The sequence below is a fragment of the Fodinicurvata halophila genome (assembly GCF_042651425.1).
In the GTDB taxonomy this organism is placed as follows: Bacteria; Pseudomonadota; Alphaproteobacteria; order Kiloniellales; family DSM-21159; genus Fodinicurvata; species Fodinicurvata halophila.
This window is the reverse complement of the sequence record NZ_JBHSCW010000004.1, coordinates 1-226,748: the sequence shown is the minus strand read 5'-3', so window position 1 is coordinate 226,748 and position 226,748 is coordinate 1. Positions and strand designations below refer to the sequence as shown.

General features: G+C 64.4%; 207 protein-coding genes, 2 tRNA genes and 1 riboswitch. Of the genes, 130 read left to right on the top strand and 79 right to left on the bottom strand.

Going from position 1 to position 226,748, the window contains the following annotated elements:
• Positions 1-228 precede the first annotated feature (228 nt).
• On the bottom strand, positions 229-558 hold the full coding sequence (locus tag ACFOW6_RS10490) for a DMT family transporter (protein ID WP_382422313.1): 330 nt from the start codon (positions 556-558) through the stop codon (positions 229-231).
• 208 nt (positions 559-766) lie between these two features.
• On the opposite strand from ACFOW6_RS10490, the gene ACFOW6_RS10485 reads away from it, so the two are divergent.
• On the top strand, positions 767-1,504 hold the full coding sequence (locus ACFOW6_RS10485) for a hypothetical protein (protein ID WP_382422312.1): 738 nt from the start codon (positions 767-769) through the stop codon (positions 1,502-1,504).
• 13 nt (positions 1,505-1,517) lie between these two features.
• Here ACFOW6_RS10485 and ACFOW6_RS10480 read toward each other — a convergent pair whose 3' ends face one another.
• The 3 genes from ACFOW6_RS10480 to ACFOW6_RS10470 form a co-directional block, all read right to left on the bottom strand.
• Positions 1,518-2,726, bottom strand: coding sequence for a class I SAM-dependent rRNA methyltransferase (locus ACFOW6_RS10480; protein ID WP_382422311.1), 1,209 nt, complete (start codon positions 2,724-2,726; stop codon positions 1,518-1,520).
• 42 nt (positions 2,727-2,768) lie between these two features.
• Complete coding sequence (locus ACFOW6_RS10475) at positions 2,769-3,971, bottom strand: multidrug effflux MFS transporter (RefSeq protein WP_382422310.1); 1,203 nt, start codon at positions 3,969-3,971, stop codon at positions 2,769-2,771.
• A gap of 114 nt (positions 3,972-4,085) precedes the next feature.
• A complete protein-coding gene (locus tag ACFOW6_RS10470) occupies positions 4,086-4,472 on the bottom strand; it encodes a thiol-disulfide oxidoreductase DCC family protein (protein WP_382422309.1) in 387 nt (128 codons plus the stop codon).
• Between the two features lie 74 nt (positions 4,473-4,546).
• Between ACFOW6_RS10470 and dapB the strand changes: the two genes are divergently transcribed.
• Positions 4,547-5,344: a 4-hydroxy-tetrahydrodipicolinate reductase gene (dapB, locus tag ACFOW6_RS10465; protein WP_382422358.1), complete on the top strand. Its 798-nt coding sequence runs from the start codon at positions 4,547-4,549 to the stop codon at positions 5,342-5,344.
• A gap of 116 nt (positions 5,345-5,460) precedes the next feature.
• Here dapB and ACFOW6_RS10460 read toward each other — a convergent pair whose 3' ends face one another.
• Complete coding sequence (locus ACFOW6_RS10460) at positions 5,461-6,021, bottom strand: DUF2244 domain-containing protein (protein ID WP_382422308.1); 561 nt, start codon at positions 6,019-6,021, stop codon at positions 5,461-5,463.
• Positions 6,022-6,160: 139 nt separating this feature from the next.
• Between ACFOW6_RS10460 and ACFOW6_RS10455 the strand changes: the two genes are divergently transcribed.
• The 3 genes from ACFOW6_RS10455 to ACFOW6_RS10445 all read left to right on the top strand — a co-directional run bounded on the left by ACFOW6_RS10455 (position 6,161) and on the right by ACFOW6_RS10445 (position 8,472).
• Positions 6,161-6,853, top strand: a complete 693-nt coding sequence (locus tag ACFOW6_RS10455; protein WP_382422307.1) for an NnrU family protein — start codon at positions 6,161-6,163, stop codon at positions 6,851-6,853.
• A gap of 63 nt (positions 6,854-6,916) precedes the next feature.
• Complete coding sequence (locus ACFOW6_RS10450) at positions 6,917-7,687, top strand: ABC transporter ATP-binding protein (protein ID WP_382422306.1); 771 nt, start codon at positions 6,917-6,919, stop codon at positions 7,685-7,687.
• A complete protein-coding gene (locus tag ACFOW6_RS10445; RefSeq protein ID WP_382422305.1) occupies positions 7,684-8,472 on the top strand; it encodes an ABC transporter permease in 789 nt (262 codons plus the stop codon). Before ACFOW6_RS10450 ends, ACFOW6_RS10445 begins: the two co-directional genes overlap by 4 nt.
• A 36-nt stretch (positions 8,473-8,508) precedes the next feature.
• On the opposite strand, the gene ACFOW6_RS10440 is transcribed toward ACFOW6_RS10445, so the two are convergent.
• Both ACFOW6_RS10440 and ACFOW6_RS10435 read right to left on the bottom strand, forming a co-directional pair.
• Positions 8,509-9,069, bottom strand: a complete 561-nt coding sequence (locus ACFOW6_RS10440) for a hypothetical protein (protein WP_382422304.1) — start codon at positions 9,067-9,069, stop codon at positions 8,509-8,511.
• On the bottom strand, positions 9,062-10,123 hold the full coding sequence (locus tag ACFOW6_RS10435; protein WP_382422303.1) for a DUF3179 domain-containing protein: 1,062 nt from the start codon (positions 10,121-10,123) through the stop codon (positions 9,062-9,064). The genes ACFOW6_RS10440 and ACFOW6_RS10435 overlap by 8 nt, the downstream gene beginning before the upstream one ends.
• Positions 10,124-10,373: 250 nt before the next feature.
• On the opposite strand from ACFOW6_RS10435, the gene ACFOW6_RS10430 reads away from it, so the two are divergent.
• On the top strand, positions 10,374-10,787 hold the full coding sequence (locus ACFOW6_RS10430) for a VOC family protein (RefSeq protein ID WP_382422302.1): 414 nt from the start codon (positions 10,374-10,376) through the stop codon (positions 10,785-10,787).
• Between the two features lie 65 nt (positions 10,788-10,852).
• On the opposite strand, the gene ACFOW6_RS10425 is transcribed toward ACFOW6_RS10430, so the two are convergent.
• A complete protein-coding gene (locus ACFOW6_RS10425) occupies positions 10,853-11,248 on the bottom strand; it encodes a (R)-mandelonitrile lyase (RefSeq protein WP_382422301.1) in 396 nt (131 codons plus the stop codon).
• Positions 11,249-11,655: 407 nt separating this feature from the next.
• Between ACFOW6_RS10425 and murJ the strand changes: the two genes are divergently transcribed.
• From murJ to ACFOW6_RS10390, 7 genes are all read left to right on the top strand, one after another.
• A complete protein-coding gene (murJ, locus tag ACFOW6_RS10420; RefSeq protein ID WP_382422300.1) occupies positions 11,656-13,218 on the top strand; it encodes a murein biosynthesis integral membrane protein MurJ in 1,563 nt (520 codons plus the stop codon).
• A gap of 78 nt (positions 13,219-13,296) precedes the next feature.
• Positions 13,297-14,325 carry a tryptophan--tRNA ligase gene (gene trpS / locus ACFOW6_RS10415; RefSeq protein WP_382422299.1) on the top strand — a complete coding sequence of 343 codons (1,029 nt, stop codon included), beginning with the start codon at positions 13,297-13,299 and terminating at the stop codon, positions 14,323-14,325.
• A gap of 218 nt (positions 14,326-14,543) precedes the next feature.
• A complete protein-coding gene (locus ACFOW6_RS10410; RefSeq protein ID WP_382422298.1) occupies positions 14,544-15,455 on the top strand; it encodes a sulfite exporter TauE/SafE family protein in 912 nt (303 codons plus the stop codon).
• Positions 15,452-16,198 (top strand): TIGR02186 family protein, encoded by a 747-nt coding sequence (locus ACFOW6_RS10405; RefSeq protein ID WP_382422297.1) that lies wholly within the window; start codon positions 15,452-15,454, stop codon positions 16,196-16,198. Before ACFOW6_RS10410 ends, ACFOW6_RS10405 begins: the two co-directional genes overlap by 4 nt.
• 41 nt (positions 16,199-16,239) lie before the next feature.
• On the top strand, positions 16,240-16,767 hold the full coding sequence (locus ACFOW6_RS10400) for a universal stress protein (RefSeq protein WP_382422296.1): 528 nt from the start codon (positions 16,240-16,242) through the stop codon (positions 16,765-16,767).
• Between the two features lie 121 nt (positions 16,768-16,888).
• Complete coding sequence (locus tag ACFOW6_RS10395; protein WP_382422295.1) at positions 16,889-17,449, top strand: NifU family protein; 561 nt, start codon at positions 16,889-16,891, stop codon at positions 17,447-17,449.
• An 81-nt stretch (positions 17,450-17,530) separates the two neighbouring features.
• Complete coding sequence (locus tag ACFOW6_RS10390) at positions 17,531-18,640, top strand: glucosaminidase domain-containing protein (RefSeq protein WP_382422294.1); 1,110 nt, start codon at positions 17,531-17,533, stop codon at positions 18,638-18,640.
• Between the two features lie 45 nt (positions 18,641-18,685).
• Here the strand turns inward: ACFOW6_RS10390 and ACFOW6_RS10385 are convergent, their stop codons facing one another.
• Positions 18,686-19,762: a polysaccharide deacetylase family protein gene (locus ACFOW6_RS10385; protein WP_382422293.1), complete on the bottom strand. Its 1,077-nt coding sequence runs from the start codon at positions 19,760-19,762 to the stop codon at positions 18,686-18,688.
• A 288-nt stretch (positions 19,763-20,050) separates the two neighbouring features.
• On the opposite strand from ACFOW6_RS10385, the gene ACFOW6_RS10380 reads away from it, so the two are divergent.
• From ACFOW6_RS10380 to ACFOW6_RS10265, 24 genes are all read left to right on the top strand, one after another.
• Entirely contained in the window at positions 20,051-20,695 is a 645-nt protein-coding gene (locus ACFOW6_RS10380) for a malonic semialdehyde reductase (protein ID WP_382422292.1), read from the top strand.
• Positions 20,692-21,408: a tRNA (adenosine(37)-N6)-threonylcarbamoyltransferase complex dimerization subunit type 1 TsaB gene (tsaB, locus tag ACFOW6_RS10375; RefSeq protein WP_382422291.1), complete on the top strand. Its 717-nt coding sequence runs from the start codon at positions 20,692-20,694 to the stop codon at positions 21,406-21,408. The genes ACFOW6_RS10380 and tsaB overlap by 4 nt, the downstream gene beginning before the upstream one ends.
• Positions 21,405-21,902, top strand: a complete 498-nt coding sequence (locus ACFOW6_RS10370) for a GNAT family N-acetyltransferase (protein ID WP_382422290.1) — start codon at positions 21,405-21,407, stop codon at positions 21,900-21,902. Before tsaB ends, ACFOW6_RS10370 begins: the two co-directional genes overlap by 4 nt.
• A gap of 187 nt (positions 21,903-22,089) precedes the next feature.
• On the top strand, positions 22,090-22,494 hold the full coding sequence (locus ACFOW6_RS10365; protein ID WP_382422289.1) for a MucR family transcriptional regulator: 405 nt from the start codon (positions 22,090-22,092) through the stop codon (positions 22,492-22,494).
• Between the two features lie 111 nt (positions 22,495-22,605).
• Positions 22,606-23,079, top strand: coding sequence for a Fur family transcriptional regulator (locus ACFOW6_RS10360; RefSeq protein WP_382422288.1), 474 nt, complete (start codon positions 22,606-22,608; stop codon positions 23,077-23,079).
• Positions 23,080-23,136: 57 nt separating this feature from the next.
• Positions 23,137-23,973: a GNAT family N-acetyltransferase gene (locus ACFOW6_RS10355; RefSeq protein ID WP_382422287.1), complete on the top strand. Its 837-nt coding sequence runs from the start codon at positions 23,137-23,139 to the stop codon at positions 23,971-23,973.
• 5 nt (positions 23,974-23,978) lie between these two features.
• Complete coding sequence (locus ACFOW6_RS10350; protein ID WP_382422286.1) at positions 23,979-24,896, top strand: lysophospholipid acyltransferase family protein; 918 nt, start codon at positions 23,979-23,981, stop codon at positions 24,894-24,896.
• An 80-nt stretch (positions 24,897-24,976) separates the two neighbouring features.
• The gene (miaB, locus tag ACFOW6_RS10345; protein WP_382422285.1) at positions 24,977-26,386 is read left to right on the top strand and encodes a tRNA (N6-isopentenyl adenosine(37)-C2)-methylthiotransferase MiaB; all 1,410 of its coding nucleotides are present in this window, start codon (positions 24,977-24,979) and stop codon (positions 26,384-26,386) included.
• Positions 26,383-27,414 carry a PhoH family protein gene (locus ACFOW6_RS10340; RefSeq protein ID WP_382422284.1) on the top strand — a complete coding sequence of 344 codons (1,032 nt, stop codon included), beginning with the start codon at positions 26,383-26,385 and terminating at the stop codon, positions 27,412-27,414. The genes miaB and ACFOW6_RS10340 overlap by 4 nt, the downstream gene beginning before the upstream one ends.
• Positions 27,411-27,944: an rRNA maturation RNase YbeY gene (gene ybeY / locus ACFOW6_RS10335; RefSeq protein WP_382422283.1), complete on the top strand. Its 534-nt coding sequence runs from the start codon at positions 27,411-27,413 to the stop codon at positions 27,942-27,944. Before ACFOW6_RS10340 ends, ybeY begins: the two co-directional genes overlap by 4 nt.
• Positions 27,941-28,900: a hemolysin family protein gene (locus tag ACFOW6_RS10330; protein WP_382422282.1), complete on the top strand. Its 960-nt coding sequence runs from the start codon at positions 27,941-27,943 to the stop codon at positions 28,898-28,900. Before ybeY ends, ACFOW6_RS10330 begins: the two co-directional genes overlap by 4 nt.
• The gene (lnt, locus tag ACFOW6_RS10325; RefSeq protein WP_382422281.1) at positions 28,897-30,501 is read left to right on the top strand and encodes an apolipoprotein N-acyltransferase; all 1,605 of its coding nucleotides are present in this window, start codon (positions 28,897-28,899) and stop codon (positions 30,499-30,501) included. The genes ACFOW6_RS10330 and lnt overlap by 4 nt, the downstream gene beginning before the upstream one ends.
• Positions 30,502-30,678: 177 nt before the next feature.
• Complete coding sequence (locus ACFOW6_RS10320; RefSeq protein ID WP_382422280.1) at positions 30,679-31,143, top strand: helix-turn-helix domain-containing protein; 465 nt, start codon at positions 30,679-30,681, stop codon at positions 31,141-31,143.
• A 117-nt stretch (positions 31,144-31,260) separates the two neighbouring features.
• The gene (gene metK / locus ACFOW6_RS10315) at positions 31,261-32,433 is read left to right on the top strand and encodes a methionine adenosyltransferase (RefSeq protein WP_382422279.1); all 1,173 of its coding nucleotides are present in this window, start codon (positions 31,261-31,263) and stop codon (positions 32,431-32,433) included.
• Positions 32,434-32,445: 12 nt separating this feature from the next.
• On the top strand, positions 32,446-33,141 hold the full coding sequence (trmB, locus tag ACFOW6_RS10310) for a tRNA (guanosine(46)-N7)-methyltransferase TrmB (protein WP_382422278.1): 696 nt from the start codon (positions 32,446-32,448) through the stop codon (positions 33,139-33,141).
• Positions 33,142-33,313: 172 nt separating this feature from the next.
• Positions 33,314-33,877: a ribosome maturation factor RimP gene (gene rimP / locus ACFOW6_RS10305; protein WP_382422277.1), complete on the top strand. Its 564-nt coding sequence runs from the start codon at positions 33,314-33,316 to the stop codon at positions 33,875-33,877.
• Positions 33,878-33,882: 5 nt separating this feature from the next.
• Entirely contained in the window at positions 33,883-35,418 is a 1,536-nt protein-coding gene (nusA, locus tag ACFOW6_RS10300; RefSeq protein WP_382422276.1) for a transcription termination factor NusA, read from the top strand.
• A gap of 10 nt (positions 35,419-35,428) precedes the next feature.
• Entirely contained in the window at positions 35,429-36,088 is a 660-nt protein-coding gene (locus ACFOW6_RS10295) for an RNA-binding protein (protein WP_382422275.1), read from the top strand.
• Between the two features lie 4 nt (positions 36,089-36,092).
• Entirely contained in the window at positions 36,093-38,714 is a 2,622-nt protein-coding gene (gene infB / locus ACFOW6_RS10290) for a translation initiation factor IF-2 (protein WP_382422274.1), read from the top strand.
• A 40-nt stretch (positions 38,715-38,754) separates the two neighbouring features.
• Positions 38,755-39,198, top strand: a complete 444-nt coding sequence (gene rbfA, locus ACFOW6_RS10285; protein ID WP_382422273.1) for a 30S ribosome-binding factor RbfA — start codon at positions 38,755-38,757, stop codon at positions 39,196-39,198.
• On the top strand, positions 39,182-40,108 hold the full coding sequence (gene truB / locus ACFOW6_RS10280) for a tRNA pseudouridine(55) synthase TruB (RefSeq protein WP_382422272.1): 927 nt from the start codon (positions 39,182-39,184) through the stop codon (positions 40,106-40,108). The genes rbfA and truB overlap by 17 nt, the downstream gene beginning before the upstream one ends.
• A gap of 18 nt (positions 40,109-40,126) precedes the next feature.
• Positions 40,127-40,396 carry a 30S ribosomal protein S15 gene (rpsO, locus tag ACFOW6_RS10275; RefSeq protein WP_382422271.1) on the top strand — a complete coding sequence of 90 codons (270 nt, stop codon included), beginning with the start codon at positions 40,127-40,129 and terminating at the stop codon, positions 40,394-40,396.
• Positions 40,397-40,628: 232 nt separating this feature from the next.
• Positions 40,629-42,749, top strand: a complete 2,121-nt coding sequence (gene pnp / locus ACFOW6_RS10270) for a polyribonucleotide nucleotidyltransferase (protein ID WP_382422270.1) — start codon at positions 40,629-40,631, stop codon at positions 42,747-42,749.
• Positions 42,750-42,910: 161 nt separating this feature from the next.
• Complete coding sequence (locus tag ACFOW6_RS10265; protein ID WP_382422269.1) at positions 42,911-43,333, top strand: hypothetical protein; 423 nt, start codon at positions 42,911-42,913, stop codon at positions 43,331-43,333.
• A 10-nt stretch (positions 43,334-43,343) separates the two neighbouring features.
• On the opposite strand, the gene ACFOW6_RS10260 is transcribed toward ACFOW6_RS10265, so the two are convergent.
• Positions 43,344-44,294 carry a radical SAM protein gene (locus ACFOW6_RS10260; RefSeq protein WP_382422268.1) on the bottom strand — a complete coding sequence of 317 codons (951 nt, stop codon included), beginning with the start codon at positions 44,292-44,294 and terminating at the stop codon, positions 43,344-43,346.
• Between the two features lie 276 nt (positions 44,295-44,570).
• Here ACFOW6_RS10260 and ACFOW6_RS10255 point away from each other — a divergent pair, with 276 nt between their 5' ends.
• Both ACFOW6_RS10255 and lpdA read left to right on the top strand, forming a co-directional pair.
• Entirely contained in the window at positions 44,571-45,824 is a 1,254-nt protein-coding gene (locus tag ACFOW6_RS10255) for a multidrug effflux MFS transporter (RefSeq protein WP_382422267.1), read from the top strand.
• 148 nt (positions 45,825-45,972) lie between these two features.
• Positions 45,973-47,373, top strand: a complete 1,401-nt coding sequence (gene lpdA, locus ACFOW6_RS10250; RefSeq protein ID WP_382422266.1) for a dihydrolipoyl dehydrogenase — start codon at positions 45,973-45,975, stop codon at positions 47,371-47,373.
• A gap of 6 nt (positions 47,374-47,379) precedes the next feature.
• On the opposite strand, the gene ACFOW6_RS10245 is transcribed toward lpdA, so the two are convergent.
• Positions 47,380-47,730, bottom strand: coding sequence for a 4a-hydroxytetrahydrobiopterin dehydratase (locus tag ACFOW6_RS10245; protein ID WP_382422357.1), 351 nt, complete (start codon positions 47,728-47,730; stop codon positions 47,380-47,382).
• A gap of 59 nt (positions 47,731-47,789) precedes the next feature.
• Here ACFOW6_RS10245 and ACFOW6_RS10240 point away from each other — a divergent pair, with 59 nt between their 5' ends.
• Positions 47,790-48,203, top strand: a complete 414-nt coding sequence (locus ACFOW6_RS10240; RefSeq protein WP_382422265.1) for a metallopeptidase family protein — start codon at positions 47,790-47,792, stop codon at positions 48,201-48,203.
• Positions 48,204-48,262: 59 nt separating this feature from the next.
• On the opposite strand, the gene ACFOW6_RS10235 is transcribed toward ACFOW6_RS10240, so the two are convergent.
• The gene (locus ACFOW6_RS10235) at positions 48,263-48,592 is read right to left on the bottom strand and encodes a hypothetical protein (RefSeq protein ID WP_382422264.1); all 330 of its coding nucleotides are present in this window, start codon (positions 48,590-48,592) and stop codon (positions 48,263-48,265) included.
• Between ACFOW6_RS10235 and ACFOW6_RS10230 the strand changes: the two genes are divergently transcribed.
• From ACFOW6_RS10230 to ACFOW6_RS10220, 3 genes are all read left to right on the top strand, one after another.
• Complete coding sequence (locus ACFOW6_RS10230) at positions 48,591-51,284, top strand: AMP-binding protein (RefSeq protein ID WP_382422263.1); 2,694 nt, start codon at positions 48,591-48,593, stop codon at positions 51,282-51,284. The genes ACFOW6_RS10235 and ACFOW6_RS10230 overlap by 2 nt on opposite strands.
• A gap of 133 nt (positions 51,285-51,417) precedes the next feature.
• Entirely contained in the window at positions 51,418-52,839 is a 1,422-nt protein-coding gene (locus ACFOW6_RS10225) for a homospermidine synthase (protein ID WP_382422262.1), read from the top strand.
• A 169-nt stretch (positions 52,840-53,008) separates the two neighbouring features.
• Positions 53,009-54,154 (top strand): hypothetical protein, encoded by a 1,146-nt coding sequence (locus ACFOW6_RS10220; protein WP_382422261.1) that lies wholly within the window; start codon positions 53,009-53,011, stop codon positions 54,152-54,154.
• Positions 54,155-54,182: 28 nt separating this feature from the next.
• Here the strand turns inward: ACFOW6_RS10220 and ACFOW6_RS10215 are convergent, their stop codons facing one another.
• Complete coding sequence (locus ACFOW6_RS10215; protein WP_382422260.1) at positions 54,183-59,060, bottom strand: NAD-glutamate dehydrogenase; 4,878 nt, start codon at positions 59,058-59,060, stop codon at positions 54,183-54,185.
• A gap of 400 nt (positions 59,061-59,460) precedes the next feature.
• On the opposite strand from ACFOW6_RS10215, the gene ACFOW6_RS10210 reads away from it, so the two are divergent.
• From ACFOW6_RS10210 to cyoD, 9 genes are all read left to right on the top strand, one after another.
• Entirely contained in the window at positions 59,461-60,351 is an 891-nt protein-coding gene (locus ACFOW6_RS10210) for a MurR/RpiR family transcriptional regulator (protein WP_382422259.1), read from the top strand.
• Positions 60,352-60,543: 192 nt separating this feature from the next.
• Positions 60,544-61,914 (top strand): glutamine synthetase family protein, encoded by a 1,371-nt coding sequence (locus ACFOW6_RS10205; RefSeq protein WP_382422258.1) that lies wholly within the window; start codon positions 60,544-60,546, stop codon positions 61,912-61,914.
• A gap of 10 nt (positions 61,915-61,924) precedes the next feature.
• Positions 61,925-63,316, top strand: a complete 1,392-nt coding sequence (locus tag ACFOW6_RS10200) for an aldehyde dehydrogenase family protein (protein WP_382422257.1) — start codon at positions 61,925-61,927, stop codon at positions 63,314-63,316.
• A gap of 35 nt (positions 63,317-63,351) precedes the next feature.
• The gene (locus ACFOW6_RS10195) at positions 63,352-64,527 is read left to right on the top strand and encodes an iron-containing alcohol dehydrogenase (protein WP_382422256.1); all 1,176 of its coding nucleotides are present in this window, start codon (positions 63,352-63,354) and stop codon (positions 64,525-64,527) included.
• A complete protein-coding gene (locus ACFOW6_RS10190) occupies positions 64,527-65,408 on the top strand; it encodes a type 1 glutamine amidotransferase (RefSeq protein WP_382422255.1) in 882 nt (293 codons plus the stop codon). Before ACFOW6_RS10195 ends, ACFOW6_RS10190 begins: the two co-directional genes overlap by 1 nt.
• 133 nt (positions 65,409-65,541) lie before the next feature.
• A complete protein-coding gene (cyoA, locus tag ACFOW6_RS10185; protein WP_382422254.1) occupies positions 65,542-66,417 on the top strand; it encodes a ubiquinol oxidase subunit II in 876 nt (291 codons plus the stop codon).
• Between the two features lie 21 nt (positions 66,418-66,438).
• Positions 66,439-68,478 carry a cytochrome o ubiquinol oxidase subunit I gene (cyoB, locus tag ACFOW6_RS10180; RefSeq protein ID WP_382422253.1) on the top strand — a complete coding sequence of 680 codons (2,040 nt, stop codon included), beginning with the start codon at positions 66,439-66,441 and terminating at the stop codon, positions 68,476-68,478.
• On the top strand, positions 68,475-69,086 hold the full coding sequence (gene cyoC, locus ACFOW6_RS10175) for a cytochrome o ubiquinol oxidase subunit III (protein ID WP_382422252.1): 612 nt from the start codon (positions 68,475-68,477) through the stop codon (positions 69,084-69,086). Before cyoB ends, cyoC begins: the two co-directional genes overlap by 4 nt.
• On the top strand, positions 69,083-69,415 hold the full coding sequence (gene cyoD, locus ACFOW6_RS10170; protein ID WP_382422251.1) for a cytochrome o ubiquinol oxidase subunit IV: 333 nt from the start codon (positions 69,083-69,085) through the stop codon (positions 69,413-69,415). The genes cyoC and cyoD overlap by 4 nt, the downstream gene beginning before the upstream one ends.
• A gap of 25 nt (positions 69,416-69,440) precedes the next feature.
• Here the strand turns inward: cyoD and cobT are convergent, their stop codons facing one another.
• Positions 69,441-70,475: a nicotinate-nucleotide--dimethylbenzimidazole phosphoribosyltransferase gene (gene cobT / locus ACFOW6_RS10165; protein WP_382422250.1), complete on the bottom strand. Its 1,035-nt coding sequence runs from the start codon at positions 70,473-70,475 to the stop codon at positions 69,441-69,443.
• Between the two features lie 178 nt (positions 70,476-70,653).
• On the opposite strand from cobT, the gene cobS reads away from it, so the two are divergent.
• From cobS to ACFOW6_RS10145, 4 genes are all read left to right on the top strand, one after another.
• Positions 70,654-71,406 (top strand): adenosylcobinamide-GDP ribazoletransferase, encoded by a 753-nt coding sequence (cobS, locus tag ACFOW6_RS10160; protein WP_382422249.1) that lies wholly within the window; start codon positions 70,654-70,656, stop codon positions 71,404-71,406.
• A 21-nt stretch (positions 71,407-71,427) separates the two neighbouring features.
• Positions 71,428-72,072, top strand: coding sequence for a histidine phosphatase family protein (locus ACFOW6_RS10155; protein ID WP_382422248.1), 645 nt, complete (start codon positions 71,428-71,430; stop codon positions 72,070-72,072).
• A gap of 85 nt (positions 72,073-72,157) precedes the next feature.
• Entirely contained in the window at positions 72,158-72,874 is a 717-nt protein-coding gene (locus tag ACFOW6_RS10150; RefSeq protein ID WP_382422247.1) for a lipid-binding SYLF domain-containing protein, read from the top strand.
• Positions 72,875-73,013: 139 nt separating this feature from the next.
• Positions 73,014-73,652: an SCO family protein gene (locus ACFOW6_RS10145; protein WP_382422246.1), complete on the top strand. Its 639-nt coding sequence runs from the start codon at positions 73,014-73,016 to the stop codon at positions 73,650-73,652.
• A 29-nt stretch (positions 73,653-73,681) separates the two neighbouring features.
• On the opposite strand, the gene ACFOW6_RS10140 is transcribed toward ACFOW6_RS10145, so the two are convergent.
• Positions 73,682-73,969: a DUF167 domain-containing protein gene (locus ACFOW6_RS10140; RefSeq protein ID WP_382422245.1), complete on the bottom strand. Its 288-nt coding sequence runs from the start codon at positions 73,967-73,969 to the stop codon at positions 73,682-73,684.
• Positions 73,970-74,320: 351 nt separating this feature from the next.
• Between ACFOW6_RS10140 and ACFOW6_RS10135 the strand changes: the two genes are divergently transcribed.
• The 4 genes from ACFOW6_RS10135 (at position 74,321) to ACFOW6_RS10120 (ending at position 78,934) form a co-directional block, all read left to right on the top strand.
• Positions 74,321-74,734, top strand: coding sequence for a universal stress protein (locus tag ACFOW6_RS10135; RefSeq protein WP_382422244.1), 414 nt, complete (start codon positions 74,321-74,323; stop codon positions 74,732-74,734).
• A gap of 46 nt (positions 74,735-74,780) precedes the next feature.
• On the top strand, positions 74,781-76,430 hold the full coding sequence (locus tag ACFOW6_RS10130; protein ID WP_382422243.1) for a BCCT family transporter: 1,650 nt from the start codon (positions 74,781-74,783) through the stop codon (positions 76,428-76,430).
• Between the two features lie 278 nt (positions 76,431-76,708).
• Complete coding sequence (locus tag ACFOW6_RS10125) at positions 76,709-78,376, top strand: AMP-binding protein (protein ID WP_382422242.1); 1,668 nt, start codon at positions 76,709-76,711, stop codon at positions 78,374-78,376.
• 318 nt (positions 78,377-78,694) lie between these two features.
• Positions 78,695-78,934, top strand: coding sequence for a TFIIB-type zinc ribbon-containing protein (locus tag ACFOW6_RS10120; RefSeq protein WP_382422241.1), 240 nt, complete (start codon positions 78,695-78,697; stop codon positions 78,932-78,934).
• A gap of 432 nt (positions 78,935-79,366) precedes the next feature.
• On the opposite strand, the gene ACFOW6_RS10115 is transcribed toward ACFOW6_RS10120, so the two are convergent.
• The gene (locus ACFOW6_RS10115; protein WP_382422240.1) at positions 79,367-81,412 is read right to left on the bottom strand and encodes a hypothetical protein; all 2,046 of its coding nucleotides are present in this window, start codon (positions 81,410-81,412) and stop codon (positions 79,367-79,369) included.
• A gap of 105 nt (positions 81,413-81,517) precedes the next feature.
• Between ACFOW6_RS10115 and ACFOW6_RS10110 the strand changes: the two genes are divergently transcribed.
• Positions 81,518-81,886 (top strand): group I truncated hemoglobin, encoded by a 369-nt coding sequence (locus tag ACFOW6_RS10110; protein ID WP_382422239.1) that lies wholly within the window; start codon positions 81,518-81,520, stop codon positions 81,884-81,886.
• Between the two features lie 323 nt (positions 81,887-82,209).
• Here the strand turns inward: ACFOW6_RS10110 and ACFOW6_RS10105 are convergent.
• A tRNA-Gly gene (locus ACFOW6_RS10105) sits at positions 82,210-82,284 on the bottom strand.
• 133 nt (positions 82,285-82,417) lie between these two features.
• Between ACFOW6_RS10105 and ACFOW6_RS10100 the strand changes: the two genes are divergently transcribed.
• From ACFOW6_RS10100 to ACFOW6_RS10075, 6 genes are all read left to right on the top strand, one after another.
• Positions 82,418-82,963, top strand: a complete 546-nt coding sequence (locus ACFOW6_RS10100) for a prolyl-tRNA synthetase associated domain-containing protein (RefSeq protein WP_382422238.1) — start codon at positions 82,418-82,420, stop codon at positions 82,961-82,963.
• Positions 82,964-83,138: 175 nt separating this feature from the next.
• The gene (gene trxA / locus ACFOW6_RS10095) at positions 83,139-84,083 is read left to right on the top strand and encodes a thioredoxin (RefSeq protein WP_382422237.1); all 945 of its coding nucleotides are present in this window, start codon (positions 83,139-83,141) and stop codon (positions 84,081-84,083) included.
• Positions 84,080-84,766, top strand: a complete 687-nt coding sequence (locus tag ACFOW6_RS10090) for an LON peptidase substrate-binding domain-containing protein (protein ID WP_382422236.1) — start codon at positions 84,080-84,082, stop codon at positions 84,764-84,766. Before trxA ends, ACFOW6_RS10090 begins: the two co-directional genes overlap by 4 nt.
• 39 nt (positions 84,767-84,805) lie before the next feature.
• Positions 84,806-85,009 carry a Trm112 family protein gene (locus ACFOW6_RS10085; protein ID WP_382422235.1) on the top strand — a complete coding sequence of 68 codons (204 nt, stop codon included), beginning with the start codon at positions 84,806-84,808 and terminating at the stop codon, positions 85,007-85,009.
• 26 nt (positions 85,010-85,035) lie between these two features.
• The gene (locus tag ACFOW6_RS10080) at positions 85,036-85,419 is read left to right on the top strand and encodes a gamma-butyrobetaine hydroxylase-like domain-containing protein (protein WP_382422234.1); all 384 of its coding nucleotides are present in this window, start codon (positions 85,036-85,038) and stop codon (positions 85,417-85,419) included.
• Positions 85,420-85,505: 86 nt separating this feature from the next.
• Positions 85,506-86,012: a hypothetical protein gene (locus ACFOW6_RS10075; RefSeq protein WP_382422233.1), complete on the top strand. Its 507-nt coding sequence runs from the start codon at positions 85,506-85,508 to the stop codon at positions 86,010-86,012.
• An 18-nt stretch (positions 86,013-86,030) separates the two neighbouring features.
• Here the strand turns inward: ACFOW6_RS10075 and ACFOW6_RS10070 are convergent, their stop codons facing one another.
• Positions 86,031-87,323 carry a UbiH/UbiF/VisC/COQ6 family ubiquinone biosynthesis hydroxylase gene (locus ACFOW6_RS10070; protein ID WP_382422232.1) on the bottom strand — a complete coding sequence of 431 codons (1,293 nt, stop codon included), beginning with the start codon at positions 87,321-87,323 and terminating at the stop codon, positions 86,031-86,033.
• A 305-nt stretch (positions 87,324-87,628) separates the two neighbouring features.
• Between ACFOW6_RS10070 and ACFOW6_RS10065 the strand changes: the two genes are divergently transcribed.
• Both ACFOW6_RS10065 and amt read left to right on the top strand, forming a co-directional pair.
• Positions 87,629-87,967 (top strand): P-II family nitrogen regulator, encoded by a 339-nt coding sequence (locus tag ACFOW6_RS10065; RefSeq protein ID WP_382422231.1) that lies wholly within the window; start codon positions 87,629-87,631, stop codon positions 87,965-87,967.
• A gap of 10 nt (positions 87,968-87,977) precedes the next feature.
• Positions 87,978-89,342, top strand: a complete 1,365-nt coding sequence (amt, locus tag ACFOW6_RS10060; protein ID WP_382422230.1) for an ammonium transporter — start codon at positions 87,978-87,980, stop codon at positions 89,340-89,342.
• 97 nt (positions 89,343-89,439) lie between these two features.
• On the opposite strand, the gene ACFOW6_RS10055 is transcribed toward amt, so the two are convergent.
• From ACFOW6_RS10055 to ACFOW6_RS10030, 6 genes are all read right to left on the bottom strand, one after another.
• Complete coding sequence (locus tag ACFOW6_RS10055) at positions 89,440-90,252, bottom strand: heme ABC transporter ATP-binding protein (RefSeq protein WP_382422229.1); 813 nt, start codon at positions 90,250-90,252, stop codon at positions 89,440-89,442.
• Positions 90,246-91,346: a FecCD family ABC transporter permease gene (locus ACFOW6_RS10050; RefSeq protein WP_382422228.1), complete on the bottom strand. Its 1,101-nt coding sequence runs from the start codon at positions 91,344-91,346 to the stop codon at positions 90,246-90,248. Before ACFOW6_RS10050 ends, ACFOW6_RS10055 begins: the two co-directional genes overlap by 7 nt.
• 4 nt (positions 91,347-91,350) lie before the next feature.
• The gene (locus tag ACFOW6_RS10045) at positions 91,351-92,259 is read right to left on the bottom strand and encodes a heme/hemin ABC transporter substrate-binding protein (RefSeq protein WP_382422227.1); all 909 of its coding nucleotides are present in this window, start codon (positions 92,257-92,259) and stop codon (positions 91,351-91,353) included.
• Positions 92,256-93,326, bottom strand: coding sequence for a hemin-degrading factor (locus ACFOW6_RS10040; protein ID WP_382422226.1), 1,071 nt, complete (start codon positions 93,324-93,326; stop codon positions 92,256-92,258). The genes ACFOW6_RS10045 and ACFOW6_RS10040 overlap by 4 nt, the downstream gene beginning before the upstream one ends.
• Before the next feature lie 24 nt (positions 93,327-93,350).
• On the bottom strand, positions 93,351-95,462 hold the full coding sequence (locus tag ACFOW6_RS10035; RefSeq protein WP_382422225.1) for a TonB-dependent receptor domain-containing protein: 2,112 nt from the start codon (positions 95,460-95,462) through the stop codon (positions 93,351-93,353).
• 234 nt (positions 95,463-95,696) lie between these two features.
• Entirely contained in the window at positions 95,697-96,074 is a 378-nt protein-coding gene (locus ACFOW6_RS10030) for a DUF4112 domain-containing protein (RefSeq protein WP_382422224.1), read from the bottom strand.
• A gap of 241 nt (positions 96,075-96,315) precedes the next feature.
• On the opposite strand from ACFOW6_RS10030, the gene ACFOW6_RS10025 reads away from it, so the two are divergent.
• From ACFOW6_RS10025 to ACFOW6_RS10015, 3 genes are all read left to right on the top strand, one after another.
• Positions 96,316-97,557, top strand: coding sequence for an aminotransferase class I/II-fold pyridoxal phosphate-dependent enzyme (locus tag ACFOW6_RS10025; protein WP_382422223.1), 1,242 nt, complete (start codon positions 96,316-96,318; stop codon positions 97,555-97,557).
• Between the two features lie 38 nt (positions 97,558-97,595).
• Positions 97,596-99,977 (top strand): DNA translocase FtsK, encoded by a 2,382-nt coding sequence (locus ACFOW6_RS10020; protein ID WP_382422222.1) that lies wholly within the window; start codon positions 97,596-97,598, stop codon positions 99,975-99,977.
• A gap of 82 nt (positions 99,978-100,059) precedes the next feature.
• Positions 100,060-100,758: a LolA family protein gene (locus ACFOW6_RS10015; RefSeq protein ID WP_382422221.1), complete on the top strand. Its 699-nt coding sequence runs from the start codon at positions 100,060-100,062 to the stop codon at positions 100,756-100,758.
• Positions 100,759-100,765: 7 nt separating this feature from the next.
• On the opposite strand, the gene ACFOW6_RS10010 is transcribed toward ACFOW6_RS10015, so the two are convergent.
• Entirely contained in the window at positions 100,766-101,605 is an 840-nt protein-coding gene (locus tag ACFOW6_RS10010) for a sterol desaturase family protein (RefSeq protein WP_382422220.1), read from the bottom strand.
• A 118-nt stretch (positions 101,606-101,723) separates the two neighbouring features.
• Between ACFOW6_RS10010 and ACFOW6_RS10005 the strand changes: the two genes are divergently transcribed.
• The 3 genes from ACFOW6_RS10005 to ACFOW6_RS09995 all read left to right on the top strand — a co-directional run bounded on the left by ACFOW6_RS10005 (position 101,724) and on the right by ACFOW6_RS09995 (position 104,266).
• On the top strand, positions 101,724-102,500 hold the full coding sequence (locus ACFOW6_RS10005; RefSeq protein ID WP_382422219.1) for a gamma-glutamyl-gamma-aminobutyrate hydrolase family protein: 777 nt from the start codon (positions 101,724-101,726) through the stop codon (positions 102,498-102,500).
• A 453-nt stretch (positions 102,501-102,953) separates the two neighbouring features.
• Entirely contained in the window at positions 102,954-103,748 is a 795-nt protein-coding gene (gene xth / locus ACFOW6_RS10000; RefSeq protein ID WP_382422218.1) for an exodeoxyribonuclease III, read from the top strand.
• Positions 103,745-104,266: a hypothetical protein gene (locus tag ACFOW6_RS09995; RefSeq protein ID WP_382422217.1), complete on the top strand. Its 522-nt coding sequence runs from the start codon at positions 103,745-103,747 to the stop codon at positions 104,264-104,266. The genes xth and ACFOW6_RS09995 overlap by 4 nt, the downstream gene beginning before the upstream one ends.
• A 9-nt stretch (positions 104,267-104,275) precedes the next feature.
• Here the strand turns inward: ACFOW6_RS09995 and ACFOW6_RS09990 are convergent, their stop codons facing one another.
• Together ACFOW6_RS09990 and ACFOW6_RS09985 are read right to left on the bottom strand one after the other, a co-directional pair.
• Entirely contained in the window at positions 104,276-104,971 is a 696-nt protein-coding gene (locus ACFOW6_RS09990) for a response regulator transcription factor (RefSeq protein WP_382422216.1), read from the bottom strand.
• Between the two features lie 45 nt (positions 104,972-105,016).
• Positions 105,017-105,889, bottom strand: coding sequence for an alpha/beta hydrolase (locus ACFOW6_RS09985; protein ID WP_382422215.1), 873 nt, complete (start codon positions 105,887-105,889; stop codon positions 105,017-105,019).
• A 238-nt stretch (positions 105,890-106,127) separates the two neighbouring features.
• Here ACFOW6_RS09985 and ribA point away from each other — a divergent pair, with 238 nt between their 5' ends.
• The gene (gene ribA / locus ACFOW6_RS09980) at positions 106,128-107,279 is read left to right on the top strand and encodes a GTP cyclohydrolase II (RefSeq protein ID WP_382422214.1); all 1,152 of its coding nucleotides are present in this window, start codon (positions 106,128-106,130) and stop codon (positions 107,277-107,279) included.
• A gap of 515 nt (positions 107,280-107,794) precedes the next feature.
• Here the strand turns inward: ribA and ACFOW6_RS09975 are convergent.
• The 5 genes from ACFOW6_RS09975 to ACFOW6_RS09955 form a co-directional block, all read right to left on the bottom strand.
• Positions 107,795-108,754, bottom strand: coding sequence for a TAXI family TRAP transporter solute-binding subunit (locus tag ACFOW6_RS09975; RefSeq protein ID WP_382422213.1), 960 nt, complete (start codon positions 108,752-108,754; stop codon positions 107,795-107,797).
• Entirely contained in the window at positions 108,751-110,658 is a 1,908-nt protein-coding gene (locus ACFOW6_RS09970; protein ID WP_382422212.1) for a TRAP transporter permease, read from the bottom strand. The genes ACFOW6_RS09975 and ACFOW6_RS09970 overlap by 4 nt, the downstream gene beginning before the upstream one ends.
• Positions 110,659-110,719: 61 nt before the next feature.
• A complete protein-coding gene (locus tag ACFOW6_RS09965) occupies positions 110,720-111,517 on the bottom strand; it encodes an alpha/beta fold hydrolase (RefSeq protein ID WP_382422211.1) in 798 nt (265 codons plus the stop codon).
• Positions 111,518-111,520: 3 nt separating this feature from the next.
• Complete coding sequence (locus ACFOW6_RS09960; RefSeq protein WP_382422210.1) at positions 111,521-112,111, bottom strand: amino acid synthesis family protein; 591 nt, start codon at positions 112,109-112,111, stop codon at positions 111,521-111,523.
• 26 nt (positions 112,112-112,137) lie between these two features.
• Positions 112,138-112,842 (bottom strand): GntR family transcriptional regulator, encoded by a 705-nt coding sequence (locus ACFOW6_RS09955; RefSeq protein ID WP_382422209.1) that lies wholly within the window; start codon positions 112,840-112,842, stop codon positions 112,138-112,140.
• Between the two features lie 268 nt (positions 112,843-113,110).
• Here ACFOW6_RS09955 and ccmA point away from each other — a divergent pair, with 268 nt between their 5' ends.
• The 13 genes from ccmA (at position 113,111) to ACFOW6_RS09890 (ending at position 123,560) form a co-directional block, all read left to right on the top strand.
• Positions 113,111-113,803, top strand: a complete 693-nt coding sequence (ccmA, locus tag ACFOW6_RS09950) for a heme ABC exporter ATP-binding protein CcmA (RefSeq protein WP_382422208.1) — start codon at positions 113,111-113,113, stop codon at positions 113,801-113,803.
• Positions 113,800-114,465, top strand: a complete 666-nt coding sequence (ccmB, locus tag ACFOW6_RS09945) for a heme exporter protein CcmB (RefSeq protein WP_382422207.1) — start codon at positions 113,800-113,802, stop codon at positions 114,463-114,465. Before ccmA ends, ccmB begins: the two co-directional genes overlap by 4 nt.
• 178 nt (positions 114,466-114,643) lie before the next feature.
• Entirely contained in the window at positions 114,644-115,414 is a 771-nt protein-coding gene (locus ACFOW6_RS09940) for a heme ABC transporter permease (RefSeq protein ID WP_382422206.1), read from the top strand.
• A 5-nt stretch (positions 115,415-115,419) separates the two neighbouring features.
• On the top strand, positions 115,420-115,608 hold the full coding sequence (gene ccmD, locus ACFOW6_RS09935; protein WP_382422205.1) for a heme exporter protein CcmD: 189 nt from the start codon (positions 115,420-115,422) through the stop codon (positions 115,606-115,608).
• Positions 115,608-116,075 carry a cytochrome c maturation protein CcmE gene (ccmE, locus tag ACFOW6_RS09930; protein ID WP_382422204.1) on the top strand — a complete coding sequence of 156 codons (468 nt, stop codon included), beginning with the start codon at positions 115,608-115,610 and terminating at the stop codon, positions 116,073-116,075. The genes ccmD and ccmE overlap by 1 nt, the downstream gene beginning before the upstream one ends.
• Positions 116,072-118,063: a heme lyase CcmF/NrfE family subunit gene (locus ACFOW6_RS09925; RefSeq protein WP_382422203.1), complete on the top strand. Its 1,992-nt coding sequence runs from the start codon at positions 116,072-116,074 to the stop codon at positions 118,061-118,063. Before ccmE ends, ACFOW6_RS09925 begins: the two co-directional genes overlap by 4 nt.
• 11 nt (positions 118,064-118,074) lie before the next feature.
• A complete protein-coding gene (locus tag ACFOW6_RS09920; RefSeq protein ID WP_382422202.1) occupies positions 118,075-118,632 on the top strand; it encodes a DsbE family thiol:disulfide interchange protein in 558 nt (185 codons plus the stop codon).
• Complete coding sequence (locus tag ACFOW6_RS09915) at positions 118,629-119,096, top strand: cytochrome c-type biogenesis protein (protein WP_382422201.1); 468 nt, start codon at positions 118,629-118,631, stop codon at positions 119,094-119,096. Before ACFOW6_RS09920 ends, ACFOW6_RS09915 begins: the two co-directional genes overlap by 4 nt.
• Positions 119,093-120,262, top strand: coding sequence for a c-type cytochrome biogenesis protein CcmI (ccmI, locus tag ACFOW6_RS09910; RefSeq protein WP_382422200.1), 1,170 nt, complete (start codon positions 119,093-119,095; stop codon positions 120,260-120,262). The genes ACFOW6_RS09915 and ccmI overlap by 4 nt, the downstream gene beginning before the upstream one ends.
• Before the next feature lie 150 nt (positions 120,263-120,412).
• Positions 120,413-121,192, top strand: a complete 780-nt coding sequence (locus ACFOW6_RS09905; RefSeq protein WP_382422199.1) for an ABC transporter ATP-binding protein — start codon at positions 120,413-120,415, stop codon at positions 121,190-121,192.
• A 62-nt stretch (positions 121,193-121,254) separates the two neighbouring features.
• Positions 121,255-122,052 (top strand): ABC transporter substrate-binding protein, encoded by a 798-nt coding sequence (locus ACFOW6_RS09900; RefSeq protein WP_382422198.1) that lies wholly within the window; start codon positions 121,255-121,257, stop codon positions 122,050-122,052.
• Between the two features lie 70 nt (positions 122,053-122,122).
• Positions 122,123-122,812: an ABC transporter permease gene (locus ACFOW6_RS09895; protein ID WP_382422197.1), complete on the top strand. Its 690-nt coding sequence runs from the start codon at positions 122,123-122,125 to the stop codon at positions 122,810-122,812.
• 4 nt (positions 122,813-122,816) lie between these two features.
• Positions 122,817-123,560, top strand: coding sequence for an ABC transporter permease (locus ACFOW6_RS09890; RefSeq protein ID WP_382422196.1), 744 nt, complete (start codon positions 122,817-122,819; stop codon positions 123,558-123,560).
• A gap of 12 nt (positions 123,561-123,572) precedes the next feature.
• Here ACFOW6_RS09890 and ACFOW6_RS09885 read toward each other — a convergent pair whose 3' ends face one another.
• Positions 123,573-124,907 (bottom strand): DEAD/DEAH box helicase, encoded by a 1,335-nt coding sequence (locus tag ACFOW6_RS09885; protein ID WP_382422195.1) that lies wholly within the window; start codon positions 124,905-124,907, stop codon positions 123,573-123,575.
• 329 nt (positions 124,908-125,236) lie between these two features.
• On the opposite strand from ACFOW6_RS09885, the gene ACFOW6_RS09880 reads away from it, so the two are divergent.
• Positions 125,237-126,064 (top strand): universal stress protein, encoded by an 828-nt coding sequence (locus tag ACFOW6_RS09880; protein WP_382422194.1) that lies wholly within the window; start codon positions 125,237-125,239, stop codon positions 126,062-126,064.
• A 108-nt stretch (positions 126,065-126,172) separates the two neighbouring features.
• Here ACFOW6_RS09880 and infC read toward each other — a convergent pair whose 3' ends face one another.
• Together infC and thrS are read right to left on the bottom strand one after the other, a co-directional pair.
• On the bottom strand, positions 126,173-126,694 hold the full coding sequence (gene infC, locus ACFOW6_RS09875) for a translation initiation factor IF-3 (RefSeq protein ID WP_382422193.1): 522 nt from the start codon (positions 126,692-126,694) through the stop codon (positions 126,173-126,175).
• 74 nt (positions 126,695-126,768) lie between these two features.
• Positions 126,769-128,691: a threonine--tRNA ligase gene (gene thrS, locus ACFOW6_RS09870; RefSeq protein ID WP_382422192.1), complete on the bottom strand. Its 1,923-nt coding sequence runs from the start codon at positions 128,689-128,691 to the stop codon at positions 126,769-126,771.
• Positions 128,692-128,831: 140 nt separating this feature from the next.
• On the opposite strand from thrS, the gene ACFOW6_RS09865 reads away from it, so the two are divergent.
• Positions 128,832-129,599, top strand: coding sequence for an alpha/beta hydrolase (locus ACFOW6_RS09865; RefSeq protein WP_382422191.1), 768 nt, complete (start codon positions 128,832-128,834; stop codon positions 129,597-129,599).
• Between the two features lie 12 nt (positions 129,600-129,611).
• Here the strand turns inward: ACFOW6_RS09865 and ACFOW6_RS09860 are convergent, their stop codons facing one another.
• Entirely contained in the window at positions 129,612-130,526 is a 915-nt protein-coding gene (locus ACFOW6_RS09860; RefSeq protein WP_382422190.1) for an SDR family oxidoreductase, read from the bottom strand.
• A gap of 60 nt (positions 130,527-130,586) precedes the next feature.
• Between ACFOW6_RS09860 and ACFOW6_RS09855 the strand changes: the two genes are divergently transcribed.
• Positions 130,587-131,432, top strand: a complete 846-nt coding sequence (locus ACFOW6_RS09855; protein ID WP_382422189.1) for a tetratricopeptide repeat protein — start codon at positions 130,587-130,589, stop codon at positions 131,430-131,432.
• A 291-nt stretch (positions 131,433-131,723) separates the two neighbouring features.
• On the opposite strand, the gene ACFOW6_RS09850 is transcribed toward ACFOW6_RS09855, so the two are convergent.
• Positions 131,724-132,392 (bottom strand): glutathione S-transferase family protein, encoded by a 669-nt coding sequence (locus tag ACFOW6_RS09850; RefSeq protein ID WP_382422188.1) that lies wholly within the window; start codon positions 132,390-132,392, stop codon positions 131,724-131,726.
• A gap of 209 nt (positions 132,393-132,601) precedes the next feature.
• On the opposite strand from ACFOW6_RS09850, the gene lepA reads away from it, so the two are divergent.
• Positions 132,602-134,407 (top strand): translation elongation factor 4, encoded by a 1,806-nt coding sequence (gene lepA / locus ACFOW6_RS09845; RefSeq protein ID WP_382422187.1) that lies wholly within the window; start codon positions 132,602-132,604, stop codon positions 134,405-134,407.
• Positions 134,408-134,503: 96 nt separating this feature from the next.
• Here the strand turns inward: lepA and acs are convergent, their stop codons facing one another.
• Entirely contained in the window at positions 134,504-136,444 is a 1,941-nt protein-coding gene (acs, locus tag ACFOW6_RS09840) for an acetate--CoA ligase (RefSeq protein WP_382422186.1), read from the bottom strand.
• A gap of 289 nt (positions 136,445-136,733) precedes the next feature.
• Between acs and ACFOW6_RS09835 the strand changes: the two genes are divergently transcribed.
• Positions 136,734-136,808 (top strand) — tRNA-Gln (locus tag ACFOW6_RS09835).
• Between the two features lie 151 nt (positions 136,809-136,959).
• Here ACFOW6_RS09835 and ACFOW6_RS09830 read toward each other — a convergent pair.
• The 3 genes from ACFOW6_RS09830 to ACFOW6_RS09820 form a co-directional block, all read right to left on the bottom strand.
• The gene (locus tag ACFOW6_RS09830) at positions 136,960-138,132 is read right to left on the bottom strand and encodes a diguanylate cyclase (RefSeq protein ID WP_382422185.1); all 1,173 of its coding nucleotides are present in this window, start codon (positions 138,130-138,132) and stop codon (positions 136,960-136,962) included.
• A 121-nt stretch (positions 138,133-138,253) separates the two neighbouring features.
• Positions 138,254-138,625 carry a response regulator gene (locus tag ACFOW6_RS09825; protein WP_382422184.1) on the bottom strand — a complete coding sequence of 124 codons (372 nt, stop codon included), beginning with the start codon at positions 138,623-138,625 and terminating at the stop codon, positions 138,254-138,256.
• Positions 138,626-138,768: 143 nt separating this feature from the next.
• The gene (locus ACFOW6_RS09820; protein WP_382422183.1) at positions 138,769-139,494 is read right to left on the bottom strand and encodes a DUF3426 domain-containing protein; all 726 of its coding nucleotides are present in this window, start codon (positions 139,492-139,494) and stop codon (positions 138,769-138,771) included.
• 173 nt (positions 139,495-139,667) lie between these two features.
• On the opposite strand from ACFOW6_RS09820, the gene ftsE reads away from it, so the two are divergent.
• The 5 genes from ftsE to ACFOW6_RS09795 all read left to right on the top strand — a co-directional run bounded on the left by ftsE (position 139,668) and on the right by ACFOW6_RS09795 (position 144,509).
• Complete coding sequence (gene ftsE / locus ACFOW6_RS09815) at positions 139,668-140,387, top strand: cell division ATP-binding protein FtsE (protein ID WP_382422182.1); 720 nt, start codon at positions 139,668-139,670, stop codon at positions 140,385-140,387.
• The gene (locus ACFOW6_RS09810) at positions 140,384-141,283 is read left to right on the top strand and encodes a cell division protein FtsX (RefSeq protein WP_382422181.1); all 900 of its coding nucleotides are present in this window, start codon (positions 140,384-140,386) and stop codon (positions 141,281-141,283) included. Before ftsE ends, ACFOW6_RS09810 begins: the two co-directional genes overlap by 4 nt.
• Positions 141,280-141,957, top strand: coding sequence for a YdcF family protein (locus tag ACFOW6_RS09805; protein WP_382422180.1), 678 nt, complete (start codon positions 141,280-141,282; stop codon positions 141,955-141,957). The genes ACFOW6_RS09810 and ACFOW6_RS09805 overlap by 4 nt, the downstream gene beginning before the upstream one ends.
• Complete coding sequence (locus ACFOW6_RS09800) at positions 141,954-142,691, top strand: lysophospholipid acyltransferase family protein (protein ID WP_382422179.1); 738 nt, start codon at positions 141,954-141,956, stop codon at positions 142,689-142,691. Before ACFOW6_RS09805 ends, ACFOW6_RS09800 begins: the two co-directional genes overlap by 4 nt.
• Positions 142,692-142,787: 96 nt before the next feature.
• Entirely contained in the window at positions 142,788-144,509 is a 1,722-nt protein-coding gene (locus ACFOW6_RS09795; protein WP_449267360.1) for an adenosylcobalamin-dependent ribonucleoside-diphosphate reductase, read from the top strand.
• A 172-nt stretch (positions 144,510-144,681) separates the two neighbouring features.
• Here ACFOW6_RS09795 and ACFOW6_RS09790 read toward each other — a convergent pair whose 3' ends face one another.
• Positions 144,682-145,272 (bottom strand): TlpA disulfide reductase family protein, encoded by a 591-nt coding sequence (locus tag ACFOW6_RS09790; protein ID WP_382422178.1) that lies wholly within the window; start codon positions 145,270-145,272, stop codon positions 144,682-144,684.
• A gap of 27 nt (positions 145,273-145,299) precedes the next feature.
• Here ACFOW6_RS09790 and argH point away from each other — a divergent pair, with 27 nt between their 5' ends.
• The 4 genes from argH (at position 145,300) to ACFOW6_RS09770 (ending at position 151,302) form a co-directional block, all read left to right on the top strand.
• On the top strand, positions 145,300-146,754 hold the full coding sequence (gene argH, locus ACFOW6_RS09785) for an argininosuccinate lyase (protein ID WP_382422177.1): 1,455 nt from the start codon (positions 145,300-145,302) through the stop codon (positions 146,752-146,754).
• Entirely contained in the window at positions 146,751-146,930 is a 180-nt protein-coding gene (lptM, locus tag ACFOW6_RS09780; protein ID WP_382422176.1) for an LPS translocon maturation chaperone LptM, read from the top strand. The genes argH and lptM overlap by 4 nt, the downstream gene beginning before the upstream one ends.
• A gap of 22 nt (positions 146,931-146,952) precedes the next feature.
• Positions 146,953-148,218, top strand: coding sequence for a diaminopimelate decarboxylase (gene lysA / locus ACFOW6_RS09775; protein WP_382422175.1), 1,266 nt, complete (start codon positions 146,953-146,955; stop codon positions 148,216-148,218).
• A 645-nt stretch (positions 148,219-148,863) separates the two neighbouring features.
• Positions 148,864-151,302: a TIGR02302 family protein gene (locus tag ACFOW6_RS09770; RefSeq protein WP_382422174.1), complete on the top strand. Its 2,439-nt coding sequence runs from the start codon at positions 148,864-148,866 to the stop codon at positions 151,300-151,302.
• 478 nt (positions 151,303-151,780) lie between these two features.
• Here the strand turns inward: ACFOW6_RS09770 and ACFOW6_RS09765 are convergent, their stop codons facing one another.
• The 3 genes from ACFOW6_RS09765 to metZ form a co-directional block, all read right to left on the bottom strand.
• Positions 151,781-153,043 (bottom strand): pentapeptide repeat-containing protein, encoded by a 1,263-nt coding sequence (locus tag ACFOW6_RS09765; protein WP_382422173.1) that lies wholly within the window; start codon positions 153,041-153,043, stop codon positions 151,781-151,783.
• A 211-nt stretch (positions 153,044-153,254) separates the two neighbouring features.
• Positions 153,255-153,854, bottom strand: a complete 600-nt coding sequence (locus ACFOW6_RS09760; protein ID WP_382422172.1) for a DUF924 family protein — start codon at positions 153,852-153,854, stop codon at positions 153,255-153,257.
• Positions 153,855-154,160: 306 nt separating this feature from the next.
• Positions 154,161-155,384: an O-succinylhomoserine sulfhydrylase gene (gene metZ, locus ACFOW6_RS09755; protein WP_382422356.1), complete on the bottom strand. Its 1,224-nt coding sequence runs from the start codon at positions 155,382-155,384 to the stop codon at positions 154,161-154,163.
• A gap of 103 nt (positions 155,385-155,487) precedes the next feature.
• Positions 155,488-155,565, bottom strand: a riboswitch (SAM riboswitch).
• A 357-nt stretch (positions 155,566-155,922) separates the two neighbouring features.
• Between metZ and ACFOW6_RS09750 the strand changes: the two genes are divergently transcribed.
• The gene (locus tag ACFOW6_RS09750; protein WP_382422171.1) at positions 155,923-157,143 is read left to right on the top strand and encodes an ATP-binding protein; all 1,221 of its coding nucleotides are present in this window, start codon (positions 155,923-155,925) and stop codon (positions 157,141-157,143) included.
• A gap of 162 nt (positions 157,144-157,305) precedes the next feature.
• Here ACFOW6_RS09750 and ACFOW6_RS09745 read toward each other — a convergent pair whose 3' ends face one another.
• From ACFOW6_RS09745 to ACFOW6_RS09725, 5 genes are all read right to left on the bottom strand, one after another.
• A complete protein-coding gene (locus ACFOW6_RS09745) occupies positions 157,306-158,583 on the bottom strand; it encodes a porin (RefSeq protein WP_382422170.1) in 1,278 nt (425 codons plus the stop codon).
• A 367-nt stretch (positions 158,584-158,950) separates the two neighbouring features.
• Positions 158,951-160,171 carry a porin gene (locus ACFOW6_RS09740; RefSeq protein WP_382422169.1) on the bottom strand — a complete coding sequence of 407 codons (1,221 nt, stop codon included), beginning with the start codon at positions 160,169-160,171 and terminating at the stop codon, positions 158,951-158,953.
• Positions 160,172-160,548: 377 nt separating this feature from the next.
• Positions 160,549-161,805 carry a porin gene (locus tag ACFOW6_RS09735; RefSeq protein WP_382422168.1) on the bottom strand — a complete coding sequence of 419 codons (1,257 nt, stop codon included), beginning with the start codon at positions 161,803-161,805 and terminating at the stop codon, positions 160,549-160,551.
• A 395-nt stretch (positions 161,806-162,200) separates the two neighbouring features.
• Positions 162,201-163,493 (bottom strand): porin, encoded by a 1,293-nt coding sequence (locus tag ACFOW6_RS09730; RefSeq protein ID WP_382422167.1) that lies wholly within the window; start codon positions 163,491-163,493, stop codon positions 162,201-162,203.
• A gap of 339 nt (positions 163,494-163,832) precedes the next feature.
• Positions 163,833-165,062 carry a porin gene (locus ACFOW6_RS09725; RefSeq protein WP_382422166.1) on the bottom strand — a complete coding sequence of 410 codons (1,230 nt, stop codon included), beginning with the start codon at positions 165,060-165,062 and terminating at the stop codon, positions 163,833-163,835.
• Positions 165,063-166,219: 1,157 nt separating this feature from the next.
• On the opposite strand from ACFOW6_RS09725, the gene ACFOW6_RS09720 reads away from it, so the two are divergent.
• Positions 166,220-166,882 carry a hypothetical protein gene (locus ACFOW6_RS09720; protein WP_382422165.1) on the top strand — a complete coding sequence of 221 codons (663 nt, stop codon included), beginning with the start codon at positions 166,220-166,222 and terminating at the stop codon, positions 166,880-166,882.
• Here the strand turns inward: ACFOW6_RS09720 and ACFOW6_RS09715 are convergent.
• From ACFOW6_RS09715 to ACFOW6_RS09700, 4 genes are all read right to left on the bottom strand, one after another.
• Positions 166,826-167,668, bottom strand: coding sequence for a glycosyltransferase family 2 protein (locus ACFOW6_RS09715; protein ID WP_382422164.1), 843 nt, complete (start codon positions 167,666-167,668; stop codon positions 166,826-166,828). The genes ACFOW6_RS09720 and ACFOW6_RS09715 overlap by 57 nt on opposite strands.
• 148 nt (positions 167,669-167,816) lie before the next feature.
• Positions 167,817-168,506, bottom strand: coding sequence for a glycosyltransferase (locus tag ACFOW6_RS09710; RefSeq protein WP_382422163.1), 690 nt, complete (start codon positions 168,504-168,506; stop codon positions 167,817-167,819).
• 501 nt (positions 168,507-169,007) lie between these two features.
• Positions 169,008-170,339 carry a glycosyltransferase gene (locus tag ACFOW6_RS09705; protein WP_382422162.1) on the bottom strand — a complete coding sequence of 444 codons (1,332 nt, stop codon included), beginning with the start codon at positions 170,337-170,339 and terminating at the stop codon, positions 169,008-169,010.
• Between the two features lie 365 nt (positions 170,340-170,704).
• Complete coding sequence (locus ACFOW6_RS09700; protein ID WP_382422161.1) at positions 170,705-171,013, bottom strand: GIY-YIG nuclease family protein; 309 nt, start codon at positions 171,011-171,013, stop codon at positions 170,705-170,707.
• Positions 171,014-171,304: 291 nt separating this feature from the next.
• Between ACFOW6_RS09700 and ACFOW6_RS09695 the strand changes: the two genes are divergently transcribed.
• Positions 171,305-173,041 carry a peptidase domain-containing ABC transporter gene (locus ACFOW6_RS09695; protein WP_382422160.1) on the top strand — a complete coding sequence of 579 codons (1,737 nt, stop codon included), beginning with the start codon at positions 171,305-171,307 and terminating at the stop codon, positions 173,039-173,041.
• 80 nt (positions 173,042-173,121) lie between these two features.
• On the opposite strand, the gene ACFOW6_RS09690 is transcribed toward ACFOW6_RS09695, so the two are convergent.
• The 3 genes from ACFOW6_RS09690 to ACFOW6_RS09680 form a co-directional block, all read right to left on the bottom strand.
• The gene (locus ACFOW6_RS09690) at positions 173,122-174,000 is read right to left on the bottom strand and encodes a glycerophosphodiester phosphodiesterase (RefSeq protein ID WP_382422159.1); all 879 of its coding nucleotides are present in this window, start codon (positions 173,998-174,000) and stop codon (positions 173,122-173,124) included.
• A gap of 13 nt (positions 174,001-174,013) precedes the next feature.
• Positions 174,014-175,246, bottom strand: coding sequence for a methyltransferase domain-containing protein (locus ACFOW6_RS09685; protein ID WP_382422158.1), 1,233 nt, complete (start codon positions 175,244-175,246; stop codon positions 174,014-174,016).
• 142 nt (positions 175,247-175,388) lie between these two features.
• Positions 175,389-176,423, bottom strand: a complete 1,035-nt coding sequence (locus tag ACFOW6_RS09680) for a glycosyltransferase family 2 protein (protein WP_382422355.1) — start codon at positions 176,421-176,423, stop codon at positions 175,389-175,391.
• 150 nt (positions 176,424-176,573) lie between these two features.
• On the opposite strand from ACFOW6_RS09680, the gene ACFOW6_RS09675 reads away from it, so the two are divergent.
• Positions 176,574-177,299 carry a sulfotransferase family 2 domain-containing protein gene (locus tag ACFOW6_RS09675; protein ID WP_382422157.1) on the top strand — a complete coding sequence of 242 codons (726 nt, stop codon included), beginning with the start codon at positions 176,574-176,576 and terminating at the stop codon, positions 177,297-177,299.
• Between the two features lie 9 nt (positions 177,300-177,308).
• Here the strand turns inward: ACFOW6_RS09675 and ACFOW6_RS09670 are convergent, their stop codons facing one another.
• The 12 genes from ACFOW6_RS09670 to uvrB form a co-directional block, all read right to left on the bottom strand.
• Positions 177,309-177,968: an HAD family hydrolase gene (locus ACFOW6_RS09670; RefSeq protein ID WP_382422156.1), complete on the bottom strand. Its 660-nt coding sequence runs from the start codon at positions 177,966-177,968 to the stop codon at positions 177,309-177,311.
• 16 nt (positions 177,969-177,984) lie between these two features.
• Positions 177,985-178,725 (bottom strand): 3-deoxy-manno-octulosonate cytidylyltransferase, encoded by a 741-nt coding sequence (locus ACFOW6_RS09665; RefSeq protein ID WP_382422155.1) that lies wholly within the window; start codon positions 178,723-178,725, stop codon positions 177,985-177,987.
• 217 nt (positions 178,726-178,942) lie between these two features.
• A complete protein-coding gene (locus ACFOW6_RS09660; RefSeq protein WP_382422154.1) occupies positions 178,943-180,559 on the bottom strand; it encodes an aldolase catalytic domain-containing protein in 1,617 nt (538 codons plus the stop codon).
• Between the two features lie 51 nt (positions 180,560-180,610).
• Positions 180,611-181,819: a hypothetical protein gene (locus ACFOW6_RS09655; RefSeq protein WP_382422153.1), complete on the bottom strand. Its 1,209-nt coding sequence runs from the start codon at positions 181,817-181,819 to the stop codon at positions 180,611-180,613.
• Positions 181,820-181,876: 57 nt separating this feature from the next.
• A complete protein-coding gene (locus tag ACFOW6_RS09650) occupies positions 181,877-182,635 on the bottom strand; it encodes a class I SAM-dependent methyltransferase (protein WP_382422152.1) in 759 nt (252 codons plus the stop codon).
• Positions 182,636-183,241: 606 nt separating this feature from the next.
• Positions 183,242-184,144, bottom strand: coding sequence for a 3-hydroxybutyryl-CoA dehydrogenase (locus ACFOW6_RS09645; protein WP_382422151.1), 903 nt, complete (start codon positions 184,142-184,144; stop codon positions 183,242-183,244).
• A gap of 65 nt (positions 184,145-184,209) precedes the next feature.
• Positions 184,210-185,157: an FAD-binding protein gene (locus ACFOW6_RS09640; RefSeq protein WP_382422150.1), complete on the bottom strand. Its 948-nt coding sequence runs from the start codon at positions 185,155-185,157 to the stop codon at positions 184,210-184,212.
• A complete protein-coding gene (locus tag ACFOW6_RS09635; RefSeq protein ID WP_382422149.1) occupies positions 185,157-185,906 on the bottom strand; it encodes an electron transfer flavoprotein subunit beta/FixA family protein in 750 nt (249 codons plus the stop codon). The genes ACFOW6_RS09640 and ACFOW6_RS09635 overlap by 1 nt, the downstream gene beginning before the upstream one ends.
• 234 nt (positions 185,907-186,140) lie before the next feature.
• Positions 186,141-186,710 (bottom strand): cob(I)yrinic acid a,c-diamide adenosyltransferase, encoded by a 570-nt coding sequence (locus ACFOW6_RS09630; protein ID WP_382422148.1) that lies wholly within the window; start codon positions 186,708-186,710, stop codon positions 186,141-186,143.
• Between the two features lie 43 nt (positions 186,711-186,753).
• Positions 186,754-186,945 (bottom strand): twin transmembrane helix small protein, encoded by a 192-nt coding sequence (locus tag ACFOW6_RS09625; protein WP_382422147.1) that lies wholly within the window; start codon positions 186,943-186,945, stop codon positions 186,754-186,756.
• A gap of 302 nt (positions 186,946-187,247) precedes the next feature.
• Positions 187,248-188,222: a calcium/sodium antiporter gene (locus ACFOW6_RS09620; protein WP_382422146.1), complete on the bottom strand. Its 975-nt coding sequence runs from the start codon at positions 188,220-188,222 to the stop codon at positions 187,248-187,250.
• 172 nt (positions 188,223-188,394) lie between these two features.
• The gene (gene uvrB, locus ACFOW6_RS09615) at positions 188,395-190,623 is read right to left on the bottom strand and encodes an excinuclease ABC subunit UvrB (protein ID WP_382422145.1); all 2,229 of its coding nucleotides are present in this window, start codon (positions 190,621-190,623) and stop codon (positions 188,395-188,397) included.
• 322 nt (positions 190,624-190,945) lie between these two features.
• Here uvrB and ACFOW6_RS09610 point away from each other — a divergent pair, with 322 nt between their 5' ends.
• The 3 genes from ACFOW6_RS09610 to ACFOW6_RS09600 all read left to right on the top strand — a co-directional run bounded on the left by ACFOW6_RS09610 (position 190,946) and on the right by ACFOW6_RS09600 (position 192,877).
• Positions 190,946-191,494: a peroxiredoxin gene (locus ACFOW6_RS09610; RefSeq protein WP_382422144.1), complete on the top strand. Its 549-nt coding sequence runs from the start codon at positions 190,946-190,948 to the stop codon at positions 191,492-191,494.
• A gap of 139 nt (positions 191,495-191,633) precedes the next feature.
• A complete protein-coding gene (locus ACFOW6_RS09605; protein WP_382422143.1) occupies positions 191,634-192,185 on the top strand; it encodes a carboxymuconolactone decarboxylase family protein in 552 nt (183 codons plus the stop codon).
• Between the two features lie 164 nt (positions 192,186-192,349).
• Positions 192,350-192,877, top strand: a complete 528-nt coding sequence (locus ACFOW6_RS09600) for a L,D-transpeptidase family protein (RefSeq protein ID WP_382422142.1) — start codon at positions 192,350-192,352, stop codon at positions 192,875-192,877.
• Between the two features lie 42 nt (positions 192,878-192,919).
• Here the strand turns inward: ACFOW6_RS09600 and ACFOW6_RS09595 are convergent, their stop codons facing one another.
• From ACFOW6_RS09595 to ACFOW6_RS09575, 5 genes are all read right to left on the bottom strand, one after another.
• A complete protein-coding gene (locus ACFOW6_RS09595; RefSeq protein WP_382422141.1) occupies positions 192,920-193,609 on the bottom strand; it encodes a YggS family pyridoxal phosphate-dependent enzyme in 690 nt (229 codons plus the stop codon).
• A 4-nt stretch (positions 193,610-193,613) separates the two neighbouring features.
• On the bottom strand, positions 193,614-194,552 hold the full coding sequence (ftsY, locus tag ACFOW6_RS09590; protein WP_382422140.1) for a signal recognition particle-docking protein FtsY: 939 nt from the start codon (positions 194,550-194,552) through the stop codon (positions 193,614-193,616).
• Positions 194,549-195,868, bottom strand: a complete 1,320-nt coding sequence (gene mtaB, locus ACFOW6_RS09585) for a tRNA (N(6)-L-threonylcarbamoyladenosine(37)-C(2))-methylthiotransferase MtaB (protein ID WP_382422139.1) — start codon at positions 195,866-195,868, stop codon at positions 194,549-194,551. The genes ftsY and mtaB overlap by 4 nt, the downstream gene beginning before the upstream one ends.
• Before the next feature lie 64 nt (positions 195,869-195,932).
• Complete coding sequence (gene dapF / locus ACFOW6_RS09580) at positions 195,933-196,772, bottom strand: diaminopimelate epimerase (RefSeq protein ID WP_382422138.1); 840 nt, start codon at positions 196,770-196,772, stop codon at positions 195,933-195,935.
• Between the two features lie 61 nt (positions 196,773-196,833).
• Complete coding sequence (locus ACFOW6_RS09575; RefSeq protein WP_382422137.1) at positions 196,834-197,667, bottom strand: branched-chain amino acid aminotransferase; 834 nt, start codon at positions 197,665-197,667, stop codon at positions 196,834-196,836.
• 188 nt (positions 197,668-197,855) lie between these two features.
• Between ACFOW6_RS09575 and ACFOW6_RS09570 the strand changes: the two genes are divergently transcribed.
• Together ACFOW6_RS09570 and ACFOW6_RS09565 are read left to right on the top strand one after the other, a co-directional pair.
• Complete coding sequence (locus tag ACFOW6_RS09570; protein WP_382422136.1) at positions 197,856-198,245, top strand: DUF952 domain-containing protein; 390 nt, start codon at positions 197,856-197,858, stop codon at positions 198,243-198,245.
• A gap of 4 nt (positions 198,246-198,249) precedes the next feature.
• The gene (locus tag ACFOW6_RS09565) at positions 198,250-199,308 is read left to right on the top strand and encodes a quinone-dependent dihydroorotate dehydrogenase (protein WP_382422135.1); all 1,059 of its coding nucleotides are present in this window, start codon (positions 198,250-198,252) and stop codon (positions 199,306-199,308) included.
• 9 nt (positions 199,309-199,317) lie between these two features.
• Here ACFOW6_RS09565 and arsC read toward each other — a convergent pair whose 3' ends face one another.
• Complete coding sequence (gene arsC / locus ACFOW6_RS09560; RefSeq protein ID WP_382422134.1) at positions 199,318-199,665, bottom strand: arsenate reductase (glutaredoxin); 348 nt, start codon at positions 199,663-199,665, stop codon at positions 199,318-199,320.
• Positions 199,666-199,814: 149 nt separating this feature from the next.
• Between arsC and ACFOW6_RS09555 the strand changes: the two genes are divergently transcribed.
• The 5 genes from ACFOW6_RS09555 (at position 199,815) to ACFOW6_RS09535 (ending at position 208,590) form a co-directional block, all read left to right on the top strand.
• On the top strand, positions 199,815-201,017 hold the full coding sequence (locus ACFOW6_RS09555; protein WP_382422133.1) for an EAL domain-containing protein: 1,203 nt from the start codon (positions 199,815-199,817) through the stop codon (positions 201,015-201,017).
• A gap of 68 nt (positions 201,018-201,085) precedes the next feature.
• The gene (locus tag ACFOW6_RS09550) at positions 201,086-201,979 is read left to right on the top strand and encodes a TIGR01459 family HAD-type hydrolase (RefSeq protein WP_382422132.1); all 894 of its coding nucleotides are present in this window, start codon (positions 201,086-201,088) and stop codon (positions 201,977-201,979) included.
• Positions 201,980-202,096: 117 nt separating this feature from the next.
• The gene (gene scpA / locus ACFOW6_RS09545) at positions 202,097-204,256 is read left to right on the top strand and encodes a methylmalonyl-CoA mutase (RefSeq protein WP_382422131.1); all 2,160 of its coding nucleotides are present in this window, start codon (positions 202,097-202,099) and stop codon (positions 204,254-204,256) included.
• Between the two features lie 10 nt (positions 204,257-204,266).
• Positions 204,267-206,732 carry a hypothetical protein gene (locus tag ACFOW6_RS09540; RefSeq protein ID WP_382422130.1) on the top strand — a complete coding sequence of 822 codons (2,466 nt, stop codon included), beginning with the start codon at positions 204,267-204,269 and terminating at the stop codon, positions 206,730-206,732.
• Positions 206,719-208,590 (top strand): ABCB family ABC transporter ATP-binding protein/permease, encoded by a 1,872-nt coding sequence (locus tag ACFOW6_RS09535; RefSeq protein WP_382422129.1) that lies wholly within the window; start codon positions 206,719-206,721, stop codon positions 208,588-208,590. The genes ACFOW6_RS09540 and ACFOW6_RS09535 overlap by 14 nt, the downstream gene beginning before the upstream one ends.
• Before the next feature lie 40 nt (positions 208,591-208,630).
• Here ACFOW6_RS09535 and ACFOW6_RS09530 read toward each other — a convergent pair whose 3' ends face one another.
• Positions 208,631-209,287, bottom strand: a complete 657-nt coding sequence (locus ACFOW6_RS09530; RefSeq protein WP_382422128.1) for an ArsR/SmtB family transcription factor — start codon at positions 209,285-209,287, stop codon at positions 208,631-208,633.
• 107 nt (positions 209,288-209,394) lie between these two features.
• Here ACFOW6_RS09530 and ACFOW6_RS09525 point away from each other — a divergent pair, with 107 nt between their 5' ends.
• The 7 genes from ACFOW6_RS09525 to ACFOW6_RS09495 all read left to right on the top strand — a co-directional run bounded on the left by ACFOW6_RS09525 (position 209,395) and on the right by ACFOW6_RS09495 (position 216,627).
• Positions 209,395-209,739 carry a DsrE/DsrF/TusD sulfur relay family protein gene (locus ACFOW6_RS09525; RefSeq protein ID WP_382422127.1) on the top strand — a complete coding sequence of 115 codons (345 nt, stop codon included), beginning with the start codon at positions 209,395-209,397 and terminating at the stop codon, positions 209,737-209,739.
• Between the two features lie 42 nt (positions 209,740-209,781).
• On the top strand, positions 209,782-210,984 hold the full coding sequence (locus ACFOW6_RS09520) for an MFS transporter (RefSeq protein WP_382422126.1): 1,203 nt from the start codon (positions 209,782-209,784) through the stop codon (positions 210,982-210,984).
• 181 nt (positions 210,985-211,165) lie between these two features.
• Positions 211,166-212,212: a methylmalonyl Co-A mutase-associated GTPase MeaB gene (gene meaB / locus ACFOW6_RS09515; protein ID WP_382422125.1), complete on the top strand. Its 1,047-nt coding sequence runs from the start codon at positions 211,166-211,168 to the stop codon at positions 212,210-212,212.
• On the top strand, positions 212,209-213,423 hold the full coding sequence (locus ACFOW6_RS09510) for an MFS transporter (RefSeq protein ID WP_382422124.1): 1,215 nt from the start codon (positions 212,209-212,211) through the stop codon (positions 213,421-213,423). The genes meaB and ACFOW6_RS09510 overlap by 4 nt, the downstream gene beginning before the upstream one ends.
• 128 nt (positions 213,424-213,551) lie before the next feature.
• Positions 213,552-214,754, top strand: coding sequence for an aspartate transaminase (locus ACFOW6_RS09505; RefSeq protein WP_382422123.1), 1,203 nt, complete (start codon positions 213,552-213,554; stop codon positions 214,752-214,754).
• Between the two features lie 39 nt (positions 214,755-214,793).
• Positions 214,794-215,945: an FUSC family protein gene (locus ACFOW6_RS09500; RefSeq protein ID WP_382422122.1), complete on the top strand. Its 1,152-nt coding sequence runs from the start codon at positions 214,794-214,796 to the stop codon at positions 215,943-215,945.
• Positions 215,946-216,048: 103 nt separating this feature from the next.
• Complete coding sequence (locus ACFOW6_RS09495) at positions 216,049-216,627, top strand: septation protein A (protein WP_382422121.1); 579 nt, start codon at positions 216,049-216,051, stop codon at positions 216,625-216,627.
• A gap of 15 nt (positions 216,628-216,642) precedes the next feature.
• Here the strand turns inward: ACFOW6_RS09495 and ACFOW6_RS09490 are convergent, their stop codons facing one another.
• The gene (locus ACFOW6_RS09490) at positions 216,643-217,860 is read right to left on the bottom strand and encodes an NAD(P)/FAD-dependent oxidoreductase (protein WP_382422120.1); all 1,218 of its coding nucleotides are present in this window, start codon (positions 217,858-217,860) and stop codon (positions 216,643-216,645) included.
• An 82-nt stretch (positions 217,861-217,942) separates the two neighbouring features.
• A complete protein-coding gene (locus ACFOW6_RS09485; RefSeq protein WP_382422119.1) occupies positions 217,943-220,219 on the bottom strand; it encodes a mechanosensitive ion channel family protein in 2,277 nt (758 codons plus the stop codon).
• A 318-nt stretch (positions 220,220-220,537) separates the two neighbouring features.
• On the opposite strand from ACFOW6_RS09485, the gene zapE reads away from it, so the two are divergent.
• From zapE to ACFOW6_RS09460, 5 genes are all read left to right on the top strand, one after another.
• Entirely contained in the window at positions 220,538-221,734 is a 1,197-nt protein-coding gene (gene zapE, locus ACFOW6_RS09480; RefSeq protein ID WP_382422118.1) for a cell division protein ZapE, read from the top strand.
• Positions 221,735-221,872: 138 nt separating this feature from the next.
• Positions 221,873-222,259, top strand: a complete 387-nt coding sequence (gene sdhC / locus ACFOW6_RS09475; protein WP_382422117.1) for a succinate dehydrogenase, cytochrome b556 subunit — start codon at positions 221,873-221,875, stop codon at positions 222,257-222,259.
• Positions 222,260-222,272: 13 nt separating this feature from the next.
• On the top strand, positions 222,273-222,650 hold the full coding sequence (gene sdhD, locus ACFOW6_RS09470; RefSeq protein ID WP_382422116.1) for a succinate dehydrogenase, hydrophobic membrane anchor protein: 378 nt from the start codon (positions 222,273-222,275) through the stop codon (positions 222,648-222,650).
• Positions 222,651-222,679: 29 nt separating this feature from the next.
• Positions 222,680-224,467 carry a succinate dehydrogenase flavoprotein subunit gene (gene sdhA / locus ACFOW6_RS09465; RefSeq protein WP_382422115.1) on the top strand — a complete coding sequence of 596 codons (1,788 nt, stop codon included), beginning with the start codon at positions 222,680-222,682 and terminating at the stop codon, positions 224,465-224,467.
• 36 nt (positions 224,468-224,503) lie between these two features.
• Positions 224,504-225,286: a succinate dehydrogenase iron-sulfur subunit gene (locus tag ACFOW6_RS09460; RefSeq protein WP_382422114.1), complete on the top strand. Its 783-nt coding sequence runs from the start codon at positions 224,504-224,506 to the stop codon at positions 225,284-225,286.
• Between the two features lie 29 nt (positions 225,287-225,315).
• Here ACFOW6_RS09460 and ACFOW6_RS09455 read toward each other — a convergent pair whose 3' ends face one another.
• Positions 225,316-225,522, bottom strand: a complete 207-nt coding sequence (locus ACFOW6_RS09455; protein ID WP_382422112.1) for a DUF6494 family protein — start codon at positions 225,520-225,522, stop codon at positions 225,316-225,318.
• Positions 225,523-225,619: 97 nt separating this feature from the next.
• Between ACFOW6_RS09455 and ACFOW6_RS09450 the strand changes: the two genes are divergently transcribed.
• Positions 225,620-226,576, top strand: coding sequence for an acetyl-CoA carboxylase carboxyltransferase subunit alpha (locus ACFOW6_RS09450; RefSeq protein ID WP_382422111.1), 957 nt, complete (start codon positions 225,620-225,622; stop codon positions 226,574-226,576).
• Positions 226,577-226,748: the final 172 nt, after the last annotated feature.

Sequence of the window (226,748 nt, the reverse complement as noted above, 5' to 3'; positions counted from 1 at the left end):
GCGCCCGTTTCTGAGATCCATCACCACGCCGGCGATCAGGAGCACGAACCCCGGCCCTTGCACCAGCACATGGCAGGGGTCCTGCAACGAAAGTCCGCGGGCAACAACAGGGTCCCGTAGCACGAGAGAAGAGCCACGACAGCAGCCACGGCGCCCGCAAGGCACCAACCACCCGTTCCTCTCGGTTTTCGTGAAATGGAAGCTGCCTGCACGAACGCGTCAGGGCACTTAGTGAACCACGGTTTTCGAGAAGAGATTGATCACCAGGACACCGGCCACGATCAGGGCCAAACCAATCATGGCCGGCAGGTCGAGCGGCTGGCGGAACCAGAATATCCCCACCAGCGTGATCAGCACGATCCCGAGGCCGGCCCAGATCGCATAGGCGATTCCCACGGGCAGGCTGCGCAGCACCAGGGCCAGGAAATAGAAGGCGGCGGCATAGGTCAGGGCTGTCACCGCCGAAGGCAGCGGCCGCGTGAAGCCGTCCGACAGCTTCAGAGCCGAGGTGCCGATCACCTCGAAAACAATGGCAGCCACGAGATAGACATAGACCATCGGACGTCCTCCCTTCTGAGCGAACCGCCGACGCAGGCGGTCGCCGGTCCGGAAGCTCAACCTGTCTCGGGTACAGGTATTTCACAAGCCCTCACCTGCCCCCAGCGCGCCGTGTGGCGCGACATCATTCCCTCTTGGCGCACCGCGCTGGCCGGTTAGAATGTCCACGGACAGGCAACGGTTTTCGAGAAGAAACAGGAAGGACCTCATGGGCAAGGCAGTCGTCGGCTTTCTCGCAATCCTGGTCACGTTGGGTGGCTTGGCGGTGGCAGCGGGCAGTGGCATCGGGACCACCCATTACACCGGGCTTGCGGTGGCCGTCCTGGGCATCCTGGTCACCTTCGGCGCCATCAAGCTGCACTTCGACGAGGTCGAGAAATCGATGCCGCCGGCAGGGGCTGCGGCCACACCCGCATCCGCTTCACATGCCGCAGCCAAACCCGAGACCGGGACGGAGAAGGAAAACTCTGGCACGTCGGCCGACACGGAACCTCCCGCAAGCGCACAGCTGCCACCCTCGCAGGAGCCCGGACAGGAGCCTTTCCTGGATCCGGGCATCAAGCGCTGGTTGCTCGGCGCCGGGATCGGCCTGCTCGGCCTCGTCGGCCTGTTTCTGGCCGCCGGCGCGACGGGAGGGGGCTTCGCCTACTACGGCGGCCTGGCGCTGACGCTACTTTGCGGGCTGGCGATCTTCCGGCTGATCGCCGCGGCCACGGCCGGCAAGACAGAGGCGCCACACCCACTGATTCCCGTACCGGGCAGCAGCATGAAGCGCTGGGGCGCCGGTGTGGCCTCCGGCCTCGTTACCCTTATCGCTCTCTTTCAGGCTGCCGCCAGCGGCAACGGTCCCGGCTACCACATCGGGATGATCGTGGTCGTGGCTGCCCTGCTCTACATATTCTACCTCATGAAGGTCGGCTACGATCAGCTGGAGCAGCGGCACTGAGGCCGGCCGGACCTCAGTCCAGAGCCAGCACCATGGCCTTCAGGTATTCGCTTTCCGGCAGGCCGGGATGCAGCGGATGGTCCGGCGCCGCACCGGCCGTACGCAGCACGCGTGCCTTGCGGCCACAATCCTCGATGCCGCGGTGCACCTGTTCGGCAAAGCGCGCGCGCTCCACATGGTGCGAACAGGAACAGATCACCAGGTATCCCTCCGCGGCAACCTGGCCGGACGCCAGGCGCGCCAGCTTGCGATAGGCGCGCAGTCCCTGGGGCAGGTCCTTCTTCGCCTTCACGAAGGCCGGCGGGTCGGCAATCACCAGGTCATGCGGCGCTCCCTTGCGTGCCAGGTGCTCCAAAGCGGCGAAGGCATCGGACTTGCGGAACTGACAGCGCCCGGTCACGCCGTTGGCCTCGGCGGCCTGGCGCGCCAGGTCGAGGGCGGCGGTCGAGCGATCCAGCAGGGTCACCTCCTCGGCGCCGCCCAGTGCGGCCTGGATGCCGAAACCACCGGAGAAGCTGTAGAGATCGATGACTCGCTTCAGGCCGGCGCCACGCACCAGCTGTTCCACGAAGGCCCGGTTCTCGCGCTGGTCATAGAACCAGCCGGTCTTCTGTCCTTCCCCGCTGTCGGCAAAATAGCGGGTGCCGTTCTCCTGAACCTCCAGCGAACCGGAGAACGTGCCGCGCAGGACCTCTGTATACTGGCTCAGGCCTTCCAGCTCCCGTGCCGGGGTATCGTTACGCAACAGGATGTGCCGCGGCGCCAGCACCCGATCCAGGGCCTCCAGAAGCTGCGGCTGCAGGCCTTCCATTCCCGCGGTATTGATCTGCAGTACCAGCTTATCGCCGAAACGGTCGATGATCGTGCCGGGCAATCCGTCGGCCTCCGCATGCACCAGGCGATAGAAGGGCACCCCGACCAGGGCCTCGCGCAGGGCCAGGGCACGGCGCAGGCGCCCCTCCAGGAACGCCACGTCGACCACGGCAGTAGGATCACGGCTGATCCGCCGGGCGGCGATCAGGGGATGACGGTTGAACAGGAAGATACCCAGGGCCTTTCCGTTCGCCGTCTCCAGGCGCACCGGCACGCCGGGTGGCAGGCCCCGCGCCGTCTCGTCCATCTCGATCTCGTTGGAAAAGGCCCAGGGGTGACCCTGCCGTATGCGGCGATCCGCCTTGGATTTGAGGCGCACCACCGGGTACTCGGAGGCTCTTGTGTTCATGGCGCGCAAGGATAGCGTTGGAAAAGGCGCTGTCCAGCCGGATCAGGTCGTCTCCGGGCGACGCCCCGGCCGCGGGACCATCGTGACCAGGAAAACGATCACCGCGGCGGCGGCCAGCAGCATCATCGCCGACATGGCCTTTGGACTGCCGTCGTGCAGCTGTCCCACCGCCATGCCCGCCAGGGCGGCCGTGCCCATCTGCGCGAAGCCCAGCAGCGAAGACGCTGCCCCCGCCATGCGCGGATAGGGTCCGATCGCCCCGGCCATGGAATTCGGCATCACCAGCGCGGTGCCGCCGAAATAGACAACGGCCGAGGCCACCACGGTATAGACGTTGTCCACGGCCAGGAAGGCGGTGAGCATACCTCCGCCCGCACCGAGCAGGCTGATCAGGCTGCCGATCAGGATCATGCGCGGCTGGCCGAGACGCACCGACATCCGTCCGCTGAAGAAACTGCCGGCGATATAGCCCATGACCGTGGTGGCGAAGCAGATGCCGAAGGCATCGGGACTGAGCCCGTACTCGTCGATCAGCGTGAACGAGGAGCCCGAGATGAAGGCGAACAGGCCGGCGAAGCTGGCGGCGCAGGCAAAGCTGTAGCCCAGGTAACTGCGGCTGCGCACCAGGGAAGTGTAGTTCATCAGGATGCGCAGCGGCTGCACGGCCGTGGGATCGGGATAGCGGTTGGTCTCCGGCAGCAGGCGATAGACGCCGTACAGGCAGCCGGCCCCGAAGAGGAGAAGAGTCAGGAAGGTCGCGCGCCAGCCGAACAGCAGGGTGACATAGCCGCCGATGAAGGGGCCGACGGCCGGGGCCAGCGCCATGGCCATGGCCACGTAGGACAGGGCCTGGGCGGCCCGTTCGGGCCCGTAGATATCGCGTACGATGGTCCGCCCCAGGACCGGACCGGCTCCGGCACCCACGGCCTGGAAGAAGCGGCCCAGGATCAGGCTGTCGCTGTCGGGGGCCAGGGCGCAGGCCAGCGTGGCGAGCAGGTAGAGCGCGATGCCGGCCTTCAGGACCGGCCGGCGCCCGAAGCGGTCGCTCAGCGGACCGTAGATCAGCATGGCCACGCAGAATCCGGCCATGAAGACCGACAGGGTCAGCTGGGCCTGGCCGGTGGAGATGCCCAGGGCCTCGGAGATAAGCGGCAGGGCCGGCAGGTAGAGGTCCGTGGACAGCGGCCCGAAAGCGACCAGGGCGATGATGAGGACCAGCAGGATCCGGCTGTTGGTAGAGGACATGGATGCCGTGGGATCGGTTGCGGAGGGAAGGGAAACGCAGCCTAGTACAGGCTGAAAGTGTTTGAAGAGTGTCGATCCCTCAGGGCACCTATGCACGTCGTGACCGGCACGCGCTCAACCTTCCTCTTCACAGTCGCAGCCGCGCCGCCCGGTCAGCCAGGGTCGGAGCTTCAGGAACAGGCGATAGCCCCCTTCGGCCAGCCAGATGAAGGGCGGCAGGGCGACCAGTGGCGCCAGCCAGCGGAACCCGTGCAGGTGCCGCCAGAGCTCCACGAAGGCCCGCGCCCCGCTCAGCAGGCGCCCGTCCGGGCAGCGCAGGTAAACGCGGCGCAGCGCCTCGCGGCGCGGCAGGCCCTCGGCCACCATGCCGCGGCTGTCGCGGGAGAGATCGTGCCAGACGATCCGCCCCGCGCGGTCCAGCCGGGCATAGAAGGCCACTTCGCGCCGGCACAGCGGGCAGGCACCGTCATAGAAGAGCGTCACTTGGCTGTCCTCGGGCATGGTAGCTCTCGACATAGCATGGCGGCTTCGCTAGGGAAGCATCAGGCTTATCCTTGGAGGCATTCATGGCGGATATCGGGATCGGAATTGTCGGCTGTGCCGGGCGCATGGGCAAGCGTCTTGTGGCGATCGCGAGCGAGACCAGCGGCTGTCACCTGACCGGTGGCACGGTGCGCTCCGGCAGCGAGGCCAGCGGGCGCGACATCGGCGAACTTGCCGGCGTGGGGCGCTTGGGCGTGGCGGCCGGCGAGAGCGCGGCGGATCTCTTCCGGCACGCCGATGTGGTGATCGACTTCACCACGCCGGCGGCCGCCGAGGAGAACGCGGACCTTGCGGCCACCCATGCCACGGCCCTGGTGGTCGGCACGACAGGCCTGGCCGAGTCGCAGAAGACTGCCCTGGCGGAGGCCGGCCGCAAGGTGCCCGTTGTCTATGCCCCGAACATGAGCCTGGGCGTCAACCTGCTGAGCCTTCTGGTCGAGCGCGTCGCCGAGGCGCTCGACGAGGACTTCGACATCGAGGTCCTGGAGATGCACCACCGGCACAAGGTCGATGCTCCTTCCGGCACGGCCCTGGCGCTCGGCGAGGCGGCGGCACGCGGGCGCGGCATCGACCTGGAGCAGCACGCCCAGCGCGTGCGCGACGGCGTGACCGGTCCCCGCAAACGGGGCGATATCGGCTTTGCCACCCTGCGCGGCGGCGATGTCGTCGGCGAGCATTCGGTGGTCTTCGCCACCACGGGCGAGCGCCTGGAACTGGCCCACAAGTCGAGCGACCGCGACATCTTCGCACGCGGCGCGCTCAAGGCGGCCCTCTGGACCAAGGGCAAGGGCGCCGGCTTCTACAGCATGCGCGACGTCCTGGGTCTTTGATTCAGGGAATACTATTCATATTTTTCAATTATTTAACCTCATGCTGAGGCGGCGTCCGCAGGACGCCCTCGAAGCATCTCGGCACAGGCAATCGGGCCTGGCCTCATCCCTGATACCTACCCCGCCGCACCCCGCGACACCGCCGCACCGCTGCGCACGCGATCCAGGGCGGACTGAAGGGCCTGGGCCAGGCTCAGGCGCTCGTCGGGCGTGAGAAAGCTGCCGATCACCAGGCTCTTGCCGTGGGTTCGCAGGGTCAGCTGGCTGTCATGCTCGGGCGGGTCGCGCATGTCGACACGCAGCCAATAGGGCTGCAGGCGCCAGCGTGTTTCCTCGCCCCAATGGTTGACCCGGCGCACCACAAGGTCGTCGCGCGTCAGCACCAACTGCTCGAACATGCGCCCGCGCCGGTAATTCACCCGGAAGGCGATGTAGACCAGCAGATACTCCAGTCCCATGAAGCCGACGACGGGCCAAGCGCCGGCCAGGAAAAAGCCCACGCCGGCAAAGAAGCCGAAACTGGCGATCAGGGTCATCAGGATCAGGAATCCGCGTGGCGAGAGGCTGCGATGCGGCATCAGCACGGCATCGAAGAGGATGTCCTCCGCCACGGCCTCCGTACGCCGGTCGCCGGCGGCATGCTGGTCAGTCAAGTTGCTCTGTGGATGGTCAGCCATGCAGACATGATATGCGTGTTTTCGCCGTCGCGTAAAGCTGGTGCGGCAAAGCTCTGCCACATCGGCCGTTTTCCCGGTTTCCAACCCGCGCGACAGAGGTCGCTGGACCTGATGCGGGGGCCGCCCTAGACTGCGCGCCATGGTCGATTTGAACGAACTCTTCGCCGCCGTCGTGCTCTTCGTGGGCAGCCACTTCCTGCTGTCCAGCGCCGCCATGCGAAGCCGCCTGACGGACCGTCTGGGCGAGCGCGGGTTTCGCCTGCTCTATTCCCTGGTTGCCCTGGTGACCTTCGCCTGGGCGTTGCAGGCCTACGGCGCCGCCCCGAAAATCCCGCTCTGGCCCGCCGTGCCGGCCCTCTCGTGGATTCCGGTGATCGTCATGCCCTTTGCCTTCATCCTCGTGGTGGCCGGCATGAGCACGCGCGCCGCCACCGCCCTTGGCCAGGAAGACGCCGCCCGCGCCCAGGACCCGGCGCCGGGCATCCTGCGCATCACCCGCCATCCCTTCCTGTGGGGCGTCGTGCTCTGGGCGGCCAGCCACATGCTCGTCAACGGAGACAGTGCCAGCCTGCTGCTGATGGGTGGCTTCCTGGTGCTCGCTCTTGGCGGCATGTATCATATCGACCATCGACGCGAGGAGAAGCTGGGCGGCACCTGGGGCCCTATCAAGCTCACCACCTCCGCCGTGCCCTTCGTCGCCATTGCCACGGGGCGCACCCGCATGGACTGGCGCGGGCTTGGCATCTGGCGCCCCGTGCTCGGCCTCGTTTTCTACGTCGTGTTTCTCTATCTGCATCCTCTGTTCTTTGGCGTCATGCCGATGCCGCACTAAATCGATGACGCGAGATTTGATCCTGTCCGGGGGTGCGACCCCCTTTTTGCCGGAGCAACCTCCTTGTCCGAATCCGTCGAGGCCATCCGCGTCCAGGCCCTGAGCAAGAGCTTCAACGGGACTCCCGCGGTAAAGGATGTCAATTTTTCCCTGCATCGCGGCGAGACCCTGGCGCTGCTGGGCGCCAACGGCGCCGGCAAGACCACGACCATCTCCATGCTGCTGGGCCTGCTGCTGCCCACCTCGGGCTCGATCACGGTGCTGGGCGGCGACATGCTGCGCCATCGCTACCGCCTGCTGCAGCGCATGAACTTCTCCAGTCCCTATGTGGACCTGCCGCGCCGCCTGAGCGTGCGCCAGAACCTGATGTTCTTCGCCCGGCTCTACGGCTGCCCCGACCCCAAGGCCAGGCTGGAGGAACTGGCCCACGACCTCGATCTCGGCCCGCTCTGGCGCAAGCCCACGGGCAAGCTCTCCTCGGGCCAGAAGACCCGGGTGTCGCTGGCCAAGGCGCTGATCAACGCACCGGAAATCCTGCTGCTGGACGAGCCGACGGCCTCGCTGGATCCCGACACCGCCGACTGGCTGCGCGGCTACCTGCAGGACTACCAGCGGCGCAGCGGCACCGCCATCCTGCTGGCCTCGCACAACATGAGCGAGGTGGAACGTCTGGCCCACCAGGTGCGCATCATGCGGGCCGGCGAGATCGTCGAGACCGGCACGCCACGTGAGCTGCTCGACCGCCACGGCCGTGGCAACCTGGAACAGGTCTTCCTGGACATCGCGCGCAACCAGCGCCAACCGGACAGGGCCTATGGTGAGGCCGCATCATGACGGGGCGCCTCTACGCCATGTGCCTGCGCCATCTCTACCTGCTGGCCAGTTCCTGGCCGCGCATCTTCGAGCTGATGTACTGGCCGACGGTGCAGATGGTGATCTGGGGCTTCATCACCATGTACCTGCTGCAGCTCTCCTCGGTGATCGCCCAGGCCAGCGGCCTGCTGGTCTCGGCCGTCCTGCTCTGGGACGTGCTGTTTCGCGGCCAGCTGGGCTTCAGCCTGTCCTTCCTGGAAGAGGTCTGGTCGCGCAACCTGGCCAACATCGTGGTCAGCCCCCTGAGGCCCATCGAGTTCATGGCCGCACTGACCTTCATGAGCCTGATCCGCACGCTGATCGGCGTGGTGCCGGCCGCCCTGCTGGCCATCGTCTTCTACGAGGTCTCTGTCTTCGCGCTCGGCCTGCCGCTGCTTGCCTTCTTCTCCTGCCTGCTGGTCATGGGCTGGTCCATCGGCATGATGGTTTCCGCCCTCATCCTGCGCGTCGGCCAGGGTGCCGAATCCGTTGCCTGGCTGGCGATCTTCCTGATCGCCCCCATCAGCGCCATCTACTATCCCGTGGACGTGCTGCCGCCGGCCCTGCAGGTCCTTGCCTGGTCCCTGCCCACGGCACCGGTGTTCGAGGGCATGCGCGCCATCCTGCTGGACGACACCTTCCGCACCGACCTGCTGATCCACGCCCTCGTCCTCAACGCCGTCTACCTGGCGCTGGGCATGTTCCTCTTCCTCTACGCCTTCCACGTCGCCCGGCGCCGCGGCCTGCTGCTGCAGGTGGGCGAGTAGGCATGGACCTGCGCTCCGGAGGGCGCGAAGCCTCTCTCATGCATAGGCCTCGCGGCAGCGGCGATGAGCGTAGCGCCATGTGACCCCGACGCCGATCGCCAGGAGGAGGAAGGCAAGGGGGATCATGATGCTGACAAGGGTGATCATCGTGGCCGTCACCTGCAGGCCCAGCAGCATGAACAGTGCCGGAACGCAGCAAGCGTGCCCGGCCAGCAAGGCCGGCAGTGCGGCCAGCAGTCCCACCGGCGGCCGGATCCCGCAGCTGCGCGTGCAGAGCAGGGCAATGCGCGTCAGGGCCAGCTGGAGGCCGGCCAGGGCCCCCAGCGCAAGACCGATGAGCAGGTTCAGGGGCGAAACCAGCCAGATGGCAAATGGCAGCTCGACCACGCCGATGGCCTCGAATTGAAAGGGAACTCGTGCCTGCGTCCAGAGCTCGTCTGCCCTTGGAACGAGCCAGCCGTCCAAGGCCCGCAGCGTACCGTCGAACGCCAGGTCTCCAAGCGCCACCAGGTAGAGCAGCAGATAGACCAACGTCGTTGCACCCAGGATCAGCCGGGCCCGCGAATCCTCCATAAGCTGGCGTGACACCTCACTCATGGACATGGGTGTTCGGATAGAATGCCGCCCACGCAAACCACATCGCTTCGAAGGCGTTTAGGGCGCGCGCATCCAGGTCCTCGGGCCAGCGGACGTTGTCGGGTCCGGTGCCCTCCACCACGGCCGACTCCTTCGGCGCGCGCGGGACTTCGAATATGTATCCCGTATCGAGCCCCTCGTCATGGACGGCGACGAAGGTCGCCTCACGTCCTTCAAGGACCAGTTGGCCGGCTTCGCGCAGCCTGTCCTTGGGGAAGGCAACCGCTTCGCGTGCCGTGCGGGCGCCAAGGACGACGGCCTTGGGCGGAAAGCGCTCGTCCTCCTGCATGAGCGGGAAGATGGTCGAGGCCTCTGGCCTGTAATAGCCCTCCAGTGGAGTGTAGCTGCCATAGGGATCGCGTGTGTAATTACGTGCGAACCCCGTCCGGGTCGACAACACCTTCGTGTCGGGATGACGTTTGCGCCAGCGGCCCCAGGTCGTCCAGACAAGGGGCCGCTCCACAAGGGTCGCTCCCTCGTGCGGTCCCTCGGTGGCCACGCCGAGGATCTGGGGAAACCAGGTATCGCTCTGGCGGTCGTACATGATGAGATTGCTGTTCACCAGGCGACCGCTGACGCCGAAGGTCGTCTCCCCGCGCTCGAAGGCCAGCGAGGTGCCGGTCAGCGGGCAGTAGGTCACCGCCAGAGGCACCGAGCCGAACGCATCGTTGGCGATTTCATGCCAGACGAGGATACGCTGGGGATAAGCGCGTGCGCGATCCCCCTCGACCAGCCCGATCACCTTGTCAGCGTCCTCCAGATAGTCGTCCGCCTCCTGAACCGTCCAGAATTCCGGCGCGTCAATTGAAGGAATGCCATCTTTCCCGGGACCGCCGGAGAGCTTGGCCTCGCGATAGGCGTCAAGCGGCGCCGGCACCAGCCTGGCCCTGTCTCCCACCGTCGGAAAGGGAAGCGCAGCTTGATCGGAAGCCGAGATCGCAGCGCCGGGCGCGCCGAAGCAGACGCCTGCGGCAGCCGTACTCTTGAGAAAATCACGTCGCGTGATAGAGAGCATCGTATCCTCCATGCGCCGGACCTTCGGGGACAACCACCCTCACAAGGCCGAGCCAGCGAACTGCTCATGCCCGTGGATCATGGCACAGCAGCCCGTACGCTCTCCATCACCGCGCCTGTCACATCCTTTCACATTTGCGTTAGCGCGAGAGCACGCCTGACAGGGCCGGGAAATTACCTTTTATTGTAACTTGCATTATTCCACAGCCTGAAACAGTATGGAACATACCATGAACTTTCAGGAGGGCCTCATGTCCGAGGAACCATCCAGCATCCTGTCTCATGTGTCCCTTGGCACCAATGATTTTGCCCGCGCAACGGCCTTCTATGACGCCGTCCTGGGGGCCCTGGGCATCGGCCGCGTCATGGAGCATTCAGGCGCCGTGGCCTATGGCCGCGCCTTTCCCGAATTCTGGATCCAGACTCCCATCGACGGCCAATCCGCCGGCCTCGCCAACGGCAGCCATGTCGCCTTTCTCGCCGACACCCGGGAGCAGGTCGACGCCTTCTGGCAGACGGCACTGGAGGAAGGCGCCACCGGCGACGGCGAACCCGGCCCCCGCCCGATCTATGGAGAGCCCTACTACGGTTGCTTCCTGCGCGACCCCGACGGCCACAAGATCGAGGCCATGGTTTGGGAGGAGGACCTGCAAGACGCAGGCTAGCTGGACAGCCCCGAACAAGGCAGGGACGCGTTCATCGCCCCCTTTCCTCTGTCCAGGCGCGTGAGTCAGCCGAGGTAGTCCTCGTCCGAGACTTGCTCCATCCATTCGACGGCCGAGCCGTTCTGCGGCTCGGCAATGGCAATGTGGGTCATGGCGGTCTTGTCCGTTGCGCCATGCCAGTGCTTCTCGTCCGGCTCGATCCAGACGATGTCGCCCGGCCGGATCTCTTCCTTGGGGCCGCCTTCACGCCGGACCCAGCCAAGGCCTGCCGTGACGATCAGGGTCTGGCCCAGGGGATGGGTGTGCCACGCCGTGCGGGCGCCGGGCTCGAAGGTCACGATGGCCCCGCCGACCCGCGCTGGTTCCGGCGCCTGGAAGGGACTGTCGAGGCGCACAGCACCGGTGAAGTACTGCTCGGACCCCGTGGCTGACGGCTTCGACCCGTTGCGTTGAATATCCAATTGATGGCCTCCGTGACTCTGTGATCGAATCTGTCGCCCCTTGCCGATGGCAAAGCGACAGAAAACCCGTTCTATCCACTCGTAGTTTTGAATGTATGAGCGAAGGCCTTGTCAGATAAGGCCCTTTGCACTGCATCGGCACTATGTCGGGGATTCAGCAATGAAGAGGAAAAGCCGCGTTGCCTCAATTCGCGACACCTAGCTCCGTTCAACCCCTGCCCATTGCAGAACACCGTCATTGGCCCGAGACCTCTACAAGGACTGCCTCTCGCGCAGCTTCGCCGGTCACAAGCTTGAGGCCATGACAGGGCAAAAGACAAGAGAGCAGCTTTATCGGCTAAACTGCCACGCGGCAGCCCAACTCCGGCCTTTCTCGCGTCACGCGGATGGGCTAGACACTTTTCCTTATGGCACTCCTGCGTTCCTTCGCCACGGTCGGGGGGCTGACGGCGGTCAGCCGGGTCCTGGGCTTCATTCGCGACATCCTGATCGCCGCCGGACTGGGCAGCGGGCCGGTGGCGGATGCCTTCTTCGTCGCCTTCCGCTTTCCCAACCTCTTCCGCCGGCTGTTCGCGGAAGGGGCCTTCAACGCCGCCTTCGTGCCGCTCTTCTCCGCCCGGCTGGAGCAGGAGGGCCGCGAGGCGGCACGGCGCTTCGCCGGCGACGTCCTCTCGGTCATGCTGTCCGGGCTGCTGCTCTTCACCGCGCTCTGCCTGGCGCTGATGCCCTGGATCATGCAGCTCATCGCGCCCGGCTTCACGGAGAATTCCGAGAAGTTCGCGCTGACCGTGGAGCTGACCCGGATCGCCTTCCCCTATCTGCTGGCCATGGTGGTGACGGCGCTGCTCGGCGGCGTGCTCAATTCGCTCTACCGCTTCGCCGCGGCCGCCGCGGCGCCGATCATCCTCAACCTCTTCTTCATCGCCGCGCTGACGGTGGCCCTGCCGCATTTCGCCACTGCGCCGGGCCATGTCCTGGCTTGGACGGTGACCCTGGCCGGCCTGGCCCAGGTGGTCTTCCTGGCCCTCTGTGCGCGCCGCGCCGGCATGTCGCTCAGGCTGCCGCGGCCACGCCTGACGCCGGGGGTGCGGCGCCTGCTGGCGCTCATGGTCCCGGGCGTGCTCTCGGCCGGCGTGATGCAGATCAACCTGCTGATCGGCACCATGATCGCGACGCTGCAGGCCGGCGCGGTCTCCTATCTCTACTACGCCGACCGCGTCTATCAGCTGCCGCTGGGGATCCTCGGCATCGGCATCGGCGTCGTGCTGTTGCCCGATCTCTCCCGCAAGCTGCGCGCCGGGGCCGGCGAGGCGGCCCGGGACAGCATGAACCGGGCCCTGGAGTACGCCCTGCTGCTGACCCTGCCCGCCACCTTCGCGCTGGCCCTGGTGCCGGAAAGCCTCGTGACCGGCCTGTTCCAGCGCGGCGCCTTCGATGACGAAGCCGCCCGTGCCACCGGGCAGGCGCTGGCGGCATTCGCCATCGGCCTGCCGTCCTATGTCCTGGTCAAGCTGTTCCAGCCGGCCTTCTTCGCCCGCGAGGACACACGCACGCCCTTCCACCTGACCCTGGTCTCCATCCTGGCCAACGTGGCGCTGTCGCTGCTGCTGTTCTGGCGGATCGGCTTCGTCGGCATCGCGCTGGCCACGGCGATCTCGTCCTGGCTGCACGTGGTCCTGCTGGTGGTGGTGCTGTCGCGTCGCGGTTTCCTTGAGCCCGACCGGCGCCTGCTGGACCGCAGCCTGCGCAGCCTGCTGGCCAGTGCGCTGATGGGCGGCCTGCTGCTGGTCCTGGCTCCGCAGGTGAATGCGTGGCTCGCGATGGGCCCCTTGGGCCAGGCGGCGGCCCTGGCCCTGCTGGTGGGCAGCGGCCTGGCCGTCTATGCCCTGGCGGCCCTGCTGCTCGGGGCGGTCACACTGGGCGAGGTGAAACGCTTGCTGCGCCGGCGCAATCCTGACGCGGTTTCCTGAGCGGACAGCTTGACCCCGGGCCGGTCAGAGGCGATAAACCGCGCGGTCTTCTCTTCAAGTGATGATGGTCGCAACAGCATGAAGCGTATCTTCTCCGGCGTCCAGCCGACCGGGAACCTGCATCTCGGCAACTACCTGGGCGCAATCCGCCATTTCGTTGCTCTGCAGCACGACTACGACAGCATCTTCTGCGTGGTGGACATGCACGCGATCACGCTGTGGCAGGACCCCACGGAACTGCGCGCCCACACGCGCGAGATCACGGCCGCCTACCTGGCGGCGGGCATCGATCCCAAGGCCTGCATCATCTTCAACCAGAGCCAAGTGCCCGCCCATGCCGAGCTGGCCTGGATCTTCAACTGCATCACTCGGATCGGCTGGCTGAACCGCATGACCCAGTTCAAGGAGAAGGCGGGCAAGCATCGCGAGAACGCCAGTTCCGGCCTCTACGTCTATCCCAATCTGATGGCCGCCGACATCCTGGCCTACAAGGCGACCCACGTGCCGGTGGGCGAGGACCAGAAGCAGCACCTGGAACTGGCACGCAACGTGGCGCAGAAGTTCAACTACGACTACGAAGTAGACTTCTTCCCCGTCATCGACCCGCTGATCCTGGGCAGCGCACGGCGCGTCATGTCGCTGCGCGACGGCACGCGCAAGATGAGCAAGTCCGACACCTCGGACATGAGCCGCATCAACATGACCGATGACCGGGATGCCGTGGCGAAGAAGATCCGCAAGGCCACCACCGACCCGGAGCCCATGCCCGGCCCCGACGTTCTCGATACCGAAGGCGAGCTGCCCGAGGAAACCCGCAAGCAGCGCCCGGAGGCCTACAACCTGCTGGGCATCTTTGCCACGCTGGAGGATCGCGACCTGCGCGCCGTGCTCACACAGTACGAGGGCGCCCAGTTCTCGCAGTTCAAGAAGGATCTGACGGACCTGGCGGTCAGCCGCCTCGGGCCGATGGGGGAAGAGATGAAACGCCTGAAGGACGATCCCGACCACGTGGATTCGATCCTGCGGGACGGGGCGGAACGTGCCAACGCCATTGCCCAGCCCATCGTCCGGGAGTGTCAGGAGATCGTCGGCTTCCTGCGTCCGTAGAAGGCGCGCCCGCAATCGGTTCGATCCGCGCGCGGCGGGCTCAAGGCATTGGACTTGGCGCCGGAAGCAGGTAAGTTCGCATCAGGCCCTTTGCGCGCCCCCCTGCAGCGGCGGCGCGCAATCGACGCATGCAGGGAGCGCATCTTGATCGCCAGAAAGCGGCTGCCGGGAACAGACAACATTGCTGAAACCAGCGGTGGGAGGTCCTGAGCGCCGTCATGCAGATCTACCTGCCGATCGCTGAAATCTCCGTAGACGTCTTCCTGCTGCTCGGCCTCGGCTCGGTAATCGGCTTCCTGTCCGGAATTTTCGGGGTGGGTGGGGGTTTCCTCATGACGCCCCTGCTCGTCCTGATCGGCATTCCCCCGACCATCGCGGTCGCCACACAGGCCAATCACGTGGTGGCCTCCTCGGTCTCGGGAGTCTTCGCCCACTGGCGGCGCGGCAATGTCGACTTCAAGATGGGGGTCGTACTGCTGATGGGCGGCTTCGTCGGTTCGACCCTGGGCGTCGCACTCTTCTCCTATCTGCGCGAACTGGGCCAGATCGACCTGGTCATCAACCTGTCCTACGTCACCCTTCTCACGATCGTTGGCGCGATGATGCTATGGGAGGGCGTGCGGGCCTTCCTGCGCCGGCGCAGCAAGCTGGCGCCCGGCAAGCTGCATGTCCACACCTGGGTCCACGGCCTGCCGCTGAAGACGCGTTTCCGCAAGTCACGGCTCTACATCTCCGCCCTGTTGCCCTTCGGTATCGGGCTGATGGTCGGCGTGATCAGCGCCATCATGGGCGTGGGCGGCGCTTTCATCCTGGTTCCCTTGATGATCTACCTGCTGGGAATGCCCACAGCGGTGGTGATCGGCACCTCGCTGTTCCAGATCATCTTCGTTTCCGCCAACGTCACCTTCCTGCAGGCCAGCCAGAACCACACCGTGGACCTGGCACTGGCCATGCTGCTGATCGTGGGCGGCGTGATCGGCGCCCAGCTCGGCGGGCGCATGGGCGCCCGGCTGCCGGGGGACACCCTGCGCATTCTGCTGGGCATCCTGGTCATGATCGTGGCCGTTCGCCTCGGCGTCGAACTGGTGACCACCCCGGATGACCTCTACAGCCTGGGGGTCGAGCCATGAAGCCGCGCCGCATGATCCTGTTCGTGCTGCTGCTGGCCGGACTGACCCTGCCGGCGCGGGCCCTGCCGCTGGTGGCCGACCTCTCCAGCCACCTGGTCGCCATCACCACTGGCTTTACCGGCTCCGAGGTCCTGCTGTTCGGCGCAATCGAGCAACCGGGAGACATCGTCGTCGTGGTGCGCGGGCCTGAGAGCGAACAGCGCGTCATGCGCAAGAGCCGCGTGGCCGGCATCTGGATGAATACGGCCAGCGTGGTCTATGAAGAGGTCCCGCGCTTCTACGCCGTTGCCAGCAACCGTCCTCTGGGGGACATCGCCGACGAAGCGGTGCTGCAGAACCAGGAGTTCGGGGTCAATCGCTTGCGGTTCACACTGGAGGACAGCAGCAGCCTGGCGCCGGAGGACGCCGGGAAATGGCGCCGCGCGCTGATCCGGCGCAAGCAGGATGCGGGACTGTACTCGCGCAGCACCGGCCGCGTGGCCGTGCTGAGCGAGCGCCTGTTCCGCACCTCGGTCTATCTGCCGACCAACGTGCCAACCGGCATCTACACCGCGGAGATCTATCTGCTGCAGGACGGTCAGGTGGTGAACGCCCAGACCACGCCGCTCGCTGTCAGCAAGGTGGGCATCGAAGCGGATCTCTATGCCTTCGCCTACGACCGTCCCGCGCTGTACGGTCTCGTTGCCGTCCTGACCGCACTGATGGCAGGATGGTTCGCGCATCTGGCCTTCCGGCGCCCGTAAGCGGGAGTGAGGCGTCAGGCCCCTGGCAGTGGAATCGGACCATGACAAACGACAACGAAGACAACACTGAGGTCACGACCTCCAAGGACAAGCAGACAGAGGGCAATACCGAACGCGTCATGCTGGTCGTGGTCGACGAATCCGAGGAACTTGAGGTGGCCCTGCGCTATGCCTGCCGGCGTGCCCGCCATACCGGCGGCCGGGTGGCCCTGCTGTATGTCCTCGAGCGTTCGGAATTCCAGACCTGGCTCGGCGTCGGCGAGCTTCTCGCCCAGGAAGCACGCAGCGAGGCCGAGCAGCTCCTGCAGCGCGCCGCCAAACGGGTCACGGAAATGGCCGGCTCCATGCCGATTCTCTATTTGCGCGAAGGTGTGACCAATGACGTTCTGTTCAAGCTGCTCGACGAGGAAGACAGCATTTCCATTCTGGTCCTGGGCGCCAACACGGGCCCCGGCGGGCCGGGTCCGCTGGTCTCTTCGTTGACCGGAAAGTTCGTCGGACGTCTTCGTGTTCCCGTCACGATTGTTCCTGACAGGCTGACCGAAGAGCACATCGACGCCATAAGCTGAGCATCCGCATTGCCGCTATGCATGCTGGGAGCTTGAACTTTGGGCAGAGGTTCTCCACTTTCCAGATAAAGCCGTGCGATATCGGACTTGACCACGTAACTGAGGCGGACGAGCAGAGGCCATGTTTATTCAGACGGAAGAGACACCGAACCCGGCGACCTTGAAGTTCCTTCCGGGACAGCAGGTTATGGAGAAGGGCACAGCCAGCTTCGAGACAGCCGAGCAGGCGCAGGTGTCCCCTCTGGCTCGGCGCCTGTTCGAAATCGAAGGCGTGTCCGGCGTGTTCTTCGGGCAGGATTTCATTTCCGTCAGCAAGACGGACGACAAGGAATGGTTCGTTCTCAAGCCCTCCATCCTGGGCGCCGTGATGGAACATTTCGTGGCCAAGCACCCGCTCTTCGACGTCGAGCCGGGCGCCTCTGACGAGGCGGAAGAGGACCATGGCGAGGACAGCGAGATCGTCTCGACGATCAAGGAACTGCTCGACACACGTGTTCGTCCCGCCGTCGCGCAGGACGGGGGCGACATCATCTTTCACGGCTTCGATCGCGGCATCGTGTACCTGCACATGCAGGGTGCCTGTTCCGGCTGCCCGTCCTCGACGGCCACGTTGAAGATGGGCATCGAGAACATGCTGCGGCACTATGTGCCGGAAGTGGTAGAGGTGCGCCCCATCAGCTGAGGGCAAGACGAAAAATCCGTAACGGTCGATCGGGGCAGATTCGGCCGGGTGGATGTTTTTGTTTGGGAAAGAGTGAGGCAGATGGACGGAAAACGGCGGTATTTCGACCGCAGCACGGAGGGGCCTGTGCTGGGTCTGGTGCTCGCGGCAGTCATGACGGCACTTTTCGCGCAGTTCGAGACGGATACGGGATCCGACCGGACAGCCAGCCTCGACCTGCCGGAGTTCAATCCCGTGGAGACGGCACTGGCAGAGGAAGGAGCGGCGCCCCCGCCGCGTCCGGGAACCGAACCCCAGATGGATCCGTCACGCCAGACAGCCTACCGCAACACCGAAATCGAACTTCCGGACCTGGATCGCCCGGACTTCCGCAACATCGAGATCCTGGCCCCGGCAAGCACGAGGGACCTGCAGAACAACTTTGCGCGCGTCGACTACAAGCTGGCCGAGGTGCGTGAGGGCCGCGCCGAAGTGCCGCGCCTCTATGTTACCGGCCTGCCCCGCGATCTCGACAACCTCTCTTCCGTCGACGACAAGAAGCGGGCCTTCCTGCGCAGTGTCCTGCCGCTGGTCCTGCTGGCGAACCAGGAGATCGAGGCCAAGCGCGAGCACATGATCGAGCTGCTGGAGCGCCAGCAAGCCGGAGGCGTCCTCGATGCCGAGGCGCGGGCCTGGCTCGACGAACTGGCGCGGCAATATGGCGTCGAGGACGGCAATACAGACATCCTCAAGCGGCGCGTGGACGTGCTGCCCGTCAGCCTGGCGCTGGCTCAGGCCATCGTGGAAAGCGGCTGGGGCACCTCGCGTTTCGCCGTCGAAGGCAATGCCCTCTTCGGTCAACGGTCCTGGGGCGAGAGCACGGAGGCGCTGATACCCGATAGGGATCGCTCCGTACGCGTACGCGCCTTCGAGGACCTGATGGATTCGGTACGGGCCTACATGCACAATCTGAATACCCATCCAGCCTACAGGGAGTTCCGCCGAAATCGCGCCGAGACCGTGGCCCGCAAGGACACCGTCGACGGCTATGACCTGGCCGCGAACCTCGAGGACTATGCCGAAATCAACAACTATGTGGAAAAGCTGCGCGGCCTGATCCGGAGCAACCGGCTGCAGGAACTGGAAGAGGCGCGGCTGGATGACGGCGGCAGCTTCTATGCCCGACTGCACTCCTTCGAAACCAGGCGCTGACGCCGGCGCCTGGACAGGGACGGCCCTGATCTAGAACGGCGCGGCTCAATCCTCGGGGACGAGAAACTGGCGCCCGAACCAGCGCCACCGCCCCTCGTCGGCCGGCATCGTGCAGTTGACACGGGTCCGGCCCTCCGGTAGCGGGCCTGCGAAGCGCAGTTCGATGCGCCGATCCAGTTGCTCCAGCTTCACTTCGGGACCGCTGCTGTAGCACGACAGCCCGGACAGTGCGCCTGCAGCCTCCTCGACCGTGAAACCGGCCACCGGTGGATTGTCGTTCTCGCCGACCAGAGGATCCTCCGGGGTGACGTCCCGGGCCGGCAGCGGACGGGCATTGAGGATCGTGTTAAGCCGGTCCTCGTCGCTGTAATCCTCGTTGAGCGCAAAGCGCGGCAGGTTGAACCGGTTCAGAGTTGTCCCGATGACACCGGAATGCTGGCCGAAGGCCGCCTCGAAGCCGGCCTCCTCCACCAGCTCCTGCACGGCCTTGGAGCTTTCCCCGTAGGGATAGGCGAACAGGCTGGGGATCTGGCCCAGCTCCTTTTCGAAACGGGCGTTCGCGCGTCGGATTTCCTCCTCGTTCCGCTCCAGGCTCTGCTGCGGCATGCTGGGATGCGAGGCCGTCTGATGGCCGATGCTCGCCAGGTCCGAGGCCGCGAGTTCGCGCAGCTGGTCCCAGGTCATGTAGGGGGCCGTTTCCCGGTCGAGCACGTCAGTGGCAACGAACAGCGTGAAGGGAAAGCCGGCCTCCCTGAGGCGCGGCCAGGCTTCGGTATAGACCGACCGGTAGGCATCGTCGATGGTGATGGCCACCGTGCGATCGGGCAGCGTCTCCCCCGACTCCAGAGCTGCGACGATGTCACCGAGCGCCATGACCTCGTAGGGACCGCTCTCGAGCGTCTCGAGCTGGCGTTCGAACTGCTCCAGCGTCACGTTGGTGCTGGGGTAGTCGCTCTCTCCGAAACGATGATACATCAAGACCACGGCGCCGTTGTTCAACTCGGCCTCGGTCATCTCCGCGGCGGCCGGAAGGCCACCGGTGAAGATCAGGCCAACAGCCACTGCCGCCGGCAGGCAGGCACCGAACCCTCGAAGACATCGTCGCCCCATTCTGCCCAGCATGATACAAAGCCCCCAATTGCGTTGCGGAATGGCGCAAGCGCGCCGCCTCCATACCACCTTGCGTCGCCGCGGACGAGGTCTTGCCGGGTATGGCCTCTGGCTGACCCTTCCGGCCCATTGAGCTCTTCCCCGGATTTCCCGATCCGATCCGCCTCCAACCTACGTCAGCATCCACGGCAGCGACAAGCCACCAAAGGTAAAACTTGTCCGTCTGCCTAAGGGGTACCAAGTGGCCTGTTATGCCGGCAGCCCGTCGGCCACGGTTTACACAGGCAAGGAGGTTGTACGGTGCAGCAGACAGCAGCCAGAAAAACCCGCGACGCAGACGACGCCCCCGACAGCGAGGCCCTCGACGACCTGGCCTTCGACCAGATCTTTCTGAAGGCACGCACCCATAACGCCTGGCAGGACCGCCCTGTCCCCGACAGCCTGCTGCGGCAGCTGTGGGAGACGGCGCGCATGGGCCCCACCAGCGCCAACTGCCAGCCCATCCGGCTGGTCTTCGTGAAGTCGCCGGAGGCCAAGGAGGCGCTGAAGCCCCACCTGGCCAAGAACAATGCCGACAAGACCATGAAGGCGCCGGTGACCGCGATCGTCGGTTACGACGTGGAGTTCCACGAACACCTGCCGCGCATGTTTCCCCATGCCGACGCGCGATCCGGGTTCGCCGGCGAGCACAAGCACGAGGCGCGCGTGGAGAATGCCTTCCGGAACGGCAGCCTGCAGGGCGCGTACCTGATCATCGCGGCACGGGCGCTGGGTCTCGATTGCGGCCCCATGTCGGGATTCAGCAACGAAGGGGTGGACAACACCTTTTTTGCCGGTACGACAATACGCTCGAACTTTCTCTGCAACCTCGGCTACGGCGATCCCTCCGTGCTGCACGAACGCCTGCCGCGCTTTGACTTCGACGAGGTCTGTCGCATCGCATGACACCTGACTCCTCCTCCGGGCCGACCGTCCTGGCCCTTGACACCTCTGGATCGGCCGGTTCCGCGGCCGTGTTTCGCCAAGGCCACGTGGCGGCCGCCCGTTTCGAGATCCGCAGCCGCGGCCATGCCGAGCGGCTGATGCCCATGATCGCGGAGGTGCTGGAGGAGGCGGCGACAAGCTACCAGGACATCACGCGCCTGGCCGTCACCGTCGGACCGGGCAGTTTCACGGGCGTACGCGTGGGGCTGGCCACGGCCCGCGCACTTGCGCTCGGGCTCGAGTGCCCGTTGCTCTGCCTCGACAGCTTTGCCCTGCTGGCCGAACAGGCCCGCGAGGCGCGTTCCGGAGACGAGGACACTGACACGCCGCTCGCCGTCCTGATCGACAGCAGACGGGGAGACGTCTTCCTGCGTTGCTACGCCGCTTCGGGCGCCCCTCTGGGATCGCCGGAGGGCTGCTCCCCGGACGCTCTGCTCGCGCGGCTGCCGCGCGGCCCCCTGCGGCTGGCGGGCGACGGCGCGGAACGCGCGCTTGCCCTCCCGGAACTTGCGGAGCAGCCGTACCGGTTCGTGGAGACCGCACGACACTGCGATGCACGCAGCCTGGCCCACTGGGCGGCCCGGCCGTCGGCGACCGACGACAGCCTGGCCGCGGCACCGCTCTACCTAAGGGCGCCGGATGTCTCGCGTCCACGAGAGGCCTCCGCACAGTGAACCGTTCGGCCGAGGGAAAGGGCTCGCCCCACTCTATCCGTGCCGGTACGGAGCGCGACATCGCCCCCCTGGCCCAAGCGCACCGACTTTGCTTCCCCGAGGACCCCTGGGACAGGACAACCTTGGACGCCCTGTTCCGCCTGTCCGGCTACTTCCTGCGCCTGGCGGAGAACGCGAGGGCCGAACCTGAAGCGCCGCCCGCCGGCTTCTGCCTGGCCAGGACGGCGGCCGACGAAGCCGAGGTCATAACGCTGGGGGTGCTGCCCCAAAGCCGACGCATGGGCTTGGGGCTCACCCTGCTGGCAGACGTGTGCGCCCAGGCACGGGCCCTCGGCGCCCGGCAGCTCTTCCTGGAAGTGGCCGAAGACAATCACTCTGCTCTCGCCTTGTACAGAAGCGGCGAATTCGTCGTCACTGCCCGCCGTCCTGCCTACTACGATCGGGGACGGCGCACCCCCGTCGATGCTCTGGTTATGGAGCGGCGAATTTATTAGTTTCGCAATTCTTGCCTCTATTTTTCATCATCCTCGATGGACATGATCTGGGCTGGAAAAGTTTGATTCCCGTAAAATGAGCCAAGTGAGCATAAATAAAAAAATACTTGGTTGAGCAGAAAAGCGTATTGTCAAGCAAGAGAAAGGTCATATATAAGGACATGAAACTGTTATCTGAGAAAGAGCGATGAGCGAAGAACCAAAAATCAGCGAACTATTATCACTGACCAGCAACATAGTTGCAGCACACGTTTCCAATAATGCCGTGGCCCCTGCAGATGTGCCCGGCCTGATTCGTGAGGTCTATTCGACTCTGGCGAATGTCGGTCAGGACACCGGCAAGGAACCGGAAAAGCCCACCCCGGCCGTACCGATCAAGAAGTCCATCACGCCGGACTATCTGATCTGTCTCGAGGACGGCAAGAAGCTGAAGATGCTCAAGCGGCACCTGAAAACGGCCTACAACATGACTCCGGAAGAGTATCGGGAGAAGTGGGGTCTTCCCGCCGATTACCCGATGGTGGCCCCCAACTATGCCCGGCAGCGCAGCAAGCTTGCCAAGGATATTGGCCTGGGCAAGCGCGCAAGGTGAGGACATGTCCGAGCGCAGGGTCGTGACGGCGCTCCGGTCAGGAAATCCATTGCGTAGCAACCCCCCGTTTCGGCTATAATAGAGCCGAAACAGGAAAGTTACGAGAAGGTGATGCCGGAACGTATTGAGCAACTCTGTGTCGATCGTGGCCTGAAGATGACCGAGCAGCGGCGCGTCATTGCACGGGTCCTCTCCCAGGCCACCGATCATCCGGATGTGGAACAGCTCTACCAGCGCGCGTCCGAGGTGGACCCACGGATTTCCATTGCCACGGTCTACCGGACCGTCAAGCTGTTCGAGGAATCCGGGATTCTCGAACGCCATGACTTCGGTGACGGCCGCTCGCGCTATGAAGAGGCGACGGAAGATCACCACGATCACCTGATCGACATGCAGAGCGGCGATGTCATCGAGTTCTACAATGAAGAGATCGAGCGCCTGCAGCAGGAAATTGCCCACAAGCTTGGCTATCGTCTGATCGACCATCGCCTGGAGCTCTATGCGGTCAAGCTGAAGGACTCCGAAAAGGGCGAGTACGACGAGCAGGTGGAAACAGCAGCCAAACGCCACAGGGAAACAGGCTGAACCGTGGTCCAGCCTCTACGGACCAGTCGGGATTCCGCGAGCAGGGAAAGCGAATACATGGAGCTGACAGCGGACGGACTGCCGCGGCCTGTCGATGTGAAGTCCAAGGACCTGCATATACGACTGGCCGAGACACCGGATGAGGTCCAGCTTGCGCAACGCTTGCGCTATCAGGTTTTCGTCGAGGAAATGGCGGTCGAGCCTTCCGAGGAGATGCGCCGTGAGGGACGGGAATTCGATTCCTACGACGACTTCTGCGATCATCTTCTGGTCTTTGACAATTCGCCCGAGGCGCCTGCAAACAGCGTGATCGCCACCTACCGATTCATGCGGCGCGAACAGGCGCTCAGGGCGGGGCAGTTCTACACCCAGGACGAATACGATATCTCCCCGCTCCTGGAGTATCCCGGGGAAGTCATGGAACTCGGGCGCTCCTGCGTGCATAAGGATCATCGCACCGGCATCGGCATGCAGGTGCTCTGGCGCGGCATTGCCTCCTACGTCCTGCATTTCAATGTGGATCTCATGTTCGGCTGCGCCAGTCTCTTCGGAACCGATGTGGACAAGCTGGCGCTGCCGCTGTCCTACCTGCACCATAACCACATGGCCCCTGAACACCTCCGCCCGCACGCTCTCGCGGCACTGCATACGCCCATGGACCGATTGAGTGCCGACGAGATCGACGCCAAGGCCGCGCTCACGAGTCTGCCGCCGCTCATCAAGGGGTACCTTCGCCTGGGCGGCTGGGTTGGAGACGGCGCCGTGGTGGACAGCTCCTTCGGCACCACAGATGTCTGCGTGGTCGTGAAGACCGACGGCGTGACGGAGAAGTACCGCAAGCACCTGACGCGCGGGGAGAGCGAGCCCCGGACACCTTCCGACGAGGGTCGCTGAAGGGTGTGAGTGATCGAACGGTGAACGCCCCTCCGTCCGGCGCGCTCGGCTCCCCGCTTCTCTCGTTGCGGCGGGTTCTGCTCTTCGCGATCTTCACCCTGGCCCTGCTGCCCGTGCAGGCGGTGCTGGTGTCTCTTGGCTCGAAGAAGGCCCGCGACTTCCCCTACTGGTACCACCGCCAGGTCTGCCGCCTGCTCGGCATCGAGGTCCGCCGCCGCGGACAGCAGTCGCAGGAAGAGCCGACCCTCTACGTCTGCAATCATGTCTCCTATCTGGACATCCCCATCCTCGGACGCTGCATAAGAGGCAGCTTCATCGCCAAGGCCGAGATCGCGCATTGGCCGTTCTTCAGCTGGCTGGCGAAGCTGCAGCGCTCCGTCTTCGTGGAGCGCCGCTCCAGCCGCACGGCCGACCACAGGGACCAGATCATCCGCCGCCTCGAGCAGGATGACAATCTGATCCTGTTCCCGGAAGGCACAAGCAGCGACGGCAACTCGGTACTGCCCTTCAAGTCGGCGCTGCTCTCTGTGGCAGAGCGACGCCCCCACGACAGGCCCTTGACAGTCCAGCCCGTCTCCATCACCTACAGCCATCTCGACGGACTGCCGCTCGGACGCTTCCTGCGGCCCTATTTCGCCTGGTTCGGCGACATGGACATGCCCGACCATGCCTGGAGGGCGCTCGGACTCGGGCGGCTGACCGTCATCGTGGAATTCCACGAGCCGGTGACCCTGCATGAGTTCGGGTCGCGCAAGGCCCTCACCCGGCATTGCCAGGCCGCCGTCGAGGCAGGATTGATGCGCGCGCTGTCCGGACGCGAGCCCGAGGACGAAGCCGGTAAGCAACCGGACGATGGTGACGATGTAACGGAAGAGGCAGCAGAAGAGGCCGCGGAAGATGATGGCGGCGTTGTCGCGCGCTGATCTCTGGTGCTAGTGTGGAATCAAGGTGGGGAATACGCGGAGAGCGTACGTCCCGCCGAACGGACAATGCGAGTTGGAGTGTGACAAAAGGGCTCTACATCAAGACCTACGGCTGCCAGATGAACGTCTATGACTCCGCCCGCATGGCGGATCTGCTGGCGCCCCTCGGCTACGGTGACGTGGTACGACCGGAGGCGGCCGATCTCATTATCCTCAACACCTGCCACATCCGCGAGAAGGCCAGCGAGAAGGTGTTCTCCGAGTTGGGGCGCCTGCGTCATTTCAAGGAGCAGGCCGCAGCAGACGGCCGCCGGATGCTGCTTGCCGTCGCCGGCTGCGTGGCCCAGGCCGAGGGCGAGGAGATCGTGCGCCGCGCGCCGCAGGTCGATCTGGTCTTCGGACCCCAGACCTATCACCGCCTGCCGGAGATGGTCGCGCGCGCCACGGAGCACGGCGAACGGGGCTTGGTGGATACCGATTTCCCCGTGGACTCCAAGTTCGACTTTCTGCCCGAAGAGCACCTGGGAGATGAGGCAGCGGCCTTCCTGTCCATTCAGGAGGGCTGCGACAAGTTCTGTACCTTCTGCGTTGTGCCCTACACGCGCGGAGCCGAGTTCTCCCGGCCCGTGGCGGCTGTCGTCGCCGAGGCCGAGAAGCTGGTGGCCCGCGGTGTCTGCGAACTCACCCTGCTGGGCCAGAACGTCAACGCCTATCACGGCGAGGGCCCCGACGGCCGCACCTGGGGGCTCGGACGCCTGCTGCGCCGACTGGCCGAGATCGAGGGACTGGAGCGCCTTCGCTACACCACCTCGCATCCGCGCGACGTGGATGCGGAACTGATCGCCGCCCATCGCGACGAACCCAAGATCATGCCCTTCCTGCACCTGCCGGTGCAGTCCGGCTCCGACCGCATCCTGGAGGCCATGAATCGCAAGCACACCGCCGACTTCTACTATCGCGTGGTGGACCAGCTGCGCGAAGCACGGCCCGACCTCGCCCTGTCATCGGATTTCATCGTCGGCTTTCCCGGCGAGCGCGACGAGGACTTTGCGGCCACGCTGCGCCTGGTAACCGACATCGGCTTCACCCAGGCCTATTCCTTCAAGTACAGCCCGCGCCCCGGCACGCCGGCCTCCGAGATCAGCGACCAGGTACCGCCGGAGGTGGCCTCCGAGCGCCTGTCCATCCTGCAGAACCTGTTGAACGAACAGCAGATCGCCTTCAACCAGGGATGCGTGGGACGGCGCCTGCCGGTCCTGCTGGAGCGCCCGGGCAAGTACGAGGGCCAGCTGATCGGGCGCAGTCCCTACATGGCCTCCGTGGTCGTGGAGGCCCCCTCACGCCTCATGGGGAAACTCGTCGACGTGGACATCCAGTCCGCTCACGCCAATTCGCTTTCCGGCACCGTGGTAACCCGGGCGCCCGAGGAAAGCCCATCGCCTGAACCAGCCGGCCGCACGCCGGCAACCGAAACGAGGGCCACGGCTTGACCAGCGACCCGCTTCAGATCGAATTCGACGACAATTCTCTGCTGCCGCTGCTGTTCGGCCAACATGATGAAAACCTGGTGCGCCTGGAACGCCAGCTGGGCGTGTCCCTGTCCTCGTTCGGAAACTACGTCACCGTCAGCGGGCCGGAGCCGTCCCGACAGGCCGCTCAGCAGGCCCTGCAAGCCCTCTACCAGCGTCTGAAGAAGGGCATGGAGGTGGACAGCGCCGAAGTGGATGCCGCCGCCCGCCTGGCGGCCGGGTTCAGTGAAGAGGGGCCCGAGAAGTCCCTGGACGCCATGCACGGCGGCGAACTGAAGCTGGTCACGCGCAAGCGCCACGTCACGCCGCGCTCGCCCGGTCAGATCGCGTATGTGAAAGAGCTCCTGGCCAATGAACTGGTCTTCGGCATCGGGCCGGCCGGCACCGGCAAGACCTATCTGGCCGTGGCCACGGCAGTCAGCTATCTCATGAAGGGTCAGGTCGATCGCATCATCCTGTCCCGTCCCGCCGTGGAGGCCGGCGAGCGCCTGGGCTTCCTGCCCGGCGACATGAAGGAGAAGGTGGATCCCTATCTGCGGCCGCTCTACGACGCGCTGCACGACCTGATGCCCGGCGACCAGGTGGCGCGGCGCATGGAAACCGGCGAGATCGAGATCGCACCCCTTGCCTTCATGCGCGGCCGTACGCTGTCCAATGCCTTCGTCATCCTCGACGAGGCCCAGAACAGCACACCGGTGCAGATGAAGATGTTCCTGACCCGGCTGGGCGAGAACGGGCGCATGGTGGTGACCGGCGACCTCAGCCAGGTGGACCTGCCGCGCGGCCAGCTCTCGGGCCTGCGGGATGCGGCCTATCTGCTGGCGCAGCTGGAGGGTGTCGGTTTCGTACAGTTCACCGATGCCGACGTGGTCCGGCACCCTCTGGTGACGCGTATCGTGCGCGCTTACGAGAGCCGGGACGCGGGCAGCCCGCAGGAAACGGATCTTTTCGAAAGCACCGGCAAGGACCGGGAGGCCAAGGAGTCATGACAGACGAGCCTCCAAGTCCCGCGGGACGACCCGGCAGCGCAAGAGAAATCGACATCATTCACGAGAACGCGGCCTGGCAGGCAGCCCTGCCGGAAGTGGACCGACTTGTGCGCGAGACGGTCCTCGTGGGCCTCCAGCACCTCGAGGAGGATCTCGAGGTCTGCGTGGTGCTGGGCGACGATCCCCTGCTGCAGGACCTCAATCGCAATTTCCGCGACAAGGACCGGGCGACCAACGTTCTCTCCTTTCCCAGCGACGACCTGCTGCCCGACGGACTGCGCCTGCTGGGGGATGTGGTCCTGTCCTACGAAACCTGCGCCCGGGAAGCGCACGAGCAGGACAAGAGCCTGGCCGACCACACGCGGCACCTGACGCTGCACGGCGTGCTGCATCTGCTGGGCTACGATCACGAAGCGGCGGAGGACGCCGAGGAAATGGAAGGACTGGAGGTTGAACTCCTCGCCGGACTGGGCATCGCCAACCCCTATGCGGACGGCGTGCTGCGGACGGCGGGCAAGGACGAACCATGAGCGGACAGGATACGACGACAGGAACCACTGAGGAGTCGACGAGCAATTCGAGCGAGTCCTCGTATGAATCCGGCGGTATAGCCCGGGCGCTCGGCTGGATCATGGCGCGCCTGCGCGGGCGCAACGGCGAGTCCCAGCAGCTGCGCGATACCCTGGAAGAGATCATCGGCGAGATCGACGAGAATGACGAGGAGGCCAACTCGCCGATCAGCGGCCACGAACGCACCCTTCTGGCCAACGTCTTCAAGCTGCGTCACCTCACGGCCTATGACGTCATGGTGCCGCGCGCCGATATCGTGGCCGCTCCTCTGGAGACCGGCTACGACGAGTTGGTCAAGATCCACGCCGAGGCAGGGCACAGCCGGCTGCCGGTCTATCGAGACTCCCTCGATGACGTGGTCGGCATGGTCCATATCAAGGACGTCATCACCGGCACGCACGACATGATGCGCTTCCGCCTGGCCAACATCCTGCGTCCCATCGAGTTCGTCGCCCCCTCCATGCGGGTGCTGGACCTGTTGCTGGAGATGCGGGTCAAGCGCAGCCACATGGCGCTGGTGATCGACGAATTCGGCGGCATCGACGGCCTGATCACCATCGAGGATCTGGTCGAGGAGATCGTTGGCGAGATCGACGATGAGCACGACGAGGAAGAAGCCCCCAAGATGACCTGGCGACAGGACGGCACGCTCATCGCCGATGCCCGCACGCCCATTGAGGACTTCGAGGAAGAGGTCGGGGAAATCCTCGCCGATGAGGAACGCGAGGAGGATATCGACACCCTTGGCGGACTGGTCTTCTATCTGGTCGGGCGCGTGCCCGCTCGGGGCGAATTGATCCATCATTCAGCTTCGGGCATCACCTTCGAGGTCCTGCAGGCCGACCTGCGCCGCATTCGCCGCCTGCGGATCCGGGATCTGGCCTATCCGTCGCACGGGGCCGCGGACGACTCGTGAGTCAGCAGAGCCTGTCGAACAGCCGCCGCCCCGCACCGGCCTGGCTCGAACGCTGCGCTGACTACCTGGCCCGGACCAGTGGCCTGCAGCGCCTGCTGCTGGCGATTGGACTCGGCGCGCTGTCGGCCGCGGCCTTCCCGCCGGTCCACATGATCCTGCTGCTGTTGCCGGCCTTCTGCGGGCTGCTCTGGCTGCTCGACGGGGCCCATCGCGGCCGGCAGGCGTTCCTGATCGGCTGGGGCTTCGGGTTCGGGCAATTCGTGGCCGGTCTCTACTGGATCGGCATCGCCATGACCGTGGACCTGGAACGGTTCGGCTGGCTCATGCCGACCTCCGTTGGCGGCCTCTCCGCGGGGCTGGCCCTGTTTCCCGCATTTGCAGTGCTGCTCACCTGGCGCTTTGGCGGCGGCGGAAGCGCTAGGGTTTTCCTCCTGACCGCGGCCTGGCTGCTTGCCGAATTCCTGCGCGCAATCCTGCTGACCGGCTTTCCCTGGAATCTCCTGGGCTCGGTCTGGACCTTCGATGCGGTCCCGATGCAGGGCGCCGCGCTCTTCGGGGTCTGGGGGCTCTCCGCCCTGACGGTGTTGGTCGCCTCCGCGCCGGCGCTGTTGGCAGGACCGTCCGCCTCGCCCCGTGCCGGACGCTTCATCCTGGCGGCCCTCGCTGCCGTCGCATTGCTATGGATCGGCGGCATCATGCGCCTGCAGGCCGTCCCCGATCCCGGCAGTGAGGTCCAGCCCGACAGCCGGCTGCGCATCGTCCAGCCCAGCATCTCCCAGCAGGAAAAGTGGCGCTCCGACCGGCGCGAGGAGAACCTGCTGCAGCACATGCGCATGTCCATTTCCCCGTCCCAGGAGGAGATCACCCACTATCTCTGGCCGGAAACGGCGGTTCCCTACTACCTCAACCAACAGCCGGAGATTCTCTCCGCCCTGCAGGAGATTATACCGCCCGACGGCGCCCTGCTGACCGGGGCCATGGCACTCGATGGCGAGGGAGAAGACCGGGCGCTCTTCAACTCGATCTTCGTCGTCACCGCCGGCGAGGGCATCGCAGAACGCTTCGACAAGTTCCACCTCGTGCCTTTCGGGGAGTACGTGCCGCTGCGCAGTCTCATCGACATGACCAAGATTACCGAGGGCAGCATCGACTTCAGCGCCGGGCCGGGCCCATCCGTGCTTGAGGTGCCGGGCCTGCCGCCCGCCTCTCCCCTGGTCTGCTACGAGGTGATCTTCTCGGGACGGGTGGTGGACCCCGACTCACCGCGGCCCGAATGGATCTTCAACGTCACCAACGATGCCTGGTTCGGTCACTCCTCTGGACCCTACCAGCATTTTGCCTCGGCCCGCCTGCGCGCCGTCGAGGAGGGATTGCCCCTCGTGCGGGCCGCCAACAACGGAATCAGTGCCGTGGTCGACCCCTATGGCCGTGTCCTGGAGAGATTGCCGCTCGACGCCGTCGGTGTGATCGATGCCGAACTGCCGACGCCGGCTGCCGGCCTGCCGCCCTATGCACGGCTCGGTCGCTGGAGCGTCGCTGTGCTGCTCGCGCTGCTGCTGGGCGCCTTCCTTGCTGCCCGGCGTTACGGCGCTGACCGGTGATACCGCACGAAACCTCCTTGTAACTCCCTGTAGTTGTTCCTTTTTTGACACAGGCATGTTGCAACTGTACAGGGCGTACACTCGCTATGGCAGGTTGACGGATTGTCGCGTTCTGTAATATCCAAAGCCTGCCTTTCAGCAATTAAATAACATAGCCAGGACATGGCAGGAGGATACATGGCTCGACGTGGAAGTGGACTGCGCGGGCGCGGAAGCGGTCAACCCAATCCCGTCGATGTGCATGTGGGGGCTCGCGTGCGCGAGCGCCGCACGCTGCTGGGACTGAGTCAGGAGAAGCTGGGCGAGGCGCTCGGCCTGACCTTTCAGCAGGTCCAGAAATACGAACGCGGCACGAACCGGATCAGTGCGAGCCGCCTCTACGATCTTTGCCACGTCCTTGATACCGACATGAACTACTTCTTCGAGGACCTGCCCGACGATATCGCCCAGCAGGCTCCCGGACGCGCCGGCGGCCTGCCTGAGGAGGCGCGGAAGCCGGGAACCAGGAACGATCCGTTGAACAAGCGCGAAACCCTTGAGTTGGTGCGCGCCTATTACCGAATCCACGATCCGGAGTTGCGCCGGCGCCTGTTCGAGATGACCAAGGCGCTGGGTGCCATGAAGCCGAAAGCCGGGGCCTGAGCCGCCTCAGGCGGTTTTTTTGCTTGTTCCCGTCCGTGTGACTCGGCAGATTTCGTCCGCCGTTACGGCTTCCGGGCCGGAACGCGTGCGCGGTGTCATCAGCGAGTATGAACAGACGTGGAACACGGGAACTATCTCTTCACAAGTGAATCGGTGTCGGAAGGTCATCCGGACAAGGTCTGTGACCGGATTTCCGATGCCATCGTCGACGCCTTCCTGTCCCAGGAGCCCCAGGCGCGTGTCGCCGTGGAGACCCTTGCCACCACCAACCGGATCGTGCTGGCGGGCGAGGTGCGCGGCCCGGAGTCGATCACTCCGGCCGTGATGGAGGACGTGGCACGACGCGCCGTGAAGGACATCGGCTACGATCAGGACGGTTTCAGTTGGAAGGATCTGGAGGTCGAGGTCCTGGTGCACCAGCAGTCGGCCGACATCGCCGTCGGTGTCGATGCCGCCGGCAACAAGGACGAGGGCGCCGGCGACCAGGGGATCATGTTCGGCTTTGCCTGCAACGAGACAGACAGCCTGATGCCTGCCCCCATCCACTTCGCCCATTCGGTGCTGCGCTCCCTGGCCGAGGCACGCCATTCCGGTGCCGAACCCAGGCTGGGCCCGGATGCCAAGAGCCAGGTGACCCTGCAATACGAAAACGGCCGTCCGGCTCGGACAACCTCCATCGTCCTCTCCACCCAGCATGACGAAAGCCTGACCCAGGACGAGGTGCGGCGGATCGTGCGCCCCCACGTGGTCAACTGCCTGCCGGAGGGCTGGATGTGCCCCGAGGCGGAGTTCTACGTCAATCCCACCGGACGCTTCGTCATCGGCGGTCCGGACGGCGACTGCGGCCTGACGGGGCGCAAGATCATCGTCGACACCTACGGCGGCGCGGCCCCCCACGGCGGCGGCGCCTTCTCGGGCAAGGACCCCTCCAAGGTCGACCGCTCGGCCGCCTATGCCGCACGCTACCTGGCGAAGAACGTGGTCGCCGCGGGCCTGGCGGAACGCTGCCTGCTGCAGCTGTCCTACGCCATCGGCGTTTCGCGCCCGCTCAGCGTCTACATCCAGACCGACGGCACCGCCCAGGTGGACACGGCAAGGCTGGAGAAGGTCCTGCGGGAACTGATGGATCTGTCGCCGCGCGGCATCCGCGAGCACCTGAACCTCAACCGCCCGATCTATGCCCGCACCGCGGCCTACGGCCATTTCGGCCGGCCGACCGAGGCCGACGGCGGCTTCTCCTGGGAACGTCTGGACCTGGTGGAGGACCTGAAGTCGGCTTTCAACGCCTGACCCCTGACACCCATGTCGAGCGAAGAAAGCCAGCGCAAGCTCTACGGGCGTCGCGTCGGCCGTCCCCTTCGGCCCAGCCTGCGCCGCCTGGTCGAGGAGGAATTGCCGCCGCGCGCCATCGCCCTGCCGGAGAGGGCGGGGGCACCGCTCGATCCGCACCGTCTCTTTTCACACCCGCCCGCTCAGGTCTGGCTGGAGATTGGCTTCGGCGGCGGCGAGCATTTGGCCGAGCAGGCCGAAGCACACCCCCAGGCAGGCATCATCGGGGTCGAATATTTTCGCAATGGCATCGCCAGCCTGCTGCGCGCCTGCCTGGACCGGAACCTCGACAACGTCCGCATCCTGGAGGACGACGCCCGTCTGCTGCTCGACCACCTGCCGGCCGACAGCCTGGACCGCGTCTTCCTGCTGTTTCCCGATCCCTGGCCCAAGACCCGGCATCACAAGCGGCGTTTCATCCAGAGAGCGACCCTGGACAAGCTGGCCACCGCCATGAAGCCTGGATCCGAATTCCGACTGGCCAGCGACGACCCGGGCTACCAGGCCTGGATGCTGCGTCATCTCCTGGATCATCCGGCTTTCGAGTGGACTGCACGGCGCCCGCGTGACTGGCAAATACGCCCCCACGACTGGCCAGGCACCCGCTACGAGGAGAAGGCGATCGCTGACGGACGGCAGCCCATCTTCCTGAAATTCCGCCGCCGTTGAGCGGGCGCATCAAAAGGCTTGAAAAAAGCCGTCGAGAGTCCTAATTTCCGGCCATGCCATAGGGTATGGCCTGATCTCATGATCGGTTGTACCACAAAAAAATGGTGGGCCGGTGGCCCGCCTTTTTTTATTAGACCGCACGACAAGCTTGTGCGGAGGAGACAGCCAGACCGTGCCAGAGCACTCGAATGACAACGGAACAGCCGTTCCCGAGTTGGCGCGGACCAGCGAGGGAAAAGCGGCGGATGTCGAGCGCATCATCGCCCCGGCCGTGGAAGACCTGGGCTACGAGATCGTGCGTGTTCAACTGAGCGGCGGCGCGAGGTGCCCGATCCTGCAGATCATGGTGGAACGCCCCGAGCGCGGCATGAGTGTGGACGACTGCGCGGAAGTCAGTCGGACGGTTTCGGCCCTGCTGGACGTCGAGGACCCGCTCTCCGACAGCTACGAGCTGGAGGTTTCCTCGCCCGGCCTCGACCGGCCGCTCACGCGCCTCAAGGATTACGAGCGCTATGCCGGTTTCGAGGCCAAGCTGGAACTGGATGCGCCCCGTAAGGGCCGCAAGCGCTGGCGCGGGCGACTGCGGGGCCTGGAAGACACGACCGTTCTGCTCCAGGAGAGCGAAACGGGTGAAATCGAGCGCTTGCCCTTTGGCGAGATTGCCAAGGGCAAGCTGGTGCTGACTGACGACCTCCTGACTGCCGTGCAGGACGGATCGAACAGGAATAGGGATTGAACCAGATGGAATCGACGACCCTCCATCGTACGGAACTGCTTCAGGTGGCCGACGCCGTTGCCCGGGAAAAGGGCATCGACGCCGATGAGGTGCTGCAAGCCATGGAGCAGGCCATTCAGAAGGCCGGCCGCGCCAAGTATGGCCAGGAGCACGACATCCGCGCCGAGATCGACCGCAAGAGCGGCGAGATCAAGCTGCGGCGCTGCCATACCGTGACCGATCCGGTGGAGAACGAATTCACGGAGATCGATCCGGAAACCGCCCGCAGCCGTGACTCCGCGGCCCAGGTGGGCGATGTCCTGAGCGAGGAACTTCCGCCCATCGACATGGGTCGCATCGCCGCCCAGACGGCCAAGCAGGTGATCGTGCAGCGCGTGCGCGATGCCGAGCGCGCCCGTCAGTACGAGGAATACAAGAACCGTGTCGGCGAGATCGTCCACGGCATCGTCAAGCGCAACGAGTTCGGCAACGTCACGGTCGACCTGGGCCGCGCCGAGGCCATGCTGCGCCGCGACGAGACCCTGCCACGCGAATCCCTGCGCAATGGCGACCGCGTGCGCGCCTACATCTACGACGTGCGCGAGGAACAGCGCGGCCCGCAGATATTCCTGTCGCGCACGCACCCGCAGTTCATGGCAAAGCTCTTCACCCAGGAAGTGCCCGAGATCTACGACGGCATCATCGAGATCAAGTCGGTGGCCCGCGATCCCGGCAGTCGTGCCAAGATCGCCGTGATCAGCCACGACACCTCCATCGACCCCGTGGGCGCCTGCGTCGGCATGCGCGGCAGTCGCGTCCAGGCTGTGGTCGGCGAGCTGCAGGGCGAGAAGATCGACATCATCCCCTGGTCCCCGGATCCGGCGACCTTCGTGGTGAACGCCCTGGCGCCGGCCGAGGTCAGCAAGGTCGTGCTCGACGAGGAGCAGGGCCGCATCGAGGTGGTCGTGCCGGACGACCAGCTGTCACTCGCCATCGGGCGCCGCGGCCAGAACGTGCGCCTGGCGACCCAGCTGACCGGCTGGGACATCGACATCATGACCGAGGAAGAGGAGAGCCAGCGCCGCCAGGAAGAGTTCCACCAGCGCTCCCAGGCCTTCATCGATGCGCTGGACGTGGACGAGGTCATTGCCCATCTCCTGGTTGCGGAGGGCTTCACCTCGGTGGACCAGGTGGCCTATGTACCGGTCGAGGAACTCACCGAGATCGAGGGCTTTGACGAGGAAGTGGCCGAGGAGCTGCGCCAGCGGGCGCAGAACCATCTGAACGAGCAGGATCGCAGCTACGAGGAAGCCCGCAAGGCCGCTGGCGTCAGCGACGAGATCGTGAACATCGAGGGCCTGACGCCGGCCATGGCAGCCCGCCTCGGCGAGGCGGAAATCCGGACGCTGGACGACCTGGGCGACCTGGCCGGCGACGAGTTGATCGAACTTCTGGGCGATCTTGCCCCGGACGAGGAGAGCGCCAACGCCATCATCATGGCGGCCCGCGCCCACTGGTTCGAGGACGAGGTCGCGGACCAGGCGAAGGAAACAGAGGAGTAAGCCCGAGGGCATGACGACGGCGGAAGCGATTGCACCGACGGATGCGGACGGAGAGGCCCTGACCGGCGCGCAGCGGCGTTGCCTGGCCAGTGGCACCGTGTATCCGCGCGAGCAGCTTCTGCGCTTCGCCGTGGCGCCCGACGGAACGGTGGTTCCGGATATCGCCAATCGGCTGCCCGGACGCGGGCTTTGGTTGACGCCGGACCGCCGGATGGTGGAAAAGGCAATGGCGCGCAAGCTGTTCGCACGCGCGGCCCGCCGTCCGGTCACCGTACCGGAGGATCTGGCCGAGCGTGTCGCGCGGCTGTTGCGAGAAAGCTGTCTGCGGCTTCTCGGCCTTGCGCGCAGGGCTGGCGAAACGGCGGCCGGTTATGACAAGGTGCATGGGCTCCTGAAAAAGGGTGAGGCCGCTTTGCTGTTGCAGGCATCGGACGGCTCCGAAGCGCCACGCAACCGGCTGAGAACCCTCGGCGTCGGACAGGCGCCGGGGCTCGAGGTTATCGAGTTTTTCACGGCCGAAGAGCTGGGAGAGGCTCTGGGACAGTCTCCACGCGTACACGTGGTGGTTCTCCCTGGCGGTCTGGCCGAACGGCTGCGGCGCGAGGCGGCGCGGCTGAAAGCATACAATGCGGACGAATCCCGGCCGCAACGAGGACAAGCGAGCGTTTGAGAAGATGACGACTACGGATGAAAAGACGGACGGCAAGAAGCCGCTGACGCTGAACAAATCCAAGAAACTCGAGCTCAAGAAGAAGGTCGAGACCGGACAGGTGCGTCAGAGCTTCAGCCACGGACGCAGCAAGACGGTTCAGGTCGAGGTCAAGCGCAAGCGTGTCTATCGTCCCGAGGAGAGCGCCTCCGAGGCATCCTCCCAAGCTGCGGAGAAGGAGCGCAAGGAAGCTGCGGCCCTGCAGGAGCAGGCCGCGGAGATCGAGAACGATCACAACCTGACGCGTGCGGAACGTGACACGCGCCTGCGGGCGCTCGAGAAGGCCCGCGAGGATGCCGAGCGCCGGGCCCGCGAGCAGGAAGAGGCTCGCAAGCGCGCCGAGGAGGAAGAGGCACGCCGCAAAGCCGAGGAGGAGGAAGCCCGCCAGCGCGCCGAGCAGGAAGAGGCGGCCAGCCAGGAAGCCGAGGCCACCGCGGACTCCGGTGACCAGGACGCCGAAGAGTCCAGCGCCGAGACGGCGGAAAGCGCTGCCACGGAATCCGGGTCCGGCGAGCAGGCCGCAGCGGGCGAAGGCGCGGGCGAACCGGCGCCGGCCGCGGACGAGCAGCCGGCGGCACGCGCCAAGCCGGCACAGCGCGAGAGCGAAGACAGCGAGGCACGCAACAAGAAGCGCGGCGCCGCCAAACAGCCCGCCCCCTCCCGGGGCAAGGGCGAACAGCGCCGTCGTCAGGGCAAGCTGACCATCACCCGTGCGCTCGACGAGGACGAAGAGGAAGAGCGTCAGCGTTCCCTCGCCGCGGTACGCCGCAAGCGCGAGAAGGAAAAGGAGCGCTCACGCGAACATCTGCAACAGGGATCGAAAATCATTCGTGACGTTGTCATTCCCGAGGCCATCACCGTACAGGAACTGGCCAACCGCATGGCCGAACGCGGCGGCGAGGTCGTCAAGACCCTCATGAAGCTGGGCGTAATGGCCACCATCAACCAGACGATTGACGCCGACACGGCGGAGCTGGTGGTCAGCGAGTTCGGCCACAACGTCCAGCGCGTCTCTGACGAGGACATCGAGATGGGCCTTCAGGGCACCGCGGATACCGAGAGCGCCCTGCGCCCGCGGCCACCGGTGGTCACCGTCATGGGCCACGTGGACCACGGCAAGACCTCGCTGCTGGACGCCCTGCGCTCCACCGACATCGTGGCGGGCGAGGCCGGCGGCATCACCCAGCACATCGGTGCCTATCAGATCGTGGTGGAAGGCGGCAGCAAGATCACCTTCATCGACACGCCGGGTCACGCGGCCTTCACCGAGATGCGAGCCCGCGGAGCGGACGTCACCGACCTGGTCATCCTGGTGGTGGCCGCCGACGACGGCATCAAGGACCAGACTGTCGAGGCGATCAACCACGCCAAGGCCGCCGGTGTGCCGATCGTCGTCGCCATCAACAAGGTCGACAAGCCCGAGGCCGATCCACAGCGTGTGATGACCGAGCTGCTGCAGTACGAGCTGGTGCCCGAAGCCATGGGCGGCGACATCATCTGCGTACCGGTTTCGGCCATCAGCCGCGAGGGTATCGATGACCTGGTGGAATCGCTCCTGCTTCAGGCCGAACTCCTGGAGTTCAAGGCCAATCCGGACCGCAATGCCAGCGGCGTCGTCGTGGAAGCCCGCTTGGAGCAGGGTCGCGGCTCCGTCGCCACCGTGCTGATCCAGCGCGGCACTCTGCGTGTCGGCGACATCTTCGTCACCGGCAGCGAGTCGGGCCGCGTGCGGGCCCTGCTCAATGACCGCGGCGATAAGGTCGAGCAGGCCGGTCCCTCGGAACCGGTGGAGGTCCTGGGCCTGAACGGCACGCCGGAAGCCGGCGACGACTTCGTCGTGGTCGAGGACGATGCCCGGGCGCGTGAAGTGGCCGATTTCCGTGCCGAGAAGAAGCGCAGGTCCCAGTTGGCCAGCGCCACCTCGGGACGCGGTTCTCTGGAACAGATGATGGACCGCATCAAGGAAGGCGAGGCCCGGAACATGCCGCTCGTCATCAAGTCCGACGTGCACGGCTCGCTGGAAGCCATTACCTCGGCCCTGAACAAGCTGGCAACCGACGAGGTCAAGGTGCAGATCCTGCATGCGGGTGTGGGCGGCATCAACGAGTCCGATGTCACCCTGGCCCGGGCGTCGAACGCGGCCGTTATCGCCTTCAACGTGCGCGCCAATGCCCAGGCCCGCGAACTGGCCCGCCGCGACGGAGTGGAGATCCGCTACTACTCGATCATCTACAACGTGATCGACGACGTGAAGGCCCTGCTTTCCGGCATGCTTTCGCCCGAACAGCGGGAGACCTTCCTGGGCTATGCGGAAATTCGCGATGTCTTCAACATCAGCAGGGTCGGCAAGGTGGCCGGCTGCATGATCACCGAAGGCCAGGTCAAGCGTGGGGCGAAGGTGCGCCTGCTGCGCGACGATGTCGTGATCCACGATGGCACCCTGAAAACTCTCAAGCGCTTCAAGGACGAGGTGAAGGAGGTTCAGCAGGGCTACGAATGCGGTATGGCCTTCGAGAACTACAACGACATTCAGGTCGGCGACCTGATCGAGTGTTACGAGATCAAGGAAATCGCGCGCAGCCTGTAGGAACGGGCGCAGGCGGACTATTCGGCAAGACGGCAGGCCTATGACACGTTCTTCGGGAAAGGCGCCGACGCAACGGCAGTTGCGGGTCGGCGAGCAGTTGCGGCATCAGCTTTCGGGAATCCTGAACGCAGGCCATGCACGGGATCCGGAGCTTCACGGCGTGAACATCACCGTCTCCGAGGTGCGCCTCAGTCCCGACCTGAAGAACGCCACGGCCTTCGTCCTGCCACTGGGCGGCCAGGCTGCCGAGCCCGTGATCACGGCGCTCAACCGCGCTTCGGCCTTTTTCCGCAAGGAACTGGGCGCCCAGAGCGAGCTGCGCTTTACGCCGCGGCTCAGCTTCCAGATGGACAGCTCCTTCGACGAGGCCCAGCGCGTAGACGAACTGCTGCGTCGCGAGCGAGTCCGCCGCGATCTGACCTCCCCGGGCGACAGTCCGGACAGCGACAGCGAAGAGGCGGACGACAATGGCACGACGTCGTAAGGGGCAGTCCATCAACGGCTGGGTGGTGATCGACAAGCCCTCGGGTATCACCTCGACGGACGTGGTCAACCGGGTGCGCCGGCACCTGGATGCCCGCAAGGCGGGCCACGGTGGCACCCTCGACCCGCTGGCCACCGGCGTCCTGCCGCTGGCGCTGGGCGAGGCGACCAAGACAGTCTCCTACGTCATGGAAGGCGACAAGACCTATCGCTTCTCCCTGCGCTGGGGCGAGGGAACGGATACCGACGATGCCGAGGGCGAGACCGTCACGCGCAGCGACATACGCCCCTCCGACGAGGCCATCCGCGCCGTCCTGCCCGAGTTCCAGGGCTGGATCGACCAGGTGCCCCCGGCCTTTTCCGCCATCAAGGTGGATGGCCAGCGCGCCTATGACCTGGCGCGCGACGGCGAGAGTGTCGCCCTCAGTGCCCGGCCTGTCTTCGTGGCCTCCATCGAGTTGGTCGAGAGCCCCGATCGCGACACCTCCATCTTCGAGGTGGCCTGCGGCAAGGGGACCTATATGCGCTCGCTGGCCCGTGATCTGGGCGAATCGCTGGGAACCTGCGCGCATATTGCCACACTTCGGCGCCTTTCCGTTGGCGCCTTCGACGAAAGCCATGCAATTTCACTGGACAGCTTCGAGCAGCTGGAGCATGGTGCGGCCCGCGAGCAGGCCCTGCTTCCGGCCGAGACCGCGCTGGACGACATCCCGGCGATGGCCTTGACGGAGACCGAGGCGAGAAGAATGCGAAGCGGCCAGGCGGTTTCCCTCCTGGCCCGTTCGCATTTACAGCGGCTCCAGGATCTCGAACCCGGCGATACCGTCTGCGCCATGACTGAGGGCAGATTGGTGGCCATTGCCCGTTTCGAAGCTGGAGAGCTGCGTCCGGTTCGCGTGATCAACCCTTGACGACAGAAAGGACAGACGATGTCGATTACGCCCGAACGCAAACAGGAAATCATCAAGGAGTTCGGCTCCAAGGAAGGCGACACTGGTTCCACGGAAGTGCAGATTGCCATCCTGACCGAGCGCATCTCCAACCTCACAGAACACATGCAGACCCACCGGCAGGACTATCACTCTCGCCGCGGCCTGCTGGTCATGGTGGGACAACGCCGCCGCCTGCTTGACTATCTCAAGAACCGGGACAAGAGCCGGTACGAGACCCTGATCAAGCGCGTCGGAATCCGCCGCTAAGGCAAGAATATCATGAGCGGCTTTCACAAATCCCAGCCTTTCCTTGACGGAGAGGGGATGTGTCTGCCGTTTTCTCATGCAGTTTCAATCTCGAGGCGGGTGGCCGGCCGGCACGCCCGCCTCGTGTGCAACCGGGCCGTCGCAAGCCGCGCCCCTGCCGGATCGGCAGGCTTCGCGGTTTTCGCGGGTCCGGTGTCTATTTCAAAGCCGGCCAGGATACAAAGGACAATTCATGTTTAACATTACCCGCAAGGAACTGGACTGGGGCGGGCGCAAGCTCGTTCTGGAAACAGGTCGCATGGCACGTCAGGCCGACGGCGCCGTGCTCGCAACCTACGGCGAGACCGTCGTGCTCTGCACGGCCGTCGGAGCCCGCCAGCCCAAGCCCGGGCTGGATTTCTTCCCGCTGACCGTGAACTACCAGGAAAAGACCTTTGCCGCCGGCAAGATCCCCGGTGGCTTCTTCAAGCGTGAAGGGCGGCCGACAGAGAAGGAAACCCTGACCTCGCGCCTGATCGACCGGCCGATCCGGCCGCTCTTCCACAAGGGCTTCCGCAACGAGACCCAGGTCATCTGTACCGTGCTCAGCCACGACCTGGAGAACGATCCGGACATCGTTGCCATGGTCGGAGCTTCCGCGGCCCTGACCCTCTCCGGCCTGCCGTTCATGGGCCCGATCGGTGCGGCCCGCATCGGTTATGTCGATGGCGAGTACGTCCTCAACCCGCAGATGAGCGAGCTGCCCAGTTCGAAGCTGGATCTCGTCGTGGCCGGAACCCAGGAAGGCGTCCTGATGGTGGAATCCGAAGCCAGCGAGCTCAGCGAAGAGGTCATGCTGGGCGCGGTCAACTTCGGCCATGAGCAGATGCAGCCGGTGATCGATGCGATCATCGACATGGCGGAGGATGCCGCCAAGGAACCGCGCGAGGTTCCCGAAGAGCCGGAGCTCAAGGGCCAGCTTTACAGCGAGCTGCAGAAGGACTTTGGCGATCGGATCGCTGCGGCCTATGCCATCGCCGACAAGGTCGAGCGCCAGGCAGCCCTCGACGACGTCCGGACTGCAGCCGAGGAGTCCCTTGGCGAGGACGAGGAGAAACTCGCCCTCTTCCGCGGCCTGTTCAAGGATCTGGAAAGCGACGTCGTGCGCGGCCAGATCCTCAAGACCGGCCAGCGCATCGACGGCCGCGATACCCGCACGGTGCGCCCCATCGTCAGCGAGACCGGCATCCTGCCGCGTGCCCACGGATCGGCGCTGTTCACCCGTGGCGAGACCCAGGCCATGGTGGCCGCCACCCTGGGCACCGGCCAGGACGAACAGATCGTGGACTCGCTGGAAGGCGAGTTCCGCCAGCACTTCATGCTGCACTACAATTTCCCGCCCTATTCCGTGGGTGAGGCCGGCCGCGTCGGCACGCCTGGACGCCGCGAGATCGGTCACGGCAAGCTGGCCTGGCGGGCGCTGAACCCGATCCTGCCGTCCAAGGAGGACTTTCCCTACACCATTCGCCTGGTCTCCGAGATCACGGAATCCAACGGATCCTCCTCCATGGCGACGGTCTGCGGCTCCTCCCTGGCCATGATGGACGCCGGCGTACCGCTGCCCCGGGCCGTGGCCGGCATTGCCATGGGCCTGATCAAGGAGGGCGACGACTACGCCGTCATCTCCGACATCCTTGGCGACGAGGACCACTTGGGTGACATGGACTTCAAGGTGGCCGGAACGGAGGTCGGCGTGACTTCTCTGCAGATGGACATCAAGATCACCTCCATTACCCGCGAGATCATGCAGATTGCCCTGGACCAGGCCAAGGAAGGCCGTACCCACATCCTGGGCGAGATGGCCAAGGCGATCGGCTCGGCGCGCGACAGCGTCTCCGGCAATGCCCCGAAGATCACCTCGATTAGCGTGCCCAAGGACAAGATCCGTGACCTGATCGGCACCGGCGGCAAGGTGATCCGCGAGATCTGCGAGACCACCGGCGCCAAGATCGATATCGAGGATGACGGCTCCGTCAAGGTTGCTGCCACCAGCGACAGCTCGATGCAGGAGGCTCTGAACTGGATCGAGTCCATCGTGGCCGAGCCCGAGGTCGGCAAGATCTACAGCGGCAAGGTCGTGAAGATCATGGACTTCGGCGCCTTCGTGAACTTCCTGGGACCGCGCGACGGCTTGGTTCACATCAGCCAGCTGGCTCAGGAGCGGGTCGGCAAGGTCGAGGACGTGGTCAAGGAAGGTGCAGAGGTGAAGGTCAAGGTCATCGGCCTGGACGACCGCGGCAAGGTCAAGCTGTCCATGAAGGCCGTCGACCAGGAAAGCGGTGAGGATCTGCAGGAAGCGGAAGAAACCGCCTGATCCGGCGCTTTTCGAAGAGAACAGGGCGCAGGTGGCGACAGTGCCGCTTGCGCCCTTTTTCTTGGCGTTACGTCTTTATGAAGCCGGCCTGCCGGCCTATCTCAGTATAGTCCCCCTTTCACGGGAAGTTGGGGTTCGAACGTCGAGAAGGGAGTACCGGCTTGAGCAACGAAGAAGCCTATAACGATCCGGGATTCCGTGCCGCCCACCGCCTCATCGGCCGGCAGGACAGTGCGGATTGGGAATTGGACCTGCGCGGGCTCGACCTGGCGCACGCCTGCGCCTCCATCGACCAGATGGTCGAGCGCAACCGCTTCGGCGAGGCCAAGTCCGTCACGCTGCGCCTGGATCCGGCCACACCCGAGAGCGGCGAAACGCTGTTCCTGCCGATCGGGCGCTACCTTCTGGAACTGATGCGCCGGGAACTGATCGTCCGCTTCAATCCCCTGTCCATCGACAAGGGGGCCGGCTACCTGGTGGAACTGCCGGGCCGCCAGGAACGGGAGACTCCCCAAGGCGAGCCCGAGTCAGACAGCACAAACCCGCCCTCCAGGCCGGATTCGGAAGAACCGACGGGCGCCTGAGACAGGACACTTACCGGGCGCTGCAGGAAGCTCCGCCCAGAACGCAGAAGCGCGCACAATGGGGATGGTTGAGGGACACCTGCCCGAGCGCCTCGGAAAGCGTTTCCCCCATTTCGAAGCCCTGATCGTAGGGCAGCAGGGTGCAGGGCAGCACCTTGGGCCGTGCCTCGCCCTTGCGTTTGACCACCATGCGCGAAGACGCGCACATCACCGAATCCGGCACGACATTCAGGATCGACCAGCAATCTGTCGTGATCTCCGGCACATCGGCCGTTTCGTCCATTTCCGGAAAGATCACCAACTGGGCCGGATCCCGGGCATCCAGCGGCAGCTCCAGCTCCCGGAAGAGTTCGGCATATCCGTCCCTGAGAGACGCCTCTCCCTCGCCCGAGAGGTCCCGGCCCGCCACATCGATGGCAAACCCTTGTCGGGCCAGCCAACACAGCCCCTCTATGGCCGGGGCCCAGCTGCGCGGCCCGCGCTCGGTCTCGTGAACCTCCTGGCCGTAGTGATCCAGCGAGACGCGCAGGACCAGCTTGCCGTCGGCCAGGGGCTTAAGGGCCTTGAGCTCCTCGGCCCGCTTCATCATCGGCCGCATTGCATTGGTCAACAACAGCACATGATAGCCGCGTTCGAGACAGAGACGCAGTATCCCGATGATCTCGGGATTCATGAAGGGCTCGCCGCCGGTCAGGCCGATTTCCCGCGTTCCCAGGTCCAGCGCCTCGATCTCGTCGAGATATGCCGCCACCTCCGCACGGGAGATGTAGACCAGGCTGTCGTTGCGCGGACTGGATTCGATATAGCAATGGGTACAGGCGAGATTGCACAATGTTCCTGTATTGAACCAGAGCGTGTCCAATCGTTTCAGGTCCACATGCGCACGTGCAGCGCCATCGGCCGTTGTCTCCGGATCGCGGAATTTCGTCCTGTCGAGCGGTCTTTCCTTCAGCGTGCTCATGCCTTGGCTCATCGCCTCCTGCCTTGATTTCTCTAACAGATTTGCATCGGGGACGCCCCACGACAAGCGGGGAAGCGCTCCGTTCACGCAGGTTTGATCGCTGTGTCGATACATCTCCCGCGCTCCAGCCCCGCCATTTGCGAATAGCCGCCCTGACGAGAAAAACCGCCTGCATCAGTGGCAATAGGGGGAGGTCTGCTGGTAGTACTGGGGCTCCGATCCACAAGGTTTGCCCGTATGTCACCCGCCTGCGGGTCAGAGGATCAAAGAAACCGCATGTCCACGTCCAACTCCGAGAACACCGCCGACAAGACCGCAGATAGCCCTCATCCCGGCATGGGGTTCGCCGAGTTCGTCACCATCGTGGCCGCGATGATGGCCGTGAACGCGCTGGCCATCGACATCATGCTGCCGGCTCTGCCCGCCATCGGCGAAACACTGAACGTCAGCGAAGCCAATCGCATCCAGCTGGTGATCACCGCCTACCTGCTCGGCTTCGGCTTCACCCAGCTCTTCTACGGCACGCTCTCGGACCGCTTCGGGCGCAAGCCCGTGCTTGTCATCGGCCTGCTGATCTATGCCGGCTTCGGCGCCTTCTCGGTGGTCGCGGCCTCCTTCGAACAGGTGCTCTTCGCACGGGTCATGCAGGGCGTGGGCGCTGCGGCCAGCCGGGTCATCGCACTTTCCCTGGTACGCGACTGCTACGGTGGCCGGCGCATGGCCAAGGTGATGTCCCTGGTGATGATCGTCTTCATTGCCGTCCCGGTCGTGGCACCCTCCATCGGCCAAGCGCTGGTGCTGCTGGGCCCCTGGCGCCTGATCTTCGCCGTCTTGACCCTGATGGGCGTCGTGCTTGTTGCCTGGATCCTGCTACGATTGCCCGAGACCCTGCCGCCGGAGCGCCGCACCGCCATCTCCCCTGCCGGAATCGCGGCCTCCTTCCGCATCGTGCTGACCAATCGGATTACGGTCGGATACGCCTTCGCCGCAACGGTCGTGATGGGCAGTCTGTTCGGCTTCATCAACTCCGCCCAGCAGATCTTCGTGGACGTCTTTGAGATCGGCGCCATCTTCCCGCTGGCGTTCGCTTCCATCGCGCTCTTCATGGCCATGGCATCGATCACAAATTCTCGCGTGGTCGAACGCCTGGGCATGCGCCGGGTCTCGCACTCTGCCCTACTGCTGTTCACCGGCGTCGGCGTCCTGCACAGCGCCTTCAACCTGCTCGGCATCGAAACCGTCTGGTCCTTCATCGCCCTGCAGGCGATAACCATGTTCGCCTTTGGCCTGATCATGCCCAACTTCAATTCGATCGCCCTGGACCCGGTGGGCGAAGTGGCGGGCACGGCCTCGTCCTTCCTGGGCTTCATCACGACGCTGGGCGGAGCGCTGCTCGGCTATTTCATCGGGCAGGCATTCGACGGCACCCCGCTGCCCATGGCACTTGGCTTTGCCGCCCTGGGAGTGGTGGCGACGGCGATCGTGCTGTTCACGGAACAAGGGCGTCTTTTCAAGGGCATCTACGACTGATGATCACCGGAAGTCGTTTCATTTCGCCGCGCGTCTTGTTATGGACGCAGCTTTGCGGCAAGTTTGCCGCGCCATTTTCATTGGGTGAACAGACTGTCGAAGGCCGGCTCGCCTTTCCGGGCGCCGGATCTCCTGGGAGAAACAGCAGATGAGCAAGGAACAGAGCTACGACTTGGTCGTGATCGGCGGGGGGCCGGGCGGATATGTCTGTGCCATTCGCGCGGCGCAGCTGGGCATGAATGTGGCCTGCGTGGACAAGCGGGAGACCCTGGGCGGCACCTGCCTCAACATCGGCTGCATTCCTTCCAAGGCCCTTCTCCAGGCTTCGGAAAAGTACGAGGAGGCCCAGCATGGTCTTGGCGCCTTCGGGGTCAAGGTGGACAAGCTCTCGCTCGACCTGCCCGGCATGATGGGACACAAGGACGCCGTGGTGGAGTCCAACGTGAAGGGCATCGAGTACCTGTTCAAGAAGAACAAGGTGGACTGGCTGAAGGGCACCGGCGAGATCACCGGCAAGGGCGAGGTCACCGTCGACGGCAAGACCAAGGTCCAGGCGAAGCACATCGTCATCGCCACCGGTTCGGATCATATGGACCTTCCGGGCCTGGAAATCGACGAGAAGCGCATCGTCTCCTCCACCGGTGCGCTCTCGCTGCCCAAGGTTCCCAAGCACATGGTGGTGGTCGGCGGGGGCTACATCGGTCTGGAGATGGGATCGGTCTGGCAGCGCCTGGGCACGGAGGTCACGGTGGTGGAATTCCTCGATCGCCTGGTGCCAGGCATGGACAGCGACGTCTCCAAGCAGTTCAAGCGCACGCTCTCCAAGCAGGGCATGAAGTTCAAGCTGTCCACGAAGGTGACCGGCGCCAAGCTCAACAAGACGAACATCAAGCTCTCCGTGGAACCCGCCAAGGGCGGCGATACGGAAGAGATCACCTGCGACAGCGTCCTGGTGGCGATCGGCCGCAAGCCCTACACTGAGGGTCTGGGGCTGGACAAGGTCGGGGTCGACCTGGATGAGCGCGGGCGCGTGCGCACGGACGGTCACTTCGCGACGTCGGTCGAGGGCATCTATGCCATCGGCGACGTCATCGAGGGTCCAATGCTCGCCCACAAGGCCGAAGAGGAAGGTGTCGCGGTCGCCGAGATGTTGGCCGGCCAGAAGGGCCACGTGAACTACGAGACCGTCCCCGGCATCGTCTACACCTGGCCCGAGGTGGCCAACGTCGGCAAGACCGAGGAGGCCCTCAAGGAAGAGGGCGTCGAGTACAACGTGGGCAAGTTCCCCTTCACCGCCAACGGGCGGGCACGGGCCATGAATGCCACGGACGGTTTCGTGAAGATCCTGGCGGACAAGAAGACCGACCGCTTGCTGGGGGCCCACATCATCGGGCCGGATGCCGGGAACCTGATCCACGAGGCCGTGATCACCATGGAGTTCGGCGGTTCTGCGGAGGACCTTGGGCGCGCCTTCCACGGCCACCCGACGCTCAACGAAGCGGTCAAGGAAGCAGCCCTGGCCGTCCATGGACGGCCGCTGCACAGTTGATACCCGCTACGCCTCGGCCGCCGTCGTGCGGGCTGCGAACCGCTCCATTTTCTGGGCCAGCTTGATGTCCCGATCGGTCAGGCCGCCGGCGTCATGGCTTGACAGGGTAACTTCGACGAGGTTGTAAACATTGAACCACTCGGGATGGTGATCCATCTTTTCCGCAGCCATGGCCACACGGGACATGAATCCCCAGGCCTCATTGAAAGACTTGAACCGGTAGGACTTGGTAATGGCGTCACGCCCTTCGACCTCCTGCCAGCCTGGCAGGTCCGCAAGGGCGGAGTTACGGGCATCGCCCTGAAGTTTATCGGGCATGACATCCCCCTGTTTCCATTGTTTCTCGACAAGGTTCAGGTGGCAGTGCCAAGCTTCCCGGTCAAGGAACGGTTTATATGCTCCTGAAGAGACAGTTGATGACCCAGTCTGGACTACTGCACAGCTTCGGCGCTCCGCCCAGTCTCCCCGACATGGAGGGAATGGCCCGGGAGGCCCTGATGGCGATCCCGCTGGAACTGCGTCGATATACCGGCGATATCGCCATCCGTGTCGACGACTTTCCGGATGACCAGACCCTGGAAGCCATGGACCTGGAGTCGCCCTTCGACCTGCTGGGCCTCTACCAGGGTGTGGACCTGACGCGACGCGGCGTCAGCCACCAGCCGGAGGAGGTGGACATGATCTTCCTCTATCGCCGCCCCATTCTGGATTACTGGTGCGAGAGCGAGGAAGACCTCACCCGCATCGTCCGTCACGTCCTGATTCACGAGATCGGCCACCATTTCGGCCTCTCCGACGAGGATATGGAACGTATCGAGCAGTCCCCCTGAGGGCTGTGGACAACGGCCTGGAGTCAGGCACCCCGGCAGGAGGAGGCCCCGCTCGTGACCTATTCGCAGATTGCGCACCGCCCGGAAACCGGGCCCTTCGACATGGCTACCGGCGTGATCGGACGGTCCGGCGACATTCGCCACGGCACGCCGTCGGCACTGCAGTACAGCACAGCCGAGGGACTTCTCCTCTCCGAAATATCCGTGTTGACCATCGCGGCAAGCCATTGCAGGAACTGCGTCGGCTCTACCGCACCCTCGGGGCCAGATTGGCCCTCACCCATGCCCTCACGGGGATTCTGGGCTGCAGGGACAGGGTTGAGCTCAGGGAAAACCGCATTGCCTGAGAAGACGATCTGAATCGACCAGGAACAGTTTCGAGGCGTCATGGCGAAGACCTCCCGACAGACAGCCGGCGGACGGAAGACGGACAGCCTGCGTACCCTGGTTTCCAGCCTGCCCCTCCATGGCGGACGGACCGCAATAGCCGCGGTACAGGGCGAGAACGTCGTCAGCATCAGCTATGCCGACCTGGGCGAGCAGGCCCAGGCCCTGGCGTTCGCCCTGAAGGCGGAGGGCCTGTCCGCCGGAGATCATGTGCTGCTGTTCGGGCCGAACTCAATCGACTGGGCCGTGGTGCGCCTGGCCCTGGGATATCTCGGCGCGATCACGGTGGCCCTGGACGACCTGAGCAGCGATGCCGAACTGGATGTTCTGATCCCCGATTCGGAAGCATCGGCCGCCTTTGTCGCCGACGCGCATGTGTCACGGGTCGAGGCTGTCCTACACGGCAAGGAGCTGTCGTTTCCGCTCTACCGCCTCGACGGCGGGCGCGAGCGGCAGGACGCACCGCCTCACTGGCAGGAACTCCAGGGCTCTGCCGACAGCGAGCTGCCGCCCGTCAATCCGGACGACCCGCAGATGCTGGTCTATACCTCGGGGACCACGGGCACACCCAAGAGCTTCTACCTCAGTCATGCCAACCTGCTGCACAACATCCACGCCCTGCTGGAACAGCAGGTGGTAACGCCGCGGGACCGGGTGCTGCTGCCCCTGCCGCTGCATCACGTCTATCCGCTCACCATCGGCCTGCTGACCGCCCTGTCCGGCGGTAGCACCCTCGTCCTGCCCGAGGGCGTCTCCGGACAGCAGATTCTCACGGCCCTGCGTGTGGGCCGTGTCAGTGCCGTGGTCGGCGTACCCAAGCTCTATGCGGCGCTCTACTCCGGAATCCGCAGCCGCGTGGAGTCCGCAGGTCTGCCGGCACGCCTGCTGTTCCGCCTGCTCTTCGTGCTGTCCTATGCGATGCGTCGCTATGCCGGCCTGCGCCTGGGTCGATTCCTCTTCCGTGGCCTGCACCGCCGGCTGGCACCCAATCTCTGGCTGCTGGCGTCGGGCGGCGCCCGGTTCGAGCCCGGTCTGATCTGGAACCTGGAGGCACTGGGCTGGGATACCCGCAGTGGCTGGGGCCTGGCGGAAACCTCCTCCATCCTGACCAACAACGGTGGCGGACGGGACAAGAAGATCGGTACGGAAGGTCGGGTCCTGACGGGCATGGAGCTGCGCGTCGCCGACCCCGACGCCCAGCGCATCGGCGAGCTCCAGGCACGCGGACCCGCTCTCTTCCGGGGATACCGCAACAACGAAGCTGTCAATGCCGAAGCCTTTACCGAGGACGGCTGGTTCCGCACCGGCGATCTGGGGCATGTGGACCGTAAGGGCTTCGTCACCATCCACGGCCGGGTCAAGGAGATGATCGTTCTGGGCGGCGGCAAGAATGTCTTTCCCGAGGAGATCGAGAAGGTCTATGCCGAGCACCCCGCCATCGAGGAGATCGCGGTGCTGGAACAGAACGACGCCCTTGTGGCCCTTGTGGTGCCCAACCAGACGGAAATCGGCCGCGGCAACAATCTGCAGATCGAACAGGTCATCCGCATCGCACTCAGCGAACAGGGTCAGGCACTGGCCACCTATCAACGCCCCACCGGCTTCGCCATCAGCCGCAGTGCCCTGCCCCGCACGCGCCTGGGCAAATACCAGCGTTTCAAGCTGCCCGAGCTCTATCGTCAGGCAAAGGCCGGCACCGCCGTCCGTTCGGAAGAGGAACTCGACGAAGCCGACCAGGCTCTTCTCAACAGTCCGCCGGCCGGTGAGATCTTCAGCTATATCAAGGCCCGTTACGCCGACCGGCCGGTGGATCTCGACTCCTCGCTGCAACTGGACCTGGGCATCGATTCCCTGGAATGGGTGACCCTGGCCCTCGAATTGGAACGTCGTTTCGGCTTCGCCCTGCCCTATGAGGAGGCGACACAGATCAACAGCCTGCGCGAACTCCTGCAGAAGAGTCTCGAGGAAGCCTCGGGCAGCGGAATGGGCGACGTTCAGCGCGAGATGATCGCCCCCCTGTCCGAGGAGGAGGCGCGCTGGCTCGAACCCCGCCGCACTTATGAGCGGGTTCTCGGAGCAACGTTCTACGCAATCGACTGGCTGCTGATGCGCGGGATCTTCCGGCTCACCGTGCGCGGCGAGGAGCATCTCCCCCCCGTCGGTCAGAAGCCGACGATCTATATCGCCAACCATGTCAGCGACCTGGATCCGCTGGCCCTGGCCCCGGCGCTCGGATACCGGCGCCTGTCCCACGCCTGGTGGAGCGGCGATCAGGGGCGCCTGTTCGACAGCGGGGCGGGTCGCCTGCTGGCCCGCGCGACCCGCATCTTCCCGGTGGACGAACGCCGGCCGACCTCGGCGCTATCGTTTGCGCTCGAGGTTCTGGACCGCGGGGAGTCCGTGATCTGGTTCCCGGAATCCTGGCGCTCGCCCGACGGCGAATTGCAGAAGTTCCTGCCCGGAATAGGTCATCTGGTTCTGAACGCCCCGGCGCAGGTCCAGGTCGTTCCGGCCCGCCTGGCCGGCACCTTCGAGGCTCTGCCCCGCACCCGCCGCTGGCCGCGTCCGAAAGCGCTCCGCGTCACTTTCGGCACCCCCATCGCCAAGGATCGCCTCGCCCAGGCCGAAACCCCGGCCGAGATGGCCGAACTGCTGCGTGGCGAAATGGCCATCCTGCCGAAAAAGCGGCGCTGAGGCCGTCGGCCTCTCCTTCCATACTCCGTTTTTGGCTCGACGCACGTGCGTGTAGCGGTTAAGCAGGCCGCCAGGCGACAGCCGGAGCGACCCAGCTGGAGGCGACCCAGCCGGAACGACAAGGAGCAAGCCCATGACCGACACAGCGCGCAAGCACGTCGATTTCAACGGCCGGATCGTCATGATCGGGTTCGGCTCGATCGGCCAGGGAGTGCTGCCGCTGCTGCGCCGGCACATCGGACTCGCCCCGGAAGACATCGTCATCATCAACCCCGACCCGGCGCCCGAGCCGATCGCCGCCGAATTCGATGCCGCCTACATCACGGAAGGGCTCACGCCGGACAATTTCCGCGACCTGCTGGGCCGCTATCTGCGTTCGGGAGACTTCCTGCTGAACCTGTCCGTGGATGTCTCCTCGGTAGACCTCGCGCGCTATGCCCATGAACGCGGCGCGCTCTATCTGGACACCTGCATCGAGCCCTGGCTGGGCTCCTACGTCGATCCCGACCTTACGCCCTCCCAGCGCTCCAACTACGCCCTGCGCGAAGACATGCTGGCGCTGCGCCGGGAGCTTGGCGAAGGCCCCACCGCAACGATCACCCACGGCGCCAATCCGGGACTGGTCAATCATTTCGTCAAGGTGGCCCTGACGAACATCGCGCGAGACCTGGGCCAGCCGTTGCCGAGCGGCGACGGCAAGGATGACTGGAGTGGACTGGCGCGCGACCTGAACGTGACCACCATCCATATCGCCGAGCGCGACACCCAGCGCAGCCAAACCCCCAAGAACGTCGATGAATTCATCAATACCTGGTCCATCGACGGCTTCTACAGCGAAGGCCTGCAGCCGGCGGAACTCGGTTGGGGAACACACGAGAAGGCACTTCCACCGGACGGTGCACGTCACGATTTCGGCGCCGATGCCGCTATCTACCTGAACCGTCCCGGTGCCTCGACCCGGGTGCGTACCTGGACGCCGGAAGCCGGACCGATCCACGGCTTCCTCATCACGCACAACGAATCCATCTCCCTGCCCGACTATCTGACCCATCGGCAGGACGGACAGGTGGTCTATCGCCCGACGGTGCACTATGCCTACCACCCCTGCGACAGCGCCGTGCTCAGCCTGCACGAACTGGCGGGCCGCAACTGGGAAATGCAGTCGCGCAAGCGGCTGATCGTCGACGAGGTCGTCGACGGCATGGATGAATTGGGAGTCCTGCTGGCCGGTCACGGCAAGAATGCCTACTGGTACGGCTCGCAGCTGAGCATCGAGGAGGCCCGCCGGCTGGCGCCTCACAACAACGCCACGTCCCTGCAGGTGACCGTGGCCGTCCTGGCCGGCCTGGTCTGGGCGATCGAGAATCCGCGCGCCGGAATCGTCGAACCCGAGGAGATGGACCACGAGCGTATCATGGAGATCGCCGCACCCTATCTCGGCCGCCTGACCGGTGCCTATACGGACTGGAGCCCGCTGACCGCCCGGGGCGAACTCTTCGCCGAAGATGTCGACCGCGAGGATCCCTGGCAATTCCGCAACGTCCGCGTGGTCTGATCCGTCCCCCGCGGCACGCTGCGGGCAGTTCTTTCCGTTAGGCCCCGGCATCTGGGAAAATCCTGCCGCCCCGTGCGGCTGGCCCATTCCACAACACCGAGCAACTCATTGATCCGGCTTTTATTTTTCTGATTTTGCAAACTGGCCCGCCGTTTGCTTCAGGAAGGCCATGAGCATCGGAATCGAAAGCCAGGCCCAAACGCAGCAGAACGAACAGGCGCGCCCCGCCCGGCGCAACTACGCTGCCTATTCCGAAGGCGGCTATCGCCCGGGCGAGATGGATGTGCCCGAGCACGACAACCTCAGCTTCGGCGACGTGCTGGATATCGTCAATCCGCTGCAGCATATCCCCGGCGTCAACATGGCCTACCGCGCCCTGACCGGCGACCAGATGGAAGCTCCGGCCCGTATACTCGGCGGGATGATCTACGGCGGTCCGATCGGATTCGTCTCCGGCATCGCCAACAGTCTCCTCGAGGAAGGCACAGGGCGGGACATCGGCGAGACCGTGATCGCCCAGGTGCTGGGCGAGGACGCGGTCCCGGCTGGCACAAGTGGCGAACAGCATGCCGCCAAGTCCAATGATACGCTCGCAGCGGCGGCGGCCAATGCCCCGGCCCAGATGACCCAGGGCGGCGGCACGACCCAGCATTCAGGCGAAAGCACGAAGGTCGCTTCCGAAGCCACCGGCCTGACGGGGATGGACGCCTTGCGCGCCTTCGCCTCGGACCGGGGGGACAGTCCTGCCTCTCCCGCCTCGCCCCAGCAGAATTCGCAGTTGCCTGAGGACGAGAAGAAGGGGAACTACTACGCCCTCAATCCCGCGGCCCAACCCCCGACCACGGCGGCCACCACATCCGGTTCTTCCGATGAGCGCCGGCCGGGCGAACTCCAGCAGGCCCAAGCACCCCAAACCCAGGCCTCCCAGTCCGCCCCCTCTCGCAATACCTCCGGAACACCGCCTCCGGACGACAGCTTCATGCCCCTGGGCAAGGACGGCTCCCGGGTGCGGGCTCCGGCCGAGGCCGATCGCATGCCGCTTAGCGACAGCATGAGCGGCCCGGGTGCCGGCCATAGCATGTCGGCGGGCTCCATGAGCGGAGGGGAGAAAACCGGCATGCCCGGCGCCGCCATGAACGCCATGCCCGGAAAACCGGCGGATACCAGCCGGCCCGCTCCAGCAGCACCGGGCCTGTCACCTCAGGGTGAAGGTGCTCCCAATGCCGCTGCATATGGCGCAGCATCGGGTGGCGGACAGGTTGCCGAACAGATGAAGGCCGCCCTGCTGAAATACCAGGCGCTTCAGGAAGAGTAATCCTGCACCCGCCTGTGCGGATCCTGGGCTAGCCGTTGATCAGGGCCTTCAGCTGCCGGTTGGCCACGGTCAGCATGGCCAGGTCGGGATTCGGCGCATTCAGCACTTCTCCCAGCAGCTGGTCCAGGCGGTTCACTTTCAGGAACCGCTGCGAGGTCCAGGCTTTCAGGGCCTCCTGCGGATTGCGGCCCTTTTCCGACAGGCTCAGTACCTCCGCCGTGATGTAGGCCTGGTAATCGTAGATATCGTCGACCAGAGCCGTGATCGCCGAGCGTGTCCAGGCCGCTTCCCGCGGCAGCCGGGCCGCCGCGCGGCGCAGCCAGTCACAGCCGAAGCGGGCCCCCACATCGAAGTAGAGGCTGGCGGTCTTGGTGACGCTGCGATCGGACTCGCGCGCCAACCGCATGATATCGCTGGCCGGGGTCATGTGTTTCAGGCCGGCCACCCGCCAGGCCAGAGTCTCCGGCACGCCCTGGGCAACATACTCGCGCGCCTCCTCCTCCAGAAGTCCCTTGTCCGGTTCTTCCAGCAGGCCGGGCAGCGCCTCGTAAAGCTCCTGCACCCCCTTGGCGTGGTTTTCCACCGTCGTCCGGATATCCAGCGGCTTCTGCCCCTCGCGCAGGAAACGCAGGCTGATGCGCTCGGCCAGGCGACCGCATTCGGTCAGAAGCTTCGCCTGCAGGTCGGTGTCGATGCGATTGTCCAGGGCCTCGATCTGGGCCCAGAGACTCGGTAGAGCCAGGGAATCGCGCGCGGCCACAAAGGCACGCAGCACCTGCTCGGGACTTTCGCCGGTACGCTCCATCATCTCGAAGACGAAGGTGATTCCCTGGCGGTTGATCACCTCGTTGGTCAATTGGGTGGCCAGGATTTCCCGGCGCAGGCGGTGCTGATGGGCGAACTTCGCATACTTCTGCTGCAGCGGCTGCGGAAAATAGTCCAGCAGGTCGCGCTCCAGCCACTCGTCATCCGGCAGCGAGGACTCCACCAGCGGCTCGTACAGCGTGATCTTGGCATAGGCCAGCAGCACGGAAAGCTCCGGCCGGGTCAGGCCGAGCTTTGCCGTGGCCCGGTCATTCAGCGTTTCGTCGTCCGGCAGGCCTTCCAGGCTGCGGTTGAGCAGATCGGCCTTCTCCAGCGCCCGGATGAAGCGCCCGAAGCGGTCCAGCAGGCGCATGCCCAGGCGACTGCTGATGCTGATGGACAGGCTCTGCAGGTAGTTGTCGCGCAGCACCAGTGCCGCCACTTCCTCCGTCATCTCCTCCAGCAGGGCATTGCGACGCTTGCGGGACAGCTTGCCGGCCTCGACCGCGGCGCCCAGCAGGATCTTGATGTTGACCTCGTGGTCCGAACAGTCGACCCCAGCGGAGTTGTCGATGGCGTCGGTGTTCAGCCTGCCGCCGGCCAGCGCGAACTCGATGCGCGACATCTGTGTCATGCCCAGATTGGCACCCTCCCCGATCACGCGCACGCCCAGGTCCTTACCGTTGACCCGAATGGGATCGTTGTTGCGGTCCCCCACCTCGACCTGGCTTTCGGTGGACGCCTTCACATAGGTGCCGATCCCGCCGAACCAGAGCAGGTCTGCCTCGGCCTTCAGCATGGCGGAAACCAGTTCGTTGGGCGTGACCTTGTCCTTCTCCAGGCCGAAACAGGCCTTCATTTCCGCACTGAGCGGAATCGACTTGGCCTTGCGGTCGAAGACGCCGCCGCCCTTCGAGATCAGCTTGCTGTCGTAATCCGTCCAGCTGCTGCGCTGCATGTCGAACAGCCGCTTGCGCTCCTGCCACGAGGTTTCGGGATCGGGATCCGGATCCACGAAGATATGCAGGTGGTTGAAGGCGCCGATCAGGCGGGTGTGGCGCGACAGCAGCATGCCATTGCCGAAGACGTCGCCGGACATGTCGCCCACGCCGATGGCCGTGAAGGCCTCCTCCTGGATGTTACGCCCCAGCTCGCGGAAGTGCCGCTTGACGGACTCCCAGGCGCCGCGCGCGGTGATGCCCATTTCCTTGTGGTCGTACCCCTCCGAGCCGCCCGAGGCGAAGGCATCGCCCAGCCAGAATCCGTAGTCGACGGCCACGCCGTTGGCGATGTCGGAAAAGGTCGCCGTGCCCTTGTCGGCGGCCACCACGAGATAGGGATCGTCATCGTCGTAGCGCACCACCTTCTCAGGCGGCACCACCTTGCCTTCCACCAGGTTGTCGGTGATGTCCAGCAGGGCCCGGATGAAGGTCTTGTAGCACTCGATTCCCTCGTTCATCACCGCATCGCGTCCGGCCTCCGGCGGCGGCAGGCGCTTGGGCACGAAGCCGCCCTTGGCCCCCACCGGCACGATCACGGCGTTCTTGACCTGCTGCGCCTTCACCAGTCCCAGTACCTCGGTGCGGAAATCCTCGCGCCGGTCCGACCAGCGCAGGCCGCCGCGCGCCACGTCGCCGAAACGTAGATGCACGCCCTCGACCCGCGGTGAATAGACGAAGATCTCGCGATGGGGCCGCGGTTGCGGCAGCTCCTCCAGCATGCTGGCGTCGAACTTGAAGGAGATGTAGCGCTTCAGCTCCCCGCTTTCGTCGGGCTGGAAATAGTTGGTGCGCAGGGTGGACAGGACGAGGTTCAAGTAGCGGCGCAGGATGCGGTCCTCGTCCAGGTTGGAGACGTCGTCCAGTCCGGCCTCGATCTCGGAAACGGCCTTCGCGCAGTCCTTCTCGGTCTGCTTGCGGTTGCGCGCGGCCTTGGGCTCGAAGCGGCGCAGGAACAGCTCGGCGATCTGGCGCGTGAGCGTCGCATTCCGCGCCAGGGTGTCCTCCATATACTCCTGGCTGAAGGGAATCTGCGTCTGTCGCAGATAGCGGCAATAGGCGCGCATGATGCGGATCTCGCGCGCCGTCAGGCCGGCCGCCAGGACCAGCCTGTTGAACCCGTCGTTGTCCAGCTCGCCACCCCAGACCAGCTGGAAGACCTCATGGAAGGCGGCGCGCACATTGGCGACGTCGAGCTCGCCCGAGGACTTGCGCTCCAGCTCGAAGTCATGGATCCAGATCTCCTGCTCGCCGTCCGTCTTCTGCCCTTTCTCGTCGTATCCCAGCCGCAGGGCATAGGGCACCTCGCCGATCACCCGCAGCCCCATGTTCTCCAGCATGGGCAGGACATCGCTGAGCGGCACCGGACGATCCGGGACGAAGACCTTGAAGTTCAGCTGACCGGGATCGGAATCGTCAGGGCGATAGAGGTCCATCTCGATCGCCGGCCCGTCGTGCAGCTTCTCGATCAACTCGATGTCCTGCAGGGCCTGCTCTTCGCTGAAGCGTTCCTGATAGGACGCCGGAAAGGCATGTCCGTAACGGCGCAACAGGGTATGTCCCCGCTGCTCGCCATACTGCTGAACCAGGCAGCGCTCCAGGCTGTCGGTCCAGGACCGGGCGGCATAGGCAAGCTGCTGTTCAAGCGCGCGCACATCCACCTTGGGGACCTTGCCGCGCTGTGTGCGAACCATCAGGTGCAGGCGCGCCAGCGGAGAATCCCCCAGCATGGTCTGGAACGAACTGACCTCGCCACCATAGGCCTCGGCCACGAGAGTCTGCAGCTTGTGGCGCAGCGTGGTGTCGAACCGATCGCGCGGGACGTAGATCAGACAGGAAACGAAGCGCTCGAAGGGATCCTTGCGCACGAACAGCGCGGTGCGCTGACGCTCCTGCAGGTTGAGAATGCCCAGCGCGATGTCATCGAGTTGATCCTGGTGAATCTGGAACAGCTCGTCGCGCGGGAAGGTCTCCAGGATGTGAAGCAGGGCCTTGCCGTTGTGGCTGCCCGGCACGAACCCCGCCCGGTTGATGGTTTCGTCCACCTTGTGGCGCAGCAGGGGAATATGCCGCGGGCTGCGCGAATAGGCGGTGGAGGTGAACAGCCCAACGAAGAGACGCTCGCCGGTCACTTCGCCCTTGGCGTTGAAGGTCTTGACGGCAATGGTGTCCAGGTGGGCGGGCCGATGAACGGTGGAATGCCGGTTGGCCTTGGTGATGCGCAGGAGTTCAGGCTTCTTCAGCCAGTCCTGGACGTCCGGCGGCAACTGGCCCAGGTCGCGCAGACCATCGAAGACCGAGAACTCCGGATCCCGCAACAGTCCCAGGCCGCTGTCGGGATCGATCTCGGCCACCGCCTTCTTCCCCTTCCCCGTGAAGCGGTACTCGCGGAAGCCCAGGTAGGTGAAGTGGTCGTCGTCCAGCCACTCCAGGAAGGCGATGCCCTCGGAGATCTCGTCACGGGGCAGCTTCGGCGGATCGCGGTCCAGCTCCTTGATCACGTCCCAACAACGCTGGCGCATCAGGCGCCAGTCCTCGACCGCGGCACGCACATCTTCCAGCACCGACTCCAGTTGGCTGGCGATCTGCTTGTGGCGCGCCTTCGGCTGTTCGCTGATCAGCAGCAGCATGCTGGATTCGGGCCGCCCAACATTCTGCGGATCGGCCGGATCGGCCACCTTTAGCAGGTTGCCTTCCTCGTCGCGTTCCACCAGCAGGATGGGATGCACCACCAGGTAGACCTCAATGTCCATGCGGCTGAGCGCGGCCGTGACGGAATCCACCAGGAAGGGCATGTCGTCGTTGATGATTTCCAGCGCGCTGTGCAGGCTTTGCCAGCCATGCTGCTTTTCCTGGGGATTGTAGAGGCGCAGCTTGGCCGTCCGCGGCTGGCGTTGGCTGGCAAACTGCCAGAGCGAGGCGATGGCGCCAGCCAGGTTCTCGGGCGTTTCGTCCAGGATGTCCTCAGGGGGCGCATCGTCCAGGAAGGCCTGCGCGAACTGCTGGGCTGTCTCGGCCCGGTCCGAATTCTTGAGTTTCTTTTCAAACGCGGACAACGTGCGGGAGACGAGATCCGATTTCTGATCCTCGCTGATGGTCACCATGGAGCGCCCTCTTGCTTTTCTCTCGCCGATCGCTCGGCCCACCCGAAAGTCAGTCTGCGTCGGCCGTTTCGGGGCGGCCTCAGGCAATGCGGACCCCTTCACCCGCACAACGCGACGAACGGCTTTTGTTTGCACGATAACACTGCCCGAAAAATCGGCAAGGAGGCAGATACCATTCCCGCCTCCGCGCAGCTGACCAGCTTTGTTCACCAATCGGAGTTCGGGTCCCCGCGGGGCAGGGTCGTCCGGGCCGCCGAACGCAGCCTGATCGACCTTGCGAGCCTGTTCTCGCTCCTGCTTGCGGATCCCGCGTCAGGATTCAGGTGATTTCCTGAACGGGCTTTGCCACAATCCACCGTGACCGGACCTCAAGGAACAGACACGGCCTGAAGGGACAGGAATGCCGCAGACCGCCACCACACATAGGCCCGTATCGGACCGCCTGCGCGACATCATGGACCGGTTGACCCCCTCGGAACGGCGGGCAGCCCGTGTGCTGATGAGCCATTACCCCATGGCGGGGCTGGAGAGCATCACCGTCTTCGCCCGCCGGGCCGGGGTCAGCGGTGCCACCGTCCTGCGCCTGCTCGGCAAGCTGGGGTTCTCGGGCTATCCCGAGTTCCAGTCCGTACTGCGCAGCGAACTGACCACCCGCCTCTCCTCTCCGCTGGGCCGTTGGGAGGTCCAGCAGCAGGAGCAGGAGGACGAGAAGGATTTTCTCAGTCGTTTCGCCGCCCAGGTCGGCGAGAACATCGAGCAGACCGTCAACAGTCTTTCGCGCAGCGAGTTCAATGCCATCGTCGAGCTGCTCTGTCAGCCCAAGCGGCCGCTCTATGTACTCGGCGGACGCTTCACTTCTGCCCTGGCCCACTACCTGTTCCTGCACCTGCGGGCCGTGCGCTCCAACGTCCATGAAGTGGGCGGGCAGAGCGCGGCCTGGCCGGACCAGCTGCTCGACCTGGGCCGCAACGACGTGCTTGCCGCCTTCGATGTCCGCCGCTACCAACCGGACATCGCCGCCTTCGTGAGCGAAGCCGCCCGACGGCGCACCCGCATCGTCCTGTTCACCGACGAATGGATGTCCCCGGCTGTCGCCCAGGCCGATCATGTAATCGCCGTGCGCACTGTCAGCCCCTTCGGCTGGGATTCCTCGGCCGCCCTGATGATGACGGTGGAGGCCCTGATCGCCGCTGTCATGGACCGCCTGGGGGACAGCTTCGCGGACCGCCTGAAGGACCTGGAGGCCGTCCGCACGGCTTGGGCACCGCCGGTGCCGGACCGGGAGGAATAGGCCAGGAAGAGGGCACAGTCTGATGAATAGATAATTTCAGAATTGACATTATTTTTGAGAATTGGAAGAAGTTATCCATCACTGCCTCCAGGCCGCGCAGAGGACTGGCCGGCCCAGATCAAGAACAGCAAGGATCCTTAAGTCGGCGACACCAAACCTGTGCCGCCGGCCATTCAGACAGGGAGAGGGAGCATGCGGGCAGCAGAAGTCAACACCGCCGAGGATGCCGTAAAGCTGATACGCGCGCGGGACGTTAAGGACATCAAGGTTGCGGTTTTCGACAGTGACGGGATCATGCGCGGCAAGTACATGTCGCGCGACAAGTTCCTCTCGGCACTCGAGGGCGGATTCGGTTTCTGCGACGTGGTGCTGGGGTGGGATTCCCACGACCAGATGTACGACAACACAACCTTTACCGGGTGGCATACCGCCTATCCCGATGCCCTGGTGCGTATCCTGCCGGAGACCTGTCGCGAGCTGCCGCTCGAGGACAACACCCTGCTGTTCCTGGGCGAGTTCGCCGAGCGCGGCGAAGCTGTCTGTCCGCGCGGTGTTCTGCGCCGCGTGCTGAAGCGCGCCGCCGACATGGGCCTTGTCTCCCATGCCGCCTGCGAGTTCGAGTTCTTCCTGTTCGACGAGACGCCCCAGAGCATCCGCGAGAAGAACTACCAGAACCTGCAGTGCATCACGCCGGGCTTCTTCGGCTATTCGGTCCTGCGCAACTCCGTGTTCTCGGAGTTCTACCAGGACCTGCTGCATATGGGCCGTGAAATGGACTTCCCCATCGAGGGCCTGCACACGGAAACCGGTCCCGGCGTGCTGGAGGCCGCCATCGCTGTGGACGACGCGCTGTCCGCCGCCGACAAGGCTGCACTGTTCAAGACCTTCACCAAGATCCTGGCCCAGCGCAACGGCTGGATGGCCACCTTCATGGCCAAGTGGTCACCGGACTGGCCGGGTCAGAGCGGCCACATCCATATCTCGCTGAAGGACGCCAAGACCGGCGAGCCCGTCTTCCACGATCCTTCCAGGGAGAACGCCATCAGCGACACCATGCGCCATTTCATCGGCGGCCAGCAGAAGCTGATGCCCGAACTGCTGGCGATGATCGCCTGCACTGTGAACAGCTACACGCGCCTCATCCCCGGCTTCTGGGCGCCGACAGCCGCCACCTGGGGTTTCGAGAACCGCACCACGGCCCTGCGTGCTATCGGCGGCTCGCCCAAGGCCCAGCGGGTCGAGTACCGAATTGCCGCCGCCGACATCCATCCCCATATTGCCCTTGCAGCCGCCATCGGATCCGGCCTCTGGGGCATCGAGAACAAGGTCGAGCCGTCAGCGCCCGTGGTGGGCAACGCCTACGAGAAGAAAGCCCCCCGCAGCCAGCAGCTGCCGCGCACCCTGACCGAGGCGGCCGAACGGCTGCAGCGTTCGAAGGCGGCCAACGAACTCTTCGGCAAGGACTTCGTCGAACACTACGCGGCCACCCGGGAATGGGAGGACCGTGAGGCCCGCAAGGCCATCACGGACTGGCAGCTGAACCGCTACTTCGAGATCATCTAAGGGACCTTTCATGACTGAAATGCTGAGAACCGTCAGCCCCGTGGACGGAAGCGTCTATGTGGAACGCCCGCTTGCCGACGAAGGCGAGCTGGACCGCGCCCTGGAGCGCGCCCGCCAGGGCCAGCGCATCTGGCAGACCACCCCCGTCGAGAAGCGCTGCGCCATCCTCGGCCGCGCCATCGACTACCTGGTGGAACGCGGGGACCAGCTCTCCGAGGAGGTCGCCTGGCAGATGGGGCGCCCGATCGCGCAGGCGCCCGGCGAGGTCGGCGGCATGGAGGAGCGCGCCCGGCACATGCTCGAGATCGCACCCGAGGTCCTGGCCGACATCCGACCAACGCCGAAGGAGGGCTTCACGCGCTTCATCCGCCGCGAGCCCCAGGGCATCGTTGCCATCATCGCGCCCTGGAACTATCCCTTCCTGACTTCGGTCAACGCCGTGATTCCGGCACTCGCCGCCGGCAATGCCGTCATCCTCAAGCCCTCGCACCAGACACCGCTCAGCGCCGAGCGCTATGCCGAGGCCTTCGCCGCCGCCGGCCTGCCGGAAGGCGTCTTCCAGCCCTTGCATCTCTCGCATCCGGTCTCCGAGAAGATGATGGCCGACCCGCGCGTGAACTTCGTCTGCTTCACCGGCTCGGTGAAGGGCGGCCATACGGTGCAGAAGGCAATCTCCAACCGTTTCGCCGGCGCCGGCCTCGAGCTGGGCGGCAAGGACCCCGCCTATGTGCGCGCCGACGCCGACCTGCAGCACGCCGTGGACAGCCTGGTGGACGGCAGCTTCTTCAACTCCGGCCAGTCCTGCTGCGGCATCGAGCGCATCTATGTGGACGCCGGGCTCTACGACCGCTTCGTCGAGGCCTTCGTGGAACAGACCCGTGGCTATCGCCTGGGCAGTCCGCTGGACGCTGAGACCACCATCGGCCCCATGGTGCGCCCGGCCGCCGCGGATTTCGTGCGCGGCCAGGTGCAGGATGCCGTGAATGCCGGTGCCCGCGCCCTGGTGGATCCGGCCGAGTTCCCTGCCGATGAAGCCGGCTCCGCCTATCTGGCGCCGCAGGTGCTGGTGGACGTGACCCACGACATGCGGGTGATGCGCGAGGAAACCTTCGGTCCTGTGGCCGCCATCATGAAGGTGACCTCCGACGAGGAGGCCATCTCGCTGATGAACGACAGCGACTTCGGCCTGACCGCGGCGGTCTGGACCTCTGACAGCGAGGCGGCCCTTCGCATCGGCGATCAGGTGGAGACCGGCACCTTCTTCATGAACCGCTGCGACTACCTGGACCCGGCGCTCGCCTGGACCGGTGTCAAGGACTCCGGACGCGGCTGTACGCTCTCGCGTCTCGGCTACGAGTCGCTGACCCGACCCAAGTCCTTCCACCTGCGCACCAAGCTCTGAGCCGTGGCCGCGTCGCCTTCGAGAGGATCCCCGCAATGACCGAACTATCCGGAAACTGGAGCTACCCCACAACCATCTGGGCCGGACCCGGACGCATCCACGAGCTGCCCCAGGCCTGCCGCCAACTCGCCATCACGCGCCCGCTGCTGATCACCGATGCCGGGCTTAAGGACAGCCCGATCGTGCAGGAAACCCTCTCCATCGCCGAAAGTGCCGGCCTGCCCACCGGCCTCTTCGCCGAAGTGAAGGGCAATCCCATCGGCGAGAACGTGGACGCCGGCGTGCGCGCCTATCACGAGGGCGAACATGACGGCATCATCGCATTTGGCGGCGGCAGCGGCCTGGATGCCGCCAAGGCCGTGGCCCTGATGGTCGGCCAGACCCGCCCCATCTGGGACTTCGAGGACGTGGGCGACAATTGGACGCGCGCCGATGCCGCGGCCATCGCCCCGGTCGTGGCCGTGCCCACCACCGCCGGCACCGGCTCCGAGGTCGGGCGGGCCTCGGTCATCACCAACGAGGCCACGCACGAGAAGAAGATCATCTTCCACCCTCGCATGCTGCCCGCCGTCGTGATCGAGGATCCGGGGCTGACCGTCGGCCTGCCGGCCAAGATCACGGCCGCCACCGGCCTGGATGCCTTCGTGCATTGCTTCGAGGCCTATTGCGCACCCGGATTCCATCCCCTGGCCGACGGCTTCGCGATCGAGGGCATGCGGCTCATCAAGGAATACCTGCCGCGCGCCTACACCAACGGCGAGGATATCGAGGCGCGCGCCAACATGCTGGCTGCGGCCAGCATGGGCGCGTCGGCCTTCCAGAAGGGTCTCGGCGCCGTGCATGCCATTGCCCATCCGCTGGGCGCCCTCTACGACACGCACCACGGGCTCACCAACGCGATTCTGCTGCCCTACGTCATGCAGTACAACCGGCCGGCCATCGCCGAACGGATGGACCTGGTGGCCCGCGTCCTCGACCTGCCGAAGGGCGGTTTCGAGGGCGTGCTCGACTGGGTGCTGGCATTCCGCGAGCAGATGAACATTCCGCACACCTTGTCCGAGATCGGTGTCGATGCCGACCGTAGCGCCGAGATCGGCCGCATGGCCATCGCGGACCCCTCCGCCGGTGGCAATCCGCAGAACCTGACCGCCGAGACCCTGGAGCGCATCTTCCTGTCGGCCCAGAGCGGCGAACTGCGGGAGGCCGTGTAATGGCCCGGCTGCGCATCCTGGTTGTGGACGGCAACACGCCGCAGCTCAACGATGCGCATGCCGCCCTGGGCGGCACGCGAACGGCGGCGCACTACATCTCCGTCCTGAACGCCCTGCGCGACGACCTCGAATGCGACAGCGTCCATCCCGCCGATGTAAGCGTGAACGATCTGCCCTCCAGCAGGCAGCTGGCCGCCTATGACGGCATCGCCTGGACGGGCTCCGCGCTCAATGTCTACAACGACGAACCGGAGGTGACGCGTCAGGTCGACCTGGCCCACGCCGCCTTCGCCTCGGGCACGCCGATCTTCGGCAGCTGCTGGGGCCTCCAGGTCGCCGCGGTGGCTGCGGGCGGAAAGGTCCGGGCCAATCCGCTGGGCCGCGAAATCGGCTTTGCCCGCCGCATCCGCCAATTGGTATCCGGCGGCGAGCATCCCCTGCTGTCGGGCAAGGATCCGGTCTTCGACGCCATCTGCGTCCATCTAGACGAGGTCTCGGTGGAACCGCCGGGCATGACCGTGTTGGCCACCAACGAGGTCAGCCGCATCCAGGCCGCCGAGATCCGTCACGACAACAGCACCTGCTGGGCGGTGCAGTATCACCCGGAGTACGACTTCCACGAGATCGCCACCGTGATGCTGCGCTATCGCGAGCGCATGCTCGCCGACGGCTTCTTTCCCGACATACCGGCCCTGGAGCGATTCACGGACAACCTCAAGGCCCTGCAGGCCGATCCGGCGCGCAAGGACCTGGGCTGGCTCTACGGGCTCAACGCCATGGTCCTGGACAGGCCCACCCGCAATCGCGAGCTGGCCAACTGGCTGGAGCACCTCGTCCTCCCCACGGCTCGTGAACGAGGCCGCTGGCCAACGTCCGTCTGATGGCGTATCTAGCGTACCTTCCAACTGCAACGGGTTGATTATTTACAGTAACCCGTTCCACAATGCAGCCGCGAATCGGGGGTGATCCCGATGATCGCTCGGGCCAGGGAAGGCGGCCCGGAACGGGGGGACTATGAAGGCGTGTGGATATCTTCGGGCTGCAGTGGCGTGCGCTCTGGCCGTCGCAGTCACGGGCTGCGGACTCGCTGAAGCACCGATGATCGATCCGGCGGGACCGCAGGCCCTGGCCGAACGCGACCTGCTGTTCACCGCACTGGGCCTGATGCTCATCGTGGTGATCCCGGTCTTCCTCATGACCTTTCTCTTCGTCCTGCGCTACCGCAGTTCCAACCGCAAGGCGAAGTATGCTCCGGAGTGGTCCTATTCGGGTCCCATCGATGCCGTCATCTGGATCGTGCCGGCGCTCATCGTCATCGCGCTGGGCATCCTGCTGTGGAACGCGACGCACGCGCTCGACCCCTACAAGCAGCTGCACACCCAGGAAGAGGCGCTCGAGGTCCGGGTCGTGGCCCAGGACTGGAAATGGCTGTTCATCTATCCCGAGCAGGACATCGCCTCGGTAAACGAGCTGGCCTTTCCCAGTGACCGGCCGCTCAGCCTGCGCATCACCTCCGACACCGTGATGAATTCGTTCCATGTGCCTGCGCTCGCCGGCCAGATATATGCCATGGCCGGCATGCAGACGCGGCTCAACCTGCTGGCCGACGAACCCGGCACCTTCATGGGGCGCAATGTCCAGTACAGCGGCGACGGCTTCTCCGGCCAGCACTTCACCGCCGTGGCCAAGACGCAGGAGGACTTCGAGGCTTGGGTGGACCAGGCCCAGAATTCCTCGAATCCGCTGGACGCCGAGGCTTACAAGTCGCTTGCCGAACCCAGCAGCGATCATCCCGTCACCTACTATTCGGGCGTCGAGAGTGACCTGTTCCGGAACATCATCGCGAAATACGCCGCCCATCCCGCCAACAGTCATCACGACCCCCGCTAGCCCGACCCCGGAGCCCCAGGAATGCTAGGTAAACTGACACTCGACGCATTGCCCTTCTACAGCTGGGTCGCCATGGGCGGGGCGAGCCTGATCGTCTTCGGCGGCCTGGCCGTGGTCGCGCTGATCACCTGGTTCGGGCTGTGGCGCTATCTCTGGAGCGAGTGGCTGACCAGCGTCGATCACAAGCGGGTCGGCATCATGTACATCGTGCTCGCGCTGGTCATGCTGCTGCGCGGATTCGTCGATGCCATCATGATGCGCGCCCAACAGGCCTTTGCCCTGGACTCCGAGGGCTACCTGCCGCCCGAGCACTTCGACCAGATCTTCTCCTCGCACGGCACGATCATGATCTTCTTCATGGCCATGCCGTTCCTGTCGGGGCTGATCAACGTAATCATGCCCCAGCAGATCGGCGCGCGGGACGTGGCCTTTCCCTTCCTGAACTCGCTCAGCCTCTGGCTGAGCGCCGCCGGCGCGGCCCTGGTCATGATCTCGCTGGTCCTCGGCACCTTCTCCACGGCCGGCTGGACCGGCTACCCGCCCTATTCGGGCATCGCCCACACCCCCTCGGTGGGGGTCGATTACTGGATCTGGGCCATCCTGATCAGCGGCGTCGGCACGACGCTGACCGGAATCAACTTCGTGGTCACGATCCTCAAGCGGCGCGCGCCGGGCATGAAGCTGATGCGCATGCCACTGTTCACCTGGACCGCCTTCTGCTCCAGCCTGCTGATGATCTTTGCCTTTCCGGCGTTGACCGTCGTGGTCTCCATGCTGGCCCTCGACCGCACGCTCGGCATGCATTTCTTCACCAATGCCGACGGCGGCAACATGATGAACTACATCAACCTCTTCTGGATCTGGGGCCACCCGGAGGTCTACATCCTGATCCTGCCGGCCTTCGGCATCTTCTCGGAAGTGGTGGCCACCTTCTCGCGCAAGCGCCTGTTCGGCTACACCTCCCTGGTCATCGCCACGATGGCGATCGGCCTGCTCTCCTTCACCGTCTGGCTGCACCACTTCTTCACTATGGGCTCGAGCGCCAGCGTCAACGCCTTCTTCGGTGTCGCCACCATGGTCATCGCGGTGCCCACCGGCGTGAAGGTTTTCGACTGGCTGCTGACCATGTACCGCGGCCGCATCGAGTTCCCGCCGCCCATGCTCTGGACGCTCGGTTTCATCGTGACCTTCGTCATCGGCGGCGTCACCGGCGTGCTGCTGGCCATGCCGCCGGTCGACTACCTGATGCACAACACCACCTTCCTGGTCGCCCATTTCCACAACATGCTGATCCCGGGCGTGCTCTTCGGCTTCTTCGCCGGCTACATGTACTGGTTTCCCAAGATGTTCGGCTTCACCCTCGACGAACGCTGGGGCGCGCGCGCCTTCTGGTGCTGGATCATCGGCTTCTACCTAGCCTTCATGCCGCTCTATGTGCTGGGCTTCATGGGCATGCCGCGCCGGTTGGAGCAGTACAACGTGCCGGAGTGGCAGCCCTACCTGATCGTCGCCGCGCTGGGCGCCGTCGTCATCCTTGGCGGCATCGCCTGCCTGATCATCCAGCTGGCGGTCAGCATCCGTACGCGCCACGAACGGCTGGACCCGACCGGCGATCCCTGGGACGGACGCACCCTGGAGTGGCTCACCGATTCGCCGCCGGCGCCGTACAATTTCGCTGTCCTGCCGCAGGTGGAGAGTATCGACGCCTTTCACGAAATGAAGCGCCAGGGCACGGCCTATCGCCGGCCAGACGCCTATGCCGACCTGGAACTGCCCAAAAACACGGCGTCCGGCGTCGTTCTCGGGGGTCTCGCCTTCCTGCTCGGCTTCGCTGTTGTCTGGCACATCTGGTGGCTGGCGATCCTGTCTCTGGCGGCGGTCGCAGCCGTAGTGATCGCGCGCGCCTCCAATGACGACACCGAGGCTCCGCTTCCAGCCAGCGAAATCGAAAGGATGGAAACCCGCCGCCATGAGCTGATGCAGGCAGAGGCCCGCAAGGCGGACCGGAATGCCGGCAGATCCGCGCCCGGCACCGACTCACTGCAGGGAAGCCCGTCATGACCGCCCAGGCCGCAGCCCACCCAATGCCCGCAGAGACCGACCACGCCGACATCTACGAAGAGAAGACGCTCGGCTTCTGGCTCTACATGATGAGCGACGCCGTCATTTTCGCGCTGCTGTTCGCAACCTATGTGGTGATGGCCGGCAATATCGCCGAGGCGCCCTCGCCCCAGAGCCAGTTCAGCCTCTCCCATGCCTTCGGGGAGACCATGCTGCTGCTCACCAGCAGCCTGACCTTCGGACTGGCAAGCCTGGCCCTTGCCGCCGGTCGCCGGCGGCTCCTGCAAGGCCTGCTGTTCGTCACCTTCCTGCTCGGTCTGGGCTTCGTGCTGATGGAACTGGTCGAATTCCAGAGCATGATCGCCGCCGGCGCCGGACCCGATCAGAGCGGCGCCCTCTCCTCGTTCTTCGTGCTGGTGGGCACCCACGGACTGCATGTCTCCGTCGGACTGGCCTGGATCCTGGTCATGATGGCCCAGGTGACTTTCAAGGGGCTCACCGCCCCCGTGGCCTCGCGCCTGGCGCGCCTGGGCCTGTTCTGGCATTTCCTGGATATCATCTGGGTGGGCATATTTTCCGTGGTCTATCTGCCGGGAGTGATGGAATGACAGACTCGTCTCCCAACGATTCCGCACGGCCAGCCCTGCCGGGGCTGAAACGCTATCTTACGGGCTTTGCCCTGGCGTTGGTCCTGACGCTCATCCCCTTTGGCCTGGTTGCCACCGGCGCCCTGCCGCCGACGGAAACCCTGCTCGTCATCGCCGGTGCAGCCGTGGTCCAGATCCTGGTTCACCTGCGCTTCTTCCTGCATCTGGGCGTCACCACGACCCCCCGCGAAACACTGCTGGCCATCGCCTTTGCCTCGGTCCTGATCTTCATCATGATCGGCGGCAGCCTGTGGATCATGTTCGATCTGCACCAGCGCATGTTCGCCTGAAACCGGCCCGGGCGCTCCTCGCCCCCTATTCCGAAACGGGTCCGCTGACTCCGGCCTCTTCGAAGGTGGCCATGCCGTTGTGGCAGTCGGCCGCCGACTGCAGCAGCTGGATGGCCAGGGTGGCGCCCGAGGCCTCGCCGAGCCGCATGTCCAGGTTCAAGAGCGCAGTCTTGCCCAGAGCCTCCAGCAGGCGGGCATGCCCCGGTTCGCGCGAAAGATGCCCAACGACGCAGTGGTCGAGGGCGCGGGCGTCGGCGGCATGCAGCACGGCCGCGGCGGCAGTGCAGGCAAAGCCGTCCAGCACCACGGGAATGCGCCCCATGCGACAGGCCAGGATGGCGCCGGCGATCGCCGCCAGCTCCAGCCCGCCCAGGCAACGCAACACCTCGAAGGGATCGCCGAGCGCCGCCTTGTTGGCCTCCAGGCCGGCGGCCACAACCTCCGCCTTGCGCGCCAGGCCGGCCTCGTCCACGCCGGTGCCGTGACCCACCCAGGCCTGGGGCTCGCCGCCGAAGAGGGCACAGCAGAGCGCGGCCGCCGAGGTCGTGTTGCCGATGCCCATCTCGCCCATGGCCATGACATCGAAGCCTTCCTCCACGGACATCATGCCGTAGGAGATGGCCAGCGCGCAGTCTTCCTCGTTCATGGCCGGACCCTGGGTGAAATCACCGGTCGGCTGGTCCAGGGCCATTTCGTAGACTCTCAGATCGGCGCCCAGGCCGCCCGCCAGCTGGTTGACCGCACCCCCTCCGTTGATGAAGTTCTGCACCATCTGTTCGGTCACGCCGGCGGGATAGGCGGAGATGCCGTGGGCGGTGATGCCGTGGTTGCCGGCGAAGACCGCCACGCGCGGACGCTCCATGGAGGGACGTCCGCGCCCCTGCCAGGTGGCCAGCCAGACGGCCAGTTCCTCCAGCCGCCCAAGCGCACCGACCGGCTTGGTCAGTTGGGACTGGCGCTGCAGGGCGGTCGTGCCTGCCTCCATGTCCGGGCCCGGCAGTTCCGGCAGCAGCTGCCGGATCTCGTCCAGGCTGGCGGTTTCGTCCTGGGGCTCGCTCATGCTTCATCCTTGTCCCGGCAAGGGTGTTCCACCCGGGCTGCCGTGTTTGTATGCTTGCGCTCTGGCTGTTCGGGGACTGTCCTACAGGCACCCGTGCCTTTACAAGGATGTTTGCCAAACAATCCTGTCAATCACGGCGGTTGGTCCCGGAACACCTCCGGGACAGGAAGGTTGAGAAATGCTGAAGGAGTGGAGTCGCGACCTCGCGCTGGCGCTGGAATTCCTGACACGGCTGCCGATCACCCTGCGCGGCTATTCCGATGCGGCCGAACGCACCCGGGCGCTGCGGGCCTATCCCCTGGCCGGCCTGCTGATCGGTCTTGCCGGCGGTGCGATCTACGCGCTGGCCATCTGGGTGTCGCTGCCGCCACTGGTAAGCGCCCTGCTGGCACTTGCTACCATGATGAAGCTCACCGGCGCCCTGCACGAGGACGGACTGGCCGACATGAGCGATGCGCTTGGGGCTCCAGTGGAACGGGCCCGACGGCTGGAGATCATGCACGACAGCCGCATCGGCACCGCCGGCGCACTGGCCCTGATCGTCACCGTGGCCGTCAAGGCCGCCGCCCTGGCCGAACTGGCCGAGATCGAGGAGGTCGTCGCCGCGCTCATCATCGCCGCGGCCGCCTCGCGGGCCGTCCTTTCGCTGGCCGCCTTTTTCACGACCCCGGCCCGCAGCGACGGCCTGGGGGCGGCCATGGGCGAACCCTCGGGGGCTGTGGTGCTCTGGGCCTGCGGCCTGGCCGTGCTGATTTCCCTGCTTTTCAGTTCTTTCGGCTTTACCTTTGCGCTGCTGGGCCTTATCGCCCTTTACTGTCTTGTCTTCCTGATCGTCGTGCGCAAGGTCTTCGGCGGCTATACGGGGGACACGATGGGCGCCCTGCAGCAGACGGTGGATGTGCTTGTCCTGCTGACGGCCGCCGCCTGGTAGACGCAAAAGCACGGAACGGTCATGAACAAGACAACGCGCTGGTGGTGGATTCGCCATGCCCCGGTCAACAGCGGCGGCATTATCTACGGCGACAACGACGTGGACTGCGACTGCAGCAATCCCGTTCTTTTCCGCACGGTGGCCGACCAGCTTCCCCGCGACGCGCTGTGGGTCACCAGCCAACTGCGCCGCACGCGACAGACCGCCGAAGCTTTCGCGGCGCATGCCGGTCTCGACCTCACCGATCCCCTTGTGGAACCACGGCTGGCCGAGCAGGGATTCGGGGACTGGCAAGGCCTGAGCCACGACGAACTCCGCGCACGCGAGGAGTTCGACTGGCATCGCTTCTGGATCGCACCGGCGCGCACCCGACCGCCCGGCGGCGAGAGCTTCGCCGATCTGATGGAGCGCGTCCGCACGGCCATGAGCGACCTGCTGCAACAGAATGCCGGGCGGGACATCGTCTGCGTCGCGCACGGCGGTACGATCCGCGCGGCCCTCGGGGTGGCGCTGGGCCTGGAGCCGGAACGCGCCCTGCGCTTTGCGGTTGATAATTGCTCTTTGACACGCATGGATCACTTCTCCGACACGAACGAGCCCCCACATGATGTGTCAGCGGAAGATTCCTGGCGCGTCTCGCTGGTCAATTTTCCGCCGCAAAGCTAAGCTTTGATTGCAGACAGACACCGGGGACTCATTCACAAGGGACACACCAATGCACGCTCTGGCCGCAACCCGAAGAATGCACAGTTTGAACGCTACGCGCCGCAGCATCACGCTGGCGCTCTGCTTCCTCCTGACTCTCATGGCCGCGCTCTTCCAGCAGGTGGCAACCGCGGCCGCCGACCAGCGCCAGGATGCAGCAGACATCGTCACATCGGCCGAGACAACGCTGAGCTCCATGCTCCGCGATCCCGAGCAGGGCGAGCTCGCCAACTACATCCGGCAGGCGGAGGCCGTCCTGATCTTTCCGCGACTGCTCAAGGGCGGCTTCATCATCGGCGCCGAAGGCGGCAACGGTGTCCTGGTGGTCAAGGGCGACGACGGCGAGTGGTCCTCGCCAGCCTTCTACACCCTCGCCTCCGGCAGCATCGGGCTGCAGATCGGCGGTCAGGTCTCCGAGGCCGTCTTCACCGTCATGAACAAGGCAGCGGTCCAGTCCATCCTGGATGACCAGGTCAAGTTCGGCGGCGATGTTTCCGTCGCCCTCGGCCCCATGGGCAAGGGCCTTGGCGCCAGCACCACCACCAACCTGGATGCCGATATGCTGGCCTTCTCACGTACCGAGGGCCTGTTTGGCGGCGGGGCCCTGGAAGGCGCTGGCATGTTCCGCAAGGACGGCCTGAATGCCGCCTATTACGATGCCGCCGGCGTGGAGCCGCAGCAGATCGTGATCGACCGCGACTACCACAACCCGCAAGCGGACCGACTGCGCGATGCTCTGCGCGAGGCGACCACCGAGCAATAATGCCTCTCGACAGGTCGGCACGGGATGCCGTGGCGCTTTGCCGCAGAGGATGCCGCCGATTTGCGGCTGATGAAGACGGACACCGGTCTTAAATAAGGCACAGATCCATGAAACGGCTGGTTCGAACCCTGGAAAACCGATGAATTCCCGTCTTCTCAGGCGTGCCCTGATTATCTTCGCTGCCGGCCTCATCCTGCTGCTGCTCGGACTGGCGTCTGCCTGGTACCTGCGCGAGCCGGCACCGCCCAAGCAGAGCCGGATTGACGGTCCCAGCTCTGCAGAAGCGAAGATCGGCGGTCCCTTCGAACTGACAGACCAGAACGGCGAACTACGCCGTGCCCGTCACTTCTCGGGCCAGTACATGCTGATCTACTTCGGCTTCACCTTCTGCCCGGATGCCTGTCCCACCGCCTTGACGAACATGACCCAGGCGCTGGACATGCTGGAGGAGGAGGCGCAGACCAAGGCCGAACAGGTGGTCCCGATCTTCATCACCGTCGACCCTGAGCGCGACACGGTGGAGGAAATGGCCTCTTATGCCGAGCATTTCCATCCTGACCTGGTGGCGCTGACCGGCACCAGGGACCAGATTGCCGCGGCGGCCAAGCAATATCGCGTCTACTACGAGAAGGTCGAAACCGAGTCGGCCGGCGAGTACCTGATGGACCACTCCTCCCAGATCTATCTGATGGGGCCCGAGGGCAAGTACCTGACGCACTTCACCCACCAGACCCCCGCTGACGAGTTGGCTGCCGGCCTGGAACGCTACGTGAAATAGCCCGCCGACCGGAGAGTGCCCGCCTCTTCTTACGCCGCCTGTGCAATCCAGCGCTCCAGGCGCCGGACCAATTCCGATGGATCTCCGTTGAGCTGCAGGATCTTCACACGACTCTTCGTGCCCGAAACGAGATCGATGTCGCGCTTGCGCAGCTTTAGTTCGGTGGCCAGGAAGGCGATCAGGGCCGTATTGGCAGCGCCTTCCACGGGCGGCGCCTTGAGGCGCAGCTGCAGCAGGGCGCGCCCCTCGGCATCCCGGACAACTCCCTCCAGCATATTGCGGCTGGCCCGCGGAGTCAGGCGCACCCGGAGTCGCAAGCCGTCTGATATCCTGCTATAGGGCCGCTCCCCTGAACCCACATCGGTCTCCTGTCGGTCTCTACCAGAACGCGCACTCCATTTCGGGCCGGAGGTGGACCCGCACGGCACCACTCTTCGTCCCGGGCATTACGCCGGAAACAAGACTCCCTGCCAAGTTCCAGCACCTCGACCCGCTAGACCGAGCCAAGTCCCTGCAGTCTGTGACAAAAATCACACATTCCCGCTTTGCGCATCTGCAAGTCGGTGTTAGTGTTCGGATTCGAACGTTTCGCGCAACCGGTCTGGGGTCTTGCCCAGCAAAGCATCTTGGCCGTGTGCGTTCGTGCGATCACAAATAGGGGGGCACAGATGTACAAGAAGATTCTGGTTCCGGTAGATCTCACCCACGCGGAGAATCTCACCAAGGCCCTCGACGTTGCTTCTGAGCTGGCCAAGCAGTGGCAAGCACAACTTTGCTACGTCGGGATAACTCCTGAGACACCCTCGCCGGTGGCTCACTCACCCGAAGAGTTCGGCAGGAAACTTGCCGCCTTTGCTGAGAAACAGGGCCAGAGCCACAACGTCAAGACGGACTCGATCTATTACGTCTCGACTGATCCGGCGATCGATATCAACAAGATGCTGCGCAAGGCCATCGAGGAGTCGGGCGCCGACCTCGTCGTCATGGCCAGCCACATACCCAACGTACTGGATTACGTCTGGGCCTCCCATGGCGGCTGGATCGCCGAGCATTCCGACACATCGGTCTTCGTCGTGCGCTGAAACGCACGCTCTCGACAGACAAGAACATACAGGGAAGGGGAAACAGATGCAGGACGATCCGAAAAACGCTCCCCAAGAGGAGGAAGCGGTCCCGGAGCCCGAAGGCGCAACCGAGATTATCGATACCGATTTCCAGATCGGCCAGGACAACATAAAACCCAAGATCGGCCCGTTCGGTCTGGACGTTCACAACCCCGTGTTCGTGGTCTCGGGGCTCGTGGTGGTCGCCTTCGTGCTGCTCACCATCATCTTCCAGGATGCGGCCGGCCCCGCCTTCGAAGACCTGAGGGGATTCCTGACCTCCAGTTTCGACTGGTTCTTCCTGCTCGCCGGGAACGTCTTCGTGATCCTCTGCCTGGCACTGATCGTCACGCCGCTCGGCAACGTGCGACTTGGCGGCAAGGAAGCCTCGCCGGACTTCACCTATTTCGGCTGGTTCTCCATGCTCTTCGCCGCCGGCATGGGCATCGGCCTGATGTTCTACGGCGTCAGCGAGCCGATCTCGCACTACACCACCTCTGTCGGCGGCACGACCGTCGAGGACGGGGTGCGCACCGATTGGGCTCCGCTGGGGGCGGCCGAAGGAAACGACCTTGAGGCGCGTCGGCTTGGCATGGCCGCAACGGTCTTCCACTGGGGCCTCCACCCCTGGGCGATCTACGCCGTCGTGGCATTGGCTCTGGCCCTGTTCTCCTTCAACAAGGGCCTGCCGCTGACGATCCGCTCCATGTTCTATCCGATCTTCGGCGAGAAGGTCTGGGGCTGGCCGGGTCATATCATCGACATCCTGGCCGTCTTCGCCACGCTGTTCGGCCTGTCCACCTCGCTGGGGCTGGGGGCCACCCAGGCCATCGCGGGGCTGAATTTCGTCTTCGGGCTGCCCGATACCATCAACGCCCAGGTGATCCTGATCCTTCTGATAACGGCCCTCGCGCTTATCTCTGTCCTACGTGGACTGGAAGGCGGTGTGAAGCTGCTGTCCGAGGTCAACATGGTTCTGGCGGGCATCCTGCTGTTCTTCGTCATCGTCGTCGGGCCCACGATTGCCATTGCCACAGGCTTCTTCAGCAATCTGCTGGCCTACGGGCAGGAGGTCCTTCCGCTCTCCAACCCCTTCGGGCGCGATGACGACAACTTCCGCCAGGGCTGGACATCCTTCTACTGGGCGTGGTGGATCAGCTGGTCGCCCTTCGTGGGCATGTTCATTGCCCGGGTCAGCCGTGGTCGTACAGTGCGCGAGTTCATCACCTGCGTGCTGATCATCCCCACGGTGGTCTCGGTGCTGTGGATGACCGCCTTCGGCGGCACGGCCATCACCCTGATCAACGAGGCCGGCATGGGCCAGATCGCCGACGCGGCCCTCGAGCTGAAGCTGTTCGAGATGCTGAACGGTCTGCCGCTGGCGATGATCACCTCAGTGGTTGGCGTGATCCTGGTGATCGTCTTCTTCGTCACCTCCTCGGACTCGGGCAGCCTGGTCATCGACACCATCACGGCCGGCGGCAAGGTCAATGCTCCCGTCAGCCAGCGTGTTTTCTGGTGCACCTTCGAGGGTCTGGTGGCGATCGCCCTGCTCCTCGGCGGTGGCCTGGGTGCACTGCAGGCGGCCTCGGTCTCCACAGGCCTGCCGTTCGCAGTGGTGCTGCTGCTCGGCTGCTTTGCAATCGTGAAGGGGCTTATGCGCGAACCACGCTGAAGTCCGTCCACGGGCGAGCTTATGGGAAGGGGGTGCCGCTGTTGCGGCGCCCCTTTTCTCTGCAGCTCTCACAGCGGAGTCTCGATGCCGGGAAAAGGTGCCGAACACGGCCCTGTCATGTGTCGAACTGCAAAGAGGCGCTCTGACATGCTCCAAGGTCATCTGTGGGGACTTTCAGAGAGCGATGCTATCCTGGAGCGATCAAGCGATTGCCTGAATGACCCGGATAGTTTCCTGCAGTCCTTGCATGTGGCCGAAGGCGATCCGGAGGGAGTGCAATGCTGAATCGGGGAAAGACGTTCGATCAGGTCCGGAGCACATTCAGCTGGGACATTCCCGAGCACTACAACATCGGAGTGGATGTCTGCGACCGATGGGCCGAGCGGACTCCGGACCGCGTGGCCATCATCGATATCGATCCGGACAATGCGGTTCGCGAGTATCGTTATTCGGACTTGAAGGTCATGTCGAACCGGCTGGCCAATGCGTTGGCGGCGCGAGGCATCGGCCGCCACGAGCAGGCGGTCGGGGACAGGGTCGGCGTGCTGCTGCCGCAGCGGATCGAAACGGCGGTGGCCCATATCGCGGTGGCAAAGTTGGGCTGTATCTCGATCCCGCTGTTCACCCTGTTTGGACCGGATGCGCTTCTGCACAGGCTCGGCGACTCCGGCACCAAGGCGGTCATCACGGACAGTACAGGTGTCGAGAAGCTGGTTCCCCTTCTCGACCGGCTACCCGCCTTGGAACGGATCTTCTGTGTGGACGGGGCCATGGGGCCGGCCGAGGATTTCGCCGCAGCCTGCGAGAGCCAGTCGGAGAGCTTCGAACCGGTGGCCACACGGGCCGACGATCCGGCGCTTATCATCTACACTTCCGGCACCACCGGCAATCCGAAGGGGGCGCTGCACGCGCACAGGGTCCTTCTCGGACATCTTCCTGGCGTCGAGATCAGCCACGACTTCCTGCCCCACGAAGGCGACCGCTTCTGGACACCGGCAGATTGGGCCTGGATCGGCGGCTTGCTCGACGTCCTCATGCCGGCACTCCATCACGGTATTGCCGTTGTCGCCTGCCGCCTGTCAAAGTTCACCGCAGAGGTCGCGTTCGAACTGATCCGCCGCCATCGCATCCGGAACACTTTCCTGCCGCCCACGGCCCTGAAGATGATGAAGCTCCTGCCCTCCGAGGAAGTGCAGGGAGTCAAGCTGCGCTCGGTGGCAAGCGGCGGTGAGACCCTCGGCGTGGAGCTGATCGAATGGGGAAAGCAGCACCTCGACGTCACCATCAACGAATTCTACGGCCAGACCGAATGCAACATGATCGTCTCGTCCTGCGCCGCGCTCGAGCCCCCGCTGCCGGGAACGATGGGCTATCCGGTGCCGGGCCACGTGGTCGATGTGCTCGATGAGGCCGCAGGCACCCCACAACCCGATGAAACGGAAGGCGCCATTGCCGTGCTGGCACCAGATCCGGTCATGTTCCTCGGCTACTGGAACAACCCCGAGGCGACGCGCGAGAAGTTCGTTGAAGGACCGCGCGGCAAATGGCTCCTGACGGGGGATCGAGGGATCCGTGATGCACATGGCCGGATCCGCTTCGTGGGGCGACACGACGATGTGATCAGCTCGGCCGGCTACAGGATCGGGCCGTCCGAGGTCGAGGATTGCCTGCTCGCGCACGAGGCCGTGCGTCTTGCCGGCGTCGTCGGCAAGCCCGATCCCCTCCGGGGCAGCGTGGTCGCGGCCTATGTCGTGTTGAAGGACGGTTTCGATCCCTCGGAGACCCTGGCCGAGGACATCGCGCAGTTCGTCAAGTCGCGCCTGGCGGCCCACGAGTATCCGCGCGTCGTCCGCTTCATCGAGGACATGCCGATGACGACCACCGGCAAGATCGTGCGCCGAACCTTGCGCAAGATGGCCGAAGACGAGGCCGCGCAGGAGGAGTGACATGCCTGGGCTCTATGGAGCCGGCCTTTCCCTCCAGGTATTAGGCCGCAAGAGGCACCTGTATCGCGGAGCGCAGGACGCAGATCGGCTCGACCCTCATGAGTACTTGAAAGCGGCAGGGAGCGTTGCCAATTATCTGCCGTCCGGGCCCCTCTGGCAGATCCATCCGATCCTGCGATGTCGGACTTCGAGTTAGCTGCAGTGAAGCGCTGACTTGCTGGCCGAGCCTTTTCAAAGCCCGTCGTCCTCCAAGTCGTTCTCGCAAAGCTGCGCCCGCTTGGCCGCGGTCCGGCCAGCCTATTCGGACTATGGAGTGACATGATGAAGTGCCCGATTGACCAGATCGACTTGATGATGACCGAGCGGCAGGGAATAGAGATCGACTATTGCCCGAAATGCCGTGGTGTATGGCTTGACCGCGGGGAGCTGGATACGCTGATCGATCGATCAGATGGTGCGGCGCGGCCGCAGGGCCATCAATCCCATAGCGAATCACGCCATGATGGCCAGCGCCATGGGAAGCGCAAGTCGATGCTGAGTGAATTGTTCGATTTCTGAGTCCCCTTGCCGAGGGCCGGCTCGTTTCGAACCGGCCCATTAGCAGGTATCCAGCCTTGTCGTCTTCTCCCCTGCGCGGGGAGTTTGACCGGGAACATGCCCCGTGGACTCGAGCATCTGGCTCTGGATCGGCTTCAACCTCTTTGTTGTAGTGCTGCTAACCATCGATCTTGCTGCCCTTACTGCGCACGCGTCCAGCTCCGCTGGCTTTGGCATGCCCACAGGCTGGGGACCGGGCAGTTCGCCAGGGGCGCGCTCCGGAAAGCCCATTGACGAGACATGATCGCCTGGCGCCACCTGGAGCTCTCGCCTTCATCACGCTCCACCAACATAAAAGTTACATTAGCCGTGCGACGCGTCCTCACTTCACAATCGGTTCATCGATCCCGGGACATGCTGCAGAGACGGTTCCTACCGTAGACCGGGAGTGCGTCAGGTCTTCCAGTCCACCCGTGCACGAGGGTCGGGCTTGTAGGTGAAATAGGTGCCTGTATGAATCGTTCGTACCAGGTGCTCACCAAGGCTCGGATGATGTTGGGCGATCCGATCGAGGGTGTATCGAAGCGAACGGGTTGCGCTGGTGCGTGCGCGCTCAAAGCCATCCCCAATGGTCCGGGCCCGGTCATTCAGGCCAACGCCGCGGCGGAGTTCATCGATAAGAAACTGGCGATCGGCCCGTGCCAGCTCCGCCCGATGCAAGTCGTTGGCAGCCTCCGCCTCCGCAATGTCCTCCTCCGTCTCGGCAAGCCGCTGCCGGTATGCCTCGCGGGCCTTTGAATCGAACACCTCCAGGCCGCATTGCGCATCCATGCTGGAAGCATCCGCGGGGTCTCCGACCGGGAACGCGCCCCGCTCCACCGCCACCAGGTCGAGCACGTGGAAGTCACGGCCGGGTTCCGCCAGCAGGCGCTCCAGATAGCGCATACCCTTGAGGTCCTTCAGGCGCACGGTGCGGCCATCGAAGGTCACCGTTCGCATCTCTCCCTCGCGGCGAAAGACGCACTGTTCGCGGGTCGCCGCCGTCCGTACAGATGCCGACGGAACCTGTTCACGAGCCAGGTCCGCCCAGGGTCTGGCGTTGAGTGCCTCAAAGGCCCGACAGGCGGCGTCAAGTTCCAGCTCGGCGGTGCTGTCGTCGCCCGCCGCTCGGTGAGCTGCCGCCAACACAATACGCAGAGTCGCCGCCTCGAACGGCATGCGCAGCGACACCCATTCCATGACGGCTTCACTCAGCAGGCGGATGGCCTCGCATTTCTGCCCGTCATGCAACGCCAGGCGACCTTTTGCGGCGAGCGCGGAGGTCTGCAATGTGCGGCTCTGGTACATTTGGGCGATCTCGGTGAGGTCGTTGGCGGCTGTACGGGCCGCCTGGTCATCACCGGCGGCCAGGGCGATCACCACCTGCGCCTCGCGCAGGGGCGCCCGCCGCAGGCCACCCGAAGGCGGGCGCTCCTTCGAGGGGATATCGAATGGATGCTCGAGGGCGCTCTCGATCATCGCCAGGGCTTCCTCGACCCGGCCCTGGGCCAATCGCAGCAATGCAAGCCCTGGCTGAGGCAACCAAGCATTCTGGTGTGCCGCCAGAAAGGCTTCCTCAGCTCCGGCAAAATCGCCTTTGCGCAGCCTCGCGTTGCCGAGCTCGGTCAGTGGCCAGCCGAATTCCCGCCGCATCCACGGGCGCAGCTCTTCGCATGCCAGCAGCGCCTCCTGCTCGGCTTCGTCACAGGGGCCCCGCAGGCGCATGATCTCCGCCCGGTGCACACGGCAGCGGCCGTTGAGACCGCCGAACGCAGCCCCCTGGCGCCATCGTTCCATTGCTACGGTCCATTCCTCGGCACGGTCGTGCTGACCGATCCACTGCATCGCGCAGATAACCTCGCACCACATCTGGCCCGTGGTGAGGGGGTCGAGATTGCCGGAGCTCAGCTCCACGGCAACATCGTCCAGCGCTTTCAGCCCTTCATCGACGTCGCCGTCATGGATCCAGACCCGTGCCAGGGCGACCTGCCCGATGATCGACGGCGGGGCCAGCCCGTGTCTTTGTCCCCCGTCCATGGCCTTGCGCGCCCAATGCCCCGTCCCCGGCATATCGCCGCACATCAGGCGCTCGTAGGTCCGCACCGCGGCGAGCCACGCCCAGACCGGGCTGTCGGGCGCATCATCCATCAGGCACTCCGCGCGTGACAGCCACGCGCGCACGGTGGCCATCAGGCCCGAGTCCATCATCAGGTACATGCCCATCATGACGGCGGCGAAGGCTGCGCCGTGAGTTTGGCCGCCTTCCAGGTGGAGCTGGTATAGCTGCCCGTAGGCAGCCAGCGTTTCTTCCAGGTCGCCGGCTCCGTACGCCGCCTGTGCCCGCAGCTCCAACAGCTCGGCCGAGGGTGGGATGGACAGTTCGGCAAGCAGAGTCTGGGCCCGGTCGAAGTCCCCGGCATCGAGGGCGACACGAATCGGCGAGAAGTCTGCGTCCGTCATGGCTCGGCACCCTTTGTCGCGGTTGTAACAAGGGTTGTTACGTCTCTCGGACAGGTGCGCGGTGCACCTGCCTGAAAACGTAATCCAGTAAAGGAGCATCTTGCCATGAGTGAAACGCTTTATGACAGACTAGGCCGCAAGGAAGGTATCGACAAGCTCGTGAACCGCATCGTCGACCTCCATCTCCAGAACGAGGTCGTCAACCCCCGGTACAGGGCCCTCACCGACGAGGAGACGGATCACGCCCGTGAGAAGACTAAGGAATTTCTCGCGGCCGGTTCCGGCGGGCCGGTGGAATACACAGGTCGGTCGATGATCGAAACGCATACCGGCATGAATGTCAGCGCGGCCGAATTCGTCGCCGTGGTCGACGATATCATGCAGGCGATGAAGGAGCTGGAATATCCGCAACCGGTCTGCGACGAAATCTTGGGCATAGCCTATTCGCTCAAGGAGGAAATCGTTCACAGATAAGTACGGGGCGGGTGAGTCTGGGGACGGGCCCTTGGCCCGTCCCTGTCAAACAGACCACTGGCGTGAATTCATCACGTCCCAGAACCGGATCCGGTCTGAGTGCTTCAGCGCATTGTTCTGAACTTCAGAGCAAGCGAATGCCCATCACCCGTTCATGGGGAAGAGCCTTCAGCTGGTCAGCTTCATGGACTATGATCTGGGAGTCTTCGACAAGGAAACGGACCGTATCGAACCCGGTCCCAATCCATTCGCCCCGGAGAAACTGTAAACCATCTCTCCGGTATCAAATGTAAACCATGTGTCCGGAACGGACCTTGGGAGAATGGAGCGGGCGATGGGATTCGAACCCACGACCCCAACCTTGGCAAGGTTGTGCTCTACCCCTGAGCTACGCCCGCATCCTGTAGAGTGTTGGGGATGTAACGCCTCGGGCGCGGCATTGCAAGAGTCTTTCTTCATTGTGTTCGCATCGCAGCCGCTTGCACCTCGGAGTTCTTTATCCGGCCGGGCGGGCGGGCTATGATCTGCGCCATGAACGAGACAGTGGAACAGAACGACCCCCCTGCCCAGCTCGTCGATGGCAGTGAACCCCATACGCCGGAGGACCTTTTTGCGCGGCTCGATGAGCTGGGCATAACCTGTCGCACGGTGGAGCATCCCCCCCTCTACACGGTGGAGGACTCCCGGTCATTGCGCGGGGAACTGCCCGGCGGACACACCAAGAACCTGTTCCTGCGCAACAAGAAGGGCGGCATGTGGCTGGTCACCTGCCTGGAGGATCGCGCGATCGACCTGAAGGATCTGGGCGAACGTCTGGATGCGGGACGGCTGTCCTTCGGCCGGCCGGAACGGCTGATGCAGTATCTGGGCGTCATCCCGGGTGCCGTCACGCCCTTCGCGGTGATCAACGACCGGCAGGATGCGGTCCAGATGGTGCTGGACTCCGCGCTGATGGAGTATGATCCCCTCAATTTCCATCCTCTGGACAACGCCCGCACGACAGCGCTCTCGCCACGGGACCTGCTGCGTTTTCTGGAGTCCGTGGGGCATTACCCTCAGGTCATTTCCCTGGATTGAGAGCAGGACGTCGCGTCCCGGCATGCGCCGGCGCGACAACACGCTGTCGCCACCCTTGTTTCACGGTCCTCAAACCGCCACATTTGCCATGGTGACGGAGGCCGCTGTCCAACTCTTTACAGCGGTAGTTCCGGCTATATCTTATTGAGTTGTCAGCAAGGCGGAGATTTTAGACATGGAGCCTCTCATCGGCCTGTCCTCGTCGGGAAACGCGGCACAGGACACAGCAGGCGCGGCCGGCGACCTGATCAAGGAATCCAACCTGCAGAATTTCAGGGCTGACGTCATCGATGCCTCGATGCAGCAGCCCGTCCTGGTGGATTTCTGGGCGGACTGGTGCGGCCCGTGCAAGCAGCTGACTCCGGCCCTGGAAAAGGTCGTGAAGGAAGCGCGCGGGGCGGTGAAGCTGGTCAAGATCGACGTGGACCAGAACCAGGAGCTGGCCCAGCAGTTGCGGATCCAGTCCCTGCCCACGGTCTATGCCTTCTATCAGGGCCAGCCGATCGATGGGTTCCAGGGCGTGTTGCCCGAAAGCCAGCTGAACGAGTTCCTCAAGCGGGTCACCGATGCCGCCGGCGTCTCGGCAGGCGGCCCCACCACCCAGGAACTGCTGGAACAGGCCGAACAGCAGCGCAAGGACGGTCAGGCCGAGGAGGCCATGCAGACCTATATTTCCATTCTGGAGCAGGACTCCGAGAATGCCGGCGCCTTTGCCGGCCTGCTGCGCTGCCGGATCGACATGGGCGACCTGGAGGAGGTCGAGCAGGCCCTGAATGAGTTGACCGAACCGCTGCGCAGCAACCCCGAGATCCAGGCCGTCCACTCCGCCCTGGACCTGGCGCGCCAGGCCGCCGAGAGCGGCGATGCCAGCGAACTGGAATCCAGGCTTGCCGCGGACCCGGACGACCACCAGGCTCGCTTCGAGCTGGCCCAGGCTCACTTCGCGCAGGGTCGCAAGGAGGACGCGGCCGAGGCCCTGCTGGAGATCATCCGGCGCAAGCGGGACTGGAACGAGGATGCGGCCCGTCAGCAGCTGCTGAAGTACTTCGAGGCCTGGGGGCCCACCGATCCGGTGACCCAGGATGCCCGGCGGCAGCTGTCGTCCCTGATCTTCGCATGATGCGGGACCTCTTCGGCCCGGGTTTCGCAGAGCTGCCAGACAGCCTGCCCATCTTTCCCCTGCCCGGCGCCCTGCTGCTGCCGGGCGGGAATCTTCCGCTCAATATCTTCGAGCCGCGCTATCTGGCCATGGTGCGCGATACGCTGGCCTGGCCGCGGTTGATCGGGATGGTCCAGCCCAAGCTGCCGGCAGGCGCCGAAGACGAGGACTACGGCGAAGACGTGGGTGCGGCAGCCGTCTACCAGACCGGCTGCGCGGGACGTATCGCCATCTTTCAGGAGAACAGCGACGGCCGCTGCCAGATCACGCTGGCCGGCCTGGTGCGCTTTCGCATCACCGAGGAGATCGCGGGCGTCGACGGCTATCGGCGCGTACGACCGGACTGGAGTGATTTCGCCGCCGACTTCACGACGCAATCGCTGCCGGAGACATTCGAGCGCCAACGGCTGCTCACCATCCTGCAGGACTACTTCCATCTGACCGGGCTCTCCGCCGACTGGTCGTCCATCGAAGCGGCTCCCGCCGAACGGCTGGTTACCTCGCTGTCCATGATCTGCCCGTTCGACCCAAGGGAGAAACAGGCTCTGCTGGAGGCCCCGGACATGGCCAAGCGCGGCGAAACACTGATCACCATCCTCGAGATGGCGGTCATGGAGGCCCGCTCCGGTGTGGGGCGGCATTGATCGTTGCCGGGCGCGGACTCACATGAGGAGCACGAAACCATGAGCACGCAAGGCAATCCGTCACCGAGCAGCGCGGTCGATCCCAAGTTGCTGGAAATCCTGGTCTGCCCCCTGACCAAGGGGCCGCTGGAATACGACCGGGAGCGCAACGAACTGATCAGTCGCCAAGCGAATCTCGCCTATCCGATTCGTGACGGCATTCCCATCATGCTGCCAGACGAGGCGCGCGCCCTGGACGACTGATCCGGGCCCCGCAGGATAGAGGAGACATGGGCGAGTACGACATCAAGCACCACCCGTCCGAGATCCGCTATGTCTCGGCCGAGAAACGACTGGAAGTGACCTTCGAGGACGGCCAGCACTTCTCGCTGCCGGCCGAGCTGCTGCGCGTGGAAAGTCCCTCGGCGGAGGTCCAGGGACATGGGCCCAGCCAGAAACAGATCGTTCCCGCGCGCAAGCACGTGGGCATCCTGGCCATCGAGCCGGTGGGCAGCTATGCCGTGCGCATCAAGTTCGACGACCTGCACGACACGGGCATCTATTCCTGGGACTATCTCTACAAGCTGGGCGAACGCAAGGAAGAGTTCTGGCAGGAGTACCTGCAGAACCTGGAGGCGCGGGGCCTGTCCCGCGAGCCGCCATCACGCGGATAAGCGCCGCGTCATGGCAAAACTGGTATAGTTGCAATAGTTTCCTTATAGTTTAGCCTATTGGTTGATGATGCCAATGGGAAGGTGACATGGTCGTGGATGCAAGACTCTATGGCTTCCAGGACGACGCCAGTGAGGCCGTACGCTACCTGTCTGCTCATCTGGATAGCCTGCGCGGCGAGCGCGCAATGCCACTGCGCTCGAAGCTCCTGCCCGAGGAACTCCCGCCCTTCCTTCTGCCCGGCCTCTTCCTGGTGGAGGTGCATGGCGATACGGGCCCGGGCTGCACAGGCCCCTGGCAGTTCCGCTATCGCCTGATGGGCACCCATGTTGTCGCCGCCAGCGGAATCGACTGGACGGGGCGCGACGTGGGACCAGACCTGCTGGAAGACCGCTGGCAGGACTATCGCGCGTTCTACGAGGAACCCTTGCGCAGTCGGCAGCCGACCTGCCGGCAGCACGACTTCCGCAATCACGCCGAAGGCCGTAGCTACCCCAGCCGCCGATATCTCTTTCCTCTCTGTGACGAAGCCCAGAGGATTACCCTGCTGGTCGGTTTCTTCGTGATCGAAAGCGGCGCCTGGCGCTTCGGGTGACCGGCCGACGCCGGCAGATCACAGGGGATCTCCGCGCGTCAGGCGCGGCAGGTCGCCCACCAGCCCCATGGCGTGGCGCATGAAGAACTTCTTCAGGCGCGGCGTGCGGTCAACCGCGGCAAAGCCGAGATCGCGCGCCAGCCGGATCGGCGGGATGTCGTTGGAGAACAGGCGGTTCAGGCCATCCGTGATACCGGCCAGCAGCATGTTGTCGAATCGCCGCCAGCGTTCATAGCGGTCCAGGACCGACGAACTGCCGATGTCGAGGCCCAGGCGGCGGATATCCACGATACACTCGGCCAGCGCCGCCACGTCCCGCAGACCCAGGTTGAAGCCCTGGCCGGCAATGGGATGAATGACATGCGCGGCATCCCCGACCAACGCCAGGCGGGTCGCGCGATAGTGCCGGGCATGCATCAGCGAGAGAGGATAGGACCAGCGTGGCCCGGTGACGGAGAAGCTCCCCAGGGTATCGCCGAAGCGTCGCTGGACTTCTCTCGCGAAGTCAGCCGGTTCCAGGGCCATCATGCGCTCGGCCAATTCGGGCCGTTCCGTCCAGACCAGGGACGAACGGTGGCGTCCCGCTTCGTCATCGCGCAGGGGAAGCACCGCAAACGGCCCGTTCGGCAGGAAATGTTCATGGGCCACGCCATGATGCGGGCGTTCGTGCTCCAGCGTGCAGACCAGGCCGCTCTGCCGGTACTGCCAGCTTTTCACGGAAATTCCCGCCGCCTGGCGCAGTGGCGAGTTGCGTCCCTCGGCGGCCACCACCAGGCGGGCACGGATCACCAGGCCGCTCTTCAATCTCACTTCGGCGCCGCCGGCCTCGCGCCGCGCCTCCACGACCAGGTCCGGGGCATGCAGCTGGAAGCCCTCGCGTTGCTGCAACAGCCGATGCAGGGCCAGGCGCAGGTCGCGGTTCTCCACGATGTGCCCCAGCGGGCCAAGTCCCAACTCTTCGGAATCGTAGTGCACGAAGAAGGGAGACGCCCGCCGGTCCATGCGTCCGTCGGACACGCGGATATCGCGAATCGGCTCTGCCGTATCGGCCAGCAGGGGCCAGAGCCCGATCCCCTCCAGGATATGCCGGGAGCCGGCGGCGATCGCCGAAGCCCGGCCGTCGAAGGGCGCGGCCAGCACTTTTTCGGGCGCCTGCGCATCCACCAGCGCGACCTCCAGGCCGGCACTGCTCAAAGCGGCAGCCAGGGTCAGGCCGGCCAGCCCGCCGCCCGAGATCACCACGTCGCACTGGCGGATCTCGGTTTGCCCAGGCGCGGATCCGGTTTCCGAAAAGGAACGCGATTTGCTCATGGCTGGCAGAATCGGCTCTCCCGCCAGCCTTGTCCAGTCTTCTGCGACATAGCCCACTGATCAAAAAATATGCATGCGATCAATACTGCATAATTTATAGGCATTTTAACTTTGAGTCCAAACCTCTCGCAAACAGAACGAGTCTTTCAACCTACTGATTCAAAACCAGAAATCCGGTTATTCGGCGATCTGGCACGCTTCTTGATGGTCTACGAGTGAACCGCTGCCGACCCCGGGGTGGACGCCTTCTTGGGAGGCACTCGGGCGAAGCGGCCACAAGGGGAACCAGAGAAGGGACCGGGCTCATGAAAATGGTTGTTGCCATCATCAAGCCCTTCAAGCTCGACGATGTAAGAGAAGCTCTCACTGCCAGCGGCATAGAGGGCCTGACCGTCAGCGAGGTGAAGGGTTACGGCCGGCAGAAGGGACAGACGGAAATCTATCGCGGCGCCGAATACGCCGTGAACTTCCTGCCGAAGGTGAAGATCGAGGTCGCCGTGGCCGACGATCGCGTCGAGGGGGTCGTGGAAACCATCCAGAAGACCGCCAATACCGGGCGCATCGGCGACGGCAAGATCTTTGTCCTCGATATCTCGCACGCCGTCCGTATCCGGACCGGCGAAACCGACAGCGAAGCACTTTAGGAGAAAGCGCATGACGAAACTGCGCCAGATTTCAACGGGCGCCGCCGTGCTTGCGGTCGGCAGTCTGTTCGCCACCACCGCCTTTGCCCAGGACGAGGCCGTCGGGGTCTCGGGCGAGGTCGGCTTCATCCTGAACACCTTCCTCTTCCTCATCTGCGGTGCCTTCGTGATGTGGATGGCCGCCGGCTTCTCCATGCTGGAATCCGGCCTGGTGCGCAGCAAGAACACCGCCTCCATCTGCCTGAAGAACATCACGCTCTACTCCATCGCCGGCATCATGTACTACCTGATCGGCTACAACCTGATGTATGTGGATGTCGGCAGCTGGATCGGCTCCATCAGCCTGCTCTACAACCCCAGCGGCGCCGAGGCGGCGCTCGTGGGCGGCAGCGAGGATGCGGATGTCCTCAGCCAGGTGGTCGATGCCGGCTATTCGGTCATGTCCGACTGGTTCTTCCAGATGGTCTTCGTGGCCACGGCGGCCTCCATCGTCTCGGGCACGCTGGCCGAGCGCATCAAGTTTGCCCCCTTCATGATCTTCGTGGTGATCCTCACCGGCATCCTCTACCCGATCCAGGGCGCCTGGACCTGGGGAGCCGGCTGGCTGACCGAAATGGGCTTCTCCGACTACGCCGGCTCCACCATCGTCCACTCCGTGGGCGGCTGGGCCGCACTGACCGGCGCCATCATCCTGGGCGCTCGCAAGGGCAAGTTCGGCGCCAACGGCAAGGTCAATCCCATCCCCGGCGCCAACCTGCCGCTGGCGACCCTGGGCACCTTCATCCTGTGGCTCGGCTGGTTCGGCTTCAACGGCGGCTCGGTCCTGGCCATGGATTCTGCCGCCGCGGTCACCGAGATGTCCCTGGTCTTCGCCAACACCAACCTGGCCGCGGCCGGTGGCGTGGTGATGGCGGTGATCCTGACCGGCGCCATCTACAAGAAGATCGACCTGACCATGGCGTTGAACGGCGCACTGGCCGGCCTGGTTTCCATCACCGCCGGACCGGATGTGGGCAGCCCGCTGCTGGCCATCATCATCGGCGCCATCGGCGGCATCATCGTGGTGGTCACCGTGCCGCTGCTGGACAAGCTGAAGATCGACGACGTGGTGGGCGCCATTCCGGTGCACCTCTTCGCCGGGATCTGGGGCACGCTGGCCGTGGGCATCTTCGGCGGCGGCGACCTGGTGGTGCAGATCATCGGCATCGTGGCCATCGGCGCCTTCATGGTCGTCACCTCGGCCATCGTCTGGCTGGCCCTCAAGGCCATCATGGGCCTGCGCCTCAACGAAGAAGACGAGATGGCCGGCCTCGACCAGACGGAACTGGGGCTCGAAGCCTATCCCGAGTTCGCCCAGGGCTCCAAGACGGTCTGAGGGACAGGACAAAAGGTTACACAATCAGCAACGGCGTCCTCCGCCGAAACTTGAAGCCCGGCCCTTGCGGCCGGGCTTTTTTTTTCCGAGACAGGCGTCAGGCCCGAGCCGGCAGGATTACCGGCGGCCCATCCACCGGTCCGGGCAGCAGTTCCACCGGCGTTTCGTAGACCTTGCTCAACAGGCTGGCCTCCAGGACCTGTTCGGGCCTGCCCTGCCGCACCAGATGGCCACCCTGTCCCTCGCCACCCGGCGCCAAGAGAGCCAGGCGATCGGCATTGCGGGCCGCCAGGTTCAGGTCGTGCAGCACGGCCAGCACGCCGAAACCGTACCGGGCAAGCCGCCGGGCCACCTCCATGACCGTCTGCTGGTGGCGCAGGTCCAGGCTGCTGGTGGGCTCGTCCAGCAGCAGGTAGCGGGCGCCCGCACCGGCGGGCGCGTCCCCCGGCTCCGGCCAGATCTGCGCCAGCACGCGCGCCAGTTCGACCCGCTGGCGCTCGCCGCCGGAAAGTTCCGTATAGCGGCGATCGGCCAGCGGCAGGACCTCCGCCAGGGCCATGACCTCTTCGGCCACCTGCCGGTCGCGCGCCGGTCCCGTGCGATGGGGCGAGCGCCCCAGACTGACCACCTCGCGCACCGTGAAGGCGAAGTTGAGCAGGCTGCCCTGGGGCAGCACGGCACGCCGCTGCGCCAGGCTGCGCGGATCCTGCGTCGCCAGCGGCTGCCCGTCCAGGCACACCCTGCCTTCCGTCGGACTCAGGCTGCCCGCCATCAGGCGCAGCAGGGTCGATTTTCCGGCGCCGTTGGGCCCCACCAGGGCGAGGAATTCGCCCGGTTTCACCGCCAGATCCACGGCCTGCAGGATCAGGCGCCCGCCCCGGCGCAGGCAGACGGATTCGGCGCTCAGCACAGCGCACCTCCCCCGCGGGCGCGTTGGCGCAGCAGCATCCAGAGGAAGAAAGGGCCGCCTACGCAGCTGGTCACGATGCCGATGGGCAGTTCCGCCGGCAGCACCAGGGTCCGCGCCAGCAGGTCGGCCAGCAGCAGCAGGGCCGCCCCCAGAACGGCCGAGGCGGGCAACAGGAAACGGTGGTCGGGACCGACGGCCAGGCGCACCAGATGCGGCACCACCAGGCCGACGAAGCCGATGATCCCGCAAAGCGCGACGGCGGCCCCGGTCGCCAGCGCGGCCAGCAACAGGACCGCCTTCTTGGTCCGTTCCACCCGGAATCCCAGATGCTCCGCCTCGGTCTCCCCGAGCAGCAGGACGTTCAGGGCGCGGCCCATGAACGGCAGGGCCAGGAGCGGCAGCACCAGGAAGGCCAGGGCCGGCAGCAGGGCCGACCAGTTGGCCCCGGCCACGCTGCCCAGCATCCAGAAATTGAGGTCTCGCAGCTGTTGGTCGTCACTGGCGAAGATCAGCAGCCCGATGCCCGCACCGGCGATGGCATTCAGGGCGACACCGGCCAGCAGCAAAGTCGCCACATCCGTCTGTCCGTGGCCGCTGGCCAGGCGATAGGCCAGCAGGACGGCCAGCAGACCGCCCCCGAAGGCGCCAAGCGGCAGCAGGTAGGGAAGGACGGCGGGCGGCACCCCGGCGAAGAGGGTTCCGCCGAAGACGATCGTGGTCGCGGCCGCCAGCGCCGCCCCGCTGGAGACGCCGATCAGGCCGGGATCGGCCAGGGGGTTGCGGAACAGGCCCTGCAGGGCGGCCCCCGAAACCGCGAGCCCGGCGCCGGCCAGCGCGGCCAGCAGGGTGCGCGGCAGGCGGATGTGCAGCAGGACCAGCTGCACCTGCTCCGGCACGCTGCCGGCACTGGAGAGCCCCAGGCCCTCGACCAGGGCAGCCACCACCTCGCCAGCCGGAATGCGGACCGCCCCGATGCCGAGCGACATCAGCACCACCGCCAACAGCCCCAGCAGCAGGCCCGTCATCAGCAGGCGCCGCCGCTCGGGCAGGCTGCGCAATGCAGGACGCGAGAAGGACAGGCTCAACAGCGCCATGGGCTCAGTGGCCTCCACGCGTGTCCGGCAACTCGACCCCGGGGTGCAACTTCGCCGCCAGGCTGCGCACGGCCTCGGGCGTGCGCACGCCGAAGCCCAGCAGCAGCAGGCTGTTCATGACCACCAGACGCTGCTCCGCGCCGGCCGGCGTGCCGGCAAGTTCGGGCCGCGCGAGAAGCGCCTCGCGGCCGCCCAGTGCGTCGAGGGTGCTCTTCGTGACCAGGACCACATCGGGGGCCGCCTCCAGCGCCGCTTCCGGACTCAGCGGCTTGAACCCCTCGAAGGCCGTCACGGCATTGGCGCCCCCGGCCAGGGAGATGATCCCGTCGGCCGCCGTTCCGCGGCCGCCCGCCATAGGCGCGCCCCGCCCGATCGAAAGCAGGAAGAGAACGCGCGGGCGCGACTCGGCCTCGGCCAGGGTCGTTTCCAGCGTGTTCAGTTCCGCCTCCAGGCGCTGTGCCAGGCGTTCGGCCTCCTGCTCGAGCTCCAGGGCCGTGCCGACGGCGCGGGTCTTCTCCGCCACGCCGGCCGGCGTGGGCGTATTGGGGATGGTCTCGATGCGCACGCCGGCGTCACGCAGCTGGGCCAGGGCCTCGGGCGGCCCGGCATCCTCCAGCGCCAGCACCAGGTCCGGATCCAGCGCCAGGATCGGCTCGGCCGAAAGGGACCGCAGGTAGCCTACGTCCGGCAAGCGCTCGAGCGCGTCCGGGGGATACAGGCTGGTGCTGTCCACGGCCACCAGCCGCTCCTCGGCGCCCAGTTCGTAGACGAGTTCCGTCACCGCCCCGCCGATGGAGACCACGCGCTCCGGCGCAGGCTCTCGGGCAGATGCCGGGGCGGTGACGGCAAGGCAAAGCAGGACGAGGAGTCCCTGGAGGAGACGGCGCCGAGGACCATGATCGTGCATGCTCATGTCGCCATTTCCTCCATCAGGTCGGCGACCAGCTGGCGCCAGTCCTCGCGTTCCGGCACGCCCGGCTTGCGCACCCCGAACATCTGCACGATCTGGCGCCCCTGCCCGTCATAGGCCTCGATGGAGGTGACGCGGCCGTCGCTGGTGGGCTTGCGTACCTGCCAGGTCGAGGCGATGCCGGGTTCGTGGAGATGCAGGTTGAAGCCCGCATCCAGCACGTTGAACCAGGCGCCGGTTTCGCGCAGGTTCGTGACCGGCCCGCCGTGGATCTGGATCACGCCCTGGCTGCCCACGAAGATCATGATCGGCACTTGGCGTTCGGCGGCAAGCTGCAGGGCCCGGCGGAACGCACCCTCCGGCAACCTGCTGGCATAGCCCGGCCCGGTCAGGCGCAAGGCCTGCAGGCGTCCCACACGATGTTGCTGCAGCAGGGGGCGGAAGTCGTGGGTGTCCTTGAGATCGTCCCAGGCGGTCCGCAAGGCGTCCACGTCGATCTCATCATCCGGCAGGTTCGGTTTCTCGCGATAGGCCTCCCGCACCTGGATAGCCGCAGTCTGGTCCGCGGCCTTCAGGCGCTCCGCCACGCTCCAGAACAGGGCCGGATCGCTGTCGGAGGCCGTATAGACCTTGTGCACGGCTGTCCCGGCCCGGTCGAAGATCTGCAGGCTGCGGCGCAGGCCGCTCCTCACCTCTTCCTCGACGGCAAAGGCGAAGCTCCAGCGATTGAAGAAGAGCCGTAGGTCGATCTCCGGGTCCAGCACCAGGCCATGCGCCTTCATCAGGCGGATGTCGCTGTAGGTGCCGTGCTTCTCGTGCACCGCATGCTCGTTGCGGGTCAGCGCCATGACCCGGCCCAGTTCGGGCAGGGCATTGACCAGTGCGTGCCAGTCCTCGCCCAGTCGCACCACGCCCTCGCCGATGCGGGCCGCCAACAGCTCGGCCTCGCTGACCTCCAGGCGCCGCGCCAGATCGCGGGCGCGCAGGCCCGGCTCCGCTGCCTTCAGGGCCGCCAGGCGCGTGGCCAGACCCGCGCCTGTGTCGTTTATGCCAGATACCTGTTCTTCCATGGATTCCTTCTCCTGAACTGAACCTCACCAGGTCAGCGTATAGCTGACCATGCCCTTGAAATTGCGCCCCGGTTCGGCGGCGTCGGTGTAGGTTTGGGCATAGGTCTTGTCGAAAATGTTATCGATCCCGACATCGATGCGCAGACCCTCCAGCGGCCCCTCCTGGGGCGCCCAGCCGGCGTAAACGTCGTGGACCACGTAGCCGTCGCGCTCTTCGGCCTCGGTGTTCACCTTGTCGAAGTCGTCGGCTGCCAGGATGCGCCAACCCATGAAGGAATCGAACTCCGGCAGCTTCAGCGTGCCGTCCAGGTTGACGCGGCGCGGAAACAGCACGCCAAGCTTCTCGCCGGTGTCCTCGTTCTCGCCGTCGATATCGGCATAATTGGCCGCCAGGCGAAAGCGCGGATGATCGTACGAGGCTTCGATTTCGTTGCCCGACAGCTTGGCGTCGGCGACATTCACGTTCTGTGTGGTGCCGTTGCAGTTTGGCGGGAAACAGGCCGGCGGACCCGGCTGGATCACTTCGACGTCAATGAAGTCCTGGCCCTTGGTCCAGTAGCGTGACCCCTTGATCTGGAAGCGGTCGCGCTCTTCGAAGATCCCTTCGAAGTCAAGACCCGCGCCAACTTCCACAGTCCGGGTCTTTTGCGGCTTGAGGTCGGGATTGGGCACGAAGTTGTTGACCCCGAAACCCGGAATCTGGAAGTGAACGCCCGAGGGATAAAGTTCGCCGAAGGTGGGCGCTCGGAAGGCCTCACCGTAGCTGGCAAACAACAGGCTCCAGTCCGTCGGCAGGTAGCTGGCCCCAATGCGCGGAGACAGGGCGGTATCCTCGTTGTCCTCGGCGCCTTCGCTGCTGGACTTGTAGTAATCGTAACGCAGCCCTGGGATCACCAGAAACTTGCCCGGCAGCACGCCAAGGGGCTCCCTGAAGGAGAACTCCCCTTGCAGGAAGGCGCCCGCATAGTCCGATTCCGCATCAGGCACGGCGTCCCGGGAACCACCATTGGCGCGTCCGGTCTGCGTGTCCCTGTGCGCCTCCACACCATAGGTGAAGGTGACGTCAGTGCTCTCGGAGAACTGAAAATGGGAGTGGTTTTCACCCCTGAACCCCAGCGTCTCGATACGCCGGAACAGGCGCTCGCCTTCCGGCCCGGCCCCCAGATCGTCCAGGCGCAGGTCCTCCACGCTGTTCTCCGCGTAATAGGCGGTCACCTGAGGGTTGAGCAGGGGTGCGTCGGGATTGTCGTAACTGTAGGAGAGGCGGAAGGTCCGGTTGCGGATGTCCTTCTCGACCTTGTCCTGCCCACCGGGGCCCTGGCCGTTGATGGGCTCGCGGGCGTCATTGTTGAAGAACATTGCCGAGGCTTCCAGGTTGTGATGGTCGCCCAGCGTCACATCGGTCTTCAACAGGCCCGAGACGATATCGTCATTGGTATTGGTCAGTGTGTTGCCATCGCCAAGCTCGATCTGTCCCGAAGCGCGGCGCGTCACGCTGGCCAGCAGGCCAACGTTCTCGTCAGGGCGTGCAGCGGCCGTGGTGGTAGCATGCCATTCCCGATTGACGCTCTGGCCACCCAGTCCGGTCCGCAGACCTATGGTGTCCCCTGGATCCAGGATGTCATCGGGCCCAATGGTGCGCAGCTCGATCACACCGCCCGTTGCACCGCTGCCGTAGAGCGAGGAACTGGAGCCGCGCAGAACTTCGGCCTCGCGCAGCAGGCTGGGATCGACGAACAGCCGACCGCTGTGTCCCGAGAGGAAATTCTGACGGGCCCCATCCAGCAGGATGACGAGATCCGCTCCGCTGAAGCCACGGATGCTTGGCATTTCGCCGGTGCGACGAGGGCCGCCGGTAAACTGGACGCCCGGAAGATACCCCAGGACATCGTCCATGCTCGAAGGCTGGCGGCGCTCGATCTCCTCGCGATCGACCACCGAGACCATGCCCGGATAGTCGAAGGCGGCCACGGGGTTGCGTGTGGCAGTGATGCTGACAGGGTCCAGGTTGAATTCCTCGACAGCGGCCAGCTGTTCCTGCCCACCATCCTGTGCCAGGGCCGGTGCCAAAGCACTTGTCGCAAGACAGAGTCCCAATCCTGTAGCGGTCAGGCATACGCGGTGAAAATCTTTCATGATCGGCTTCCCCTCGTTTTCTGGGAACCGCGGCGGGGTGCCGTGCGCGGATGCCTGACCCTTCATCCGTGCTACGAGCTTCAGCCCCTGAACCTTCACCACGAAGGCTCGGCGGTTCCCTTCTGGGGGAGAGCAATATAAATATTGAGACTCATTTGCAATGAAAATGCGTCTCAATAATGTCCCGCTTCAGTCTTTCTTTGTCTGAGACGGCGCGTCAGGCACCGGCGATCGTCATCCGTTTTGTCTCTCCAGATGCCGGCGCAGCAGGCGCAGGTTGATCTGGTTCGCCTTGAAGCCGACGTCGAAGATCGTTCCCACCAGCGGCACCGACCCGGCCGTCCAGTCCAGGCCTACATTGGCCGCCATGCGCAGCAGGAGCGGTTTCGAAGCCCCCAGGTCGGCGGCCTGCCAGAGGATGTAGGCCGACACGCAGGCGGTGGCCGTGTCACCCACCAGCGGCAGGATACTGGCCAACCCATCCAGGCCGAACCGGATACCGGTCCCGGGAATGCGCCAGCGCGTGTCCAGCAGGTCAGCCAGGCGCTCCAGGCGTGCCAGACGCTCGTCCCTGGTCGCAGGATCGGATCGTCCTTCTAGGCTGGAGGTCATCGATGACATTCGCTAAAGATGGGACGTAACAGTCTCTGCTCAAGGAGAGACGCTGTCGGGGAGGACACGAGAACATTCCGTGTTTGTTCTTTCGACATCTTGGGAGTCGCGTTTTGATCAACCCTATAACTGGATATTGTTCTGGTTTACGCTTCTCCTGTTTCCGGTTTGTCCCCGTGATCGGGGCTCTCGGAGATTCGCCGAGTCGTTTCGCCCATAACCAGAGAAAGCACCGAGCTTCATGACACCTCCGTCCCCCGATTCGTCCCCTGCCATGCTGCGGGCCCGCCAGGACCCCAGGATCTATCAGCCCTTCATGCGTCTTGCCCGCCTGCTGGAGGGCGAGCAACCGGGGGCCTCCCCGCTGCCGGACGGCAGCCCGATCAGCCTGTCCATCGGCGACCCTCAGCTTCCGACGCCGGCCCTGTTGGCCGAAACCCTGGCTGCCCATCCCGACGAATGGTCGAGCTATCCGCCCTTTCGCGGAACAGAGGACTTCCGGAACGCCTGCCACGACTGGCTGCACCGCCGCTACGAGCTGGCGGACGGGACGCTGGATGCCGAGCGCCAGATCCTGCCCCTGCCGGGCAGCCGCGAAGGTCTGTTCTTCGCAACGCTGACGGCCATCAACAGGGGGGCCGCCGAGGGCCGTACCAAGGTCCTGATTCCCTCGCCCGGCTATCACGTCTATGCCGGCAGCGCGCTGGCTGCCGGCGCCGAACCGGTCTTCGTTCCCGCCCGGGCCGACAACAACTTCCTGCCGGATTACGAATCGCTTCCGGCCGAAATCCTGGACCGCACCGCCATTTCCTTCTTCTGCTCGCCCTCGAACCCCGAGGGGGCCGTGGCCTCGCGCGAGCAGTGGCGCGCCTGGATCGAACTGGCCCAGCGCCACGGCTTCGTGCTGGCCGCCGATGAGTGCTATGCCGACATCTATACCGACGAGCCGCCGGCCGGGCTTCTGGAAGCTGTCCAGGGTCCGGAAGGAACGCAAGGCCTGCTGGCCTTCCACTCCCTGTCCAAGCGCTCCAGCGCTGCGGGGCTGCGTTCCGGATTCGTGGCCGGCGATGCCGATCTGGTTGACGGAATCGACGCCTTCATGCGCTATGGTGGGGCCAGCGTACCGACGCCGATCCTGCACGCCAGCGCCGCTCTCTGGCGCGATGAGGCACATGTGGTGGACACGCGCTGCTATTACCGGACGCTCTTCGAGATGGCCGAGGAAAAACTCTGGGCCAAGACCGGATGGCGCATGCCCGCGGGCGGGTTCTTCGCCTGGCTGGAAGTGGGGGACGGCGAGGCCTTCGCACGCCGTGCCTGGACAGAGGCAGGATTGCGTGTGCTTCCCGGACGCTATCTCTGCCCCGAGGAAGAGGGTGCCGACCCGGCCGACAATCCCGGCGCCCCCTATATCCGCGTCGCCCTGGTCCATGAACCCGCCGTCACCGAGAAGGCGCTGGACCGCTTGGCGGAAATGCTCTAGAGCGAACACCGCTTCACGATAAGGAGCCGAAAGGCAATATGGCCGCTTCACGCAGTACAGGTACAGGCAGGCGTACACGGCTGTTTCCCTCCGGCGCCGGCGGTTTCCTGCGCCTGCGCCTGATCGAGCTTTCCGGTCTCGGAGTCATCCTGCTGGGGCTGCTGCTGGCGGTGATCTGCTTCAGCTACGATCCCCTGGACCCCTCCTTCAACCGGGCCGCCCGCGATCAGGTGAACAACCTGCTGGGCCTGCCCGGCGCCTACCTGGCCGATGTCCTGATGCAGAGCCTGGGCATGGCCGCCTTTTTTCTCTGCGGCCTGTTCATTGCCTGGGGCTGGCGTCTCATCCGCTCCCACGCCGTGCCGCGGTGGTGGCTCAGACTTCTGGCCGGCCTCTTCGCGGTCCTCTTTGCCGCCACTACCCTGGCCGCCGTGCCGGCCCCGGCCAGCTGGCCGCTGCGCAGTGGCCTGGGCGGCTTTTCCGGCGCCCTGATCCTCGGCCATGCCTACCAGGCCAGCAATCTCCTGCCCGCCATGCTGGCGGTGGCCTCCGGTGCCCTGGCCCTCTTTCTCGGGCTTTTCAGCTTGGCGGTGAGTCTCGGCGAGTGGCGCGCCTTGGGGCGCGGACCGACGCATCTGCTGCAGGCCGCGATGCGTCTGCTGCAGCGGCGCAATGACACACAGACCGAAGACGCGCCCCCCGTACGTGCCAGCCGGCAGAAGAAAGCACGCAAGCGTACGGACACTGGCGGCAAATCCGAAAAGGCAGCTGCCGAGCCCGCCAAGCCCGCCGCGACGGCACCCGAGCCCAGCGAGAGCGACCTGATCGCCCCGCGGGCACCGCGCCCGGCCCAGGGCAAGAAGGCCCAGCAGGATGCCCAGGGCAGCCTGGCGCTCGGTCCCGGCGGGTACGAGGCACCTCCCCTTTCCCTGCTGACGGAACCCAAGTCCAATCCCGAGGCACAGCTCAACCGCGATGCGCTGGAAAAGAACGCGCGGCTGCTGGAAGGCGTCCTGCAGGATTTCGGTGTGCGCGGGGAAATCGTGAAGATCCGGCCCGGCCCCGTCGTCACGCGCTATGAACTGGAACCGGCGCCCGGCACCAAGACCACCCGGGTCATAAACCTGGCCGACGACATTGCCCGCTCCATGTCCGCCGTATCGGTGCGTGTGGCCGTCGTTCCGGGATCCAGCACCATCGGGATCGAACTGCCCAACGCCAAACGCGAGACGGTCTACCTGCGCGAATTGCTGGCCGCCGAGGCCTTCGAGCAGTCCAAGGGCAGCCTGCCGCTCGTCCTCGGTAAGGACATCGGCGGCATGCCCCAGGTCGTGGATCTGGCGCGTATGCCCCACCTGCTGATCGCCGGCACCACCGGCTCCGGCAAGTCGGTGGGCATCAATGCCATGATCTTCTCCCTGCTCTATCGCCTGCCGCCTGAGCGCTGCCGCATGATCATGGTGGATCCCAAGATGCTGGAGCTCAGCATCTACGACGGCATTCCGCACCTGCTGACGCCGGTGGTCACCGAGCCCAAGAAGGCCGTGGTCGCCCTCAAGTGGGTGGTGCGCGAGATGGAGAATCGCTATCGCTCAATGTCGCTGCTGGGGGTGCGCAACATCGACGGCTACAACGCCCGCATCGAGGAGGCTCGCAAGTCAGGCCAGGTGCTGACCCGGCGCGTCCAGACCGGCTTCGATCCGGACACCGGACAGCCGATCCACGAGGAGGAAGCCTTCGACCTGGAGCCGCTGCCCTACATTGTGGTGGTGGTCGACGAGATGGCCGACCTGATGCTGGTCGCCGGCAAGGAGGTCGAGGCCGCCATCCAGCGCCTGGCCCAGATGGCACGCGCCGCCGGCATCCACCTGATCATGGCCACCCAGCGTCCCTCCGTTGACGTCATCACAGGGACCATCAAGGCCAACTTCCCGACCCGCATCTCCTTCCACGTCACCTCCAAGATCGACAGCCGGACCATCCTGGGCGAATCCGGGGCCGAGCACCTGCTGGGCATGGGCGACATGCTCTACATGGCCCACGGCGGCCGCATCTCGCGTATTCACGGGCCCTTTGTCAGCGATGCCGAGGTCGAGAGCGTGGTCGCGCACATGAAGGCCCAGGGCCAGCCGGCCTTCGTCGAGGGGCTGACCGAGGAAAGCGGCGACGAGTCCGGCTTCCCCGGCCTGCTGGGGGGCGACGACGGCGCCGGCTCGGGCGACGAACTCTACGCCCGGGCGCTGGCCGTGGTGGCCCAGCACCGCAAGGCCTCGACGTCCTTCATCCAGCGCCAGCTGCAGATCGGCTACAACCGCGCCGCGCGCCTGATTGAGCAGATGGAGGCCGAAGGCGTGGTCGGGCCGGCCAACCACGTGGGACGCCGCGAGGTCCTGCTGCCGGATCATGGAGATCACGGCTGAGCCCCATTCGCGCCCTTGAAAGGCCTTAATGGGGCCGCACCTATAGACTGTTCGTTACATCACGACGAAAGCAGGATCCGCAATGCGCGTTCTCTCAAGCCTCCCCGCCCCTTCCGTCGCGCTCTCGCAGAGCAACTGGCTTGTCTGGCTGGCACCGATCTTCGCCGCCCTGGCCCTGCTGGTGTACCCCCTTACCGCCCAGGCCGAGTTGAGCGAAGACCAGCAAGAGCTGGTGGAAGAGGTGGAAAGCTACCTGAACGACATCGACACCATGGAAGGCCGCTTCGTACAGGTCACCTCCACCGGCAATTATGCCGAGGGCGATGTGGCCCTCCAGCGGCCGGGACGGATGCGCTTTGAATACGACAAGCCCAACCCCACGCTGCTGGTGGCCGACGGCTTCAACCTGACGGTCTACGACCGCGAACTGGACGAAGCCACCATGCTGCCATTGCGCCAGACTCCCCTCTGGCTGCTCCTGCGCGAAGATGTTTCCTTCACTGCGGAAGACTTGGAGATCCTCGATGTGATGGAGCGCGATGGCACCATCGCAATTCTGATGCAGCAAGCCGATGAGCCCGGCATGGGAAAGATCGAGATTCATGTCTCCACGGATCCCATGCGGCTCAAGCGCTGGATCGTCACCGATGCGCAGGGCGTGGAGACCACCGTCTCCCTGGCGAACATCGAATACGGCGTCGATTTCCAGCCGCGCACCTTCGACGTCCAGAACCTGCCGGGCGTGATGGCACCGGGCATGGACCCCCGGCGCGGCCGGTGAGCATATGTCACCGTCCCCTTGCTCCCTTGCGCGTCCCGAGCCGAAAGGGACGCAGAAGAAGGCTGGCATAGGGACGCTCGTCTTCCCGCTCAACGCCTATGGGCATGACGGGATCGCGGGCTGTCGGACTGCGTGAGGCGAAGAGCGGATCCCAGAAACTGAACAGCGTCCCGTAGTTGGAATCGGTATCGCGCTGGCGGGCATGGTGATGGACCCAGTGGATCGAGGGCGTGATGAACAGGCGGGCCAGCACTCTCTCTGTTCGGGGCGGCAGCCGCAGGTTCGAGTGATGGAAGATGGTGGCCATCAGGACCAGCGTCTCGAAGACCAGGATCGAGCTTACGGGAAAGCCCAGCAGGATGATCACGCCGGCGCGCGCCATAGCCGAAAGCAGGACCTCGCCGAAATGGAAGCGCAGCGCGCTGCTGCTGTCGAGAAAGCGGTCCAGGTGGTGAACCTCGTGGAAACGCCAGAGGAAGGGCAGCTCGTGATTCGCCCGATGCCACCAGTAAATCAGGAAATCCAGGAGAACCAGGTCGAGCGCCAGTCCGGCTGCTCCGGACCACCAGTCCGGCCGCCAGTCCAGCGAATGGGCTGCGGCCCAGACCGAAAGAGGCACGACCACCAGGGGAGCAAGCCCCGTGTTGAGCACCCAGAGGCCCAGGTTGCGGATAACCCGCCCCATGGAGAGCAGCAGCGTCCCGGGCACACCGGTCAGAGAACGGCCGCCCTCGGGCCGGGGAAACGGCGCAGCGGGAAAGAAGCGCTCCAGCACGAAGAACGCGGCGAACCAGCCGGCGACGATCAGGCTTTTCCAGGCCAGCAGGCTTTCGGTCGTGAGCTCCATAGCCCTCAGTCTAGGGCGCCCAGCGCGCTGGACAAGGCCCGGCACCCTCCGGAGCGGCACGCCCGCAAACCGTAAAAGGACTTGAGAGAGTCCGGCCGCGGCGCTAGGACACATGTCCATGATATCCGCATCCACGCGCCCCCTGGTGGCTCTGCCGGCCTGTACACGGCAGATCGACTCGGCGCCCTGTCACATCATTGGCGACAAGTACCTGCGAGCCGTCAGCGAGACCGCGGGCCTGCTCCCCGTCATGTTCCCGGCCTTCGGGGAGGCGCTGGAGGTGGAGTCCCTGCTGGACGGAATTTCGGGCCTCGTGCTGACCGGCAGCCCTTCGAACGTCCATCCCCGGCGGTACGATCAGGACGAGACGTCGGAGCATGCCCCCTTCGACGAAGCGCGGGACGGTGCCACGCTGTCCCTGATTTCGGCCGCCCTGGACCGCGGCCTGCCGCTGTTCGCAATCTGCCGGGGCATGCAGGAGCTGAACGTTGCCCTGGGCGGCAGTCTCTCTCCGGCGGTTCACGACTTGCCCGGCCGCCTGGATCATCGCCGCCCGGACAGCCCGGACCCGGATGTCCAGTACGGCCCGCGTCACGAGATCGAAATCGAACCGGATGGCCTGCTTTCAACCCTGCTTCCCGAAGGTGATACCCCGATCGAGGTCAATTCCCTGCATCGTCAGGCCATAGATCGCCTGGCACAGGACCTGAAGATCGAAGCACGCGCCCCGGACGGCACGATCGAGGCCGTGCGCTACAACAAGGGCAAGGGCTTCGTTCTCGGGGTGCAATGGCATCCGGAGTACAAGGCTGGAAACAACCCGGTATCCCAGGCCCTGTTCCAGGCCTTTGCGCGTGCGGTGCGCCATTTTGCCGCAGGCAAACACCGGGTTTGAAGTCCCAACTTTCCAATCGTGGAAGACTCGCGGACTCGGCGGGCGTGTGTTGCATACGGGGAATGACGCGCGCCGCTCCATGCGGGGATTGCAGGCCCCTTACCCTTCTTATCTATTGCAACGGGCGCAAACTGCTCTACATTTAATGTTAAAGGTGATGTCTATGAAATCACCTGATTAGTGGGAGCCTGAGGTCCCCTGCCAAAACTCCCACGTCTCCGCGGAGCTACGGAACGCCCGGCTGCCCCCCGACCGGGCGTTCCTTTTTTGTGCTCCCTGCATTTGCCCGTTTCCGCCGCTCATTATAAAGCATTTCAATCTTCTCCGTAGCATACGACCTGCCTTGGACGCGGGTGAATTCTTGTCTCCGCCGGTTTTATGATCCGCTCGCTTTGCTTATGATCCCCCTCCTGGTTGACCCATTGAAATCCTGTTCTTGGAGGATCTTCCCTCGTGAGTCTGAAAATCGCCACATGGAACGTCAACTCCCTGCGCCAGCGTCTTACGCATCTGGAACGCCTGGCGGAGGACCAGGCACCCGACGTGATCTGCCTGCAGGAAACGAAGGTGGACGACCCGCTGTTCCCGGGGGACGCCCTGGCCGAGATGGGCTACAGCCATCAGGTCTTCCGCGGCCAGAAGGCCTACAACGGCGTGGCGATCCTCTCCCGTATTCCCTTCAAGCGGCGGGACCACAGGATCTGGTGCCAGAAGGACGACAAGCGCCATGTGGAGGTCACCCTGCCCGGTGGCCTGGAACTGCACAATTTCTATGTCCCTTCAGGAGGCTCCATCCCGGACCCGGAGAAGAACGACAAGTTCGCGCACAAGCTGTCCTTCCTCGAGGAGATGGCGCAGTGGGCCAGATCGCAGACGCGCGGGCGCAAGGTCCTGATCGTCGGCGACCTGAATGTGGCGCCCCTGGAAAACGACGTCTGGAACCACAAACGCCTGGTGCGCAGTATCGGTCACACGCCCGGCGAATCCCAGCGTATCGCCGACCTGCTCGAGGCCGGCGCCCTGGTCGACGCGCCGCGACAGTTCACTCCGCCGGACCAGCCGCTCTACAGCTGGTGGGGTTATCGTTTCCCCCAGGCCTTCGAACGCGATTACGGCTGGCGCCTGGATCATGCCTTCGCGTCCCAGTCGCTCATGCCGGAAATCCGGCGCATCGAGACCCTGCGCGACGCACGGAGCTGGCAAAAGCCCTCCGACCATGTCCCCGTGATCGTTGAACTGGCCGCGTGAACGACGCCCTGCCCATACGGCTGCACTATCCGGCCGGTCAGTTGCTGGGGGACGACCTGCGCGCCCTGGCCGGCCTGGTCTTTGCCCTCGGCCTGCTGTTGGCCTCGGACTTCGCACCGCTCGCCGTATGGATCTGCGGGCCGCTGGCCCTGCTTTTCCTGCTGTTCGGCCTCAGAACCCTGCTGATGCATGTAACCGAGGGCCGGCTGGAGGACTCCGGTCTGGAACGGCGCATCGGCCTGTCCACCTGGGGGGCACACCGCCGCATGAACTGGCGCGACCTGGAAGGCTTGCGCTTGCGCTACTATGCCACCCGACGCCAGCGCCGCGAGGGAGAAGGCGGCTATTTCCAGCTGACCCTGCGCGATCCACGCGGACGGATGAAATTCGAATCCACGCTGGCCGGTTTCGAAGACCTGATCGAGGCCGCCGTGGCGGCAGCGCGCCACAAGGGGCTGTCCCTGGATGAAACCACGTGCGACAGCCTGCTGCACATGGGGCTCGATCCCCGGGCCTGAGACCGGCCTCTAGGGCAGCAGGCGATAGCCCCCCGCTTCGGTGGTCAGGATCTTGGCGTCCGAGGGATCCTGCTCGATTTTCTGGCGCAGGCGATAGATGTGGGTTTCCAGCGTGTGCGTCGTCACCCCGGCATTGTAGCCCCAGACCTCGTCCAACAGCGTATCGCGTGGCACCGGACGCTCGCCGGCGCGGAACAGATAGCGCAGGATCTGGGTCTCCTTTTCCGTCAGACGGATCTTCCGGCCGCTGTCGTTGTCCACCAGGGTCTTGGAGACCGGGTGGAAACTGTAAGGTCCGATGGAAAGCACCGCGTTCTCGCTGTGGTCATGCTGGCGCAATTGGGCACGCAGGCGGGCCAGCAGAACAGCCAACCGGAAGGGTTTCGTCACATAGTCGTTGGCGCCGGAATCCAGCCCCAGAATGGCGTCGGCATCGCTGTCCATGGCCGTCAGCATGATGATCGGGGCCTTCACGCCACCCCGGCGCAGCAACCGGCAGAGATCGCGCCCGTCCATGTCCGGCAGGCCGACGTCCAGCAACAGCGCATCGAAATATTCGGCCCGCCCCAGCCGCAGGGCCTGCTCTCCGTTTTCGGCTTCGTGGGTGATGAACTCCTCGTGCAGGCGCAACTGGTCGCACAGCGTGGCGCGCAGTTCCGCGTCATCATCGACCAGCAGGATCTTGCGTGGAGCAGCGGCGCGCATCTCGTTCTATTGCCTTCCCGGCTCAGGTGCCTGGCTCGTTTCTTGTCAGTCCGCCAATCGGCAGATGGCCCTGAAGACAGCATGCCGGCTGTCCGCCAGGGAGTCGACGATGCTGAAGTGGTTGCGCCCCGGCAATTCGAGGCTTTCGGACTTCTGGCCTGCCTCCTTCCAGGCCTGCAGGAAATCGCGTTGCTGATGCTGGAATTCCTCGGTTTCCTCACGCCCCACAGCCAGAAAGAGCCGCGGCAGTCTGCGAGTTGCGGCGGCCGGGATATTGCGCAGCGGACTCGAACTCTGCACGGCCTCCTCGTCCAGTTGCAGAATCGGCTGCTGGTAGCTCTTCCGCAGCGGCTCCAGATCGTATATGCCCGAAATCGAGGCCGCCCCATAGAGAAGGTTCTGCGGCAGGCCATAGCCCTTCTGCCAATCGGTCAGGAGTGCCATGACGGCAAGATGTCCGCCGGCCGAATGACCGGTCACGACCATGCGTTCCTCATCGAACCCCAGATCTTCGGCGTTCCTGTGAAGCCAGGCGAGCGCGTCGCGCACCTGGCACACCATGTCGGGAATCCGCACCTGGGGCGCCATGTCGTAGTTGACCGACGCATAGGCAAAGCCGGCCTCGCGGAAAACCGGCGCCGGAAAGGTGAAATCGCCCTTGTCCAGGGATTGCCAGTAACCGCCGTGAATGAAGACAATCAGCGGTGCGTCTGGCTGCTGGGACGGAACGTAATCCAGCGTCTGCAGCGGACCCTCGCCATAGGCCAGGTTCGTGCGCACCGGCAGCTCGTCACGCAGCACGGCGCTTTCAGCCGCCCAGCGACTGAAATACTCGCTGTGTTCGGGTGTATGCTCGCGCTGGTTCAGTTGGCGGTCCAGTTCCGCCCTGTCCCAGCCGCGCCAGACAACATCATTCATGGCGAGATGGTTCCTTTCCTTTTGCGGATGCATTCTTGATGCAGGCACGCCGGCAAATCAATCCTGCCCTGTGCTTGAGATATCATTGCACGTGAACCAATTAATAGTCTTGTTCGTATGGACAAAACAGGACGAACCGTTAATCCAACAAGCCCCTGGCGTCGTATGACGCTTGAATTCTGGAGACACGGCCCTCTACCATTCGAGAGGGCAAGTGAGCAGCGGAAAGTTTGATTCCATGAAAGACGTCTCAGGCGATAGCTCTGCGCCCAGTCCGGAAACGCTTGATCCGGCCAGCCGGATTGCGGTGGAACGGGCTGTTGGCGAGTTGCGCCGGGCCTGTTTCGTATTTCTCGGCGAGGACGAGGAGGGACAGGGTCCGGGGCACCTGATCCTCTCCACGGAGAATGCCGACCACGAGGCGTTCGCGGCGTTGCGCCAGCATGCCCCGGGACTGGCGCCCAGCCTGCTGATCACCCCGCGGCGTGCGGAAGCGCTTGGCCTGGGCAACGGGGCCGGCAGCCCTCTGGCGCTGGAAACAAGCGGCCTGACCCTGGATGAACTCGTCCAGTTGGCGAATCCGACCACCACGGCGAAGACCCCGGCGATCCAGATCCCCAAGAATCTTGCGGAACGACTGCAGCAGGTGCCGCCCACGACCGCAGCAGCCGCCCTCGATCTCACCCGGCTCGCGCGACTCCTGCCGTCCGTGCTTCTGCTGCCGGTGGACCGGCAGCCCGAGGGGGCACTGGCCGTATCTGCCGCCCATATCCAGCACTACCGCAGCCGCGCGGCGCTTCTGCTGAAGCAGGTGGCCGCCGCGGAGGTGCCGCTGCTGGGGGCCGAGAGCACCCGGATCGTGGCCTTCCGCCCGGCCGATGGCGGCCGCGAACACCTGGCCATCATTGTCGGCAGCCCGCGGGCGGATACCCCGGTTCTGACCCGACTGCATTCCGAATGCTTTACCGGCGACCTGCTGCGATCGTTGCGCTGCGACTGCGGCGATCAGCTGCGCGGCGCCATCGAGGCCATGACGGCGGAAGGCGCGGGGATCCTGCTCTACCTTGCCCAGGAAGGACGCGGCATCGGCCTGGTCAACAAGCTGCGCGCCTATCGCCTGCAGGATCAGGGCGCCGACACGCTGGAGGCCAACGAGGCGCTGGGCTTCGACGCCGACGAGCGCATCTACGAGCCAGCGGCCGAAATGCTGCGGCACCTGGGGTATACGCGCATCCGCCTGCTGACCAACAACCCCGAGAAAGTGACCGACCTGGCCCGCCACGGCATCTCGGTCGAGGATCGCGTGGCCCACAGCTTTCCCTCGAACGGCCACAACGAGGCCTACCTGGATACCAAGGCCCGGCGCTTCGGCCACATGTTCGAGGTCTAGACGGGCGGAAATCACATTTACGCCTTATTTGAGGCCTTTCGAAAACACATTCGCCGCCCACTTTCAGACTTACACGGAGACTTCCCCTCTCTGTCAGAGGTTTTCCAGTCGGCCTCCTCAAATGCCCCCAAGCGTAGACTGGAACCGCGGCCACCGGACCGACCCCCGGTGGCCGCTTTTTTTTGGTTCATCGCGGAACAGCGTGGAGTGTTAGGTGACGACGGCTGGTTTTGTATAGTTTTTCGGTTCACCAACACGGAAAAATAGCTAACCGAGGAGTCGTCATAGGACATGCTAGCAACTGTGTTTATGCATAGGGGTTATAGCACCACGGTTTTCCGGATTCGGGGATTGCGTTGCGATGTGATCAGCTATCGCGCGATGCTGACGATAATCAGCTTGTGCGGCTATGGAGTGAGAAACGGGGATGCAAACCTCATGTCCACCGTCCCGTGATCTCACGCCAACATCATCTGTCCCGATCGGGACAGATGATGCTAAACGGAATGGTGGCGTTAGAGTACGCCGGCTTCCTCGAAGTACCGCTTGGCGCCAGGATGCATCTCCATGCCATACATCTTTGCACCGAGTTCCGGTGTCATGCCTCTGAAGCTGCTGTTGGCTTCCTCGAGTGAATCCAGGTTCTCCCAGAAGTTCTTGGTGAACTGGTAGATCATCTCCTCGTCCGCATCCTTGTCGGTGAAGATGACCTGCGCCACGCCGAAGGTTTGCACGGCCTCGTCCTGACCCTTGTAGGTGTTGGCCGGAATTTCGAAGGGCACCAGCAGCCCGTGATAGTTCTCGTTCATCCTGTCGAGGACTTTCTCTGGAACGTCAAGATAGCGAACCGGTGTGGTGGACGACAGCCTCTGGGCGTTGCCGAGGCCGAGCTGATAGATATGGCTTCCTCCCGCAAAGACATCGTTCTGGACTTCATCGAACACCTGACCTGTCGAGACATTGCCTTCTTCGAAGTCATCGAGGGAGATATCCGCTGCCTCCAGCAGCTCCAGGTTCAGTCCATGCGTGAAACTGGCCGGCACGTTGATGTTGAACGCGTGGCCCTTGATGTCTTGGAGAGACTTAATCCCACTATCCTCGCGCACGAAAATGTTGTGGGGCACCACGCCGAACGTGAAAACGTAGCGTAGATCCTTGAAGTCGTCCTTCATTTCGACTTCACCGAACTCGCCACGCTGGTTGTAGGCGAACTCGAGATTGATCAGTGAATTGAGTGCCAGCTCCACCTTGTCGGAGAGCACAAGGCCCAGGTTGTCCTTGTAGCCACCGGTGGTTTGCACAGAGAACTTATAGTCATCCTGTGCCTGGCTGATCGTATCGGCCATCAACGACCCATTCACGTAGGGTCCTGAGCCGGAACTGCTGGTTCCAATCGATACCTGCTCTTGAGCCATCGCACTGCTCGTCAGCGCCAGCAGTGCGGCGGTTGCTGTCAATAGTGTTTTCCCGATCATGTTTCCGTTTCCTCCTTCGGTCTTGGTTTGCGCGCAGGGGTCCTGCCCTTGCGCATCAGGCGGAAGGCCAAAATGGCCCCCACCACGAGCAGCCCGCCTACGTCGGTCAGACTGCCTGGGTTGATCAACGAGATCGCGGCGGCCGCCAGGACTGCCCGTTCCGGCCAGGTGACCCAGTCACCGCACCAGCCCTGAACACCAGCCGCCATTGCGAAGACCCCAACGCCGGCAGATATCGTTGCGAGCGCAATGACACTCCAGCTGCCTTGCAAGAGGAGCGCATCGGAATAGAGGAACATGAACGCAACGATGAAGCCGGGCAGCGAATGCATGAAGGCGGTGACCGAGGTCCTCCACCAGTTGGCCTTGGCAATCCCAGCTGCCACAACCGCCACCAAGGCAACCGGCGGCGTCGAACCGGACTTGATGGCGAAGTAGAACAGGAACAGATGCGCTCCCAGTTTCGGAGCGCCCGAAGCGATCAGGGCCGGGGCGGCGAACATGGCAAGCAGCAAATAGGCAATCGGGGTCGGCATGCCCATGCCGAGCAGTGTCGCTGCCACAACGGAGAGCAACGCCGTGACGATGAGCGAACCATCACTGACGGACAGGATAATCTCGGTCAGGCGTGGCCCCAGTCCAGTTGCAACGATGGCGGCCTGAAGGAGGCCGATCGAAATGATGAGCGCTGTGATCCCGGCGGCCTGCTTAACGCCGCCATCCAGATGGCCCAGAAGCTCCCTCACCGAAATTCGTGTTATGGCGCGGGAGAAGCCTGCCACAAGCGCGACCGCGATCGCGATCAGGCTGGCGTAGGCCGGCGTGAAGGATTCGACGATCAAGAGGTAGAACAGCAGGATCGGCGCCACCAAGAGATGCCAGCCATCACGCATCGCCTCGCGCGCGGAGGGAATTTCGTTCTCGGGTAGGCCGTGAAGCCCCTCGCGCAGAGCCTCGATATGAATGACCCAAAAGAGCGAGAGGTAGTAGAGCGCCGCGGGCAGAATGGCCGCAATCGCGATCGTGGCATACGGAATACCCGTGAGTTGCGCCATGATGAAGGCCGCTGCGCCCATGATGGGAGGTACAAGCTGAGCGCCTTCGGAGGTGTTCGTTTCCACCGCAGCTGCTACGTGCCTCCGGAACCCGGTGCGGATCATCAGGGGAATCGTGAAGGAACCGGTGGAGACAACGTTGCCGATCGAGCTGCCGACCATCGTACCGAGGCCCGCGCTGCCGGCCATTGCGCCCTTGGCGGCCCCGCCGGTTTGCCGGCCCAGACCCGCGTTCGCCATGTTGATGATGAAATCACCGGTTTTTGTCGCCTGTAGCGTGGCGCCAAACATCATGAACATGAAGAGGTAGCCGGCCGCCACCTGCAGGCCGGTCCCGAACAACCCTTCGGTCGTATAGGAGACGAGGTAGGTAAATCGTGTAATCTCCATCCCGCCGTGCGCGAAAACGCCCGGCAGATGGTTGCCATAAAGCATATAAAGCACACCGACGACGCCCAGGAGCGCAAGCACGGAGGATTGCCGCCGTGCGGCTTCGAGGGCGACCGCGACCATGGTCAGACCAACCCAGACATCGGCCGTTGTCAGATAGCTGGAGCCCCAAAGGTTCAGGAGCCGCTCGAACTCCACAATCAGATAGAGCATGCTGCCCAGGGCCGCGAGTGCTGCCAGAACATCGAGGCTCCATTGGGCCAGCCGAATTCCGCGGGCCTCGTGCCGCTCGCGTCCCAGGAATGCTATAAAAAGTGTTGCGGCGGCATAGATTGCAAGGTGAACGACGGTCGTGCGGTACGGGCCATAGAGCGTCGCATAGGCCATATAGGCGAAAAGCGCGAGCCCGACCCAGCGCAGAACCGATTGCAGGAAAACGGGCGGCGCGACGCGGGTCATTGGCTCAGGCCGGCGTTCCCAGCGCCGGGCATCAGGATCACGGTCGATTTCACGGAGTCGTTCAATTCAACGTCCTGTCCAGGAATTCTTGAAGCGGTTCGGTGAAGTGATTCGGTTGTTCGATAAGGCCCATGTGCTGAAGGCCCGGCACGATGATCGTCTCGGCGCCGGGGATTTCCGAGGCGATTGCGCGCGACATAGCCGGGGTGCTGCCGCTATCGTTCTCACCGGTCATTACCAGGGTAGGCTTGGAAATCGGCGGCTCGGGACGGATCAGTTCTTTCACCCCGGTTGCCAGGATTTCCCGGCATCGGCCGTAGCTCTCGCGGTCATTGGCGAGAACCCAGACACGCACCTTTTCCACTACCTCGGGGTAGGCCACCCGGAAATCGGATGTGAACCAGCGTTCCAAGGCCCCGTCTATTGTCGCACCAGGCCCGTCCTCAAGGGCCCGCCTGGCTTGCTCCTCAACAATATGCTGCGACTGCGGATCCCGCTCGTGGGGAGAGTTGAGGATGGCCAACGCTTTTGCGCGATCCGGATGGTCTATCGCGAAACGGCGATTGATCATGCCGCCGAGCGAGAAACCGACCAGGGCTGCACTGCTTTCGCTAAGATGATCCAATAGGCCGCGCAGTTGCTCAGAGAAAGTGGTCAGCGATAGCGTTTCAGGCAGCTGTGGCCCCTCACCGTGACCGATAAGATCGTATTGGAGAACTCGGTAGGAGGGTGAAAGCGCCGCCTCATGGCTTTGCCACAGGTATCGGTTCAGCCCAAGTCCGTGTATCAGCACGACGAGCGGAGCTCCCTTGGGGCCACTTACCTCGTAAGTCGTCCCGTCCGGTGCACGTTCCGTCATGAATCACCCATTCGGCTCGAGGCCCATTTCCTTCATGTCCTCGTATCGGTTGCCGATCCGGGGGAAGGCGCGACCGCCAGTCGCAGCGCCGAGGGCAACGATCATCTCATCCGGGCCTGGCGCATCGGCCACGGTGAACTCGATGGTCAGGTAGTGGGATCGAAATCCGGCGTCGGTTTTGTGAGCCATGGGGATGCTGACATGGTGTCCCGCACCACCACGGGCGTTGGTGAAGTTGAGGAAAGCGGTGCCGCCAACGGCTTCGCGAAAGATGTTTCCAAAGCGCAGCGTATGAATAATCCCGGAGCCGTGCTCGATCTCACCGTTGATCCCGACGAGCGCCGCCTTGCCATAAGCCTCGACGTCCTCTGCACGTCCGATAGTGCCAAGGAGTCGCTCAACCAACTCATTACCGAGCTTCGGTGCGATCTCCAGGATGGTTGGGCGCAGATCATCGACATAGCCCTGACCGGCCCAAGGGTTCTGAATGATCGCTGCAGCGGCGACCATGAGAATCGGCTGGTCGACCTGGCGCCCCATCTCCTTGTGCAGTTCCTCGGAGTAGGCAGTGTACTTTCGGACCTCTAAGGACATCCCGTAGCTTCCATTTCGTTAAGTTGTTAGGCAGAAATTTCGGCGGGTTCTGTTGGTTCGGCGGGGCGGATGCGCTGTAGTACCGCCGTTTTTGCCGCCGCGACGTGGGCAAGACTGATCCGCTCCGCTTCCGCGGGATCTCGCCGCGCTATGGCTTCGGCTATAGCGCGGATCTCTTGCATGCTGGCTTCGCGTCGCCCGGGGTGGGACATTGAGTGCGCCCTGAGATAGAAGACACGGTCGAGAGCGCTTTCGAGTGCGTGTTTCAATTCGCGATTGCCGCAGCCCTCGAAGACAAGGTCGTAGAACCTGGTCGTGGCAGTGCGAATGGCCTTCAGGCTCCCGTCCTCAAAAGAAGCGCCCAAAGCGTCGACGCTACTGAGCAGGTCTTCGATCAGTTTGGCGCTGGCGCGCTCTGCACATAGGCGCGCCGCAACTCCTTCAAGCGAGGCACGCAGCTCATAGATGTCATGCACCTCGGCAACAGAAACCTGGACGACAGTGAAGCCCTTGTTCGGCGTTCGTTCAATCAGCCCGCGTGCTTCCAGGTGAACCAGTGCCTCGCGGAGAAGAGGGCGGCTTACGCCTGTGAGTTCACATAGCTCTCGCTCTATCAGCTTGTCACCAGGCCGGAACAGCCCATCCAGGATGGAGGTCCGAATCCTGTCCTGTACCTTGGTTCGCAAAGTTTCATGCGATCGGACGATGTGGAGTTCACTACGGTCGATCATGGGAAAATCTTCCTAGTTGCCTATTTTGTCATATTGTCAGACAATAAATTGGGCGTCAACATATGCCCACATAAGCGCCTGGAATGAGCCGTGCTAGCCTCGAGCGAAATTCCTATAATTTGCACATGGCTAAAGGATAATGAGCTATGGCAGCTACAAGAGAGATAGTTCACGTGATTTAGGGTGTGACTTGCGAGGCTTTCGTGTTGCGCTCCGGGCTGGGGCTTTGCTTTGGCAGAGCCGCGCGTCTCTGCTATAGCGCTTGTCCATGAACGCAGCCGAGCATGCCCCGCCTTCTCAGGAAACGTCCCGTCAGACGCACAGGCTCGAGGTGACCGCCCTGGATTGCCTGCGTGGCGGCTGGCCGGTGTTCGGTGGACTGGAGTTCAAGGTCGAAGGCGGTGAACTGCTGCTGCTGACCGGCCCCAACGGCAGCGGCAAGTCCAGCCTGCTGCGCATCCTGGCCGGCTTCCTGCCACCGGCCGCAGGCCAGATTCTGTGGGATGGCGTCCCCCTGCACGGTGGTGAGGAAGAACCTCCAACCCTCGGCTATGTGGGCCACCGCAACGCACTCAAGGGCAGTCTCACCCTGCGCGAGGACCTGGCCTTCTGGGCCCGGTTTCACGGGCGTCCGGCGCACCTGGCCGAAGAGGCCCTGGCGGCCTTCGGCCTGGCCTCACTGGCCGAACGCTCGGGGCGAATCCTCTCCTCCGGGCAGGCCCGCCGCCTGGCGCTGGCGCGCCTGAAGCTCATCGATACCCCGCTGTGGCTGCTCGACGAGCCCCTGGTCGGCCTCGACCAGAGCGCCATCACGGCGCTGAGAAACGAGATCGAGCACTACAGGGGCGAAGGCGGGATCGTCCTGCTGGCCACCCATCAGGACATCTGGCCGCTGGATGAGCGCCGCCTCGATCTCAGGGACCATGCTGTTTCTCCAGACGCGCTGGAGGCCGGCACATGAGCTCGCTGCTTGCTCTTCTGGGGCGCGACCTGCGCCTGGCCCTGCGCCAGAGCGGAGATGTCCTGCTGGCCGTCCTCTTCTTCATCCTGGGCGCCGCCCTCTTCCCCTTCGCGGTGGGGCCGGAACCGAACCTGCTGCTGCGACTCGGGCCCGGCCTGATCTGGGTCATGGCCCTGCTGTCCGTGCTGCTCTCCCTGGACCGGCTGTTCGCACCGGACCATGAAGACGGCACGCTGGACCTCCTGCTGCTGGCCCCCGTGCCATTGGAAGGCATTGTGCTCGCCCGCATCGTGGCGCATTGGATGGTCAGCGGCGGGCCGCTGCTCTTGGCCACCCCCCTGCTGGCGGTCTTCTTCGGCGTTCCGTCCCATGCCCTTCCGGTGCTGCTGGGCTCACTGCTGCTCGGGACCCTGGCGCTCAGCGCGCTGGGCGCCCTGGGCGCGGCCCTGACCCTGGGGGCAAGGCGAGCCGGCGTGCTGGTGCCGCTGCTGGTCCTGCCACTCTACATCCCCGTGCTGATCTTCGGCGCCGGGGCGGTGGATGCCGTCCTGACCGGACTTGCCGCGCGTCCTCATCTGCTGCTGCTGGCCGCAGTCCTGGTACTGGCCCTGCCGCTGGCCGCCTTTGCGGGCGCTGCGGCCCTGCGCCAGGCGGCGGAATAGACAGCCTGCCGCGCAGGTCGCCGCCGCAAGGCGCGCAAGGAGCGGTCGATTGCCGCACGGAGGCGGGATGAGTCTGGACCTTTGGGCCCTGAAAAGCCATGTTAAGCGCCGATATGCGACCCTTTGTGCAGGCATGGGCCTGGGCAGGGCTGTGCGGCATCGGGAAACCGAAAACAAAGTGACGCGCGCGACTTCCACATCCAGGCTGACAGCGCCCGGCGGCTCCTGGCATCGTTTTGCCAATCCCGGCCGTTTCCTGCGCTTGTCCGCCCTTGTCTACCCCTGGTGCCTGGGGCTAGCCGTGGTGTGCCTGGCCGCGGGACTCGTCTGGGCCCTGGGCATTTCCCCGGCCGACTACCAGCAGGGGGACTCTGTCCGCATCATGTATGTCCACGTGCCGGCGGCCTGGATGGCATTGTTCGCCTATACCTTGCTGGCCGCCGCCGGCGCCTCGCTATTGATCTGGCGCCATCCGCTGGGCGGCATCGCGGCCACGGCCATCGCCCCGGTGGGAGCAGCCTTCACCTTCCTGGCACTCGCCACCGGCGCGCTCTGGGGCAAGCCCATGTGGGGCACCTGGTGGGTCTGGGATGCGCGCCTGACCTCGGTGCTGATCCTGCTGTTCCTCTATCTCGGGCACATAGCGCTGACCCACGCGTTCGAGAACGCCGAACGCGGGCGCAAGGCTGCCGCCGTGCTGGCCCTGGCTGGCGTGGTCAACCTGCCGATCATCAAGTTCTCGGTGGACTGGTGGAACACACTGCACCAGCCGGCCAGCGTCACCCGACTGGGCACGCCAGCTATTCACGAGGCCATGCTCTGGCCGCTGCTGGTGATGGCCGTGGGCTTTCTCTTCTTTTTCCTCGCGGTGGTTCTTCTGCGTATGCGGGCCGGCCTGGTGGCCCAGCGCGCCGAAGCGCTCGACCGCCGCCTGATGCTGGGACGCTGAGATACATGGATGCTCTGCTCTCCTTCCTCTCCATGGGCGGCTATGGGGCCTACGTCTGGCCCAGCTACGGACTCGCCCTGATCGTCATGGCCGGACTCTATGTCCTGTCCCGGCACGAGCTGCAGCGGCACGAACGACAGCTTCAGGCCCTGCGCGACCGGGAAAGGGACGAAAACACGAGGGAGTCGGCGTGATGACCCGAAAGCGTCGTCGACTCTATATTGCCTTCGCCGGACTCCTCTGTGTCGCAACCGCAGCCGCACTGATCCTCACGGCCTTCGAGGACAACCTTGTCTTCTTCTATTCGCCCAGCGACGTCCAGGCGAAGGGCCTGCCCGAAGGGCGCACCGCACGCATCGGCGGCCTGGTAGAGGAAGGCAGCGTGGAGCATCTGGACGACGACAGAGTGGAATTCGTCGTAACCGACGGAGCCCACAGCCTGCCGGTGGTCTACCAGGGCGCCCTGCCCGACCTCTTCCGGGAGGGCCAGGGCGTTGTGGCCGAGGGACAGGCGGGCGACAACGGAGTTTTCCAGGCCCGCGAAATCCTGGCCCGCCACGACGAGAACTACATGCCCGCCGAGGTCGCCGACGCCCTGAAGGAGTCCGGCGAATGGCGACCCGAAACGGGTGAAGATCCTGCGGAGGCAAAAAGCCGGTGATACCTGAATTCGGCCATTTCGCTCTGATCCTGGCCCTGGTGCTCGCCGCCATTCAGGGAATCGTTCCCTTCATCGGCGCCAGACGCGGCGACGCGCGTTGGATGGAGGTGGCCCGCCCGGCGGCGCTGGGACAACTGGGCGCTATCGCGCTGGCCTTCGCTGCGCTCACCCATGCCTACGTCGTCAGCGACTTCACGCTCGCCAACGTGGTTGAAAACTCCCATTCGGCCAAGCCGATGCTCTACAAGGTCACCGGCGTCTGGGGCAATCACGAAGGCTCCATGCTGCTCTGGGTCCTGATGCTGGCGCTCTGCGGGGCCGGTGTCGCCGTCTTCGGCCGCAACCTGCCCGCAACCCTGAAGGCGCGTGTCCTGTCGGTACAGGCGTGGATCGCGCTGGGCTTCCTGTCCTTCTCCCTGTTCACCTCGAATCCCTTCGAGCGCGTTCCCAATCCGCCGCTGGACGGCAACGACCTCAATCCACTGCTCCAGGACCCTGGATTGGCCTTCCATCCGCCCCTGCTCTACCTGGGCTATGTCGGCTTTTCCGTTGCCTTCTCCTTTGCCGTGGCCGCTCTGCTGGAAGGCCGCGTGGATGCGGCCTGGGCGCGCTGGGTGCGGCCCTGGACGCTGGCCGCCTGGTGCAGCCTGACCGGCGGCATCGCACTGGGCAGCTGGTGGGCCTACTACGAGCTGGGCTGGGGCGGCTGGTGGTTCTGGGATCCGGTGGAGAACGTCTCCTTCATGCCCTGGCTGGCGGGCACGGCCCTGCTGCATTCGGCCATCGTCGTCGAGAAGCGCGACACGCTGAAGGCCTGGACCATCCTGCTGGCCATCCTGACCTTCAGCCTCAGCCTGATGGGGACCTTCATCGTCCGCTCGGGCCTGCTGACCTCGGTCCACGCCTTTGCCGTCGACCCCGAGCGCGGCAGCTACATCCTGGCTCTCATGGGCATCGCCACCGGCGGCTCGCTGGCGCTCTTTGCCTGGCGCGCGCCGACGCTCAAGGCCGGCGGTCTCTTTGCCCCGGTCAGCCGCGAGGGTGCGCTGCTGCTCAACAACCTGCTGCTGGCGACAGCCACTGCCACGGTGCTGATCGGCACGCTCTATCCGCTGTTCCTCGAGGCCCTGACCGGGGGGCGCGTGTCCATCGGCCCGCCCTTCTACAACTACACCTTCGTGCCACTGATGCTGCCGCTGGTGGCCGCCATGGGTGTGGGACCCTTCCTGGCCTGGAAGCGGGCCGACCTGCCCGGCGTCCTGGGTCGTCTGCGCTTCGTGGCATTGCTGGCAGTCCTCGCCGGTCTGGCCGTCTGGTACCTGCAGAACGGGGGACCGGTCCTGGCCATCCTGGCCATGGCCTTCGCCGTCTGGCTTCTGGCCGCCACAGTGGTCGAATGGGCCGAACGTGTCCGCCTGTTCCGCATTCCCCTGGCCGACAGCTGGGCCCGGGCACGCAAGCTGCCGCGGTCAGCCTACGGCATGTCCTTCGCCCATGCCGGCCTGGCCGTCTGCATGATCGGCATGATCGGCTCCAGCGCCTGGAAGGAAGAGGTCGTGGAAGCTGTCAGCCCCGGCGACCAGGTCGAGATCGCCGGGTTCACGCTGACTCTCCAGAATGTGGAAGCACGTCAGGGCCCCAACTATCGCAGCACCACGGGTGTCTTCGAGGTCACCCGCGATGGCCAGTCCCTGGGCGTGCTGGAGCCCGAGCGCCGCCACTACCCCGTTACCGACCGCAGCACGACGGAAGCTGCCATCCGCACCAACGGGCTGGGGGATCTCTACGCCACCATCAATGAACCGCCCGAGGAAGGCCAGGACTGGACGGCGCGAATCTACTATGAGCCCCTGGTGCCCTGGATCTGGGCGGGCGCTGCCATGATGATGTTCGGGGGCGCGCTCTCCCTGGCCGACCGGCGCCTGCGGGTGGGCGCCCCCAGGCGCACGTCACGCCAGGGCAAGGCCGTCCCGGCGGCCGCGGAATAGGAGTCACGGGAATGCTGCGTCGTCTGCTCTTTGTCCTGCCGCTGCTGATCTTCGCCGCCGCCACGGCCTTCTTCGTCTGGGGCCTCGATCCCGATCGCGACCCAGGGGAGATTCCGTCTGTCCTGATCGACGAGCCGGTCCCCGATTTCGACCTGCCCCCCATCGACGGCAGCGAGCCCGGCAGCAGCGCGGCCACAGGTTTGTCCAGCGCGGATCTCAGCGGCCAGGGCATCACGCTGGTGAACGTCTTTGCCTCCTGGTGCATGCCCTGCCGGGCCGAGCATCCGATCCTGACCGAGCTGCGCCGGAACCAGGACATCCGCCTGGTGGGCATCAACTACAAGGACGAACCGGACGAGGCTTTGGCGTGGCTGGACGAGCTGGGCAATCCCTACGACGCCATCGGCGCCGACATGGAAGGCGACGCGGGCCTGGAGTGGGGCATCTCAGGCGTCCCCGAGACCTTCTTCGTGGATAACGAGGGTGTCATCCGCTACCGGCATGTCGGCCCCATCCATGAGACCGAGATCGATGACCTGATCCTGCCGATCCTGGAGGAGCTGCGATGAGGGCGATCCTGCTGCTTGTCGTGTTCTGCCTGGTGCTGCCGGCCACGGCTCTGGCCGTGCTGCCCGATGAGAAGCTCGATGACCCCGAACTCGAAGCCCGGGCCCAGGAGCTCTCCGAGGAGATTCGCTGCGTGGTCTGTCAGCATGAATCCATCGAAACCTCCAACGCCGGCATTGCACGGGATATTCGTATCCTGATCCGCGAACGCCTGGCTGCGGGACAGAACGAGCAGCAGATTCGTGACTACCTGGTCTCGCGCTACGGCGACTACATCCTGTTCCGGCCGCCGATGAAGCCGGCCACCTGGCTGCTCTGGTTCGGACCGGCTCTGGTCTTCGCGATCGGGCTGGCCGCCCTGGCAACCTACCTGAGGAAGCGCCGCCCACAGGACAGTCTCAGCCAGCTCAGTGACGAGGAGCGCCGGCGCTTGCGGCAGCTCACGGAAGAGGAGCCACGTTCGTGAGCTGGCTGTTCTGGATACTGGCGGCGACCCTGACCGCCCTTGCAGGCCTCTTCCTGGTCCGCCCCCTGGTGAGATCGAGCACCCAGGAGAGCCCGACGGGAGGAGGCGAGGACGTCGAGGTCTACCGCGCCCAGCTGCGCGAGGTCGAACGCGACCTGGAGCGTGGCGTTCTGGCCCCCGCGGAGGCCAAGGCTGCACGGCTCGAGATCGAGCGGCGTCTGCTGGCCGCCGATTCCCGGGCCGGAAGCCGCACGGAGGCCGGTGCGCTCTCCTCCCACCTGTCACGCCTGACGGCTCTGGCGCTGTTGGTGATCCTGCCTTTGGGCAGCGTTTCCCTGTACCTGTGGCTCGGGCAGCCGGGCCTGCCCGGACAGCCCCTGGCCCAGCGCGGGGAGGAAGTCCAGCAGCAGCGCGACATCGCGGAGATGGTGGAGGGATTGCGCGCACGCCTGGAGGAAAACCCCGAAGATTTGCGCGGCTGGGAAATGCTGGGCCGCAGCTATGGCGTTCTCGGCCGCTGGGACGAGGCGGCCAAGGCCTACAGGGAAGCCCTGTCCCGCAGCGAGGGTCCACGGCCGGGGCTGCAATCGGCGCTGGGCGAAGCCCTGGTCACGATCAACCAAGGCCGTGTCTCCCCCGAGGCCGAACGAGCCTTTGACGCCGCCCTCGAGGCGAATCCCCAGGATGCCCGGGCGCGCTTCTACAAGGCCCTGGCTCTGGAACAGGGGGGTGACCCGCGCGCCGCGCTGGATCGCTGGATCGCCCTGGCGGAGGACACGCCGGAAAGCGCCGGATGGCGGCCGATGCTCATGCAGCAGATCTCCGCCACAGCACAGGAGCTGGGGCTCGATCCCGACGAGCTGGCGCGAAACGGCAACGACGCGCCCGCCCCCTCTGGACAGTCCGATGTCCGGGACATGGACCCGGAGGAACAGAAAGCCTATATCCGCTCGATGGTCGATGGCCTGGCCGCACGCTTGCAGGACAATCCTCGGGACCCCGAAGGGTGGCTGCGCCTGGCCCAGGCACGCCTGGTGCTTGAGGAACGGAAGGCCGCGACGGAGGCCCTGGAACGCGCCCGCGAGCAGATCGACAGCCTGCCCTCGGATGCGCCGCAGCGTCCGGAACTGGAGCGTGCCCTGGAGTCGCTGGCGCAGCGCCTCTAGCCCGATTGCGCGATTTCAGCTTGGCATTCCACGGATGTGACGACTAGACTCGGCAAGCCTGACAAGAAGGTGCGCGGTCAGGAGGCTGCCACCTGACAGGACAACGACTGCGGCAGACAAGCCGCGGCAGGCTCACAGGGAAACACAAATATGGAGCAAGCCGATTCTGCGCTGCTTGTTGAAGATATCCGCAAGTCCTTTGGCAACCTGGAAGTCCTGAAGGGTGTTTCGCTGAGCGCGCAGAAAGGTGATGTCATCACGCTGATCGGCGCCAGTGGCTCGGGAAAGAGCACTCTGCTGCGGTGCATAAACCTGCTGGAAGTCCCCGATTCCGGTCGCATCTTTCTCGGCAACGAGGAAATGAAACTGACGCGCAACCGGGCCGGGATGAGCATTCCCGCCGATCGGCGACAAGTGGATCGCATCCGCAGCCGCCTGGGTATGGTGTTCCAGTCCTTCAACCTCTGGACCCACATGACGATTCTGCAGAATGTCATGGAGGCTCCGGTCCATGTGCTGAAGAAGCCCCGCAAGGAGGCCGAAGCCCAGGCAATGGCGCTGCTGGAGAAGGTCGGCATCGCCGAGAAGGCCTCCATCTATCCCGCGCATTTGTCCGGCGGTCAGCAGCAGCGCGCCGCCATCGCACGGGCCCTGGCCATGGATCCCGCGGTCATGCTGTTCGACGAACCGACCTCGGCGCTGGATCCCGAACTGGTGGGCGAAGTCCTGCGGGTGATTCGCCAGCTGGCCGAGGAGGGACGCACCATGATCCTGGTGACCCACGAAATGGGGTTTGCACGGGAAGTCTCCAGCGAGGTGGTCTTTCTCCATGAAGGCCGCGTCGAGGAACGCGGAACCCCGGCGCACATTTTCGAGGCGCCGCACTCGGAACGCTGCCAGAAGTTCCTGGCAGCTCACCTGAGGTCCTGAAACAGACAAGACCGAAGACGGGACCCGGTCGCAACTCAACACTGAAGAGGGAGCTTGATACCATGAGAGGATTGCTTGGAACCGTTGCCCTGGCGGCAACACTGGCGTTTGGATTGGGTGCCCAGGCCCAGGACCAGGAGAAGGTCCTGATCGGCACCGAAGGCGCCTATCCCCCGTTCAACTACATCGATTCCGATGGCGAGTTGGCCGGTTTCGACGTCGAGATCGCCAAGGCACTCTGCGACGCTGCCAACTTCGACTGTGAATTCGTCGTCCAGGACTGGGACGGGATCATTCCCGGCCTCCTGGCCAAGAAGTACGACGCCATCATCGCCTCCATGTCCATCACGGAGGAACGCAAGGAGGTCGTCGACTTCACTGACAAGTACTACCAGACCCCGGCCAAGTTCGTGAAACCGAAGGACATGGACCTGGAAATCCCCGATGACATCGACGAAGCCGCCGAGGTACTCGATGGCATGACCGTGGGTGTTCAACGGGCGACGATCCACGAGAACTTCCTGAAGGACAACTTCCCGGGCGTGGATCTCAGCCTCTATGCCAGCCAGGAAGAGGCCAATCTCGACCTGACCAACGGCCGCGTCGATCTGGTGATGGCCGATTCCGTCGTCCTTCTGGAGGGCTTCCTGAACAAGGAGGAAGGCGAGGACTACGAGTTTGTCGGTCCGGACTACAGTGAAGAGGAATGGCACGGCGAAGGCGTCGGCATCGCGGTGCGTCCCGGCGAGGACGAGCTGCGCAAGGCTTTCAACGAAGCCATCGCCGAGATCCGGGAGAACAGCACCTACAAGGAAATCAACGACAAGTACTTCGACTTCGACGCCTATGGCTCTCGCTAACTCGTGAGTCCACCCCGCTCCGGCAGGCGCCTCCTGTCGGGGCGGGAGTTCGCTTTCCGAGAGTGACCTTATGCTGAACCTGCAGGGCTACGGCTGGATGCTGCTAGAGGGATTGCAGATGACCGTCCTGGTCGGTCTCTGCTCGCTGGCGCTCGCCATCTGCCTGGGCATTGTCGGGGCCGGCGCCAAGCTTTCCGGCAATCCTGTCCTGCGCGGTGGGGCGAATGTCTACACCACCGTCATCCGCGGCATCCCTGAACTTCTGCTGATCCTGCTGATCTTCTACGGAACGCCGACCCTGATTCAGAACATTGCCGGGGACATGGGCTATGACATCAGGATCGACTTCAATCCCTTCCTGGCCGGCGTGATCACGCTCGGCTTCATCTATGGCGCCTTTGCGACAGAGGTCTTTCGCGGAGCCTTCCAGTCCATTCCCAGGGGTCAGATCGAGGCCGCCCAGGCCTGCGGCATGCACCGTCTTCTGGTCCTGCGCCGCATCATCCTGCCACAGGTCTGGCGCTTTGCCCTGCCGGGCCTCGGCAACGTCTGGATGGTGCTGATCAAGGCAACCGCCCTCATCTCCATCATCCAGCTCGAGGAGTTGATGCGCACCGCCTCGATCGCCATGGGCGCGACGCGGCTGCCCTTCACCTTCTTCTTCATCGCCTCCCTGCTCTACCTGGGCATCACGCTGGTTTCCGTCTTCATCCAGCAGCGCCTGGAGAACTGGGCCAACCGCGGAATCCGGAGGGCCTGAGGCGATGAACCTCCAGCTCGTGATCGACTCCCTGCCGCAGCTCCTGGACGGACTGGGAATAACCCTGCAGATCACCGTGCTCTCGGTATTTCTTGGGCTGATCCTGGCGATCCCCTCCGCACTTCTGCGGCTGTCGCCAAACCCGCTCCTGCGCTGGCCGGCCTATGCCTATATCTTCTATTTCCGGGGGACGCCGCTGCTGGTCCAGCTGTTCCTGATCTACTATGGCGGCGGGCAGTTCCGGGCCGAACTTGAGGCCATAGGGCTGTGGACCTATTTCCGGGAAGCCTACTTCTGCGCCGTGCTGACCCTGACGCTGAACACCGGCGCCTATACGGCGGAGATCCTGCGCGGTTCCATACAGGCCGTGCCCCACGGCGAGGTGGAGGCCGCCCGTGCCTGCGGCATGAGCGGCTGGCTGCTCCATCGCCGCATCATCCTGCCCAAGGCCTTCCGCCTGGCCTTGCCGGCCTATTCCAACGAAGTGATCTTCCTGTTCCAGGCGACCTCGCTGGTCTCGATCATCACGATCCTCGACCTGACCGGTGTCGCACGCTCGATCGTGGCGCGCACCTTCGCGGTTTACGAGATCTACATCACCGCGGGCTTGATCTACCTGGCCTGCAGCTATGGCATCCTGTTCATCTTCAAGCACATCGAGCGTCGCCTGATGGCCCACCTGCGTCCCGAGGAACGCAGGCAGGCCGAAAAGGCGGCCGATCCGGGCCAGGAAAACCTGCCCGTCTGAGGCTCACTGTCCTCAGGAGGCGAGGCGTTGGCGCCTCTGGCCGTTGCCGCTGGCGTCTGTGCGCCGCTTGCGCTGGGCCTGTCCGTTGCGCCCATTGGGTTTTCCGGAGTTCTCGGCACGCCCGCCGTTGGCAGAGCCGGCACCACGGGAATTGGATCTGCTCTTCTGCGACTTGCCTCCACCGGGCCGTGCGTTGTTTCCGCCGCCGTTGATGACCGGGCGCGCACTGCCGTCCAGTGTCTGGATGGCACTGCCCGTCAGGCGTTCGATGTCCCGCAGATAGGCGTGTTCATCGGGACTGCAGAAGGAAATGGCCAGGCCGGAGGCGCCGGCACGGGCCGTACGGCCGATGCGGTGAACATAGCTCTCGGGAACGTTGGGCAGGTCGTAGTTGATCACATGGGTGATCCCGCTGACATCGATGCCGCGCGCGGCGATATCGGTGGCGACCAGGACACGGGCCTTGCCCTTGCGGAAGGCGCCGAGCGCCCGTTCACGCTGGCTCTGGCTCTTGTTGCCGTGCAGCGCATCGGCCTGCAGACCGGCAGTTTCCAGATCCCGGGACACACGATCGGCGCCGCGCTTGGTGCGCGTGAAGACCAGCGCCCGGGCATCGGGTGCCTCGGACAGGATCTCGCGCAGCAGGTTTGCCTTGCCGCCGCCCTGCACGAACGCGATCTTCTGGTCGATCCGCTCGACCGGCGTGGCCGCTGCGCTAACCTCGACCCGGACAGGGTCCCTCAGGAAGCGTGCAGCCAGGCTGGCAATGGATTTGGGCATGGTTGCCGAGAACAGCAGGGTCTGCCGCTGGCTTGGAACGAGCTTCGCGATGCGGTCCAGGGCATGAATGAAGCCCAGGTCCAGCATCTGGTCGGCCTCGTCGAGCACCAGGACTTCAACGTCCTGCAGCTGCACGGCGCGCTGATCCACGAGGTCCAGCAACCGGCCCGGCGTGGCCACAAGCACATCGACGCCCTTGTTGAGGGCAATGGCCTGCTTGCGGACGGGCACACCACCCACGACACAGGCGATGTGCTGGCGGCTGAACTTGGCATAGCTGCACAGGTTGTCCGCGATCTGTCCCGCCAGTTCACGAGTCGGGCTGAGAATCAGTGCACGGCAGCTTTTGGGCACTGGGCGACGATCCTGGCTCTTCAGGCGCTGCAGTAGCGGCAGGCCGAAGGCGGCCGTCTTGCCGGTCCCGGTCTGGGCAATGCCAAGGAGATCCTTCTCCTGCAGCACCAGGGGAATGGCACGGCTCTGAATCGGAGTGGGGGTTTCGAAGTTCTGGGCGCTCAGCGCCTTGAGAAGCTCGGCATTGAGGCCGAGATCATTGAATGATGTCAATTCCTGTATTTCCGGTTTGCCCGGATTTGCCGCACAATGCGGTTCGTGTGCTTTCCGACAGGAAAGACACATCCGGGGCTGTCTGAAAGCCCCGCGTGAAAAGGCCGTCTTTGATCTGATTGAAGGCTTCCGTTGTGGACAGGGACAGATGAATTCGATCCCGCACGCAGTCGGCTGATAATGGAAGCCTGTGCTTATGTGAATTGTGCAGCGCACAAAGTCAAGGCTTCATTGTCTCGTTCCCGGAGAAACTTTGAAACCCCCTGTCGCAACACGCATATGTGAGTCAGGCTGCCCTGCGTTGCCTGAAAACCGATAATAGGGAGAAGATGATGACGCTCAAAACCCTGCTCGTTCACGTTGAGGACACGCCCTCGGGAAAAGCCCGTCTCGAGGCTGCCATCGCGCTGGCAACCGAGAAGGACGCTCATCTGGCTGGCTTGGGAATCCGGCCGCCCGAACCGATCCCGGCCTACGGTGCGGCCGTGATGCCCCAGCAACTCGTGCGCGACATTTCCAAGGAATATGACGAACACATGAGCTCTCTTCGAAAGCTCTTCGAGGAAAAGCTGCGGCAGGCCGGGCGCGAGGCGTCCAGTGAATGGCAGGCCGTCACCGGGGAACCGGAGAATTCCGTCAGTCTGCACGGACGCTATTCAGACCTCATCCTGCTGGGCCCGATCGGTCTGAAGCAGGTTCCCGACGCATTCCGGGACCTGGCGGAAAGCGTCATCCTGGAAAGCGGGCGGCCGGTGCTGGTCGTCCCGGAAGCCGGCATCGACAAGTCCATCGGAAAGAACATCCTGGTGGCCTGGGACGGCAGCCGCGAAGCGGCGCGCGCTGTGTCCGATTCCCTGCCCTTTCTGCGCGAATCGAACAAGGTGACGCTGCTCTCGGTCAATGTGGAGAAGACGCACGAACTGCCGGGCGCCAGCATCGCCGCGCATCTCGATCGTCACGGAATCAACGTGGAGGTCGACAGTCGGACATCGCGCAGTGCGACCGGTGACACCATCATCGAGCAGGCCCAGAAACGCGATTGCGACATGATCGTCACCGGTGCTTACGGCCATGCGCGCTGGCGCCAGATCGTCCTCGGCGGCGTGACCAACACACTGCTCCGGCGCAGCCCCCTGCCGGTCTTCATGTCTCACTGAACTCAGGGGTCCGCCTGGAACGAGCAAGACCCCGGATGCACGTCAAGGAACGGCAGCCACCGACGCTGCCGTTCCTTTGTCATTGGCCACCCGATCGGCGCCGTCGTTTCAGCGCGGCGCCATCACCATGGTCATCTGGCGGCCTTCCATTTTCGGGGACTGTTCGATCTTGCCCAGGTCGTCGGTCTCGTCCCGCACCCGGTTCAACAGGTTCAACCCCAGTTCCTGGTGAACCATTTCGCGCCCGCGGAAGCGCATGGTCACCTTGACCTTGTCGCCTTCACTCAGGAAACGCTGGATCGCCCGCATCTTCACCTCATAGTCATGCTGGTCGATATTGGGGCGCATCTTGATTTCCTTGACCTCGATGGTCTTCTGCTTCTTGCGCGCCTCGTTGGCACGCTTCTGCGCCTCGTACTTGTACTTGCCGTAGTCAAGTATCTTGCAGACGGGCGGATCCGAATTGGGAACGATCTCCACGAGATCGAGTCCCGCATTGTCGGCGCGTTCCATCGCTTCGTGAATCTCCACGACGCCGACATTTTCCCCTTCTTCATCGATCAGCCGAACCTTGGGGTTGCGGATCTGATCATTTACGCGCGGTCCATCCTTGCTAGGTGCCGCGTCCATTGGTGGCCTTGCTATGGATATGTCTCCTGTATCTGTTGAATCCTGCCCCCAGTACGGACTGGGAGTTATTGTGTTCAGACCGGTGCCCTGTCGGGCGCCCGTGCTTCCCACTCCAGTTTATTCACTGCTTCACTCAGCGCAAGCGACTCCTGTTCCTTCGAGCCGAGCCAGCGCAGATTCACGCCCTGCTGCTCCGCCTCGCGCTTGCCCACCACGGCGATCACCGGCACCTTGGCATGCGAGTGCTCGCGAACCTTGTAGTTGATCTTCTCGTTGCGCAAGTCCGTTTCCACGCGCAAGCCGGCGGCACGCAGCTGCTCCGCCACCTGATGGGCATAGTCGTCCGCATCGTTGGTGATGGTGGCCACCACCACCTGGAGTGGCGCCAGCCACAGCGGAAAGCGTCCTGCGAAGTTTTCGATCAGGATGGCCAGGAAACGCTCGAACGAGCCCAGGATCGCCCGATGCAGCATGACGGGCCGCTGCCGGCTGCCGTCCTCCGCCACATAGGTTGCCTCCAGACGTTCCGGCAGGACGAAATCCACCTGCAGGGTTCCGCACTGCCAGTCCCGGCCGATGGCATCCTTGAGGACGAACTCCAGCTTGGGGCCATAGAACGCCCCCTCGCCCGGATTGAGCGTATAGTTCAGGCCCGTCGCCTCGGTGGCTTCCTTGAGCGCCTTCTCCGCCTTGTCCCAAACGGCGTCGCTGCCGGAGCGGGTGGCCGGACGGTCCGAGAACTTCACCGTGATCTCGGTGAACCCGAAATCCTGGTAGACCGTCTTCAGCAGATCGCAGAAGCGCTTGGTCTCGCTGACGATCTGGTCCTCGGTACAGAAGATGTGCGCATCGTCCTGGGTGAAGGAGCGCACGCGCATCAGGCCATGCAGAGCCCCCGAGGGCTCGTTGCGGTGACAGCTGCCGAACTCGGCCATGCGATAAGGCAGGTCGCGATAGCTGGTGATGCCCTGCTTGTAGATCTGCACGTGCCCCGGGCAGTTCATCGGCTTCACCGCGAGAATCCGCTCCTCGCTCTCGGCGATGAACATGTGTTCGCGGAACTTCTCCCAGTGCCCCGAGGCCTCCCAGAGATTGCGATCGATCAGCTGCGGTGTCTTGACCTCGTGATAGTCGGCCTCCTCGAGACGCCGGCGCATGTACTCTTCCACCGTGCGATACAGCGTCCAGCCGTGGGGGTGCCAGAAAACCGAGCCCACGGCCTCTTCCTGCAGGTGAAACAGGCTCATCTCGCGCCCCAGGCGACGATGGTCGCGCTTTGCCGCCTCTTCCAGCATGGTGAGATAGGCCTTGAGACGCTTTTCGTCCTCCCAGGCGGTGCCGTAGATGCGCTGCAGCTGTTCGTTGCTCGAATCGCCCCGCCAGTAGGCGCCGGAGACCTTCAGCAACTTGAAGCCGTGCCCCAGCTTGCTGGTGGTGGGCAGGTGCGGGCCCAGGCAGAGGTCCAGCCAGTCACCCTGGCGATAGACGGTGATCACCTCGTCTTCGGGCAGGCTGCGGATATGCTCGGCCTTGTAGATCTCGCCGATGGACTCGAAATAGCGGATGGCCTCGTCGCGGTCCCAGACCTCGCGCCGGATCGCCTCGTCACGCTTGACGATCTCGTGCATGCGCGCCTCGATCTTCTCCAGGTCCTCCTGGGTGAAGGGCTCGTCGCGCGCGAAGTCGTAGTAGAAGCCGTCCTCGGTGGCCGGCCCGAAGGTCACCTGCGTTCCGGGGTAGAGTTCCTGCACGGCTTCCGCCATCACGTGGGCTGCGTCATGGCGCAGCAGCTCCAGGGCATCCTCGTGGTTGCGGGTGACGATCTCCAGCCGGGCATCCTCCTCGATGGGGCGCGTCAGGTCGCGCAGCTCGCCGTTCACCTTGACGGCCAGGGCCGCCTTCGCAAGGCCGGAGCCGATGGATTCCGCCACGTCCAGGCCGCTGACAGGGCCGTCATATGCCTTTTCCGATCCGTCCGGCAGTGTGATCGCAACCATGCCGGTGTTTTCCTTCCCGCAAGAGAGTTCCAAAACTGATAGAGTGCCGGGACTTAGGGGGCTTTTCGAAGGCTGTCAAGAAAAGCCGTTCCTGTTAGCCTTTGGTGAAGCCGACCATGCCAGAGACCGCAGGAGCCGTCATGACCGAAGCCAGCAGATCCCCGGAATTTCTCACGTCCAACGACGGGACCCGCCTTGCCTGGCGTCGCCTGGAGGGCCACACGCCCGGCGTTGTCTTCCTGGGCGGCTACAAGTCCGACATGACAGGCACCAAGGCCACGGAACTGGAAGACCACTGCCGGCAGCGGGGACAGGCCTTCCTGCGTTTCGACTACTCGGGACATGGCGAGTCCGGCGGCGAGTTCGAGACCGGCACCATCGGTCACTGGACCGAGGATGCCCTACAGATGATCGACCAGCTGACGGAAGGCCCTCAGATCCTCGTCGGCTCCTCCATGGGCGGCTGGGTCATGCTGCTGGCGGCCCTGGCCCGGGCCGAGCGCGTGGCCGGCCTGGTGGGCATTGCCGCGGCCCCCGATTTCACCGAAGACCTGATGTGGGAGCAGCTGACCCCGGAACTGCGCCAAGAGGTGATGGACAAGGGTCGCATCGAGGTGCCCTCGGAGTACGCGGAATCGTCCTACATCATCACACGAGACCTGATCGAGGACGGACGTCAGCGCCTGCTGCTGCGCAAGCCCCTGGAAATCAGCTGCCCGGTCCGCCTCCTGCACGGCATGGCGGACCATGACGTCCCCTACCGCACCGCCATCCGGCTGGCCGAGACCCTGACGACCCAGGATGTCGAGATCAAGCTGGTGAAAGATGCCGATCACCGCTTCTCGACCGAACGGGATCTCGGCCACCTGAAAGCCACTCTGGACGCGCTCATCGCCCGCATCGGTTGAGCCCGAGCTCTCTCAGGACGCGGCCTCGACGTCATTCAGCAGAGCAGACAGGCCGCTGCGATAGTCGGGATAGGCCAGGCGGACCCCAAGCTCTTCCTTGATCCGGCGGTTCGCAACACGCTTGCTGTCATCGTAGAAACTTCGGGCCATGGGCGAGAGATCAGCCTCCTCGAACGGAACGAGGGGCGGCGGTTCGACGCCCAGCAGATCTGCGGCATAGCTCACGACCTCTGCGGGATCGGACGGCTCGTCGTCGCAGACGTTGTAGGCCCTCCCCCCCGCGGGACGGGCCATGGAGGCCTCCAGCACCGCGGCGATGTCCTCCACATGGATGCGGCTGAAAACCTGTCCCGGCTTGTGGATGCGCCGCGCCTTGCCGCGCTTCAGGCTTTCCAGCTGGTTGCGCCCCGGTCCATAGATACCGGCCAGACGGAAGAGGTGGACCGGCCGGCCGCTTCGCTGCCCCAATTCCAGCCAGGCGGCCTCGGCGTCCGCCCGGCGGCGCCCGCGTTCGCCGCTGGGCTGGATGGGCGAGTCCTCGTCCACCCAGCCACCGTCGGCATTTCCGTAAACGCCGGTGGTCGAGAGATAGCCGATCCAGCTTGTCTCCGGCAATCGGGCAATGGCCTCCCCATGCGCCGCCAGCACGGGATCGCCCACCGGCAATGGCGGGACGGAACTCAAGAGATACTGCGTGCCGGCCAGGGCTGTCTCAGCATCGGCAAGGGGACGCTCGGGATCGAAAAGCCAGGTCTCGAATCCCTGTGCCCGCAGATGCTCCGCCTTGTCCTGACTGCGGGTCGTGCCGGCCACCCGCCAGCCCTTGCCGAGCAGTCGCTGTCCCAGCGTCAGAGCGCTGAATCCCAGCCCGAAGCAGAACAGCTTCGGCTGCCCGGTCGCAGTCTCGTGTTTTTGTTCATCATTCATGCGGGCAAGATGCCTCAGCAGGGCTTGCCCGCCAAGCGGAGAAAGAGGAAACTGCCGGCCATGTCGCTGCTTCGATTGTCCCCGTTCCGGTGCCTGCTGCCCCACCTTGCCCTGGTGATTGCCCTGGCTTGCGGCCTGCCGGCGCTTGCCCAGGAGCAGGACCGGGAGAACCAGCCCGCCTCCGGAGCCGAGGAGGAGGATCCGGCGCAGGACCGCTATCGCCGCTGCATGGACCTGGCTCGCAACGAGCCGGAGAAGGGCTTGGCAGCGGCCAACCTCTGGCAGGATGAGCCCGAGTCGCCACCCGCCGCAGAGCACTGCGCGGCTGAAGCCCTGATCGGGCTCGAACGCTATGCCGAAGCCGCCGAACAGCTTCGTGCCCTGGCGGACGAGGTTCCCGACTCCAGACGCGCGCACCTGCTGGCCGACATCGGCTGGGCCTGGATGATGGCCGAACAGCCGGAAAAGGCCTATGAAGTGCAGAGCGAGGCGCTCGAGCAGCTGCCCGAGGATGTCGAACTCTATATCGACCGCAGCATTTCACTGGCCGACATGGGACGGTACTGGGAGTCCGTGGATGACCTGAACCGGGCTCACGACCTGGCGCCGGAGCGCGCCGATATCCTGTCCCTGCGCGCCAGCGCCTATCGTCGCGTCGATGCGCCCCAGCTGGCGCTGGACGACATTCTGCGCGCCCGTGAGCTGTCCCCGGAAGATGTCGGCCTGAAGATTCAGGAGGGGATCATGCGTGCGGAACTGGGCCAGGCAGTGCGCGCCGCCACCCTGTGGCAGCAGGTCATCAACGCGCAGCCCGGAACCCGAGCGGCGCGAATCGCTCGGCAGAACCTGGAGCAGCTCGAAGGACCGGAGACATCGGAGATGCCGGAAGCCGGATCCGGCGAATAAAAAAAACCGCCGGCGGAATGAACCGCCGGCGGGTGTCAAGTCTTGCCCGTAGCTGTAAAACCACAAGCTGAGATGGAAGACAGTCCTAGCTTTAAGTTGAATGCGGCCGCTTCGTCAATGAAAATTTTCACGCTGTCTGTATAATATATTCAGGGTATACAGATAAAGCGCGCGATATTCTTCCGAGCATTCCAAGAAAAGCCAGTGCAATATACTGAATACAGCTATTTACACCTTGAGAATACCTGCGGCGCCGTGAAATTTCTCGTGCCCTGGAGGGTGGCTGACTTTTCAGAAGTCCAGATCCGCGTAGTGCTTCGGCGGTGGATTGCTGGCCAGGTAGTCCGCCAGGATCGGCCGCATGGACGGTCGGGACTTGATGCGGGCATACCACTCGCGCGCCGACGGATGCTGATCCCAGGGCACATGGTCCAGGTAATCGAGACAGGAGAGATGGGCCGCCGCCGTCAGGTCGGCCAGGCCCAGGTGCTCGCCGGCCAGCCAGTTCCGCCGTTCGGCCAGCCAACCGACATAGTCGAGATGGTGATGAATATTGTGATTTGCGGCGCGAATCGCGGCGGAATCGGGATTGCCCCTGCCCAGCAGGCGCTTCATCACCTTTTCCTCGATCAGCAGGTCCGAGACCTCGCGTGCGAACTTGCGGTCGAACCAGTTCACCAGCCGCCGGGTTTCCGCACGGTCGAGGGCTGTCGCCCCCAACAGGGGCGTCTCGTTGCAGGTCTCCTCGAGATACTCGGCAATCACCTGCGCATCCGGCAGGATGGTTCCGTCGGCTTCCACCAGGACCGGCACCTCCCCGGCTGGATTGAGCCGCAGGAAGGCATCGCGCCGCTCCCAGACCTGTTCGCTTTTCAACTCGACCCCGAGGCCCTTTTCCGCCAGCAGAAGACGGATCTTTCGGCACCCGGGATCCAGGGGAAGGTGATAGAGGATTCGCATGGGCGGGGACTATAGCGCTGCCGCCCCCCGAGTGAACAGTCTTCACTCGCAGGCTGCCTGAGAAATGCTACAGAAAGGCGAATGCCGCCCTATCATGCACGCCTGCGCCACAAGCGTTGCGAGCCGGGGCGTTCCGCCCTATCTTGCGCGCCAATTGGCCGGCGCCTCATGGAGGCGTCTCGCGCCCCGCGCAGTGATTCGAGAGCTTAATGACAACCGACCTCAGGAATATCCGCAACTTCGCCATCGTGGCCCATATCGATCACGGCAAGTCGACCCTCGCCGACCGGCTGATCCAGATCTGTGGCGGGCTGACCGAGCGCGAGATGAAGGAACAGGTGCTCGACTCCATGGAGTTGGAGCGCGAGCGCGGCATCACCATCAAGGCCCAGACCGTGCGCCTGACCTACCAGGCCCAGGATGGCGAGACCTATATCCTGAACATGATCGACACACCGGGCCATGTGGACTTCAGCTACGAGGTCAGCCGCTCGCTCAAGGCCTGCGAGGGCTCGCTGCTGCTGGTCGACGCCAGCCAGGGGGTCGAGGCCCAGACCCTGGCCAATGTCTACCTGGCCCTCGATCACGACCACGAGATCGTCCCCGTGCTCAACAAGGTGGACCTGCCGGCCGCCGAACCCGATCGCATCAAGGAGCAGATCGAGGAGGTGATCGGTCTCGACGCTACCGATGCCCTGGAGATCTCGGCCAAGACCGGCAGGGGCGTCAGCGATGTCCTGGAAGCCATCGTCCAGCGCCTGCCCCCGCCCAAGGGCGACATCAAGGCGCCGCTCAAGGCCCTGCTGGTGGATTCCTGGTATGACCCCTACCTGGGCGTGGTCACGCTCGTTCGGGTCATGGAAGGTACGCTGAAGAGCGGCATGAAGGTCCGCATGCTGGGCACCCGCGCACTCCACGACGTGACCCAGGTCGGCGTCTTCCGGCCCGGCAAGACCAAGGCCGACGCTCTGGGCCCCGGTGAGATCGGCTACGTCATCTCCGGCATCAAGGACATCGCGGACGCCAAGGTGGGTGACACCATCACCGAGGAGAAGCGGCCCTGCGAGGCGCCCCTGGAAGGCTTCCAGCCCTCCGTTCCCGTGGTCTTCTGCGGCCTGTTTCCCAGCGACACCTCGCAGTACGAAGAGCTGCGCGACTCCCTGGGCAAGCTGGCGCTCAACGATTCCTCCTTCCTCTTCGAGCCCGAGGTCTCGCCGGCACTGGGCTTCGGCTTCCGCTGCGGCTTCCTGGGCCTGCTGCACCTGGAGATCGTGCAGGAGCGCCTCGAGCGCGAGTTCGGCCTGGACCTGATCACCACGGCGCCCTCCGTCGTCTATCATGTCTACACGAAGAACGGCGGCATGAAGGAGCTGCACAATCCCACCGACATGCCGGAGCCCACGCAGATCGACCATATCGAGGAGCCCTGGATCAAGGCGACCATCCTGGTGCCGGACGACTTCCTGGGGCCCATCCTCAAGCTCTGCGAGGAACGGCGCGGGGAGCAGATCGACCTCACCTATGTCGGCGACCGGGCCATGGTGATCTATCGCCTGCCCCTGAACGAGGTGGTCTTCGACTTCTACGACCGCCTGAAGTCGGTGACCCGCGGCTATGCCTCCTTCGACTACCAGCTGGAAGGCTACCGCGAGGGCGACCTGGTCAAGCTGACCATCATGGTCAACGGCGAACCGGTGGATGCCCTGGCGCTGGTGGTCCACCGCAGCCAGGCCGAGGTGCGCGGCCGTGCGCTCTGCGCCAAGCTGAAGGAGCTGATCCCGCGCCAGCTCTTCAAGGTCGCCGTCCAAGCCAGCATCGGCGGCAAGGTGATCGCGCGCGAGACGGTCAGCGCCATGCGCAAGGACGTCACCGCCAAGTGCTACGGCGGCGACGCCACCCGCAAGCGCAAGCTGCTGGAGAAGCAGAAGGAGGGCAAGAAGCGCATGCGCCAGTTCGGCAACGTGGAAATTCCCCAGTCCGCCTTCCTGGCCGCCCTGCGCATGGACGAGGACTGAGGGTTACGTCACTCCGGCCGGGCTCACGCCCCGGACATTGAAAAAGGCGGCCACGGAGGGCCGCCTTTTTCGTGCACGCGACTGGACCCCGAGAGATCACCGGTTCATGCGGTTCTCCACCAGGTCGTCCACCACCGCCGGGTCGGCCAGCGTCGAGGTGTCACCCAGGTTGCTGTAGTCGTTCTCGGCGATCTTGCGCAGGATGCGGCGCATGATCTTGCCCGAGCGCGTCTTGGGCAGGCTGGGCGCCCACTGGATCAGGTCCGGCGAGGCGATTGGGCCAATCTCCTGGCGCACCCACTGCACCAGCTCCTTGCGCAGCTCCTCGCTGGGCTCCTCGCCCGCCACCAGCGTGACATAGGCATAGATGCCCTGGCCTTTCAGATCGTGCGGATAGCCCACCACGGCCGCCTCGGCGACCTTCTTGTGCGCGACCAGGGCCGATTCGACCTCGGCCGTGCCCATGCGGTGACCGGAGACGTTGATCACGTCGTCCACACGGCCCGTGATCCAGTAATAGCCGTCTTCGTCGCGGCGGCAGCCGTCGCCCGAGAAGTACTTGCCGGGATAGGTGGAGAAATAGGTCTGGATAAAGCGTTCATGATCGCCGTAGACCGTGCGCATCTGTCCCGGCCAGGAATCGGCGATGCAGAGGTTGCCCTGGCAGGCCCCCTCCTGGACATTGCCGTTGGTATCCACGATTTCCGGCTTCACGCCGAAGAAGGGTTTCGTTGCCGAGCCCGGTTTCAGGTCAATGGCCCCGGGCAGCGGCGAGATCATGATGCCGCCGGTCTCCGTCTGCCACCAGGTGTCCACGACGGGGCAGCGCTCCTCGCCCACAGTCTTGTAGTACCACATCCAGGCTTCCGGATTGATCGGCTCGCCAACGGTGCCCAGCAGGCGCAGCGACTTGCGGTCGGTCTTCTTCACCGGCTCCTCGCCCTCGCGCATCAGGGCGCGGATCGCGGTGGGCGCGGTGTAGTAGATGTTGACCTTGTGCTTGTCGCAGACCTGCCAGTGCCGCGAGGCATCCGGATAGTTGGGCACGCCCTCGAAGATCAGCGTGGTGGCGCCATTGGCCAGCGGGCCGTAGAGGATATAGCTGTGTCCGGTCACCCAGCCCACGTCGGCCGTGCACCAGTAGACCTCGCCATCCTTGTAGTCGAAGACGTACTCGTGGGTCATCGAGGTGAAGACGAGGTAGCCGCCGGTGGTGTGCAGCACGCCCTTGGGCTTGCCGGTCGAGCCCGACGTATAGAGGATGAACAGCGGATCCTCGGCGCCCATCTCCTCGGCCGGACAGTCGTCGCCAACCTTCTCGAACTCCTCGTGGAACCAGAGGTCGCGATCCTCGTGCCAGTCTATATCGCCGCCGGTGCGACGCACCACCAGCACGTGGCGGACACCGGGGCACTTGGTCAGTGCCTTGTCGGTATTGGCCTTGAGCGGGATCTTGCGGCCGCCGCGCACGCCCTCGTCGGCGGTGATGACGAAGGTGGACTCGCAGTCCTCGATGCGACCGGCCAGCGCGTCGGGCGAAAACCCGCCAAAGACCACGGAATGGATGGCGCCGATGCGCGCACAGGCCAGCATGGCGTAGGCAGCCTCGGGGATCATCGGCATGTAGATCGTCACCCGGTCGCCGCGCGTGACGCCGCGGGCCTTCAGGATATTGGCCATGCGGCAGACCTGGCGATGCAGCTCGCCATAGGTGATGGTCTTGTCCTCGCCCGGATCGTCGCCTTCCCAGATGATTGCGGGCTGGTCCTTCTTGGCCGGCAGATGCCGGTCGATGCAGTTCACGGCCGCATTGGTCGTCCCGTCCGCGAACCAGCGGATATGCACATCGTCCGGGCCGAAGCTCACATCCTTGATCTGGCTGTAGGGTTTCATCCAGTCGATGCGCTTGCCGTGCTCGGCCCAGAAGCCTTCCGGGTCCTCGATCGAGCGGCGATACATTTCTTCATAAGACTGCGCATCCACATGCGCGCTGCTGGCGATCTTGTCCTTGACGGGGATGACCTGCGTTTCCGACATCTTCTGCGACGCTCCCTCTTGCCTGTTGTGCGAAAACCCGCCGGGCGAGGGCCCGGCAGGCTGTTGGATTTTCATCCTTGATATCTGGGAGGGATTAAAGCGGGAAAAAAGGCCCGACTCAACCATGGTCCTGTTCTACCATCCCGATAATGCAGGCTTTTTTCGAACGAGAGGACCTTTGCCAACGCCTCCCGGAGGCGCCTGCGGCATGCAAAGCGAGTGTTGCGGGACGGCGCCGACAGCGCTAAGTTCCCGGCCTCGAACGGGGCGCTGGAGCGCGCCTTGCGATTGGGGCGTAGCCAAGTGGTAAGGCAACGGTTTTTGGTACCGTGACTCGCAGGTTCGAATCCTGCCGCCCCAACCACCTTCATCACACCTTCAGCGGATGGACCGAACGCCGCTATCGCTGCTGCGAGACTGGCGTCACGGGCAGGTGTAACCTGCGTTCCGGCGCGAGATGATGCGACTCGCCCCGTTCGCAGGCCATGCGCGCTCGACCTGCAGAGCAGGCCCCGTCAGTCCTGCTCGTCCTCCTCGGCAATGATGACCCTGTTGCGGCCTGCCTGCTTGGCCCGATAGAGCGCGGCATCGGCGCGCGCCACGGCATCCGCCGGCGTCTCATCCTCCACCTTCAGCTCGGCGACACCGACACTGACCGTACAGTTGACCCGTCTGTCGCCGGCGACCTCCACCTCAAGGTCCTCGATCAGTTCGCGCAACTTCTCTGCAACGCCATAACCACCGCGCGCCGTGCTTCCGGGCAGCAGGATTGCGAATTCCTCGCCACCCAGGCGCCCCAGGACGTCGTGCTGGCGCAGGTTGCGGCCGCACGTCTCCACGACTTGCGTCAGGACCCTGTCGCCTGCCTCATGGCCATGCGCATCGTTGATCGCCTTGAAATAATCGATATCCAGCAGCAGCAGGGCACAGCGATCTCCCCCCCGTCGCAGGCGTTGATGCAGGGCCTCGGCCCAGGTGAAGAACCCTCGGCGATTCTGGCTACCGGTCAGCGGATCGGTCCCGGCTTCCCTGTGCAGTTCCAGAGTTCGCGCCATGAGGCGGGCAACGGCGGGACGGAAGATCAGGATACCCAGCAGGGCAATGATCAACAGTATGGTCGCAAAGAGGCCCCAGAGAACCCATTGCAGGCGGTCCATCGCGATCTGGCTTTGCTGGACGTGGCGCTCGACCACACGCTCCAGGCCTTGCAGCAGCAGGGTCCCCTCGCGGTCCCGGAGATGCTCCAGGTAGGGACTGTCCAGTCCCCTCCGATCGAACGCGTCGAGCAGGCCCCGGACTGCTCCCAGAAACCTCCGGACCCGGGCGTCGAGCCTGTAGGGAGGATCGAAATAGATCGTGTCGGCCGCGTCCGCATAGCCGGGGGCGGGCGGAGACTTCAGAAGCGTCTCATGCGTCCGCCTCATCTCGCGCGCGGCCACGGAAAGGCGGCCGTGTAGGCTGTGCGCCTCTTGCCGGTTGTCCGCCAGGGCGTAGCGAAAAGCCAATTGGGTGATGCGCTGGGAGAGCATTTGCTGGCGCCCGGCCAACTCTATGATCTCGGCGGTGTTGTGCTCGGCCCGCACCAGGCGATCGATCAGGAAACCAGCGCCCGCGATCAGCAGCACGATGATCAGAAGCCCCGCGATATAGCGGTTGGCCAGGCGCCTTTCGTCCCTCAGCGGGTCCACGGTCCTGTAAACTCCAGTCCTCTCAAAACCATATTCAGGCAGTTACCTGTCCTGCCGGAGCGGGAGGGATAGGAAAGGATCATGAAAATCGGGTTAACCGACGGAGTTGTACACGAAGCCCTCAGCCTGCCCGGCGCTGAGCCAGCGCCTCCTCCACCGCATCGCAGATCTGCTTGAGCGTAAAGGGCTTGATCAGCACTTTGCAAATCAGTTCTTCCAGATCATAGGCGCGCTGCTGTTCGGCGGAATAGCCGGTCATCAGGAGGACGGGCAGGTCCGGATAATCCCGGGTCACCCTGAGCGCCAGCCCGATGCCGTCCAGGCCCGGCATGACGATATCCGTGACCAGCAGGTCGAACCCGTTGGTCTGCAGTGCCTCCAGCGCCTGCACGCCGTCGCCCACGGCGGTGACGTCAAAGCCCTTCTGCTGCAGGGCCCTGGAAACGAAACTCCGCACCGCCAGGTCGTCTTCGGCTATCAGGATCTGCGCCATGTTCCGTCTCGGCAAACTCAAGGCTGATCCGCCATCATTTAGGATGGCGCTCGCCAAATCAAAGACTCTTTGGAACTATTGCGGGCCCATTTGTTCACTTTAAGGCAATCACGCTGCACAAGCGCTCCAGCAGTCGCGGCACGTTACTCCTGCGCCAGGAAAATCAGCGCCAGCGAGCCTTCGTCAGGCGGGTTGGACGTGGAGGTGGAGAAGTCCGTCGAGTCGCCCGGCGCCAGCCGTTCGTTCTCAGGCCGGAATGTCCAGCTGTGCAGCTCGCTGCCGTCCGTATCGCGGATGACCGCACGCATCTCGGGCACGGCCACTTCGCGCGCACCTTCATTGGTCACCAGGCCCTGCACCTGCAACTGCTCCTCGCCATCCACCGTGCGGCGCAGGGAGACCACGTCATGGAGGGCCAGCTGCGGGTCCTCCGCGGCCAGGGGAATTCCGAGCGAGTCATAGATCTGGCGCGATTCCGGAACGGTGGCCACCACTTCGCTGCGCGCGAACCAGCCAGCAGCGGCCAGCCCGGCGATCACCAGGACCAGGAGGCCCCAACCGATGGCCAGGCCCTTGGACGCCGGCTTTTGTTCGGGCTGACTCCGGGGTCGTGGTGCCCAGGCCGAGGCATCTGAAACGGGAGCGCTTTCCGTCCCGGAGTCGGGGGCGGCCGCAAAACGGCTGTGTTCGGCCGGAGCGGCGGCATCGGCGGAGTCCGCCGTCGGATCGTCCGGGAACGCCGCGGCGAGTTCCGGCATGGCGTGCCAGACATGGCGACAGTCGCCGCAACGCACCCGGCGTCCTTCGGTGCCGAGGGAGCCGTCCGGGATTCGGAAACGGCTCTGACAGGACGGACAGGTCAGAATCATCGGATTTTACGGTCCCCCATAAGGTTTGTTCCATATAACCGCCAGCCGTCTTCCAACGCAAGCAGCGCCGCATGACCGCGCCGGCGTCGCGCTTTACCCGGTGGCAGGCGCATGCCATCTTGACGCCCAGTCCGGCCACACCGGACAGGCTGTCACAAGGGACGTCTCGATCATTGGTTCGCTTTGAAGATGTTTACCTGCGCTATGGCCGAGGCCCGGACATCCTGCAGAGGGTGACGTTCCGGCTGGAGCCGGGATCCTTTCACTTCCTGGTGGGGCCCAGCGGAGCAGGCAAATCCTCTCTTCTCAAGCTGCTCTACCTGGGCCAGCGGCCGACGCAGGGCCGCATTTCGCTCTTCGGGCGCGACGTCGCCAAGCTCGACCGGGACGAGCGCGCCCTCCTGCGCCGGCGTATCGGGGTCATTTTTCAGGATTTCCGTCTGATCGGGCACCTCAGTGTCTTCGAGAACGTGGCACTGCCGCTGCGTATCTCGGGGGAACCGGAAAGCCGCCTGCGCGCCAAGGTCGAGGAACTGCTGGCCTGGGTCGGGCTGGCCGACTGCATCACCGCCCTGCCAGCCACCCTCTCCGGCGGGCAGCAACAGCGCATTGCCATTGCCCGGGCCGTGATCAGCCGCCCCAGCCTGATCGTCGCCGACGAGCCCACGGGCAATGTGGACGACCGCATTGCCATGCGCCTGCTGCACCTCTTCGTGGAACTGCACCGCAGTGGCACGACGGTAGTCATCGCCACGCACAACGAGGGGCTGGTGCAACGCATCGACAAACCGGCGCTGCGCCTGTCGGGGGGCAGTCTGCTGCCGCCGGCCGAGGCGGATCTTCCTGGCGGCAGCGAGCAGTCGGAAGAAACCGCGGGGCAGGTGCCCTCATGATCCGTCTGCGCCGCAGGCCACGCGACCTGCCGCTCGCCCGCGACGCTTCGGCCCGCTTCCTGCCCTGGCTGATCGCCTTCATGGTCTACCTGGCGGCCATCGCGCTGGTCAGTGCGCTGGCCGCCCAAAAGATCGCGGCGCGCTGGGACCAGGATCTCTCGGGGCGCATCACCATCCAGGTGCCGCATGCGGCACTCTCGGAGTCCGCAAATCCCGCCGAGGCGGCCGACATGGACGCCCTGGTGGACTACCTGGTGCAGGTGCCCGCCGTGCACAGCGTGGATGTTCTCGGTCCCCAGCGCAGCGCCGAACTGGTGGAGCCCTGGCTGGGCGACCTGGCGAGCGAGGCGGATCTGCCCATCCCGCAGCTCATCACGCTGGAGCTGCGTGCGGACCAGAGCCTGCCGGCGGAATTCGAGTCGCAGGTCACGGCGCTGGCGCCCGGCGCCCAGGTGGATGATCACCAGCGCTGGATTGGCGGGCTGCTGGACTTCGCGCAATCGATCCAGACCGTGGCCCTGCTGGTCGTCCTCCTGGTCGGGGCAGCCGCTGTCATCACCGTCATCTTCGTCACTCGCACCGGCCTGTCCATCCACCGCCAGATGATCGAGCTGCTGCACCTGATCGGCGCCCGCGACCGCTATGTGGCCGCGCAGTTCCAGGCTCACGCCTTCCGCCTGGGCCTGGGCGGCGGCCTGATTGGCCTGCTGGCCGCGGTGGCCACCCTGATCGGGCTGGACCGGCTGGTGGATCGCCAGCCGACCGCCCTCTTGCCCGATCTTTCCCTTGGTTATATGGATTGGGCGCTGCTGCTGATTCTGCCCATTTTCACCGCAGTGGTCGCTCTGGTCACTGCTCGCATCACAGTATTGAGGACACTGGCGCGGCTGACATGACTGTGAAATCCGCCTCGCGCCGCAAGCGACGCGGCCGGCTGATCCTCCTGCTGCCAGCCCTGTTGCTGGCCGGCTTCCTCTTCGGCCTGGCCCGTTTTGCGGCCGGCATTCCCACACAACCCGAAGCTCCCGAACGCCCGGTGGATGCCATCGTGGTCTGGACGGGGGGCAGCGGCCGGTTGGACCAGGGCCTGAGACTGCTTGAGGACGGCCAGGCTCAACGCCTTTTCGTGTCCGGCGTCTATCGTGGCGTCGAGGTCGACGAACTGCTCGAGGTCGCCGCGCGCCGGCCGGAGGACCTGCGCTGTTGCATCGAGCTTGGCTATGCCGCCGGCAACACGCGTGAGAATGCCCAGGAAACCGGCGACTGGGTGCGCAGGAACGATCTGCGCTCCCTGCGCCTGGTCACGGCAGCCTATCACATGCCCCGCAGCCTGATGGAATTGCGGCGCGCCGTCCCTGGTGTGGAGATCCTGGCCGAACCGGTCTTCCCAGAGGCCTTCCGGGAAGAGGACTGGCGCTGGCGTGTCCGCAGTCTCGCCCTGCTGGTCAACGAGTACGCCAAGTACCTGATCGCCTCCCTGCGTCAACCCCTGCCGCTGTCCGAGGAGGGATCGGACGAGACCACGGGCAATCGTCAGGAGGGCGCGACGAAGGGGATTGTCAGCGAATGACCTTCCTGCGCTCCCTGCTGTTCAACGGGCTGTTCTATGCCTGGACCACCCTGCTGGCCCTGGCCTACATGCCGCTGCTGCTGCTGCCGCCCGTCTACATGTGGCGCGCCGGGCGGTTCTGGGTCCGCAGTATCTTCTTCCTGCTGCGTGTCATCGTCGGCCTGGACTGGCGGATGGAGGGGCGCGAGCATCTGCCCGAGGGCGCCGCTCTCATTGCCAGCAAGCACCAGTCCGCCTGGGATACCCTTATCTTCGTCCTGCTGCTCGACCGACCGGTCTACATCCTGAAGAAGGAGTTGCTGCAGATTCCGCTCTTCGGCGCCTACCTCAAGCACATGGGCATGATCGCCATCGATCGGCGCGGGGCGGCGCGCACCTTGCGCAGCCTCCAGGGCCAGGCCCGGGAGCGCCTGAGGGAGGGGCGGCCTGTCATCATCTTTCCCGAGGGCACCCGCACCCTGCCCGGCCAGAGCCGTCCCTACCAGCCGGGCGTGGCAGCCCTTTACAAGGCTCTGGAACACGAGGCGCCCCTGGTTCCGGCGGCGCTCAACTCGGGGCTGTTCTGGGGGCGCCGGTCATTCCTCAAGCGCCCGGGGTGCATCACCCTGCGCCTACTGCCCCGCATTCCCGCCGGCTTGTCCCGCAACGAGGTCATGGCGCGTCTCGGCGAGAGCATCGAGCCGGCCAGCCTGGAACTGGCCGAAAGTCCGGAGCGGAACGGACCGGCAGCTTGAAGCGGTCCGCGCCCGCCGCCAAATCTCTGGCAGGATCGGGCCCCTCTCGCCTATCCTGTCGGCAGAGTGCATCACTTCACGGGCCGAGGTGCCTTGATGACGGACTTCTCGCAGATGGATAGCCCGAAAACGGAGCTCTCCCCCTTTTCCCGGCGAATCTGGGAGATGAAGTATCGTCTGAAAAATCCAGACGGCGTGCCGGGTGAAGAGGCCATCGGCGACAGCTGGCACCGCGTGGCGCGGACTCTTGCCGCCGCCGAGACCGACAGGGCCGGCTGGGAACAGCGCTTCTACGACATCCTCGAGGGCTTCCGATTCCTGCCCGGCGGGCGCATCCTGGCCGGCAGCGGCAGCAACCGGGACGTCACCCTGTTCAACTGCTTCGTCATGGGCAGCATCCCCGACGACCTGGGCGGCATCTTCGCACACCTGCGCGAGGCCGCGCTGACCCTGCAGCAGGGCGGCGGCATCGGCTACGACTTCTCCACCCTGCGCCCGGCCGGCGCCCACATCCAGAGCATCGATGCCGAGGCCTCCGGGCCCGTCAGCTTCATGGAGGTCTGGGACCGCATGTGCGCCACCATCATGTCGGCGGGCGCCCGACGCGGGGCCATGATGGCCACCCTGCGCTGCGACCATCCCGACATCGAGCGCTTTATCACGGCCAAGCAGGAAAAGGGCCGTCTGACGAACTTCAATCTCTCGGTGCTGGTCAGCGACGCCTTCATGGAGGCGGTGCGCCACGACCGCGACTGGCCGCTGCACTTCGAGGGCCGGACCTGGCGCAGCCTGCCGGCGCGTACGCTCTGGGAGAGGATCCTGGAGAGCACCTATCGCTACTCCGAACCGGGCGTACTCTTCATCGACCGCATCAACCGCTTGAACAATCTCGCCTACTGCGAGGAAATCAACGCCACCAACCCCTGTGGGGAGCAGCCGCTGCCGCCCTACGGCGCCTGTCTGCTGGGCTCGGTCAACCTGATGTCCCTGATCCGCGCGCCCTTCACGCAGGACGCTGACCTGGACCTGGACCAGCTGGAACAGGTGACACGTACGGCCGTACGCCTGCTCGACAACGCCATCGACACATCGCGCTTCCCGCTGGAGCAGCAGCAGCGCGAAGCTTACGCCAAGCGCCGCATCGGCCTGGGCGTCACGGGGCTGGCCGATGCGTTGATGTGCTGCAACCTGCGCTACGGCAGCCCCGAGGCGCTCGAGGCTATCCGCCGCTGGATGTCCGTACTGCGCCGCGCCGCCTACGAGGCCTCCTGCGAGCTGGCGGCCGAGAAGGGCGCCTTTCCGCTGTTCGACGCCGAACGCTTCCTGGCTGGCGAGGGCCTGGCCTGGCTGGACGATGAACTCCGAACGAAGATCGCGCGCCACGGCCTGCGCAACGCCCTGCTGACCTCCATCGCGCCCACCGGCACCATCTCGCTTCTGGCCGACAACGTCTCCTCGGGCATCGAGCCGGTCTTCGCCTTCGGCTATACCCGCAATGTCCTGACCCGCGGCGGGTCACGCCAGCAAGAGGAGGTAACGGATCCCGCCTTCAAGCTCTACCGGGATCGCTTCGAGACGGAGCCGCCGGAGGAGATCTTCGTCGACGCCCGCAGCCTCTCGCCCCGGGCCCATCTGGAGACCCAGGCCGTCGTCCAGGACTACATCGACGCGGCGGTGTCCAAGACCGTGAACGTGCCGGAGGATATGTCCTTCGAGGACTTCAAGGACCTCTACGACCTGGCCTGGGACCTGGGCTGCAAGGGCTGCACCACCTACCGCCCCAGCCCCGTCCGCGGCGCCGTGCTGGAGGTGACGTGATGCACCCTCCGCGCCCATTTGTGCCAGATGCTTCGAGGCACCCCTGCGGGGCGCACCTCAGCATGAGTGATTTAGGTGACTGAAAATAAAAAACTTTTCTCGTCCTGAGGTATGAGCGTAAGCGAGCCTCGAAGGACCCCGGCACGAACGGTGCCGCCGGCTCAAGCGCCCCTCACTCCTCCCGATGCCGGCCCTCCAGGTAGAAGTCCAGCAGCTTGTGGGCTTCCGGCGCGTTCCAGGGGACGATGCCCTCGATTCGGCCGACCACCTGACCCTGGCGGTCCACGATGAAGGTGGTGGGCAGGCCGCGCACCTGGAAGTCACGCGCAAGCTCGCCCTTGGGATCCAGGTAGACACCCAGATCCTCGAGGCCGTAGTCCTCGTAGAAGGGCAGGACCTCCTCCGCACCGCCGCGGTCGTTGGAGACCGTCAGCACCTGCAGGTCGTCACCGCCATGCTCCGTCTGCAGCGCATTCAGCTCGGGCATCTCCTCGATACAGGGCTTGCACCAGGTGGCCCAGAAATTGACCACCAGCAGCTGGCCTTCGAAGTCGGCGATGTGGCGCTCGATCTCCTCGCCGTCTTGCAGCTCCGTGAAGGCCGCCTCGGGCGTCTCGCCGAAGGGAATGATCTCCACGTAACTGTCGCCGAAGACACCTTCGCGCGGCGGCGCCGGCTGGGCGGCAACCTGTCCTGCGCCCATCAGCAGCGCAAACAGCACTGCGCCCACCGCTGCGCCCGCGCGAAAAAGGTTTTTGTTCATGTCTCTCATCCGCTACACAATTCGCCCATGAGCACGCACTCCTCAGGGGACCGCAAGGGGTCCGACAGCACCTCCGGCGCCGCGCCCGATACGACCGCGCCCAGCAATACCATGTGGGGCGGACGCTTCACCACTGCACCCTCCGAGGTGATGGAGCGCATCAACGCGTCCATCGACGTGGACCGCCGCTTCTACGCCCAGGACATCCGGGCCAGTCAAGCACATGCCGCCATGCTGGCGGAATGCGGCATTCTTACCCAGGACGACAACACCGCCATCCAGGACGGTCTGGAACGCATCCGCCAGGAGATCGAGGCCGGTGAATTCACCTTCTCCGCCGCGCTCGAGGACATCCACATGAACGTGGAGTCGCGCCTGCGCGAGTTGATCGGCGAAGCCGCCGGGCGCCTGCACACCGCGCGCTCGCGCAATGACCAGGTGGCCACCGACTTCCGTCTCTGGGTGCGCGACACAATCGACGCCCTGGACGCCCTGCTGGCCGACCTGCAGGCGGCCCTGCTGGACCAGGCGGACGCCGAAACGGAAACCGTCATGCCGGGCTACACCCATCTCCAGGCGGCCCAGCCGGTCACCTTCGCCCATCACCTGCTGGCCTATGTGGAGATGCTGGGCCGCGACCGCGGGCGCTTCGCCGACTGCCGCAAGCGCCTGAACGAATCGCCTTTGGGCGCAGCCGCGCTGGCCGGCACCGGCTTTCCCATCGACCGCGAGATGACGGCCCGGGCCCTGGGCTTCGAGCGGCCCATGGCCAACTCGCTGGACGCCGTCTCCGATCGCGACTTCGCCGTGGAGTTCCTTGCGGCCGCCAGCCTGCTGGGCGTGCATCTCTCGCGCTTTTCCGAGGAGATCGTGATCTGGTGCTCCGAGGGCTTCCGCTTCATCCAGCTGAGCGATGCCTTCACCACCGGCAGCTCCATCATGCCGCAGAAGAAGAACCCCGACGCGGCCGAGCTGGTGCGCGCCAAGGCCGGGCGCCTGGTCGGCGCACTCAACGCCCTGCTGATCGTCATGAAGGGCCTGCCGCTGGCCTATGGCAAGGACATGCAGGAGGACAAGGAGCCGGTCTTCGAGGCGGCCGACACCCTGGCGCTCGCGCTGTCGGCCACCACCGGCATGGTCCGCGACATGAAGGCCGATCGCGAGCGCATGCGCGCGGCCACGACCAAGGGCTATCTCACCGCCACCGACCTGGCCGACTGGCTGGTGCGCGTGTTGAACCTGCCCTTCCGCGACGCCCATCACGTCACCGGCGCCCTGGTGGCCCGGGCCGAGGCCGACGGCCGCGACCTGGCCGAGCTTTCGCTGGCCGAGATGCAGGCCGTGGAGCCGCGCATCACTGAGGACATCTACGAGGTGCTGACCGTGGAACGCTCGGTGGCCAGCCGCCGCTCCCAGGGCGGCACCGCACCGGAGCGGGTCCGCGAGGCCATCGCCGCCGCCCGGGAAAGGTTCCTGTCATGACGAAGCTCTCTCGATCCGCCCTGCTCCTCGCCCTGCTGGCAGCGCTGTCGCTGACAGCCTGCGGCAAGAAGGGCAGCATCAACCCGCCCGAGGACCGCGAGGAGGCCTTCACCTACCCCAAGACCTACCCCAAGCCCTCCACGGTGGTCCCGCCCCGCAAACCCGAAGACGACTGACCCTGTCCGGAAGCCTTTGATCATGAGCGCCTTTGCCTACCGCAACGGCATCCTGCATGCCGAAGACCTGCCGCTGGACCGCCTGATCGAAGAGGTGGGCACCCCGGCCTTCGTCTATTCCCGTGCCGACCTGCAGGCCGCCTACCGGCGTTTTGCCGGCGCGCTGCAGGACGCCGGCCTGGACGCCCGCATCTGCTATGCGGTGAAGGCCAATCCCCACCTGGCGGTGATCCGCAGCTTCGCGGAACTGGGCGCCGGCGCCGACGTGGTGTCCGAGGGTGAACTGCGCCGGGCGCTGGCCGCCGGCGTGCCGGCGGACAGGATCGTCTTCGCCGGTGTCGGCAAGAGCGACGGCGAGATGGCCCTGGGCCTGGAGACCGGCATCCTGCAGTTCAACGTGGAATCGCGCGAGGAGCTGCTGCGCCTGGACGCCGTGGCGCGCGGCCTCGGCAAGACCGCCCCGGTGGCCCTGCGCGTCAATCCCGACGTGGACGCCAAGACCCACGCCAAGATCACCACCGGCAAGTCCGAAAACAAGTTCGGCATCGACATCCGCGACATACCCGAGCTGCTGCAGCTTGCCGGCGGGCTTCCGGGCCTTGCGATCAAGGGACTGGCCGTACACATCGGCTCACAAATCACCCAGCTGGAGCCCTTCGAGGCCGCCTTCCGGCGGGTCGCCGAGCTGTTTACCGAGATGCGCAGCGCCGGCCACCCCCTGGAGCACCTGGACATGGGCGGTGGCCTGGGCATCGCCTACCAGGGCGAGAGCCTGCCGTCGGTCGAGGACTATGCCGCCGTGGTCCGCCGCACCGTAGGCCAGCTGGGCGTACCGCTCGTCTTCGAGCCGGGCCGCCACCTGGTGGGCGAGGCCGGCCTGCTGCTCGCCCGAGTGCTGTTCGTCAAGCAGGGGCGCAGCCGGCGTTTCCTGATCCTGGACGCCGCCATGAACGACCTGCTGCGCCCGGCCCTCTACGACGCCTGGCACGAGATCCAACCGCTGCGCGAAGCGGCCCCCGACGCAACGCGGCAGCCGTTCGACGTGGTGGGCCCGGTCTGCGAGAGCGGCGACATCTTCGCTGCCGGCCGCCCGCTGCCCGAAATGGCGGCCGGCGACGCCCTCGCCTTTCGCTCGGCCGGTGCCTACGGCGCCACCATGGCCTCGACCTACAACTCGCGCCTGCCGGCCCCCGAAATCATGGTCTCAGGCAGCCACTACAGCATCATCCGCGCCCGCCCGAGCCACGAGCAGCTGATGGCGCAGGAGACGCTGCCCGACTGGTTGTAGCGTGGCCTCGCACTGCCCGCGAGATGCCATCTTTTCCGGGCAGTCTCGCAGACAGCCCTTCAGGCAGGCTTTCAGGTCCTGTATCCTGAGGAAGACCCATTATGGCAGGAAAGAGCCCGGCATGACGTCGGCCGTACGTCCCAACAGCAAAGCCCCCATACGTCGAGGCCCGGCCTATCAGCATGAGGAGAGGGTTATGCGGCCCGCTCACTCCTATCCTCACCCTGAGGTGCGGAGCGCGCGAGCGCGGAGCCTCGAAGGGCCTTGGCAGCAGCGTTGCTGCGGGCCAAGACCCACCCCTGCCGCCTGCCCTGACATAATTGGAGACCCGCTCCCTCCCTTCCTCATCCAGAGGCTGCGCAAAGCGCACTCGAAGGCTGCCGGCACAGACGGGGGCATGAGCCAGCTCCAACGCCGGTGCCAGGCTGCTTCGAGGCGCCCCTGCGGGGCGCACCTCAGCATGAGGAGGGGATTATGCGCCTCGCTCCCCCCTTTCCTCAGCATGAGAAGAAGCTTATGCGGCCAGCTCTCTCCTATCCTCACCCTGAGGCGCCCGCACACCAGTGTGGGCCTCGAAGGGCCCCGGCAGCAGCGTTGCCGCTGGCCTGAGCCCCTCCCTGCCGCCTGTCCAGCGGAGGCCGCGTGATGCCCGGGCGCTGGCTGCAGCCGCTCGCCCGCGCCGCCCTCCTGTGGGAGGCGCTCTGGCCGCGCCTCTGGCCGCTGGCGGGTCTCGCCGGCCTGTTCCTGCTGCTGGCACTCAGCGGCCTGCTGCCCCTGCTGCCGGGCTGGCTGCACGGACTGGTGCTTGCCGTCTTCGCTCTGGCCGCCCTGGCTCTGGGCGCGCGCACGCTGCGCGGCCTGGCCTGGCCGGACAGGCCCAGCGCCCAGCGCCGACTGGAGCGCGACAGTGGGCTGGCCCATCGCCCGGTCAGCGGGCTGGACGACCGGCCGGCCGGTGACGACGACGACACCGCCGCAGGCCTCTGGCGCCTGCACCAGCAGCGCCTGCGCGCCCGATTGGGTCCTCTGCGTCTCGCCCTGCCGCGCGCCGGCTGGGCCCGGGTCGACCGTTTCGGCCTGCGCGCCGCCCTGGCGCTGCTGCTGGTGATCGCCTTCTTTGCCATCGGCGGTGACTGGCGGCACCGCCTGCAGGCTGCGCTGAATCCGGCCGCGGTTCCCCAGGAGGCGCTCGAGACCGCTGAGCTCGAGGCCTGGATCACGCCGCCCAACTACGTGGACAGCGCGCCGATCTACCTGACGGACGACAAGGGCCAGGTCAGCGTCCCGGAGGGCAGCCGGCTGACCGCCCGGGTCAACGGCGGTCAGGATGCCCCGAAACTGGACCTGGCAGGTACCAAGAGCGCGTTCGAGGCCGTCGGTGACAGCGCGTTCGAGATCGAGAGCCCGGTGCGCAACGCCGGTGAGCTGCGCATCGCACAGGGCGGGCGCCAGCTGGGCCAGTGGACCCTGGAGGTCGAGAGCGACCAGCCGCCCACCGTCCGCTTCGAGGAGGCGCCCTCCGCTTCCCGGCACAAGGCGCTGCAGTTCACTTGGCAGGCCAGGGACGACCACGGCCTGTCGGAGTTGCGACTGGTGGTCCGGCCCGTGAGCTCCTCCGTCGAAGGGCGAATGCTGGAGCTGCCGCTCAGCCTGCCGCAAGGCCGCCCGCAGGAGGCCGAGGGACAGGGCCTGGAGGACCTCACGGCACATCCCTGGGCCGGCCTCAAGGCCCGTGTCTGGCTGGAGGCCGAGGATGCCCGCGGCCAGACGGCGCGCAGTCGGGAGGTTGCGTTGACCCTGCCGCAGCGCGAGTTCTCCCACCCCGTCGCCCGCGCCCTGATCGAGCAGCGCAGGCGCCTGATCCTCACGCCGAAACTGCATTTCTGGGTCGCCCGCCAACTCGGCGAGATCGGGGCGGACACCCGCGCCTACGACAACGATACGCTGGTGGCGCTTGCCATCCGCTCCGCCGAGCAGCGCCTGCAGCGCGACCGCAGCCGCAAGGCCCTGGAGGAAGTGCAGCAGCTGCTGTGGAAGACCGCGCTGTACCTGGAAGAGGGCGAGTCGGCGTTGGCGAAGCAGGACCTGCGCGAGTTGCAGAAGCAGCTGCAGGAAGCCCTGGACTCCGGCGCCTCCGAGGAGGAGATCGAGCGTCTCATGGACGAAATGGATGCGGCCATGGATCGCTATCTCCGCAGCATGGTGGAAGAGGCCATGCGCCAGGCCCGGGACGGCAACCTGCAGCAGAACCAGGACTTCCAGAGTGGCCAGCAGTCCATTCGTCCCGACCAGTTGCAGGAGATGCTGGACAAGGCCCGCGAGCTGATGCAGAGCGGCGCGCGTGACGAGGCGCAGGCCATGCTGGAGCAGCTGCAGTCGATCCTGGAGAATCTGGAGATGCGTGCCGGTCCCTCCTCGGAGATGCAGCAGCAGATGCAGCAGTCGCGCGAGATGATGAACCGGCTGCAGGACATCATGCGCGGACAGAGCGATCTGCTGGACCGCAGTTTCCGCCAGTCGCGCGAGGGCAATCGCTCCAGTCCGTCACAGGATGGACAGCCCGGAAACCGGCAGGACGGCGCGCCGCGGGACGGCGAGAGCCTGTCCCGGGCTGCGGAGGAGCAGGACGCCCTGCGCCGGCAGCTGGGCGAGCTGATGCGCGACTACGGCAACATGACCGGCGAGCTGCCGCAGCCACTGGGCCACGCCGAGACCCGCATGCGCGATGCCCGCGACGCCCTGCAGCAGGGCCAGCCCGGGCCGGCCGGCGAGGCCCAGGCCGAGGCCCTGGATCAGCTGCAGCAGGGACTCGACAGCATGCTGGAGACCTTCGCCCAGCAGATGGGCCAGGGCGCGCCCCGGGGCGCCCAGGGACCGCCCGGCAGCGAGAGCGGCGAAGGCCGCGACCCGTTGGGCCGCCGCTACGGCGGCGAGGGACGCCAGGGCGACTCCGTCGAGCTACCCGAGGAAGGCGAGCTCCAGCGCGCCCGCGAGATCCTCAACGAACTGCGCCAGCGCAGCGGCCAGCGCGACCGCCCCGAGCTGGAGCGCAACTACCTGGACCGCCTGCTGGACCAGTTCTAACCGGATTTTCCTATCGGCACCGCCTGTGCCGGGATGCGTTGCGGCATTCCCCTTAGAGGTGCACATCTCAACGCTTAAGATACTGAGAATAAAAAAAGAAGCTTCCTCATCTTGAGGTGCGAACGCCAGTGAGCCTCGAAAGATGCCGGCACCGGCAGTGCCGTTGGCCGTTTCCCCGGTCCATCCGTTTCTGCCAAGCTGCTTCGAGGGCCAACCCTGCGGGCTGGCCACCTCAGCATGAGGAATTTTTTTGTTTTTCTTCAACGACTTACTAAACAGGCGTCACCCTGAGGTGCCCTGCCGCAAGGCAGGGCCTCGAAGGGTCTGCTACAAGCCCAGGCGGCGCCGCTGACATTCGCCCCGGACCCCACCGCCGGTGGCCGGCATGGTTCGAGGGCACACTGCGTGCGCCGCCTCACCATGACGCCGGTTTTGGCAGGCTTCGACGCAAGACATTAAGACACGGCGTCGTCCCGCCTCACGCACTGATATGCATTTCCCCGCGGTTGGGCAGCACCGTCTCGGTTAGCGTGGCGCCGCGCAGGTCGGCGCCGGCGATCTCGGCGTGGCTCATCACGGCGCCGGCCAGGTTGGCCTTGCGCAGGGTCGCCCCGCGCAAGTCGGCATGGTGCAGCACCGCCTTCTGCAGCCGCGAGGCCAGCAGGCGGTCCTCGCCCAGCGGCAAGGGGCCCAGGTTGCAGTTCCGCAGGTCGCAGTGATGCAGCCGGGCACCGGTCAGGTTGATACCGCGCATGTCGGCGCCGGAGAGGTCGGCGCTGCGCAGGTCGGCGCCTTCCAGGTGGGCGCCCTGCAGGTGCACGCCCTTCATGTCCAGGCCGTAGAACACGGCGTTGCGCGCCCGCATGCCGGCCAGATTGAGGCCGGCCAGGCTCTTCGCGCTGCGCAGGTCGATCTCGTCGAGTTCGGCCGTGCGCCCCTCTTGTCCGAAGCTGGCGACGTAGCTGTTGTGCTCGCGCAGCATCTGCTCCAGGGGCCGCGGCAGGCTGCTGAGCGGCTTGCCCACGGGCGTGTCGCTCAGGCTGCCCTCCATGATGGCGCCGGTGAAGTCGGTTTCCGCGGTCTGGGCATGACAGATCACGGCATCGCGCAGGTCGGCGCCGGACAGATCGGCGCCGCTGAGATCCGCCCCGTCCAGGTTAGCGCCGTGCAGGTTGGCGCGCTTCAGGTTGGCGCGCACCAGCCGGCATCCCTTCATCACGGCATCGGTGAAGTCCGCCGCCACGGCCGAGGCGCCGGACAGGCGCGCGCGCTCAAGGTTGGCGTTGATCAGCAGCGCGCCGTCCAGGTTCGAGGAATCGGCCTCGTGCTCCAGGTAGTTCAGGCCGGCCTGGCGATGGCGCATGGCGATCACGCCCTCGCGCAGGTCGGCGTCGTAGAGATCGCAGTCCACCAGCACGGCCCCGCGCAGCAGGGCCCCGCGCAGGTCGGCCCGGCGCAGGCTGGCGCGGGTGAAGTTGGTCTCGCGCAGGTCGGCGGCGAACAGGATGGCGCCGTCCAGCTTGCATCCCTTGAAATTCGCCCCGTAGAGCGCGGTGCCCGTGAAATTGGCTTCCGAGAGATCGGCGCCGGAGAAGTTCAGCCCGCGCAGGTCCTTGAAGGAGAAGTCCGCCCGCGCCCCGCCGTCCTGCCCGCGCATCAGCTTCTCGTGACGCGCGCGGAGCCTGTTGACCTCGTCCTGGCTCAGCTTCTCGAACGCACTGCTCTTGTTCTGCTCCACCATGCGACCCCCTCTTCCGTCAGCCCCCGACGTAACGCGGATACCTTGATTATCATCATGGGATGGTTAATGGAAGGTTGATGCAATCCGGGTAAAATTGATGCTTTCCGTCAAGTGGATGCAGGAGGGGCGGCGTCTTCCCCACCCCACCTCATGCAGAGATGCTTTGCCGAAGGCAAAGCCTCGAAACATCCCGGCACCGGCCCCCGGGTCTTCAGAACGCCGAATCGGGCTCCTGCAGGAACTGCGCCTCGGCCTGGGTGGTCTCGCGGCCCAGGGTGGCGTTGCGGTGGGGGAAGCGGCCGAAGCGGGCGATGATGTCGCGGTGCCGGCGAGCGTACCAGGTCCAGCCCTCGTCCCCCAGCGTGGCGATCAGCTCCAGCGCGCGCTCCTGGTCCTCCAGGTCCTCGCTGTGCTCGAAGGGCAGGTAGAGGAAGAGGCGCTCGGCCGGCTCCAGCTGCCGGTCGAAGCCCGCCGCCAGGGCGCCGTCCGCCACGGCCCGCGCCCGGGCATCGAAGGCAAAGGCCAGCACCTGGCCCCGATAGATGTTGCGCGGAACCTGGTCGAGCAGCAGCACCAGGGCCAGCGCCCCCTTCGGCGAATCGCGCCAGGACTCCAGAGCGTCCGCCACCGCCAGGCGATGCAGCGGCTCCAGCACCTCCGCCACGGCGGCATCGAAGCCCTCCGACCTCTCGAACCAGTAGGGCCGGCTTTCGGGCGCGAACCAGAACTCCAGGACCGTCCGGATCCCTTCGCTGCCGGTGCTTGCCGAGGCCCCTGAAATGGTCTCGCGCTGTTTATCGGACGGCGTCATGCATTCCTCCGCAGGCCAGGCTCCCGATCGGATGTCCACGATGCCGCAAAATGCCGGGGGTTTCCAGTCGGCATTGTGACAGGCTGGAAACTTTGAGATTCCAAAGCGGGGTGCGGCAGGCGGCAAGGCCTGTGCCGGCATCCTTCGAGGCTCCGCGCTCACGCGCTCCGCGCCTCTGGATGAGGAGGGTTTTGTTTTTTATTTCAACGGGTTACTTTAACCAAAACCCGTCTCATGCTGCTGAGGCGCGCATCCCGCAGGGGTGCGCCTCGAAGCATCCTGGCACCGGCCTTGGACGCTGCCCGCCTACGCCGCCAGCGCCTGCTTCAGGTCGGCTTCCAGGTCGGCCGGGTCCTCCAGGCCGACGGACAGGCGCACCAGGCCCGGGGTGATGCCCTGGGCCAGCTGTTCCTCGGGCGTCAGGCGCTGGTGCGTCGTGGTCGACGGGTGGGTGGCCAGGCTCTTGGAGTCGCCCAGGTTGTTGGAGATGCGGATCAGCTTGAGGGCGTTCAGGAAGCGGAAGGCACGGTCCTTGCCGCCCTCGACCTCCAGGGTCACCATGCTGCCGCCCGAGCGCATCTGCTTGCGCGCCAGTGCTTCTTGCGGGTGATCGGCGCGGAAGGGATAGCGCGTCTGCGAGACGCCGTGCTCGGCGGCCAGGAAGTCGGCGATGCGCGCCGCACTGGCGCTCTGGCGCTCGATGCGCAGCGGCAGGGTCTCCAGCCCCTTGAGCAGCAGCCAGGCGTTGAAGGGGCTGAGCGCCGGGCCGGTGTGGCGCAGGATCTGGGTCAGGTGGTCGGTGACGAACTGCTGGCTGCCCAGCACGGCGCCGCCCAGGCAGCGGCCCTGGCCGTCGATGTGCTTGGTGGCGGAATAGACCACCACGTCGGCGCCCAGCTCCAATGGCTTTTGCAAGAGCGGCGAGGCGAAGACGTTGTCCACCACCACGCAGGCGCCGGCCTTGTGCGCCAGCTCCGAAACGGCGGCCAGATCCACCAGCTCCAGGCCGGGGTTGGACGGCGTTTCCAGGAAGACCGCCTTGGTCGGCTGCGCCAGCGCCGTCGCCCACTGCTCCAGGTCGGCGCCGTCGACGAAGACGGTCTCGATGCCGAAGCGCGGCAGCAGCTGGTTCAGGATCACGGTGCACGACCCGAACAGCGCGCGCGAGGCCACCACGCGGTCGCCGGCCTGCAGCTGCGCGATCAGCGCCGCCCAGACCGCCGCCATGCCGCTGGCCGTGGCGCGGCAGGCCTCGGCGCCTTCCAGCTGGCACAGCCGCGTCTCGAACATCTCCACCGTGGGATTGCGAAAGCGCGAATAGACGAAGCGCAGCCCGTCGGTCTGGAAGGCGGCCTCGGCCTCCTCGGCGCTGTTGTAGACATAGCCCGAGGTCATGTAGAGCGCCTCGCAGGTCTCGTCGAAGCCGCTGCGCTGCACGCCGCCCTGGACCAGCTGCGTGGCCTCGCTCCACTCCGGGATTTCCGCGGAGGCGGTACAGGCAGGTGTGTCGTGTGTGGGCTGGTCGGTCATCGGCGCGTGCTCCCAGGCAATCTCGTGGAGTCCTCCCCGCCGGAACCCGTGCCGGCGGGCATGAAAAAAGACCGTTTCTGACAAGGGAAACGGCCCTCCTCGATGTGCAGGTGCGCCGACCCCTTTAGCTGTGTGTTTAACGTGGCCGCAATCCGGTCAACAAATCGCCACGAGCCATAGTGCTAGACCCCCGCCCGGGTCCTGTCAAGGTGGCGGGGAGAACGGTGCCGGTTTGCGCCGCCGCCGTGACGGCTCTTGAAGCCCAGGGGCGCAGGCTGTTGGGTCGTGGCATGGGCAAACGGCACCGCAGGATGCCTCCAAGCACCCGTGCTGCGCTTGTCGGAATGTCCTGCGGTACAGCTGCCAAGCGAACCTCTTTCGTCGGAAAGTCTGCAACAAAGAATATGATTCCTGATCATCATCGCTTATAATACTAATCATCATGCAGACCATTCCTAATTGTCAGACACCAAGATCCTGATCATCAGATGCCGCGCAACCAGACACAACCTCCTGATACAACTTGGTAGAGCCCGCCATGTACGAACGCTTCTTGAAAAGCCGGCTACGCACAGCCCTGTCCGATACGCCTGTGGTGTTGGTTGAAGGTCCACGCCGGGCTGGCAAGACCACACTGGTGCGTTCACTGGAAGACAGGACCAGGAGCTATGTGACACTGGATGACCAGACGGCGCTTGCGGCCGCACGCGACGATCCAGTGGGGTTCGTGCGCGGACTGGATCACGTGGTCATTGACGAGGTTCAGCGCGTGCCGGAAGTCCTGCTGGCCATCAAGAAGTCGATCGATGAGGATTACCGACCCGGCCGCTTTCTTCTGACCGGATCGGCAAACATCCTGACTCTGCCTCGTGTTGCCGATAGCCTTGCCGGGCGCATGGAGACTCTGCGTCTTCTTCCCCTGGCACAGGCGGAACTCCACGGACAGCAAGGGTCCTTCCTGACTGCCCTCTATGAGGGGCGCTTTTCAGCTCCCGACACCCGGGTTCTTGGCGATGACCTGATACGACTTGTCCTGGCCGGCAGCTTTGCAGAAGCCCTGCAGCGCAGCAGCGAGCGTCGACGCCAGGATTGGATGCGCGCTTATCTGAATTCAGTTCTGAACCGGGACCTCAGGGATATCGCCGAAATCGAGAAGCTGACGGAATTGCCCCGATTTGTCCGGGTTCTGGCGCGACAATCCGCCCAACTGGTCAATTTTTCACAACTGGGTAACAGCATCGGAATCAACTACAAGACAGCCCAACGCTATCTGGGACTTCTGGAGCAGCTGTTTCTGGTATCGACCCAGGCGCCCTGGTATCGCAACCGCCTGAAACGCGTGATCAAGACCCCCAAGCTGCATGTCATGGATTCCGGCCTGCTGGGCATGCTGTGCGGCTTGACCCTGGAGCGCCTGCGCCGGGAGAGAAACCTGCTCGGCCCCCTGCTGGAAAGCTTTGTCTTTGCCGAGATCACCAAGCTGGCAACCTGGGCCGAGGAGGTTTTCGAACTCCATCACTTCCGGGATCACGTCGGTCACGAAGTGGATTTGGTGTTGGAACGAGGTGACGGGCGGATTACCGGCCTTGAAGTCAAGGCCAGCGCCACCGTCACGCCCGCTGACTTTGCCGGATTGCGGCAGTTGTCGGAGTTGACAGGCGAGGCCTTCACCTTCGGCGCCGTGCTTTACGATGGAGATACGGTGGTGTCCTTTGGCGATCGCCTGGCCGCCGTGCCGCTTTCCTGCCTGTGGGAATAGACGGGATCGCCGATGCGAGCGGGTGTCCTGACGAGCTTTGACGGGCAATAAAGCAAGGCCACCTCATCTTGAAGCGTCTTGCCGGGAAGCAATGCCTCGAGAGGCTTGGTGATCGTGCATTCCCGCCGAGACCATCCCCGTTGAGACACTTCAGCCAAAGCCTCAGAAATTCAGCTGGATGCCCAGCAGGCCGGCCGCGCCGTCGCCGCCGAACTTGTCGGCCTCGTCGCCGAGGGATTCGTCCAGCTTGCCTTCATCGTAATCCGAATACTGGAGAGATCCGACCAGATCCGCCCCCGGCGCCAGGGAATAGCGCGCACCGAAGTCGAAGAGCATCATCTCGCGCTCCAGCCCGGCCGTATCCTTGGTCCAGCCGAAGCTGGGCCCCAGCGTCCAGGGGCCGGTGGTGTAGGTCATGCCGGCATTCACATTGTGCTGGTTCTTCCGGCCGAAGTTCGGAACCGTTACGGGGGGATTGAGCAGGCCATTGACGAAAATGGTGTCGCCGCTCTCCACACCGCCGGCCAGGCTGGTCGAACTGCCGTGGGTGTCGAACTTGTAGGTGGCGCCAAGATCGAAGCTGCCGAAGCCGACGTTCAGCCCGGTGGAATAGACATAGCGCCGTCGCTCCTCGGTGGTGTCCACGTCCCCCGCCAGGCGGCCGGTGCCGAAGCCGCCGGACCAGCCCAGGTCGACGCCGTCGAAGGACTGGCTGTAGTTGAGGCCGAGCTCGACCACCTTGCGGTAGGTCGCGTCGTCCAGGGCGGAGCTGTCGGTGACGAAGCGGTTGTTGCTGGACCCGTCCCAGGGCTCGTCGCCGGCGTTCTCGCCATCCGCGCTCGGGGCGAAGGACACGCCGGCCTGCAGGCCCGAGGCGCGCGGGGTCATGTAGGTCAGCATCATCTCGTTGTTGGCGATGTAGGGCGCCGCCGTCGGAAAGGCCATGCCGTTCAGGCTGGCAAAGCCCTCCTGGTGATCGGCGAAGTCGATGCCCCAGCCGGCCGTCGGCGACCATTCATACAGCCGGTACATGGCCGAGCGGTCGGTGCCGAAGTGCACCCGGCCGAAGCCGCCGGAGGCATAGACATAGGCGCGATCGGTATTGAGGTTCGGCTGGATCTCGTGATCCGACACGAACCCGAGTTCCAGGCCGCTGTCCAGGGTCTGCGAGCCCGTGATGGTGTAGATGCCGTACTGGTTCAGGTCGTAGTTCTGGATGTTGCCGGTGTCCAGGCCCGTGACGACGGACGAGCCTTCAATCGGGTCGGAGGTCGTGTACCCGGTGACCGGGTCATCCTGATCGCGCACGATCGCCAACGCATTGTAGTAGCCGCCGACCTTTAGCTGGAAGCCCTCCGCCTCCTGGGCATCGGCCGGCCCGGCCATAAAGGTGCCTCCGCAGGACGCCACTACGGTTGCTGCCATCAAGGCTCGTTTCATCTCTGTCTCCTCAATGCGTCGTTCGCCCCTCGCCTCGCCATCCGTCATGACAAGGACCTCGTCCAAACCAGGGACATTGCTTCGGGTAACCGGGCACGCGCTTGCCTGCCTGAAAATGAACATGCATTCGCGAGCGGAAACGTCAAACTCGCCAAACTCTTTTATCTGGACTCAGCGAGCAATTATGGCTTGTGCGCCACAGTCCGAACCACGCGTTCGTGCTCCACCTGGATACAGCCAATCCATACCCTGGGGTCTTCGACACTAGCACAGCAGACGAGAAAGGGCGGCCCGAATGGACCGCCCTTCCCCTGATGTCCGGTCGATCCGCCCGGATGCGCCGCGCGGATCGTTTCAGGGCGAAGCCTCAGAAGTTCAGCTGGATGCCGAACAGGCCGGCGACGCCATCACCGCCGAAGTCATCATTGTCACGTCCAAACCCCACAAAATCGCCGGTTTTACCGCCGTCATAGTCGGCATACTGAATGGAGCCGACCAGGTCGGCTCCCGGCGCGAGGGCATAGCGGGCGCCGAAATCGAAAACCATGACTTCGCGCTCGAACCCGGCCCGTTCCTTTCTCCAGCCAAAGCTCGGCCCCACGGTCCAGGGGCCGGTCGTGTAGGTGATGCCGGCATTGATATTGTGCTCGTTCTTCAGGCCCGCATTCAAACCAAAGAGCGAGGCTCCGGTGGTATTGCCAACCAGCCTGTCGGTGCTGCCATGGGTATCGAACTTGTAGCTGGCGCCGATGTCGAAGCCGCCGACACCGACGTTCAGCGCCGTGGAGTAGACATAGCGGCGACGATCATTGATGCCAGGCACATCGCCCGCCAGACGTCCTGTCCCAAAACCGCCGGACCAGCCGACATCGAAGCCGTTGAACGACTGGCTGTAGTTCAGGCCCAACTCAACCACCTTGCGATAATCCAAGAAGAGATCCGACGTATCGGTAACGAAACGGTTGTTGCTGCCCGAATCCCAAGGCTCACCGCTGGACGAGCCGTCAGCCGTCGGCGCGAAGGAGACGCCGGCCTGGAGGCCGGATAAGCGCGGCGTGATATAGGTCAGCATCATCTCCTGGTTGGCAATGAAGGGGGCAGCTGTCGGGAATCCCATGCCGTTCAGGCTGGGAAAGCCTTCATCGTGACCGGTGAAGTCGATGCCCCAGCCGGCTGTCGGCGTCCATTCGTAGAGGCGGTACATGGCCGAACGATCGGTCCCGAAGTGCACCCGGCCGAAGCCGCCAGAGGCATAAACGTAGGCACGCTCGTTGGCCATGGAGGCCTGCATCTCGTACTGGGTGTGGAAGCCCAGCTCCAGGCCGTTGTCCAGCGTCTGCGAGCCGACGATCCGGTAGCGGCCGCGCTGGTTGAAGTCATAGTTCTGGATGTTGCCCTTCGGCGATCCTCCCGTGATGGAAGACGTAGGATCAATAGGGTTGTCCGTGTCGCGAACGATTGCGAGCGCATTATAGAAACCGCCGATCTTGAGCTGGAAGCCCTCAGCCTCCTGAGCGGCGGCTGGTGCGCCGGCAAAGACGCTGCCGGAAACGGCAAGTGCCGTCATGGATATCAGACTGTTTCTCATGCCAAGCCCCCCTCTTGTCTGCGCTCAGAACTTGGCAGGCTTGCCTTCCAAGCCTGCTGTTTCCCAACGAGACAGGCCGAACTCGGTTGATCGATCTGTCTCGATCACCAGGATGTTTCACAAAAGAACATCTACGATCTGTATAAGTCAATTTTCGGAAAGTCTTTAGAAAAAATCTGAACTATTATTACTTAATGCTTAAATAATTCGAGCCGTGGATATCTGCGATCCCATCGTTTGTCCGCAGGCGTTTTGCGCTCCTGATATTTCCCTGTCTTCAGAAAAGCAAGAAGGGCGGCCCGAACGGACCGCCCTTCCTCTGATTTCCGGTCGATCCGCCCGGATGGTCCCCGCGCGGATCGTTTCGGGCCGACGCCTCAGAAGTTCAGCTGGATACCGAACAGGCCGGCGACGCCGTCGCCGCCGAAGTCGTCTGCGGCATTGCTTGGGATGTAGTCATCCAGGTCGCCTTCGTCATAGTCGACGTACTGGATGGAGCCGACCAGGTCGGCCCCCGGCGCGAGGGCATAGCGGGCCCCGAAGTCGAACAGCATGGTCTCGCGCTCGAGCCCGGCCGTCTCCTTCTCCCAGCCGAAGCTCGGACCGATGGTCCAGGGGCCGGTCGTGTAGGTGATGCCGGCATTGACGAAATGCTGGTTCTTCATGCCAGTGGCACCCACATCGGAAACACTGAGCAGGTTCCCCGTGTGATTGGCCGTCAGCGCCGTCGTGCTGCCGTGGGTGTCGAACTTGTAGGTGGCACCGATGTCGAAGCCGCCGAAGCCGACGTTCAGACCGGTGGAATAGAGATAGCGGCGGCGGTCATCCGAGCTGGTCTCGCCAGCCGTACGTCCCGTGCCGAAGCCACCGGACCAGCCGATATCGAAGCCGTCGAAGGACTGGCTGTAGTTCAGACCCATCTCGACGACCTTGCGATACTCGTTGTCATCCAGAGAGGATGTATCCGTGACAAAGCGATTGTTGCGGCCTGCATCCCAGGGGTCGCCTTTTCCGCCCAGACCATCAGCCGCCGGCGCGAAGGAGATGCCGGCCTGCAGCCCCGAGAAGCGCGGCGTCAGGTAGGTCAGCATCATCTCCTGGTTGGCGATGAAGGGCGCCGCCGTCGGGTGCCCCATGCCGTTCAGGTGGGCGAAGCTGTCGTCATGGCCGGTGTAGTCGATGCCCCAGCCGGCCGTCGGCGACCATTCGTACATCTTGTACATGGCCGAGCGGTCGGTGCCGAAGTGAATCCGGCCGAAGCCGCCGGAGGCATAGACGTAGGCGCTGTCCGTGTCCATGCTGGACTGGATCTCATGCTGCGTCTGGAACCCGAGCGTCAGCCCGTTGTCCAGCGTCTGCGAGCCCTCGATAATGTAGCGGCCGCGCTGGTTGAAGTCGAAACTCTGGATGTTGCCCTTGGTGGTCCCCGTGATAGGGGACGCTTGGTCGGGCTCAACACGCTCGAAGCCCGTGACCGGATCGTCCTGGTCGCGCACGATGGCCAGGGCGTTGTAGAAACCGCCGATCTTGAGCTGGAAGCCCTCACCGGCATGATCGTCAGCGGCGGCCGGCGCGGCGGCAAAGGTGCCACCGGAAACCGCGAGCGCCGACGCTGCCATCAGTATCTTTTTCATGGTCTCCCCCTTCGTCCGTTCGGTTGCCTGAGAAACCCCTGCCTGTATCCAGAAGGGTGCCTAGAATGAGAATTCTTTCGTGACAGGGCCGTATACCAGCACCTGTCAAATAAAATCAGAACATCAACAGTTTTCCGCCGTCAATTTCACCTGAAGTCCGCACGGCAAGATTCAAGGCAGGCATTGCCAAAATGCCACAGGTCACAGCCGAGAACGACTTTCCCGATCAGCTTTATTCCGCCGGAAGGCTGACCCAGGAAATGCTGTTCCCCGAGAGGCGCCTACTGCTTTCGCGCTTCAGACGAGAAAGGGCGGCCCGAACGGACCGCCCTTACCCTGATTTCCGGTCGATCCGCCCGGATGGTCCCCGCGCGGATCGTTTTCGGGCCGACGCCTCAGAAGTTCAGCTGGATACCGAACAGGCCGGCGACACCGTCGCCGCCGAAGTCCTCGGCGGTATCGTTGCCGACGTAGTCATCCAGATTGCCTTCGTCATAGTCGACGTACTGGATGGAGCCGACCAGGTCCGCCCCCGGCGCCAGCGCATAGCGGGCCCCGAAGTCGAACAGCATGGTCTCGCGCTCGAGCCCGGCCGTCTCCTTCTCCCAGCCGAAGCTCGGACCGACGGTCCAGGGGCCGGTCGTGTAGGTGATGCCGGCATTGACGAAGTGCTGGTTCTTCATGCCGAAGTTCGGGAGGGTGAAGGTGCTCCCGTTCACGGTGAGGGTATCACCACCACCGATCGTGCTGCCCGTGAAATTGCCGGTCAGGCTGTTGGTGCTGCCGTGGGTATCGAACTTGTAGGTGGCACCGATGTCGAAGCCGCCGAAGCCGACGTTCAGGCCGGTGGAGTAGAGATAGCGGCGACGATCCTCGGTCGAGCTCACCTCACCGGCCAGACGACCCGTACCGAAGCCACCGGACCAGCCGATGTCGAAACCATCGAAGGACTGGCTGTAGTTCAGGCCGGCCTCGATGACCTTGCGGTACTCGCTGTTGTCCAGGGAAGAGGTATCCGTGACAAAGCGATTGTTGGACCCGGCATCCCAGGGATCCGCCTTACCGCCCAGACCATCGGCCGCCGGCGCGAAGGACAGACCGGCCTGCAGCCCCGAGAAGCGCGGCGTCAGGTAGGTCAGCATCATCTCCTGGTTGGCGATGAAGGGCGCCGCTGTCGGATGCCCCATGCCGTTCAGGTGGGCGAAGCTGTCGTCATGGCCGGTGTAGTCGATGCCCCAGCCGGCCGTCGGCGACCACTCGTACATCTTGTACATGGCCGAGCGGTCGGTGCCGAAGTGAATCCGGCCGAAGCCGCCAGAGGCATAGACGTAGGCGCTGTCCGTGTCCATGCTGGACTGGATCTCGTGCTGCGTCTGGAAGCCGAGCGTCAGCCCGTTGTCCAGCGTCTGCGAGCCCTCGATGATGTAACGGCCGCGCTGGTTGAAGTCGAAGTTCTGGATGTTGCCCTTGCCGTTACCGCTAAAGGTATAAGGATCAGTTCCTGTTCCGCTTCCCCCGCTCGGAGACACCGGATCGTCCTGGTCCCGGACGATCGCAAGCGCGTTGTAGAAACCGCCGATCTTGAGCTGGAAGCCCTCACCGGCATGGTCGTCAGCGGCGGCCGGTGCGGCGGCGAAGGCGCCACCGGAGACGGCGAGAGCTGTCGCTGCCATCAATACTTTTTTCATGTTTGTACTCCCCCGTTAAAGGTTGGCTCTCAGGACACCGCCTTACCCTTCCGCCTTCAGAAGTTGTCGGGTAAAGCGTTGTCTTCGGAAAGGGCAATTGGGGTCTTGCCCGATCCGCGCGAACCAGAACATCCGCGAATTTGGGGTGTCAAATCTGCCACAATACAGTGCTGGAATTTTCCGGTGAGTATTGTCTGAATGCCACAGACCCGGGGCGCCACTGGACAGGAACCTCTCAGCCCCAAAAGAGAAAGGGCGGCCCGAACGGGCCGCCCTTCCCTTGATTTCCGGTAGATCCCGCCGGGAAAGTCCCCGTTGAGGATCTGTAAGGCCGAGGCCTTAGAAGTTCAGCTGGATACCGAACAGGCCGGCAACACCATCCCCGCCGTACTCGTCCGGCAGATCGCCTTCGTCGTAGTCGGCGTACTGGATGGAGCCGACCAGGTCGGCACCCGGTGCCAGGGCATAACGAGCACCGAAGTCGAAGAGCCACATCTCACGCTCGGCACCGGCCGTCTCCTTGGACCAGCCAACGCTCGGCCCCACGGTCCAGGGCCCGGTCGTGTAGGTGATGCCACCATTCACGTCGTGCTGGTTCCGCTTGCCGACAATGAAGCCTGATTCTCCACCAAAGGTGTTCAGATTCGCCTGGCTGAAGCCAGGGATGCTGTTCGGGCTGCCGTGGGTGTCGAACTTGTAGGTGGCGCCGATGTCGAAGCCGCCGAAGCCGACGTTCAAGCCGGTGGAATAGAGATAACGACGCCGGTCGTCGATGTTGGACTCGGCTGCCAGTCGGCCGGTGCCGAAGCCACCGGACCAGCCCAGGTCAAAGCCGTCGAAGGACTGGCTGTAGTTGACGCCGGCCTCGATGACCTTGCGGTACTCCATGGCATTCAGGGACGAGGTGTCGGTAACGAAGCGGTTGTTGGACCCGGCATCCCAGGGATCCGCGTTTCCGCCCAGGCCATCGGCCGCCGGCGCGAAGGTGATGCCGGCCTGGAAGCCCGAGAAGCGCGGCGTCAGGTAGGTCAGCATCATCTCCTGGTTGGCGATGAAGGGCGCCGCCGTCGGGAAGCCCATGCCGTTCAGGCTGGCAAAGCCCTGGCTGTGACCGGTGTAGTCGATGCCCCAGCCGGCCGTCGGCGACCACTCGTACAGCTTGTACATGGCCGAGCGGTCGGTGCCGAAGTGAATCCGGCCGAAGCCGCCGGAGGCATAGACGTAGGCGCTATCCGTGTCCATGCTGGACTGGATCTCATGCTGCGTCTGGAAGCCGAGCGTCAGTCCGTTGTCCAGCGTCTGCGAGCCCTCGATGATGTAGCGGCCGCGCTGGTTGAAGTCGAAGTTCTGGATATTGGCTTTGGTTCCAGTGATATCGCCAGTGGCGGCATCAATCGAAACGTCGCTCACCGGATTGTCCTGGTCACGGACGATGACCAGCGCATTGTAGAAACCGCCGATCTTGAGCTGGAAGCCCTCGGCGGCATGGTCGTCAGCGGCGGCCGGTGCGGCGGCGAAGGCGCCACCGGAGACGGCGAGAGCTGTCGCTGCCATCAAAAACTTTTTCATGGTGTTATCCCCCTCATCTGCTAGGGAGACCCGCTTTCACAGCCCTGAAGCCAAAACCGTTCGGCGGATCGAATGTTTGAACAAAGAAACTGAAACCGGGGTCCCTGTTTCCAAGGTGATAAAACATTAACGCGCTGTAAGGGTCAATTCCGTTGGCCTCTGGGCGTGACGGATTTGCACAGCTGTTGCGAAAAGAGCACAGATGAGAGATCAGAGATTTCCTGTATTACATTGATTTTAATCGAAATATGGATTTTGGGGCTTTGTTGTCCATGACCCACATGGGGTGTGGTTACACAACACGTCCTCGCCGCACCGGCACCCTGATCCGGCTGGAGGTACAATTCGAGGCCCTAAAGAGGATTGCTCACGGCGCCAGTTGGCTTTGGGGCCGATCCCTTCGGCAAGCTCAGCACAGGTTCTCTGCAAGCACTTCGCGCAGCTTCAGGATGACCGCTTTCTTTGTGTGGTCCGTCAGCGCCCTGCTGCCTCCTCTCCTCCCCCCTCCCTCACGCTGAGGTGGGCCCGCCAGCGGCCCCTCGAAGCGGCCTGGCACGGGCGGTTGGGCCTGGGAAAATGCCAACGGCACCGCTGCACCCTGTGGCTTCGAGACTCACTGCGTTCACACCTCTGGATGAAGGGGAGGGGTTATTGGCCCACCCCGGCCGAAAGAGGCGGCTGCCTCGCCCGTTCGCTTGATGCGTGATCGATCAGGGACCGTCACAAAGGGAAGGGGGAAGCAACTGGTAGAGAGGATAGCGAAAAAAGGGTTCTCGTGAAGAATTGGCTGTTCATTCACGGAGCCAATTCAGCTTCGCCGTTCTGGAGTCGTCGGTACCGTCCGAAGGTCGCGTTTCTCCAGGCCCCCTGATCCCCCACCTGGCTCAAAACCGCCTTGCCATTTGAGGCAGGGGCCTCTTTGATTGGCCGCTTTCGCGGGCACAGTGGGGCAGGGGTCGCCTCGCAGCGTTGCCGAAACAGGCGGGCAGATACCAGGCGGCGAGGTAGGGGGAATGCACAGGCAGGCCATCATCATGGCAGACGGCCAGGGCAAGCGGTGGAGGGAGAGTCTTCCTCCGTTCCGGAAGTTCGCAAAGTTGTCGCTGCGCAAGCAGGCAAAGAACATGCGCCAACTGTACAGGCGCATGAGATCGCGAATGGATCGCCTACCAAACGACAAGCACCTGATTTCCATCGATGGCGAAACGCTGCTTCAGCGACAGGTCAGGCTGTTGCGGGCGAACGGGGTGAGCGATATTCACATCTCCTCCCGCAACAGCGCCTACGAGGTACCCGGCGCCACCCGATTCGCTCCGATCGACAATGTCTACGAGGTGGATCGCTTTCTGTCGACGCGTCCCGTCTGGAACGATCGTGGACAGATCATCTTCATCTATGGCGATGTCTTCTACAGCGAGGCGGCCATGCAGTCCGTCTGTGCCCCGCTTGCGGAGGGATACCTGTGGTTCGGCCGCTCGTGTCCCGGCCCCTTCCCCGGCCAGAGGCACCCGGAACTCTTCGCGTTCAGCTTTGCTGCGCAGTGCGCAGACCGGATCGAGACAGCGCTGCGAACGGTGCGGCAGAGATACATCGCCGGGGAAATCCGACGCTGCATCGGCTGGGACGTCTACGCACAGATGCAGGGGCTGGACGCGAAACCGGGCCTGGTGGACGGGAATTTCGTCGAGATCAACGACATCACCGACGATTTCGACAGTCGGCGCGATTATCGCGCCTGGCTGAGGCACTATCGAAACCTGCAGTCAACGCGCCTGTCCCGGGAAGGAATGCGGAAAGCATGCCGCCAGGCGCATGAGTAGCCAGCCGAGTCGTCTCTGCGCCTTGGCCAACCACCGGCGTCTTGCCTTGTTGCTGCGCGCCAGCCGTCGGAACCTTCGGGCATGGTATGTCAACCGCGCACGCGGTCCCATCACGGAGCGGTATTTCCTGTAGAAGGTGCGATGAGTCAGGATTCGGTTCTCGGGACAATCCAGATGATCCTCCCGTCCGGCATAACGCAGGACCACGGCCTGGGGCACGGCCACCAGGTGCTTGCCATGCAACAGGAAGTCCACGGCAAGCGCACGGTCCTCGGCCGTAACCAGGTCCGGGTCATAGCCGCCGACTTCGTCAAAGGCGGCCTTGCGTACCACGGTGTTCTGCCCTGAAAACCCCAGATTGTCCGTCAATATCTCCGATACGGCCCGGTCCAGACAGTCGAGGGAATGCTTGACGTAACGCGCGCCGCCAACGACCTCGTCCATTCGTGCGATCAGCATGTCCGGCGCTCGGGAAGCGCCCTCCATCGCGTCAACGATCCTTTCCAGATAGTCCGGCATCCACGCATCATCGTCGTCAAGAAAGGCGACATAGTCGCCCCCGGCCTGCGCGGCGCCGGCGTTGCGTGCGCGGCTTGCGCCCACTCTTGGCGGCAGCGACAGAAGGATGACCGAGGCCGGCAGGCGCTCCGGCCTCACGGGATGCCGGCCGTTGTCGACGACGATGACCTCGTCGGCCGCACGGCTCTGCCCCATCACGGAGGCAAGCGCACGTTCCAGGAGATCCGGCCGGTCACAGGTTGGAATGACAACCGAGACAGCTACCATACAGCACTTATCTTGTTTGTGTTTTCCAACCCTGGCCCCGGTTTCCTGTTCTTATCGTTGTGTTTCCAAGATAGCGGGGAGAGGAATCGCGAACAAGGTTCATTCAGGCACAAGCCCGGCGGGCAGGGTCCTGGACCATCGAGAGATGTCAGCCCCAACCAACGCTCGGCCCGGCCGGCGAACGCTTGAGCGCCCGCATCGCCTTCCTGCGGTAGCGTTCCTGGCGCGCGCGGGTCCGCTTGTACAGCCAGCGGTCCAGCAGGTGGCGGGCCCTGTAGCGTCCATAGCTCCTGCGCGTGGCGCCGAAGAGCTGGTTGGCATACACCTTGCCATCGCCCTCGTAGCTGACGCCGGTGTAGTGGACCGGGATCAGGCGATAGGAGGGCCAGATGACGATGTCCGGCCGCCATTCCCAGATCATGCGCGAGACGAACAGATTGCCGGTGGAATGCCAGGGATCGTGCAGGTGCCTGGGATCCGTGCGGGCCAGCTGCTCGACCAGCTGCCCGACAAAGGGATCACCGGGTGGGCAGGCCACGACAGGCGCGACCAGTTCGCCCCTGACGAGCTCGTTCTCGTAGACGGTATGCGCACAGGGCCGGGTCAGAAGCTCCTCGATGTTGTGCAGGCAGATGGAATCGGCCCCGGCCATATAGCCACCTTCGCGATAGAGGATCTCATAGCGCATAAGGTCCGCAACGCCATGGTATTGTCCGCGTCTCAGATACTCGTCGATCTGGGCGCGGGTGCGGAAGTCCATGCGCTTCAGGTCATTGTTGCCATAGAGCCTGTACGCCCAGTCCGGATGCTTCTCCGGCCAAGTCTGCATCCATTCCATGGGGGCCGGCAATGGACCAACCCAGACATGGGAGAGCTTTTTCGGGATCGCAGGGTGCATCGATGAGGCAACTTGAACCAAAGGTGAACTGGAACGTCAGCGTAGTATGCTGCCATCATGCTTACGAAATGACGACTGTCAGGCAAGGGTGACGCCGATAGCGTTGTCGACCGACGGCATTCTCAGCGTCGCGGCAAGCCCCCCTTTGGCATCATGGTGAGATGCGCCAGCAGGGAGCCTCGAACCAGGCTGGCACCGACGGTCAATGCCAGCGGCGCCGCCTGGCCGTGTGGCCCACCCTTCGAGGCTCCGCGCTCACGCGCTCCGCACCTCAGGATGACGTCTTTTTTAGTTTCAGTTCACTAACTACCGTCATGGTGAGGTGGCGCACGCGGTGCGCCCTCGAACCATGCCGGCACCGGCGGTGGGGCCGGGGAAAATGCGAACAGCGCCGCCTGGTCCTGTGGCCCGCCCTTCGAGGCCCTGCCTAGCGGCGGGTCCTCAGGATGATGCCGTTACCTTGTGGCTGACATCTTCGCTTGCGACGGCACGATCCGCATCCTCGGCCTGCCCCGTCAACAGCTGCTCATAGGCCGCCAGCGACGCCTCCCAGCCGAAATCGGCCGCCCGCGCCTTCTGCGCCTGCGGGTCAGCCGGCGCCGCCACGGCCTCCAGCAGGGCGCGACCCATCGCCTCGGCGTCGCCCACCGGCGCCAGGTGGCCATAGCGCCCGCCCTCCAGGATCTCCGCCGTGCCGCCCGGCGCATCGGTAGCCACCACGCTGCGGCCGCAGGCCAGCGCCTCGATCACCACGTTGGGCAGGCCCTCGAAGCGCGACGACAGGGCGAAGACATCGGCGCGCGCGATCCAGGCCAGCGGGTTCTCCTGATAGCCGACGAAATCGATGGCATCCTCCAGCTCCAGCTCCTTCAGCAGGTTGACCGCGCGGGTGATCTTCTTGCTGCGGCCGTCGGCGTTGGCCAGCGGGCTGTCGTCGCCCACGACAAGCAAGCGCAGGGGCCGTTCGCGCCGCGCCAGGGCCAGGGCGCGGAACAGTGTTTCGTAATCCTTCTGCGGCGAGATGCGGCCCACGGCCACGACCACCGGCACCTCGCGCTCCGGGGCCAGCCAGGAGTGCTCCACTGGCGCGGCCGCCAGGGCCTCCACGTCGCCGCTCAGCGTCGGGCTGTGGAAGACCTCTATGGCCTGGCGGTCCAGGTCGCAGGTCTCCGCCAGGTCGTCGGCTACGGCATGGGATACGGCGTGCACGGCCGCCACCTGGCCCAGGGCGCGCCGCAGGGCGGGCAGGAAGGTGCGCCCGCGCGCCTTGTTCTTGGCCGACAGCCCACCGGTCAGGTGCGAGCGGAAGCTGGCGACGATGCGCGTGTCGCTCCGGGACATGCGCTTTGCCAGCGTGGTCGAGAAGATGAAGTCGGGCATGGGCGCGAACACGGCGCGCGGGCGCTCGGCGCGCAGGTAGCGCGCCAGGTCCGGCAGGATGCGCAGCGTGGGAAAACCGTTCACCGGCAGCACCAGGGGGCGCAGGTTGACCGCCAGGCCGGCGGGATCGGCGGCCGCCACCGCGGCGCGCCCGATCGGCGTGGCGCTCTGCTCCAGGGGTACGATCCGCAGGCCGTCATGCTGCGGCGGGCTCAGCTGCCCCTCGTTCTCGGCCAGCAACAGGTCCACGGGCCAGCCGCGCCGCAGCAGGCACTCCGCGATCAACAGCGTCATGCGCTGCACGCCGCCGGGCCTCAGGTTGGCGCAGCACAGCGCGATGGCGCTTCGGGAGGCACTGCCCGGCGGCGCGTCGGTCTTGCGGGATGTCCCCATGAAAAATGAAACTCGCCCCAGTCTCGAAACCGCTGCGAGCCTAGGCCGCGACTGCCCGCGGCTCAAGCCTGTTGTTGCGCAGCCGGCGAATCGGGTCGGGGTGAATTGCCCGTGGCGCCGCCTGGCCTTGTGGCCCGCCCTTCGAGGCCCTGCCTGCCGGCAGGGCGCCTCAGGATGACGCCATTTCTTTATGGCAAGCGCCGATTTTCGTAAAGCCGCCGCAAGCACCCACTTGGCGTCATGGTGAGGTGGCCCCGCAAGGGGCCCTCGAACCATCTCGGCACAGGCGGGTCAACTCGCTAGCCGCCCTCGTCCCTTGGTTCAGGCCGTCCGCCTCGGCGGCGGGCGCGGGCCTGGAGGGTGGGTCAGTCTTCGGCGATCAAGGCCTCCTTCTTCGCGCGGCTCCAGCCTTTCAAGCGGCGTTCGGTGGCGATGGCCTCGTCCATTTGGGCAAAGGCCTGGCACCAGACCAGGAACACGGGCCGGCGCCGGACGGTATAGCCGTCGTAGACACCAGCATTGTGCTGGGCCACCCGCTGTTCCAGCGGCCGCGTGCTCAAGCCGACGTAGTAGCTGCCGTCGGCGCAGCGCAGCATGTAGACGTGTATCTCCTCCATTTTGGCAAGTATAGCGGGCTCCTCGAAGGCCGCAAGCACCCCCACGCCCCGTGGCATGCTCCTTCGAGTGCGCTGCGCGCAGCCTCAGGATGACGCCATTTCTAATTTCAACTCACAAACTGGCGTCATGGTGAGGTGGCCCCGCCAGGGGCCCTCGAACCATGCCGGCACAGGCGGTGGGGCCGGGGAAAATGCCAACGGCGCCGCCTGGCCCCGTGGCCAGACCCTTCGAGGCCCTGCCTGGCGGCAGGGCGCCTCAGGATGACGTCAAGACTTTATGGCAAACAGCCGCCCCACCGCCATCAAACGCCATTGCCTCGCGCGCGCGTTTCCTATACCCAGCGCTCCATGAACAAGGTTCTTCGCATGTTCTTCGCCGCCGAGGGCGCCGGCAAGTGGAAGGTGCTGGCCTGCCTGTTGCTGGGCAACATCGTCCAGGGCATCGGCATCGCCGGGCTGGTGCCGCTGATCGCCGTGGTCAGCGAGTCGGCGAACCAGGAGCCCTCGGCCGCCGCGACCTATATCCTGGACGGCGTGCGCACGCTGGGCATCGAGCCCAATCTGGAGGTCCTGCTGCTGATCGTCGTCGGCGGCATCGGTGCCAAGTCGGCCATCAATCTGCTGGCCATGCGCTATGTCGGCTATACCGTGGCGGACATCTCCACCTACATGCGCCGGCGCCTGCTCACCCACCTGTTGAACGCGCGCTGGGCCTACCTGTCGCGGCAGTCGCTGGGACGCATGGCCCAGACCGTGAACGGCATGTCCGTGCGCGCCGGCCAGGCCTTCAAGCTGTCGGCCACCATGCTGTCGAACGGTCTGGAGGCCACGGTCTATATCGTCGTCGGCTTCTTCGTCTCCTGGCAGCTGTCACTGGTGGCGATGGCCATCGGCCTGCTGATCACCGTGTCGCTCAGCCGCTTCGTGAAACAGGCGCGCAAGGCTGGCAAGAAAGACGCGGGCCAGACCAACGAGCTGTCGTCCCTGCTCTCCGATGCCTTCCTGGGCATCAAGTCGCTGAAGGCCATGGAGCGGCAGGCCGACTATGTAGGCCTGATCACCAGCAACATCTCGCGCATGCGCAAGACCATGCGCCAGAAGGTGATCAGCAAGGAAAAGCTGACCAATGCCCAGGAGCCCCTGCTGGTCATCTTCCTGGCCGGCGGCTTCTATGTGCTGATCGAGATCTTCCAGATGCCCATCGCCCAGCTGCTGGTCATGGGCGTGATCCTGCAGCGCACGGTGAAGACCATCAACAAGCTGCAGCAGCAGTACCAGCAGGCTGCGGTGATGGAAGGCTCCTACGACATCCTCTACGACATGGTGGACGAAGCCGCCGCCCAGGCCGAGGACCGGGGCGGCAGCAAGCAGCCCAGCCTGGACCAGGGCGCGCGCTTCGAGAACGTCTCCTTCGCCTATGCCGACCAGGACGGGCCGGTGCTGCACGACCTGACCCTGGAGTTCCCGGCACGAAAGCTCTCCGTGCTGACCGGCCCCTCGGGCGCCGGCAAGTCCACGGTGACCGACCTGCTGCTGGGCTTCCAGCAACCGGCCAGCGGGCGCATCCTGGTGGACGGCACGCCGCTTAACGAGCTCGACCTGGTCGCCTGGCGCCGGATGATCGGCTATGTGCCCCAGGACCTGATGCTGTTCACCGAGAGCATCCTGGCCAACATCACCCTGTTGAACCCGCATTTGACCGAGGAGATGGCGATCGAGGCCCTGAAGGCCGCCGGCGCCTGGGACTTTGTCGCCGGTCTACCCGAGGGCATTCACACCCAGGTGGGCGAACGCGGCGCCCGCTTCTCCGGCGGCCAGCGCCAGCGCATCTCCATCGCCCGCGCCCTGGTCCACCAGCCCAAACTGCTGATCCTGGACGAGGTTACCAGCGCACTGGATGCGGTGACGGAGGAGAGCATTTGTCGGATGATGAAGAGATTGAGCCAGGACATTACCATCATTGCCATCTCCCATCGGCCAAGCTGGATGGAGGTGGCGGATGTGGTGCATAAGCTGGAAAAAGGACGGTCGGTAAAGGACAATGAAGGGAAAGAGAGAAAGGCTATAGGGGAGCAGGGGACCTAAAAAAGATGTGTCTATTAATTAATACATGTATAATTATTTTAATAAAAAAGTATTTTTATACTTGTAAGAACAGAATAATATTATTGGGATTTAGATATAAGTAGTTTCGGATTGTCCGTTCCAATTTCCGTAAACCCAGCATTAATGCATAGATCCATCCATTCTGGATCATTTACAGTAAATATAACACTCTTTCCATTTATGGATGATAAGTATCTATAATATTCATAACTTCCATAATACAATGCTAATCTTTTGAATCCTAAATTATTTAATTCCCTTGCCCCCCGACCTCGAGGTTTTTTTGCGTAAAAACCAAAATGGTTCAGATTAAACTGACGTGAGTCATCGATCGCATACCGGCCTTCTTCTCCAGGGAGACCAACCCAGCATTGCAAAATCTGGACTCTTGGGGCTTGGCTAATCCAAGGTTCAATTCTTCCAGATTCAACCATCACCACAGCTATCTCTTCCAAGCCTGCTTGGCGGATAGCCCGTTCGACGGCCTTAATATGGTTTATTTCGCTCCCAACCTCATTCTCTACTTTATAATGGATATAAAGACGTTTGGGATTTGCAGTCCCTAATTCGGCTAAGGTGCTTCCCAATGAGGAAATTTGGTAATCGCCATAAATTTTCAGGGCATCGATCTCTTGCGATTGCATTTCCAATATATTTACTACTTCACGGCCATTAGAGGTATGAGCCGTCATATCCGAGTCGTGACAAACGTAAGGATGATTATCTTTACTGAACAGGAGATCAAACTCTACGCCATCCGCTCCTTCTCTCAGCGCACTCATTAAACTGGGAAGTGTGTTTTCTGGGAACTCAAGAGGGAGGCCCCGATGAGCAATAACAAGAGGGCGAGGCCCCGATCGCTTTCTAGAAAGAAATATTTTTGCAATCGGAGATATAAAAGGGTCTAAAACCTTCCCTATATATTTCTTTTTAGTCATAAATTATGTACACTTATCTTCTACACAAATAAAGTTTTCTATTTTTTTGTCTCTGATCATCTTTAGATTCAGTAGATACTAAGGTAACATTATTATAATTCTTCCTTATTTCTTCCTCCTGTTCATTTTGCTGTTGGGGCTTTCCGTTCGACTCAAAGAGCATATTATCCGAGATCGCGGCACAATGTTGAATAAGTTCTTTCCAATTATCCAACCACATACATACAGAAAGCAAGAAAATGATATCAGGTTTTCCTTGAGGGCAGAAATCCTTGACCAAATCCAATGGATCCTTGTCAACGTTCAGAACATAAAATTCAAGGTGGTGAAATTCATGCACATTCCTGATTTTATTGGCAGCATTAATCATATAGGGGTCATAGTCGATCCCCACCCCCCATTTTAACTGATCAGCCAACGCGAAAAGCATGCCCCCCTGATTCGTTCCAATATCCAATACTGTCTTACCCTCGAAGACAAAAGGAACATCTTGAAGGCGAAGACTGGGATTACGCTGACCCTGAATTTTTTCCCCTAAAATATTGAGGGTGTGATATCCTGCTGGATGGATTCTTGCAGAATACGCTGATCCGCTTGTTTTTGTGTAATTAAGTATATTATTTATACTCGCTATTTCTTTTTTATTTATATCTAAAATATCATCTGTATTAATTCTACTGAAATAATATTTGTTTTTATTTGATTTATTATTTTTTCTAACTTTTCTTTTTATATATCTTTTTATATACTTCATTCTGAAACCTCTTTGTGTTGCTCCTAGTAACATGCAAAGATCCTTTGTCTTATGATAGTATTGATCATTTGTATAAGCCCAGTTTTTCCGCCCAAGCCATACAGCATAAAAGATGAATGCCCCTATCCAAGAGACACGGGCAATATCTTGCTCATCGATAGATATCGAAAGAGATGTATTATCTTGGAGGTTGAGCGTGTCTCTCAAACGTTCCCTGGAGATAATTTCCACGAGATGGAGAGGAGTGCGTGACCACCTATACAACCACACAGGTTTATTATCCACTGTTGCCGGCCAAAGCAATCTCTTGTCGCGGTCAAAACGTAAGGCGCGTGTATTGTTGAGTTGAACGGGTTTATTAAGAACCACATTTAGAGAGCCAGGGTAGATTTTCTGGGATGTTATATCTTTGAGTTCTTTACTATTTTCTTCAATTACTGAGCATGCTCGTCCTCTTCCTGAAATAACCTTTCCCTTTAAAGTTTTCATCATTTTCTAAGAACCTATACATCTTACGGAAATATCCAAAGAATTTAATAGAGCCTAAGAAGTTTGGCTTTTGATTGACAACATAAGATGAAGTAAACCAATAGCTACAAATAATAAGCAGTCACAAACAAGCGATTGACAGTCATCATTCCTTCTTGGGCGATGACGAAGGGAAGCAATACGCCAGCCGCATTACCAACCAACTGACCTTTCTTTGGCTCTTTCGAAACAGCCAACTGCTTTGCTTATTGGTCCGCGCCATACGTCCCATGTATTTCGCATGGTATATCAGACGTTCGCGCGGCCCCATTACGGAACGATACTTTTCGTAAAAGGCGCGGCGCCCCAGAATATTATTCTCGTGAGAGTCAAGATGATCTTCTCGTCCGGCATACCGAAAAACGATGGCCTGAGGAACAGCGGCCAGATATTTACCGTGTAACAGAAAGTCCACGGCAAGCGCACGGTCCTCTGCCGTCAGCAATGCGGGATCATAACCTCCAACCTCCCGAAAGGCGACTTTCCGTACCACGGTATTCGGTCCACCGAACCCGTGATTCTCTGTGAAGATCATGGAGATTGCATGATCCAGATACTCAAGGGAATGAAGTACTTGCCGCTCGCCCTCGACAAACTGATCAATTCGGCCTATCAGCATGTCGGGCGGACTAGAGGAGCTTTCTATGGCGTGAGCCATTGTCTCCAGATAATCAGGTGCCCAAGTATCATCGTCATCAAGGAAGGCAATATAGTCTCCCGACGCGTTCTCTGCACCGGCATTACGTGCTCGACTGACACCCACTCTTGGCGGCAATGACAGGAGGTGCACCGAGTTTGGCAGCTGGCTCATATCCAAGGGGGTCCGACCATTGTCCACGACCAAGATCTCATAGGCCTGGCGGCTCTGGCTCATGACGGAGGCAAGCGCGCGTTCCAGCAGCAACGGCCGATCACAGGTCGGGATAACTACTGATATGTCTGTCACAAACCACCTTCTTCCCATGGATAAAATGTCATTAAGAGTGCTGATTCTTTCATTTTCTGCATGCGTCATACCTTGGCCTTGTAATGAAAAACAAGAGCCGAGCTGCATTGCAAACAGGAATAGAGGTCCGTTCGGCTCAGAGCCAAGATGCTTGAGGAGATGACCCTTGCCTCGTTTGCGCACAAGCGCAATCATCAATCAACGATTCCAGTCGTATTTGGATGAAGCATTGGAGTTACGTCAGTTAGCCAAACTGATGGAGATGGCCAATGCAGCTTGCCCCCCTACCGGTTATAGCTTAGCCCGGTATGAAGGTCTGTTGTATGTGAGTTGAGAAGCTAATAAATGAAATCGTATAAATATAAATTCCAACCTTATTACATCATACGCCCCAGAACCTGGCAGAAGCATCTGAAGGCAATTGATCTTCGTACAGCTGTTTCTCCAGAATGGGGATATACTTACATACGCATTCCCAAGGCAGCTAACAGCACTATAATCCGTACATTACAGCATAATTTTCCCGATACACGAATTACATCGGACCACATAGGTACAATAAAAAAAGAATATCTTCATTTTAGTGATTTCACCTTTTGGCAATCTCTCTTTCTGTCTAATAGACTATTTATATTTACAATTGTTCGAAACCCCTATTCCCGTATTCTTTCTGCTTATCTCAACAAGTTAGCCGACAGAAACATGGCGGAATTCGCGAAATACTCTGAACAAGTCTCTCGATATGATGAAGGGCAGCTCTCATTCTCAGGCTTTTGCCGCTATCTTGCCGATGGAGGAGAACAAGAGAACCCTCATTGGATGCGTCAGAGCAGGATACTGAGCGTTAGTGACCGGATCGACTATATTGGCAAAGTCGAATATTTAGAAAAGGATCTCGACAATATTGTCCGACGCATTTCGACGAGCGCAAACCTGAATATCGAGCGAAAGGGCGAGCAGACCAACGCCACTGAGAAACTCCAAGCTTACTACGACAACGAATGTCGACATATCGTGGAGGAAATCTATGCCCAAGACTTCAGTGACCTAGGCTACGCAAAAGAGTTCTAGCGCCCGTAGCTAGAATGTCCGAGCGAGCAGGTGCAGATTCTGTACTGCCAGTGAATCTGAAGTCAGGATATCTTCGACCTCCGGCCGCCATTCAGACTCATGGGCGACATAGACGAAATCAAAGCCGTAGTGACGCGCGACCTCCCGATCCACACGGGAATCTCCGAACAGCAGACCTTCACCGGGTTTCAAGTCGCCCAAACCGGCGCGCTGCATATTCCGGAACTTGTCATTGGGCGAGCCATAGATGCCCTGGAACCACTGCGCCAGGCCGCGTTCCGCGAAGATATCGCGCAGTTCCGTCTCGCTGCCGCCGGAGTTGACGTAACAGGCAATGCCCCGCGCCTGGAGCGCGGCCAGCAGCTCTTCCACACCCGGGATCAAGGCACAGTCCCTCAGGCCCTGGCGCACGATCTCGCCATAGCGCTCCACGGCCTGCTTCACCGGCTCCTCCGGTGCGCTCATGCCTTTCATGATGCGAAAGAAGTGATCGAACTTCACCTGGCGCGCGATGCCGCCGTTGGCCTTGTGCCAGGCGACGAACTCGGCCACCAGGGCCGGATCCTCGCCCTCCAGCGCCTGGGCGAAGGCCTCGGACTTCAGGCGGTTGGAGGCCAGGATCACGCCGTCGCAGTCGAAGACCGCAACGCGGTAACGTGCCGGCTGCATCAGGGACTGGCCTGCATTACTTGGCGGCCGCCCGTTCGCGGAAGATCTCGCGCACCCGCACCAGGTCCTCGGGCGTGTCCACGGCGACGGAGCTGGTGGTGACCTCGACCATCTGCACCTCATAGCCCATTTCCAGGAAGCGCAGGATCTCGATGTCCTCCACCTGTTCGTGCGGGGTCTTGCCGCCGCGCCCGGCGAAGGCCGCCAGGGCGGCGCGCGGGAAGGCATAGATGCAGACCTGCTTGTGCGACCAGTCGAAGACGCCGTCCTTGCGCGCCGGGATCGGCCCCCGCGACATGTAGAGCAGGCGGCCGTCCAGGCGCGTCACCAGCTTGGGCACGGTGGGGCTGCGGTACTCGCGCTCGTCGGCGATGGCGCACATGGCGTTGAAGATCCGCTCAGGCTCGGCCTCGGCCCGGGCCAGCACGGCGCGGATATCCTCGGGCCGGATCAGCGGTTCGTCCCCCTGGACGTTGATGAAGGTCTCGGCCTCGATCTGTCGGGCCGCCTGGTGGACCCGGTCCGTGCCGGTCAGGCAGTCGTCCGGCGTCATGACCACCTGCGCCCCACCGGCGCGGCCTGCCTCGGCGATGCGGTCGTCATCGGTGGCGATGAAGACCTGCTCCGGACTGGTGGCCTGGCAGCAGCGCTCCCACACATGCAGGATCATCGGCCGGCCCTCGATCTCCACCAGCGGCTTACCGGGATAGCGCGAGGACTTGTAGCGGGCCGGGATGACGATGGCTGCGTTTGGCACGGGTGGGTTCCTTCCGGTTGGTCGTTGTTCCTAACCGGCGTCATGCTGAGGCGGGCTGCGCAGCAGCCCCTCGAAGCAGCCCGGCACGGACAGTGAAGGTTGCTAAGCCCGGTCCTTCCGCCGGTGCCAGTCTCCTTCGAGGCTCCGCGCTGGCGCGCTCCGCACCTCAGGATGACGCCAGTCTTGTTACTCTTCGTCCCTCCGCAATCCAAGCCCCTCACATAGCATAAACGGAGGTGGCGGTCAGGTTATAGCGTGTGGGCGTCAGCGAGACGACGGGCAGGTCGGGATGCTGCGCCTGGAAATCCTCCAGGAAGCCGTTCATGGCGCGGAACTTGTCGTTGGCCCCGTCATAGCCGTCGAAGCCGGCCACCAGGATTTCGCGTGCGCCGCCGGCAGCCGCCGCGGCCATGGCATAGGCGGCCACCAGGGGCGCCGGCACGACACAGCCGCTGGATGTCACCTCCAGTTCCTGCCGCTGCACGGCCATGCCGTAGTCCAGCACGTCGCGCCCCTCGAGCTGGCGGCGCAGGTCGCCGGGCAGGCTGTCCTTCGGGGTCAGCAGCGGCTTGTCGCGCCAGCCGTCGGTACTGCCCAGCAGCTGCAGCATGCGGCCGGGATGGCAACAGGCCACAGTGTCGACCAGGTCGGCCGGCACGAAGGGCAGCGGGTTGAGCGCCACCACATGGGGGCGTTCGCGCTCGATGAAGCGCGCCAGGGCCGGCCAGTGCCGCTCGGCCGAGGGGCCGGCCGCGACCAGCAGGACCTGCTGGCCGGCGAAGGCGCCCTCGGCCGACCAGCTGCCTTCGGCCTGGGCGAACTGGCCCAACAGGGCGTTGTCCACGCCCGAGGGGCTGTAGGCCCGGCCGCCAGAGCGGCCCAGCACCTCGATCAGGGCGATGATGTCGTTGGCGTCGAAGCGCTCGTCGGTCAGCATGTCCTGGACATAGGTCGGGTGCACCTCGTGCAGGCCGGCCAGGTAATAGAACAGGTTCTTGCCCCAGCCGTAGTGCGCGTGCAGCGCGGCGATGCCGTTGTTGGCGAAGTCGTAGAGCGGCGCCGGTCGCACGTCTTTCAGGTTGCGCTGCTGCAGCTCGGCGGCCAGGTACTCCATCTGGGTGTTGCCGGCGCCGCGGCCCATGCCGCGCACCGTGGCGTCGATCCAGCCGGCGCCGGCGCTGAGGGCGGCCAGGCTGTTCGACACGCCATAGCCCATGTTGTCATGGCCGTGGAAACCCACGGGCCCATTCCAGGCCCGGCGCAGGGCGGCCACGGTCCCCTGCACCGCCGCGGCGTCCATGTTGCCCAGGGAATCGGCAAAATAGAGCGCCTCGATCCCGCCGAAACCGACGGCGGCACGGGCCAGCTCGCCCAACCGCTCGGGTGTGCAGCTGTTGGCCTGCATGATGTTGAGCCCGATGCGATAGCCCAGGTTGGACAGCTCCGCCACCAGCGGGCCGCAGGCCTCGACCTGGCCCACGTGGGCGGCGATGCGCACCAGGTCGACAGGCGAGTCCGCGGCGGGCGCGAAGTGACGGCGGATCAGCTGCGCCGGTTCCGGATCCTCCTTCAGGTAGTCGCCGGCGTTGATCATGACGCCATAGGTCAGATTGCCGGGCAGCTCCAGGCTGTCCAGGAAGGTGTCGGTGGTGTAGGCGAAAGGCCCCAGGAAGCGGGCCTTGGGCGTGAAGCGGAAGCCGATCTCCACCACGTCCACGCCGCAGCGCGCCATGGCCGACAAGTAATCCGCGACCAGGTCGGCGTCGAAGTCCCAGTCGTTGTAATACCCGCCGTCGCGCAGGGTGCAGTCGAGAAGCGTCAGGTCGGTGTGCACGTCATTCACCCCTAGAACACAGGAAAGGTCTAACCAAAGCCGCGATGGACTTCAACGGCTGCCCAAACGCGTCTGCATGTCATCGATGAAGCGCGGCGTCTCGTCCTTGTCCCCGTCGATGATCATGTTGCGTTCCATATAGGCCTGGACCTGCTCCAGGCTGCCGGATTTACTATAGAAGGTGTTGATGTCCTTCAGCGTGAACTGCTCAAGGGACTCGCCACCAATAACGGCCTGTTCTCCGACATATCCATATCGATCGTAACTGTACGCATCCAGCCCGAAGAGGTACAGGCAGGGTGTTCCTTCCAACAGGACCTTGAGGATCGCGGTCGTATTGCCACTGATGCAGAGGTCGATCCTCTGCGCGAACTCTTCTATGCCAGCCGTCCTGTCGAAGATTTCGCACTGGATGTCCTGGATTTCGCTGTCCGTGTTACGGGGATGCGGCTTGTAGAGCACACGCGCGGGGCGCAACACCCTCTGCACGCCGGCCAGCAGGCGATTGAGCCCTTCGCTGTCGGGATAGACATTGGTGGTGATTCCGATGACCGGGCTGTCCGGCACTGTCCTGAAGCTGAGGTCTTCGGCCTTCCCGCCATAGACATGACGGTTCACGATTATGGAGCCATAACTGGCCTTTAACCTGTCCGCCAGGAGGTTGTTGATGCAGATGGCATAATCCACCGGGAAGGGGGGACGGAAACTGTGATGCTGCCAGTACTGGTAATAGATCACCGGCGCACCGAATTTCCGGGCAGCCCGGGCAAAGGCGATTCGCCGCGCGCCCAGGTCGGACACGATGGCCATCGCCGCGGGCGGACGTTCCGCGAAGCGGCGCTCCGCGACGGCCTCGTACAGGAAGAATTTCAGGAAGTCCCGGCCGATCCGCGCAGTATATCGCCTGCGGATCCAGCTGTAGTTCCGCAGGACTTTCCCCAGGCGCCGCTTGAGGAAAAGCTGTCCGAATAGAAAGGACAAAAGCGGCGTACGCTTGTCATAGGAGATCGTATCGAATCGCGCCGACCCGAGTATCCCTGTGATGAAGGTCCGGATTTCCCGGGTCTTGTGCGAATCGCTGGCGAACAGGATGGCGTCCGGATCATGGTCGCGGATGAACCGCATCGGCGTGCAGGAGATGGCGATCAGGTCCGTGAGCACAGCCCATAGAAGGGGGAAGCCGCGCAAGGCCGCGTGGTCATACTCAGGTGGATAATTTCGTCCCAGATAGCGCAGAACCGCCAGAAGCGAGCTGTCCATGTCTGTGCTTGTCCTTATCCCGCACGACTGCAAGCTGGCGTGCGTCTGGCTCCACCGCTAGCGCCGGAACAGGTGCTTGATTTTCTTCATGAGGCTTTTCTGACGTGCGCGCTGCCTGGCAATACGTTCAAACGAGGCGCGTCCCTGGGCCCTGAAGGCTGCGGCCGCGGCATCGAAATCCAGGGGCTTTGTGTAACGGAAGATGGCGCAGATGTGATCTTCCATTTCATACTCGACGGGTTCGAAATGGTCCGCGTTCTCCGCAAAGAAGTCCCGCTGATCCGTGAACTTGCCGTCCGGCTTGTGCTTGTAATAGTGGAAATCCGTCATGTAGAGGACGGTTTCTCCCGGAATCATGGAGGGTCCGAAGGTCTGCATTGTATAGAGAAACGGCTCGCCCTCCTTGGCGGCATCAAGGACGAAAAGCCCGATCTGACCTTCGTTCCAGCGAACCTTCTCAATATCGCCCTGGTGGAAATGAATGGGCACGCCAAAGGGCGACAGCGCCTCTTTCACCCAGGGCAGGGTATCCTGATTCTCGTCGAATTCCACGCCCCAGGCACGGGCCTTTTCCATATGCGTCGAACGACAGCGCCATTCGTCATAGACATGAAGCGGGGTGTCTTTTCCCGAGTCCCGGACGCCCAGGGCGAGATAGGCGGTTCCCGACCCCAGCCAGCTGCCGATTTCGACGATGTTCCGCCCCGCTTCGACCTGGGCAGCCGAACGCCTAAGACGATCGCCGATGATATGCCCGCCCATGGAGGGAATTCGGGCGGCAATGTCTTCGAGAGAGGCAGCAGTGGTGTCAGTCATGGGCTCTTCACTGGTCAGAATGGTGCATGCTCTGGCGTGGACGCCAAGAGCCGGGGAATTGCGCGTGATCCACGCATCCTCTCATAGCGGATGGCTCGTCACAATCAAGCCTTTCCGCAGGTTTGATGCGTGACGTAACCTGCTTCGAGCTCAGGGACACTGCGATACGCGTGCATGCCGACCAGAACACTACCCAGGCGGAAGACGCCGGATTTCCTCGGCCATGAGACACACACCTTGCCACGCAATAAGTTTATTGTGTGGCAATGACTGCGACGGGCCTGGGAGACTGCTGGTGGCGCCAGTGCCAGGCTGCTTCGAGGCATTGACTGGCGTCAATGCACCTCAGCATGACGCCAAGGGATGACAATATTCACCCCGGCCCGACCGTTCGTGCCAGCGCGCTTCAAGGGCGTCCTGCGGACGCTGCCTCAGCGTGAGGGGAGACGGGTGAGGAGGCCACAAGGAAAACCCTCATCCAGAGGTGCGGAGCGCGCCCTTCGAGACGCCGCCTTGCGGCGGCTCCTCAGGATGAGGAGCGCGGAGCCTCGAAGGATGCGGCCACAGGGCCAGACGGCGCCGCTGGCGTCCTGCCGGTCCCGACCCTTACCGCGTCGGCACCGGCTTGTCGCCGCTGTAGTCGTAGAAGCCGCGGCCGGCCTTGCGGCCGACCCAGCCGGCCTCGACGTACTTCACCAGCAGGGGACAGGGGCGGTACTTGCTGTCGGCCAGGCCGTCGTAGAGCACGTGCATCACCGCCAGGCAGGTGTCCAGGCCGATGAAGTCGGCCAGCTCCAGCGGGCCCATGGGGTGGTTGGCGCCCAGCTTCATGGCGGTATCGATGGCCTCCACCGAGCCCACGCCCTCGTAGAGGGTATAGACCGCCTCGTTGATCATGGGCAGCAGGATGCGGTTGACGATGAAGGCCGGGAAGTCCTCGGCGGCCACCGGGGTCTTGCCCAGCTGCTCGGTCAGCTGGCGGATGGTGGCGAAGGTGTCCTCGTCGGTGGCGATGCCGCGGATCAGCTCGACCAACTGCATCACCGGCACCGGGTTCATGAAGTGCATGCCCATGAAGCGCCCCGGCCGGTCGGTGGTGGACGCCAGGCGCGTCACCGAGATCGACGAGGTGTTGGTGCAGATGATGGCGTTGTCCTTCAGGTGCTCGCAGAGCTCGTGAAAGATGCCGCGCTTGACCTCCTCGTTCTCGGTCGCCGCCTCGATCACCAGGTCGCAGTCGCCCAGCTCGGGCACCGAGGCGGCCTTGGAGATCTGCTTGAGCGCCGCCTGCTTGTCGGCCTCCGAGAGCCGGTCCTTCTTCACCTGGCGGTCCAGGTGCTTCTCGATGCCGGCCAGCGCCTTGTCCAGCTGTTCGTCGGCCAGGTCCTGCAGCAGGACGTCGTAGCCCGCCTGGGCACAGACCTGGGCGATGCCGCTGCCCATCTGGCCGGCGCCGATGACGCCCACTTTCGTGATGGTGAAGTCTGCTCTGCTGTTATCCTGGGACATCTCGATCTGGCTCTTTCTTCCTGTGGAACTTCGCCGCCCCGGCCGTGCGCCGGCCGGCTGGGGGCCTATTGGTCCAGGGCCTTCTCCAGCTCGGGCACCGCCTCGAAGAGGTCGGCGACCAGGCCGTAGTCGGCCACCTGGAAGATCGGGGCCTCGTCGTCCTTGTTGATGGCAACGATCACCTTGGAGTCCTTCATGCCGGCCAGGTGCTGGATGGCGCCGGAAATGCCCACGGCGATGTAGAGCTCGGGCGCCACCACCTTGCCGGTCTGGCCGACCTGATAGTCGTTCGGCACGAAGCCGGCGTCAACCGCCGCGCGGCTGGCGCCCAGGGCGGCGCCCAGCTTGTCGGCCACGCGCTCCAGGATGACGAAGTTGTCGCCGCTCTGCATGCCGCGCCCGCCGGAGATCACGACCCGCGCGGTGGTCAGCTCGGGGCGCTCGGACTGGGTCAGCTCCTGGCCGACATAGCCGGTCAGGCCGACGTCGCCCGTGCCCTCCAGGGTCTCCAGCTCGGCGCTGCCGCCCTCGGCCGGCACGGCGTCGAAGGCGGTGCCGCGCACGGTGATCAGCTTCTTCGCATCGCCGCTCTGCACTTTGGCCAGCGCATTGCCGGCGTAGATCGGGCGCACGAAGGTGTCGGTGGACTCCACGGTGACGATGTCGCTGATCGGCTGCACGTCCAGCAGGGCGGCCGCGCGTGGCAGCACGTTCTTGCCGAAGGTGGCGCTGCCGGCCAGGATATAGTCGTAGGTCTCGGCCAGCCTGACGATCAACGGCGCCACGTTCTCGGCCATCAGGTGACCGTATTCCGGCGCGTCGGCCAGCAGGACCTTCTTCACCTCGGGCAGCGCCTGGGCGGCCTGGGCGGCCTCGCCACAGCCGTTGCCGACGACCAGCACATGGATGTCGCCGCCGCCCTGGGCGGCGATCTGCTGCGCGGCGTTGAGGGTGCTCAGCGTGGCGGCGCCCAGCTGCGTGTTCTCGTGATCGGCGATTACCAGGATGCTCATCAGATCACCTTCGCTTCGTTCTTCAGCTTGTCCACCAGCTCGGCGACGCTCTCGACCCGCACGCCAGCCTGGCGGGCGGGCGGCTCGGAGACGTTCAGCACCTTGAGGCGCGGCGCGATGTCGAGGCCCAGCTCAGCGGCATCGAGGGTCTCGATGGGCTTCTTCTTGGCCTTCATGATGTTGGGCAGCGAGGCATAGCGCGGCTCGTTGAGGCGCAGGTCGGCGGTGACGATGGCCGGAGTCGAGAGGTCCAGGGTCTCCAGCCCGCCGTCGATCTCGCGGGTCACGCGCAGCGTGCCGTCCTGCTTCTCGATCTTCGAGGCGAAGGTGCCCTGGGACCAACCCAGCAGGGCGGCCAGCATCTGGCCGGTCTGGTTGAAGTCGTTGTCCACCGCCTGTTTGCCCAGCAGCACCAGGTCCGGCTGTTCCTGCTCGACCACGTGCTTGAGCATCTTGGCGATGGCCAGGGGCTGCAGGTCCTCGTCGCTCTGCACCAGGGTGCCGCGGTCGGCGCCCATGGCCAGCGCCGTGCGGATGGTCTCCTGGTTGACCTGCGGGCCGCAGGAGACGACCACCACCTCGCTGGCGATGCCCTGCTCCTTCAGGCGCACGGCCTCTTCCACGGCGATCTCGCAGAAGGGGTTCATGGACATCTTGACGTTCGCGGTCTCGACCCCGGAGCCATCGGACTTCACGCGAACCTTGACGTAGGCGTCGATGACGCGCTTGACGGCGACCAGTACCTTCATGGGCTATCCTGCAGTCCTGCTGTCGTTGGATGAAGCTGTTTCGTCTTCGCGATGGAAACCGGCAGGACGAGACCCGCGCGGCCTGTTGTTCTGGATTGCGCCCGGCCCACAAGAAACGCGCAGTCCGGGACTGTGCGCTGCACCATAGGAAGGCCTACAGCATGTGTCAATTGCGTGCCTCCGCCGCCCGGGTTTTCCGGGTCCGTGGTCGATTTCTCCCCGCACAGCCACAGGTTATCGATTCTTTCCGGGCACCCAGAGAACGTCGTTCCGACCCTTTTCGTTCTGATAGCGCCCCAGCACGAACAGCAGGTCCGACAGCCGGTTCACGTACTTCACCGCCTCGGCATTGAGCGGGGTGTCCTCGGCCAGCTGGGTGACGTCGCGCTCGGCCCGGCGCACCACCGTGCGCGCCAGGTGCAGCCAGGCCGAGGGCTTCGTGCCGCCGGGCAGGACGAAGGTCTTCAGCGGCGCCAGCTCGGCGTTGTAGCGGTCGATCTCCTGCTCCAGCCAGGTGACCTGGGCGGCGGTGATGCGCAACGGCTCATATTCGGGCTCGGGCTCCTCGGGCGTGGCCAGGTCGGCGCCCAGGTCGAACAGGTCGTTCTGCACGCGGGTCAGCAGCGCCCGGGTGGCCTCGTCCAGCCCGTCCTCGGCGAGCAGCAGGCCGAGCACGGCATTGGCCTCGTCCACGGTGCCGTAGGCGGTCACCCGCAGGTCGTGCTTGGGCACGCGGGTACCGGAGGCCAGCGAGGTCTTCCCCTTGTCGCCGCCGCGGGTGTAGATGCGGGTCAGCTGTACCATCTCGTTCCTCCTGCTGCGCTGCGGGTCGGCGCGCGGGTGGCGCCTACTTCGCCGCCATGGCCAGCGCGAAGAGCACCAGGGCCACGCCCTGCATGATGATGCGCCAGCGCATCAGTTTGTTGCCGTACTTGCGATTGAACTCGCCCCCGCGGGCCATGGAGAACAGCCCCGCGAAGAGCACGCCCAGGGTCATCAGCATGGCGATCACCACCAGGATCATCATGAAAGCATTCATGACAGCCGCCTATCGTTCGTGTCCCGACCGGCCCGTCCCTGCGGACGTCCGGCCATTCCCAAAAACCTCACCTCATCGGGCCTCGAAGTACCCTGGCCCTGAGCCTTGGCGAACCCCATCGGCTGAGCCGGCATCCTTCGAGGCTCGCTAACGCTCGCACCTCTGGATGAGGAGAGGATAGTGACCAGCACCAAATCTCCCCTCATGCTGAGGTGCACCCCGCAGGGGTGCCTCGAAGCACCGGCACATGCGCCAGCCAAACCTCTCACACAACTAATCCCATCGCGCGGCCGGCACAAACCCTAAAGTGCGGGGGCGGCGGGCGCCACGGCGGTGGAATAGAGGTAGGACAGGTAGGTGGCGTAGAGCGCCACGAAGACCACGCCCTGCCAGCGGCGGATGCGCAGGCCCACGGTGGCGGCGCCGATCAGCAGCAGCGAGGCGCCCAGCAGCACCCAGTAGTCCAGGCCCAGGATCTCGTGGGGCACGGGAATCGGCCTGACCAGCGCGGTCACCCCCATGATGCCGAAGAGATTGAACAGGTTGGAGCCCAGGATGTTGCCGAAGGCCACGTCGGCGTGGCGCTTCAGCGCGGCGATCACCGAGGCCACCAGTTCCGGCAGCGAGGTGCCGATGGCCACCACCGTCAGCCCGATCAGGGTCTCGGAGACGCCGGCCAGGCGCGCCAGCTGGATGGCGGAATCCACCAGCAGGCTGGCGCCGATCAGCACGGCAATCAGTCCGCCCAGGGCGACCAGCAGGTTCCTGGTCAGCGAGCCCGGCAGGGGCTCGATCTCGGCCGCCTCGGCCTCGTGGAGGCGGGCGGCCGCGGTGCTGCGCCGTTCCTGGAAATAGCAGAAGGCCAGGTAGAAGACGAGCGCCAGGAACAGGCCGAGGCCCATCCAGCGGGTGATGAAGCCGGCATAGCAGACAAAGCCGAAGATGACGGTGGCCACCAGCATCACCGTGCCGTCGCGCTTGAGCGCGAAGCGGCTGCACAGGATCGGCATGATGACGGCCGTGGAGCCGACGATGAGCAGGATGTTCGAGATGTTGGAGCCGACGACGTTGCCCACGGCAATGCCGGGTGCACCGGCCAGCGCCGCCTTCACCGAGGCCACGAGCTCGGGCGAGGAGGTGCCGAAGCCCACGAGGGTCAGGCCGATGAGCAGCTGGGATATGCCGAGCCGCTTGGCCACGCCAACGGAGCCCCGCACCAGGAATTCTCCGCCGCCGCACAGCAGGATGAGGCCGACGAGAAGGAGGATGTAAACCATGGACTGCCTGGCGACCGGTTACGGAAGGGGGCGGTGCGGACGCGAAAGCGTCATGGTTGCTGCAAATCTGTCTTCCCGCGCGGCTTTACAAGTCCAAAGCATCGAATTCCCCCTTGGTTGGTCTCCGCCGGCGCGCCCTCGAGGCCCGGATCCGGCGGAACGGATGTAACGATCAGCCCTTGCGCCGCCCCTTGCCGCTCGGCTGACCGCTCTTGCCCCCGTGTCCCTTGCTGCCGCCTGACTTGCTGCCCCGGCGGCTCTTCGTCTCGGCCTCGGCCCGGGCCACCTTCTGCGCGAAACCGCTCTCTCCGCCGGTGGCCTGTGCCGCTCCCTTTGCGGCCCCGGGCGGCAGCTCCAGCTCGCTGGCCTCCAGCTTGCGGATCTCGTCGCGCAGGCGGGCGGCCTCCTCGAACTCCAGGTTGGCGGCGGCGTCGCGCATGCGCTTCTCCAGGTCCTCCATGTGCGCCTGCAGGTTGTTGCCCACCAGGTGCCGCGTCTCCTCGTCGCCGGTCTGCACGGTGACATGGTCGCGCTCGTAGACGCTTTCCAGGATGTCCGAGATCTGCTTGCGGATGCTCTCCGGCGTGATGCCGTGCTCCTCGTTGTAGGCCTTCTGCTTCTCGCGCCGGCGCTCGGTCTCGCCGATCGCCGCCTCCAGCGACTTGGTCCGCTTGTCGGCGTAGAGCAGGACGCGGCCGTCGACGTTGCGCGCCGCCCGCCCGATGGTCTGGATCAGCGAGGTGGTGGAGCGCAGATAGCCCTCCTTGTCCGCATCCAGGATGCAGACCAGGGCGCATTCGGGAATGTCCAGGCCCTCGCGCAGCAGGTTGATGCCCACCAGAACGTCGAAGACGCCGAGACGCAGGTCGCGGATGATCTCGATGCGCTCCAGCGTGTCCACGTCGGAGTGGATGTAGCGCACCTTCAGCCCGGCCTCGTGCAGGTATTCCGTCAGGTCCTCGGCCATGCGCTTGGTCAGCGTGGTGACCAGCACGCGATAGCCCTGCTCCATGGTCGCCCGGCATTCGGCGATGACGTCGTCCACCTGGCTCTCCGTAGGCCGGATCTCGCAGCGCGGGTCGATCAGGCCGGTGGGCCGGATCAGCTGCTCGACGAAGACGCCGCCGGTGCGCTCCATCTCCCACTTGCCCGGCGTGGCCGAGACATAGACCGTGGGCGGGCGCATCAGGTCCCATTCCTCGAACTTCAGCGGCCGGTTGTCGATGCAGGACGGCAGGCGGAAGCCGTATTCCGACAGGGTCGACTTGCGTGCGTAGTCGCCGCGGTACATGCCGCCGATCTGCGGGACCGTCACATGGCTCTCGTCGACGATCAGCAGCGCGTCCTCGGGCAGGTACTCGAACAGCGTCGGCGGCGGCTCGCCGGGCTGGCGGCCCGAGAGGTAGCGCGAGTAGTTCTCGATGCCGGCGCAGGAGCCGGTGGCCTCCATCATCTCCAGGTCGAAGGTGGTGCGCTGCTGCAGCCGCTCGGCCTCCAGCAGCTTGCCGGCGGCCACGAACTCGTCGACGCGCAGCTTCATGTCCGTCTTGATCTGCTCGATGGCCTGCAGGATCGTCGGACGCGGCGTCACGTAGTGGCTGTTGGCGTAAACCTTGACCGACTTCAGGCTCGGGCCCTTCTCGCCGGTCAGCGGGTCGATCTCGTGGATGTCCTCGATCTCGTCGCCGAACATGGAGACCCGCCAGGCCCGGTCCTCGTAGTGGGCGGGAAAGATCTCCAGGCTGTCGCCGCGCACCCGGAAGGTGCCGCGCACGAAGTTCATGTCGTTGCGCTTGTACTGCAGCTCGGTCAGGCTCCTGAGCAGCTCCTTCAGGTCCGCCTGCTGACCGGCCTCGAGCGACAGCGTCATGCGGGCATAGGTCTCGGGCGAGCCGATGCCGTAGATGCAGGAGACCGAGGCCACGATGATGACGTCGCGCCGCTCGAACAGGGCGCGCGTGGCGGCGTGGCGCATGCGGTCGATCTGCTCGTTGATCGAGGACTCCTTCTCCACGTAGGTGTCGCTGCGCGGCACGTAGGCCTCGGGCTGGTAGTAGTCGTAGTAGGAGACGAAGTACTCCACCGCGTTCTCGGGGAACAGCGACTTCATCTCGGCATAGAGCTGGGCCGCCAGGGTCTTGTTGGGGGCCAGCACCAACGTGGGGCGCTGCAGGTTCTGGACCACGTGCGCCATGGTGAAGGTCTTGCCCGAGCCCGTGACGCCCAGCAGCACCTGGTCGCGCTCGCCCTGCTGCAGCCCCTCGGTCAGGCTGGAAATGGCCTGGGGCTGGTCGCCGGCGGGGTCGTAGTCCGAGTTCAGCACGAAGCCCGCCGACGTGCCGGCGGGCGGCTGAAAGACATCGGAGTCCGTCAGGCTGGGAGAAGAGAGCGCTTCAGACATCCCGATCTATGTAAGAGGCAGAGGCCCGCAGAGCCAGAGGGCAGACGCCGTGCAGCGCAAAATTTTTCAGGCCGGGCTGCATGCTTGCCGGAATGGACCAGGTTTTTCGGAGCCACATACAGGGTGCAACAGTGAAGATTAAAAGCATTCCAAAAAATTCTTGACGCCGGCGCGGATTTTTCCTACTTCAAGAACGCGTTTTGGAATTATTCCAAAAAATACGTCTTCCCTACTGGAAACACCTTTCTTACCGCCCATATGGGTGGATACCGCACTGCAACATTTGCACCGCAGCAAACGCGAAACAGGAGACAGACAGCTCATGCTTACAGTTGGCGACACACTTCCGTCCTTCAATCTCAAGGCCGTTCCCGCCGGGCAGCCGCAGAACCCCAGCGAGGCCTTCGTCGAGATCAACGACAAGTCCTATGAGGGCAAGTGGCTGGTGCTCTTCGCCTGGCCGAAGGACTTCACCTTCGTCTGCCCGACGGAAATCGCGGCGTTCAGCCAGATGAACGAGGAATTCGCCGATCGCGACGCCCAGATCCTGGGCCTTTCCACGGACAGCGAGTTCGTGCACCTGGCCTGGAAGCGCGACCATGAAGACCTGCGCGACCTGAAGTTCCCGATGCTCTCGGACCTGAAGCGCGAGCTCAGCCAGTCCCTGGGCATCCTCGACAAGAACGAGGGCGTCGACCTGCGCGCCACCTTCATCGTCGATCCCGACGGCATCATCCGCCATGTCGCCGTCAACGACCTGAGCGTCGGCCGCAACCCGCAGGAGACCCTGCGCATCCTCGATGCCCTGCAGACCGACGAGCTCTGCCCCTGCAACTGGCAGCAGGGCGAAGAGGTCCTCAAGGTCGCCTGAGGCCGCTGAGCAAGAGCTGCAGCCGGCCGGCCCCCGACCCAGATCGCAAGACTGGCGGGGCCGGCCGCGCAGCCCGCGGCGCCGAAAGCTACGCATCCCCTTCATCCTGATCCGACACCGAAAAGCCGAGGCCATTGCCATGTCCATCGACACGCTCAAGAGCCAGATTCCCGACTACGCCAAGGATCTGAAGCTCAACCTGTCCAACATCCTGAGTTCCACGGCGCTGAACGAGCGCCAGATCTGGGGTGCCGTGCTGGCCTCCGCGCTCGCCGCCGGCAACCCGAAGGTCATCGCCGCCATCGCCGAGGATGCCGCGCAGCATCTCACCGAGCAGGACGCCAAGGCGGCCAAGTCGGCGGCGGCCATCATGGCCATGAACAACGTCTACTACCGCTCGCTGCACCTGCTTTCGAACCCGGAATACGGCAAGATGCCGGCGCGCCTGCGCATGAACGTCATCGCCAACCCGGGCGCCGAGAAGCTGGACTTCGAGCTCTGGTCCCTGTCCGTCTCCGCCATCAACGGCTGCGGCATGTGCCTGGAAGCCCACGAGCGTGAAGTGCTGGGCAAGGGCGCCAGCAAGGAAGCGGTGCAGGACGCCCTGCGCATCGCCGCCGTGGTCCACGCGGTCTCCGCCACGCTGACCGGCGAAGACGCCCTGCCCGAGAGCCAACAGGCCGCGGCCTGAGGCGACACGAACTCTCTTTCGGAATTCCCTGGATTCCGAATCCGAAACCCCGGCGAACAGACTCTCCCCCTGTCCGCCGGGGTTTTTCGTTTCAGATCCGGCGCCGCCTCGGGCCTGTCGATCCCGGGGCTTGTCCCGGGCGGCCCGGCCGTTATCATGCGCGCATGTCCAAGGCACACGACCTGATCGTCTTTCAGGGGTCCGACGGCTGGGTGGCCGAGTTCGGCGACCAGCGCTTCCGCTGCGCCATCGGCAGCGGCGGCGTGGTGCCGGCCGCCGACAAGCGCGAGGGCGACGGCGCCACACCGGCGGGCCGCCTGCCCATGCGGCGCCTGTTCTTCCGCCCGGACCGCGGCGCGCCGCCGCCCTGCCGCATCGACTGCCGGGCCCTGGAGCCCGACGACGGCTGGTGCGACGATCCAGACCATCCCGAGTACAACCGCCTGGTCAAACTGCCCTTCGAGGCCAGCCGCGAAGAGCTGTGGCGCGCCGACGAGCTCTATGACCTGATCGTGGTGCTGGGCCACAACGACAGTCCGCCCCAACCCTATCTGGGCAGTGCCATCTTCCTGCATTGCGCGAAACCGGACTATACGCCCACCCTGGGCTGCGTGGCGCTGCGGCGCCCCGACCTGGAAATCGTGCTGGCGGGCATCACGCCCGAGTCGGCGGTCGAGGTCCACCAGGACTGAGACGGGCGTTCCACGGCTGTGGCGGGCTCACCATTGGGGGCCTCACGATTGCGGAGGACGCTCGCCGAAGATCGCCGTTCCGACGCGCACGTGGGTGGCCCCCAGCTCCACGGCGGTCTCGTAATCTCCGCTCATGCCCATGGACAGGCCGGCCAGGCCGTTGCGCTCGGCGATCTGGCGCAGCAGGGCGAAATGGGGCGCCGGCGCCTCGTCCAGCGGCGGGATGCACATGACGCCTGCGAGCGGCAGCCCGTAGTCGTCACGGCAGGACGCGATGAAGGCGTCGGCCTCCTCGGGCAGCACACCCGCCTTCTGGGGCTCCTCGCCCACATTGACCTGGACGAAGCAGGGCGGGCGGCGATCCAGCTTGTCCATGGCCTTGACCAGGGCCTTCGCCAGCTTCTCGCGATCCAGGGTCTGGATCACATCGAACAGCGCCACGGCGTCCTCCGCCTTGTTGGTCTGCAGCGGCCCGATCAGGTGCAGCTCCAGCTCGGGGAAGGCCTCGCGAAGCCCGGGGTACTTGCCCTCGGCCTCCTGCACGCGGTTCTCGCCGAAGATGCGGTGGCCGGCGTCCAGGGCCGCCTTCACCCGCTCCTGCGGATGGGTCTTGGAGACGGCCACCAAAGTGACGTCCTGCGCCGTGCGCCCCGACTTTTGCGCCGCGCGGTCGATGCGCTGGCGGATCTGCTCCAGGTTGGCCGCGATGTCAGGTCCGGTTCCCGTGGTCATCGACCTACGCTCCCCGCACCGGTAGGCCCATGAGATTGCGCGCGAAGCTCTCGGCCTCGAAGGGGCGCAGATCCTCGGCCGATTCGCCGACCCCAACGGCATGGACCGGCAGGCCGTACTGCTCGGCCAGCGCCACCAGAACGCCGCCGCGCGCCGAGCCGTCCAGCTTGGTCACCACCAGGCCCGTCACGTCCACCAGCTCGCGGAAGGTGCCCACCTGCTGCACCGCGTTCTGGCCGGTGGTGGCGTCCAGCACCAGCAGCACGTCGTGCGGCGCCTCGGGGTCCAGCTTGGCCAGCACGCGCTGGATCTTCTGCAGTTCGGCCATCAGGTCGGACTTGTTGTGCAGGCGCCCGGCGGTGTCGATGAACAGCAGGTCGGCGTTGCTGTCCTTCGCCCGCTCCAGCGCCTCGTAGGCCAGGCCGGCGGCGTCGGCCCCCTGCTTGCCGGAGACCACCTCGCAGCCGGTGCGCTCGCCCCAGACCTTGAGCTGCTCGATGGCCGCCGCGCGGAAGGTGTCACCCGCCGCCAGCACCACCGAGCGCCCGGCCTCGCGATTCAGCTGGGCCATCTTGCCGATGGTGGTGGTCTTGCCGCTGCCGTTGACGCCGACCACCAGGACCACATGCGGGCGCTTGTCCGGATCGGGGGTCAGGGGCTGGGCCACCGGCTCCAGGATCCCGGTTACATCGGCGGCCAGGGCCTCGCGCACCTCCTCGTCGGAGACGTCCTTGTTGAAACGCGTCCTGGCCAGGTTGGCGGTCAGCTTGCCGGCCGTGGAGACGCCCAGATCGGCGGAGATCAACAGGTCCTCCAGCTCCTCCAGGGCCTCGTCGTCCAGCTTGCGCTTGGTGAAGATGCCGGTGATGCCCTCGCCGATCTTGGAGGAGGAGCGCGAGAGCCCCTTCTTCAGCCGTGAAAACCAGCCCCCGCCTTCGCTCATGCAGGCTCCCCTCTCAGTTCGCCATTTTCGGAATTCAGAATTCTGACCTTGTGGATTTCGCCGACGCCGGCCGCGCATTCGGGCGCCAGGCGGACCGGCGCATAGTGTTCGCAGCGCCCGCGCGGGCCCGCGCCGTCACCGGGATCCTCCTCGACCAGGACCGAGGCGATGGTGCCGACGCGGCTGTCCAGGAAGGTCTCCTGGGCACGCTGGCCGGCCGCCCGCAGACGGGCCGCGCGTTCCTTGCGCTGCGACTTGGGCACCGCCGGCATGCGGGCGGCCGGCGTGCCGGGGCGCTCCGAATAGGGGAAGACGTGCAGCCAGGTCAGTCCCGCCTCGTCCACCAGCCGCAGGGTGTTCTCGAACATCTCCTCGCTCTCGGTGGGAAAGCCGGCGATGATGTCAGCGCCGAAGACGGCGTCGGGGCGCAGCTCACGCACCCTGCGGCAGACCTCCAGCACGTCGGCGCGCAGGTGGCGGCGCTTCATGCGCTTGAGCACCATGTCGTCACCGGCCTGCACGGAGAGGTGCAGGTGCGGCATCAGCCGCGGCTCCTCGGCCAGCAGGCGATAGATGTCGTCGTCGATCTCCACCGGGTCCAGCGAGGACAGGCGCAGGCGCGGCAGCTCCGGCACCAGCGCCAGCAGGCGGCGCATCATCTGCCCCAGGCTCGGCTGGCCGGGCAGGTCGCTACCATAGGAGGTGACGTCGACGCCGGTCAGCACCACCTCGCGGACGCCGCCGGCCACCAGCTTGCGCACCTGCTCGACGATCTCGCCCATGGGCACCGAACGGCTGGGGCCGCGCCCAAAGGGAATGATGCAGAAGGTGCAGCGGTGGTCGCAGCCCTGCTGCACCTCGATGAAGGCGCGGGTGTGCTCGGCGAAGCCCTCGATCAGGTGCCCCGCGGTCTCGCGCGCGCTCATGATGTCGTTGACCATCAGACGCGGCAGACCCTCGGCGGCGAAGCTGCGCGGGTCCAGCTTCTCCATGTTGCCTAGCGCACGGTCCACTTCGGGCATGGCGGCATAGCGCTCGGGATCCACCTGGACGGCACAGCCGGTGACGATGATCATGGCCTCGGGATGCTCCCGGCGGGCGCGCCGTACGGACTGGCGGAACTGGCGCTCGGCCTCGGCGGTCACGGCACAGGAGTTGAAGATCACCACGTCGCTCAGCCCGTTGGCGCGCGCGTGCTCGCGCATCACCTCGGATTCATAGGCGTTGAGGCGGCAGCCGAAGGTCACGATCTCCGGCTCCCTGCCCTCCTGCGAGGCCGGGTCCACGGGGGACGTTATGGCGGAATCTGTCTGCATCACGCGCCTTATAGGGGGCTGAAGGCCCCCGAGTCCATGCCCGTCCATGCCCGCCGCGCGAGGATCAGCCCTGTAGCAGGCTGGGGTCGATTTCGCCGGTGAAGGCCGTGGCCACGGGCCCGGTCATCCAGACATGGCCATCCTCCTCGCGCCAGTCCAGGGTCAGCCGTCCGCCCGGCTGGTCGACACGGGCCGAGCGCCCGACCAGGCCGCGGCGCGCCGCCGCGACCATGGCGGCACAGCCGCCGCTGCCACTGGCGAGCGTCAGGCCGGCGCCGCGCTCCCAAATGCGCTGGCGCAGATGGTCCGGGCCGGCCAGCGAGACGATCTGGACATTGGTGCGCTTCGGAAACAGCGGATCGTGCTCGATCTCGGGGCCCAGCTGTTCCAGGTCGATGGCATCCACGTCCTCGACGAAGAAGACCACGTGCGGATTGCCCATGGACAGCGCGACGGGATCGACCAGCGGGCCGCAGTCGAAGTCCAGGTGAAGCGTATCGGCCTTTTCGGCCAGCGGCACCTCGTCCCACTCGAGATACGCCGGTCCCATGTCCACGCTGACCTCGCCGCCTTCGGCCAGACGCGCCGGCAAGCGCCCGCCCAGCGTGCGGATCACCGCTTCGCGACGGCCGGTCTCGGCAAACAGCAGCAGGGCGACGCAGCGCGTGGCATTGCCGCAGGCTTCGGCCTCGCTGCCGTCGGCATTGAGGATGCGCATGAACAGATCGGCATCATCGCTCGCCCGCTCCATGACGATCAGCTGGTCGCAGCCCACGCCGCGCCGGCGATCGGCGATGCGCGCCGCCTGCCCGGGCGTGAAGAACAAACCCGTCTCGCGGGCATCCACGATCACGAAATCGTTGCCCAGGCCATGCATCTTGCGGAAGGGAGTGCGCGTGCTCATGGCCTTCTTATAGGCTCGCATCCGGACCGCGTCCATGACGGCGGACCGACGCGGCCACCTCTCAGGAGTGCGACCAGTCCCAATAGAGCTCGCGGGCCATCTTGTAGAGCGGTCCCGGCTGCAGTTCGCGGTCCTCGATGCGGGTCACGGGCATGACCTTGCCGTAGTTGCCGGTGCTGAAGATCTCGTCAGCCTCCAGGAAGTCGCGATAGGTCAGCTGGACCTCCTCGACCGGCACATCGGCCTCGTGGAACAGCTTGACCACGCGCTGGCGCGTGATGCCGTTGAGGAAAGTGCCGTTGGGCACCGGCGTGCGCGCCACGCCGTCCTTGCCCAGCCAGAGGTTAGCGGTGGCCAGCTCGGCCACGTTGCCCAGCGCGTCCAGCATCACCGCATTGCCGAAGCCGCGCGCCTTGGCATCGCGCAGGGCGCGGCCGGCATTGGGGTAGAGGCAGCTGGCCTTGGCGTGCGTGGTCGCGGTTTCCGGAGTCGGTCGGCGGAAGGGCGACAGCGTGATGGCCGCCCCCTTGGGCTCCGGCATCGGCGCCTCGTGAATCGTCAGGCAGAAACGCGTGGTCTCGGGATCGGGATCGACGAAGCCCTCCTCGGCCCAATAGGCCGGGCGGATGTAGAGTTCGTCCTCGGCCTCGAAGTTCTTGAGTCCCTCGTGGCACAGCTCAAGCAACTCCTCCACGCTGTGAAAGGGTGCCAGGCCGATATTGCGGGCGGAGTCGATCACCCGCGCGCAGTGCAGATCCAGGTCAGGGGCAATGCCTTCATAGGCGCGGGCACCGTCGAAGACCATGGACCCCAGCCAGAAGCCGTGGCTCAACGGCCGCAGGAGCGGCGGATTGCCTTCGATCCATTCGCCTTCATGGAAATTCCAGACCTTCACGGCGCGTCCTCCCGACAGACTGACAGCTGTTTCAGGGCCTCAGCCTACCCAATTGCTCTGCAGGCGGCAAACACCATCACAGGCTGTTCGCGATGTTCGAAAAATTCACTCTTCCCCTGTTGTGGTTCTGGCCTTGCGGGAAAGAATCGCTAGGCTGCGTCAGGACTGACGGAAAGGCTGCAGTAACGATGACAGAGCCCGGCCATATCTACCCCGGCCAAATCTACCATGTCTGCCGCGAGGCCGACTGGGCCGCCGCCCTGGAACAGGGGCGCTACGACGGCTCCGAGGACGACCGGCGCGACGGTTTTATCCACTTCTCGACGCGCGCACAGTTGCGCGAGAGCGTGGCGAAGCACCGCGCCGGGCAGCAGGGGCTGGTCCTGCTGGAGGTCGACCCCGAGGCGCTGGGCGACGCCCTGACGTGGGAGCCCTCGCGCGGCGGCGCCCTGTTCCCGCACCTCTACGGCCCGCTGTCCCCTGGGGCCGTGCGGCGCAGCTGGCCTCTGCCCCTGGGCACGGAGGGACAGCACGTCTTCCCGGACCTGGACGCCCTGAACCTGGAGGGGGATAGCTGATCCCATGGCTCTGGATGCCTTCACACTGGCCCGCCCACTGCTGCACGCTCTGGAGCCCGAACGCGCCCATCGCCTTACCCTGCGGGCGCTTGGCAGTGGCCTGGTCCGCGGCACTCCGGCCCAGGTCGATCCCCGACTGGGCATCGACGTCTGGGGTCACCGCTTCGCCTCGCCACTGGGCCTCGCCGCCGGCTTCGACAAGGATGCCGAGGTCATGGGCCCCGTGCTTTCCCTGGGCTTCGGTTTCGTCGAGGTGGGCAGCCTGACGCCACGCCCGCAGCCCGGCAATCCGCGTCCGCGCTTGTTTCGTCTGACCGAGGACCAGGCCGTCATCAACCGCATGGGCTTCAACAACGCCGGAATCGAGGCCGCCGCTGCACGCATCCGCCGCTGGCGCGAGAACGGTGGTCGGGGCCTGCTGGGCGTCAATCTCGGCAAGAACAAGGACAGCGCCGACGCCGCGGCCGACTACGCCCAGGGCGCAGGCCTGCTGGGTCCGCTGGCCGACTATCTGGTGATCAACGTCTCCTCGCCCAACACGCCGGGCCTGCGCGCCCTGCAGGGACGCAGGGAACTGGAGAAGCTGGTTGCCGCCGTGCAGGACGCCCTGCCCGCGCCGGCGCCGCCGCTGGTGCTCAAGATCGCCCCCGACCTGACGCCGGAAGACCGGGCAGACATCGCCGCCGTGGCCCTGGCGGCCCCGCTGCAGGGCCTGATCGTCAGCAACACCACCATCACCCGGCCGGACAGCCTAAAGAGCCGGTACCAGAACGAGACCGGCGGGCTGAGCGGCCGCCCCCTGATGGCGTCCGCGACGGAGCTGCTGGCCGAAATGCATCGCCTGACCGAGGGCCGCATGCCACTGATCGGCACTGGCGGCGTGGCCAGCGGAGAGGACGCCTATCGCAAGATCCGCGCCGGCGCCTGCCTGGTCCAGCTCTACACCGCCCTGGTCTTCCAGGGTCCGGCCCTGGTCCAGCGTCTCCACCGCGAACTGGCCACCTGCCTGGAACGCGACGGCTACAACCAGCTCTCCGAGGCCGTCGGGGTCGACTCGGCATGACTTGGGGGTTTAAAGAATCTCCAGCGCCTTTTCCGGCGGACGGCCCACCACAGCCTTCTCGCCTTTCAGGATAATGGGGCGCTCGATCAGGATAGGGTTGTCCACCATCGCCTGGATCAGGGCCGCGTCATCCAGGCCGCGGTTGTCCAGTTCCAGTTCCTTGTAGGGCGCTTCCTTGCGCCGCATCAACTCGCGCGGCGCCAGGCCCAGGCGTTCGAGAATGCCCTTCAGGGTTTCGGCATCCGGAGGCGTGCGCAGGTATTCGACGATGCGCGGCTCCACGCCCTTGTCGCGCAGCAAAGCCAGCGCCTGCCGGGATTTGCTGCATCTCGGATTGTGATAGATGGTAACCGCCACCGGACAACTCCTCTTGCCTGGGCGCCCGTTTGCCCTGGACCTCCGTCCGCCGGGCTCTTGCCGGCTGTGCCGGAGTGTCCGGACGACTCGAGAAACTTGGTAGCGTTCCGTTAACCTTATTTCAAGAGGAAGCGGCGCAGTCTGCCTGCATGATCCTGAACCTGGTCGCCATTCCGCTCTATCTGCTGCTCGCCATTGCCACGGGGCTGGCAGGCCACAGCCTGTGGCCGAGCCTGGGAGTCGGCAGCTCCGTTTTGCTGGCGGCCTGCGTCTTCCTGGCCGCAGCCCTGCTGCACGAGGTCATCGAGCGCAAGCGCAGCACGGCGGAAACCAGGCGCCAGCTCATGCTGCTGCGCCAGTCCTCACGCCACACGGAGGAGGAACTGCGCTGGGCCCGGCGCGAGATGCGCGACCTGTTGAGCGCCCTGGAAGACAGCGGCGTCAGCCGCAGTCCCGCCAGCCAGCAGGCCGCCCTGGACGAAGTCATGACCGAGGTGCGCATGCTGCGATCACTGGTCGAGGGACTTTCGGAACCGCAGGACGGCACGGGGCCCGGCCGGCAGCTGCGCCCGGCATTGGCCGAGGAACAGGATGACGGCGAGACCCTGGGGGCCGAAGAGGTCCTGCCCCTGGTGCGCGAGGCCCTGAGCCACGACCGCGTCGACGTGGTCCTGCAGCCCATCGTCAGCCTGCCGCAACGCAAGCGCCGCTCCTACGAATGCTTTACCCGCCTGCGCGACGGCGAGGGCAATGTGCTGTTGCCGGAAACCTATCTGCCGGTCGCCCGCCAGGCCGGGCTGGTGGCGGCCATCGACAACATGCTGCTGTTCCGCTGCATCCAGCTGGTGCGCGGCATCCAGCGGCGCCATGCCTCGGTGGACTTCTTCTGCAATCTCTCGGTCTCGACCCTGCAGGACGAGGACTTCTTCGCTGATTTCGTCGACTATCTGGGATCGCACCGCGAACTGGCCGCCAACCTGGTGTTCGAGTTTCCCCAGGAGGACCTGGACCAGCACGGACCGCGCATCCGCGAGCTGCTGGACCAGCTGCACGTACTGGGCTGTCGCTTCTCGCTGGACCGCATCCAGGATCTCTACCTGGACCTGGACGACCTGGCCGAGCGCCACATCGTCTTCGTGAAGATCGAAGCCGATGTGCTGCAGAGCCTGGCCCGGGCCCGGGGCTCGCACGCCGTGGTCGGGCTGATCACCGAACTGGGCGAAAGCGACATCGACCTGATCGTCGAGAAGATCGAGGACGAGAGCGTCCTCAAGGAACTGCTCGACTACGGCATCGATTTCGGCCAGGGCTACCTGTTTGGGGAACCGCGCTTCGCCCGCCCGGCAGCCTGAGGGCACAAACCTCCGGCCGAGACGCTTGGTGGTTTCCATCCAGCCGACCTTGTGGCAGAAGACGGGCCATGAAGACGCAACCTCACACCACCGCACCCCCCGCCCTTGCGGGCTTCGCCCCCCTGGCCGACCAGTATGACGGCTTCATCTGCGACCTCTGGGGCGTCCTGCACGATGGCGTCACCGCCTTTCCCCATGCTCTCGATTGCCTGGAACGGTTGAAGGCGCAGGGCAAGAAGATCGTGATTCTCTCCAACGCGCCGCGCCGCGCCGCCGAGGTCGAGGCCCGGATGAACGAGATGGGCATCCGCCCCGACCTCTATCAGGGCGTCATGTCCTCGGGCGAGGAGGCCTGGCGCCACCTGAAGCGGCGCCCGGACGCCTGGTACCAGGGACTGGGCGAGGCCTGCTTCCATCTCGGGCCGGACCGCGACCAGGGCATGCGCGCAGACCTGGACTATCGCTTCGTGGAGAAACTTCCCGAGGCGGATTTCCTGCTGAACACCGGCGCTCATATGTCCGAGGATACCCTGGAGAACTACCGCCACGAACTGGAGGAAGCGGCCGGATACAAACTGCCCATGGTCTGCGCCAATCCGGACCTGGAGGTCATCCGCGGCGGCAAGCGCGAGATCTGCGCCGGACTGCTGGCCGAGGCGTACGAGCGGCTGGGCGGTGAAGTCCGCTATCACGGCAAGCCGCACGTGGAGATCTATGCCAGCTGCTTCGAAATGCTCGGGGGCGTGGACCGCGCACGGATTGCCGCCGTGGGCGATTCCCTGCGCACCGACATCGCCGGCGCCCAGGCCGCGGGCGTGGACGGCCTCTTCGTGGTCGGCGGCATCCATGCCGAAGCGCTGGGAATCGAGGAGGGCGACCTGCCCGCCGAGAGCGACCTGAACGACCTCTATCGCGAGCGCGGCATCACTCCGGCCGCTGCCTTGCCGGTTTTCCGTTGGTAGGCAGGCAAGCCATGGGCCTCCGGGAAATGGACAGCCGGCCCTGCGGATGGTTATATGCGCGCGATGGGGGCGTACCCGCGCCCGCCTGACCGCACAACTGCAAGCAGGCAGAATTCCATGGCCGATTTCTCCAAGCCGTCACGTGAAGACTGGGAAGCTCTGGCGCGCAAGGAACTGAAGGACCGCGACCCCGACAGCCTGAACTGGCAGACGCCCGAGGGCATTTCGGTCAAGCCGCTCTACACGGCCGAGGACCTGGAGGCCCTGGAACTCGAGCCGGGGCTGCCCGGCTTCGCCCCCTTCCTGCGCGGGCCGCGCGCCACCATGTATGCCGGCCGTCCCTGGACCCTGCGCCAGTACGCCGGCTTCTCCACGGCCGAGGAGTCCAACGCCTTCTACAAGGACAACCTGAAGGCCGGTCAGAAGGGCCTGTCGGTGGCCTTCGACCTGGCCACGCACCGCGGCTATGACTCCGACCATCCGCGTGTGCGCGGCGACGTGGGCAAGGCCGGTGTCGCCATCGATTCCGTGGAGGACATGAAGATCCTCTTCGACGGCATCCCGCTGGACGAGATGACGGTGTCCATGACCATGAACGGGGCCGTCCTGCCGGTCATGGCGAACTTCATCGTTGCTGCGGAGGAACAGGGCGTGCCGCCGGAGAAGCTGGGCGGGACCATCCAGAACGACATCCTGAAGGAGTTCATGGTCCGCAACACCTATATCTATCCGCCCGAGCCCTCCATGCGCATCGTAGCCGACATCGTCGCCTACACGGCGGAGAAGATGCCGCGCTTCAACTCGGTGTCCATCTCCGGCTATCACATGCAGGAGGCCGGGGCGACGGCGGTGCAGGAACTGGCGTTCACCATCGCCGACGGCCTGGAATATGTGCGCGCTGCCCAGGCCCGCGGCCTGCACGTGGATTCCTTCGCCCCGCGCCTGTCCTTCTTCTTCGCCATCGGCATGAACTTCTTCATGGAGGTCGCCAAGCTGCGCGCCGCGCGCCATCTCTGGGCGCACTACATGCGCGACCTCTTCGAAGCCGAGGACCCGCGCTCGCTGATGCTGCGCACCCACTGCCAGACCTCGGGCGTCTCGCTGACCGAGCAGGACCCCTATAACAACGTGGTGCGCACCACCATCGAGGCCCTGGCCGCCGCACTCGGCGGCACGCAGTCGCTGCACACCAACGCCCTGGACGAAGCCGTCAGCCTGCCCACCCCCTTTTCGGCGCGGATCGCGCGCAACACGCAGCTGATCCTGCAGGAGGAAAGCGGCATCACGAACGTGGCCGATCCCCTGGGCGGCAGCTACTACGTGGAAAGCCTGACCGCCTCGCTGGTGGAACAGGCCCGCGCCCTGATCGCCGAGGTCGAGGAGCTGGGTGGCATGACAAAGGCCGTGGAAAGCGGCATGCCCAAGCAGCGCATCGAGGAGGCCGCCGCCCGGCGCCAGGCGCGCATCGACCGCGGCGAGGAGGCCATCGTCGGCGTCAACCGCTACCGCTCCGAGGCCGCCGAGGAGATCGATATCCTGGACATCGACAACACCCAGGTGCTGAAATCCCAGACTGCGCGCCTCGAGAGGGTGCGCGCCAACCGCGACGAGGCGGCCTGCCGCCAGGCGCTCGAGGCGCTGAGCGCCGGCGCCGCCGACGGCAAGGCCAACCTGCTGGAACTGTCGATCGATGCGGCCCGGGCCCGGGCCACCGTGGGAGAGATTTCCGATGCCCTGGAGAAGGTCTTCACGAGACATCGCGCCGTGACCCGCTCGATTGCCGGCGTCTACGGCGCAGCCTACGAGGGCGACGAAGGCTTCCGCCGTATCCAGCAGGAAGTGGAGGCCTTTGCCGAACGCCAGGGCCGCCGCCCGCGCATGCTGGTGGTCAAGATGGGCCAGGACGGACACGACCGCGGCGCCCGGGTGATCGCCACGGCCTTCGCCGATATCGGGTTCGACGTGGACGTGGGACCGCTGTTTCAGACCCCGGAAGAAGCCGCCCGGCAAGCCATCGAGAACGACGTGCACGTGATCGGCGTCTCCAGCCAGGCGGCCGGCCACAAGACCCTGGTGCCGGGACTGATGGAGGCGCTGAAGGCCGAGGACGCCGGGGATGTGCTGGTGGTCTGCGGCGGCGTGATTCCGCCCCAGGATTACGACATCCTGCGCAGCCACGGAGTCGCAGCCATCTACGGGCCCGGCACGAACATCCCCGAAGCCGCGCACGAAATCATGCGCCTGCTGGAAAGGCAGGACAGCGATGCCGCCGAATAACGGAGCCGACATGACGCTGCAGGGGGGAACGCGCGGGGCGCAGCAGACGCAAACCAGCCAGGGCGAAGGCAAGCGTCCCGAAACCGGCCGGAGCGAGACTCGTCAGACAGCGAGTGGAAAGTCGTTTTCCGGCGGTCTCGTTCTCTTCGGCCTGCTGGCCAGCGGAGTCTGGATTGCGACCTGCGCCTGGTATATCGACAGCCAGTTGGGCTGGAGCCTCCTGGAATCCCTGTTGCCCCACGAGCTGGCCCTGATCGCCTCGGCTACTCTGCTGCCCCTGCTCTTCCTGTGGCTGCTGTTGTTCTTCATCGGCGTGGGCCAGCGCCTGCAGGCCCAGAACGCTACGCTTAGCGCCCACCTGCAGGAGCTGCTGGCGCCGCCGGAGGAACAGAACCGGCGCGCCCGGGAACTGGCCGAGAACCTGCAGAAACAGAAGGACCAGATCACCCAGGCGGGCCAAGTCCTTGAGGAGCGCCTGGACAAGCAGCAGCAGGCCCTGGACGCACGCACCAAGGCCCTGGAAAGCATCGGGCAGAGCCTGGATGCCTCACTGGCGCAGCGCGCCGAACAGATCGGATCGGCCACCGAAACCCTCAATTCCGAACTGGACCGCTCGCGCAACACCACCGAGGAGCAGGTGGCCGCCCTGGAACGCGCGGCCAGCCGGGCGCGCTTCGCCGCCAAGGACGTGGCCGAGGCCCTTGGCGAACCGGTTTCGCGCCTGGCCCATGCGGCCGAGGTGGCCGTGGAGGGTAGCGCCCAAGCCGGCAGCGTCATGGGCCGCTATGCCGGCGAACTGCAGGAGGCCTGTACACAGATCCGCGAGTCCACGGAGCAGGTGCGCAGCGCCCTGGAACAGGATGTCAGCTCCATTCGCAACAGCACACAGGAGCTGGCCGAGGAAAGCCGCGCCTTCGGCGAAAGCGTGCGCGACCAGGTGGCCCAGCTGGGTGCGGCCTTCGATCAGGGTGTCAACCAGGCCGACTACCTGAAGGCCACCCTGGGCAGCCAGCTGGAGGACCTGCGCAGCCTGTCCTCGGACATCGACAATCGGACGCGCAATCTGACCGAACAGATCCAGCCCATCGTTGCCGAGCTGAACTCGGCCTTCGACGAGACCGCCGCCGAGGCGCGGCGCCTGGGCAGCAGCTTCCAGCAGCAGTCGGCCATGCTCTCCGATACCGCCGAACAGGCCGCCGGACGTCTTCGCAATGCCGTGGAATCGGCGCGCAGCGACCTGGAGGCCAGCGGCAACGCCACCTCGCAGAGCTTCTCCGACATGACCGGCCACGTGGTGCGTCGCCTGCAGGAAGCCGGCGACGCCGTGCGCCCGCACGTACAATCGCTGATCGCCGCCTCGGATCGCGCCTTCGAGCGCGCCGAACAGGCAGGCGGTACCTTCAAGACCCGCGCCGAAGAGCTGCGTGAGGCCACCGACGGAGCGGTGTCGGAGATCGAGCGCAGCAGCGAATCCCTGCGCAGTCTGGCCGAAGAGTTGAACCGCAGCTCGCAGGACGCCCAGGTGGCCGGCAAGGAAACACTGGGCAGCCTGCAGGAGCAGAACGAAGCTCTGAATGCCTCCTCCACCGCCGCCCAGCGCTCGGCCGGCAACCTGAGTGGTGCCGTGCGCGAGGAACTGCGCCGCCTGGCCGGGCTGGTCACCGAGCTGGAACGGCTGTCCACGGCCACCCGCGGCCTGATGGCCGACCAGGAGAAGAACCTGCGCGAGGCCAGCCGCGAAGCTGTCCAGACCTCCGAGAGCGTGAAGGGCGAACTGGACAGCCAGAGCGAATCCCTGAACCGCCAGAGCGAGCAGCTGCTGGAACGCTTGCGGCAGGTGGGCGAAAGCCTGAACGAGCGCTCGACGGCCCTAATGGAATCCACAGAGACCGCGCTGAACAAGGCGGGCGAGCTCGGCCGCAGCTTTGACAGCCAGAGCGAGAGCTTCTCGCGCACCGTCCAGCAGGCCGCCCGCCAGCTGAAGGAGGTCAGCGACCTCTGCGTCCAGCAGTCCGAGGAGCTGCGGCGTGCCTCCGATGAAGCGGGACAGACCTCGGTGCGCCTGAAACAGAGCGACCTGGAGACCCGCCGCGACCTCTTCCTGCGCAGTGCCACGGTCATGTTGCAGGACCTGCAGTCCAACTCCGTCGAGCTGACGAAGGTGCTGGACGAGGAGGTGCCCGATGAGCTTTGGAGACGCTGGCGCAAGGGCGAGAAGAACGTCTTCCTGCGCCGCCTGCTCAAGAAGCGTGAGGGTGGCTATGCCCAGCAGGCGATCACCCAGCGCTACGAGAACGACGAGAACTTCCGCGAGCAGGCGAATCGCTACATGACGCAGTTCGAAACCCTGATCAACCAGGCCACCGACTGCGACCCCGAGAACATCCTGACTGCCACCTTCATGACCGCCGACGTGGGCAAGGTCTACCTGCTGCTGTCCCGCTCGACGGGACGCTCCGGCCTTGCGCAGGAGTAGGAAGGGACCCGAGCTGCAGCTGGACACGGGCAGGCAAAGATCGCACTGGAAGACCCTGTACGACCTGTTGCCCGAGCTCTGGCCGTCGGACCGGCCGGACCTGAAACGCCGCGTCGTGGCCGCCATGGTCTTCCTGGTGGCCGCCAAGCTGGCCATAGTGGGCGTGCCACTGATCTACAAGGCCGCCGTCGACGACCTGACAGCCTTCGCGGAAGGCAGTGGAGCGGTTTCGGGCGAACTTCTGCTGCCGGTCTGGCTGATCCTGGCCTATGGGGCGGCACGCGTCATCTCGCTCTCGTTCCAGGAGCTGCGCGACGCGCTCTTTGCACGCGTCGGCCAGCGCGCGGTGCGCCGGGCCGGCCTGCGCACCTTCCGTTATCTCCATGCCCTGTCCCTACGCTTTCACCTGGACCGCCAGACCGGCGGCCTCTCGCGGGTCATCGAGCGCGGGACCAAGGCCATAGACACCCTGCTCTCGCTGGCGCTCTTCTCCATCGTGCCCACCTTCATCGAGCTGGCGCTCTCCGCCGGCATTCTCTGGTGGCTCTACGGATTCGAGATCGCCGCCGTCACCTTCCTGACCGTCCTGTTCTACATCGTCTATACCTATCGCATCACGGAATGGCGCCTGAAACTGCGCCGGCGCATGAACGAGAGCGACCAGCAGGCCAACACGCGGGCCATCGACAGCCTGCTGAACTACGAGACGGTCAAGTACTTCAACAACGAGGAGCGCGAGGCGGCACGCCTGGACGAGGGCCTGCGCGTCTACGAGCAGGCAGCCACCCAGTCGAAGACCAGCCTGTCCCTTCTGAACATCGGGCAGGCCGCCATCATCTCCGTCGGTGCCACGAGCCTGATGATCATGGCCGCCTTCCGGGTCTCGGCGGGGACCATGACCGTCGGCGACTTCGTGGCGGTCAACACCTACATGATGCAGCTGGCCCAGCCGCTCAATTTCTTCGGCTTCGTCTACCGCGAGATCAAGCAGGCACTGGTGGACATGGAAACCATGTTCTCACTGCTGCGCGTGCCGGCCGAGGTCACCGACCAACCCGATGCGCCGGCCATGCAGGTGAAGGAAGGCCGGGTCACCTTCGAAGAGGTACACTTTCACTACCAGCCGGAACGCGAGATCCTGAAAGGTGTCAGCTTCGAGATACCACCCGGCCGGAAGCTGGCGGTTGTCGGCGCCAGCGGGGCCGGGAAATCGACTCTCTCCCGTCTGCTGTTCCGCTTCTACGACGTCACAGGCGGCACCATCCGAATCGACGGGCAGGACATCCGCGAAGTCAGCCAGGATTCCCTGCGCGCGGCCATCGGCATCGTTCCCCAGGACACCGTTCTGTTCAACGATACGCTGGGGTACAACATCGCCTATGGCCGCCCCGACTGCAGTCGTGCCGATGTCGAGCGCGCCGCGGCCATCGCCCAGCTGGACCGCTTCGTCACCAGCCTGCCCGAGGGCTATGACACCCAGGTGGGCGAGCGCGGCCTGAAGCTTTCCGGCGGCGAGAAGCAGCGTGTGGCCATCGCCCGAATGGTCCTGAAGGAGCCCGCGATCCTGATCTTCGACGAAGCCACTTCGGCGCTCGACAGCCAGACGGAGCAGGAAATCCTGAAAAGCCTGAACGAAGTCAGCCGGGCGCGCACGACGCTTGTCATTGCCCACCGCCTGTCCACCGTCGTCGATGCCGACGAGATCGTGGTCTTGGACGCCGGGCGTGTCGCGGAGCGCGGCAACCATAGCGACCTGCTGGCCCGCGACGGGCTTTACGCCGCCATGTGGTGGCGACAGCAGAAACAAAGTGAAGCAGCCCAGGAAGGCACAGAGCCTCCTTTAAGTGACGATTACTGAATAGAGTTGAGTCCTCGCCCGGGAGTACGCTGACAAGGGATCAAGCAACTGGCAGCCCGGCCGCTTTCCACTCGGGATACCCCTCTTCGAAACGCCGTATCCGATAACCTAGCTGGCTCAATTGCTGTACAGCTTCATGGGACAGCGCACAGTAGGGCCCACGGCAATATGCGACAATCTCGCGGTCCCTGGGCAACCGGTCCAGCATGTCCTCTAGTTGGTCCAGGGGGATGTTGATGGCCTGCGGAAGATGGCCAGCCTTGTATTCTTCCTCGGGGCGCACATCCAACAATGCCACTGTTCCGCGCTCGAGACTGGCCATCAGTTCGTCGCGTGTCACTGCCTCCAGAGCACCGGCGGCGTCATCATCGGAGAACAGCTGACTGACCAGCCGCTCCATCTCGGCCAGATTGCTCTCGGCCACCTGGCGAAGCAGTGAAAGCAGGGTGACGATACGCTCGTCGGCCAAGCGATAGATCATCTGCTTGCCAGATCGCTTCGCCGTCACAAGTCCCGCACGCCGCAGCTGTTGGAGATGTTGCGAGGCATTGCCCACCGACAATTCCCCGGCCGTCGCCAGGGTCTCGACCGGGGCTTCGGCCTGCGCCAGACGCTCGAGAAGCGCCAGTCGATGCCCATTCCCCAAGGCCCGCGCCACCTTGGCCAGAGTATCCAGTACTTCCTGCTGCGATGTCATATCTGTCCCGCTCGCTCCTTGAAGTTTCAGCCTCCAGTCCGCTTGACAGGCAAGTGCTTTGATTCCATCATTCTATTATTCAATAGAATATAACTAAGTGAACTGTCATGCAAACACTGATCATCATCAATGATCCACCCTATGGCACTGAACGTCTCTATAATGGGCTGCGCTTGGCTCATGCCCTGCTGAAACGCGAGAGCGATGTTACCGTCTTTCTGATGGGGGACGCGGTGTCGGGTGCCAAGCAGGGACAGAAGACCCCCAATGGATTCTACAACATTGAGCGCATGCTCAAACTGGTCACGGCGAAGGGACGGGTCCTGCTGTGTGGAACCTGCCTGGATGCCCGGGGCATTACGGAGGAAGAACTCGTCGCCGGCTCCGAGCGGAGCACCATGGACGCCTTGGCAGAAGCCACGGAGAAGGCCGACAAGACACTCGTCTTTTGAAGAAATTCACGCTTTAATCCCGTTCCACGGAGCGCCTCCTGCATGACGACCACACCCAGAGAAAAGCCCAACGTCGCCATTCTGGTGGTCAGCCAGACTCTGTTCATGGTGGCCTCGATCACCGTAATGACCCTGAGCGGCGTGGTCGGCCAGCAACTCAGCCCGGACCCCAGCCTGGCCACCCTGCCCATTGCCATGATGATTCTGGGCACCGTTGTGTCGACCCTTCCCGCCTCGCTCTTCATGAAACGGGTTGGACGCCGAACTGGTTTCATCACGGGCGCCCTCATGGGCGGCGTTCTTGGCGGGCTGGTCAGTTTCGCAGCCGTCGCTATTGGCGTCTTCTGGCTCTTCTGTACCGGTAGCCTCCTGTTAGGACTCTACCAGGGTTTTGCCATGTACTACCGCTTTGCTGCAGCCGACGTTTCCAGCCCTGCATTCCGCAGCAAGGCGATTTCGTTCGTGATGGCCGGCGGCGTGGCGGCCGCCTTTCTTGGACCGTGGAACGCAAGTCTTGCCAAGGATTGGATTTCGGCTGTTCCGTCGGGCGGACCCTATCTTATGATCGCCATCTTGGCCCTGCTTGCCGTCGGCCTGCTGACGCAATTGCGGATGCCCCCTGGCGGTGAGCCCGATCCCGAGGCAACGTCACGGCCCATGGCCGCCATAGCCAGCCAGTCCAGTTTCCTGGTAGCTGTTCTGGCCGGTGCCAGCGGCTATGCCATCATGATGCTGGTGATGACCGCAACACCACTCGCAATGCGCGCCCGCGGTTTCGATATGGACCAGGTTGCCTTCATCATGCAGTGGCATGTACTGGGCATGTTTGCGCCGTCTTTCGTAACTGGAAACTTGATCACTCGTTTCGGTGTCGGCCGAATCTTGCTGGCGGGCACAGTCCTGCTGGCGGGCTCCTCACTTGTAACCCTGTTCGGGCAAGGGCTTATCCACTTCTGGCTGGCGCTCGTGCTGCTTGGCGTGGGGTGGAACTTCTTGTTCGTAGGTGGCAGTGCTCTACTGGCCGCCGTTCATTCCGAGGCTGAGCGCGGCAAAGTACAGGGCATCAACGATCTGATCATCTTTTCTCTTGTTGCACTCGGCTCGCTGCTGTCCGGTCAATTGCTCCATCGGGTCGGATGGGAGACACTCAATCTGACCATGCTGCCTCTCATCCTTGCCGTAAGCTTGGTCACTATCTGGTGGATGATAACACGACACCCACTTGTCAGCCGACCCGCTGAGTGAAAGGCAAATGGGATGGTGGCTCCGCTCCATCCCGTGGATCGGTGAACTCCATCCTCTGGCTTACCTGGCAAAGACTAGTGGGCGCAGCGATGCGCCACACCGCAGAATGGAATCTCGAATTCATCATTGGCCCCGTTGATTCCTTTGCAGCCCCCCTGAAGGGCGGATAGATTGCCCGATCATGACATCCGCCCAGAGCAGTCCCGAAACGACTCCAAACCAGACGATCGATGACCCGCAGCTGGTGAAACTGGCCGAGCAGCTGCGCGGCGGCAGCCGACGCGCGCTTGGCCGTGCCATCACGTTGGTGGAATCGACGCGACTGGACGACCGGGCGCGGGCCGAAGAACTGCTCCAACTGCTTTTGCCCGAGACCGGAAATTCGGTGCGTATCGGCATTTCGGGCGTTCCGGGGGTAGGCAAGTCCACTTTCATCGAGGCCTTTGGCCTGCACCTGATCGATCAGGGCCATCGCGTTGCCGTGCTGGCCGTGGACCCCTCTTCGCGTCGCACCGGCGGCTCCATCCTGGGTGACAAGACACGCATGGAGCTGCTGTCCCGCGCTCCCGAGGCCTTCATTCGGCCCTCGCCCACCGGACACTCGCTGGGCGGGGTCGCGCGGCGCACGCGCGAGGTCATGCTGCTCTGCGAAGCCGCCGGCTACGATCATCTGCTCGTGGAAACGGTGGGGGTCGGCCAGTCGGAAACCGCCGTTGCCGAAATGGTGGATCTCTTCCTCCTGCTGCTCGTCCCGGGCGGAGGCGATGAGCTGCAGGGTTTGAAGAAGGGCATTGTCGAACTGGCCAACCTCGTGGTCGTGAACAAGGCCGATGGTGAATTGAAGGAGGCGGCCCAGCGCGCCGTGGCCGAATACAAGAGCGCGCTTCGCATGCTGCGCCCCCTGAGCGACAGCTGGCAGGTTCCCGTCCTTTCCTGTTCCGCCCTCGAGAAAACCGGATTCGAGACAGTGCTCCAAGGTATCACAGACCACCTTGAGGCCTTGGGATCCGAAGGACTGACGGCCAAGCGCAACGCCCAGGCCCGCGCATGGATGTGGAACGAGATCGACGAGGAATTGCGCGCCGCCTTCCGTAACGACAGCCGCGTGGCCGCCTTGCTGGAGCAGGCCGAAGCAGAGGTCACCCAAGGCCGTCTGCCGCCTGGTCGCGCCGCCCAGGATCTGCTGCAGGTCTTTCTGGACTCCTCTACGCGGAAGGACCCGCAATGACCACGCTGAGCGCACCCGCCTTTCCCTTTTCGGGCTTCCGCAATGTCCTGTTGCTGGCCATCTGCCAGGCCATCTATCTCTCCTGCGCCATCGTCGGCCTGACGATGACCGGTCTGGCGGGCTCCGAGATGGCGCCGAGTCCGGCCCTTTCGACCGTTCCCTTCACCCTTCTGACCGTGGGCACGGCACTGTCCACCATCCCCGCCTCCTACCTCATGAAGGTCTGGGGCCGCCGGCCCGGCTTCGTGCTGGGCAACCTGGCCGGAGCATTGGGCGGCGGCCTGTCCGCCTGGGCCATCCTCCAGGGCAACTTCCTGCTGTTCTGCTTCGCCAACCTATTTCTGGGCACCTTCCAGGCGACTGCTCTGTACTATCGCTTCGCGGCCGCAGAGGTCGTGGCGCACAAAGTTCGTGCACGAGCCATTTCCTATGTCATGGCTGGTGGCGTGGTGGCCTCGATCATCGGTCCGGTGATCTCGGTCTGGAGCCGTGGCCTGCTGGCACCGGTAGACTATGCCGGTTCCTTCCTGGCCCTGATGGTGCTGGCGCTGGGTGGCAGCGTGATCGCCGCCCTGGTGCGCGTGCCACCCCAGCAGGACAGCGGCGTGGAGGGCAGCGGTCGGCCCTTGCTTGCCATCCTGAAGCAGCCTCGTGCCTTCGTCGCCATCGCCAACTCTGTGGCGGCCTACTCCGTCATGGTCTTCATCATGACTGCTACGCCCCTGGCCGCGGTGCATCACGATCACGGCGTCGACGCTGCCGGCTGGATCATACAGGCGCATGTCTTCGGCATGTTCGCGCCGGCCCTGATCACCGGATCTTTGATCACGCGATACGGCCTGTTCGCGGTGCTGCTCACCGGCTGCCTGCTGCTGCTGGTCAGTGCCGTGGTCGCCATCTCCGGCCTCTCCCTGGCGCACTTCTGGGTTTCCCTGCTGCTGCTGGGCGTGGGCTGGAACTTCATGTTTATCGGCGGCACCACGCTGCTGACCGAGGCGCACCGGCCCGAGGAACGAGCCAAGACGCAGGCGCTCAACGAGTTCATGACCTTCGCCATCGTGGCACTGGCCTCGGGCTCGGCCGGTGCCGCCTTCTACACGGCCGGCTGGACTGCACTCAACCTGGCAGTCCTGCCGTTCCTGATGCTGACCGGCCTGCTGACCATCCTGTTCCGCGCGCGCCTGCCCCTTCCGGAAGGTAAAACGACCTGAAGGGATGGCGACCAGCCCCAAGGGACGTTGATGCGCCCGCAGGACTGGATTAGAGTTTTGCCCGACGCTCGTCTCAGGCGAGCGCGCCATCCTTCATCGCATTCAAAGCTGCAGGACACTTTTCCACCATGTCTTTCCTGGCCTCCCGTCTGTCGCGCATCAAGCCCTCTCCCACCATTGCCGTCACCCAGAAGGCGCGCGAGCTGAAGGCCGCCGGCCGTGACGTGATCGGGCTGGGCGCCGGAGAGCCGGATTTCGACACCCCTGACAACATCAAGCAGGCGGCAATCCGCGCCATCGAGGCCGGCGATACCAAGTACACGGCCGTCGACGGCACGCCGGCGCTCAAGGAGGCCGTGGTCGATAAGTTCAAGCGGGACAACGCGCTCAGCTACAGCACCGAGCAGATCACGGTAGGCACAGGCGGCAAGCAGATCCTCTACAACGCGCTCATGGCCACGCTGGATCCGGGCGACGAAGTGATCATTCCCGCCCCCTACTGGGTCAGCTATCCGGACATGGTGCTGCTGGCCGAGGGCGAGCCGGTGATCGTGCCCTGCCCCCAGAACAACGGCTTCAAGCTGCTGGCCGAGGACCTGGAAAAGGCGATCACGCCCAGGACCAAGTGGATCATCCTCAACAGCCCTTCCAATCCCACGGGAGCAGGCTATACACGCGACGACATGAAGGCGCTGACCGACGTTCTGGTACGTCATCCGCATGTCCATGTCATGACCGACGACATGTACGAGAAGCTGGTCTACGACGATTTCGAGTTCTGCACCCCGGCCCAAGTGGAGCCCACCCTTCACGAACGGACACTAACCGTCAACGGCGTCTCCAAGGCCTATTGCATGACGGGCTGGCGCATCGGCTTCGCCGGCGGTCCGAAGGAGCTGATCAAGGCCATGGCCAAGGTGCAGTCCCAGTCCACGTCCAATCCCTCGTCGGTCAGCCAGGCGGCGGCCGTCGAGGCGCTATCCGGCCAGCAGGACTTCATTGCCGAGAACAACCGCGTCTTCCGGGAACGCCGGGATTTGGTGGTCGAGGCGCTGAATCGCTGCGAGGGACTGTCCTGCCCGCGGCCGGAAGGGGCCTTCTATGTCTACCCTTCCTGTTCCGGGCTCATAGGCAAGACGACGCCCCAGGGCAAGACGCTGGAAACCGATGAGGATTTCGTGACCTACCTGCTGGAAAGCGAAGGTGTTGCCGTGGTCCAGGGAGCGGCTTTCGGTCTCTCTCCGCACTTCCGCATTTCCTATGCCACCGCCACGGAGGCGCTGGAGGATGCCTGCCAGCGGATCGAACGCGCCTGCGCTGCACTTTCCTGACCCTGTAAACCGGCCCCGCTCCAAGAACAGGGGTCCGCAATGGTGAAGGGCCTCGCCCCGAGACTCCGCATTCGTGCCGCCTGGCGCGCTCTGCGGAGCCGCAGTATCGCCCTCAAACTAGCCGTAAGACTGATCGTGGCCGGGGTGCTGGGCCTCCTGGTGGCGCGCCTGCTCAACGTTCCTCAGGATTACTGGATCGTCATTGCCGCCCTGCTGGTGGTCCAGGGCAGCGTCGGGGCCACACTTGTGACCGGCCGTGACCGCATGATCGGCACCCTTTTCGGCGCACTGGCCGGTGGTCTGGCCGCCCTGCTGCTGCAGCCGGAAAGCGTGGAGGAGCGCAGCCTGGCGGTAATCCTCACCCTGGCACCGCTGGCCGTGCTGGCGGCCTTTCGTCCGCCCATGCGCATTGCGCCTGTCACCGCGGCCATCGTCCTGCTGGCCGATCCCAGCCACACCCACATCGTGGAATCTGCCGCCTTTCGTGTGCTTGAGATCTTCCTCGGAACGCTTATCGGCTTCGCCGTCTCGCTGTTTGTCCTGCCCTCGCGGGCGCACAAGCAGTTGACCCTCAAGGCGGCCCAGGGACTGCGCCTGATGGAGGACCTGCTGCACCGCTACGAAGACTCTTTCGGGCAACAGCCGCAGCACAGCCTGCTGGATCCCCTGCACGAACGGTTGAGATCCACCCTGGCCGAGGTCGAAGCCACAGTGGACGAAGTGCGCCGCGAACGCGCCAACCGCATGGCGGAGGCGCCCGATCCGGAACCACTGGCACGCAATCTGCGTCGCCTGCGCAGCGACGTGGTCTTCATGGGACGGACTCTCGTGCAGCCCATGCCGTCGCCAATCCTTACACGTCTGGAGCCGGTATTCGAGGAGGTGGCGGAAACCATTCGCAGCCACCTGCGCCAGGCCGCACGGGCCTATGAAATCGCCGGTCCGCCGCCCTCCCTGGACGACGTCGAGGCCGCACTGGAACATTTCACACAGACACTGGAACAGATCCGCCACGAGCACCTGACCCAGCCGCTGCCCACCACCGACCTCGGGCAAATCTATGCCCTGCCATTTACGCTGGAGAATTTTCGCGAGAACCTGCGCGACCTGGATGCGCGCATCGCCGAACGCCAGTCAGAGCTGCGCACGGAACCGGACAGAAAACCGCCCGCCGAACCCACCGGAAACTGAGCTCCTGCCGGGCGAATGCGTTTCTCCTTCCGGCCGCCTTTGTTTCACCCCCACTGGGTGATAGGCTGACACCATCGTTCGAGAACCCATGGAGAAGACTTTCGTGTCAACAAAACAGCCCGCACCCGGCTGGCTACAGCCGGTGACGGACTATATACCGCTTGCGCTCTTCCTGATCGCCTACCTGACGACGGATATCCTTACCGCAACGGCGGTGCTGATATTCGCCACGTTGCTGGCGCTGGTGCTCTCCTATTCCGTCGCCCGCAAGATCCCGGTGCTGGCCCTGTTAGCCGCTGGTGTGGTAGCGGTCTTCGGTGGGCTGACGCTGTTCTTCGAGGATGATCTCTTCATCAAGATCAAGCCCACCATCGTGCAGATCCTCTTCGCCGTGGTCCTCTACGGCTCCTATCTCTTCGGTCGCCCCGTGCTCAAGCTGGTGCTGGGCACCGCCTTTCCGCTGAAGGAAGAGGCCTGGCGCCCACTGACCATCCGCTTCTCGGTGTTCTTCCTGGTCATGGCAGCCGCCAACGAGGTCATCTGGCGCACCCAGTCCACAGATTTCTGGGTCGCCTTCGACACCATCGGCCAGATCGTGATCACATTCATCTTCATGATGACCCAGGTCCCCTTCCTGCTGCGCCACCAGCTGGACGAGAATACCGAAACCCAGGATTCCTGACCTGAGTCGCGCCGCCTACACCACGTTCAGTTCGCGGATCGGCCGGTTTTCCAGCAGGCGTGCATAGAAAAATGGCGAGAGGTCCAGGCTTCGCCACTCGCCATGGATCACGATCTCGCTGAGACCGCGCCCCACGGCCGGGCTCTGTTGCAGGCCGTGACCGCTGAAGCCGTTGGCGAAGAGGAAATTCGTCACCTCGGGATGGGGCCCCAGAATGGCATTGTGGTCGAAGCTGTTGACGTCGTAGTGCCCCGCCCAGGCGCCGGTGGGACGGATAGCCTCGAAGGCGGGCACCCGCTCGGCCAGCAGGGGCCAGAGCCGTTCCTCGAACAGGCCATGGTCCACTTCCAGGTCGTCGCAATCAGGGTCTTCCTCGCCTTCACCCGGGGAGATTCCGGTGATGAAGCCGCCGCTTTCGGGACGGAAATAGAGCCCGCTGGGGTCGATCACCAGCGGGCAGCCCGGCAGATCCTCACGACAGTCGAAAACGAAGACCTGGCGCTTGCGCGGATGGACGGGCAAGGCCTCGATCCCTGCCAGGGCAGCAATCTCAGCGCCGCGAATCCCCGCCGCATTGACCAGCCAACCGCAGGACAGGCTGTCTCCGCTGGCCAGTTCGACCGAGGCGACACGGCCGCCATCGAGAGAGAGCCCCGCAACCGCATCTTCGAGGTATGTCGCGCCCAGCTGTCGGGCCTTGCGGCGGAAGGCCTGCAGCAGGGCGTAGGGATCGAACCAGCCTTCCTGGGACAGGCCCAGCGAGCCGCCCACCAGGTCATCGACACGCATCCAGGGAAAGCGCTGCTGCAACTCGGCTGCGGTGAGCAGCGCGTTATCGGCTCCTTCGCTCTGCTGAATCCGATGATTGCTTTCCATCACCTCCCGGCCGGCCTCGGTGGCCAGAAAGAGATAGCCGCGTTCCTGGAAGCCGACATCGGGAACCTCCCCCTCCACGGCAAGGTACGTCCCGATGTTACGCAGAAACTCGGCCCCGAACTGTGAAATGCGAACATTGATCGGCGTGGAGAACTGCTGGCGAATGGAGCCGGCCGAACGCGCCGTTGCACCGCTCTGATAGGTCAGGTCCCGTTCGACCACGGCCACACGCCCCTGGAAATCCGGATCGGCCAGCAGAAAATAGGCGACCGCACTGCCGATCACGCCCCCACCGGCAATCACCACATCGTAGCTGCCCGTCGAACTCCGACCGTTTCCGCCTGGCTGAGCTGTCACTCTTGAACTCCCTGGCTTGTGTCGGCCCGCCGGCCGACGGCTCCCTGTAAGGAGCCCTAGAAAGCACAGCACACGATGGTGTTCAACGCGCTTCCCCACCCCCATCCTCGGAGCTGTCGTCCTCACCACTTTCCTCCGTGGGGTGCTCGACGGGAATTTCCTTTGGCTTTCCGTGACCCGCCTTCTTGCCTGCACCTTCCTGCTCGGCCCGGCTGGTCATGGGCACCGGTTCTGCCGTCTCCTCGGCCTCGCTGTGCACCACATGGGCAGGTGGTGCCAGACCCTCCTTGTTCTGGCCAAAGAACAGGGTCGTGTGCGGGAAGGGGATCTCGATACCGCGCTCGTCGAAGACGCGCTTGATCCGGCGGTTGAACTCGCGCCGGATTCCCCATTGCATCAATGGCTTGGTCTTGAAGCGGCCGCGGACGATCACGGCAGAATCATCGAAGCGATCCAGGCCGAAAATCTCGAACTCACCGACGATATTGCTGGCGAAGGGTTCATCCTCCCGCATGCCGTCGGCGACCTCCTGCATGATCTCCATGACCTGATCCACGTCCTCGCGATAGGCGACGCCCAGGTCGATCAGGGAATAGGCGAATTCCTTGCTGTAGTTCTGGATGGTCGAGACCTGGCTGAAGGGCAGGGTATGCACGTTGCCTTCCAGGTCGCGCAGCTCGATCGTCCGGATCGTCAGCTTTTCGACCGTGCCGGTGTGCTCGCCCAGGGTCACCACATCGCCCACCCCCATGCTGTCTTCCAGCAGGATGAAGACGCCCGTGATGATGTCGTGCACCAGGGTCTGCGCCCCGAAGCCGATGGCCAGGCCGATGACACCGGCACCGGCCAGCAGCGGTGCGATGTTGAGGCCCAGTTCGGAGAGCACGATGAGCGCCACCATGACGATGAGCACGATCCGCAAAGCATTGCGCATCAGGGGCAGCAGCGTCTGGATACGCTGGCTGTTCTCGCCTTCCACCTTCCGCTTCAACTGGTTTTCCGCCACGACCGAAAAGACTTCCCAGACGACGAAGGCAATGCCCATGATCAACAGGATCGACGTCACCGTACCCAGCAGGCCATGCCCCGCGTCGGTGGCCAGCCAGGCGAAGGGCGAGGCGCCCCAGACCTCCAGCAGCATGAGGAGGGTCAAGAGGCTCAGGACCGTATTCAGGATGCGGTGGAAAACCGGCAGGTAGCGATTCGCCCGCAGCTGTAACATGGGGTAGGTTTCGCTGAGTCCCGCGTTCAGCCGGAAACTGCGCTCCACCAGCTTGCCGATGAACTGGGAAAGCAAGCGGGCCGCCACCAGAACGACCAGCGAAAGGGCTGTGGCCCGAGCCAGGAAGAAGAACCCACCCGGCACGTCCATCACCCAGACCACGAAAATGCCCAACAGGTAGACGATCGCCAGCACGTGCCAGACATCCGCCAGCCGGGCCCGCACACCGGCAAGACGGCCGCCCTCATCCGGCCGGCCGCGCAGGCGGTTCGCCACCGGCACACGAATCTGCAGGACAAAGACAACCGCCAGAGCGGCGAGCACCAGCCCCAGAATTGTCAGGAGCAGTTCATAGGCCGCCGGATCCAGGCCCAGAAGCAGCAGTCCATCCAGGATGAAATATCCATAGACCGCCGGGACGGTGAAGCGACGCAGCCAGAGATAGCCATAGGTCGCACTTTCGTCATGGAGCGGCAGCAGGCGCAGGCCGGAAACGCCCGGAGAGAGGAGCAGTCGCCCGCCGGCCGAGATGACTCGTGAAAAGACATTGGCGTTGATAAGGGCCAGCGCGACCAGGCGCGTGATCTCCCGCGGTTCGCTGAGCAGCAGCACGCCGTAGGCCACGGCAGCGAACACTGCAATCGGCACGATGTCCAGCAGCGTGCGCAACAGCAGGTAGAGCACCCGAATGAGCCAGGAATCCCCCGAGCGATCCTCCAGGATTCGCCGTGGCCGTGCGAGAAGGCGTTTGATCAGGAACTCACCCAGCAGTCCGGCCGCAAAGACCAGCAGCAGCTTGCCGACGATTTCCAGAACACGCTGGACCGCATCCCTGTCCTGCAAGTCCTCGGCGGCCTCGAAGAGGGCTGATGGCAACTCCGTAAGGGCACCGCCGGCCTCCACAAGCTGGTCCGACAAATCCGCCACGGAGCCCGAAACGACCCCGAGCATCTGGGCACCCAGCCCGCCTTCCTCGCTTGCCGCGGCCCGGCTCTCGCCGTCTTGCCCCGTTTCATTCGTCCCAGCATCCTGCGAAGTGGAAGTGCCCTCGCCCTCCTGTTGCGTGCGGGCCTCCATCATGGCCTGCAGCTGACGGATCAACTTCTCACGTTCTTCCGGGCTCTCGAGAGTCTCCACCAGGCTGCGCAGATCCTCTTCCGAAACAGGTTGCCCTTCCTGCCCGGAAGCGGGTCCGGACCCCGTCCCGCTCTCGGCTTCAGTACCGGTTGCAGGGCTCTCGGATGACTGCGCCCAGGCAGGAGAGAAGCTTGCGGAGCCGACCGAACATGCAATAAGCAAGACCCCCGCAAGAATGACGGGTGAAAGGAGTGTTCTGATCTTTTTCATGATGCTTCAGCTGCCGCTCCCTGCCGCGCAGTCAAGTCCGTTGCTCGTGAATTGCCCTTTTTCGGCAGCGCCCAATCGACTATGAAACGGGCAGGATCGCAAGAGGGCATGGAAAAAAAGGTGTCACTGAAACGCGAATCACTCCTCGCGCAATACAAGCAGCGGGTCGAACGGGATGAGCTGGCGGCCGACGCCGCTCAGGAGAAAGCGGCCCACCGCCTTCAGAGCCTCCACGACGCCTTGACGGACTATCGGCCGGCACGACGGAAAGGTGGCCTGAGGTCCATGCTCGGTCTCGGGCGCGCCCCCAGGCAGCCGCCGACGGGTCTCTATCTGGCCGGCGGCGTGGGCCGGGGCAAGTCGATGCTCATGGAACTGTTCTTCGAAACAGCCCCGGTCGCCCGCAAGCGGCGTGTCCACTTCCATGCCTTCATGGGAGAAATCCATGACCGCTTGCATGCACACCGCCAGGACAGCGACTCCCCCAAGTCCGATCCCCTGCCCACCGTGGCACGAGAGGTGGCCGAAGACGCCTGGCTGCTCTGTTTCGATGAACTCGTGGTCGAGAACATCGCGGACGCCATGATCCTGGGTCGGCTGTTCGAGACGCTGTTCCAGGAAGGCTGCGTGGTGGTGGCCACTTCCAACTTTGCCCCCGATCGACTTTACGAAGGCGGCCTGCAACGCGAGCGCTTTCTGCCCTTCATCGATCTTCTGAAGCAACATCTCGAGGTCTATGACCTGAGCGCCGGACGCGATTACCGCCTGGATCGGCTGCAGGAGCAGCCCGTCTACTACAGCCCGCTGACACCCGGCAACCGCGAGGCACTGGAAGAGATCTTCTCGGAATTGACCGACGGAGGCGAGAGCCAGACGGAAACCCTGACGGTCAAGGGCCGCAAGCTGGCGATCCCGGCCGCCGCACACGGTGTCGCGCGGATGTCCTTCCGGGACCTCTGCGAACGCCCCCTGGGGGCCGCGGACTACCTGGCGCTGGCCGAGCGTTACCATACCCTCGTTCTTTCAGGCGTGCCCTGCATGAGCGCGGACCAGCGCAATGAGGCCCGTCGCTTCATGCATCTCGTGGATGCGCTTTACGAGAACAGCGTCGTGCTCTTCGTCACCGCAGAGGCTGCACCGGAGGCGCTCTATCCCGAAGGCGACGGCACCTTCGAATTCGCGCGCACGGTCAGTCGCCTGCAGGAAATGCAGTCCCGCGACTACATCGCCGAGGCCCGTCGGCTGCGCGCCCGTGAGCACCTCGATGAGAGCCCGGTCGACAAGCTCACCCAGGAAGCCATGTAATTCTCGACCCCCGACAGGCAGTGCGTACGTATCCCCACCGCTACGGGCGGTTCATTGACTTGCCTCCTGCAGCGCACTAAACCAGTTTTGTTGTATCGCCTGGGTTCGGGGCGATCACCTGGAACGAGGGGGAATAGCATGTCTGCCGACCATCGCCCGCTTTCACCGCACCTACAGGTCTACAAGCCGCAGCTCACCTCGGTGATGTCGATCCTGCACCGGCTCACGGGTATTGCGCTGGCCGTGGGCACGCTCCTGCTGGTCTATTGGCTGGCCGCGGCCGCCGGCGGGCCTGAAAGCTATGCAGCCGCTCAGGCCTTCATTGCCTCGCCCATCGGACTGATCCTGCTGTTCGTCTGGACGCTGGCCTTCTTTTATCACCTCTGCAACGGCATCCGACACCTCTTCTGGGATGCCGGGTATGGCTTCGAATTGCCCACCGTCTACAAGTCTGGGTGGGCGGTTCTGATCGCGACGGTTGTTCTGACACTCCTGAGCTGGGCCATCGGCCTGGCGGTCATGTAAGGAGGCCGGTCCCATGAATCTGCGCAGTCCGCTTTCACGCGTGCGTTATCTCGGCTCCGCCAAGGACGGCACCCAGCACTGGTGGGCCCAGCGGCTGAGCGCGCTGGCCCTGATCCCGCTCAGCATCTGGTTCGTGGCCTCCGTCCTCTCCCTGATCGGGGCGAGCCACCAGAACTTTGCCCTCTGGGCCGGCGGGCCCTTCACGGCCTCGCTTCTGATCCTTCTGATTCTGGCCACCTTCTATCACGCCTGGCTTGGACTGCAGGTGGTCGTCGAGGACTACGTCCATTCGTCTGGCCTGAAGCTGGCGCTCTTGCTCCTGATCAAGGCAGCCTGCATCCTGCTGGCCACCATCGGCGTGATTTCGGTCCTGATCCTGTTGTTCCAATAAACGCAAAGAATTCATAAAGGCGAGATACGATGCCAGAGGCATACACGAAAATCGACCACACCTATGACGTGGTGGTGGTCGGCGCCGGCGGAGCCGGCCTGCGCGCCACGCTGGAACTAGCTCGCGCCGGTCTGAAGACGGCCTGCATCTCCAAGGTCTTCCCCACCCGCAGTCACACCGTGGCCGCCCAGGGGGGGATTTCCGCGGCGCTGGGCAACATGGGCGAGGATGACTGGCGCTGGCACATGTACGACACCGTCAAGGGCTCGGACTGGCTGGGCGACCAGGACGCCATCGAGTACATGACCAAGGAAGCCATTCCGGCCATTATCGAGCTGGAACACTACGGCGTCCCCTTCAGCCGCACCGAGGCCGGCAAGATCTACCAGCGGCCCTTCGGCGGCATGACCACCGACTACGGCAAGGGAACGGCCCAGCGCACCTGTGCCGCCGCCGATCGCACGGGGCACGCCATCCTGCACACGCTCTACCAACAGTCCCTGCGCAATCACGCGGAATTCTTCATCGAATACTACGGCCTCGACCTCATCATGGAAGATGGGGAATGCCGCGGGGTGGTGGCCTGGAACCTGGACGACGGCACAATTCACCGCTTCCGCGCCCACCGCGTCATCCTCGCCACCGGCGGCTACGGCCGCGTCTACTTCTCCTGCACCAGCGCCCACACCTGCACCGGCGACGGCAACGCCATGGTCCTGCGTGCCGGACTGCCACTGCAGGACATGGAGTTCGTGCAGTTCCATCCGACCGGCATCTACGGCGCCGGCTGCCTGATCACCGAAGGGGCACGTGGCGAGGGCGGATATCTGACCAACGCCGAGGGCGAGCGCTTCATGGAACGCTATGCGCCCACGGCCAAGGACCTGGCCAGCCGCGACGTGGTCAGCCGGTCCATGACCATGGAGATCAACGAGGGTCGTGGCGTCGGAGCGAACAAGGACCATATCCACCTGCACCTGGAGCACCTGGACCCCGAGGTCCTGCACCAACGCCTGCCCGGTATCTCCGAGTCGGCCAAGATCTTCGCTGGCGTGGACGTGACCAAGGAACCGATACCGGTCCTGCCGACCTGTCACTACAACATGGGCGGTATTCCGACGAACTATAACGGAGAGGTCCTGACGGTGAAGGACGGCGATCCCAACACCGTGGTCCCCGGTCTGATGGCGATCGGGGAAGCTGCCTGCGTCTCCGTGCACGGCGCCAATCGCCTGGGCTCCAATTCGCTGCTGGATCTCGTGGTCTTCGGTCGGGCCGCCGGCAAGCGCTGTGCGGAAACCCTGAAGCCCGGGGAATCCCATCGCCCTCTGCCGAGTGACGCGGACGAGATGTCGCTGTCCCGCCTGGATCACTTCCGCAATGCAAAGGGTGAAACGCCCACGGCGGCCCACCGCCTGGACATGCAGAAGGTGATGCAGACCCATGCCGCCGTCTTCCGTACCGGCGAAATCCTGGCTGAGGGCAACAAGAAGCTGGAGGATGTCTGGGCCCGCCGCAAGGATATCTCGGTCTCCGACCGGTCCATGATCTGGAACTCGGATCTCATGGAAACGCTGGAGTACGACAATCTGATTTATCAGGCGGTGGCCACCATGGATTCCGCCGCCGCGCGCGAGGAAAGCCGTGGCGCACACGCCCGCGAGGATTTCCCCGATCGCGACGACGAGAAGTGGATGAAGCATTCTGTGGTCTGGGTCGACGAGAACGGCAAGGCCCGTCTGGATTCCCGTCCGGTCCACATGCAACCGCTGACCAACGACGTGCAGACCTTTCCTCCGAAGGCCCGCGTCTACTAAACTCCGTTCAACGAGAATTACTCAGGCAGATGATCGATGGTTGCTCTCACGCTCCCCGCCAACTCCCGGATCAAGGATGGCAAGACTTGGCCCGTTTCAGGTGAAAAGCCGAAGAATCTCAAACGATTCAAGGTCTATCGCTGGAATTCCGATGATGGCGGCAACCCCCAGGTCGACACATACGAGGTGAACCTCGACGAGTGCGGGCCGATGGTCCTCGACGCTCTCATCAAGATCAAGAACGAGATCGACCCGACCCTCACCTTCCGACGCTCCTGTCGCGAAGGGGTCTGCGGCTCCTGCGCCATGAATATCGACGGCACGAACACGCTGGCCTGCACCCTGAATCTGGAAGAGGTGGAGGGCGACGTGAAAATCTACCCTCTGCCCCACATGCCGGTGGTCAAGGATCTCGTCCCGGATCTCACCCACGCCTATGCCCAGCTGGAATCCATCGAACCCTGGCTCAAGACCAGTACGCCGGCGCCGGAACGCGAGCGCCTGCAATCTCCCGAGGATCGGGAGAAGCTGGACGGGTTGTGGGAGTGCATTCTCTGTTTCTGCTGCACAACGTCCTGTCCCAGCTACTGGTGGAACGGCGAGCGCTATCTGGGTCCGGCCATCCTGTTGCAGGCCTATCGCTGGATTGCCGACACGCGTGACGAGTTCACCGGCGAGCGGCTCGACCAGCTGGAAGATCCCTTCCGGCTCTATCGCTGCCACACCATCATGAACTGTACGCGCACCTGCCCCAAGCACCTCAATCCGGCAAAGGCCATCGCCGAGATCAAGAAGCGGATGGTGGAGCGCAAAGGCTAAGAGGGACGTCGGAGGCGAAATGCGCCTGTCTATTGCAGGGGAATTTCGCCTTCCACCACATGGGGCTCGTCCAACCCGTCCAGGGTCAGGACCATGCGGGCCTTCACTGGGCCCTCGGATATACGTCCGGACTCAAGTCCCTCACGCACCGTTTCCTCGATGACCTTCTGCGAGGTCACGCCAACGCGCTTGAGGAACTTGCGCAGCTCCATGTTGAAGGCATCCTCGTCCATCATCTCTTTCACCTTTCATTCAGATAGCAGACCGGCAGGCTGTCATGCCCGTCAAAAGGCTATAGGCCTGTCGTCCTGCTTGTGATATGTCCCGGTCATCATGAAACATTACCTTGATTTCGAAAAGTCCGTCGCCGAACTCGAGAACAAGATCGAGGAATTGCGGCATCTCTCCAGCGACAGCGACATCAATATCGCGGAAGAGGTTACCCACCTGCAGAACAAGGCGGAACGCGAACTCAACAGCATCTACAGCCGGTTGTCGCCCTGGCAGAAATGCCAGGTAGCCCGCCATCCCGAGCGCCCGCACGTTCGGGACTACATCTCCGCACTGGTCGAGAACTTCACGCCGCTCGCCGGGGATCGTCTCTATGGCGAGGACCAGGCCATTGTGGGCGGCCTCGGCCGTTTGCGCGGACGCAGCTGCGTCCTGGTTGGACAGGAGAAGGGCCACGACACCGGCAGCCGTGTGGCCCACAACTTCGGCATGGCCCGTCCCGAAGGCTATCGCAAGGCCCAGCGCCTGATGAACATGGCGGAGCGTTTCAAGCTGCCCCTCGTCACCCTCGTGGACACGCCGGGCGCCTATCCCGGTGTCGGTGCAGAGGAGCGGGGCCAGGCAGAAGCCATCGCGCGCTGCATGGAGCTCTCCCTGGGACTTTCCGTACCTGTGATCTGCGTCATCATCGGGGAAGGCGGCTCCGGCGGTGCCATTGCACTGGCCTCGGGCGATCGTGTTCTCATGCTGGAGCATTCGATCTACTCGGTGATCTCGCCGGAAGGTTGCGCCTCCATTCTCTGGCGCTCGGGCGATCAGTCCAAGGAGGCCGCGGAAGCCCTGCGGCTGACAGCACAGGACCTGGAAAAGCTGGGCGTGATCGATCAGCTGATCCGTGAACCCATCGGCGGTGCCCATCGGGCCCGCACCGAAACCATCCGCGCCGTGGGTCAGGCGATTACGGACGGCCTGAAGCAATTGGACGGCAAGGACGCCGACACCCTGCGCAAGGAGCGGCGCGACAAGTTCCTGGCCATGGGCCAGAAGGGTCTGTCCTGAGCCCGTTCAGGACCGCAATCCGACTTTTCAGGTTACAGCAAGGCTCACTAGGCTGCATACTCATAAACGGGATTCCCAAATTGGGTGATTTATGATTCCCCTTTGTCCTCTGTAGAGCAAGCTACGGAGGACAGATGAGCCGGCGGCGTTACGAACTGACGGATTACGAATG

Excerpts from the sequence above, each read along its gene's own strand:
- ACFOW6_RS09740 (WP_382422169.1), bottom strand. The coding sequence starts at position 160,171 with ATGAGAAACAGTCTGATATCCATGACGGCACTTGCCGTTTCCGGCAGC.
- ACFOW6_RS09900 (WP_382422198.1), top strand. The coding sequence starts at position 121,255 with ATGAGAGGATTGCTTGGAACCGTTGCCCTGGCGGCAACACTGGCGTTT.
- ACFOW6_RS09770 (WP_382422174.1), top strand. The coding sequence starts at position 148,864 with ATGCCCGGGCGCTGGCTGCAGCCGCTCGCCCGCGCCGCCCTCCTGTGG.
- ccmD (WP_382422205.1), top strand. The coding sequence starts at position 115,420 with ATGGATGCTCTGCTCTCCTTCCTCTCCATGGGCGGCTATGGGGCCTAC.
- ACFOW6_RS10195 (WP_382422256.1), top strand. The coding sequence starts at position 63,352 with ATGACCGAACTATCCGGAAACTGGAGCTACCCCACAACCATCTGGGCC.
- ACFOW6_RS09640 (WP_382422150.1), bottom strand. The coding sequence starts at position 185,157 with ATGAGCATCCTGGTAATCGCCGATCACGAGAACACGCAGCTGGGCGCC.
- ACFOW6_RS10390 (WP_382422294.1), top strand. The coding sequence starts at position 17,531 with ATGGACGGAAAACGGCGGTATTTCGACCGCAGCACGGAGGGGCCTGTG.
- mtaB (WP_382422139.1), bottom strand. The coding sequence starts at position 195,868 with ATGCAGACAGATTCCGCCATAACGTCCCCCGTGGACCCGGCCTCGCAG.
- ACFOW6_RS09620 (WP_382422146.1), bottom strand. The coding sequence starts at position 188,222 with ATGGTTTACATCCTCCTTCTCGTCGGCCTCATCCTGCTGTGCGGCGGC.
- ACFOW6_RS09600 (WP_382422142.1), top strand. The coding sequence starts at position 192,350 with ATGTCCAAGGCACACGACCTGATCGTCTTTCAGGGGTCCGACGGCTGG.
- ACFOW6_RS09680 (WP_382422355.1), bottom strand. The coding sequence starts at position 176,423 with ATGATTGCGCTTGTGCGCAAACGAGGCAAGGGTCATCTCCTCAAGCAT.
- ACFOW6_RS10365 (WP_382422289.1), top strand. The coding sequence starts at position 22,090 with ATGAGCGAAGAACCAAAAATCAGCGAACTATTATCACTGACCAGCAAC.
- ACFOW6_RS09975 (WP_382422213.1), bottom strand. The coding sequence starts at position 108,754 with ATGATCGGGAAAACACTATTGACAGCAACCGCCGCACTGCTGGCGCTG.
- ACFOW6_RS09705 (WP_382422162.1), bottom strand. The coding sequence starts at position 170,339 with ATGGGGACATCCCGCAAGACCGACGCGCCGCCGGGCAGTGCCTCCCGA.
- ACFOW6_RS09655 (WP_382422153.1), bottom strand. The coding sequence starts at position 181,819 with ATGGACAGCTCGCTTCTGGCGGTTCTGCGCTATCTGGGACGAAATTAT.
- ACFOW6_RS09610 (WP_382422144.1), top strand. The coding sequence starts at position 190,946 with ATGCTTACAGTTGGCGACACACTTCCGTCCTTCAATCTCAAGGCCGTT.
- ACFOW6_RS10475 (WP_382422310.1), bottom strand. The coding sequence starts at position 3,971 with ATGTCCTCTACCAACAGCCGGATCCTGCTGGTCCTCATCATCGCCCTG.
- ACFOW6_RS09695 (WP_382422160.1), top strand. The coding sequence starts at position 171,305 with ATGAACAAGGTTCTTCGCATGTTCTTCGCCGCCGAGGGCGCCGGCAAG.
- sdhC (WP_382422117.1), top strand. The coding sequence starts at position 221,873 with ATGTCTGCCGACCATCGCCCGCTTTCACCGCACCTACAGGTCTACAAG.
- trxA (WP_382422237.1), top strand. The coding sequence starts at position 83,139 with ATGGAGCCTCTCATCGGCCTGTCCTCGTCGGGAAACGCGGCACAGGAC.
- ACFOW6_RS09630 (WP_382422148.1), bottom strand. The coding sequence starts at position 186,710 with ATGGTACAGCTGACCCGCATCTACACCCGCGGCGGCGACAAGGGGAAG.
- ACFOW6_RS09725 (WP_382422166.1), bottom strand. The coding sequence starts at position 165,062 with ATGAAAAAGTTTTTGATGGCAGCGACAGCTCTCGCCGTCTCCGGTGGC.
- ACFOW6_RS10440 (WP_382422304.1), bottom strand. The coding sequence starts at position 9,069 with ATGAGTGAGGTGTCACGCCAGCTTATGGAGGATTCGCGGGCCCGGCTG.
- ACFOW6_RS10155 (WP_382422248.1), top strand. The coding sequence starts at position 71,428 with ATGAACAAGACAACGCGCTGGTGGTGGATTCGCCATGCCCCGGTCAAC.
- ACFOW6_RS09735 (WP_382422168.1), bottom strand. The coding sequence starts at position 161,805 with ATGAAAAAGATACTGATGGCAGCGTCGGCGCTCGCGGTTTCCGGTGGC.
- ACFOW6_RS09505 (WP_382422123.1), top strand. The coding sequence starts at position 213,552 with ATGTCTTTCCTGGCCTCCCGTCTGTCGCGCATCAAGCCCTCTCCCACC.
- ACFOW6_RS10485 (WP_382422312.1), top strand. The coding sequence starts at position 767 with ATGGGCAAGGCAGTCGTCGGCTTTCTCGCAATCCTGGTCACGTTGGGT.
- ACFOW6_RS10360 (WP_382422288.1), top strand. The coding sequence starts at position 22,606 with ATGCCGGAACGTATTGAGCAACTCTGTGTCGATCGTGGCCTGAAGATG.
- ACFOW6_RS10255 (WP_382422267.1), top strand. The coding sequence starts at position 44,571 with ATGTCCACGTCCAACTCCGAGAACACCGCCGACAAGACCGCAGATAGC.
- ACFOW6_RS10075 (WP_382422233.1), top strand. The coding sequence starts at position 85,506 with ATGGTCGTGGATGCAAGACTCTATGGCTTCCAGGACGACGCCAGTGAG.
- ACFOW6_RS10085 (WP_382422235.1), top strand. The coding sequence starts at position 84,806 with ATGAGCACGCAAGGCAATCCGTCACCGAGCAGCGCGGTCGATCCCAAG.
- dapF (WP_382422138.1), bottom strand. The coding sequence starts at position 196,772 with ATGAGCACGCGCACTCCCTTCCGCAAGATGCATGGCCTGGGCAACGAT.
- ACFOW6_RS09760 (WP_382422172.1), bottom strand. The coding sequence starts at position 153,854 with ATGACGCCGTCCGATAAACAGCGCGAGACCATTTCAGGGGCCTCGGCA.
- ACFOW6_RS10130 (WP_382422243.1), top strand. The coding sequence starts at position 74,781 with ATGCAGGACGATCCGAAAAACGCTCCCCAAGAGGAGGAAGCGGTCCCG.
- ACFOW6_RS09455 (WP_382422112.1), bottom strand. The coding sequence starts at position 225,522 with ATGATGGACGAGGATGCCTTCAACATGGAGCTGCGCAAGTTCCTCAAG.
- ACFOW6_RS09895 (WP_382422197.1), top strand. The coding sequence starts at position 122,123 with ATGCTGAACCTGCAGGGCTACGGCTGGATGCTGCTAGAGGGATTGCAG.
- nusA (WP_382422276.1), top strand. The coding sequence starts at position 33,883 with ATGGAATCGACGACCCTCCATCGTACGGAACTGCTTCAGGTGGCCGAC.
- ACFOW6_RS09960 (WP_382422210.1), bottom strand. The coding sequence starts at position 112,111 with ATGTCCTTAGAGGTCCGAAAGTACACTGCCTACTCCGAGGAACTGCAC.
- tsaB (WP_382422291.1), top strand. The coding sequence starts at position 20,692 with ATGACACCTGACTCCTCCTCCGGGCCGACCGTCCTGGCCCTTGACACC.
- ACFOW6_RS09795 (WP_449267360.1), top strand. The coding sequence starts at position 142,788 with ATGACGGACTTCTCGCAGATGGATAGCCCGAAAACGGAGCTCTCCCCC.
- ACFOW6_RS09890 (WP_382422196.1), top strand. The coding sequence starts at position 122,817 with ATGAACCTCCAGCTCGTGATCGACTCCCTGCCGCAGCTCCTGGACGGA.
- infB (WP_382422274.1), top strand. The coding sequence starts at position 36,093 with ATGACGACTACGGATGAAAAGACGGACGGCAAGAAGCCGCTGACGCTG.
- ACFOW6_RS10135 (WP_382422244.1), top strand. The coding sequence starts at position 74,321 with ATGTACAAGAAGATTCTGGTTCCGGTAGATCTCACCCACGCGGAGAAT.
- ACFOW6_RS09820 (WP_382422183.1), bottom strand. The coding sequence starts at position 139,494 with ATGATTCTGACCTGTCCGTCCTGTCAGAGCCGTTTCCGAATCCCGGAC.
- murJ (WP_382422300.1), top strand. The coding sequence starts at position 11,656 with ATGGCACTCCTGCGTTCCTTCGCCACGGTCGGGGGGCTGACGGCGGTC.
- rpsO (WP_382422271.1), top strand. The coding sequence starts at position 40,127 with ATGTCGATTACGCCCGAACGCAAACAGGAAATCATCAAGGAGTTCGGC.
- ACFOW6_RS10110 (WP_382422239.1), top strand. The coding sequence starts at position 81,518 with ATGAGTGAAACGCTTTATGACAGACTAGGCCGCAAGGAAGGTATCGAC.
- ACFOW6_RS10090 (WP_382422236.1), top strand. The coding sequence starts at position 84,080 with ATGATGCGGGACCTCTTCGGCCCGGGTTTCGCAGAGCTGCCAGACAGC.
- ACFOW6_RS09905 (WP_382422199.1), top strand. The coding sequence starts at position 120,413 with ATGGAGCAAGCCGATTCTGCGCTGCTTGTTGAAGATATCCGCAAGTCC.
- ACFOW6_RS10405 (WP_382422297.1), top strand. The coding sequence starts at position 15,452 with ATGAAGCCGCGCCGCATGATCCTGTTCGTGCTGCTGCTGGCCGGACTG.
- ACFOW6_RS09685 (WP_382422158.1), bottom strand. The coding sequence starts at position 175,246 with ATGATGAAAACTTTAAAGGGAAAGGTTATTTCAGGAAGAGGACGAGCA.
- ACFOW6_RS09510 (WP_382422124.1), top strand. The coding sequence starts at position 212,209 with ATGACCACGCTGAGCGCACCCGCCTTTCCCTTTTCGGGCTTCCGCAAT.
- ccmA (WP_382422208.1), top strand. The coding sequence starts at position 113,111 with ATGAACGCAGCCGAGCATGCCCCGCCTTCTCAGGAAACGTCCCGTCAG.
- ACFOW6_RS10115 (WP_382422240.1), bottom strand. The coding sequence starts at position 81,412 with ATGACGGACGCAGACTTCTCGCCGATTCGTGTCGCCCTCGATGCCGGG.
- ACFOW6_RS09700 (WP_382422161.1), bottom strand. The coding sequence starts at position 171,013 with ATGCCACGGGGCGTGGGGGTGCTTGCGGCCTTCGAGGAGCCCGCTATA.
- ACFOW6_RS09730 (WP_382422167.1), bottom strand. The coding sequence starts at position 163,493 with ATGAAAAAAGTATTGATGGCAGCGACAGCTCTCGCCGTCTCCGGTGGC.
- ACFOW6_RS09810 (WP_382422181.1), top strand. The coding sequence starts at position 140,384 with ATGATCCGTCTGCGCCGCAGGCCACGCGACCTGCCGCTCGCCCGCGAC.
- ACFOW6_RS09915 (WP_382422201.1), top strand. The coding sequence starts at position 118,629 with ATGAGGGCGATCCTGCTGCTTGTCGTGTTCTGCCTGGTGCTGCCGGCC.
- ACFOW6_RS10260 (WP_382422268.1), bottom strand. The coding sequence starts at position 44,294 with ATGAGCACGCTGAAGGAAAGACCGCTCGACAGGACGAAATTCCGCGAT.
- ftsY (WP_382422140.1), bottom strand. The coding sequence starts at position 194,552 with ATGAGCGAAGGCGGGGGCTGGTTTTCACGGCTGAAGAAGGGGCTCTCG.
- ACFOW6_RS10430 (WP_382422302.1), top strand. The coding sequence starts at position 10,374 with ATGTCCGAGGAACCATCCAGCATCCTGTCTCATGTGTCCCTTGGCACC.
- ACFOW6_RS10230 (WP_382422263.1), top strand. The coding sequence starts at position 48,591 with ATGGCGAAGACCTCCCGACAGACAGCCGGCGGACGGAAGACGGACAGC.
- ACFOW6_RS09450 (WP_382422111.1), top strand. The coding sequence starts at position 225,620 with ATGAAACATTACCTTGATTTCGAAAAGTCCGTCGCCGAACTCGAGAAC.
- ACFOW6_RS10395 (WP_382422295.1), top strand. The coding sequence starts at position 16,889 with ATGTTTATTCAGACGGAAGAGACACCGAACCCGGCGACCTTGAAGTTC.
- ACFOW6_RS10005 (WP_382422219.1), top strand. The coding sequence starts at position 101,724 with ATGATATCCGCATCCACGCGCCCCCTGGTGGCTCTGCCGGCCTGTACA.
- ACFOW6_RS09745 (WP_382422170.1), bottom strand. The coding sequence starts at position 158,583 with ATGAAACGAGCCTTGATGGCAGCAACCGTAGTGGCGTCCTGCGGAGGC.
- ACFOW6_RS09595 (WP_382422141.1), bottom strand. The coding sequence starts at position 193,609 with ATGACCACGGGAACCGGACCTGACATCGCGGCCAACCTGGAGCAGATC.
- lepA (WP_382422187.1), top strand. The coding sequence starts at position 132,602 with ATGACAACCGACCTCAGGAATATCCGCAACTTCGCCATCGTGGCCCAT.
- ACFOW6_RS09550 (WP_382422132.1), top strand. The coding sequence starts at position 201,086 with ATGAAGACGCAACCTCACACCACCGCACCCCCCGCCCTTGCGGGCTTC.
- ACFOW6_RS10035 (WP_382422225.1), bottom strand. The coding sequence starts at position 95,462 with ATGAAAGATTTTCACCGCGTATGCCTGACCGCTACAGGATTGGGACTC.
- sdhD (WP_382422116.1), top strand. The coding sequence starts at position 222,273 with ATGAATCTGCGCAGTCCGCTTTCACGCGTGCGTTATCTCGGCTCCGCC.
- ACFOW6_RS09955 (WP_382422209.1), bottom strand. The coding sequence starts at position 112,842 with ATGATCGACCGTAGTGAACTCCACATCGTCCGATCGCATGAAACTTTG.
- ACFOW6_RS09720 (WP_382422165.1), top strand. The coding sequence starts at position 166,220 with ATGGATCGCCTACCAAACGACAAGCACCTGATTTCCATCGATGGCGAA.
- ACFOW6_RS09675 (WP_382422157.1), top strand. The coding sequence starts at position 176,574 with ATGAAATCGTATAAATATAAATTCCAACCTTATTACATCATACGCCCC.
- ccmE (WP_382422204.1), top strand. The coding sequence starts at position 115,608 with ATGACCCGAAAGCGTCGTCGACTCTATATTGCCTTCGCCGGACTCCTC.
- cobT (WP_382422250.1), bottom strand. The coding sequence starts at position 70,475 with ATGAGCGAGCCCCAGGACGAAACCGCCAGCCTGGACGAGATCCGGCAG.
- ACFOW6_RS10490 (WP_382422313.1), bottom strand. The coding sequence starts at position 558 with ATGGTCTATGTCTATCTCGTGGCTGCCATTGTTTTCGAGGTGATCGGC.
- ACFOW6_RS09805 (WP_382422180.1), top strand. The coding sequence starts at position 141,280 with ATGACTGTGAAATCCGCCTCGCGCCGCAAGCGACGCGGCCGGCTGATC.
- ACFOW6_RS09790 (WP_382422178.1), bottom strand. The coding sequence starts at position 145,272 with ATGAACAAAAACCTTTTTCGCGCGGGCGCAGCGGTGGGCGCAGTGCTG.
- ACFOW6_RS10190 (WP_382422255.1), top strand. The coding sequence starts at position 64,527 with ATGGCCCGGCTGCGCATCCTGGTTGTGGACGGCAACACGCCGCAGCTC.
- cyoB (WP_382422253.1), top strand. The coding sequence starts at position 66,439 with ATGCTAGGTAAACTGACACTCGACGCATTGCCCTTCTACAGCTGGGTC.
- ACFOW6_RS10410 (WP_382422298.1), top strand. The coding sequence starts at position 14,544 with ATGCAGATCTACCTGCCGATCGCTGAAATCTCCGTAGACGTCTTCCTG.
- ACFOW6_RS10015 (WP_382422221.1), top strand. The coding sequence starts at position 100,060 with ATGCGCGTTCTCTCAAGCCTCCCCGCCCCTTCCGTCGCGCTCTCGCAG.
- ACFOW6_RS09825 (WP_382422184.1), bottom strand. The coding sequence starts at position 138,625 with ATGGCGCAGATCCTGATAGCCGAAGACGACCTGGCGGTGCGGAGTTTC.
- trpS (WP_382422299.1), top strand. The coding sequence starts at position 13,297 with ATGAAGCGTATCTTCTCCGGCGTCCAGCCGACCGGGAACCTGCATCTC.
- cyoD (WP_382422251.1), top strand. The coding sequence starts at position 69,083 with ATGACAGACTCGTCTCCCAACGATTCCGCACGGCCAGCCCTGCCGGGG.
- lptM (WP_382422176.1), top strand. The coding sequence starts at position 146,751 with ATGACGAAGCTCTCTCGATCCGCCCTGCTCCTCGCCCTGCTGGCAGCG.
- ACFOW6_RS09520 (WP_382422126.1), top strand. The coding sequence starts at position 209,782 with ATGACGACCACACCCAGAGAAAAGCCCAACGTCGCCATTCTGGTGGTC.
- cyoC (WP_382422252.1), top strand. The coding sequence starts at position 68,475 with ATGACCGCCCAGGCCGCAGCCCACCCAATGCCCGCAGAGACCGACCAC.
- ACFOW6_RS10320 (WP_382422280.1), top strand. The coding sequence starts at position 30,679 with ATGGCTCGACGTGGAAGTGGACTGCGCGGGCGCGGAAGCGGTCAACCC.
- ACFOW6_RS10215 (WP_382422260.1), bottom strand. The coding sequence starts at position 59,060 with ATGGTGACCATCAGCGAGGATCAGAAATCGGATCTCGTCTCCCGCACG.
- ACFOW6_RS09920 (WP_382422202.1), top strand. The coding sequence starts at position 118,075 with ATGCTGCGTCGTCTGCTCTTTGTCCTGCCGCTGCTGATCTTCGCCGCC.
- ACFOW6_RS10010 (WP_382422220.1), bottom strand. The coding sequence starts at position 101,605 with ATGGAGCTCACGACCGAAAGCCTGCTGGCCTGGAAAAGCCTGATCGTC.
- ACFOW6_RS10080 (WP_382422234.1), top strand. The coding sequence starts at position 85,036 with ATGGGCGAGTACGACATCAAGCACCACCCGTCCGAGATCCGCTATGTC.
- argH (WP_382422177.1), top strand. The coding sequence starts at position 145,300 with ATGAGCACGCACTCCTCAGGGGACCGCAAGGGGTCCGACAGCACCTCC.
- ACFOW6_RS10210 (WP_382422259.1), top strand. The coding sequence starts at position 59,461 with ATGCCGCAGACCGCCACCACACATAGGCCCGTATCGGACCGCCTGCGC.
- ACFOW6_RS10295 (WP_382422275.1), top strand. The coding sequence starts at position 35,429 with ATGACGACGGCGGAAGCGATTGCACCGACGGATGCGGACGGAGAGGCC.
- ACFOW6_RS09625 (WP_382422147.1), bottom strand. The coding sequence starts at position 186,945 with ATGAATGCTTTCATGATGATCCTGGTGGTGATCGCCATGCTGATGACC.
- ACFOW6_RS09605 (WP_382422143.1), top strand. The coding sequence starts at position 191,634 with ATGTCCATCGACACGCTCAAGAGCCAGATTCCCGACTACGCCAAGGAT.
- ACFOW6_RS09970 (WP_382422212.1), bottom strand. The coding sequence starts at position 110,658 with ATGACCCGCGTCGCGCCGCCCGTTTTCCTGCAATCGGTTCTGCGCTGG.
- truB (WP_382422272.1), top strand. The coding sequence starts at position 39,182 with ATGGCACGACGTCGTAAGGGGCAGTCCATCAACGGCTGGGTGGTGATC.
- cobS (WP_382422249.1), top strand. The coding sequence starts at position 70,654 with ATGCTGAAGGAGTGGAGTCGCGACCTCGCGCTGGCGCTGGAATTCCTG.
- ACFOW6_RS09765 (WP_382422173.1), bottom strand. The coding sequence starts at position 153,043 with ATGGTGGAGCAGAACAAGAGCAGTGCGTTCGAGAAGCTGAGCCAGGAC.
- ACFOW6_RS09710 (WP_382422163.1), bottom strand. The coding sequence starts at position 168,506 with ATGGAATGGATGCAGACTTGGCCGGAGAAGCATCCGGACTGGGCGTAC.
- ACFOW6_RS09645 (WP_382422151.1), bottom strand. The coding sequence starts at position 184,144 with ATGTCCCAGGATAACAGCAGAGCAGACTTCACCATCACGAAAGTGGGC.
- ACFOW6_RS10145 (WP_382422246.1), top strand. The coding sequence starts at position 73,014 with ATGAATTCCCGTCTTCTCAGGCGTGCCCTGATTATCTTCGCTGCCGGC.
- trmB (WP_382422278.1), top strand. The coding sequence starts at position 32,446 with ATGTCGAGCGAAGAAAGCCAGCGCAAGCTCTACGGGCGTCGCGTCGGC.
- infC (WP_382422193.1), bottom strand. The coding sequence starts at position 126,694 with ATGGACGCGGCACCTAGCAAGGATGGACCGCGCGTAAATGATCAGATC.
- ACFOW6_RS09990 (WP_382422216.1), bottom strand. The coding sequence starts at position 104,971 with ATGCGCGCCGCTGCTCCACGCAAGATCCTGCTGGTCGATGATGACGCG.
- scpA (WP_382422131.1), top strand. The coding sequence starts at position 202,097 with ATGGCCGATTTCTCCAAGCCGTCACGTGAAGACTGGGAAGCTCTGGCG.
- ccmB (WP_382422207.1), top strand. The coding sequence starts at position 113,800 with ATGAGCTCGCTGCTTGCTCTTCTGGGGCGCGACCTGCGCCTGGCCCTG.
- rbfA (WP_382422273.1), top strand. The coding sequence starts at position 38,755 with ATGACACGTTCTTCGGGAAAGGCGCCGACGCAACGGCAGTTGCGGGTC.
- ACFOW6_RS10020 (WP_382422222.1), top strand. The coding sequence starts at position 97,596 with ATGGCCGCTTCACGCAGTACAGGTACAGGCAGGCGTACACGGCTGTTT.
- ACFOW6_RS10040 (WP_382422226.1), bottom strand. The coding sequence starts at position 93,326 with ATGGAAGAACAGGTATCTGGCATAAACGACACAGGCGCGGGTCTGGCC.
- ACFOW6_RS10045 (WP_382422227.1), bottom strand. The coding sequence starts at position 92,259 with ATGAGCATGCACGATCATGGTCCTCGGCGCCGTCTCCTCCAGGGACTC.
- ACFOW6_RS10070 (WP_382422232.1), bottom strand. The coding sequence starts at position 87,323 with ATGAGCAAATCGCGTTCCTTTTCGGAAACCGGATCCGCGCCTGGGCAA.
- ACFOW6_RS10435 (WP_382422303.1), bottom strand. The coding sequence starts at position 10,123 with ATGCTCTCTATCACGCGACGTGATTTTCTCAAGAGTACGGCTGCCGCA.
- ACFOW6_RS10470 (WP_382422309.1), bottom strand. The coding sequence starts at position 4,472 with ATGCCCGAGGACAGCCAAGTGACGCTCTTCTATGACGGTGCCTGCCCG.
- ACFOW6_RS09460 (WP_382422114.1), top strand. The coding sequence starts at position 224,504 with ATGGTTGCTCTCACGCTCCCCGCCAACTCCCGGATCAAGGATGGCAAG.
- ACFOW6_RS09555 (WP_382422133.1), top strand. The coding sequence starts at position 199,815 with ATGATCCTGAACCTGGTCGCCATTCCGCTCTATCTGCTGCTCGCCATT.
- ACFOW6_RS09670 (WP_382422156.1), bottom strand. The coding sequence starts at position 177,968 with ATGCAGCCGGCACGTTACCGCGTTGCGGTCTTCGACTGCGACGGCGTG.
- uvrB (WP_382422145.1), bottom strand. The coding sequence starts at position 190,623 with ATGTCTGAAGCGCTCTCTTCTCCCAGCCTGACGGACTCCGATGTCTTT.
- ACFOW6_RS09690 (WP_382422159.1), bottom strand. The coding sequence starts at position 174,000 with ATGACTAAAAAGAAATATATAGGGAAGGTTTTAGACCCTTTTATATCT.
- ACFOW6_RS09855 (WP_382422189.1), top strand. The coding sequence starts at position 130,587 with ATGTCGCTGCTTCGATTGTCCCCGTTCCGGTGCCTGCTGCCCCACCTT.
- ACFOW6_RS10330 (WP_382422282.1), top strand. The coding sequence starts at position 27,941 with ATGAGCGGACAGGATACGACGACAGGAACCACTGAGGAGTCGACGAGC.
- ACFOW6_RS10455 (WP_382422307.1), top strand. The coding sequence starts at position 6,161 with ATGGTCGATTTGAACGAACTCTTCGCCGCCGTCGTGCTCTTCGTGGGC.
- pnp (WP_382422270.1), top strand. The coding sequence starts at position 40,629 with ATGTTTAACATTACCCGCAAGGAACTGGACTGGGGCGGGCGCAAGCTC.
- amt (WP_382422230.1), top strand. The coding sequence starts at position 87,978 with ATGACGAAACTGCGCCAGATTTCAACGGGCGCCGCCGTGCTTGCGGTC.
- ACFOW6_RS09985 (WP_382422215.1), bottom strand. The coding sequence starts at position 105,889 with ATGAATGATGTTGTCTGGCGCGGCTGGGACAGGGCGGAACTGGACCGC.
- ACFOW6_RS09650 (WP_382422152.1), bottom strand. The coding sequence starts at position 182,635 with ATGACTGACACCACTGCTGCCTCTCTCGAAGACATTGCCGCCCGAATT.
- ACFOW6_RS10200 (WP_382422257.1), top strand. The coding sequence starts at position 61,925 with ATGACTGAAATGCTGAGAACCGTCAGCCCCGTGGACGGAAGCGTCTAT.
- ACFOW6_RS10445 (WP_382422305.1), top strand. The coding sequence starts at position 7,684 with ATGACGGGGCGCCTCTACGCCATGTGCCTGCGCCATCTCTACCTGCTG.
- ACFOW6_RS10125 (WP_382422242.1), top strand. The coding sequence starts at position 76,709 with ATGCTGAATCGGGGAAAGACGTTCGATCAGGTCCGGAGCACATTCAGC.
- ACFOW6_RS09540 (WP_382422130.1), top strand. The coding sequence starts at position 204,267 with ATGACGCTGCAGGGGGGAACGCGCGGGGCGCAGCAGACGCAAACCAGC.
- ACFOW6_RS10030 (WP_382422224.1), bottom strand. The coding sequence starts at position 96,074 with ATGACCTCCAGCCTAGAAGGACGATCCGATCCTGCGACCAGGGACGAG.
- ACFOW6_RS09635 (WP_382422149.1), bottom strand. The coding sequence starts at position 185,906 with ATGAAGGTACTGGTCGCCGTCAAGCGCGTCATCGACGCCTACGTCAAG.
- ACFOW6_RS10205 (WP_382422258.1), top strand. The coding sequence starts at position 60,544 with ATGCGGGCAGCAGAAGTCAACACCGCCGAGGATGCCGTAAAGCTGATA.
- ACFOW6_RS09525 (WP_382422127.1), top strand. The coding sequence starts at position 209,395 with ATGCAAACACTGATCATCATCAATGATCCACCCTATGGCACTGAACGT.
- lpdA (WP_382422266.1), top strand. The coding sequence starts at position 45,973 with ATGAGCAAGGAACAGAGCTACGACTTGGTCGTGATCGGCGGGGGGCCG.
- ACFOW6_RS10235 (WP_382422264.1), bottom strand. The coding sequence starts at position 48,592 with ATGACGCCTCGAAACTGTTCCTGGTCGATTCAGATCGTCTTCTCAGGC.
- meaB (WP_382422125.1), top strand. The coding sequence starts at position 211,166 with ATGACATCCGCCCAGAGCAGTCCCGAAACGACTCCAAACCAGACGATC.
- ACFOW6_RS10355 (WP_382422287.1), top strand. The coding sequence starts at position 23,137 with ATGGAGCTGACAGCGGACGGACTGCCGCGGCCTGTCGATGTGAAGTCC.
- ACFOW6_RS10460 (WP_382422308.1), bottom strand. The coding sequence starts at position 6,021 with ATGGCTGACCATCCACAGAGCAACTTGACTGACCAGCATGCCGCCGGC.
- ACFOW6_RS09570 (WP_382422136.1), top strand. The coding sequence starts at position 197,856 with ATGACAGAGCCCGGCCATATCTACCCCGGCCAAATCTACCATGTCTGC.
- ACFOW6_RS09860 (WP_382422190.1), bottom strand. The coding sequence starts at position 130,526 with ATGAATGATGAACAAAAACACGAGACTGCGACCGGGCAGCCGAAGCTG.
- ybeY (WP_382422283.1), top strand. The coding sequence starts at position 27,411 with ATGACAGACGAGCCTCCAAGTCCCGCGGGACGACCCGGCAGCGCAAGA.
- cyoA (WP_382422254.1), top strand. The coding sequence starts at position 65,542 with ATGAAGGCGTGTGGATATCTTCGGGCTGCAGTGGCGTGCGCTCTGGCC.
- ACFOW6_RS10385 (WP_382422293.1), bottom strand. The coding sequence starts at position 19,762 with ATGCTGGGCAGAATGGGGCGACGATGTCTTCGAGGGTTCGGTGCCTGC.
- ACFOW6_RS10240 (WP_382422265.1), top strand. The coding sequence starts at position 47,790 with ATGACCCAGTCTGGACTACTGCACAGCTTCGGCGCTCCGCCCAGTCTC.
- ACFOW6_RS10065 (WP_382422231.1), top strand. The coding sequence starts at position 87,629 with ATGAAAATGGTTGTTGCCATCATCAAGCCCTTCAAGCTCGACGATGTA.
- ACFOW6_RS10220 (WP_382422261.1), top strand. The coding sequence starts at position 53,009 with ATGAGCATCGGAATCGAAAGCCAGGCCCAAACGCAGCAGAACGAACAG.
- sdhA (WP_382422115.1), top strand. The coding sequence starts at position 222,680 with ATGCCAGAGGCATACACGAAAATCGACCACACCTATGACGTGGTGGTG.
- ACFOW6_RS09800 (WP_382422179.1), top strand. The coding sequence starts at position 141,954 with ATGACCTTCCTGCGCTCCCTGCTGTTCAACGGGCTGTTCTATGCCTGG.
- ACFOW6_RS10225 (WP_382422262.1), top strand. The coding sequence starts at position 51,418 with ATGACCGACACAGCGCGCAAGCACGTCGATTTCAACGGCCGGATCGTC.
- ACFOW6_RS09565 (WP_382422135.1), top strand. The coding sequence starts at position 198,250 with ATGGCTCTGGATGCCTTCACACTGGCCCGCCCACTGCTGCACGCTCTG.
- ACFOW6_RS10100 (WP_382422238.1), top strand. The coding sequence starts at position 82,418 with ATGAACGAGACAGTGGAACAGAACGACCCCCCTGCCCAGCTCGTCGAT.
- ACFOW6_RS10050 (WP_382422228.1), bottom strand. The coding sequence starts at position 91,346 with ATGGCGCTGTTGAGCCTGTCCTTCTCGCGTCCTGCATTGCGCAGCCTG.
- ACFOW6_RS09865 (WP_382422191.1), top strand. The coding sequence starts at position 128,832 with ATGACCGAAGCCAGCAGATCCCCGGAATTTCTCACGTCCAACGACGGG.
- zapE (WP_382422118.1), top strand. The coding sequence starts at position 220,538 with ATGGAAAAAAAGGTGTCACTGAAACGCGAATCACTCCTCGCGCAATAC.
- ACFOW6_RS09850 (WP_382422188.1), bottom strand. The coding sequence starts at position 132,392 with ATGCGAATCCTCTATCACCTTCCCCTGGATCCCGGGTGCCGAAAGATC.
- lysA (WP_382422175.1), top strand. The coding sequence starts at position 146,953 with ATGAGCGCCTTTGCCTACCGCAACGGCATCCTGCATGCCGAAGACCTG.
- ACFOW6_RS10025 (WP_382422223.1), top strand. The coding sequence starts at position 96,316 with ATGACACCTCCGTCCCCCGATTCGTCCCCTGCCATGCTGCGGGCCCGC.
- ribA (WP_382422214.1), top strand. The coding sequence starts at position 106,128 with ATGAAAGACGTCTCAGGCGATAGCTCTGCGCCCAGTCCGGAAACGCTT.
- ACFOW6_RS09880 (WP_382422194.1), top strand. The coding sequence starts at position 125,237 with ATGATGACGCTCAAAACCCTGCTCGTTCACGTTGAGGACACGCCCTCG.
- acs (WP_382422186.1), bottom strand. The coding sequence starts at position 136,444 with ATGTCGGAAACGCAGGTCATCCCCGTCAAGGACAAGATCGCCAGCAGC.
- thrS (WP_382422192.1), bottom strand. The coding sequence starts at position 128,691 with ATGGTTGCGATCACACTGCCGGACGGATCGGAAAAGGCATATGACGGC.
- metZ (WP_382422356.1), bottom strand. The coding sequence starts at position 155,384 with ATGACCGACCAGCCCACACACGACACACCTGCCTGTACCGCCTCCGCG.
- ACFOW6_RS10480 (WP_382422311.1), bottom strand. The coding sequence starts at position 2,726 with ATGAACACAAGAGCCTCCGAGTACCCGGTGGTGCGCCTCAAATCCAAG.
- ACFOW6_RS09530 (WP_382422128.1), bottom strand. The coding sequence starts at position 209,287 with ATGACATCGCAGCAGGAAGTACTGGATACTCTGGCCAAGGTGGCGCGG.
- ACFOW6_RS09750 (WP_382422171.1), top strand. The coding sequence starts at position 155,923 with ATGTACGAACGCTTCTTGAAAAGCCGGCTACGCACAGCCCTGTCCGAT.
- ACFOW6_RS09715 (WP_382422164.1), bottom strand. The coding sequence starts at position 167,668 with ATGGTAGCTGTCTCGGTTGTCATTCCAACCTGTGACCGGCCGGATCTC.
- ACFOW6_RS09500 (WP_382422122.1), top strand. The coding sequence starts at position 214,794 with ATGGTGAAGGGCCTCGCCCCGAGACTCCGCATTCGTGCCGCCTGGCGC.
- ACFOW6_RS09965 (WP_382422211.1), bottom strand. The coding sequence starts at position 111,517 with ATGACGGAACGTGCACCGGACGGGACGACTTACGAGGTAAGTGGCCCC.
- ACFOW6_RS10120 (WP_382422241.1), top strand. The coding sequence starts at position 78,695 with ATGATGAAGTGCCCGATTGACCAGATCGACTTGATGATGACCGAGCGG.
- ACFOW6_RS10400 (WP_382422296.1), top strand. The coding sequence starts at position 16,240 with ATGACAAACGACAACGAAGACAACACTGAGGTCACGACCTCCAAGGAC.